General features: G+C 67.1%; 229 protein-coding genes, 3 tRNA genes and 2 pseudogenes (2 of these 234 cut by a window edge). 138 read left to right on the top strand and 96 right to left on the bottom strand.

The features are described from left to right. Positions 1–1,046: the end of a transglycosylase SLT domain-containing protein gene (locus tag AC1PZ7_RS14085; RefSeq protein WP_482355839.1), read on the top strand. Its footprint begins 1,129 nt before the window's first position; 1,046 of the gene's 2,175 nt are visible here — the last part of the coding sequence; its start codon lies off the left edge, out of view; its stop codon occupies positions 1,044–1,046. Between the two features lie 143 nt (positions 1,047–1,189). Here the strand turns inward: AC1PZ7_RS14085 and AC1PZ7_RS14090 are convergent, their stop codons facing one another. The 7 genes from AC1PZ7_RS14090 to AC1PZ7_RS14120 all read right to left on the bottom strand — a co-directional run bounded on the left by AC1PZ7_RS14090 (position 1,190) and on the right by AC1PZ7_RS14120 (position 8,357). Beyond that, entirely contained in the window at positions 1,190–1,327 is a 138-nt protein-coding gene (locus AC1PZ7_RS14090) for a hypothetical protein (RefSeq protein ID WP_482355840.1), read from the bottom strand. Positions 1,328–1,331: 4 nt separating this feature from the next. Continuing rightward, complete coding sequence (locus AC1PZ7_RS14095; RefSeq protein ID WP_482355841.1) at positions 1,332–3,434, bottom strand: OmpA family protein; 2,103 nt, start codon at positions 3,432–3,434, stop codon at positions 1,332–1,334. A 106-nt stretch (positions 3,435–3,540) separates the two neighbouring features. After that, positions 3,541–4,800, bottom strand: coding sequence for an aminopeptidase (locus AC1PZ7_RS14100; RefSeq protein ID WP_482355842.1), 1,260 nt, complete (start codon positions 4,798–4,800; stop codon positions 3,541–3,543). 143 nt (positions 4,801–4,943) lie between these two features. After that, positions 4,944–5,231: a hypothetical protein gene (locus AC1PZ7_RS14105; RefSeq protein WP_482355843.1), complete on the bottom strand. Its 288-nt coding sequence runs from the start codon at positions 5,229–5,231 to the stop codon at positions 4,944–4,946. A gap of 153 nt (positions 5,232–5,384) precedes the next feature. After that, complete coding sequence (locus AC1PZ7_RS14110) at positions 5,385–5,969, bottom strand: nucleoside 2-deoxyribosyltransferase (RefSeq protein WP_482355844.1); 585 nt, start codon at positions 5,967–5,969, stop codon at positions 5,385–5,387. 66 nt (positions 5,970–6,035) lie between these two features. After that, a complete protein-coding gene (locus AC1PZ7_RS14115) occupies positions 6,036–7,529 on the bottom strand; it encodes an acetyl-CoA hydrolase/transferase family protein (protein WP_482355845.1) in 1,494 nt (497 codons plus the stop codon). A 138-nt stretch (positions 7,530–7,667) separates the two neighbouring features. Further along, positions 7,668–8,357 (bottom strand): hypothetical protein, encoded by a 690-nt coding sequence (locus tag AC1PZ7_RS14120; RefSeq protein WP_482355846.1) that lies wholly within the window; start codon positions 8,355–8,357, stop codon positions 7,668–7,670. A gap of 732 nt (positions 8,358–9,089) precedes the next feature. Between AC1PZ7_RS14120 and AC1PZ7_RS14125 the strand changes: the two genes are divergently transcribed. Then, positions 9,090–10,019, top strand: a complete 930-nt coding sequence (locus AC1PZ7_RS14125; RefSeq protein ID WP_482355847.1) for an AlbA family DNA-binding domain-containing protein — start codon at positions 9,090–9,092, stop codon at positions 10,017–10,019. Here the strand turns inward: AC1PZ7_RS14125 and AC1PZ7_RS14130 are convergent. The 5 genes from AC1PZ7_RS14130 to AC1PZ7_RS14150 all read right to left on the bottom strand — a co-directional run bounded on the left by AC1PZ7_RS14130 (position 9,964) and on the right by AC1PZ7_RS14150 (position 14,368). Next, positions 9,964–11,327 (bottom strand): IS3 family transposase gene (locus tag AC1PZ7_RS14130; RefSeq protein ID WP_482359592.1). Its coding sequence is split into 2 segments (ribosomal slippage): positions 9,964–10,977 and positions 10,980–11,327, totalling 1,362 coding nucleotides; the frame shifts between segments, so codons are not numbered across the junction. The two genes, AC1PZ7_RS14125 and AC1PZ7_RS14130, sit on opposite strands and share 56 nt — an antisense overlap. 52 nt (positions 11,328–11,379) lie before the next feature. After that, positions 11,380–12,441, bottom strand: a complete 1,062-nt coding sequence (gene dnaN, locus AC1PZ7_RS14135; RefSeq protein WP_482355848.1) for a DNA polymerase III subunit beta — start codon at positions 12,439–12,441, stop codon at positions 11,380–11,382. Positions 12,442–12,663: 222 nt separating this feature from the next. Continuing rightward, positions 12,664–13,317, bottom strand: coding sequence for a hypothetical protein (locus AC1PZ7_RS14140; protein WP_482355849.1), 654 nt, complete (start codon positions 13,315–13,317; stop codon positions 12,664–12,666). Beyond that, positions 13,314–13,460 carry a hypothetical protein gene (locus tag AC1PZ7_RS14145; RefSeq protein ID WP_482355850.1) on the bottom strand — a complete coding sequence of 49 codons (147 nt, stop codon included), beginning with the start codon at positions 13,458–13,460 and terminating at the stop codon, positions 13,314–13,316. Before AC1PZ7_RS14145 ends, AC1PZ7_RS14140 begins: the two co-directional genes overlap by 4 nt. A 386-nt stretch (positions 13,461–13,846) precedes the next feature. Then, positions 13,847–14,368: a hypothetical protein gene (locus AC1PZ7_RS14150; RefSeq protein WP_482355851.1), complete on the bottom strand. Its 522-nt coding sequence runs from the start codon at positions 14,366–14,368 to the stop codon at positions 13,847–13,849. 140 nt (positions 14,369–14,508) lie between these two features. Between AC1PZ7_RS14150 and AC1PZ7_RS14155 the strand changes: the two genes are divergently transcribed. After that, positions 14,509–15,417 carry a WYL domain-containing protein gene (locus AC1PZ7_RS14155; protein ID WP_482355852.1) on the top strand — a complete coding sequence of 303 codons (909 nt, stop codon included), beginning with the start codon at positions 14,509–14,511 and terminating at the stop codon, positions 15,415–15,417. On the opposite strand, the gene AC1PZ7_RS14160 is transcribed toward AC1PZ7_RS14155, so the two are convergent. Beyond that, a complete protein-coding gene (locus tag AC1PZ7_RS14160) occupies positions 15,414–16,301 on the bottom strand; it encodes a S24 family peptidase (RefSeq protein ID WP_482355853.1) in 888 nt (295 codons plus the stop codon). The genes AC1PZ7_RS14155 and AC1PZ7_RS14160 overlap by 4 nt on opposite strands. A gap of 165 nt (positions 16,302–16,466) precedes the next feature. After that, positions 16,467–16,685: a hypothetical protein gene (locus tag AC1PZ7_RS14165; RefSeq protein WP_482355854.1), complete on the bottom strand. Its 219-nt coding sequence runs from the start codon at positions 16,683–16,685 to the stop codon at positions 16,467–16,469. Between the two features lie 83 nt (positions 16,686–16,768). On the opposite strand from AC1PZ7_RS14165, the gene AC1PZ7_RS14170 reads away from it, so the two are divergent. The 9 genes from AC1PZ7_RS14170 to AC1PZ7_RS14210 all read left to right on the top strand — a co-directional run bounded on the left by AC1PZ7_RS14170 (position 16,769) and on the right by AC1PZ7_RS14210 (position 25,040). After that, positions 16,769–17,275 carry a phage regulatory CII family protein gene (locus AC1PZ7_RS14170; RefSeq protein ID WP_482355855.1) on the top strand — a complete coding sequence of 169 codons (507 nt, stop codon included), beginning with the start codon at positions 16,769–16,771 and terminating at the stop codon, positions 17,273–17,275. Positions 17,276–17,277: 2 nt separating this feature from the next. Beyond that, positions 17,278–17,922 (top strand): GcrA family cell cycle regulator, encoded by a 645-nt coding sequence (locus tag AC1PZ7_RS14175; protein ID WP_482355856.1) that lies wholly within the window; start codon positions 17,278–17,280, stop codon positions 17,920–17,922. 68 nt (positions 17,923–17,990) lie between these two features. Next, complete coding sequence (locus AC1PZ7_RS14180) at positions 17,991–18,365, top strand: hypothetical protein (protein ID WP_482355857.1); 375 nt, start codon at positions 17,991–17,993, stop codon at positions 18,363–18,365. 4 nt (positions 18,366–18,369) lie between these two features. After that, the gene (locus AC1PZ7_RS14185; RefSeq protein WP_482355858.1) at positions 18,370–18,840 is read left to right on the top strand and encodes a hypothetical protein; all 471 of its coding nucleotides are present in this window, start codon (positions 18,370–18,372) and stop codon (positions 18,838–18,840) included. A 3-nt stretch (positions 18,841–18,843) separates the two neighbouring features. Next, the gene (locus AC1PZ7_RS14190; RefSeq protein WP_482355859.1) at positions 18,844–19,077 is read left to right on the top strand and encodes a hypothetical protein; all 234 of its coding nucleotides are present in this window, start codon (positions 18,844–18,846) and stop codon (positions 19,075–19,077) included. Then, positions 19,074–19,847, top strand: coding sequence for a hypothetical protein (locus tag AC1PZ7_RS14195; RefSeq protein ID WP_482355860.1), 774 nt, complete (start codon positions 19,074–19,076; stop codon positions 19,845–19,847). Before AC1PZ7_RS14190 ends, AC1PZ7_RS14195 begins: the two co-directional genes overlap by 4 nt. Further along, a complete protein-coding gene (locus AC1PZ7_RS14200; RefSeq protein WP_482355861.1) occupies positions 19,844–22,480 on the top strand; it encodes a DNA methyltransferase in 2,637 nt (878 codons plus the stop codon). The genes AC1PZ7_RS14195 and AC1PZ7_RS14200 overlap by 4 nt, the downstream gene beginning before the upstream one ends. Then, positions 22,480–23,070, top strand: a complete 591-nt coding sequence (locus AC1PZ7_RS14205; RefSeq protein ID WP_482355862.1) for a hypothetical protein — start codon at positions 22,480–22,482, stop codon at positions 23,068–23,070. Before AC1PZ7_RS14200 ends, AC1PZ7_RS14205 begins: the two co-directional genes overlap by 1 nt. Then, on the top strand, positions 23,067–25,040 hold the full coding sequence (locus tag AC1PZ7_RS14210) for a DNA cytosine methyltransferase (RefSeq protein ID WP_482355863.1): 1,974 nt from the start codon (positions 23,067–23,069) through the stop codon (positions 25,038–25,040). The genes AC1PZ7_RS14205 and AC1PZ7_RS14210 overlap by 4 nt, the downstream gene beginning before the upstream one ends. A gap of 5 nt (positions 25,041–25,045) precedes the next feature. Here AC1PZ7_RS14210 and AC1PZ7_RS14215 read toward each other — a convergent pair whose 3' ends face one another. Both AC1PZ7_RS14215 and AC1PZ7_RS14220 read right to left on the bottom strand, forming a co-directional pair. Then, the gene (locus AC1PZ7_RS14215; RefSeq protein ID WP_482355864.1) at positions 25,046–25,438 is read right to left on the bottom strand and encodes a type II toxin-antitoxin system HicB family antitoxin; all 393 of its coding nucleotides are present in this window, start codon (positions 25,436–25,438) and stop codon (positions 25,046–25,048) included. Between the two features lie 42 nt (positions 25,439–25,480). Beyond that, on the bottom strand, positions 25,481–25,789 hold the full coding sequence (locus AC1PZ7_RS14220) for a type II toxin-antitoxin system HicA family toxin (protein WP_482355865.1): 309 nt from the start codon (positions 25,787–25,789) through the stop codon (positions 25,481–25,483). Between the two features lie 107 nt (positions 25,790–25,896). Between AC1PZ7_RS14220 and AC1PZ7_RS14225 the strand changes: the two genes are divergently transcribed. The 18 genes from AC1PZ7_RS14225 (at position 25,897) to AC1PZ7_RS14310 (ending at position 41,828) form a co-directional block, all read left to right on the top strand. After that, positions 25,897–27,087 (top strand): DUF7146 domain-containing protein, encoded by a 1,191-nt coding sequence (locus AC1PZ7_RS14225; protein WP_482355866.1) that lies wholly within the window; start codon positions 25,897–25,899, stop codon positions 27,085–27,087. Next, entirely contained in the window at positions 27,087–29,018 is a 1,932-nt protein-coding gene (locus AC1PZ7_RS14230; RefSeq protein WP_482355867.1) for a DNA primase family protein, read from the top strand. The genes AC1PZ7_RS14225 and AC1PZ7_RS14230 overlap by 1 nt, the downstream gene beginning before the upstream one ends. A 377-nt stretch (positions 29,019–29,395) precedes the next feature. Further along, positions 29,396–30,124, top strand: coding sequence for a hypothetical protein (locus tag AC1PZ7_RS14235; protein ID WP_482355868.1), 729 nt, complete (start codon positions 29,396–29,398; stop codon positions 30,122–30,124). A 96-nt stretch (positions 30,125–30,220) separates the two neighbouring features. After that, entirely contained in the window at positions 30,221–30,760 is a 540-nt protein-coding gene (locus tag AC1PZ7_RS14240) for a hypothetical protein (protein ID WP_482355869.1), read from the top strand. Positions 30,761–30,918: 158 nt separating this feature from the next. After that, positions 30,919–31,521: a hypothetical protein gene (locus AC1PZ7_RS14245; RefSeq protein ID WP_482355870.1), complete on the top strand. Its 603-nt coding sequence runs from the start codon at positions 30,919–30,921 to the stop codon at positions 31,519–31,521. Then, positions 31,518–33,527, top strand: a complete 2,010-nt coding sequence (locus AC1PZ7_RS14250; protein WP_482355871.1) for a terminase gpA endonuclease subunit — start codon at positions 31,518–31,520, stop codon at positions 33,525–33,527. Before AC1PZ7_RS14245 ends, AC1PZ7_RS14250 begins: the two co-directional genes overlap by 4 nt. 9 nt (positions 33,528–33,536) lie before the next feature. Further along, the gene (locus AC1PZ7_RS14255) at positions 33,537–35,240 is read left to right on the top strand and encodes a phage portal protein (RefSeq protein WP_482355872.1); all 1,704 of its coding nucleotides are present in this window, start codon (positions 33,537–33,539) and stop codon (positions 35,238–35,240) included. Between the two features lie 2 nt (positions 35,241–35,242). Next, positions 35,243–35,509 (top strand): hypothetical protein, encoded by a 267-nt coding sequence (locus tag AC1PZ7_RS14260; protein ID WP_482355873.1) that lies wholly within the window; start codon positions 35,243–35,245, stop codon positions 35,507–35,509. Positions 35,510–35,518: 9 nt separating this feature from the next. Next, positions 35,519–36,565, top strand: coding sequence for a head maturation protease, ClpP-related (locus AC1PZ7_RS14265; protein WP_482355874.1), 1,047 nt, complete (start codon positions 35,519–35,521; stop codon positions 36,563–36,565). An 11-nt stretch (positions 36,566–36,576) separates the two neighbouring features. Then, complete coding sequence (locus tag AC1PZ7_RS14270; RefSeq protein WP_482355875.1) at positions 36,577–36,951, top strand: head decoration protein; 375 nt, start codon at positions 36,577–36,579, stop codon at positions 36,949–36,951. Positions 36,952–36,962: 11 nt separating this feature from the next. Further along, positions 36,963–37,991: a major capsid protein gene (locus AC1PZ7_RS14275; protein ID WP_482355876.1), complete on the top strand. Its 1,029-nt coding sequence runs from the start codon at positions 36,963–36,965 to the stop codon at positions 37,989–37,991. 7 nt (positions 37,992–37,998) lie between these two features. Beyond that, complete coding sequence (locus AC1PZ7_RS14280; protein ID WP_482355877.1) at positions 37,999–38,223, top strand: hypothetical protein; 225 nt, start codon at positions 37,999–38,001, stop codon at positions 38,221–38,223. 3 nt (positions 38,224–38,226) lie between these two features. Then, on the top strand, positions 38,227–38,622 hold the full coding sequence (locus AC1PZ7_RS14285) for a hypothetical protein (protein WP_482355878.1): 396 nt from the start codon (positions 38,227–38,229) through the stop codon (positions 38,620–38,622). 4 nt (positions 38,623–38,626) lie between these two features. Continuing rightward, on the top strand, positions 38,627–39,373 hold the full coding sequence (locus AC1PZ7_RS14290; protein WP_482355879.1) for a hypothetical protein: 747 nt from the start codon (positions 38,627–38,629) through the stop codon (positions 39,371–39,373). Between the two features lie 15 nt (positions 39,374–39,388). Next, complete coding sequence (locus AC1PZ7_RS14295; RefSeq protein ID WP_482355880.1) at positions 39,389–39,586, top strand: hypothetical protein; 198 nt, start codon at positions 39,389–39,391, stop codon at positions 39,584–39,586. After that, positions 39,586–41,097 (top strand): hypothetical protein, encoded by a 1,512-nt coding sequence (locus tag AC1PZ7_RS14300; protein WP_482355881.1) that lies wholly within the window; start codon positions 39,586–39,588, stop codon positions 41,095–41,097. Before AC1PZ7_RS14295 ends, AC1PZ7_RS14300 begins: the two co-directional genes overlap by 1 nt. Before the next feature lie 15 nt (positions 41,098–41,112). Then, entirely contained in the window at positions 41,113–41,484 is a 372-nt protein-coding gene (locus AC1PZ7_RS14305) for a hypothetical protein (protein WP_482355882.1), read from the top strand. Between the two features lie 5 nt (positions 41,485–41,489). Next, a complete protein-coding gene (locus AC1PZ7_RS14310; RefSeq protein WP_482355883.1) occupies positions 41,490–41,828 on the top strand; it encodes a phage tail assembly protein in 339 nt (112 codons plus the stop codon). 96 nt (positions 41,829–41,924) lie between these two features. Here the strand turns inward: AC1PZ7_RS14310 and AC1PZ7_RS14315 are convergent, their stop codons facing one another. Then, positions 41,925–42,158, bottom strand: coding sequence for a hypothetical protein (locus AC1PZ7_RS14315; protein ID WP_482355884.1), 234 nt, complete (start codon positions 42,156–42,158; stop codon positions 41,925–41,927). 61 nt (positions 42,159–42,219) lie between these two features. Here AC1PZ7_RS14315 and AC1PZ7_RS14320 point away from each other — a divergent pair, with 61 nt between their 5' ends. The 19 genes from AC1PZ7_RS14320 to AC1PZ7_RS14410 all read left to right on the top strand — a co-directional run bounded on the left by AC1PZ7_RS14320 (position 42,220) and on the right by AC1PZ7_RS14410 (position 55,917). After that, complete coding sequence (locus AC1PZ7_RS14320) at positions 42,220–44,454, top strand: phage tail tape measure protein (protein ID WP_482355885.1); 2,235 nt, start codon at positions 42,220–42,222, stop codon at positions 44,452–44,454. A 3-nt stretch (positions 44,455–44,457) separates the two neighbouring features. Next, on the top strand, positions 44,458–44,919 hold the full coding sequence (locus tag AC1PZ7_RS14325; RefSeq protein WP_482355886.1) for a DNA circularization N-terminal domain-containing protein: 462 nt from the start codon (positions 44,458–44,460) through the stop codon (positions 44,917–44,919). A gap of 9 nt (positions 44,920–44,928) precedes the next feature. After that, positions 44,929–45,510, top strand: a complete 582-nt coding sequence (locus tag AC1PZ7_RS14330; RefSeq protein ID WP_482355887.1) for a hypothetical protein — start codon at positions 44,929–44,931, stop codon at positions 45,508–45,510. Between the two features lie 47 nt (positions 45,511–45,557). Continuing rightward, positions 45,558–46,562, top strand: a complete 1,005-nt coding sequence (locus AC1PZ7_RS14335; RefSeq protein WP_482355888.1) for a phage baseplate assembly protein — start codon at positions 45,558–45,560, stop codon at positions 46,560–46,562. 42 nt (positions 46,563–46,604) lie between these two features. Beyond that, the gene (locus tag AC1PZ7_RS14340; RefSeq protein WP_482355889.1) at positions 46,605–47,087 is read left to right on the top strand and encodes a phage baseplate assembly protein domain-containing protein; all 483 of its coding nucleotides are present in this window, start codon (positions 46,605–46,607) and stop codon (positions 47,085–47,087) included. Next, positions 47,075–47,593 carry a phage GP46 family protein gene (locus AC1PZ7_RS14345; RefSeq protein ID WP_482355890.1) on the top strand — a complete coding sequence of 173 codons (519 nt, stop codon included), beginning with the start codon at positions 47,075–47,077 and terminating at the stop codon, positions 47,591–47,593. Before AC1PZ7_RS14340 ends, AC1PZ7_RS14345 begins: the two co-directional genes overlap by 13 nt. Beyond that, a complete protein-coding gene (locus AC1PZ7_RS14350; RefSeq protein WP_482355891.1) occupies positions 47,583–48,662 on the top strand; it encodes a baseplate J/gp47 family protein in 1,080 nt (359 codons plus the stop codon). Before AC1PZ7_RS14345 ends, AC1PZ7_RS14350 begins: the two co-directional genes overlap by 11 nt. Next, positions 48,655–49,440 carry a hypothetical protein gene (locus AC1PZ7_RS14355; RefSeq protein WP_482355892.1) on the top strand — a complete coding sequence of 262 codons (786 nt, stop codon included), beginning with the start codon at positions 48,655–48,657 and terminating at the stop codon, positions 49,438–49,440. Before AC1PZ7_RS14350 ends, AC1PZ7_RS14355 begins: the two co-directional genes overlap by 8 nt. Positions 49,441–49,512: 72 nt before the next feature. Continuing rightward, the gene (locus AC1PZ7_RS14360; protein ID WP_482355893.1) at positions 49,513–50,760 is read left to right on the top strand and encodes a hypothetical protein; all 1,248 of its coding nucleotides are present in this window, start codon (positions 49,513–49,515) and stop codon (positions 50,758–50,760) included. After that, positions 50,753–51,346, top strand: a complete 594-nt coding sequence (locus tag AC1PZ7_RS14365) for a hypothetical protein (RefSeq protein ID WP_482355894.1) — start codon at positions 50,753–50,755, stop codon at positions 51,344–51,346. The genes AC1PZ7_RS14360 and AC1PZ7_RS14365 overlap by 8 nt, the downstream gene beginning before the upstream one ends. A 1-nt stretch (position 51,347) precedes the next feature. Further along, positions 51,348–51,734 (top strand): hypothetical protein, encoded by a 387-nt coding sequence (locus AC1PZ7_RS14370; protein WP_482355895.1) that lies wholly within the window; start codon positions 51,348–51,350, stop codon positions 51,732–51,734. Continuing rightward, a complete protein-coding gene (locus AC1PZ7_RS14375; protein WP_482355896.1) occupies positions 51,731–53,092 on the top strand; it encodes a hypothetical protein in 1,362 nt (453 codons plus the stop codon). The genes AC1PZ7_RS14370 and AC1PZ7_RS14375 overlap by 4 nt, the downstream gene beginning before the upstream one ends. Further along, the gene (locus AC1PZ7_RS14380; RefSeq protein ID WP_482355897.1) at positions 53,089–53,493 is read left to right on the top strand and encodes a hypothetical protein; all 405 of its coding nucleotides are present in this window, start codon (positions 53,089–53,091) and stop codon (positions 53,491–53,493) included. The genes AC1PZ7_RS14375 and AC1PZ7_RS14380 overlap by 4 nt, the downstream gene beginning before the upstream one ends. A gap of 64 nt (positions 53,494–53,557) precedes the next feature. Then, on the top strand, positions 53,558–54,358 hold the full coding sequence (locus tag AC1PZ7_RS14385) for a M15 family metallopeptidase (protein WP_482355898.1): 801 nt from the start codon (positions 53,558–53,560) through the stop codon (positions 54,356–54,358). Continuing rightward, positions 54,358–54,657 carry a hypothetical protein gene (locus AC1PZ7_RS14390; protein ID WP_482355899.1) on the top strand — a complete coding sequence of 100 codons (300 nt, stop codon included), beginning with the start codon at positions 54,358–54,360 and terminating at the stop codon, positions 54,655–54,657. The genes AC1PZ7_RS14385 and AC1PZ7_RS14390 overlap by 1 nt, the downstream gene beginning before the upstream one ends. Before the next feature lie 52 nt (positions 54,658–54,709). Then, positions 54,710–55,072 carry a hypothetical protein gene (locus AC1PZ7_RS14395; protein WP_482355900.1) on the top strand — a complete coding sequence of 121 codons (363 nt, stop codon included), beginning with the start codon at positions 54,710–54,712 and terminating at the stop codon, positions 55,070–55,072. Between the two features lie 7 nt (positions 55,073–55,079). Then, positions 55,080–55,307, top strand: coding sequence for a hypothetical protein (locus tag AC1PZ7_RS14400; RefSeq protein WP_482355901.1), 228 nt, complete (start codon positions 55,080–55,082; stop codon positions 55,305–55,307). Further along, positions 55,307–55,699, top strand: a complete 393-nt coding sequence (locus AC1PZ7_RS14405) for a hypothetical protein (protein ID WP_482355902.1) — start codon at positions 55,307–55,309, stop codon at positions 55,697–55,699. The genes AC1PZ7_RS14400 and AC1PZ7_RS14405 overlap by 1 nt, the downstream gene beginning before the upstream one ends. 2 nt (positions 55,700–55,701) lie before the next feature. Further along, entirely contained in the window at positions 55,702–55,917 is a 216-nt protein-coding gene (locus tag AC1PZ7_RS14410; RefSeq protein ID WP_482355903.1) for a hypothetical protein, read from the top strand. A 187-nt stretch (positions 55,918–56,104) separates the two neighbouring features. Here AC1PZ7_RS14410 and AC1PZ7_RS14415 read toward each other — a convergent pair whose 3' ends face one another. From AC1PZ7_RS14415 to AC1PZ7_RS14470, 12 genes are all read right to left on the bottom strand, one after another. After that, on the bottom strand, positions 56,105–56,455 hold the full coding sequence (locus tag AC1PZ7_RS14415) for a hypothetical protein (RefSeq protein ID WP_482355904.1): 351 nt from the start codon (positions 56,453–56,455) through the stop codon (positions 56,105–56,107). A gap of 87 nt (positions 56,456–56,542) precedes the next feature. After that, entirely contained in the window at positions 56,543–56,857 is a 315-nt protein-coding gene (locus AC1PZ7_RS14420; protein WP_482355905.1) for a hypothetical protein, read from the bottom strand. A gap of 423 nt (positions 56,858–57,280) precedes the next feature. Then, on the bottom strand, positions 57,281–57,805 hold the full coding sequence (locus AC1PZ7_RS14425) for a Spy/CpxP family protein refolding chaperone (RefSeq protein WP_482355906.1): 525 nt from the start codon (positions 57,803–57,805) through the stop codon (positions 57,281–57,283). A 211-nt stretch (positions 57,806–58,016) separates the two neighbouring features. Next, positions 58,017–58,436, bottom strand: a complete 420-nt coding sequence (locus AC1PZ7_RS14430) for a hypothetical protein (protein ID WP_482355907.1) — start codon at positions 58,434–58,436, stop codon at positions 58,017–58,019. 523 nt (positions 58,437–58,959) lie between these two features. After that, complete coding sequence (locus AC1PZ7_RS14435; protein WP_482355908.1) at positions 58,960–59,226, bottom strand: hypothetical protein; 267 nt, start codon at positions 59,224–59,226, stop codon at positions 58,960–58,962. Between the two features lie 43 nt (positions 59,227–59,269). Continuing rightward, positions 59,270–59,923 (bottom strand): SOS response-associated peptidase, encoded by a 654-nt coding sequence (locus AC1PZ7_RS14440; protein WP_482355909.1) that lies wholly within the window; start codon positions 59,921–59,923, stop codon positions 59,270–59,272. Positions 59,924–60,059: 136 nt separating this feature from the next. Further along, positions 60,060–60,136 (bottom strand) — tRNA-Arg (locus tag AC1PZ7_RS14445). A gap of 28 nt (positions 60,137–60,164) precedes the next feature. Further along, the gene (locus AC1PZ7_RS14450; RefSeq protein ID WP_482355910.1) at positions 60,165–60,470 is read right to left on the bottom strand and encodes an ETC complex I subunit; all 306 of its coding nucleotides are present in this window, start codon (positions 60,468–60,470) and stop codon (positions 60,165–60,167) included. Between the two features lie 46 nt (positions 60,471–60,516). Further along, positions 60,517–60,593: transfer RNA gene (locus AC1PZ7_RS14455), tRNA-Pro, on the bottom strand. Between the two features lie 81 nt (positions 60,594–60,674). Further along, positions 60,675–61,097 (bottom strand): DUF192 domain-containing protein, encoded by a 423-nt coding sequence (locus AC1PZ7_RS14460; RefSeq protein WP_482355911.1) that lies wholly within the window; start codon positions 61,095–61,097, stop codon positions 60,675–60,677. 96 nt (positions 61,098–61,193) lie between these two features. Next, positions 61,194–61,796, bottom strand: a complete 603-nt coding sequence (locus AC1PZ7_RS14465; RefSeq protein WP_482355912.1) for a cold-shock protein — start codon at positions 61,794–61,796, stop codon at positions 61,194–61,196. A gap of 131 nt (positions 61,797–61,927) precedes the next feature. Continuing rightward, the gene (locus tag AC1PZ7_RS14470; RefSeq protein ID WP_482355913.1) at positions 61,928–62,695 is read right to left on the bottom strand and encodes an SIR2 family NAD-dependent protein deacylase; all 768 of its coding nucleotides are present in this window, start codon (positions 62,693–62,695) and stop codon (positions 61,928–61,930) included. 58 nt (positions 62,696–62,753) lie between these two features. Here AC1PZ7_RS14470 and AC1PZ7_RS14475 point away from each other — a divergent pair, with 58 nt between their 5' ends. From AC1PZ7_RS14475 to AC1PZ7_RS14485, 3 genes are all read left to right on the top strand, one after another. After that, positions 62,754–63,176: a VOC family protein gene (locus tag AC1PZ7_RS14475; RefSeq protein WP_482355914.1), complete on the top strand. Its 423-nt coding sequence runs from the start codon at positions 62,754–62,756 to the stop codon at positions 63,174–63,176. A gap of 272 nt (positions 63,177–63,448) precedes the next feature. After that, positions 63,449–63,523, top strand: a tRNA-Glu gene (locus AC1PZ7_RS14480). Between the two features lie 261 nt (positions 63,524–63,784). Then, positions 63,785–63,985: a hypothetical protein gene (locus tag AC1PZ7_RS14485; RefSeq protein ID WP_482355915.1), complete on the top strand. Its 201-nt coding sequence runs from the start codon at positions 63,785–63,787 to the stop codon at positions 63,983–63,985. Between the two features lie 48 nt (positions 63,986–64,033). Here the strand turns inward: AC1PZ7_RS14485 and AC1PZ7_RS14490 are convergent. Continuing rightward, positions 64,034–65,131 (bottom strand): annotated as a pseudogene (locus AC1PZ7_RS14490) (recombinase family protein); the annotation flags it as partial. 643 nt (positions 65,132–65,774) lie between these two features. On the opposite strand from AC1PZ7_RS14490, the gene AC1PZ7_RS14495 reads away from it, so the two are divergent. From AC1PZ7_RS14495 to AC1PZ7_RS14515, 5 genes are all read left to right on the top strand, one after another. Further along, a complete protein-coding gene (locus AC1PZ7_RS14495) occupies positions 65,775–66,773 on the top strand; it encodes a hypothetical protein (RefSeq protein WP_482355916.1) in 999 nt (332 codons plus the stop codon). Next, on the top strand, positions 66,770–67,891 hold the full coding sequence (locus AC1PZ7_RS14500; protein WP_482355917.1) for a hypothetical protein: 1,122 nt from the start codon (positions 66,770–66,772) through the stop codon (positions 67,889–67,891). The genes AC1PZ7_RS14495 and AC1PZ7_RS14500 overlap by 4 nt, the downstream gene beginning before the upstream one ends. After that, positions 67,888–68,622: a hypothetical protein gene (locus AC1PZ7_RS14505; protein ID WP_482355918.1), complete on the top strand. Its 735-nt coding sequence runs from the start codon at positions 67,888–67,890 to the stop codon at positions 68,620–68,622. The genes AC1PZ7_RS14500 and AC1PZ7_RS14505 overlap by 4 nt, the downstream gene beginning before the upstream one ends. A 1-nt stretch (position 68,623) precedes the next feature. Beyond that, positions 68,624–69,508 carry a ComEC/Rec2 family competence protein gene (locus AC1PZ7_RS14510; protein ID WP_482355919.1) on the top strand — a complete coding sequence of 295 codons (885 nt, stop codon included), beginning with the start codon at positions 68,624–68,626 and terminating at the stop codon, positions 69,506–69,508. A 210-nt stretch (positions 69,509–69,718) separates the two neighbouring features. Then, positions 69,719–69,964: a hypothetical protein gene (locus tag AC1PZ7_RS14515; protein ID WP_482355920.1), complete on the top strand. Its 246-nt coding sequence runs from the start codon at positions 69,719–69,721 to the stop codon at positions 69,962–69,964. Here the strand turns inward: AC1PZ7_RS14515 and AC1PZ7_RS14520 are convergent. Continuing rightward, entirely contained in the window at positions 69,961–72,084 is a 2,124-nt protein-coding gene (locus AC1PZ7_RS14520) for a DUF3363 domain-containing protein (protein WP_482355921.1), read from the bottom strand. The genes AC1PZ7_RS14515 and AC1PZ7_RS14520 overlap by 4 nt on opposite strands. Before the next feature lie 596 nt (positions 72,085–72,680). Beyond that, positions 72,681–72,974, bottom strand: a complete 294-nt coding sequence (locus AC1PZ7_RS14525; protein ID WP_482355922.1) for a helix-turn-helix domain-containing protein — start codon at positions 72,972–72,974, stop codon at positions 72,681–72,683. A gap of 96 nt (positions 72,975–73,070) precedes the next feature. Between AC1PZ7_RS14525 and AC1PZ7_RS14530 the strand changes: the two genes are divergently transcribed. Beyond that, entirely contained in the window at positions 73,071–73,736 is a 666-nt protein-coding gene (locus tag AC1PZ7_RS14530; RefSeq protein WP_482355923.1) for a hypothetical protein, read from the top strand. A gap of 275 nt (positions 73,737–74,011) precedes the next feature. Further along, positions 74,012–74,557, top strand: a complete 546-nt coding sequence (locus AC1PZ7_RS14535; protein WP_482355924.1) for a hypothetical protein — start codon at positions 74,012–74,014, stop codon at positions 74,555–74,557. On the opposite strand, the gene AC1PZ7_RS14540 is transcribed toward AC1PZ7_RS14535, so the two are convergent. Then, complete coding sequence (locus tag AC1PZ7_RS14540) at positions 74,506–75,534, bottom strand: transposase (RefSeq protein WP_482355925.1); 1,029 nt, start codon at positions 75,532–75,534, stop codon at positions 74,506–74,508. The genes AC1PZ7_RS14535 and AC1PZ7_RS14540 overlap by 52 nt on opposite strands. 133 nt (positions 75,535–75,667) lie before the next feature. On the opposite strand from AC1PZ7_RS14540, the gene AC1PZ7_RS14545 reads away from it, so the two are divergent. Beyond that, positions 75,668–78,916: an autotransporter domain-containing protein gene (locus tag AC1PZ7_RS14545; RefSeq protein ID WP_482355926.1), complete on the top strand. Its 3,249-nt coding sequence runs from the start codon at positions 75,668–75,670 to the stop codon at positions 78,914–78,916. 16 nt (positions 78,917–78,932) lie between these two features. Here the strand turns inward: AC1PZ7_RS14545 and AC1PZ7_RS14550 are convergent, their stop codons facing one another. Further along, positions 78,933–79,391 (bottom strand): GlcG/HbpS family heme-binding protein, encoded by a 459-nt coding sequence (locus tag AC1PZ7_RS14550; RefSeq protein ID WP_482355927.1) that lies wholly within the window; start codon positions 79,389–79,391, stop codon positions 78,933–78,935. On the opposite strand from AC1PZ7_RS14550, the gene AC1PZ7_RS14555 reads away from it, so the two are divergent. Continuing rightward, the gene (locus AC1PZ7_RS14555; RefSeq protein WP_482355928.1) at positions 79,359–80,120 is read left to right on the top strand and encodes a transposase; all 762 of its coding nucleotides are present in this window, start codon (positions 79,359–79,361) and stop codon (positions 80,118–80,120) included. The genes AC1PZ7_RS14550 and AC1PZ7_RS14555 overlap by 33 nt on opposite strands. After that, positions 80,042–80,215, top strand: a complete 174-nt coding sequence (locus tag AC1PZ7_RS14560) for a hypothetical protein (RefSeq protein ID WP_482355929.1) — start codon at positions 80,042–80,044, stop codon at positions 80,213–80,215. The genes AC1PZ7_RS14555 and AC1PZ7_RS14560 overlap by 79 nt, the downstream gene beginning before the upstream one ends. 575 nt (positions 80,216–80,790) lie before the next feature. On the opposite strand, the gene AC1PZ7_RS14565 is transcribed toward AC1PZ7_RS14560, so the two are convergent. From AC1PZ7_RS14565 to AC1PZ7_RS14605, 9 genes are all read right to left on the bottom strand, one after another. After that, positions 80,791–81,678: an EamA family transporter gene (locus tag AC1PZ7_RS14565; protein ID WP_482355930.1), complete on the bottom strand. Its 888-nt coding sequence runs from the start codon at positions 81,676–81,678 to the stop codon at positions 80,791–80,793. Between the two features lie 103 nt (positions 81,679–81,781). After that, positions 81,782–82,135 carry a RidA family protein gene (locus AC1PZ7_RS14570; protein ID WP_482355931.1) on the bottom strand — a complete coding sequence of 118 codons (354 nt, stop codon included), beginning with the start codon at positions 82,133–82,135 and terminating at the stop codon, positions 81,782–81,784. Positions 82,136–82,171: 36 nt separating this feature from the next. Then, complete coding sequence (locus tag AC1PZ7_RS14575) at positions 82,172–82,978, bottom strand: maleate cis-trans isomerase family protein (RefSeq protein ID WP_482355932.1); 807 nt, start codon at positions 82,976–82,978, stop codon at positions 82,172–82,174. Positions 82,979–83,025: 47 nt separating this feature from the next. Next, the gene (locus AC1PZ7_RS14580) at positions 83,026–84,267 is read right to left on the bottom strand and encodes a D-amino acid dehydrogenase (RefSeq protein ID WP_482355933.1); all 1,242 of its coding nucleotides are present in this window, start codon (positions 84,265–84,267) and stop codon (positions 83,026–83,028) included. A gap of 22 nt (positions 84,268–84,289) precedes the next feature. After that, positions 84,290–85,054, bottom strand: a complete 765-nt coding sequence (locus tag AC1PZ7_RS14585) for an ABC transporter ATP-binding protein (protein WP_482355934.1) — start codon at positions 85,052–85,054, stop codon at positions 84,290–84,292. Then, positions 85,051–85,818 carry an ABC transporter ATP-binding protein gene (locus AC1PZ7_RS14590; RefSeq protein WP_482355935.1) on the bottom strand — a complete coding sequence of 256 codons (768 nt, stop codon included), beginning with the start codon at positions 85,816–85,818 and terminating at the stop codon, positions 85,051–85,053. Before AC1PZ7_RS14590 ends, AC1PZ7_RS14585 begins: the two co-directional genes overlap by 4 nt. Continuing rightward, positions 85,811–86,701, bottom strand: coding sequence for a branched-chain amino acid ABC transporter permease (locus AC1PZ7_RS14595; protein WP_482355936.1), 891 nt, complete (start codon positions 86,699–86,701; stop codon positions 85,811–85,813). The genes AC1PZ7_RS14590 and AC1PZ7_RS14595 overlap by 8 nt, the downstream gene beginning before the upstream one ends. Beyond that, positions 86,694–87,590: a branched-chain amino acid ABC transporter permease gene (locus AC1PZ7_RS14600; protein ID WP_482355937.1), complete on the bottom strand. Its 897-nt coding sequence runs from the start codon at positions 87,588–87,590 to the stop codon at positions 86,694–86,696. Before AC1PZ7_RS14600 ends, AC1PZ7_RS14595 begins: the two co-directional genes overlap by 8 nt. A gap of 85 nt (positions 87,591–87,675) precedes the next feature. Further along, a complete protein-coding gene (locus AC1PZ7_RS14605; protein ID WP_482355938.1) occupies positions 87,676–88,770 on the bottom strand; it encodes an ABC transporter substrate-binding protein in 1,095 nt (364 codons plus the stop codon). A gap of 217 nt (positions 88,771–88,987) precedes the next feature. Between AC1PZ7_RS14605 and AC1PZ7_RS14610 the strand changes: the two genes are divergently transcribed. Beyond that, positions 88,988–89,728, top strand: a complete 741-nt coding sequence (locus tag AC1PZ7_RS14610) for a GntR family transcriptional regulator (protein ID WP_482355939.1) — start codon at positions 88,988–88,990, stop codon at positions 89,726–89,728. A 300-nt stretch (positions 89,729–90,028) separates the two neighbouring features. Here AC1PZ7_RS14610 and AC1PZ7_RS14615 read toward each other — a convergent pair whose 3' ends face one another. Genes AC1PZ7_RS14615 through AC1PZ7_RS14645 form a run of 7 tightly spaced genes read right to left on the bottom strand, consistent with a single transcriptional unit; the run spans position 90,029 to position 96,819 of the window. Continuing rightward, positions 90,029–90,958, bottom strand: a complete 930-nt coding sequence (locus AC1PZ7_RS14615; RefSeq protein ID WP_482355940.1) for a dihydrodipicolinate synthase family protein — start codon at positions 90,956–90,958, stop codon at positions 90,029–90,031. 59 nt (positions 90,959–91,017) lie between these two features. Beyond that, a complete protein-coding gene (locus AC1PZ7_RS14620; protein ID WP_482355941.1) occupies positions 91,018–92,193 on the bottom strand; it encodes a M24 family metallopeptidase in 1,176 nt (391 codons plus the stop codon). Position 92,194: 1 nt separating this feature from the next. Further along, positions 92,195–93,292 carry a mandelate racemase/muconate lactonizing enzyme family protein gene (locus tag AC1PZ7_RS14625; RefSeq protein ID WP_482355942.1) on the bottom strand — a complete coding sequence of 366 codons (1,098 nt, stop codon included), beginning with the start codon at positions 93,290–93,292 and terminating at the stop codon, positions 92,195–92,197. 3 nt (positions 93,293–93,295) lie between these two features. Then, on the bottom strand, positions 93,296–94,459 hold the full coding sequence (locus tag AC1PZ7_RS14630; RefSeq protein ID WP_482355943.1) for a M20 family metallopeptidase: 1,164 nt from the start codon (positions 94,457–94,459) through the stop codon (positions 93,296–93,298). A gap of 12 nt (positions 94,460–94,471) precedes the next feature. Next, positions 94,472–95,233, bottom strand: a complete 762-nt coding sequence (locus tag AC1PZ7_RS14635) for an amino acid ABC transporter ATP-binding protein (protein WP_482355944.1) — start codon at positions 95,231–95,233, stop codon at positions 94,472–94,474. Then, positions 95,223–95,951, bottom strand: a complete 729-nt coding sequence (locus tag AC1PZ7_RS14640; RefSeq protein ID WP_482355945.1) for an amino acid ABC transporter permease — start codon at positions 95,949–95,951, stop codon at positions 95,223–95,225. Before AC1PZ7_RS14640 ends, AC1PZ7_RS14635 begins: the two co-directional genes overlap by 11 nt. A 58-nt stretch (positions 95,952–96,009) precedes the next feature. Beyond that, positions 96,010–96,819, bottom strand: coding sequence for an ABC transporter substrate-binding protein (locus AC1PZ7_RS14645; RefSeq protein WP_482355946.1), 810 nt, complete (start codon positions 96,817–96,819; stop codon positions 96,010–96,012). 334 nt (positions 96,820–97,153) lie between these two features. Here AC1PZ7_RS14645 and AC1PZ7_RS14650 point away from each other — a divergent pair, with 334 nt between their 5' ends. From AC1PZ7_RS14650 to AC1PZ7_RS14660, 3 genes are read left to right on the top strand one after another with little or no spacing between them, the layout of a single operon-like run. Further along, entirely contained in the window at positions 97,154–98,026 is an 873-nt protein-coding gene (locus tag AC1PZ7_RS14650; protein WP_482355947.1) for a GntR family transcriptional regulator, read from the top strand. Positions 98,027–98,030: 4 nt separating this feature from the next. Beyond that, entirely contained in the window at positions 98,031–99,230 is a 1,200-nt protein-coding gene (locus tag AC1PZ7_RS14655; protein ID WP_482355948.1) for a glutamine amidotransferase-related protein, read from the top strand. Positions 99,231–99,258: 28 nt separating this feature from the next. Continuing rightward, positions 99,259–100,047 carry an SDR family oxidoreductase gene (locus tag AC1PZ7_RS14660; RefSeq protein ID WP_482355949.1) on the top strand — a complete coding sequence of 263 codons (789 nt, stop codon included), beginning with the start codon at positions 99,259–99,261 and terminating at the stop codon, positions 100,045–100,047. Positions 100,048–100,308: 261 nt separating this feature from the next. Here the strand turns inward: AC1PZ7_RS14660 and AC1PZ7_RS14665 are convergent, their stop codons facing one another. From AC1PZ7_RS14665 to AC1PZ7_RS14685, 5 genes are all read right to left on the bottom strand, one after another. Beyond that, positions 100,309–100,512, bottom strand: a complete 204-nt coding sequence (locus AC1PZ7_RS14665; RefSeq protein WP_482355950.1) for a hypothetical protein — start codon at positions 100,510–100,512, stop codon at positions 100,309–100,311. Between the two features lie 83 nt (positions 100,513–100,595). Further along, entirely contained in the window at positions 100,596–101,588 is a 993-nt protein-coding gene (locus AC1PZ7_RS14670) for a 5-oxoprolinase subunit C family protein (protein WP_482355951.1), read from the bottom strand. After that, complete coding sequence (locus AC1PZ7_RS14675; protein WP_482355952.1) at positions 101,581–102,450, bottom strand: 5-oxoprolinase subunit B family protein; 870 nt, start codon at positions 102,448–102,450, stop codon at positions 101,581–101,583. The genes AC1PZ7_RS14670 and AC1PZ7_RS14675 overlap by 8 nt, the downstream gene beginning before the upstream one ends. A 13-nt stretch (positions 102,451–102,463) precedes the next feature. Beyond that, positions 102,464–103,855 carry an acetyl-CoA carboxylase biotin carboxylase subunit gene (locus tag AC1PZ7_RS14680; RefSeq protein ID WP_482355953.1) on the bottom strand — a complete coding sequence of 464 codons (1,392 nt, stop codon included), beginning with the start codon at positions 103,853–103,855 and terminating at the stop codon, positions 102,464–102,466. Between the two features lie 2 nt (positions 103,856–103,857). Continuing rightward, positions 103,858–104,097 (bottom strand): acetyl-CoA carboxylase, encoded by a 240-nt coding sequence (locus tag AC1PZ7_RS14685; RefSeq protein WP_482355954.1) that lies wholly within the window; start codon positions 104,095–104,097, stop codon positions 103,858–103,860. 150 nt (positions 104,098–104,247) lie between these two features. Between AC1PZ7_RS14685 and AC1PZ7_RS14690 the strand changes: the two genes are divergently transcribed. The 13 genes from AC1PZ7_RS14690 (at position 104,248) to AC1PZ7_RS14750 (ending at position 121,660) form a co-directional block, all read left to right on the top strand. Further along, on the top strand, positions 104,248–105,210 hold the full coding sequence (locus AC1PZ7_RS14690; RefSeq protein WP_482355955.1) for a LysR family transcriptional regulator: 963 nt from the start codon (positions 104,248–104,250) through the stop codon (positions 105,208–105,210). 88 nt (positions 105,211–105,298) lie between these two features. Beyond that, the gene (gene pxpA, locus AC1PZ7_RS14695; RefSeq protein WP_482355956.1) at positions 105,299–106,024 is read left to right on the top strand and encodes a 5-oxoprolinase subunit PxpA; all 726 of its coding nucleotides are present in this window, start codon (positions 105,299–105,301) and stop codon (positions 106,022–106,024) included. 177 nt (positions 106,025–106,201) lie between these two features. Further along, complete coding sequence (locus AC1PZ7_RS14700; protein ID WP_482355957.1) at positions 106,202–107,161, top strand: AraC-like ligand-binding domain-containing protein; 960 nt, start codon at positions 106,202–106,204, stop codon at positions 107,159–107,161. 37 nt (positions 107,162–107,198) lie between these two features. Continuing rightward, entirely contained in the window at positions 107,199–108,578 is a 1,380-nt protein-coding gene (locus tag AC1PZ7_RS14705; RefSeq protein ID WP_482355958.1) for an aspartate aminotransferase family protein, read from the top strand. 390 nt (positions 108,579–108,968) lie between these two features. Beyond that, entirely contained in the window at positions 108,969–110,993 is a 2,025-nt protein-coding gene (locus AC1PZ7_RS14710; RefSeq protein WP_482355959.1) for a hydantoinase/oxoprolinase family protein, read from the top strand. A 4-nt stretch (positions 110,994–110,997) separates the two neighbouring features. After that, positions 110,998–112,947, top strand: a complete 1,950-nt coding sequence (locus AC1PZ7_RS14715) for a hydantoinase B/oxoprolinase family protein (RefSeq protein WP_482355960.1) — start codon at positions 110,998–111,000, stop codon at positions 112,945–112,947. A gap of 97 nt (positions 112,948–113,044) precedes the next feature. Then, positions 113,045–114,145 carry a TMAO reductase system periplasmic protein TorT gene (gene torT / locus AC1PZ7_RS14720; RefSeq protein WP_482355961.1) on the top strand — a complete coding sequence of 367 codons (1,101 nt, stop codon included), beginning with the start codon at positions 113,045–113,047 and terminating at the stop codon, positions 114,143–114,145. Positions 114,146–114,256: 111 nt separating this feature from the next. Further along, a complete protein-coding gene (locus AC1PZ7_RS14725) occupies positions 114,257–115,822 on the top strand; it encodes a sugar ABC transporter ATP-binding protein (protein ID WP_482355962.1) in 1,566 nt (521 codons plus the stop codon). Then, positions 115,819–116,859, top strand: coding sequence for an ABC transporter permease (locus AC1PZ7_RS14730; protein ID WP_482355963.1), 1,041 nt, complete (start codon positions 115,819–115,821; stop codon positions 116,857–116,859). Before AC1PZ7_RS14725 ends, AC1PZ7_RS14730 begins: the two co-directional genes overlap by 4 nt. Next, positions 116,852–117,868: an ABC transporter permease gene (locus AC1PZ7_RS14735; protein ID WP_482355964.1), complete on the top strand. Its 1,017-nt coding sequence runs from the start codon at positions 116,852–116,854 to the stop codon at positions 117,866–117,868. Before AC1PZ7_RS14730 ends, AC1PZ7_RS14735 begins: the two co-directional genes overlap by 8 nt. Positions 117,869–117,962: 94 nt before the next feature. Further along, positions 117,963–118,814, top strand: coding sequence for an FAD binding domain-containing protein (locus AC1PZ7_RS14740; RefSeq protein WP_482355965.1), 852 nt, complete (start codon positions 117,963–117,965; stop codon positions 118,812–118,814). A gap of 18 nt (positions 118,815–118,832) precedes the next feature. Next, the gene (locus tag AC1PZ7_RS14745; protein ID WP_482355966.1) at positions 118,833–119,306 is read left to right on the top strand and encodes a (2Fe-2S)-binding protein; all 474 of its coding nucleotides are present in this window, start codon (positions 118,833–118,835) and stop codon (positions 119,304–119,306) included. Then, on the top strand, positions 119,303–121,660 hold the full coding sequence (locus AC1PZ7_RS14750; RefSeq protein WP_482355967.1) for a xanthine dehydrogenase family protein molybdopterin-binding subunit: 2,358 nt from the start codon (positions 119,303–119,305) through the stop codon (positions 121,658–121,660). Before AC1PZ7_RS14745 ends, AC1PZ7_RS14750 begins: the two co-directional genes overlap by 4 nt. Positions 121,661–121,734: 74 nt before the next feature. On the opposite strand, the pseudogene AC1PZ7_RS14755 reads toward AC1PZ7_RS14750, so the two are convergent. Continuing rightward, positions 121,735–122,433, bottom strand: a pseudogene (locus AC1PZ7_RS14755) (IS3 family transposase); the annotation flags it as partial. A 164-nt stretch (positions 122,434–122,597) separates the two neighbouring features. On the opposite strand from AC1PZ7_RS14755, the gene pstS reads away from it, so the two are divergent. The 5 genes from pstS (at position 122,598) to AC1PZ7_RS14780 (ending at position 127,629) form a co-directional block, all read left to right on the top strand. Beyond that, complete coding sequence (gene pstS, locus AC1PZ7_RS14760) at positions 122,598–123,617, top strand: phosphate ABC transporter substrate-binding protein PstS (RefSeq protein ID WP_482355968.1); 1,020 nt, start codon at positions 122,598–122,600, stop codon at positions 123,615–123,617. A 22-nt stretch (positions 123,618–123,639) separates the two neighbouring features. After that, positions 123,640–124,527, top strand: a complete 888-nt coding sequence (locus AC1PZ7_RS14765; RefSeq protein WP_482355969.1) for a metalloregulator ArsR/SmtB family transcription factor — start codon at positions 123,640–123,642, stop codon at positions 124,525–124,527. A gap of 161 nt (positions 124,528–124,688) precedes the next feature. Then, complete coding sequence (locus tag AC1PZ7_RS14770) at positions 124,689–125,006, top strand: ArsR/SmtB family transcription factor (protein ID WP_482355970.1); 318 nt, start codon at positions 124,689–124,691, stop codon at positions 125,004–125,006. Between the two features lie 41 nt (positions 125,007–125,047). Beyond that, positions 125,048–126,388, top strand: coding sequence for an NAD(P)-binding protein (locus tag AC1PZ7_RS14775; protein ID WP_482355971.1), 1,341 nt, complete (start codon positions 125,048–125,050; stop codon positions 126,386–126,388). After that, a complete protein-coding gene (locus AC1PZ7_RS14780; RefSeq protein ID WP_482355972.1) occupies positions 126,385–127,629 on the top strand; it encodes an MFS transporter in 1,245 nt (414 codons plus the stop codon). Before AC1PZ7_RS14775 ends, AC1PZ7_RS14780 begins: the two co-directional genes overlap by 4 nt. Position 127,630: 1 nt before the next feature. On the opposite strand, the gene moaA is transcribed toward AC1PZ7_RS14780, so the two are convergent. The 6 genes from moaA to AC1PZ7_RS14810 all read right to left on the bottom strand — a co-directional run bounded on the left by moaA (position 127,631) and on the right by AC1PZ7_RS14810 (position 135,595). Further along, on the bottom strand, positions 127,631–128,677 hold the full coding sequence (gene moaA / locus AC1PZ7_RS14785) for a GTP 3',8-cyclase MoaA (protein ID WP_482355973.1): 1,047 nt from the start codon (positions 128,675–128,677) through the stop codon (positions 127,631–127,633). A 77-nt stretch (positions 128,678–128,754) separates the two neighbouring features. Beyond that, complete coding sequence (locus tag AC1PZ7_RS14790; protein WP_482355974.1) at positions 128,755–131,217, bottom strand: arsenate reductase (azurin) large subunit; 2,463 nt, start codon at positions 131,215–131,217, stop codon at positions 128,755–128,757. 11 nt (positions 131,218–131,228) lie between these two features. Then, entirely contained in the window at positions 131,229–131,753 is a 525-nt protein-coding gene (locus tag AC1PZ7_RS14795; protein WP_482355975.1) for an arsenate reductase (azurin) small subunit, read from the bottom strand. Between the two features lie 190 nt (positions 131,754–131,943). Beyond that, complete coding sequence (locus tag AC1PZ7_RS14800) at positions 131,944–133,266, bottom strand: sigma-54-dependent transcriptional regulator (protein WP_482355976.1); 1,323 nt, start codon at positions 133,264–133,266, stop codon at positions 131,944–131,946. Next, positions 133,256–134,707 carry a sensor histidine kinase gene (locus tag AC1PZ7_RS14805; RefSeq protein ID WP_482355977.1) on the bottom strand — a complete coding sequence of 484 codons (1,452 nt, stop codon included), beginning with the start codon at positions 134,705–134,707 and terminating at the stop codon, positions 133,256–133,258. Before AC1PZ7_RS14805 ends, AC1PZ7_RS14800 begins: the two co-directional genes overlap by 11 nt. A gap of 3 nt (positions 134,708–134,710) precedes the next feature. Continuing rightward, positions 134,711–135,595: a substrate-binding domain-containing protein gene (locus AC1PZ7_RS14810; RefSeq protein ID WP_482355978.1), complete on the bottom strand. Its 885-nt coding sequence runs from the start codon at positions 135,593–135,595 to the stop codon at positions 134,711–134,713. Positions 135,596–135,812: 217 nt separating this feature from the next. Here AC1PZ7_RS14810 and AC1PZ7_RS14815 point away from each other — a divergent pair, with 217 nt between their 5' ends. Both AC1PZ7_RS14815 and arsJ read left to right on the top strand, forming a co-directional pair. Beyond that, positions 135,813–136,856, top strand: coding sequence for an ArsJ-associated glyceraldehyde-3-phosphate dehydrogenase (locus tag AC1PZ7_RS14815; protein ID WP_482355979.1), 1,044 nt, complete (start codon positions 135,813–135,815; stop codon positions 136,854–136,856). Positions 136,857–136,858: 2 nt separating this feature from the next. Continuing rightward, on the top strand, positions 136,859–138,109 hold the full coding sequence (arsJ, locus tag AC1PZ7_RS14820) for an organoarsenical effux MFS transporter ArsJ (RefSeq protein ID WP_482355980.1): 1,251 nt from the start codon (positions 136,859–136,861) through the stop codon (positions 138,107–138,109). 18 nt (positions 138,110–138,127) lie between these two features. Here arsJ and AC1PZ7_RS14825 read toward each other — a convergent pair whose 3' ends face one another. The 9 genes from AC1PZ7_RS14825 to AC1PZ7_RS14865 form a co-directional block, all read right to left on the bottom strand. Beyond that, a complete protein-coding gene (locus tag AC1PZ7_RS14825; protein WP_482355981.1) occupies positions 138,128–139,459 on the bottom strand; it encodes an amidase family protein in 1,332 nt (443 codons plus the stop codon). Between the two features lie 72 nt (positions 139,460–139,531). Beyond that, a complete protein-coding gene (locus tag AC1PZ7_RS14830; RefSeq protein ID WP_482355982.1) occupies positions 139,532–140,233 on the bottom strand; it encodes an RraA family protein in 702 nt (233 codons plus the stop codon). A gap of 18 nt (positions 140,234–140,251) precedes the next feature. Further along, the gene (locus AC1PZ7_RS14835) at positions 140,252–141,037 is read right to left on the bottom strand and encodes an SDR family oxidoreductase (protein ID WP_482355983.1); all 786 of its coding nucleotides are present in this window, start codon (positions 141,035–141,037) and stop codon (positions 140,252–140,254) included. A gap of 12 nt (positions 141,038–141,049) precedes the next feature. Next, a complete protein-coding gene (locus AC1PZ7_RS14840) occupies positions 141,050–141,910 on the bottom strand; it encodes an aspartate dehydrogenase (RefSeq protein WP_482355984.1) in 861 nt (286 codons plus the stop codon). After that, positions 141,907–142,815 carry a polysaccharide deacetylase family protein gene (locus AC1PZ7_RS14845; RefSeq protein WP_482355985.1) on the bottom strand — a complete coding sequence of 303 codons (909 nt, stop codon included), beginning with the start codon at positions 142,813–142,815 and terminating at the stop codon, positions 141,907–141,909. The genes AC1PZ7_RS14840 and AC1PZ7_RS14845 overlap by 4 nt, the downstream gene beginning before the upstream one ends. A gap of 17 nt (positions 142,816–142,832) precedes the next feature. Next, on the bottom strand, positions 142,833–143,786 hold the full coding sequence (locus AC1PZ7_RS14850; RefSeq protein WP_482355986.1) for a substrate-binding domain-containing protein: 954 nt from the start codon (positions 143,784–143,786) through the stop codon (positions 142,833–142,835). Beyond that, a complete protein-coding gene (locus tag AC1PZ7_RS14855) occupies positions 143,783–144,760 on the bottom strand; it encodes an ABC transporter permease (RefSeq protein WP_482355987.1) in 978 nt (325 codons plus the stop codon). Before AC1PZ7_RS14855 ends, AC1PZ7_RS14850 begins: the two co-directional genes overlap by 4 nt. Beyond that, positions 144,757–145,740: an ABC transporter permease gene (locus AC1PZ7_RS14860; protein ID WP_482355988.1), complete on the bottom strand. Its 984-nt coding sequence runs from the start codon at positions 145,738–145,740 to the stop codon at positions 144,757–144,759. The genes AC1PZ7_RS14855 and AC1PZ7_RS14860 overlap by 4 nt, the downstream gene beginning before the upstream one ends. Continuing rightward, entirely contained in the window at positions 145,737–147,242 is a 1,506-nt protein-coding gene (locus AC1PZ7_RS14865) for a sugar ABC transporter ATP-binding protein (RefSeq protein ID WP_482355989.1), read from the bottom strand. The genes AC1PZ7_RS14860 and AC1PZ7_RS14865 overlap by 4 nt, the downstream gene beginning before the upstream one ends. A gap of 159 nt (positions 147,243–147,401) precedes the next feature. On the opposite strand from AC1PZ7_RS14865, the gene AC1PZ7_RS14870 reads away from it, so the two are divergent. After that, a complete protein-coding gene (locus tag AC1PZ7_RS14870; RefSeq protein ID WP_482355990.1) occupies positions 147,402–148,376 on the top strand; it encodes a LysR substrate-binding domain-containing protein in 975 nt (324 codons plus the stop codon). A 91-nt stretch (positions 148,377–148,467) separates the two neighbouring features. Here the strand turns inward: AC1PZ7_RS14870 and AC1PZ7_RS14875 are convergent, their stop codons facing one another. Continuing rightward, positions 148,468–149,109 carry a TetR/AcrR family transcriptional regulator gene (locus AC1PZ7_RS14875; protein WP_482355991.1) on the bottom strand — a complete coding sequence of 214 codons (642 nt, stop codon included), beginning with the start codon at positions 149,107–149,109 and terminating at the stop codon, positions 148,468–148,470. Positions 149,110–149,222: 113 nt separating this feature from the next. Between AC1PZ7_RS14875 and AC1PZ7_RS14880 the strand changes: the two genes are divergently transcribed. From AC1PZ7_RS14880 to AC1PZ7_RS14895, 4 genes are read left to right on the top strand one after another with little or no spacing between them, the layout of a single operon-like run. Beyond that, a complete protein-coding gene (locus AC1PZ7_RS14880) occupies positions 149,223–150,287 on the top strand; it encodes an efflux RND transporter periplasmic adaptor subunit (protein ID WP_482355992.1) in 1,065 nt (354 codons plus the stop codon). A gap of 1 nt (position 150,288) precedes the next feature. After that, positions 150,289–151,386, top strand: coding sequence for an efflux RND transporter periplasmic adaptor subunit (locus AC1PZ7_RS14885; protein WP_482355993.1), 1,098 nt, complete (start codon positions 150,289–150,291; stop codon positions 151,384–151,386). Beyond that, positions 151,383–154,433: an efflux RND transporter permease subunit gene (locus AC1PZ7_RS14890; RefSeq protein WP_482355994.1), complete on the top strand. Its 3,051-nt coding sequence runs from the start codon at positions 151,383–151,385 to the stop codon at positions 154,431–154,433. Before AC1PZ7_RS14885 ends, AC1PZ7_RS14890 begins: the two co-directional genes overlap by 4 nt. Positions 154,434–154,480: 47 nt before the next feature. Further along, positions 154,481–154,885: a hypothetical protein gene (locus AC1PZ7_RS14895; RefSeq protein WP_482355995.1), complete on the top strand. Its 405-nt coding sequence runs from the start codon at positions 154,481–154,483 to the stop codon at positions 154,883–154,885. Here AC1PZ7_RS14895 and AC1PZ7_RS14900 read toward each other — a convergent pair. Genes AC1PZ7_RS14900 through AC1PZ7_RS14920 form a run of 5 tightly spaced genes read right to left on the bottom strand, consistent with a single transcriptional unit; the run spans position 154,810 to position 159,276 of the window. Then, on the bottom strand, positions 154,810–156,117 hold the full coding sequence (locus AC1PZ7_RS14900; protein ID WP_482355996.1) for an NAD(P)/FAD-dependent oxidoreductase: 1,308 nt from the start codon (positions 156,115–156,117) through the stop codon (positions 154,810–154,812). The genes AC1PZ7_RS14895 and AC1PZ7_RS14900 overlap by 76 nt on opposite strands. Before the next feature lie 35 nt (positions 156,118–156,152). Next, positions 156,153–156,899 (bottom strand): amino acid ABC transporter ATP-binding protein, encoded by a 747-nt coding sequence (locus AC1PZ7_RS14905; protein ID WP_482355997.1) that lies wholly within the window; start codon positions 156,897–156,899, stop codon positions 156,153–156,155. Beyond that, a complete protein-coding gene (locus tag AC1PZ7_RS14910; RefSeq protein WP_482355998.1) occupies positions 156,896–157,708 on the bottom strand; it encodes an amino acid ABC transporter permease in 813 nt (270 codons plus the stop codon). Before AC1PZ7_RS14910 ends, AC1PZ7_RS14905 begins: the two co-directional genes overlap by 4 nt. 1 nt (position 157,709) lies before the next feature. Continuing rightward, complete coding sequence (locus AC1PZ7_RS14915) at positions 157,710–158,426, bottom strand: amino acid ABC transporter permease (RefSeq protein WP_482355999.1); 717 nt, start codon at positions 158,424–158,426, stop codon at positions 157,710–157,712. A gap of 25 nt (positions 158,427–158,451) precedes the next feature. Further along, entirely contained in the window at positions 158,452–159,276 is an 825-nt protein-coding gene (locus AC1PZ7_RS14920; RefSeq protein ID WP_482356000.1) for a transporter substrate-binding domain-containing protein, read from the bottom strand. A 198-nt stretch (positions 159,277–159,474) separates the two neighbouring features. Between AC1PZ7_RS14920 and AC1PZ7_RS14925 the strand changes: the two genes are divergently transcribed. Continuing rightward, positions 159,475–160,239 (top strand): IclR family transcriptional regulator, encoded by a 765-nt coding sequence (locus AC1PZ7_RS14925; RefSeq protein ID WP_482356001.1) that lies wholly within the window; start codon positions 159,475–159,477, stop codon positions 160,237–160,239. A gap of 9 nt (positions 160,240–160,248) precedes the next feature. On the opposite strand, the gene AC1PZ7_RS14930 is transcribed toward AC1PZ7_RS14925, so the two are convergent. Beyond that, positions 160,249–160,950 (bottom strand): SDR family NAD(P)-dependent oxidoreductase, encoded by a 702-nt coding sequence (locus AC1PZ7_RS14930; protein ID WP_482356002.1) that lies wholly within the window; start codon positions 160,948–160,950, stop codon positions 160,249–160,251. A gap of 10 nt (positions 160,951–160,960) precedes the next feature. Then, entirely contained in the window at positions 160,961–162,283 is a 1,323-nt protein-coding gene (locus AC1PZ7_RS14935) for an NAD(P)/FAD-dependent oxidoreductase (protein WP_482356003.1), read from the bottom strand. Positions 162,284–162,639: 356 nt separating this feature from the next. Here AC1PZ7_RS14935 and AC1PZ7_RS14940 point away from each other — a divergent pair, with 356 nt between their 5' ends. The 3 genes from AC1PZ7_RS14940 to AC1PZ7_RS14950 all read left to right on the top strand — a co-directional run bounded on the left by AC1PZ7_RS14940 (position 162,640) and on the right by AC1PZ7_RS14950 (position 164,487). Then, on the top strand, positions 162,640–162,912 hold the full coding sequence (locus tag AC1PZ7_RS14940) for a hypothetical protein (RefSeq protein WP_482356004.1): 273 nt from the start codon (positions 162,640–162,642) through the stop codon (positions 162,910–162,912). A 74-nt stretch (positions 162,913–162,986) separates the two neighbouring features. Beyond that, positions 162,987–163,424 (top strand): universal stress protein, encoded by a 438-nt coding sequence (locus AC1PZ7_RS14945; RefSeq protein WP_482356005.1) that lies wholly within the window; start codon positions 162,987–162,989, stop codon positions 163,422–163,424. Between the two features lie 34 nt (positions 163,425–163,458). Then, positions 163,459–164,487 (top strand): ribose-phosphate diphosphokinase, encoded by a 1,029-nt coding sequence (locus AC1PZ7_RS14950; RefSeq protein ID WP_482356006.1) that lies wholly within the window; start codon positions 163,459–163,461, stop codon positions 164,485–164,487. Here the strand turns inward: AC1PZ7_RS14950 and AC1PZ7_RS14955 are convergent. After that, entirely contained in the window at positions 164,465–165,541 is a 1,077-nt protein-coding gene (locus AC1PZ7_RS14955) for a hypothetical protein (protein WP_482356007.1), read from the bottom strand. The two genes, AC1PZ7_RS14950 and AC1PZ7_RS14955, sit on opposite strands and share 23 nt — an antisense overlap. 161 nt (positions 165,542–165,702) lie before the next feature. Between AC1PZ7_RS14955 and AC1PZ7_RS14960 the strand changes: the two genes are divergently transcribed. Continuing rightward, positions 165,703–166,365, top strand: coding sequence for a phosphoribosyltransferase (locus AC1PZ7_RS14960; RefSeq protein ID WP_482356008.1), 663 nt, complete (start codon positions 165,703–165,705; stop codon positions 166,363–166,365). A 21-nt stretch (positions 166,366–166,386) separates the two neighbouring features. On the opposite strand, the gene AC1PZ7_RS14965 is transcribed toward AC1PZ7_RS14960, so the two are convergent. After that, entirely contained in the window at positions 166,387–167,280 is an 894-nt protein-coding gene (locus tag AC1PZ7_RS14965) for a LysR family transcriptional regulator (protein WP_482356009.1), read from the bottom strand. Between the two features lie 105 nt (positions 167,281–167,385). Between AC1PZ7_RS14965 and cuyA the strand changes: the two genes are divergently transcribed. From cuyA to hisD, 7 genes are all read left to right on the top strand, one after another. Then, a complete protein-coding gene (gene cuyA / locus AC1PZ7_RS14970; protein WP_482356010.1) occupies positions 167,386–168,408 on the top strand; it encodes a D-cysteate sulfo-lyase in 1,023 nt (340 codons plus the stop codon). Between the two features lie 3 nt (positions 168,409–168,411). Further along, the gene (locus AC1PZ7_RS14975; RefSeq protein ID WP_482356011.1) at positions 168,412–169,635 is read left to right on the top strand and encodes a DegT/DnrJ/EryC1/StrS family aminotransferase; all 1,224 of its coding nucleotides are present in this window, start codon (positions 168,412–168,414) and stop codon (positions 169,633–169,635) included. Continuing rightward, positions 169,632–170,333, top strand: a complete 702-nt coding sequence (cuyB, locus tag AC1PZ7_RS14980; protein WP_482356012.1) for a cysteate racemase — start codon at positions 169,632–169,634, stop codon at positions 170,331–170,333. The genes AC1PZ7_RS14975 and cuyB overlap by 4 nt, the downstream gene beginning before the upstream one ends. A 63-nt stretch (positions 170,334–170,396) precedes the next feature. Continuing rightward, complete coding sequence (gene tauA / locus AC1PZ7_RS14985) at positions 170,397–171,389, top strand: taurine ABC transporter substrate-binding protein (RefSeq protein WP_482356013.1); 993 nt, start codon at positions 170,397–170,399, stop codon at positions 171,387–171,389. 67 nt (positions 171,390–171,456) lie between these two features. Continuing rightward, positions 171,457–172,245 carry a taurine ABC transporter ATP-binding protein gene (locus AC1PZ7_RS14990; RefSeq protein ID WP_482356014.1) on the top strand — a complete coding sequence of 263 codons (789 nt, stop codon included), beginning with the start codon at positions 171,457–171,459 and terminating at the stop codon, positions 172,243–172,245. Beyond that, complete coding sequence (locus tag AC1PZ7_RS14995) at positions 172,242–173,114, top strand: ABC transporter permease subunit (RefSeq protein ID WP_482356015.1); 873 nt, start codon at positions 172,242–172,244, stop codon at positions 173,112–173,114. Before AC1PZ7_RS14990 ends, AC1PZ7_RS14995 begins: the two co-directional genes overlap by 4 nt. An 8-nt stretch (positions 173,115–173,122) precedes the next feature. Further along, complete coding sequence (gene hisD, locus AC1PZ7_RS15000) at positions 173,123–174,433, top strand: histidinol dehydrogenase (RefSeq protein ID WP_482356016.1); 1,311 nt, start codon at positions 173,123–173,125, stop codon at positions 174,431–174,433. A gap of 12 nt (positions 174,434–174,445) precedes the next feature. Here hisD and AC1PZ7_RS15005 read toward each other — a convergent pair whose 3' ends face one another. Continuing rightward, complete coding sequence (locus tag AC1PZ7_RS15005) at positions 174,446–175,411, bottom strand: SLAC1 family transporter (RefSeq protein WP_482356017.1); 966 nt, start codon at positions 175,409–175,411, stop codon at positions 174,446–174,448. Between the two features lie 190 nt (positions 175,412–175,601). On the opposite strand from AC1PZ7_RS15005, the gene AC1PZ7_RS15010 reads away from it, so the two are divergent. After that, the gene (locus AC1PZ7_RS15010; protein ID WP_482356018.1) at positions 175,602–176,018 is read left to right on the top strand and encodes a hypothetical protein; all 417 of its coding nucleotides are present in this window, start codon (positions 175,602–175,604) and stop codon (positions 176,016–176,018) included. A gap of 194 nt (positions 176,019–176,212) precedes the next feature. On the opposite strand, the gene AC1PZ7_RS15015 is transcribed toward AC1PZ7_RS15010, so the two are convergent. After that, positions 176,213–176,908: a response regulator transcription factor gene (locus tag AC1PZ7_RS15015; protein ID WP_482356019.1), complete on the bottom strand. Its 696-nt coding sequence runs from the start codon at positions 176,906–176,908 to the stop codon at positions 176,213–176,215. Next, positions 176,901–178,040 (bottom strand): sensor histidine kinase, encoded by a 1,140-nt coding sequence (locus AC1PZ7_RS15020; RefSeq protein WP_482359652.1) that lies wholly within the window; start codon positions 178,038–178,040, stop codon positions 176,901–176,903. The genes AC1PZ7_RS15015 and AC1PZ7_RS15020 overlap by 8 nt, the downstream gene beginning before the upstream one ends. Positions 178,041–178,647: 607 nt before the next feature. Here AC1PZ7_RS15020 and gvpA point away from each other — a divergent pair. The 21 genes from gvpA to AC1PZ7_RS15125 all read left to right on the top strand — a co-directional run bounded on the left by gvpA (position 178,648) and on the right by AC1PZ7_RS15125 (position 193,693). After that, positions 178,648–178,860 carry a gas vesicle structural protein GvpA gene (gvpA, locus tag AC1PZ7_RS15025; protein WP_213372596.1) on the top strand — a complete coding sequence of 71 codons (213 nt, stop codon included), beginning with the start codon at positions 178,648–178,650 and terminating at the stop codon, positions 178,858–178,860. A 247-nt stretch (positions 178,861–179,107) separates the two neighbouring features. Continuing rightward, positions 179,108–179,941 (top strand): hypothetical protein, encoded by an 834-nt coding sequence (locus AC1PZ7_RS15030; protein WP_482356020.1) that lies wholly within the window; start codon positions 179,108–179,110, stop codon positions 179,939–179,941. Between the two features lie 106 nt (positions 179,942–180,047). Further along, complete coding sequence (gene gvpN / locus AC1PZ7_RS15035) at positions 180,048–181,121, top strand: gas vesicle protein GvpN (protein ID WP_482356021.1); 1,074 nt, start codon at positions 180,048–180,050, stop codon at positions 181,119–181,121. Then, entirely contained in the window at positions 181,118–181,474 is a 357-nt protein-coding gene (locus AC1PZ7_RS15040) for a hypothetical protein (protein ID WP_482356022.1), read from the top strand. The genes gvpN and AC1PZ7_RS15040 overlap by 4 nt, the downstream gene beginning before the upstream one ends. 31 nt (positions 181,475–181,505) lie before the next feature. After that, on the top strand, positions 181,506–182,069 hold the full coding sequence (locus AC1PZ7_RS15045) for an Hsp20/alpha crystallin family protein (RefSeq protein ID WP_482356023.1): 564 nt from the start codon (positions 181,506–181,508) through the stop codon (positions 182,067–182,069). 4 nt (positions 182,070–182,073) lie between these two features. Beyond that, positions 182,074–183,087, top strand: a complete 1,014-nt coding sequence (locus AC1PZ7_RS15050; RefSeq protein ID WP_482356024.1) for a hypothetical protein — start codon at positions 182,074–182,076, stop codon at positions 183,085–183,087. Continuing rightward, positions 183,084–183,893, top strand: coding sequence for a GvpL/GvpF family gas vesicle protein (locus AC1PZ7_RS15055; protein ID WP_482356025.1), 810 nt, complete (start codon positions 183,084–183,086; stop codon positions 183,891–183,893). The genes AC1PZ7_RS15050 and AC1PZ7_RS15055 overlap by 4 nt, the downstream gene beginning before the upstream one ends. 8 nt (positions 183,894–183,901) lie before the next feature. Then, the gene (locus AC1PZ7_RS15060) at positions 183,902–184,153 is read left to right on the top strand and encodes a gas vesicle protein GvpG (RefSeq protein WP_482356026.1); all 252 of its coding nucleotides are present in this window, start codon (positions 183,902–183,904) and stop codon (positions 184,151–184,153) included. A 108-nt stretch (positions 184,154–184,261) separates the two neighbouring features. Continuing rightward, a complete protein-coding gene (locus AC1PZ7_RS15065) occupies positions 184,262–184,525 on the top strand; it encodes a gas vesicle protein GvpO (RefSeq protein ID WP_482356027.1) in 264 nt (87 codons plus the stop codon). Next, complete coding sequence (locus AC1PZ7_RS15070) at positions 184,522–184,800, top strand: hypothetical protein (RefSeq protein WP_482356028.1); 279 nt, start codon at positions 184,522–184,524, stop codon at positions 184,798–184,800. Before AC1PZ7_RS15065 ends, AC1PZ7_RS15070 begins: the two co-directional genes overlap by 4 nt. Before the next feature lie 46 nt (positions 184,801–184,846). Beyond that, positions 184,847–185,224 carry a gas vesicle protein gene (locus AC1PZ7_RS15075; RefSeq protein ID WP_482356029.1) on the top strand — a complete coding sequence of 126 codons (378 nt, stop codon included), beginning with the start codon at positions 184,847–184,849 and terminating at the stop codon, positions 185,222–185,224. Beyond that, positions 185,214–187,337 carry a CDC48 family AAA ATPase gene (locus AC1PZ7_RS15080; RefSeq protein WP_482356030.1) on the top strand — a complete coding sequence of 708 codons (2,124 nt, stop codon included), beginning with the start codon at positions 185,214–185,216 and terminating at the stop codon, positions 187,335–187,337. Before AC1PZ7_RS15075 ends, AC1PZ7_RS15080 begins: the two co-directional genes overlap by 11 nt. Next, positions 187,334–188,344 (top strand): GvpL/GvpF family gas vesicle protein, encoded by a 1,011-nt coding sequence (locus AC1PZ7_RS15085; RefSeq protein ID WP_482356031.1) that lies wholly within the window; start codon positions 187,334–187,336, stop codon positions 188,342–188,344. Before AC1PZ7_RS15080 ends, AC1PZ7_RS15085 begins: the two co-directional genes overlap by 4 nt. Before the next feature lie 145 nt (positions 188,345–188,489). Further along, a complete protein-coding gene (locus AC1PZ7_RS15090) occupies positions 188,490–189,260 on the top strand; it encodes a GvpL/GvpF family gas vesicle protein (RefSeq protein WP_482356032.1) in 771 nt (256 codons plus the stop codon). Next, positions 189,253–189,489: a gas vesicle protein gene (locus AC1PZ7_RS15095; RefSeq protein ID WP_482356033.1), complete on the top strand. Its 237-nt coding sequence runs from the start codon at positions 189,253–189,255 to the stop codon at positions 189,487–189,489. The genes AC1PZ7_RS15090 and AC1PZ7_RS15095 overlap by 8 nt, the downstream gene beginning before the upstream one ends. A gap of 9 nt (positions 189,490–189,498) precedes the next feature. After that, entirely contained in the window at positions 189,499–190,194 is a 696-nt protein-coding gene (locus tag AC1PZ7_RS15100; protein ID WP_482356034.1) for a GvpL/GvpF family gas vesicle protein, read from the top strand. Further along, positions 190,191–190,496 carry a gas vesicle protein K gene (locus AC1PZ7_RS15105; RefSeq protein WP_482356035.1) on the top strand — a complete coding sequence of 102 codons (306 nt, stop codon included), beginning with the start codon at positions 190,191–190,193 and terminating at the stop codon, positions 190,494–190,496. The genes AC1PZ7_RS15100 and AC1PZ7_RS15105 overlap by 4 nt, the downstream gene beginning before the upstream one ends. Before the next feature lie 161 nt (positions 190,497–190,657). Further along, entirely contained in the window at positions 190,658–190,933 is a 276-nt protein-coding gene (locus tag AC1PZ7_RS15110) for a metal/formaldehyde-sensitive transcriptional repressor (RefSeq protein WP_482356036.1), read from the top strand. Positions 190,934–190,942: 9 nt separating this feature from the next. Further along, positions 190,943–191,890, top strand: coding sequence for a CDF family Co(II)/Ni(II) efflux transporter DmeF (gene dmeF / locus AC1PZ7_RS15115; protein ID WP_482356037.1), 948 nt, complete (start codon positions 190,943–190,945; stop codon positions 191,888–191,890). 298 nt (positions 191,891–192,188) lie between these two features. Then, positions 192,189–193,208, top strand: coding sequence for a L,D-transpeptidase family protein (locus AC1PZ7_RS15120; protein WP_482356038.1), 1,020 nt, complete (start codon positions 192,189–192,191; stop codon positions 193,206–193,208). 125 nt (positions 193,209–193,333) lie between these two features. Next, on the top strand, positions 193,334–193,693 hold the full coding sequence (locus tag AC1PZ7_RS15125) for a hypothetical protein (protein ID WP_482356039.1): 360 nt from the start codon (positions 193,334–193,336) through the stop codon (positions 193,691–193,693). Between the two features lie 30 nt (positions 193,694–193,723). Here the strand turns inward: AC1PZ7_RS15125 and AC1PZ7_RS15130 are convergent, their stop codons facing one another. Then, the gene (locus AC1PZ7_RS15130; protein ID WP_482356040.1) at positions 193,724–194,041 is read right to left on the bottom strand and encodes a DMT family transporter; all 318 of its coding nucleotides are present in this window, start codon (positions 194,039–194,041) and stop codon (positions 193,724–193,726) included. A gap of 158 nt (positions 194,042–194,199) precedes the next feature. Here AC1PZ7_RS15130 and AC1PZ7_RS15135 point away from each other — a divergent pair, with 158 nt between their 5' ends. Both AC1PZ7_RS15135 and AC1PZ7_RS15140 read left to right on the top strand, forming a co-directional pair. Next, on the top strand, positions 194,200–195,093 hold the full coding sequence (locus AC1PZ7_RS15135; RefSeq protein ID WP_482356041.1) for a LysR substrate-binding domain-containing protein: 894 nt from the start codon (positions 194,200–194,202) through the stop codon (positions 195,091–195,093). Positions 195,094–195,210: 117 nt separating this feature from the next. Further along, complete coding sequence (locus AC1PZ7_RS15140) at positions 195,211–195,363, top strand: hypothetical protein (RefSeq protein WP_482356042.1); 153 nt, start codon at positions 195,211–195,213, stop codon at positions 195,361–195,363. Here the strand turns inward: AC1PZ7_RS15140 and eutC are convergent. Together eutC and AC1PZ7_RS15150 are read right to left on the bottom strand one after the other, a co-directional pair. Continuing rightward, entirely contained in the window at positions 195,329–196,186 is an 858-nt protein-coding gene (eutC, locus tag AC1PZ7_RS15145; RefSeq protein WP_482356043.1) for an ethanolamine ammonia-lyase subunit EutC, read from the bottom strand. The genes AC1PZ7_RS15140 and eutC overlap by 35 nt on opposite strands. Continuing rightward, positions 196,183–197,571 (bottom strand): ethanolamine ammonia-lyase subunit EutB, encoded by a 1,389-nt coding sequence (locus AC1PZ7_RS15150; RefSeq protein ID WP_482356044.1) that lies wholly within the window; start codon positions 197,569–197,571, stop codon positions 196,183–196,185. Before AC1PZ7_RS15150 ends, eutC begins: the two co-directional genes overlap by 4 nt. A gap of 188 nt (positions 197,572–197,759) precedes the next feature. On the opposite strand from AC1PZ7_RS15150, the gene AC1PZ7_RS15155 reads away from it, so the two are divergent. From AC1PZ7_RS15155 to AC1PZ7_RS15165, 3 genes are all read left to right on the top strand, one after another. Beyond that, complete coding sequence (locus AC1PZ7_RS15155) at positions 197,760–198,506, top strand: alpha/beta fold hydrolase (protein ID WP_482356045.1); 747 nt, start codon at positions 197,760–197,762, stop codon at positions 198,504–198,506. Positions 198,507–198,627: 121 nt separating this feature from the next. Then, complete coding sequence (gene speB / locus AC1PZ7_RS15160) at positions 198,628–199,683, top strand: agmatinase (RefSeq protein WP_482356046.1); 1,056 nt, start codon at positions 198,628–198,630, stop codon at positions 199,681–199,683. Further along, positions 199,683–200,483, top strand: coding sequence for a carbon-nitrogen hydrolase family protein (locus AC1PZ7_RS15165; protein WP_482356047.1), 801 nt, complete (start codon positions 199,683–199,685; stop codon positions 200,481–200,483). The genes speB and AC1PZ7_RS15165 overlap by 1 nt, the downstream gene beginning before the upstream one ends. 124 nt (positions 200,484–200,607) lie before the next feature. Here AC1PZ7_RS15165 and oxlT read toward each other — a convergent pair whose 3' ends face one another. Next, positions 200,608–201,915 carry an oxalate/formate MFS antiporter gene (gene oxlT, locus AC1PZ7_RS15170; RefSeq protein WP_482356048.1) on the bottom strand — a complete coding sequence of 436 codons (1,308 nt, stop codon included), beginning with the start codon at positions 201,913–201,915 and terminating at the stop codon, positions 200,608–200,610. 655 nt (positions 201,916–202,570) lie between these two features. Between oxlT and AC1PZ7_RS15175 the strand changes: the two genes are divergently transcribed. Both AC1PZ7_RS15175 and AC1PZ7_RS15180 read left to right on the top strand, forming a co-directional pair. After that, positions 202,571–202,714 carry a hypothetical protein gene (locus tag AC1PZ7_RS15175; protein WP_482356049.1) on the top strand — a complete coding sequence of 48 codons (144 nt, stop codon included), beginning with the start codon at positions 202,571–202,573 and terminating at the stop codon, positions 202,712–202,714. A gap of 150 nt (positions 202,715–202,864) precedes the next feature. Beyond that, on the top strand, positions 202,865–204,214 hold the full coding sequence (locus AC1PZ7_RS15180) for an MFS transporter (RefSeq protein ID WP_482356050.1): 1,350 nt from the start codon (positions 202,865–202,867) through the stop codon (positions 204,212–204,214). Positions 204,215–204,232: 18 nt separating this feature from the next. On the opposite strand, the gene AC1PZ7_RS15185 is transcribed toward AC1PZ7_RS15180, so the two are convergent. The 8 genes from AC1PZ7_RS15185 to AC1PZ7_RS15220 are packed head-to-tail and all read right to left on the bottom strand — an operon-like array spanning position 204,233 to position 213,263. After that, on the bottom strand, positions 204,233–204,916 hold the full coding sequence (locus AC1PZ7_RS15185; RefSeq protein ID WP_482356051.1) for a response regulator: 684 nt from the start codon (positions 204,914–204,916) through the stop codon (positions 204,233–204,235). Continuing rightward, positions 204,913–207,612: a DUF4118 domain-containing protein gene (locus AC1PZ7_RS15190; RefSeq protein ID WP_482356052.1), complete on the bottom strand. Its 2,700-nt coding sequence runs from the start codon at positions 207,610–207,612 to the stop codon at positions 204,913–204,915. Before AC1PZ7_RS15190 ends, AC1PZ7_RS15185 begins: the two co-directional genes overlap by 4 nt. Before the next feature lie 12 nt (positions 207,613–207,624). Then, positions 207,625–208,215: a potassium-transporting ATPase subunit KdpC gene (gene kdpC, locus AC1PZ7_RS15195; RefSeq protein WP_482356053.1), complete on the bottom strand. Its 591-nt coding sequence runs from the start codon at positions 208,213–208,215 to the stop codon at positions 207,625–207,627. A gap of 23 nt (positions 208,216–208,238) precedes the next feature. Then, positions 208,239–210,305, bottom strand: a complete 2,067-nt coding sequence (gene kdpB / locus AC1PZ7_RS15200; RefSeq protein ID WP_482356054.1) for a potassium-transporting ATPase subunit KdpB — start codon at positions 210,303–210,305, stop codon at positions 208,239–208,241. 21 nt (positions 210,306–210,326) lie between these two features. Continuing rightward, positions 210,327–212,036 (bottom strand): potassium-transporting ATPase subunit KdpA, encoded by a 1,710-nt coding sequence (kdpA, locus tag AC1PZ7_RS15205; protein WP_482356055.1) that lies wholly within the window; start codon positions 212,034–212,036, stop codon positions 210,327–210,329. Between the two features lie 37 nt (positions 212,037–212,073). Beyond that, on the bottom strand, positions 212,074–212,190 hold the full coding sequence (gene kdpF / locus AC1PZ7_RS15210) for a K(+)-transporting ATPase subunit F (protein ID WP_482356056.1): 117 nt from the start codon (positions 212,188–212,190) through the stop codon (positions 212,074–212,076). After that, positions 212,165–212,329: a hypothetical protein gene (locus AC1PZ7_RS15215; RefSeq protein ID WP_482356057.1), complete on the bottom strand. Its 165-nt coding sequence runs from the start codon at positions 212,327–212,329 to the stop codon at positions 212,165–212,167. The genes kdpF and AC1PZ7_RS15215 overlap by 26 nt, the downstream gene beginning before the upstream one ends. Positions 212,330–212,375: 46 nt before the next feature. Further along, entirely contained in the window at positions 212,376–213,263 is an 888-nt protein-coding gene (locus tag AC1PZ7_RS15220) for a helix-turn-helix domain-containing protein (RefSeq protein WP_482356058.1), read from the bottom strand. Positions 213,264–213,529: 266 nt separating this feature from the next. On the opposite strand from AC1PZ7_RS15220, the gene AC1PZ7_RS15225 reads away from it, so the two are divergent. The 6 genes in view from AC1PZ7_RS15225 to AC1PZ7_RS15250 are tightly spaced (at most 41 nt apart) and all read left to right on the top strand, a layout consistent with a single transcriptional unit that may run on beyond the window. Further along, positions 213,530–215,785 (top strand): TonB-dependent siderophore receptor, encoded by a 2,256-nt coding sequence (locus AC1PZ7_RS15225; RefSeq protein ID WP_482356059.1) that lies wholly within the window; start codon positions 213,530–213,532, stop codon positions 215,783–215,785. A gap of 13 nt (positions 215,786–215,798) precedes the next feature. Next, on the top strand, positions 215,799–216,593 hold the full coding sequence (locus AC1PZ7_RS15230; protein ID WP_482356060.1) for an ABC transporter ATP-binding protein: 795 nt from the start codon (positions 215,799–215,801) through the stop codon (positions 216,591–216,593). Continuing rightward, positions 216,590–217,477, top strand: coding sequence for an ABC transporter substrate-binding protein (locus AC1PZ7_RS15235; protein ID WP_482356061.1), 888 nt, complete (start codon positions 216,590–216,592; stop codon positions 217,475–217,477). Before AC1PZ7_RS15230 ends, AC1PZ7_RS15235 begins: the two co-directional genes overlap by 4 nt. Further along, complete coding sequence (gene fhuB, locus AC1PZ7_RS15240) at positions 217,470–219,419, top strand: Fe(3+)-hydroxamate ABC transporter permease FhuB (protein WP_482356062.1); 1,950 nt, start codon at positions 217,470–217,472, stop codon at positions 219,417–219,419. The genes AC1PZ7_RS15235 and fhuB overlap by 8 nt, the downstream gene beginning before the upstream one ends. Further along, a complete protein-coding gene (locus AC1PZ7_RS15245) occupies positions 219,412–220,539 on the top strand; it encodes a DUF2218 domain-containing protein (protein ID WP_482356063.1) in 1,128 nt (375 codons plus the stop codon). Before fhuB ends, AC1PZ7_RS15245 begins: the two co-directional genes overlap by 8 nt. Positions 220,540–220,580: 41 nt before the next feature. Continuing rightward, on the top strand, positions 220,581–220,865 hold the start of the coding sequence (locus AC1PZ7_RS15250; RefSeq protein ID WP_482356064.1) for an ABC transporter ATP-binding protein. Its footprint extends 1,449 nt past the window's final position; the window shows 285 of its 1,734 coding nt (coding positions 1–285); the start codon lies at positions 220,581–220,583; its stop codon lies off the right edge, out of view.

The raw sequence follows: 220,865 nt of genomic DNA on the forward strand, positions 1-220,865 counted from the left end.
ATATGCGCGCCGAACACCAGTTCACCGCCGGCTGGATCGCGCTGCGCTTCCTCAACGATCCCAAGACCGCGCTACAGCATTTCAGCAAGGTGCCGGAGAATCAGACCCACCCGGCCACCGTCTCGCGCGGCCATTACTGGCAGGGGCGGGCCTGGGAGGCGCTGGGCTCGACCGCCAATGCGCGCGCGCAGTACGAGGCCGCCGCCGATTACGGCAGCGCCTATTACGGACAGCTCGCCAATGCCCGGCTGGGCGTTTCCCGTGTCAAGATCAAGGCCGCTCCGGCCGCCAATGCCGCTCAGCGCGCCGCCTTCGCGCGCGACGAGGGCGTGATGATCTTCAGGCTGCTGGAACGGCTCGACAAGTCGAACCTGTCGCTGGCGCTGGCCTATGACCTCGCCGAGCGCCTGCCCGATGCCGCCCAGCTCGGCCTGCTGGCCGAACTCGCCAAACAGCAGGGCGACGCCCGCACCATGACGACGATCGGCAAGGTCGCGCTCAATCGCGGCATTCCGCTGGAGGCCGAGGCCTATCCCACGATCGGCATTCCGAACTACCGGCCGATCGCCGAGGACGTCGACCGCTCGCTGGTCTTCGCCATCGCCCGCCAGGAGAGCATGTTCAACCCCTCCGCCCTGTCGCGGGCCGGCGCCACGGGCCTCATGCAGGTGATGCCGGCGACCGGCCGCACCATCGCCAGGCGCACGGGTGCGTCGCTCAATCCGGCGCAGCTCAGTAATCCGACGGTCAATGTCCAGTTCGGCTCGGCCGAGCTGCGCAGCCTGCTCGACAACTACCAGAACAACTATGTGCTGACCTTCGCCGGCTACAACGCCGGTCGCGGCAATGTCGCGAAGTGGATCGCCCAGTATGGCGATCCGCGCGATCCGTCCGTCGATCCCATCGACTGGGTCGAGCGCATTCCGTTCTCGGAGACGCGCAACTATGTGCAGCGCGTGATGGAGAATGCGCAGGTCTACAAGTCGCGCTTCGGCTCGCGCGACACGCTGCAGATCGAGGCGGACCTGCGCGGCTCGCGGCTATGACGCCCGCCGCCGCGCGATAAAACGTCCCGGACGGGCTCAGCCCGCCCGGCGATCGCCGAAGATGCGCCTGAGCCAGCAGCCACCGACGCAGCCCGCCACATAGGCCGCAACGAGCAGAAGCGTGACGTCGGCCGCGAATGGGGTCACGGCGTCACCTCCTCGGTTTCCGCCACGCGGGCGGCCGGCCGCGGGCGAGAGCCGCCGCTCAGCCAGCCGGTCGCCAGGCCGATCGCGAGCGCGCCGAGCAGATAGGGCCACAATTCGAGCGCCAGGAACCACATCGCCTCACCTCACGATCAGCTGAATGTCACCGGACCCGACCGTCCTGCCGGGGGCCTGAACGGCGAGCGCGGGATGCTCGCCGGTCACCAGCCGGTCCGGCGCGATGCCGGCGGCGGCGAGATACTGCGTCAGCGCCTGCGCCCGCGCGGTGACGAGGGCGGCGCGTGCGTCCGGCTGTAGCATGGTGATCTCGATCAGCGCATCCGGGCAGTTGGCGGCCGCGGCGGCGATATGATCGAGCAGGCCGAAACTGGCCGGCTCGATCCGCGCCCCGTCGGTCTCGAAGGTGATCGCCCCCTTGTCGAGCAGATCGGTGATCGTCTTCCTGCACGCCGCCTGGTCGACCAGCGCGCGTGGCGGCGCGATGTCGAGCGTGACGTCGGCCGTGAGCCCCGCCGGCAGCGCCGCCGCGAGGCTTGCCCGGATGGATGTCACCGCGGCGGGATAGAACGCCGTTCCCGTCACCTTCAACTTTCCGTCGTCGAAGCGGGCCTCCCCCGCTTGAAGGCGGGAGAGCTGGCGCATCGCCGCCATGGCGGCGGCGGTGAAGCCCTGCGGCGCCCCCTGCGCGACCGCCGACACGTCGTTCACCGGCGCCCCAAGGAACTGCACCTTCGCGGCGGCGATGAGCCGTTCATGCTCGGTGGGCGACGGGAAGAAGCCGGAAACGGTGAGGCCGTCCCCATCCTTGCGCAGGCTGAAGACATAGGGCGACACCACCGGCGGACGTACATCCGTGCGCCAGGTGAAGCCGCGCGGCGACGATTGCGCCAGTGTCGCCTGCACCGTGTTGAACGCCGCCGAATCCTGCGCCTCGCCGGAGAGCGACAGGATCGTGCCATTGCCGCGCACGGCGCCGAGCCGCAGCTTGGAGAGCTGGTCGACGCCGAAGGTCGTGGCGGTGACCCAGGCTTCCGCCGACGGACCGCCGGAGGCGATGCGCATCTCGTCGCTTACCGGCACGCCGGGAAAATCGCCGCGCACCGCATCGAGGATCAGGCGCTTGGCGTCTTCGGAAGGGGCGTAGCCGGTCAGGCGCAGCCCGTTTGCCGTGCGCTGCACCCCCCACACGAAGGGACTGGCGGTCGGCGGCTCGACGGCAAAACGCGTCAGCGTGTAGCCTTCCGGCACGCTGCGACGTCCCCCGGCCAACGCGTCATAGGCGGCGAAGTCCGGCGCCGAGCCCTCGATGGCGATGGTCGTGCCGGAGAGCGAGACCTTGCCATTGGGCAGCCGGCCAAGCTGGCTGAGCGCGAAGGACACGGCCTTCAGCCAGCCCTCGGTCGGCGGCGCGCCGTCGGCGAGCCGCAGGCGGTCGGAGATCGCCGCGCCCGGCACTGCCGCCCGCACCATGTCGAGCAGCGCGCGGCGTGCGTCGCCGAGCGGGATGTAGCCCGACAGCGTCACGCCGTCCGGCTCGCGCGTCGCCGACCAGACGAAGGGCGACACCGCCGGCGGCAGCACGGCGAAGCGAGCCAGCTTGAAATCGCCGGGAAGCTCGCTGCGTACCGTCACTTCCAGCGCATCATAGGTGGCGAAGTCGGGTGCCCGCCCCTCGATCGAGAACGAATCGTCGGAGATGGTGATGCGCCCCGCCGGCATCTTGGCGAGCTGCTCGATGCCGAAGGTGACGACGCCGATGAAATCGCCGGCCGGCACGCCGCGCGCGCGCACCAGTTCCTTCTCGCCCGTCACCGCCACCCCCGCCGCCATGGCGTTCGCGGCCTCGGCTATGCGTCGTCGCGCATAGGCGGAGGGTACATAGCCTTCCAGATGCAGCTTGGTGCCGTCGCGAATGGCGGCGAAGGTGAAGGGGCGGCGCTCGGGAAGCAGCGTCGTGCGGTCCTCGACCACACGCACGCCGGACAGGCGCGTCAGCTCGCTGCGGACCTTGATCCGCGCATCCTCCGACAGCGCCTCGCCTTCCAGCAAGGCGTTGCGGCCCTCAAAGCGCGCCCGCGCCCAGGATTCGCCGATGTCGGACAGCAGCACCTCGGCACGGGACGCCAGATCCTGCTCGACCGGCGCCCGACCATAGGTGATGGCGACAGCGGCCAGCACGGCAAGAACCGGCAACCCCTTCCACCAGGCACGCCAACGACACATCCATCTTGTCTCCCGTCTGGAGACCGGATTCGACCGGTCTCGAGGCGGCGCGACTTCACCATAGTTCGACGGCATCAGGAAGCCGTCCTATCCCCAGGCAGGGCCATCAGGCCCATTCGCCCTTGCGCATCACCGGCTCGGCCTCGCCTGCGGCCGTGATGCCGTCGACGTCCACCTCGCCGGAGCCGATCATCCAGTCGATGTGGATGAGGCTTGAATTCGCGCCGCGCGCGGCAAGTTCCTCGGGCGTCAGCGACGCGCCGTTGATGAAACACTTGCTGTAGGACTGGCCGAGCGCGATGTGGCTCGCGGCGTTCTCGTCGAAGAGGGTGTTGTAGAACAGAAGCCCGCTCTTCGAGATCGGCGAGGAATGCGGCACCAGCGCCACCTCGCCGAGCCGGCGCGCGCCCTCGTCGGTATCGAGCACCTTGTTCAGCACGTCGGCGCCGGTCCGCGCGTTCGCCTCGACGATGCGGCCGTTCTCGAACCGTACCGCGATGTCCTGGATCAGCGTGCCCTGATAGGAAAGCGGCTTGGTGCTGGCCACGTAGCCGTCCACCCGCCCCTTGTGAGGCGTGGTGAACACCTCCTCGGTGGGGATGTTGGCGTTGCAGACGATGCCGTTCTTGGCGGTGGAAGCGCCGCCGGCCCATTCATGCTCGTCGGCAAGGCCGACCGTGAGATCCGTGCCCGGTCCGCGGAAGCGCAGGGCGGAATAGCGCTTGGCATTGAGCCGCGCCGTGCGCGCGTTCAGTTCCGCGTTGTGCGCCGCCCAGGCCGCGACCGGGTCGGGCGTGTCGACGCGCGAGGCGGCGAAGATGGCATGCCAGAGCTTGGCGACCGCGATGTCCTCCGGATCCTCCGGAAACATCGCCTTGGCCCAGGCCGGCGAGGCGCAGGACACGATGGTCCAGTTGATGTCGAAGCCGGCAATGTGCGTGAGCGCCGGCATATAGGCCTTCGAACGCGCCCGGTTGGCGCGGGAGACCTTGTCCGGGTCCTCATGGGCGAGCAGCGAGGGGTTCTCGCCGGAGATGGCCAGCCGCGCCGCACCCGACTTGAAGGCGTTTGCCATGCCGTCATAGAGCCACGCGCTGGCCGTGTCGAAGCTGGCGTCGGGGGCGTGGTGGAAGCGCATGAGCGTCGCCTCCTCGTCGCTGAACAGCGTGGTGACGAGGCTCGCGCCGGCCTTGTAGGCATGTTCGGTGATTCGGCGCACCAGCGGCAGCGCCTCGATCGAGGCGGTCATCACCAGTTCCTGCCCCGGGCGCAGGCCGAGGCCGACATGCACGGCCACCTGACCAAGCCTGTCCAGCCTTTCCTCGTGCGAGAGCAACTCGGGGGGTACGCTGGCGTGCTTGGTCATGTCGGTCTCCGAACAGATGGCGACGCGCGTCGCCTTGCGACCATTCAAGAGAGGCCGAGGGCCGCACGTCAAGCCGACGACCTATACAATGAAACGGACGGGCCAATGGCCCGTCCGTCGGTGTCCGGATCACAGTCGCGGGATCAGCGGCTGCTGCGCGCGTTGGCGCGCTCCTGATTGATGATCGCCTGATCGCCGGGCATGTACCACGGGTCGGCATAGGTCGGCTCGTAGCCATAGGCCGGGCCGAGCGGCACCGTGCGGTAGACGCGGCGACCATAGACCGGGGCTCCGTAATAGGTCTCGCCCATATAGACGTTCCGGCCTTCATAGACCGGGCCGCGATAGGGCGGCGGGTCGGCAAACGCCGCGCCGATGCCACCGGCGGTGAGAATGCCCAGAGTAGCGGATGCAAGTACCAGCTTACGCATGATGTCGTCTCCGTCTTCTGCAAGCTTTTCGCTTTTCGCCCGGTCGTTTTCACCGGGTCCTTCGAACAGATAACGGCAGGGTGCGAGAGTTTGTTCCGTTCACGTCTTCGCGCGCGGCTTTCCCGTCGCTCGAAGACGTCGCGAAACGGCCGGCTACCAGCCGACGAGCCAGTCCGCCAGCGTGCCCGCCAGGGCGGCCGAGGCCAGGCTGATGATCACCGCGGCGATCACCGCGCGCCGCGTCCGCCGCTGCAGGTCGCGGTTCTTCACGGTGAAGCCCAGCGCGGCGACGGCGTCGGCCACGGCTTCCTGCGGCGTCGCCCAGACCTGGCGGCCGTCCGGCACGATCATCAGATTCTCGGGCTTGCCCCAGTCCTCGACCAGGTGCCCCTCGCCGTCGCGCCCCGGCGTCGCCTCCGGCACGCGTTCGGTCAGCATCCGCAGCTCGTTCGACCACAGAAAAACCGGCTTGCCGCGCGCCTCGGCATAGCCGATCTCGAAGGCGGTGCCGGGGTCCATGTGGACACCGCGAAACGGCGAGATATTGGCGATCAGCGCATCGGCCGCGTCGATCATGTCGATGCAGGCGCGGCGTATGTCCACGCCCTCGGCGTGGAGCGGAAACAGCCCCTCGGCGCCGGCCTGCGCGCACAGCGCCTGCAGCCGCGCGCCTTCGGCGGCGGCATCGGGCCGAAACACTTCCGGTCCGGCGAGGTAGAGGCGAAGCAGCGGCGGCATGGGGCGACTCGCGCGGGCACTGTCCCCGGCAGGCTTAGCCGCCCCGCCCCGCCGGGCGCAACCGGGTCAGTCCGGCAGCATGGTTCCGCGCTGGCGCAGCGCCGCATGCCAGCCGAGCGCCTCCTCGATGATGTGCGGCGTATGCCCGCCGCGCGCGACGGCACGGGCGTAATAGTCCGACAGCGCGTCGCGATAGCTCGGATGGACGCATTTCGCGATGATCAGCGGCGCCCGCTCGCGCGGGGCGAGGCCGCGCAGGTCGGCGAGCCCCTGCTCCGTCACCACGATGTCGACGTCGTGCTCGGTATGGTCGACATGGCTGACCATCGGCACGACGCTGGAAATGGCGCCGTTCTTCGCCGTCGACTTGGTGACGAAGATCGAGAGATAGGCGTTGCGGGCGAAATCGCCCGAGCCGCCGATGCCGTTCATCATGTGGGTGCCGCCCACATGGGTGGAGTTGATGTTGCCGTAGATGTCGAACTCCAGCGCCGTGTTGACGGCGATGACGCCGAGCCGGCGGATCACTTCCGGATGGTTGCTGATCTCCTGCGGGCGCAGCACCAGCCGCGGCTTGTAGCGGGCGAGGTCGGGCAGCACGGCCTGGTACTTCGCCTGCGAGAGCGTGATCGACGAGCCCGAGGCGAAATCAAGCTTTCCGGCATCGAACAGATCGAACGTCGAATCCTGCAGCACCTCGGAATACATGGTGAGGTTGTGGAAGGGGCTGTCGATGAGCCCGTGCATCACCGCATTGGCGATGGTGCCGATGCCGGCCTGCAGCGGCTGCAGCGTGTTGGTCAGGCGGCCGACCGCCACCTCGTGCTTGAGCAGTTCCGTCAGGTGCTCGGCGATCGCCCGCGTCTCGGCGTCCGGCGGCAGCACGGTGGAGGACGAATCCAGCTTCGAGGTGACGACGATGGCGGCGATCTTCGCCGGGTCGACCGGAATGAAGGGCAGGCCGACGCGGTTTTCCGGCGCGACGATCGGGATCGGATGGCGCACCGGGCGACGTGTCGGGATGTAGATGTCGTGCAGCCCTTCGAGCAGGTCCGGCTGCGACAGGTTGATCTCGACGATGACCTTCTCGGCCAGAATGGCGAAGCTCGCCGAATTGCCGACCGAGGTGGTGGGGATGATGCCGCCCTGCTCGGTGATCGCGACCGCCTCGATCACCGCCACGTCGATGGGGCCGAGCTGGTGCGTGCGCAGCAGTTCGACCGTCTCCGACAGATGCTGGTCGACGAACATCACCTCGCCGGCATTGATCGCCCGGCGCAGCGCCGGATCGGACTGGAAGGGGATGCGGCGGGACAGCACATGGGCTTCGGCCAGCTGCTTGTCGAGGTCGTTGCCGAGCGAGGCACCGGTGATGAGGGTGATCTTAAGCGGCTCGGTCTTCGCGCGCTGCGCCAGCGCCATCGGCACCGCCTTGGCCTCGCCGGCGCGGGTGAAGCCGCTCATGCCGACGGTCATGCCGTCGCGTATATGAGACGCCGCCTCCTCCGCACTGACGATCTTGGAGAGGAGCGACGGCTGGCGGATACGCTCGCGATGCATGGCAGGACCTGACGTTTGGTGACAGTGAGGCTCCGATAGCGCGCGGCTACCGGTATCGCGATTCGACTTTGGTGCCGTCCGGGCGACGCTATGCGCACAGTGCAGGGCTCCACTCGCGACGCGAGAGCCGCGCGCGCTCTACCAGCGCAGGCGCCCCTCGGCGTCCAGGCGATCGCCGAGCGCGGCCCGGATACGCTTCACCGTGTCGATGGGAAGACGCTCGGCCGCGCCGCGCGAGACCAGCGAAGAGACATGCCGACGATGATAGAAGGTCGCCTTGTCGTACTGGCTGAAGCCGATGTCGACGATGTCGCCGCCGGCTTTCTCGAGCCGATCCACCATCGCCTTCACGGCCGCCTTCGAATGGCGGCGCGCGATCCGGAAAACCTCGAACGGAGAAGCCGAGGGGGCAAGGTGGCGAGCGATGCGCCATGCCGCGGTCCGATGCCGCCGGTCGATGACATCGTAATCGACAACGAGCGAATTCGCACGGATCCGGTCGAACATGCGCAGCCACGCCTTCATCTCGCCGATCGAGTCGGCGAGATCGAATCCGAAGACCTCCATCCATGAGGCGATGGCGTCCTCCGGCTTGCGAATGGTGCAGACCGATGTGACGGCGCCGAGTTCGACGAGGCGTACCGAGGCGTTGCTCAGCCTGTGGGACTTCAGCAGGACATTCTCCGCGCCGCCGCTTGCATCCACCGCTTCGAGAATGTCGTTCCCGGTTTCCTGATGCAGCGTCCCCCGCCGCGCCAGCACTTCGCGGGCAACGTTGAAGCTGAAGGTCGACCCACTGCGTTGCATGCCGCCGATGATGACGATCACAAGCGTTTCCCGTTCATGGCCGGCGGCTCATTTGAAACCGGAAGCTCACCGTCCGGCCCGCCTTCCGATGCGGCCCCGCGCTAGGGAAAGCCGAAACAGCTCGGAACGTCAATGAAATGGCTGGCGACCGCGGCTGGGCTCGAACCAGCGACCTGCCGCTTAGAAGGCTATAGGACGGATTAGATAATCGCCTGTCGCCATAGTAACTTACCATCTTCCCTCCGGCACAACTCGGGAAAAACTCGGCCTTCGCGGTGAGCTTTACGTTACACGCTCGATGTCAGTCGCTCTCGTAGAGACCGTCGAACACTGTGTGACAGAGCCTATCCTAGACACCGGCCCTACTCCAGCGGACGGAGCGGCGGGAGTGGCCGGTCGGCAGGTGACCCGAAGCAGCCATCTCGGCACGCCCGTGCGAACGGCATCTTTGCGCCACAACCTATCATGGGGCGATTGCGCAGAAACGGACATGCCTCTTTGGGGCTCGTTCCGAGACCAAAAGCCCAAGTTGTACCGTGGCCGCAACTCATCCGCCGGCGATCAAGGCTAAATCTCGAAGGTGTCCATCCGCCCTAGGATATTTTCCAGTGGGACCCCTGCTTCCAGCCATCAGGTCCAACAGAGATCTTCCACATGCATTGGATCAGCAGGACGCGCTTCGCGTCCAACCGCACTTGCTGCTCTGACAAGCAGGGTGCTCACTATTACCAGCATGAGTCGGCGGGGGAACGCATGGACGACTACATTAATGTGACGCGCCAAGATGCGATCGCCGTAGCCGGCCGCGTCGAAGGCGATTTCTTCGACCGCAAGGCCGCGAAAATCGACGGGCGAGGCGTACAGAAGATCGCCGTCGCTTTCGCCAACGCGGACGGCGGCGAAATTGTCATCGGCATTGCGGACGACAAGGACGAATCGGACGTCACGAAACGTTGGCAGGGCCTGCCAAATCCGGAGGACTTCAACGGTCACATCCAGGCGCTCTTCAACCTCAGCCCGGCGATCGACTTCCGCCACGAGTTCCTGAAGGCAGAATCCTACCCGAACGTCGTCCTGCGCGTGTTCGTTGCCAAAAGCGTGAATGTATCTACCACCGCCGACGGCAAGGTCTATCAGCGCAGAGGCGCACAATCCCTCCCCGTAACCGATCCGGCAAAGGTGACGGCGCTCGCCTTCGCCAAGGGCGCGGCAAGCTACGAGGATACCCTGCTTCCCAATCTGATCGCGGAGGACATCGTCGACTCCAAAGTCCTCGCCGAGTTCTGCGCGGAGATCACCCCTCCGCAGGAACCTCTGGCGTTTTGCGTAAACGAGGGTCTCATCGATCGGAAGAATTACGTGCCCAACTCCGCGGGCGTCCTTCTCTTCAACGAAAATCCGCAAGCCGTCTTCCCCCGTCGGTGCGGGATCAAGATCGTGTTCTATGACACCCGTCAGATCGTCCCCGAGCGCGAGCATCTCAAGAAGAACATCACGATCTCCGGACCTCTCTATGACCTGATCCACGACGCCGTTGCCGAGATCCAGTCGATTGTCCGTCGTCAGAACATTTGGCGCAACTCGCGGGGTAAATTAGCGGAGTGCGGGCCTCGTCTGGGGGTTGATGTTAGGCGGCGAGCTTGCGGTGCTGCAAGCGCCGATGTTCGATGGTCTGTCGCTTGATCCTTTCACGCTGTTGGATGACCGCCGGAGCCCTTCCGAAGTAGGTGTCGGCGGGCGTCACATTGTTCAGGCTCTCGTGGTAACGCTGGTGATTGTAGTGTTCGACGAAGGCCTCGATCTGGGCCTCGAGATCGCCGGGCAGGAAGTAGTTTTCCAATAGGATGCGGTTCTTCAGGGTCTGATGCCAGCGTTCGATCTTGCCCTGGGTCTGGGGATGCATCGGGGCGCCGCGCACATGGCTCATTTTCCGGGCCTCAATGTATTCCGCAAGTTCGCCGGCGATGTAGCTGGGACCATTATCGCTGAGCAGCCTGGGCTTGTGCAGCACCGTGGCGCTGTCGCAGCCGGAAGCCGCCAGAGCCAGGTCCAGCGTGTCGGTCACGTCCTCGGCCCGCATGTTGGTGCACAGCTTCCAGGCGATGATGTAGCGCGAGAAGTCATCGAGGACGGTCGACAGGTACATCCAGCCCCACCCAATGATCTTGAAGTAGGTAAAATCAGTCTGCCACATCTCGTTCGGCCGGGTGGTCTTGGTGTGGAACTGATCGGCGGCCTTGATCACGACATAGGCCGGGCTGGTGATCAGATCCTGGGCCTTCAACAGGCGGTAAACCGCGGATTCTGACACGAAGTAGCGTTTCTCGTCGGTGAAGCGCACCGCCAGTTCGCGGGGGCTGAGGTCGGTCGCCTCCAGCGCCATCTCCACGATCTGATCCTGGATGTCGCGGCCGATCCGGTTCCACACCCGGCTCGGCGCCGATGGCCGATCCTCCAGCGCCTCCGGCCCGCCCTCAAGATAACGGTCATACCAGCGGTAGAACGTCCGACGGGCGACGCCCAACTGGTCGAGCGTGCGTTTGGCGGGCAGGTGCGACTGTTCCACGATCCGGATGATCTCGAGCTTTTCGGATGCGGGATACCTCATTCGTCGTCGCCCCCATCCGCAATCATGCTTTTTTTGAGCAACCGGTTTTCCAGCGTCAGGTCCGCCACGCATTCCTTCAAAGCACGGGTTTCGCGGCGCAGATCCTGGACCTCACCGGTGGTCGCCGCGCGGGCAGTATCGCCGGCCAGGCGGCGCTTCCCCGCTTCCATGAACTCCTTCGACCAAGTGTAGTACAGGCTCTGGGCGATGCCTTCCTTGCGGCACAGCTCCGCAATGCTGTCCTCGCCGCGCAGCCCATCGAGCACGATGCGGATTTTGTCCTCGGCCGAGAAATGGCGACGCGTCTGCCGCCGAATATCCTTCACAACACGCTCAGCAGGGGCCTTTGTCGGCGATTTTTTCAAGGAGGGTTGGGCCTTCATCTTCGTTCCTTCGTCACTACGACGAAGCCCCAACCCTCCTTAAATCACAACCTCAAATCTGTGCCATTGGTGCTGACGGCGGACAAATGGGGCCGGTCTTCGCCGTGGCGTTCAGCACATCGGCGACGTAACGGCCGTTGAAGCCGATCTGCAGTTCCTCGGCGGCATAGGCACACTCGACCTCCTCATAGGCCGAGCCGGCATCCGGATTGGTCACCTCCAGCACCAGGCCGGCGCGGGAGAAGCCGCACTTGACCGCACGGCCGCGCTCGCTCGCCACCGTGCCGACGCGCTCGACGGCGGCGAGCAGCTCTTCCGCCTGCAGGGTGGCGACATGAGGATTGCCCGCGGGGATGACGCGGCCATAATCCGGGAAAGTGCCGTCGATCAGCTTGGTGGTGAAGCGGGCAGAGCCGAGCGCGGCGGCCAGCTTGACCGGCGACAGCTCGATGGCGAGGGCGGCCTTGTCCGCCGCCTCGGCCATGCGCCTGAGTTCGCTCACCGCCTTGCGCGGCACGATGACGCCCGGGAATTCCGGTAGGTCGTCGACGGCGAGCGAGGCCAGCGACAGGCGGTGACCGTCCGTCGCCACCAGGCGCAACTTGCCGGAGCCGCCGGGGTCGCGGTGCAGATAGATGCCGTTGAGGTAATACCGCGTCTCCTCGGTGGAGATGGCGAACTCAACCCGGGCGATGGCGTCGGCGAGCCAGTGGCCGGGCAGCGCGAAGGCGGCGGCGCTCTCGACGGCGGCGAGATCGGGAAACTCGCTGCTGGGCAGCGTCTGCAACGAGAAGCGCGAGCGGCCGGCGCGCAGGATCGCGGTGCCCGCGTCCCCCACGAGCTCGATCTGCACCTGCGCGCCCTCCGGCAGCTTGCGGACGATCTCAAGCAGGGTCTGCGCCGGCAGGGTGGTGCCCTCGCCCTCGTGCGCGCCTTCCGCCTTGATGGTCTCGCGCACCTCGATGTCGAGATCGGTGGCGATGAGGGTGAGCCCGCCATCGGTGGGGCGCAGCAGGATGTTCGACAGGATCGGGATGGTGTTGCGGCGCTCGACGGCGCGGTGCGCGCGCTGGAGCGCGGCGAGGAAGGGCGCGCGTTCGAGGGTGAGTTTCATGGTGGGATCCTGTCGGGTGGCCATGCCAGGGGCGGAGAAGGCGCCGGGCGGCGGCTTTTTCTTCCGCCACCTCGCCACGCAGCAGGCGCAGCGTCAGCTTCTTGAGCCGGCTTGCGACATCGGCGCGGGGCGCGTGCTTGCGCCGTGCCTTGGCGTATTCCTCCGCCAGCTGGCGGCGGCGCAGGCGATCATAGGCGAGGCTCATGCGGACCTCCGTGCGGCTCAGCGTGCCGTGCCGTCGCGCAGCGCGGGCAGCAGGTTGCGGAAGGCGCGGGAAAGCTGTGCCGCCACCTCGGCCGGCGGCATCCATGGTTCCCGGCGGTGCAGCGGCGGGAACGCCTTCGCGTCGACCGTCCATTGCCGTTCGCAGGGGGCGAGGAAATCGCGGCGCTCAGTGTTGAGCGCCACGAGATCGCATTCGGTGATGATGGCGCGCTGTTCGGCCGTCGGCATGGGCAGGCCGGCGGCGGCATGGATGGCGCGGTCGTGGCGGTGCTTGAGCTCCTCGAGCGCGCCGGCGTGGATATGGCGCGCCGTCGGGCCGTACACCTCCTCGGCGACGGCGCCGATGGCCTGCGAGGCCGGCGTGGTCCAGTCGCCGAGCACCCATTCGTGCCCGTCATGCAGCAGCGCCATCGCCTGCAGGGTCGAGCTCGCCCGGCGCTGGCGCGCGGCCTTCAGCACGATCAGGCTGTGATGGCCGATCGACACCGTCTGGACCGAATTACCGGCATAGCGAACGGCTTGCGCCAGCACGTCGGCCATCTCGCGGAAGTCGATCTGGTCGGGGCGCGGGTGCAGAAGGTCGATCGCGTTGCCGCGCAGCGATTGCGCCCAGGGCTGCCGGCAGGAAATGGATGCGGGGGCGCCGTTCATGAGGCCACCCACGCGCCGATGACGAAGCCCAGCCGGACGATGCCGATGCCGAGCGCCGCGGCGAGCAGTGGGATGGCGACGCCGATGAGCGCGGCCTCGCCCAGGGTGCGGGCCATGCTGCGGCGGGAGGCGAGACGGGTCATGTCACACGCCTCCGGTCAGGATGCCGGCCCACACGCCGATGGCGGCGACGAACAGGCCGATGGCGGCGAGCGAGGCCGTCTCGTGAAGCAGGGTGCGGATCAAAGCCCCCTCCCCGTGTCGAAGGAGCGGCCGGCGATGCGAAACGCCCGCTGCAGCTTGCGGATGGAGGAAGAGCGGCCCGGCGCCAGATCCTTTTGCGCGAAGTATCGCGCGGCCTCGGATATGCCGGCCCCGCGCGGCCACACCGCCCGCGAGCGCGGCAGGGCCCCCGCCGGAGCCGGCGCAGCAGCGTGCGAAGCGCGGCCGGGCGTCTTGGCCCCGAGAAAAAGAGACGGGACGGAGCCGAGCAGCATGCCGGCGAGACGTGCGAGGGGGCGATGGAACATCACGCCGCTTCCCCCGTGAGCAGCGGCTGCGCCGCCTTGGTGCGCGCCGCGTCCCAGGCGCCGAGCGCGGCCTTGATCGCCTCGGCCAGCGCGGCGGCCTCGCCGCCATTTTCAACGATGAGGTGCGGCGGCACACCCTCGCGGGCGAGCGCATGGGCATCGACCGTGATGCCGGCACCGGCCAGACGGCGCATCAGGAAGGCCATGCGGTCCACGCCGGCGCCATTGTGGTCGGCGCGCCCAGCCATCACGTCCTCGATGGCACGGGCGACAAGGCCGGCGACGCCGAGGCCATAATTCCATTCGGCCTCGGCGAAGCGCGCGGCGCCGATCTCCATCGAGCGATCGGTGTGCAGGCGCGAGGCATAATCGGCGGCGATCAGCTGGCCGGCCAGGTGCAGCACGAGGCCGTGGCGGGCCAGAGCCGGCAGGCCGGCGCCGAAGGTGGTCTCGGGAGGCAAAGCGAGTTCGTGGCGGCGGAAGAAGGCCTTCAACGCCGTTTCATGGCCGGAGGAATGCATGGGGTCGCTCCCAATCGCGTCGGATTGGGAGGAACGCTATAGCGGGTTTTTACCCGCGTCAACAGTGTGAGCGGGTTTTTTCCCGCCTTCACCCGAGCAGCACGCCCGGGTGATCCTTCGCTCTCACGGGAGGGAAAGGCATGTGGGTAGGTCTTATCCTTTTGGTGGCGGCCGCGTTTGGCCTCTTCCTGCTGCTACGCTCCCGCCAATCCGCCCGCCGCTCGGCGTGGCCTGCTCCTCGCGAGGTTCGCAGCGAGGCTGCTTCTTGGGAAAGTCAGGACCGGGACACACTTCTGCGGCAGGCGCGCCAGCAGAAATTCGGGGGCAGCACTGTTTTCGATAGTCTCCAGCCGTCCACGGGCGAGGGGCTGGACTCTCCATACGCGCGTCATCGGGTCCTTTGGAGTGCCAGCCGGTCGCCGGAGATGTTTCGGCTCGAATATGTCGACTCCGACGGCGTTGTTACCGACCGGACGATCGTGCTCGAAGTGATCGAGGAGTACGGGGGGCGCCCATATCTGAATGGTCATTGCCTGCTGCGAGACGAGCGCCGCAGTTTTCGGGTCGACCGCATCTCGCGGGCGTGGCACGCCGACACCGATGAGCGCATCGGCGATGCGCCCGCGTATTTTACTCACGATCTGCCGGAAGCAAAGCGGACGAACCCGGCGCACGATTCCGTAATGGCGAGAGTGCGCTCAAGCCTTGGCGTTCTGGTCTGGATAGCTATGGCGGACAGGGATCTGACCGAGGCGGAAAACGAGGTTCTCCTGGCCTTCATCGGTGCCCGCAGTGATATCGGCGGCAAGAAACTCGCCGGACAGTCATGGAGTGCGAAGCGGGCCGCGTTCGAGATCTCACGCATGCGCGTGCGGCTCGCGGACGCGACCGCCGCGACTGCACGAATGGCGCCTCGCGGGCGTGAAGCCGCTCTGGTGAGAGAGTACGCCGCGCGGCTTGTCGTTCTCGGCGGCGAAGGGGCGCAGCGGCGCGCCGAAAAGGCGTTGTCGCCCCTCGGTTTCTCGCCTGCCGGCACATCACCGGGCTAGACGCCGAATAGATCGTTCATCGACATGACCCGATGCATCTGGAGAATGAACCTCTCCGGTATTTCGATCATTGCCTCGGGGTTCAGCTGCTTGAGGACAACAGCGCCGCGCACACGCCGCGAAAGGATCTTGATATAGGCTTGGCCGGGATCGTCGTCATGCGTGCGGGTGACGACGATGACGCTGTCGCCAATCTGGGGCCTGGTGCGGGGGTCGACAAAGCGCAGGTCGCCGTGCGTGTGCATCGGCTCCATCGAAAGTCCGCTGATGTAGAGGGCGTAAACGTCCGGGCGGTTGGCAAGGGCTGGCGGGCGGCGGACATAATCGACGATTTCCCGCTCCAAGGCGAACCCCTCCACCCGCCGGATGATCGAGCCGGCCGCCGTGCCCATCACCGGCACGTCGCGGGGAAAGGAGCGCAGCAGCGGGACGCCGACGTCCGCCGGCTCCACGGTACTCGCTTCACCCGGCCGGAACTCGACGTTCGGAACGGGTGCGGGCTCGCTGTCGGGATCGACGAGCGGCGTCTCCCGCGCGATCCCGGTATCCTCCACCCCCTCCCCCGTGAGCAGCCACTCAGGCGTGGTGTGCAGCACCGGGGCAAGCCGATTGAGGGTGCGCGACGATACCCCGATCTGGGTACCTTTGGCCAGACCGGTGCGGACGGAGCGCACGAGGTCGGTGCCGACCGCCTGCTTGATGGCGTATTCGGAGAGACCGAGCTTCTGCATTCGGCCTTGAATACGCTTGTAGATTTCCTCGCCCTGGATCATGTCGCGGGACAATACCCGCGCTTCGGTTTCGGCCATAGCGTCCAAAAACCCGCTTTTGGCGGTTGACGTAGCGGGTTTTTCCCCGCACATTCCCGACGTCATGTCATTCATCTCGCAACTCGTCATGGTCGCCGATGCCTTCTGCGCAGCCTGCAAGCTGTCGCGGGCCCGTGTGTCGACGCTGATCTTCAACGATGGCAAGGCACTGGCGCGTGTCGCCGGTGGCGGCGATCTCTACACGGCCAATTTCGAGCGGGCGATGAGGTGGTTTTCCGATCATTGGCCGGACGGTGCTTCCTGGCCGGCGGACGTGCCGCGCCCCGCCCCTTCGCCACCCGCCGCGTCCGGGGAGGCGGCCTGACCATGCGCGCCCCTCGCCTTCTCCATCCGCAGCATCCGCTCCAGCGCACGGCGCAGCGTCTCGCGGCGATCGGCCAGCAGGCTGGGCGAGCCGGCATCGTCACCCTGTTTTTCGAGGTCCTTTTCACACTGCATGCCCGCCCTCCGCCGTGAGCCCGGTCCCGTGATCTGACGGGTTTGACCGTCGCACCGAGACGCCGTTTTCCCAACGAAAAAGCATGAGGGCTTTTTTCGTGACCGATACCGCTTTGCCCGATGGGCTGATCCCCCTGATCAAGAACACCACCCGCGTCGCCGTCGTGGCCTGCGCGGTGTCCGGCTCCACGGGCCCGCAGCGCGTCGAGCAGCTGACGGGCTTTTCCGCCGGCGCCATCAGCCGCTGGCAGGGCGACGCGCACAAGGACCTGATGCCGATCGAGGTCGCCTTCCTCGTCGAGTTCCTGACGCAGAAGCCGGTGTTCGCCCGCGCCTTCGCCGCGCTGACCGGGCACCGGCTGGTGCCGATCGCCGATGACGACCCGCGCGAGGATCTCGACATGGGCGACCTGATCGAGGTGACGGCTTCGTCCGCGCGCTTCCAGGCGCGGCTTGCCGAAGCCCTGCAGGACGGCCGGGTGACGCCCGCCGAGCGTCGCGACCTGTTTCGCGAGAAGGCCGCGCATCTCGACGTGATGGCCGGCATCGCCCGCAAGCTGGCCGACCTCCCCGATGACGGGGGCAAATAGACATGGCGGGTCCGTGGACGACGACAGAAGACGAGAGGCCACGCGCGCTGCACGGGCACGGCCTCTCCTTGGCGCAGATCGCGCTGAAGCTGGCCGAGGAAGGCTTCGCCGCGCGCTCGCGCAATGCCGTGGCGGGGCGCGCGCACCGGCTCGGCCTTCAGCACGGCGCGACCGTCGTCGCCACGCCGGCCGTCCGGCCAGCCGAGGCGCGCCCGAAGCCGGCGCCGGCCGAGACCGCGCGGCCCGCTGCGCCCGCCCCGGCGGCGCCCGTGCTCCGCGCTTCCCCGGCGCCGAGAAACCGCACGTCTGCCTTTGCGGCGGCGACCGCCGGCCCGGACACGGGCCGCGTTGCCTTCCTCATGGCGAAGGAAACGCAGTGCCGCTTCCCCCTGTGGCCCGACAATGCACGGCCGAAGGCGGGCGCGGCGTTCGTGTGCGGCGCTCCCGTCCAGCCGGGCCAGAGCTATTGCCCGCATCATTACCGTCACACCCGCGTGCCCGCCGTCGGGCGGCCGCTCGCCCGCTACGCCGGCAGCTTCGCCCGACATGACGGGGTGAGCCGGCCGGGCCCGAAGCCGGACAGCGAGCGCGAGGGGCGCGCCGGGAACGAGCCGGACCTGTGCGAACTGCTGGCAGGTGGGGCATGAGCACAAAATCCCCGCGCCGGGGGCCCGGCCCGCATCGAAAGGCCGCGTCCCGGGGGTGGACCCCGGAAATGGACGCCTGTCTGCGACGGCTGCACGCCGCCGGGCTCGGCTATGCCCGCATCGCCGGGATCATGGAGGCCGAAGGGTTCGGCCGGCGCTCGCCCGACGCCGTGAAGCAGCGCGCCTTTCTCATCGGCCTTGGCGCGCCCTCCTCCGACGAGGAAGGGCCGCTGGACTGCCGCGTGAAGGGCGGGACCGACCCGCTGATCGCCGCGCTGACGGCCGTGCATTCCGTGGCGGGGAAACCTGCGCCGCCGGCCGATCTCGTACCCGGCCCCTGTGACAGCCGGCGGCTCAACTGGCACCGCCTCGCCCCCGCCGCCGGCGCTGCCGGCTCCCCCGCCGCGATGTGCGCCGATCTCGGCGCCCGAACCAAGTGGTGACGTGATGGCCGCGATTGCCGACGAAGGAAGCTGGCTCGACCTCGAGCCGGAGGTGAAGGCGGCCCCGACAAAGGAGCCGGTGCGCTTCGGCCTGATGAAGGTGCGCGGCAGCCGGGCGCGCGGCGTGGTGCTGCTGCGCAAGGATGTGGTGGAGCTCCTGCGGATGGAGACGCACCGCGTCGACATCCGTCTCGGACAGGGGGCGAACACCCACCAGCTTGCCATCGTGCCGAACCCGGGCGGGCGCTTCGAACTGCTGGAAGTGGTGACGGCCAAGGGCCGGGGCACCTGGCGCGTGCGGCTGCCGCATGTCGAGCGCTGGCCAGACATCACCTACGCCAATATCGGCGTGAAATACGAGATCCGCGAGCTGGGCCGGAAGGCGACGCTCGTCCTCAGCCTGCCACCGGTGTTCTGGGATAGCGGCTCGCGGGCGGCCTTCCTGAAGCGCGCGGCTTCTGCGGCGAAGGGCTGATGCATGCTCGCGCGCACGCCCTGCCCCGCCTGCATCTTCAGCCATCGCCGCCGCTGGCAGCGGGTGGTGCCAGTTGTCCGGCACCTCAACGCGCTCGGCCGGCCGCACTGGGACATCGCCGCGCGCCTGCGCATCAGCCGGGCCTATGTGGCCCGCGCACTGAAGGACGGCGCCGGCATCTGGTCACCGGAGGAATGGGCGCGGATGACCCGCGCGGCACGGGAGGCGGGACGGTGACACCTTTCGCGCGCGAGATCGCCGGCGATCTGTTGAAGCCGGTCGCCAATAGGAACGCGGCGGATCAACTGGCGCTGTGTAAGCTGTTGCCAGGGGCGCAGTTCTTCGACGTCGTTGCCGCTCAAGATCTGATCGCCGTTTTGGCCGGACGCATCGAGGGCGACAATGAGACTGTCGGAATGCTGGGTTTTCTCCCGGCATCAAAGACGTGGATCGAATTCGAACACCATCGGGGAGAGCGGTGCGGGTTCCTGCTCATTCAGGGCGATGATGGGACATATGCCCGCGTCATTGCCGCTTCCCACACGTCGAAGAAGAGGTGGGCTACCTGCGAACTTGAGCGGCTTACTCTTGCAACATCTAGAGGCGCCGTTCCGAAGGGCAGCCATAGGCAGGGCGGCGACCTTGCGGACATCTTGTGCCGTGCCTTCATTTACGCAGCCCTTGCGATCATCAATTCGCCAAAGGTTGTCAATCGCCGGCAGCATCAGCCTGATCGTAGCTTCGAGCGGGCGCTGAATGCCCGCCGTGGGCTGACGGGCTCGTTTCCCCTCCATGCGTGGACGGAGATTCTGCTCTCCGTGAACACGCATGATGCGGCGGGCAGTGCTCCTGCATCGGCACACCTCACGGGCGCGCGGGCGCTGCACTTCTGCCGTTCCTTCGTTCGCGTTCGGCTCGGTCAGATTGAGATTGTCCGCTCGCATTGGCGGGGCGACGCCTCTATCGGCATCAAGCGCTCGCGCTACATCGTGGGGGCGCGGCCGTGAACGCTCCCCTCGCCTATCGCGACTTCCTTGAGGCGAAGCGCCCGGTAGCGGAGGTGTCCGGGGTGGATGTGCCCCTGGACGCCATCAATCCGGCGCTCAAGCCTCACACCCGGGCCATCGTGCAATGGGCCGCAATGGGCGGGCGGCGGGCGGTATTCGCCAGCTTCGGCTTGCACAAGACATCGACGCAGATCGAGCTCTGCCGCGTGCTGAAGGCCCGGATCGGCGGCGAGGCGCTGATCGTGCTGCCGCTCGGCGTGCGGCAGGAGTTCTTCCGCGACGCGCGCGAGCGCTTCCACGGTGATTTCGCGGTCTCACTCAAGTTCATCCGCAGCGCGGCCGAGATCGGTGGTGGCGACCACATCTACGTCACCAATTACGAGACGGTGCGGGACGGGAAGCTCGACCCGAACCTGTTCACCATCGCCAGCCTCGACGAGGCGAGCTGCCTTCGCGGATTCGGCGGCAGCAAGACCTTCCGCGAGTTCATGCGGCTGTTCGACAAGGTGCCCTACCGCTTCGTGGCGACCGCCACACCCTCGCCGAACGAGTTCATCGAGCTGCTGGCCTATGCCGCCTTCCTCGGCGTGATGGATGTCGGACAGGCCAAGACGCGGTTTTTCAAGCGCAACTCGGAGAAGGCCGACGAGCTGACCCTTCACCCGCACAAGGAGCGGGAGTTCTGGCTGTGGGTCGCCTCCTGGGCGCTGTTCGTCTCCAAACCCTCCGATCTCGGTTTCTCGGATGAGGGCTACGACCTGCCGCCGCTCGACGTGCGCTGGCACGAGATCGTCTCCGACCACGCCGCGGCCGGGACCGAGAATGACGGCCAGACGAAGATGTTCCGCGACGTCGCCATAGGGGTCGTCGGCGCAGCGCGGGAGAAGCGCGACAGCCTGCCGGCCCGTGTGGCGAAGCTGATGGAGATCCGCGAAGAGGAGCCGGCGGCGCATCGCCTGCTCTGGCACGATCTCGAGGCGGAGCGCCGGGCGATCGAGGCGGCTATCCCGTCCGCCCGCGCAGTCTACGGCACGCAGGATCTCGATGTGCGCGAGGGGCTCATCCTGAGCTTCTCGGATGGCGAGTTCGCCGAGCTCGCCGCCAAGCCCGTCATCGCCGGCTCGGGCTGCAATTTCCAGCGGCATTGCTGCTGGGCGGTCTTCCTCGGCATCGGCTTCAAATTCAACGATTTCATCCAGGCGATTCATCGCATCCAGCGCTTCGGCCAGAGGCGCACCGTCCGCATCGACCTCATCTACACCGAGGCCGAGCGGGCGGTGCGTGAGGAGCTGGAGGCGAAGTGGCGCCGGCACGAGGAGCAGGTCGCCATCATGACCGCCATCATCCGTGAATACGGCCTGTCGCGGGCCGCCATGGCCGAAGAGATGACGCGCGCCATGGGTGTGGAGCGCGTCGAGGCGCGCGGCGAGGGCTACACAATCGTCAACAATGACTGCGTCGAGGAAATGCGCCGGCTGCCCGCCGACAGCGTCGACCTGATCGTCACCTCGATCCCGTTCTCGACGCAGTACGAGTATTCGCCGAACTACGCCGACTTCGGCCACACAGACGACAATGCACATTTCTGGCGGCAGATGGACTTCCTGACGCCAGAGCTGCTGCGCGTGCTGAAACCCGGCCGCAATGCCTGCCTGCATGTGAAGGACCGGATCATTCCCGGTGGCATGACCGGGCTCGGCTTCCAGACGGTCTACCCCTTCTCCGACGCCACGGTGGCGCATCTGGTGCGGCACGGCTTCGCCTTCATCGGGCGGAAGACGCTCGTCACCGACGTGGTGCGGGAGAATGCACAGACCTATCGGCTCGGCTGGTCGGAACAGTGCAAGGACGGCACCCGCATGGGCTGCGGCATGCCGGAATACATGCTGTACTTTCGCAAGCCTCCGACCGACCGCAGCGACGGCTATGCCGACGAGAAGGTGCGGAAGGACAAGAAGGAGGCCGTCGGCCGCGCGGTCAGCGATGTCGTCGACGGCGGCATCGAGATCCGGCAGGGGCCGGGTTCCGGTTGGAAGAACGCCGGCGGCTACAGCCGCGCCCGCTGGCAGCTCGATGCCGCGCCGTTCACGCGCTCGTCCGGCGACCGCACGCTGATGCCGCACGAGCTGGTCGGGCTGAAGGCCGATGTAGCCTATCGGCTGTGGAAGGATTTCAACCTCGCCAGCGTCTACGACTTCGAGCACCACGTCGCCATCGCCGAGGCGCGCGAGCTTGTCGGCCAGCTGCCGCCGGACTTCGCGCTGCTGCCGGTGCACTCCTGGCACGGCGAGGTGGTGACAGGCGGGGCGCAGATGCTCTCGCTGAACACGATGCAGGCGCAGAAGGGAGCGGAAAAGCACCTCTGCCCGCTGCCCTTCGACATCGTCGACCGCGAGATCGTGCAGCGCTCCCAGCCGGGCGAATTGGTGCTCGACCCGTTCGGCGGGCTGATGACGGTGCCCTATCGCGCCCTGCTGAAGGGGCGGCGCGGCTACGGTGTCGAGCTCTCGCCGACCTATTTCCGCGACGGCATGAAGTACTGCGAGGCGGCGGCGCAGAAAGCCGCGATGCCGAGCCTGTTCGACCTGCTGACCGTGGAAGCTGACGAAGGTCAGCGGGAGGCAGCGGAGTGATGGTGCGCACGGCTCGCGGCCGTAAGGGAGACACCATCTGCGAGATCGACGGCATCCTTTGCCTGTTCCCGCGCAAGATGGCCCAGCCGGAACCCGGCATCGATCTCGCGGCGATGATCACCCATCATCCGAGCCCCATCTGGCCTGACCTGCCATGGGACGCGCCGGAGGAAGTGAGGCGTGCCAACCCGCCGACGATCGGCTTTCTGTTCGTTGCGCCGGTCACCGACGATCATGTGCTCGTCTCGCACAAGGGCTTCGAATGTTCGGGCTCCATGTGCTGCACCACGGCAAGGGTGGATGTTGTTGGTGACGCTGCCGTCGAGGCGCGCTCCGGCCGGACGGTGGGATGGCTGACACCCGGTCGCTCACCCGTGGTCGAGGTCGACAACGTCAATGTCGGCTGGCGCTACACCGATCCGAAGACGGGTGAGTTGCGGCGTCAGGAGCATCGCGAGCCTATCGCCGGTCTCGCCTATGTGAGCCTTGCCGATCTGCGCGAGGGCAAGAACCGCGTATGTGGCCTGCCGGATCTTTCGCAGGTCGATCCTCGCATCCTGGCGATGCTGAAGCGGCGGAGCGCGGCATGACCGACATCGAAATCCGCCACTTCCACATCTGCTGCGGCCTCGGCGGGGGCGCTAAGGGCTTCAACAAGGGCCAGGCGCGCGTCGGCTCGATGCGGGCGAAGTTCCGCTGCATCGGCGGCATCGACAGCGACGCGGCGGCGATCCGGGATTTCACCCGCGCCGCCGGCGTCGCCGGCACCGTGATCGACCTCTTCGACCGCGGGCAGTATGTCGCCTACCACGGCAAGGAGCCGCCGGCGGACTGGCGCGAGGCCACCACGGCCGACTATCACCGCGCGGCAGGTGGCGAGCGCCCACACATCGTCTTCGCTTCTTTCCCGTGCAAGGGCTTCTCCGGCCTGCTGTCGGAGACCAAGAGCCTGACCACGAAGTACACGGCGCTCAACAGCCTCAGCTTCCGGGGCCTGTGGCTGGCGCTGGAAGCATGGAAAGACGATCCACCGGAGTTCTTCATCTTCGAGAACGTGCCGCGCATCGCCACTCGCGGCCGTCACTTCGTCGACCAGCTCGTCGCGCTGCTGCGCAGCTATGGCTATATCGTTGCCGAGACGACGCACGACTGCGGCGTCATCGGCGGGTTGGGCCAGAGCCGCAAGCGCTTCCTGATGGTGGCGCGCCACGCCAAGAAGGTGCCGCCGTTCCTGTACGAGCCGCCCAAGCGCCGGCTGCGCGGTGTTGGCGAGATCCTCGACAAGCTCCCGCTCCCGGGCGACGAGGGGCGCGGCGGCCCGATGCACCGCGTTCCCTCGCTGCAGTGGAAGACGTGGGTCCGACTTGCCTTCGTCGAGGCCGGCTCGGACTGGCGCTCGCTGAACCGGCTGAATGTCGCCGACGGGATGCTCACGGATTTTGCCATCGCGCCCGAGGGTGACCGGCACCGTGGAATGCTGGGCGTGAACCGATGGTCGGACACCGGTTCCACGGTGACCAGTCGCGGCCTCCCGACGAACGGCACCTTCGCAGTGGCGGACCCGCGCGCTCCCAACGGCGCGCTGCAGTACGGCAACTTCGGCGTCCGCGATTGGAGCGATACCACCGGCGCCGTGATCAACGTGAAGTCGCCCGGCCAAGGCGGGTTCGCGGTGTCGGATCCTCGTATGGAGGGCCCCCCGCGGTTCAACAACGTGTTCCGCATCGTGCCATGGAACGGGACGTCGCCAGCCATCGCCGGCCCGGGCGGACCGGCCGGGGGCCTTGCTGTCGCCGACCCGCGTCCCGCCGAGCGCGACGACTACAAGCAGACGAAGTACCGGGTCACCCGCATGGACGAGGCGTCAGGCGTCGTCATCAGCGCGTCGACCACCGGCAACGGCGCGTTCGCCGTCGCGGATCCTCGGACCGGATACCCCGATGGCACGCACCAGAACAAAATGGCCGTGCAGGATTGGGAAAATCCGTCCAAGGCCGTCATAGGCTCGGATCGGGTGGGCTCCGGTGCGCTCTGCGTCGCGGATCCTCGGCCGGCGGCGCTGAGCCGAGACGACCGGAAGGACTATCTCACCGGTGGCCATTACGGCGTCACGGGCTGGGAAGAGAGCAGCGGTGCGGTCCCGGCCTTCGCGAAGAACAACAACGGTCATTGGTCGGTTGCCGATCCGCGCACGCCCGAGGCGGTCGTCGCCGAGATCGCGACGCTGCCCGAGGCGGCAACGAACCTCGTTGCGGTCATCCGTGCGCTCGACGGCACCTGGCACCGGCCTTTCACGACGCTCGAACTCGCCGCTCTGCAGAGCCTGATCGATCCGGAAGCGCTTTTCACGCTTGAAGGCCGCTCCGATTCCGCGTGGCGCGAGCGCATCGGCAACGCCGTTCCGCCAGATGCCGCCGCCGCGATCGCCTCCGTCATGGGGCGCACCCTGCTGCTCGCCTGGGCAGGCGAGAGCTTCATGCTCTCGGCCGATCCGATCTGGGTGCAGCCGCTGACCGTGGCGCTGTCGGTCGACTTTCCCGAATGGGTGGGAGCGGAATGATGAGCCTACCGTCCCATGCGTTCCTTCGCGGCTGCGGCGAGATAGGCAGAGCGGCTCTCGCCGGCGGCTTTTGCCGCTGCGTCGATGCGCGAGAGCAGGTACTCGTCCAGCGTGATATTCACGCGCACCGAGCGTGCAGGAATCTGCGCCGGCACCAGCACTGCCACGCCGCCGACAAGCGCCTGAGGGTCGGTGTCAAACAGATCGGCGTAGCCTCGGAGGCGGGGGAATTCCACGCCGTCCTCTTCCATACCCTCGATGTGCAGGGCGAGCGCCTGCTCGCCCTTGCGCACGGCCTCGTCCTGCGTGGTGCCGGTGGAGATGACGCCCGGAAAATCGGGGAAGGAGATGCCGAACGCGCCGTCTTCCTCGTGGATGATGCCGATTGCGTAGTCCATGTGACCCTCCATGGTCGTTTGGCCGTCAGCGAGGCCGGGAGTTCACCACTCCCAGCCCGCCTGCGTGTAGATGGATTTCAGCGTGCCCGTCGGGATGTCGCTGGGGCCGGTGTCGACCGTGACGCGGCCGGGCTTGGTGGGGTGCTTGTACTGCACATGATCGCCCGGCCCGGTGCGAACGATCTGCCAACCCTCGGCGCGGAGCCTCTTTTCGACTTCGCGGCGCTTGTTGGTGTGCTGACTGCGGCCCATCTGCCCTCTCCGTTGATGTGTGTATTGATACACACGCGCTTCGCTATTGTCAATCAAGAATGTGTATCGATACACACGCTTGTCCTTTTCGTTCTTCATTTGGATTGCCTCGCTTCTGGAATGCGCGGGTCAATCCCCGTCGTTTCATTCCATAAACGGAGGTTCGTGCCCTTCGATCTGCACCCGGCAATCGAGGTGCGCGGATCATGATCTCGCTATCCGCACTCGCAGATCTGCGCGCCCGCAACCCGGTGACCACGATCGCCGGCAAATGGGTGGCGCTGCGGCGTGCAGCCTCAAAGAAATGGCAGATGGTTGGCCCCTGCCCGATCCACTCCAAGGACCGGATGGCGAAGGATTCGACCTCGTTCGAATGCAACGCCGAGCGCTGGATTTGCGCCGCCTGCGGCAAGAGCGGCGACGTGATCAAGCTGGTGATGGAGGCCGAGCACAAGGATTTCCTCGCCGCCGTGGAATGGCTCGGCGGTACGCAGCAGGTCGACCCCGCCGAGGAGGCCCGCCGCGCCCGCGAAGCCGCCGAGAAGCTGCGGCAGCAGGAGGCCGCGAGCGCGGCCTTTCGCGAGCGGGAGCGCGAGCGGCTGTTCCGCTGGTGGCGCGGCGCCGGCACCATCACCGGCACGCCTGTCGAGGCCTATCTCGCTCTGCGCGCCGTGGTGGCGCCGCCGACGGCGCGGCTGCGCTACATGCCCAACATGTCCTACCTCATCCCCGACGGGCAGGACGCGCGCGGGCGCAACAACTGGCGTGAGATCCATCGGGGCCCCGCCATGCTGGCCGCCATCACCGCGCCGGACGGGCATTTCACCGGCCTGCACATTACCTGGATCGACCTGACCCAGCCGAAGGGCAAGGCGCTGATCGTCCACCCCGAAACCGGCGAGGTGCTGAAGGCGAAGAAGATGCGCGGCACCAAGCAGGGCGGGCAGATCGAGCTGCTGCGCTGCGCCTCGCCCTGGTGCCTGGTCATCGGCGAGGGGATCGAGACCGTGCTCACGATCTATGCCGCCATGCGTCGGCTGGGCCGATCGCTGGACGGCATCGCCTTCTGGTCCGCAGGCGACCTCGGCAATCTCGCCGGCGCGCCCCTGGCCGGCTGCACCGAGCGCCACCCCACCCTGAAGGACGCCGCCGGCCGGACGCGTCGCGTGCCCGGCGCCGTGCCGAACCTCGACAGCAAGGCGGTGACCATTCCCGACAGCGTGACGGACCTTCGCTTGCTGGCCGACGGCGACAGCGACCCGTTCTCGACCCGCCTCGCCATGCAGCGCGCCGAGGCGCGTCACGCCCGCGCAGGCCGGCACATCACGACCGCCTGGCCGGAGCCGGACCACGACTTCAACGACATGCGCATGCCGCTCGCCGAGCAGGTGGACTGATGGACGATCACCCGAAAATCGACCCGGACACCGCCATCGTCGCCGCCGTGTTCCCGGAGGAGGCGGACACGCCCCCGGCTACCCCCGGCACGCCCGATCCGCGGCTGGGGAGCGAAGCGGGCGAGGCCGACGGTGCCTGGGACGAACAGCCCGAGCGGCTCCCCGCCGACGACAGCCCTTATGACGATGGCGGCGCGGGTGATGGCGGCGAGCCGCCCTTCGACGGCGATGAAGGTCCGCCGCCCGGCTTCGCGCCGGATGACCCGACACTGATTTCCTGTGCCGGCGAGCCACAGAACGACATCGGCAACGGGCGGCGCCTGCGGCATCGCCACGGGGCGGACCTCGCCTATGTGCCGAATCTCGGCTGGCATCGTTGGGACGCTCGGCGCTGGTTTCGCGCCGAGGATGACGAGGACGATGTGCGAGCGCTCGCGCACAAGACATCCGAGGCCATCATGCTCGAGGCCTTCGTGATGGCGCCGACCCCGCGCGAGGCGGAAGCCATGGCGCTCGCAGCCGAGGCGGCGCTGCGCCTCCACGAGATTCCGCATGAGGTGAACGAGCTCGACGACCTCGACATCTCGAAGAAGGAAAAGGCCAAGCGCAAATTCGCGCTGAGGCGCGAGGCGGATGCGGCGAAGGTGATCGTCGCGCGCGGCGGGGTGGCGGAGAAGGCGTGGACCAGCCGCAAGGCGCAGCGTCGCCGCTTCGCCACGGCTTCCGGAAATGCCGGAAAGCTCGACGGCATGCTCGGCGAGGCGCGGCCCTATCTGGTGCGCGGCCTGCAGGATCTCGATGCCGACCCGCTGGCGCTCAACGTGCTCAATGGCACGATCCTGTTCCGCCAGATCGAGGAGGCGGACCCGGAATGCCCCGACCCCGACGCGGTGCGCACCCGCAAGGTATGGCGCTTCTCCATCCTGCCGCATGAGCGCCAGCGGCTCATCACCAAGCTCGCCCCGGTTTTCCATTGCCCGGAGGCCTCGGCGCCGGTCTTCCATGCCATGCTGGAGCGTATCCTGCCGGATGGCGAGGTGCGGGCCTATATCCAGCGCTTCTTCGGCTATTGCCTGACCGCGCTCACCACCGAGCAGATGTTCTGCATCTTCTTCGGCGAGGGCTCGAACGGCAAATCCACCCTGGTCGACATCGTCGCTCACCTCATGGGCGATTACGCCACCAGCGTGCCGGTGATGAGCCTGGTGAATGAGAACAACCGCAAGGGATCGGAGGCGACACCGGACCTCATCCGCCTGCCGGCGGCGCGCTTCGTGCGCTCGGCCGAGCCGAAGGAGGGGCTACCGCTCGACGAGAGCCTGATCAAGGACCTGACGGGCGGCGAGCCGATCAATGTGCGGCGGCTGAACCACGAATTCATCGAGGTCTATCCGCGCTTCAAGCTGGCCATTTCCTGCAACCGCAAGCCGGTGATCCGGGGGGATGATGACGGCATCTGGCGCCGCGTCTCGCTGGTGCCGTTCGAGGTGCAGATTCCGAAGGAGGAGCGCGACAAGCGCCTGCCGGACAAGCTGAAACGCGAACTGCCCGGCATCCTCAACTGGATGATCGAGGGCGCGCTCGACTATCTCAACTGCGGCGGGCTGGAGCCACCCGAGGCCGTGATGGCGGCGACGAAGGAATATCGCGAGGAGAGTGACCCGCTCGGCGCCTTCGTGCGATCGGCCGTCGACATCACGCGGCAGCCGCACGATGTGGTCGAGCAGGGCACGCTCTACGAGGCCTTCGGCATCTGGTGCAAGAAGGAGGGCAAGACGCCGCTGGCGGCTACCACCTTCGCCCGGCGCATGCCGAAGACCGCGCACGATTTCGGCTTCGAGAAGGGCAAGAGCTCGCTCTCGATCTATGTCGGCATCCGCCTCCGCCCCGATTACGAACCGCGCGACCCCTCTCGCACCCCTTACGGCTAGCCGCGCGTGGGGAGGATGGCGGTTGCCTGCCGGTATGTCGGGAGGCTGGGGAGGCAAGGGAGGGTAGCGGTTCACAGGGCGCCGCTGCACTCGGGGTAGCAGGGGCAACGGTTTGCGGCGCGTCTTGGGAGACTGGGGAGCCTAGGGAGGGTATGGCGCGGGTACGCGTGAGAGAGAAGAGAGCGCGAGAGGTGTCCTCTTGCGCTTCAGAAAACACTCTCATGTAGCGGGCGTTTTTTCCTCCCTATCCTCCCTACACTCCCATTGTTTCCGAATAGTTGAGTGAAGTCATACAGTTAAGAGCGGCCGAGACTTGGGTGTTATGGGAAACTCTATCCTCCCTACGCTCCCTAGGCTCCCTAATGAGGAAGAAGCGGGTGAAACAGGCAATCGACATCGAAGACCTGCTGGGCTGGACCTATCGCGACATGGAGGCCGACAGGGTCGCCGCTGCCAGGGCGGATGATCGGCCGGTGCTCGGCACGAGCTGGGCCGCCGTCGATCGGGTCGGCGTGCTCGGCGCCGTGGTACGCACCTCGCATGTCGAGCTGCTGCCGGGCGATTGCGATGATGCGGCTCTGGTCCACGCGGCGGTGCTGGCCCTCGACGATGCCTATTACGCACCGTCCGCCGAGGGGAGCGAGGTTTCGGTGCTCGACCGTGCCTTGATCGCCGCACAGGGCGGCGAGCTGGAGAAGGTGGCCGGCGATCGCGCCGTGCTCACCCTGCCGGACGGATCGCGGGTCGACATGCGCACCATCACCGTCTCGGTCTATCTCGTGCTGCACGCGCGGGGCGGCACCCGGCCGGACTGCTATGCCGACATTGCCCGGCGTCGCGGCCGGCCGCGTGCCGATGGCGAGATCGCGCCGGGGATCAGCTTCGAGGAGGTGATGTATGGCCGGGCGGTCTATGCCGTCTGGCACGCCGCGCTCGGCATTCTGGCGGCAGAGCTCTCGGATCGGCTGGCGCGCTGGCGGGTGACGGGGCCGAAAGCGGACGATGCACCCTGGCTGAAACGAAGCGGCCGCCTTCTGGAGGCCATTCCGCGCGAATATTCGATGCCGGATAAGTCATTGAAACGGAAGAAGAAAACACCGAATTGACGACGCACGCCTCTTGACGGATATTGGGTGTGTCGGAAATGCGCCCGGTTGGACACCCCAGCCGGGCGCTTTCTTTTTGGCGATTGGGGCGGCGATGTGAGCACGCAACTCGTCTTCGACGCGACCGACTTTCTTCGTGTCGCCCGCCTGTTCGACCGTCTCCCCGCCGATATCCAGCGCGTCGCCTTTCGGCGCGCGGCCGCGCGGACCCGGTCGGTGGTGGAGCGCAACTATGCGCGCTTCGCCGCCAGCCACATCAAGGTTCAGCAGAAGCTGATCACGGCGCGGATGCGCTCCGCGTTCGAGGATGGCGGCGTCACCCTGACGGTGCGGTCCCGGAACATCCCGCTCAATGAGATCGGCGCGTCGCAGCGTGCCTACGGTGTGCATGTGCGCGGCCGTGGTCGATATGAGGGCGCGTTCATACCGCGGGGCACCGCCGCGCGGGCCGCCGGCCTCGTGCTCAAGCGGACCGGGGCCGCGCGCCTGCCGACCGAGATGCTGTTCGGCCCGAACCCAGCGAACGCAGTAGGACGGACGCCGCAGGTCTACGAGGCTCTCCTCGCCGAGATCGCCCGTGGCGAATTCACCACGGTCATCCTCCGGCAGATCACCTTCCTCCTCTCGCGGGGCTGATCGGCGTGGCCCCGGCGCAGCAGTCGTTGCGGCGGGGCAACGCCCCCTCCCCCCCCGGTTTAGGGACCGTACCCCCTTTCCGACGCCCCACGGTCCCGGCGGAGCGCGGGATTTCGCCAGTGAGACAGGCAGTTAGCTTGAGTTGACAGGGTTGACAGATGGCGCAGCCGGTTGACAGCGGCGGGCCGCGCGTCATGTGGGCGATCTCCCAGATCGCCGAGCGCGACGGGATCTCGAAACAGGCGGTGTCCAAGGTCGTGCAGTCGCTGATCGCCGGCCATGGCATCCCGGTGGAGCGGGACAGCCGCGGGCGGGTCGCCAAGGTCTCGCTCGCTCATTACGACCATCACCGGGGACAGTTCACGAACCCGGCCAAAGTGCCGGCGCCGCGCCTGGCACCCCCCTCGCCCGGGCTCGATGCTCGTGGAGACTCGTTCGACGAGGCGCGGCGGCAGAATGAGTGGCTGAAGGTTGAGCGCGAGAAGCTGGCGCAAGCGCAGGAACGCAAGCAGCTGGTGCGTGCCGACCTCCTGACCATGGCGCTCGACATCGCCGGCCGCGAAATCCAGAGCATCGTCGCGCGGCTGCCGAATAAGGCCGACGATCTTGCCCTGGCCGGAGCCAAGGAAGGCGTGCATGGCGTGCGCATCGGCCTGCGCGACGCCGCCTTCGACATCAACAAGAGCATCGCGGACGCGCTGGCGAAGATTGCCGAGACCGCCGCGGTAGCCGACCCCGCTCCAGCGGAGGAGCCGACATGACGATCCATGCCGGCGCGCTGCATCTGGTGGCGAGCCGGCTGGCGGCGTCGATCCGTCCGCAACCGCCGGTGCCTTTCGCCCTGTGGCTGCCTCGGAACATTATCCTTGTGGACGGGCAGAAGAAGGGCGAGTTCTGGGCGGCGGCTGATGCCCCCTATCTGGTCGAGCCGGCGCAGTGTCTGTCGATCGAGCACCCGTGCAACCTGGTGACGATCCGCAAGGGCCAACAGACCGGCGCCTCCATTCTCGCGCTGGCGTGGTGCCTCTATCTCGCGGATGTGGCTCCGGACAACATCATCTACGGCGTGCCCGGGATCGACGCGCTGCAGGACATCAACGGCCAGAAGCTGCAGCCGTTGATCGACGCGTGGCAGAAGGAGACGGGAAAGCGGATCATCTTCCCCGCGGTCGCGCGCTCGGGAGCCGGATCGACGGTCTACGAGAAGCGGTTCGCCGGCGGCTATATCAGCCTCGCAAATGCGAATGTTGCGATGGCGCTGTCCATGCGGACGTGCCGCTACGGGGTAAAGGACGAGCTTTCGAAGTGGAGCGAGACGGCGAACGGCGACGACCCGGAAAGCCTGTTCTTCGGCCGCTTCACGGCCTTCCGCCGGCAGAAATCCTACAAGATCCTCGAAATATCCACGCCGGAAATCGACAGCGGCGACGATCTCGGCGAAGCGCCCGGCCATTGCCGGATCGACCGTTCGTTCCGCCGCTCCGACCAGCGGTATTGGAACATCCGGTGTCCCGAGTGCCCGCCGGAAGATAACTTCGAGTTCGCGCAGCATGACGGCGGCTTCCACGTCGACCGGAAGCATCCGCACAAAAGCTATTATGTCTGCCCGAACTGCGGACACACAATCAGCGAGATGGAGCGCGTCGCCGCGGTGCGTGCCGGACGCTACATCGCCACGCGGGAAGGGCCGGACCTGCATCCGGGCTTCCACATCGACGCCTTCATCTCGTTGATGATGAGCTATGAGGCGATCGCGAACGACAGACTGGAGGCCGAGAAGAAGGGCGAGCCGGGCATAAAGGGTTACACCAACCTGACCCTCGCCCTGCCCTTTGCGATGCGCGGCAACGCGCCGGACCATCAGCGGCTGATGGAGCGGCGCGAGGCTTATCCGCGCGGCGTCATCCCGGCCGAGGGGCTGATCTTCGTGGCCGGTGTCGACGTGCAGGGCGACGGCCTATGGCACGATGTCGTCGCCTTCGCCGAAGACCGACAAAGCTGGACGGTGGAAGCCGGGTTTCTGGCGGGGTCGACCGACGATCCGAATGACGGCGCCTGGCTGCTGCTCGAGGAGTTGCATCAGCGTCTGTGGAAGGACGCGCATGGCAATGATCGCCGGATCGAGGCGATGGCGGTCGACGCCGGCGACGGTAACCGGACGACGCAGGTGATCGAGTGGTGCCGGCGGCACGCGAACTGCCATGCGATCAAGGGGCAACCGGGTCGGGGCGTGCCGGCGATCGGTCAGCCTTCCAACAAATCCGTCAAAAAGGACGGCAAATTGAGGAAGTTCCGCGGCGGCAAGGTCTGGCCCGTCGGCACCTGGGCTCTGAAGGGCGAGTTCTACGGCAATCTGCACCGCGTGGGACTGGCCGCCGGCGCCGAGGCGGACCCGCCGGGCTACTGCCATTTCCACGCCGATCTGGGCGAGGAGTATTTCAAGCAGATCACGGCGGAGTATTTCGAGCAGAAGATGGTCAATGGCCGCTTCCACGAAGAATGGAAGAAGCTGCGCAAGGACAACCATCTGCTCGATGCCCGCATCTACGCCATGGCGATGGCCGAGCTTCTCGGCCTGTCGCGCCTGACGCGGGATCAATGGGCGGCCCTGCGCTCGCGTTACGTCATTTCAGCGCCCTCCGACCTGTTTTCCGGCGAGGCAGCCAAGGTCGCCGCCGAGCCTGCCCAGGCGCCAGAGGCATTGCCCGCTGCAGTGCCGGCGCCGAGCCCGCCACGCCGTCGCGGGAGGTGGGGCGCTTACTCCTAGGATGCTGCCATGGTCGAGACGAAACCGCGGGTTCGCGTTGCGGCGCTGACGCGGGAGGTGCAGCCTCCCGGGTCAGCCGTGACGGCGCCAGCGATCCGGCCACAGGCGCGTTATCTGCGCGACAGCAGCACCGGCATCCTGTCGATGCGGCGGGCGGTGACGCGCGACGGCGCTGTCGACGTGCGGCAGGCGGCCGAGCGCGCCTCTGCGCTCGCGCTCGACTTCATGCACAACAGCGGGTGGATCGCCGGCGCCGCCGACCAGGTGATCGTCGACACGATCGGCACCGAGCTCAAGCTCAACCTGCGGCCGGACCTTTCGAAGCTTGGCTATAGCGAGAAGGAGCGGTCCGACTGGTGCCGCCTCGTCGAGGCGGAATGGCGCCGCTGGGCATGGACGCCGGCGGAGTGCGACCTCGCAGGCAAGGCCACGATTGCCGAGATGCTCGACGGCGTGATGCGCTACTACCTCGCCTATGGCGAGGCCTTCGCCGTGATGTCGTTCCTGCCGCAGGCCGATCGCCAGCGGTATGGAATCTCCTCCGGCACCAAGGCGTCTCTGATCGCTCCGCACCGCCTGCCGCACCGGACCAGCGAGATGGAGGGGCTGCAGGGCGGCATTTTCCACGACGCCAACGGCCGGCCAACGCATTACAGGTTCCGGCGCCGCGAGGACGGGATCGAGCGCGACGTCGACATCGCCGCTCGCGACGGCGTGGGGCTGGCGCAGGTGGTCCACGTCATGGATCGCGGCGAGAACCCGGACAGCCCGCGCGGCATCTCGCCGATGGCGCCGATCTTCAAGGTGATCGCGCAGTACGACCAATTGGCTGATGCGACCATCGCGACGGCGCTGCTGCAGACGGTCTTCGCGGCGACCATCAAAAGTCCCGAGCCGACCGAACAGGCCATGCAGGCGATCCAGACGCTGTCCGATACCGAAATGCCCGCGGGATGGGGCGGCACCGCGGCTGAGTGGACCAGCCATGTCGGGGCGATCCAGGCAGATCTGATCGACGTGTGGGGGCAGCGGATCGACGCGCTTAAGAAGGGTGGCATAAACCTCTCGGAATCTGCACGCATCGGCCATCTCGGTCCGGGCGAGGAATTGGAATTCCATAGTTCGGAGACGCCGGGCCGCGAGTATCTGCCGTTTGCACGCAGCCTGCAGCACGAGGCGGCGCGACGTATCGGGGTGACGGCGACCAGCGTGACGATGGATTTCAGCCAGGCGACCTATTCGTCGGTGCGGATGGAGACGGCGACCGTCTGGCCGCTGGCCATGCGACGTCGCGAACGCCTCCCCGCTCCAGTCGCCCAAGGGATTTTCGAGCCGTGGCTCGACGAGGGCATCGCCTCGGGCCGGATCCCATTCAAGGGCGGCTATCGCGCCTTCCACGCCAACCGGGACAAGGTGTTCGGGGCGGAGTGGCAGGGCCCGGCAGCACCGACGGCCGACGACTACAAGGCGGCGCTGGCGGCCGGCGAGCGGCTGGAGAAGGGTCTTTCCTCCCTTTCCGACGAGTGCGCCCTCTACGGCCGCGACTGGGAGGAGACGGCCCGGCAGCGTGCACGCGAGCGGGCCGTCATCGTGGACGAGCTCGGCTTGCCCGACCCATTCGCGCCGATGACCGGCGGTGCCGGGCCACTCGGAGCGGCGACAGAAGGCAGGCGCGAGACCCGCGCGCAAACGGTGCGGGAGATGGCGAAGTGAGTATGGTCACCATTGGCGGCGTGAGCGTCGACACGGACGACCCGTGCGCGCTGTGGCAGGCGCTCTATGCCTACAAGCTGAAAGTTCTCGCCGGCGAGCAGGTCGAGGAATTCGAGATCCGCTCCCCGGTGACGAACCGGCGCACGCGCTACACGCCGGCCAGCCTTGCGGCGCTCGACGATGAACTGTCCCGCCTGCAGCGGGCCTGCGACGCGAAGAACGGCAAGCGCACACGCTTTGCCACCAGCGGCGGATATCGCCCTTACTGAGGTTCACCCATGGCTGCGATTGTCGATGGCGGGAAGCTGCGGCTTTCCGGCTATGTGGGCGACTATTACTTCGAGGACGGCTTCACCTCGGCCGACGTGGTGCTGGCGCTCGCCGAATTCGATCCGGACGAGGTGCTGGACGTGCACCTCAACTCGGCCGGCGGTGTCGCCACGGAGGGGGCGGCGATCCACGCCCTGCTGGCCGCGCGGCCCGGCACCACGAACATCATCGTGGAGGGCATCGCGGCCTCTGCGGCGTCGCTGATCGCGATGGCGGGCGAGACTGTCTCCATGTCCGCCGGCTCGATCATGATGATCCACGACCCCAGCGGCATGACGTGGGGCACCTCGGCGGAACACCAGAAGACGGTCGAGCAGCTGGAAGCGCTCGCGAACGCCTATGCCCGGGTCTACGCCGACAAGTCCGGCAAGACCGAGGCCGAGTGCCGCGAGGTGATGAAGCGCGAAACCTGGCTGACGCCCGACCAGGCGGTGAGCGAGGGCTTCGCCGACGCGACCACGGCCCAGTCCGCGGCGCCAGTCGCGGCCTTCGATTACCGGACTTTCACGCACGCCCCGGCGCGCTTGGTCGCGCTGGCGAAGCGGAAGAACTGGGCCTTCGAGGCCCGTGACAAGGCGGCGCCGCCCGCCCCTCCCCGTCAGACACAGGAGACTACCATGACGGCACCGAACGGCGGCGACGATGCCGCCGAACTCAAGCGTCTGCGCGAGGAAAACGCGCAGATGAAGACGGAGAAGACCGATCGCGATCGGCGCGACGCCATCATGGCGCTGCCGGAGGCCAAGGACCGCGAGGCGCAGGCCCGCGAGCTCTGCGAGGCCGGCGTGACGGCCGAGGCCGCCAAGAAGATCCTTGCCGCCGGGCCGACGGTGCCGGCCGCCGAGGAGGTCGACGAGGACGACCTGCCGGATCCGAGGGCCTATGAGCGCAGTCGGGCCACGGCTGCGGGGCTGACCGGCGGCAAGCCGCCGAAGGGCAAGGGTGATCGCAGCGTGCTCGCTGCCGCCGTCACCAACTTCAACAAGCGCCGCTGACGGAGGGTCTGATGGCTGTTCTTACCGAAGATCTGGCCCGCCCGGGCCATTACATCGTCTCCGAAGCGAGCGGCCATCGTTCGCGGGACGAGGCCACCGTCGCCAGCGGCGCCGGGGTGCTGAAGGCGGGCCGCGTGCTCGGCAAGGTCACCGACAGCAGCAAGTATGTGGACTACACGCCGGGCGCGAGCGACGGCAGCCAGAACGCGGCGGCTATCCTCTACGAGGGTTGCGATGCCACGTCCGCCGACGTTCGCCGGACGATCACCGCGCGCGACAGCGAGGTGCACGCCGCCGTCCTCAACTGGGGCCCGGCCGTCACCACCGACACCCACAAGAACACCGCCCTGGCCGCCCTCGCGGCGTTCGGCATCATCAGCCGCTGAGGAGCGCGACCATGGCCCTTGTCGTTGACGTCTTCAACCAGAACGCCTTCGGCGCGATCGAATTCCAGGAAGAGATCGTCGAGAAGATCGAGTACAAGCCGCAGCTTCTCGGCTCGCTCAACCTGTTCGAGCCGATCTATTCCCGCTCGCGGACCATCGCCATCGCGGCCAAGGATCGGACGCTGACGCTGATCCCGACCTCCGCCGACGGCTCGGCGCCGGAAGAACTGATCCCGAAGGGGGCCAATGTTCGCCCCTTCAACACCGTGCGCCTCGCCAAGGGCTCGACGATCTTCGCCTCTGAGCTGGCGGGCGTGCTCGCCCTGCCCTTCGACCAGCAGACGAAGGAGGTCACGGAGGAGGTGACCGACCGCACCGGCCAGATCCTCGACGATCTCGACCTCACCTGGGAGCACATGCGCCTCGGCGCCGTGCAGGGCAAGGTGATGGATGCCGATGGCACCACGGTGCTGATCAACTGGTTCACCGAGTGGGGTGAAGCCGAGCCCGCCGAGATCGACTTCGAGCTCGACGATCCTGCGACCGACGTGCGGAAGAAGTGCCGCGACGTGAAGCGCACCATGATGGTGGCGGCGAAGGGCGTCTGGACGCCCTCGACCAGCGTCGTCGCGCTCTGCGGCGACAGCTTCTTCGACAAGCTGGTGAACCATCCGCAGATCAAGGAAACCAAGCTCGGCACCGAGCGCGCGGCGGCGCTGGAGAATATCGAAGGGTATTCCTCGATCGAGATCGAGGGCATCACCTTCATCAACTATCGCGGCACCGACGATGGCTCGAAGCTGGCCATCGGCACGGACAAGGCCCGCTTCTTCCCGCGCAATGCCCGGGGCGCCTTCAAGGTGGGTTATGGTCCGGCGAACGAGTTCAAGCCGTATCTCAACCGCCGCGGCCAGCCCTATTACGGGCTGATCCTCGCCGACACCTCCGGCCGCGAGGCGTGGGACCGGGTGGAGATGTACAGCTACCCGATCTTCATTTGCACGCGGCCGCTGATGCTGCTGCGGGCCAAGATGCAGTGAGGCCGGCATGGCGATCATCACCACGTCCGGGTTTTATGGCGGCCGTTATGTTCGCGCGGGTGCCGAGGTAGCCGACGATCTGATCGCGGCCGCCACGCCGCCGACCGCCACGCCGGATGCTGTCCTCGCCGACATGACCAAGGCCGAGCTGCTGGCCGAGGCGGAACGCCGTGATGTCACTGTGAGGGAAAGCGACACCAAGGCCGAGATCATCGCGGCGCTCGGGGGGTGACCCATGACCTGGGATGACGCGCTGGCGCGCACGGACGAAGCCTGTGCGCGCCATTTCGACACCGTCGCCTGCTCCACCATTGCCATGTGCAAGCCTGCGCGCGCGGTGAATGCGACTGACGGGCCGGACCCGACGCGGCCCGGCTTCGGTTTTTCGGGCTCGCTGGACTTCGCGCCGGAGCTCAACCCGATGTCGGGAACGCGATCGGCCGGCGCGGCGGAGCGCAACATCCGGCAGATCACGCGCGTCTGCCTGACCGCCCTCACGACCGGCTGGCCCTGGATGCTGCGCCAGGGCGATCGGGTGCAGACCGCCGACGCGCTCTACCAGGTCGCGGCCAATCCCGACCAGGACGGCACGGCTCGCGTCGCTCTCTGGCTCAATCGCATTTCGGGGTGATCCCATGCTGGCGGCAACCGCCCTGCGCCTCGCCGTAATCGAAGCCCTGTGCCCGACCGCTGCCGTGCAGTCGGGCACGGGGTTTGCGACCCTAGCGCGGCATCGCGTCTTCGACAGCCGGCAGATCCTCGTCGACGAACTGGATACCGACCAGCCCTACACGCCCTCAGTGGCGGTCTATACCGAGGATGTGCGGGCGGTGCGCCGGGGCGACATCGCCACGTCGGCGCGCGGCAATGCAAGCGCCGACCTGATGATCGTGGTCGAGCTTTCGGAGATGGCGCGCGATCCCGACGGCAAGCCGATCCGGATCGACGGGTCGACGGTCACCGACGCGACAATCGAGGGCGACGCGCGCGCCCAGATCATTCTCGATGCGCTGGCCGCGCAGGTGCGCATGGTGCTGCTGCGATCCCCCTCCGGATATGGCGTGCGGCGAGTGCTGAAGGCCGTGCCGTCCATCACGATCAGCCCGTTCGCATTGCCGGAGCACAGCCTGCGCTGGATGCGTCGGCTCGTGTCGGTATCGTGCGAGATCGCCGACGACACCTTCAGCGACACCGGCGGACTGCCAGAGCCGCTGGCGAGGGTCATGGCGGATCTACCTGACGGCTCCTACGCCAAGGCGAAGCTCGCCGAACTCGCCGCCGCCTTTCTTGCGACGGATCGCGATCCGATCGCCGGCTTCAATATTCACCCGACCGCGGGTGACGGGCTCCCTGCCATCACCCCACCCTCCACCTCACCCTGACAATCGAGGCTGTCCATGTCGCGCTACCGCGCCAAGCCGGGGCTGCGCATCCCCATGCCCGGATGCCCGGGCCAGTTCGTTCCGGAAGCCGGCGACGGCATCCGGATCGACGAGCAGAGCTCGTATTTCGTCCGTCTCATCGCCGATGGCGACGTGGTGGCGGTGACCGAGGAACCGCCGGCCAAGCCCGGCAAGGCTGAAGGAAAGAACTGATGGCCATCGGGTTCAACTCCATTCCCGGCAACATCCGCGCGCCGATCATCACCTTCGAGATCAATTCCGGCGGACAGTTCGAGAACGTCTCGCGGCTGCTGCTGATCGGCCACAAGAACACCGGCGCGTCGGTGGCCGATGGCATCCCGATCCGCTGTAACTCCCCCACGGAAGCGATCGCGCTCTGCGGCAAGGGCTCCATGTTGGCGGAGATGGTGATTGCGGCCCGCCGCAACGCCCTCGCCCAGGACATATGGATCCTGCCGGTCCCCGCCACCGGCACCGCCGAAGTACGTACGCTCACCGTCGGCGTCGTACCGGCCGCCGGCGGATATGGCGCCATCGAGATCGCCGGGCAGCGCATCGCCCTGACCATCGGCGCCGGCGACACCGCCGCGGCGGTCGCGACGGCGCTGACGGCCGCGATCAACGGCTTCCAGGACGCGCTCACCAAGTCGGCGCTGCCCTTCACCGCGGCCGCGGCGACGAATGTGGTGACGCTCACGGCGCGGCATCCGGGCGATATCTTCAACACCGCCGACATCTACGTGCCGTTGATCGCCTCCGGGAATGTGTTCGGAACCCTGCTGACGCTGGCAACGGCGACCGCCGGCAGCGGATCGCCGACCCTCGCGACGGGCCTTTCCGCGCTGGCGGACGATCCTTTCGACTGGATCGTGTCCCCCTTCGCCGATTCGGCCAGCATGGATCGCTACCAGACGCTGCTGTCCGACACGTCGGGCCGGTGGGCGTGGAGCCGCCAGAGCTACGGGCATGTGTTCGTGCCGAAGACGGACACCACGGCCAATCTCACCACCTTCGGCCTTAGCTATGACACGCGTCACATCACCACCCTGCCGCGCCTGTCCAGCGGTGGAGACGCCACGCCGCCGTGGGTGTGGGTGGCTGCGATGGTAGCGAGGATCGTGCCGTGGCTTTCCGACGGCGTGACCGGAAACGTCTCGCGCAACCAGACCGGACTTGTGGTCGAGGGCGTCGCCGCGCCCCGTGACCGCACGCGGTGGATGAACGACTACGCGACGCGCGACGCTTTCCTCGGGTCGGGCCTGTCGACCTTCGGCGTGCGTACCGACGGCGCCGTCACCATCGACAAGATCGTGACGATGCAGCGCACCGATGGCGCCGGCAATGTCGACACGACCTTCCGGGACATCCAGAAGATCGGCCAGTTGGTCTACGCGCTGCGCCGGTTCCGCGCGCGCCTGCAGGCCGAGCATGGCCAGAAGGCGATCGCGGACGACAACCCGGCCAATCTCTCGGCACTCACCACGCCGCAGGACATCCGGGCCACGATGGCCGCGGTTTATCGCGAGATGCCCGGGGTGCTGGAGAATGCCGAGACCTTCTCGGCCAATCTCGACGTGCAGCGCAATGTCGACAACCCCAACCGCGTCGACGTCTACGCGCCGCTCGACATGGTCAACCCGCTCGACGTCCTCGCGTCGAATGCGCGGATCTACAGCCAGTATCCCGCCTCGATGGCGGCCTAACCGGGAGGACTTGACATGGCCGACCACGATTTCGGCGGGCATATGCGCATGCGCCTCGCCGACGGCACCAATCTGACCATGCGCGGTACCTTCAACGTCGGCACCTCGCGTTACGCCATCGAGGCGGGAGCAAATGACGATGGATCGATCTTCCGGCAGGCCACCCCGCGCCCGCGCACGGCGGAGGTGACGCTCGAGGATACCGGGGTCGACCCGGATCAGCTGCTCCGTGCTCCCCGGCAGGACATCTACATCACTGAGGAGTTCACCGGGGTAAGCCACGTCTATGTCGCGGCGTTCTTCTCGGGTGAGCCCTCGGTCGACCGCAAGACCGGCGAGCTGACGGGCATGACCATCAACGGCAGTAACTACCAGCGGCTGGGCTGAGGGCGATGAAGGATCTGCCTCTCTCGAAAATGTACACGGCGGGGAGCGAGACTTTCGCCGCCATCACGTTCCGCGATCCGCTCTACCTGGACTATCGCCAGATCGGGCCGGTCTACGATGTGCAGCGCGGCATCGTGCTGCGCGACCGCGATGCTCTCTTCGCCTATGTCGATCGGCTCGTCACCAGCCCGTCGGTCGGTGCGCTGGCGACCCTCGACCTGGCCGACTCCATGGCGCTGGAGGACCATGTGCTGCATTTTTTTATCGCGGCGCGGAAATCGCTCGCCTCGTCGACGAATTCGTCTTCCGGCTCCGGTGGGACCCCGCCTATCTCGACCGGCTAACCTTCGACGAGATCCGCGACTGGTTCGCCCGCGCCGTCGATTGGCACGGGGCCGAGGGCCGCCGGCGCGCAAGCTGTCGTCCGCCTACATGAGCGATCAGGGTGCCGTAGCGGGGCGATGATCTTCGGCTGGGCGCATGGCGTTCGCTTTTTTCAGCTCGGCCTTGATGCCGGCAAGGTGCCAGATCGCGACACCCAGCCCGTAGAGCAGCAAGCCGACACTTATGACGGCCGCGCCAACGGCCATTCCGATGGGGGATTTCTCCCCGGTCAGAATGACGATGCCGAGTATCACCTGCAGCAATCCGACAAGCCCGACCGCAATACTCATGACACCCCCCACCGTTCCGAAACGGTAGCAGGTCGGGTTTCCGCCGCCAATTGGTAGAGCCATGTCCACCGAAATCGAAGCCAAGCTCAAGATATCGGCACAGGACCGGACCGCCAAAGCCTTCGCGACGATAGAGGGCCGGCTGAAGAAAGCCGAGCGAATGACGGCGCTGGAAAGCCGCCAGCAAAGGCAGATGGCGGCGTTCGAGCGGTCTGCCGCTCGCGTCGATCGTACATTGTGGATGGGCGGCGCGGCGATCGCCGGCGGGCTTGCGGCAGCTGGCGGCATTCGCGGTGGGCTGACGACTCTTGTCTCCTACGAGGACGCTCTCATCGAGATCGCCAAGAAGGGAGGTCTTACCGCCGAGCAGATGAGAGAGATCGGCCGCGAGGCGAAGCAGTTGGCGACCAGCGGAGAACTGGCCGTGCCGCTCGACGAGATATTGTCGTCGTATGAGCGGGCGGCCGCCGCTGGTCTGCCAATCGAGGAGTGGCGCCAGTTCGCCGCGCTTTCCGCGAAAGCCGCCGATGCGTTCGGCATGACCGCCGAGGAGGTCGGCAATGCCGCGGCCGGCTTCAAGGTCGGCCTTGGCATCCCCATGACGGAGATGGAGCGCTATTTCGACCTGATCAATTCGCTGGCGGACAGCGGCATCAGCGACGAAAGCGATATCATCAAGTTCCTCGACAATGCCGGCGCCGGGCTCAAGAATTTCGGCCTCAGCGCAAGGGAGGCGGCAGCCTATGGCGCCGCGCTGCTGAATCTCAAGCTCAATCCCGAGACCGGGGCGCGCATGATGAATGCGCTGACCTCGAAGCTGATCGCCCCGGAGAATCTCGGGAAGAAGGGGTATTCGGCCCTCGGCGAAGTGGTCGGCGACGTGAAGGCCTTCAAGGAGGAGCTGGGCAAGGATCCTCAAAGCGCGCTGCGCAAGTTCCTCGGCCAGCTCGGCAAGCTCGACAAGTTCAAGCGCGCGCGGCTCACCGGCGCCATCTTCGGCATGGAGTGGTCGGATGAGATCATGCGCCTGGTGGACGGGCTGCAGGAGGTGGACCGCAATATCGAGATGGCGAGCGGCAAGGACTGGTTCGGCTCCCTGAGTAAGTCCTACCAGATGAAGCTCGACGCGCTTTCGTCGCGCTGGCAGCTCTTCAAGAACCAGGTCAGCGAGGTCACGATTGACCTTGGCGAGTTGAGCATGCCGGCGCTGGAGGCTGGGCTGGAGCGTGCCCGCGCGCTCCTGCGTGAGATCAGCGACGAGTTGGGGACGTTTGACGACAAGCTCGACGCGCAGGCGCTCAGCGAGGCGCAGCGGGCATTGTCGGAGCTGGGAGAGGCTCTTTCGACGCTGGTCGGCATCGATCCCAGCACGTCCATGGTTGCCGATTTCTTCCGTGATCTGGCGATGGCGGTAAACGAGATCTCCGCGGGCATCGGCCATGTGCGGGACTTCTTCGAGTGGATGGGCTCGCCGGGTGATCGTGTCGAGACGTTGCCCCCCGAAGAAGTCGCGCGCCGCAAGGCCGAGTACGACGCCAAGGTGCGGGACGAGGGAGAGTCCTGGTACGAGAAGGCGCGGCGTTGGACCGGAGCCTCCTGGCTTGGCAGCGCGCCCTGGGACCCAGGTTCGCCGGTGCCGCCTTCGCCTGCTGCTCCCCAAGAACCGCCCCCCGCTCCTGCTCCTGCTCCTGCCCCTGTGCCTGGGCAATTGTGGGACGCGGCGACCGAGATCCATGACTGGATGAACTGGTGGCATGCCGAGTTGCGGGCGGCGGCGGAAGGGGCTGCTCCGCCGGCCATTCCGGGATCCACGGACCAACCTTCCGGCACACCGTCGTCCTTTCCACCGGATGATCCTCAAGGACAGGACGAGATATCCCTCGATCCGCCGCGGCCACCCGGTCCGCCGGCCACATTGCCACCTCCGGACGAGGCGGCCCGGCCGGACGACAGGTGGATTCCGGCTCCGCCGCAGTCCCTGCCGTCGGCGTCCGACCTGCCGCCGCTGACGCTGCAGATTGACGGCGCGAACGAGACGGCGGACGTCCTGCGGCAGGCGATGGAACAGGGCGGCGGTGACATGCGCCTTGCCGGGTCGGAATCGGCGGCGGCAATCCGGGAGGCGGCGCGCGAGCTGCTCTCGGCCGCGGAGAGCATCGGGGAGAACGGCCGGCAGGCCGCCGCGGCGATTTCCTCGGCGCGCATCACCGTCCCGCCGATCCCCGGTCCACGGGCGGCGCCGAACGCCAATCTCGGGCAATCCATGCCGAATGCCGGCCTGCCCGGCGGAGGGTGACACATGCGGAACTGGCGCCTTGCCTTCCGCCGCGCCTCCTTCCGGGGAGCACGGTTCTGGGTTGAGGAGGACGGGCCCGAGGTGGGCCGGCGCGTCGCCGTGCACAACATCTCCGGGGGAGAGGCCCCGCTCACCGAGGACCTTGGCCGCCGCGCGACCGAGTTCCAGGTGCAGGCCTATGTCGCCAGCGATCTGGCCGATGTCGAAGGCTGGGCGCTGGAGGCGGCGTGCGCGGCGCCCGGCCTGGGCCGGCTGACCCTGCCCCTTGATCCGTCCCAGTCGGCACATTGCCTGGGGTGTCGGCGCAACCGGCGGCGCGACCAGGCCGGCTACATTGCCTACGACCTCGTCTTCGTCGAGGCATCGTCCGGCTTCGGCGGGGGCGTCACCGGACTGTCGGCCCTGCGGACCAGCTTCAGCAGCGGTCTCGCGGCCGCCGCCATGGACCTTTCCACCGGAATGTGAGCGCTCGCCATGGACTGGCTGACGGACCTTTTCGACAGGTTCCTGCCTGATGTCGACGACCGCGCGCGGGCCACGCGGCTGGCCGGCACGATCGCTCTTGGCGGCGACGTCGGCGCGACCGCCTATCTCGAGGCGTGCCGGCTTCTGGGCGAGGCCTCCGAGGACGGCGCAGGCCTGATCGGCGCGCTGGACGAGATCGTCGATCCGGCGACGCTCGACCATGTGGGGTTCCTCGTGATCGCCTGCTTCGTGACGGTGCGGGCGGAGTATCCCGCGCGTCCCGATGCCCAGCGGGCGCGTGCGGCTCTCGCGGCTCGCGCCGACCCGGTCGTTGAGGCCGCCGGCGCGGCCTTCGGCCATGTGCTGCACGGATGGCTTCTCGGCCTTGTCGGCGAAGCCCTCCGGCAGGTGTCGCAGATCGCGGCGAACCGCGCGCCGCTGGTGCGGGTCGAAACAGGCGTCTCGCTCCCATCGACGCTGCTGGCCTGGGATCTCTATGGGGACCCCGCGCGGGATGCCGAACTGGTCGAACGCAACCAGATCGGTACGGCGATGGTGATGCCTGTCATTCTCGAAGCCGTGGCGCCGTGAGATGCTGGAAACGATCGTGCTGACCGTCGCCGGACGGCCGCTCGCCCATGTCAGTTGCACGCTTGCAGGCGAGCGCGGAGAAGGCCGTTCGCACGGGGTCCTTCGACGTCGCCTGGAACCTGCCCGGCCTGCCGTGCGACGAGGACGAGGAGTGCACGGTGACGATCGGCGGCGAGCTCTGGCTGACGGGCTATGTGCGCGACGTGAACTGGTCACATGACGATGGATCGCGCATCAACACGGTCTCGGTGGTGTCGCGCACCGTCGACGCCACCGAATGCTCGATCGACCACCCCACCGGCTACATCGAGAACTGCACCCTCAGGGATGTCGCCGGCGCCTTCGACACGGCCGGAATCGGCGTGGAAGTGGACGTCGAGACCGAGAAGAAGGCGCTGCATCAGATCGTGCCCGGCGAACCGCTGTTCGACACGCTCGAGCGCGACGCGCGCGCCATTGGTGCGCTGATCTACGACACGCCGAAGGGAAAACTGAAGATCACGTCGGGTCCGGAGGGCCGGCATTCCGGGGGTCTCGTCCTCGGCGAGAACATCAAGCGGGCGAGCGGCACCCTTTCGGGCCGGTTCAACTATTCCGAGGTCCGGGTCCGTGGCCAGTCGTCCTTCGGCGTCACCGGCGCCGCGCTGCGGCCGGAAGCCGAGGCGCGCGGCACGGCCGAGCGCAAGCGACCGCTCATCATCTATCACGAGGGGGAGATGACCTCGGAGCGCGCGAAGAAGCGCGCCGGCTGGGAGGCGCGCCGCTCGGCCGGCCGGGCGAAGGCTGCGTCGATCACGGTCCCCGGGTTGCGCGACGCGGGCGGAATGCTGTGGTCGCCCAACTTCCTCGTCCCGGTCGACGACAATTGGGGCGGGTTGAAACAGGACATGGTCATCGCCTCGGCGACCTTCGCGCAGGAAAGCGAAGGCAGCGGGACGGAGGCCACCCTGACCCTCAAGGATCCTCGCGCCCTCGGCGGTGACAACCCGCGTGGGGAAAGCGCCAAGGGCTGGGGGGCGCCGGCGGGCGAGCCGACGTTCCGCCAGGATTGAGATGCCGGCAAGACTGACAGGCACAGATGGCAGCGAGGAAGCATGAGCTGGGACGTCAATGTCACGCGGATGCACCTCGATGGGGGTGTCGAGCACCGTTCGGGCCAGCAATTCCTGTCCGGCCGCGGCTATGCCGGCGAGGGCTTTCCCCGCGCACACCGTGTCGAGCCGCATGGCTTCACCTCCCATCCCGTCAAGGGCGGCATCGCCACCGTTGTCGGCAGCCGGGGCAGCCGCGATAGCCTGTACGCCCTCGGCGGGGCGAACCCAGAGCTGGTCCCGCAGCTGCCGGCCGGTGGGATGGCGATCTACGATCACCTCGGCAATATCGTCTCGATCGTCGAGGCCAATCTGCGGATCGTCCATGCCGGCACGATCCACCTCATCGCCCCGACCATCATCCTCGAGGGCGATGTGAAGCTCGGCGGGCCAGACGCGAGCCGGCCAGCATCGGCCGAGGGTACCGTGGACAGCGGCGGCGACGTCGAGATGTCCAACCTCGCGAGCAAGGTGTGGGTGAAGTGATGCGGGTCGTCCCTCTTCCCGCAGCGGCCGAGCCCCTGCTTTTCCCGGATCTTGTCTGGGATGTGGCGCGGCAGATCGGCGACCTGGCGATCGACGTGGCCATGGCGGACCTGCGCTCGGGCGCGGCGATCGAGACGGCGGTGCTGATCTGCCTCCAGACCGACCGGAGGGTCGAGCCTCACGAGTTGCCGGAGGGCGAGAGCAATCGCGGCTGGCCCGGGGACGGCTTCGACCTGCAGCCGGGCGACGCACCGCTCGGCTCGCGGTTCTGGCTGCTGCGGCGGCGCGCGCTCACGGAAGACATCGACCTCGAGGCGGAGGACCATGCCCGCGAGGCATTGCAGACGCTGATCACGCAAGGCGTGGCGGTGCGGGCCGATGTGGCTGCCCTGCGCTCGCCCGAGCGCAACCGGCTCGACCTTGATGTCAGCCTCTTCGGCCGCGATGGCGCGAAGATATTCCAGAAACGCTTCGCCGTGCTTTGGGACCAGATCGATGGCGCTTGACCTTCACACGCTCGACGAGCTCGGCGCACGCGCGCGGGGTTTCTTCCGGCAGTATCTGCCGGGCACCGACGCCTGGATCCAGCAGAACTTCGTCGCTGTCACCGCCAAGGTCGTGGCCCTGTTCGCGCGCAATTACGAGCTGCGCGAGCAATGGATCTTCAAACAGCTGTTCGTGCGGACCTGCACCTATCTTCCCATCCTGCGCCTGCATGGCGCGGATGTGAGGATCTACCTGAAGGGTGCCTCCGCCGCCTCCGGCGAGGTTGCCGGCGCAGGCCAGCCGGGCCTGACCTACCCCGCCGGCGTGCGCTGGCTCTCGGCCGGGCAAAGCTACGTGTCGACGCAGCCGTTCACGGCGCTCGGCGACGGCACCTTCGCCGCGAGCGTGCGCGCGGAAGCGACCGGCGCGGCGACCAATCGCGACGGCGGCGCCACGCTGACGCTCGCCGACCCCTCGCTCTACCCGACGCTGTCGGACGCGGCAGAAGTGGGGGCGGCGGGACTCGGCGGCGGCGCCGACATCGAGGGCATCGAGGCGTATCGCGGGCGCATCCTGGAGCGGAAGGGAAAGCCGCCTCAGGGGGGCGCCCTGCCCGATTATGAGCGCTTCGCCGGCGAGATTCCGGGGGTGGTGAAGGCCTGGGCCTTTTCCTTCACCAACGGGGTCGGCTCGATTGTCGTTTTCTTCCTCTTCGCCGGCCGCCCCAATCTCATCCCGACCGCGGGGGATGCCGCCGTCGTGCAGGCGCATATCGACGCCAAGCGGCTGATCCGCGTGGATGACACCGTCGCCGCCGTGCCGACGGTGGCTCCGGTCGACGTCACGATTGCCGACCTCGCCGTCGACACGCCGGAGGTGCGTGCGGCGATCGAGACGAACCTCGCGGCGACCTTCCTCGCCCGCTGCCGCCCCGGCGTGGCCGCCGACCCGTTCACGCTGTCGCGCTCGTGGATCGCCGAGGCTGTCTCCGCCGCGGCGGGCGAAGACAGCCATGTGCTGGTCGCGCCTGCCGGCGACCTGACCTTTGCCGCCGCCTATCCGGTGCTGGGGACCGTGAGCTATGCGTGATCCCGGCGCGAACAGCTGGACCTATTACGAACCGGAGACACCGGGCGGGGATATTCCGCCGCCCATGCCGGGCGATGCGCTTTCCGACCCCAGTGTCGAGGATCTCCTGCCCTCCGGATTGGCCTGCTGGCCGCGCGGCGCGGCCTGGGGCACGCCCGACGGCATCGCTGCGTCAACCGACAGCGTGCTCGCCAATTTCACGCGCGTGCTGCTCGGCCTGTTCGCGGAGGGATACCGGCGGCTCTGGCGGTTGGTGCTGGAAAGCTCCGCCACCACCATGTCGGACAGCCTCCCCGAGTGGGAGGCGGATTTCGGCCTGCCGGACGCCTGCACCGCGAACGACCAGACGACGGCGGGGCGCAAGCAGGCGGTGCTCGCGCGGGTGCGCGGCAACGCGATGATCCATCCGCTGGATTTCGTCCGGCTCGCCTACGACCGCGGCTTCCGGATCGCGATCGAGGAGTCTGCCGTCTTCGAGTGTGGTTTTTCCGAATGCGGCGGCGGCCACACGGTCGGCGACAGGCTGCAGGAAGTCTACTGGGTCGTGCACATCTTCAATCTCGCCGTCGACTATTTTATCTGCGGCGAAAGCGAATGCGGCCATGACCCTCTGTTCCGCATCGCGGAAATCGAGCGGCTGCAGTGCCTCTTCCGCAACCTTTATCCTGGCTGGACGCAGCCGGTCTACGTCGTCCACGACGACGTAGAAATCTGGTGGGGCGACCGCCCGGTCTGGCTCGATACCTCCAGATATCTCGCGTTGTCGCCGGGCTCCTGACCGCCCGCCGCCCCGTTCGTTGCCAGCCCTTGGCAACGCCTCTCCCCACACATCGCTTGCCCTGAGGCTGCCATGAAGTACCAGCCCCCGTACGGGTCGTCCGACCCGGACGCCCCCTATGTCGACCGTAACACGCCCGGTGTCGTCACCGGATCGAGGGTCCCCGCGCGGGCCATCGAGCACGTCCAGCGCGAACTCGATGCCTTCATCGGCAAGAATGGTCTCGTGCCGGATGTGGCTGATCTGCTCCAGGTGGTGAAGGCGGCGCGGCAGCAGAGCTTGAACTACGTCGTCGCAGGCGGCACCGCGAATGCCCTGACCGTCGCGCTCGACCCCATGCTGACCGCTCACGTCGCTGGCATGCCGCTGAGGGTCAAGGTCGCGGCCACGAACACCGGAGCCGCAACGCTGGATGCCGGGCCCGGCGCACTGCCGATCCGGACGATGCGGGGCGCGGACCTGGCCCGTGGTGATCTGCCCATCGACGCCGTCGTCACCGTGATCTGCACGGGCACAGCTTGGGCGCTGGCCGGGCTGGCCTATTCCGAGTCGCTGATCCCGGAAGTGTCTCCGGTGCTGTATGTGCGGACGGACGGCGACGACGCCAACGACGGTCAGGCGAACACCAGCGCGCGAGCCCTCGCGACCATTGCCGAAGCGATCACACGCCTGCGGCGGTATATGCTCTTCAACGTTCCGGGGCAGATCGTCCTCGGGATCGCCGGCACCTACGCCGCCCCTGATGTCGTCGCGGTCAATGGCAATGTCGAGATTATAGGCAATATAGCCAACCAAGACGCCTACATCATCGCGTGCCAATCCGGTCAATCGAGTGTCTTTACGGTCAATGGCGGGACCGTCACCACATTCGGGTGTTTTCTACAATCCCCGATAGCCGGAACATCTATCGCATCCGCGACGGATGGAGCTCGGCTTAAGCTGAACAATACATCGCTCAAGTTCACAACTGGGTCCGGGGCGTATTTGGTGTCGACTGCTTACTCCGGCCTGATCCAGGTCGGCGCGGGCTGCCAATTGCGCGGGTCCGCCCAAAGCGCTCTGCGAGCCGGAACCGGGTCTCAAATCCAGATCGCGGGCGCGATCGCCTACACGGATTCTGCGGCGTTTTCTGTCGCCAACGCCTACGCGTCGACGGGTTCGGTTATCTCGCTGGGCAGTGGGGGCTCTATTTCCGGCAGCGCAACGGGCGCGCGTTACAACGCCGTGACGAACGGGGTGATTTCAACCTCTGGCGGTGGCGCGAATTTCTTCCCTGGCTCGATCGCCGGCAGCACCGCGACAGGAGGCCAATATGTATGATCCCCGCAATTGGTACTGGTGCGCGGATGATGGCTCCCGCATCTATTCCTCGGCCGCCGGCGCGCTGATCGAGGATACCGATCCTGCCTATCTCGCATGGCAGGCGGGCGGACATGCCGCCACGCGGTGGCCTCGTGATGATGCCGGCGAGCAGACGGACGCCGCTCTGCAGGCCGTTCTTGCGCCCTACCGGATCGGCGTCTCGCTCGCCACGCGCAAGGCGCTGCTGATGGCCGATGTGGATGCCGCCGCCGAGGTCGAGCGGGCACGCCACATCACGCCCGGCGCCGGGCAGGCGATGACCTATCAGGCCAAGGCCGAGGAGGCGCGCCGCTATGCGGCCGAGAGTGATCCCGATCCGGTCGACTACCCGCTGCTGTCGGCCGAGGTCGGCATCACCGCGCCGACGCTGGCGGAGGTGGCTGGCGTCGTGAGCGCCGCTCACCAGCACTGGCAGCTGATCGGCGCGGCGATCGAGGCCGCCCGGCTCGGCGCGAAGAAGGCCATTGCGGCGGCGGAAACGGCCGCGGCGTCCGAGGCGGCGGCCGCCGTCGCGTGGCCGTCGGGTGAGATCGAGGAGGCGTGAGATGGCTGATCCGATCTATCTGGTCGAGGATGTCGATCCAGCCCTCGCCGCCGCCCTGCAGCGGTATCTCGGCCCGCTGCGCATCATCGATGTCACCGGGCCGCTGGCCTATGATCCGGCGCTGCATCTGTGCAGCCTGTTCCGGCTGGCCGACAGTCTCGGCGAGGTGGCGATCACCGTGCCCGAGACGGCGCCGGCCGGGCACAGCTTCGCGATCTCGTCGCCGGCCGGGTCCTGGCCTCATATTGTCATCGCCGGCGGCGGCGCGCCCGAGCACCCCTTCGACCACACGAGGGGGCTGCCGAAAGGCGTCGTGTCGCTGTTCGTCACCGGCAATCCGGGCGGCGCGGCCGCTGCTGTCCAGCTTTTGGGAGCGACACAGCCGTGAGTTTTGCCAGTGTCGCCCTATCGCCCGCCATTTCCCCCCTTGCCGGCGCGACCGTGCATCCGCTGGAGGCGGCACTGGTCGACACGCTGCGCGGGCATGACGGCGTCGTGCTGGACTTTGCGCGCGGCCACGCCTTGCGGCGTCTGCCCGCCGGCGCGTTTTTCCGGCCGATCGGCGACGTGACCAGCTTCGCCCGCGCGTCCGCCGCCGGGCGCTGGCCGGCCGCCGGGCCCTACGAGATGGTCGGCAGCGGCGTGCTCCGCCACGACCACGACCCGGTCACCCGGACGCCGCTGGGCGCACGGATCGAGAGTTCTCTTTCATCGATTACCACGAGCACCGTGGCGTTCACGCTGGGTGACACAGACTGGGTAAGTGGTTTCTTCGCAGAAAACGTCGTGCCTGTTACAAGCGCCTTCACAGGCGGCGCAGCGAAGCACATTTGCCACGTCGGGGGCTCTCAGGCTCGATATCAGACCGTGACCATGACCGCCGGGCAAAGCTATCGCTTGGATGTCATCTTGGAGAGGCTGCCCGACCAGGCCCCGTATTCTACGTTTGGCTTGCTGGCCGGATCGTGGCTGGGGCTGCTCTTCTATAACTGGTCAACCGGGGCGGTGACCGTCCCTCAGGGCGCCGCTACCGACATCGTTGTCGAGCATCTTGGCTCCGGCCCCAACGGCGGCCAGATGGTCCGGCTATCTGCTGTGATCAACGCGGGCGCGAACGCTTCTGCGCTCGTCTACGTGTATCCCAACGGGTCGTCGGGCGCTGTCACTGGTCAGGAGTGCATCCTTCACTACGCCTGTGCCTCTACCGGCACGTTGTACAGCTCGCCGCTTGTCGTACCGGTAGGCAGCCTGCAAGCGCGTGCGTCCGACAATTTGAGCATGGTCTCCCCGGTCGCCCTCGCGGACGGTTTCACTTTCGCCGTCGCCGCTCGCAGGCCGGTCTTTCAGAATGTGGGCGACGAAAACGCTCTGATCAATTGGACGCCACCAAGCGGCTTCGCGGATCGTTTCACACTCGGGCGGTCGAGCAATCAACTCACTGTCTACAATTACGTTTCGAACGCGTATCGCGGTAGCCTCTCGCTCAGCGGGGCCTCAGCACTGGTAGCCGACCAGCCATTTTGGCTTGCCGTATCGTGGTCGGAGGCACAGGGCCTGCGCGGGACCCTACTCGGCGGGGCGGTCGGCCACGCTACGCTCGCATCTCCTCCGGCGGCCACGCTCACGCGGCTCGGGATCGGCAGTCGTCAGGGTGCTGCGGCTTGGAACAGCACCGTCGAGCGACTGGCTGTGTGGCCGCACGACAATTTCACCGACGACCAGCTACGGGAACTGATGGCGACATGATCGACCACCTCTTGCGCTATGCGGACCAGGCGTCCGCCATGGACGCGCTGCCGGCCTATGCCATCGAGGGCATCGAGCCGGGCGAACGGCATTGGGATGCGTCCTGCGTCATCTCTGCGGTCGGCGTCTATCGTGTGACCGGTACCGAGACCGTCGATGTGCCCGACGTCGGTCCCATCGCGCAGGAGATCCGCGCCTACCTGCCCGGCTGGTTCACCATCATCGCCCGGCCGGCGCGCGACCCGGCGCTCGAGGGCGAAGCCTGCGTGCTGATCGCCGACCGCGAGACTGGCCAAATCCTGCACACGATCACGACCGAGGAAGATCTAGCCACCCTGCGCGTGGAGCCCACGTTCGCCGGCAGTTCCTACCCGTTCGGGGCGCCCGTGCTCGCCGGCTGATAGCCGTGCCCTAGTCCATATAGCAGGCCGCCTCCGGGCGGCCTTTTCATTTTCGGAGCCACCCATGGAACTGCGTGACCTGCAGTCCGCGCTCAACGCGCGCGGCTGGACGCCCCCGCTTGCCGTAGACGGCGACTGGGGCACCAAGACCGAGACGGCGATCAATGCCCTCCTGACCGAGGTCGGCGCCAAGGCGTTCTCCGCCTGGCCGCCGGCGCGCAAGGCGCTGGCAGCCGCGCAGGCGATGATGACGCTGCAGGGCATCCAGGCCGGCAAGATCGACGGCCTGGAGGGGCCGCAGACGCGCTATGCCCTCGACGTCTGGGAGGCGCGGCGCCGCGGTGACGCCAACGTCGAGACGTGGCGCGATTCCGAGCCGATCGCTCTGAGCGCGCCGGGCGGCGTGTGGCCTCGTCAGTCCGGCGTGCCGTCCTTCTATGGCGCGGTCGGCACGCACCAGGTCACGATCCCGCTGCCCTATCCGATGGTCCTCGCATGGGACAAGTCGCAGACGATAACCCGAATTTCGCTGCACCAGAAGGTGGCGCCAAGCGCTGCGCGGGCGCTCGACCGGGTGTTGGCGCATTACGGCATCGCGAAGATCCACGACCTCGGTCTCGACCTCTTCGGCGGCAGCCTGAACGTCCGCAAGATGCGCGGCGGCTCCGGCTATTCCATGCACGCCTGGGGCATCGCGATCGACTTCGATCCGGAGCGCAACCAGCTCAAATGGGGCCGGGATCGCGCGCGCCTCGCGCGGCCCGACGCCGAGGAGTTCTGGAGAATCTGGGAAGCGGAGGGCTGGGTCTCGCTCGGTCGCGCCAAAAACTACGACTGGATGCATGTGCAGGCGGCGAGGCTGTGATGGAAAAGCAGTGGTCCGCACCATGGGGCGTCCGCCGCCGGCTGGTCATCGCGATCCTCGTCTTCTGTGCGGCCGAAGTCGTCTACCTCACCGTCTGGGGTCGGGACACGGAACTGCATCGCGTCATCGCCACCAGCCTGATCCTGTTGGCAGGCTCCACCATCGGCACCTATGTCTTTGGCGCGACGTGGGACAACAAGAACGAACGCGACGCCGAAGTGCGGTCCCGCGACGGGCTGCACTTCCCGCCCCGCCGCCCGTCGCCGGTCGACGAGCCGCCGGAGGGCTTCGGGCAATGAGCCTGATCTCTCGCAAGCTCCGCTCCGTCGATCTGTCGGATTGGGAGGATAGATGATGCTCGGCTTCCTCGACGCCTTGAAGATGGGCGCCGGCGCGGCGGCCGGGGCGTTCCTCACCTGGTCGACGATGATGGCCTACGACAACCTCATCGACGACCCAGCCATCGCGAAGGCCGCGCGCGAGGGCTACGTCCAGCTCGCGGAGCGAACCGCCCTCCAAGCGCAAGTCAACGAGCTACTTCGCCAGCGCGCCGCCTCTGACGACGCGCTGCGCGCCGCTCTCGATCGTGCCGAACTCGCCAAACAGGAGGCCGCCCGTGCTCAGGCTGAATACGAACGACTGGTCGCGGAAGACAGCGGTGTCGATGGCGCTCGTGTCGATGGCTCTGATCTTCGCTGGCTGCACGACCACTGAGAAGCGGTTGACCTCAGCCGCCGCGGCGACGGGCACGGTGGCGGCGGGCGTCGATCTTCCCGACCTGCCGGCGGAGTGCCGCGAGAAGATGCCGCGTGTCGTCCCGAAGGAGGGCGAGAAGTGGCGGTGGGTCCAGAAGCGATGGGAAATCGTCGCTGATGGTGAGGACGACCGAGTGGCGCGCTGCGCTGCTTTCTACGACCAGGTGGGCGCCGGCTTCGGAGGCGGGAACTGATGTCCGAGCCGATCCTGCACGAGATCATGGAGAAGCTCGGCGAGCTTCGGGCCGACGTTCGAAACTTGAAGGATGACCAAGAGCTGGAACGTCAGACCGGCGCCGACTTCCGGCGGGAGGTCCGCGCCGAGATCGCGACGGTGAAGGATGGCGTGACCGATGTCAGGCACGCGATCGGACCGGTGGTCGACGCGGTCGATCAGCACAAGGCGATGCTGAAGGACCATGCCGAAGAGCTGGAGACGAACAAGCTATTCAGAGACCGGATCGGCGCCGTCGTCGCGGTCGGCGCCACGGGCGTCTCCACCGTCTTCGGCGGGGTCTCCTATCTCGTGTGGACCTATTCCGCCGAGATCTGGGACTTCATCCGCCGGCTCTTCACCCGGTCCTGAGCATGGGGTCCCGACCAGAGGTCGCCCCCCAGGAGCGCATCGTCTTCGACCGACATCTCGGCATCCTGTTCGTGCGGCACAGGCACAGCTCGGTACACGGCACGCCCGAGCAGATCGAGGCTCTGGCGGCTGTGCTGATCCGCGCCGCCTATGAGGCGCGCAAGGGGATGCACGAGGCTCCGCCGCTGCCGGTGTCGACGTGGCGGTCGGAGGCATGAGCGGCTCGTCGCGCCCCCGGGAGGCGCGAAGGCTATCCCCAAATCCGCCGGCCGCGTGCCGGAGGTGACGTGCCGTGCCTAGCCCTTCTTGAGCGTTTACTCCCAAACCTCGCCCCGCTCTCCCCAGGGAGGGCGGGGCTTTTTGTCGTTTGAGGCCAGAAGCGCGCGGGGCGGCTGTGCTGGCGGACTAGCGGCGCTGTTGAAGGCCACCACGGATTGCCGCTGCGCAAACCGCCATGACCGCTCGTGGAAAATCCCGTCCATCTTCTGTGGTGTCGGGAAGGGAATCTGCACCCTGCTGGCTCGCAAGATAGGCCAGCACCTCGGCCGCGCCGGCGGCGGTGTGCGGGCGCTTCTCTGTCAGGAGCTTCAGCGCTTCCTGTTGGAGCTCCTCAGAGGCCTCATCCAGGGCGTCCATGGCCGCTGCTATCTCTGCAGGTACGCGGGCCTGTTCGGCAGCGCTCGCGCGCCTCACCGCCGCCAGATGACGGCTGGAGGCTCGCCGCACCTTCTCGATCTGCTCGATTGCCGGATCCATCGCTTCACCCTGCATCTAGGGAGCCCGATGCAGTTTCGGATAGGGCGGCGCCGATCGGCAAGTTACATTCTGGAATGTATTCGGTGGTTATTTTTTGAGCTCTTTCAGCAGCTTCACGAGGTCGCTGTAGCCTGCGTGCACCCATCCGCCGCCTTCTGCTGGTAGCACTTCGGCCGAGAAGCTGATGCGCACGGCGGCGACGTGCTTTCGGAGTTCGGCCGGGTCGCCGGGAACGAAGGCGCACCGACCGGTCCATATGCGCGTGTCGGCGGGCCGATCATCCGGCGCGATGATCCATTCATCGCCGGCCTTGGTGAGCTTCTTCAGGACGATCTTGTAGGGTTCCATGCTGGCGGCTTGTGCGCGATTCTGGCGCTCGGTGTCCAGCTGGCTTGTTCTCATTTCGTTCTCGTGGAATCCATAGGCCAGCCTATAGAGAGAACGGTGCCTGATATCCCGACATGCTTGGCACACTACCCCTATGTGGTGGTGCGGTTTGCGTGCTGGTCATGCACGCGGCGCGGTCAAGCCCGCCTAGCCACGCTCGCGGAGAAACATGGCGCACGCTGTGGTCTTGAGGAACTGCTCGATCGCATCGCCTTCACCTGCCCGTATCCGCGGCAGCCGTCACCTGGCAGGGGCAAGTTCCGGAAGTACCAGCCGCATTGCGGCATCTATCTTCCTGACATCGCGACAACGCCCCAGCCTCCGCCGGACATACCGCCTGCCGGGCTGCGGCTGGTGAAAACCGACGCAGCAGAATAAGAGGCTCAGAGCAGCAGAGGCTCCGGCGGAGGGTCTTCCTTGCCCCGCGAGCTCAGACCGTCAGAAGCCGCCACAGTCTCCGCCGATCAGTTGGTCGGCGAGGCCCTTCTGTTCGTCGGTCAGCACTGCATAGAGCCCTTCGGTTGCCGGCCGCATCGCCTTCAGGGACTCCAGCATGGCTTCCATGCCCGAAATCCGCGCATCCATGCGTTCGATCGCGGTACCCTTCCGCATCGTTTCGGCCATGCCCTCGCGCATTCCCTGCATGAGTTTGATCCGGCCGGAAACAGCAGACGCGTATGCGTCCCATGCCGGCATCTGCGCGGCGGTGATGTTCAGCTCGCCCTTCAGATAGGCCAGACGACCCTCGGCCATGGCGCCCATCTTCGGTTGGCGGCCCATCATGCCGCCAAACCAGCCACCCGAGCCGCCCTGGCCCATGCGACCGTGCCCCATCATGCCGAAGGTCGGACACCCGCCGCCCATCATTCCCATCATCCCTTGCTGGGGTTGGGCAAGGGATGGTGAAATGAATGCTGCTCCAAGCGCAATCACGGCGGCGGTATAAATCGAGAGCTTTGACATGTGACATCCTCTCACGCCTCACTCGCAGGTGCTCCAAGCACGCAGGAGTTCGAAGCTAGATTGAGCGCTTTGCAGAGTCAGGTCGCTGATCTGCGTCAAGGGTCGGAAGCGCCGCGGCTCCCGGTTAGTCGGAGCTTCCGGCCGCCGTCAGGCCTCACGTTTCATATGACGTCGGCGCGCCCCGCTCTCCTCCGGGGGGAAGGGGGATAGCTTAGCCCCCGAGGCGTTCAGCGTCGTCGAGGGCCCGTCGGCATGCGGTTGCATCACCGGCCATGTCGGCCTTTTTGGCACGAGCCAGGGCGTCGCTGATTTGTTGCGTCGACGACGAGCCACCCTGTGCGGCTGTGGGCTGACCCGAGGTTTGCGCTCGGACGTCTCCGGGTGACGTAGCCCGGTCGCCGACGGCGGCGTTCATGCCGGCGGTTCCGCCGGTGCCCGGCGCTTCCCCGGCTTTGGGGGCGCCTGCATCGGAATGGGACATGGCTGCCGGAGCTTCTCCGGTCGGACCCGATCCGGCGTCCGTGATGGCGAGTTTCTTATCGAGTTCCGCAATGCGGTCCGAGCACGGTCCTGCATGGGCAATGCCGCTTGCGAGGGAAAGGACAGCGCAAAGTGCGATGGTGGTCTTCATGGTGTTCCTCCTGGCCAAGTGACTTGGCAAAGAGAGAACGGTTGCGCATCGTCGACGTTCCCTAAGGGCACTCATTACCTAAAAACCCGGCCGCGCCGCGCTGCCCGCCGCTCCGTCGTCCTGAGAAGCCGCCGGCCGCGTGCCGGAGGTGACGTGCCGTGCCTAGCCCTTCTTGGGCGTTTCCTCCCAAACCTCGCCCCGCTCTCCTCCGGGAGGGCGGGGCCTTTTCTGCGTTCCGGGCTATGCTCTCGCTATGGCTTCCGTGAACAGCACCCTCGGCGAATGCATCGCGAATCGGTACGGCATCCGGGCGACCTGTACCGAATGCTGGCATACCCGTGTGCTCGATCTGGAGGCACTCGCTTCCACGCTGGGACACGATCACGGCGCGCTGCATGCGGACCTGGCGCCGAAACTGCGGTGCATCGAGTGTGGGGGCAGGAGCATCACGCTCACGGTGCTGCCACCCGGGGGGCCTACAATCGAACGGCGGTGAGGATCAAACGAGACCACCCCGCCCAAACTAGCGGGTCTCTCGCAACGCCCTGACGATCTTCTCGAGATCGCTGTATCCCGCGCAAACCCACGTGCCGCCCTCGGCCGGCATGACATCGGCATCGAAAGATATCCGGACCGCCTCGACTTGCTTCTTCACGCTGGCGGGGTCGCGGGGGATGAGCGCCACGAAGCCGGTCCATGTGCGCATATCCGCCGGCCGATCCGCTGGCGCCGGCCGCAGGCCGTCCGGGGTTTTGATGAGCTTGCGATGGACGATCTCGAAGGGCTGCATTGCGTTCCTTCGCCGATTCCCGCCACCATCGTCCAGCACCTCGCTAGAGGGCTGGCCCATCCTGTTTCGGACCGCGCGCGACGATGGTCAGCGCACCGTCCGGAAGCGGCCGCTGCAGCGCCTTTGCCTCTTCCCACGGCGCGCGCATCCACACCTCGCGCTCCTCGGCCGAGGTCAGGATCACCGGCATTGCCTTCGGATGGATAGGCCTCACATCCGCATTCGACTCGGTGGTGAGGAAGCCGGAGATGTCGGCCGTCACCTCGCCCTCCTTCACCTTCCGGACGCTGGTCCAATTCGTCCACAGGCCGGCGAAGAAGGCGAGCGGGCGGCCTTCATCGAGGGCGAACCATGTCACCTCGTGGGTGACGGGGGCATTCTCGGAAAAGCTGGTGAAGGGCACGAGGCAGCGGTGCGCTGGGCCCAGCCATCGACGCCAGTGCGGCGACGCGACGTTGCGGATGTTGGTGACGCCCGGATCCCGATTCTTGCCCTTCAGCACGAAGACCGGGGACGGCATTCCCCAGCGCGCCATGGCCAGCTCGCGCTCACCGTCTTCGGCCGTGCGCACGATCGGCGCGGAATAGTCGGGGAAAATTCCCGGCTGCGGCGCCATGTTGCCGGCGCTGTTGCGCAGCGTCCCCACCAGGTCGGTGATCGCCCGGACGTTCGAGTGATGGCTGTAGAGGTTGCACATGGTGCCCCATCCCGCTCGGGAATATCTCGGGACTATGTGTCACGAGCGGCAGAAAATTGGAACCAATGTGCCTATTTCGTTCTGTCGGCCGGCACCTCGTGCCCCGCCAAAACGACCGTTTTATCAACAAGATAGTTGGCGACCGCGGCTGGGCTCGAACCAGCGACCTGCCGCTTAGAAGGCGGCTGCTCTATCCAGCTGAGCTACGCGGCCACGCACGCCGCCGGCGCGGCAGGCGCGGTCAGTGGGTCCACTGGCCGATGCGGCGGAAACTGAAATTGTCGGCATAGGCGATACGGCGCCGGGTGGGCTCCTGCGGCTCCTGCACCTGATAGGCGATGCCGTGCCGCTCGCAATAGGCGATCGCCTCTTCCTTGCTGTCGAAGCGCAGGCGGAGCTGGCTCTTCATGTCGGCGGAGCTGGTGTAGCCCATCAGCGGCTCGACCTGGCGCGGCTGCTCGGGCTCGTAGTCGAGCACCCAGAGCTTGGTCTTGGCCGTGCCGGACTGCATGGCGTTCCGCGTCGGCTTGTAGATACGTGCCACCATTTCCTTAGCTCCCCTCGCTCGCACCGCTCAGCTTCGCACGTCCGATTGGTCGGGGCAGCAGGATTCGAACCTGCGACCTGAAGTACCCAAAACTTCCGCGCTACCGGGCTGCGCTATGCCCCGACGATCGATGGTGCGGCCGAGCCTGCTCGGCGAGCCGGCATCGCATGCCCCTGCGCGTCGCGTCAAGCACGACACGTTCATCTAGCCGCCGGCGAACAGCCGGTGCTCGATGCGGTCGCCGACCGTGATCCCGAGCGTCCGCGCGGTCCCGCCCGGTAATTCGAGCACCGCCTTGACCGGCACGCCGGAGGAAATCGTCGCCGTGGACAGCGGGACGGTCTCCGTCGCGATGCTCGCCACGCGCCCGTCCGAGCGGATGAACAACATGTCGAGCGGGATGTAGGTGTTCTTCATCCACATATAGACCGGCTGCTCGGCGCCGAAGTCGAACAGCATGCCGGCGTTCGGGGCCAGCTCGGTGCGGTACATCAGCCCCTTGGAACGTTCCGTCGGGGTGATGGCGAGTTCGATGTGGAAGTCGACCGGACCGGCCCTGGTGACGACCGTCAGCTTCTCGAAATTGGCCGCCTGCACCGCCATGCCGGCATAGAGAAGCGCCAGCATGGCGAGCGCCAGTACGAACCAATGATGCGCGCGCAGACGCGACGACGCTGGGGAACAGGCGAAATTCATACTCAAACGGCGCTACCGGCGCCTTCCCTAGTGAGACGATGGGGTAGCCGCACCATCGGGCCGCACTTCGGCGGCCATAAGGCCTTTCGGGCCGGGCCCGAACCGCACCAGCACGATCTGCCCCGGACGCAGTTCGCTCAGGCCGTGGCGGCGGAGCGTCTCCATATGGACGAAGATGTCCTCGGTGCCCTCGCCGCGCGACAGGAAGCCGAAGCCGCGCAGGCGGTTGAACCACTTCACCCAGGCCCGCTCGAAGCCACCGACCGGCTGCACCGTCACATGGGTGCGCGCCTGCGGCAGCTGCGAATGGTGGAGCGCCGTCGATTCGTCCATGGAGATGACGCGCAGCGCCTGGAAACCGCGTTCGCGCGCGACGACCTCGCACACGACCCGGGCGCCTTCCTGCGCCGTGGTGAATCCGCCGCGCCGCAGACAGGTGACATGCAGCAGCACATCGCCGCCGCCGCTGTCGGGCACCACGAAGCCGTAGCCCTTGGAGACGTCGAACCATTTGATGGTTCCGGCGATCTGGACGAGAGCCCCGTCCGCGCGCTCGGCCGCATCGGTGTCCTGGTCCAGCCCGTCATTCAAGACCAACCCCGGCCGTGGCAGAGAACCGTCCGATACCATCGGCTGCCTACCTCCAGGAACGCTGTTCCGCCCGGATCGGCGGAGATCCATGATTCTGATTTCGAAGCATATCACCCGATGCCGCCACGAAAACACCCAAATTGATTCGTGTGTGCGATTGACCGCATCCGTCACGCGGCCGCGACGGCATCGAACACGTCGCCGATGTCAGCATGGATGACGAGATCGGCGAGTTGATCGAGCTCCGTCGGTTCGCGGTTGATGATGACGAGCCGGGCCCCTTCGCGCTTGGCCTGCACGGGAAATCCGGCCGCCGGCCGCACCACCAGCGATGAGCCGATGGCGAGGAAGACGTCACACCCGGCGGTCAGTGCCGCGGCCCGCGCCATCGCCTCGGTCGGCATGGGCTGGCCGAAGGAGATGGTGGCGGTCTTGACCGGCCCGCCGCAATCGAGGCAGTCCGGCGCCGCCTCCCGCGCCGCCTCGAACCGCGCCCGCACCCAGTCGAGTTCGTAGCGCGTGCCGCAGTCGAGGCAGGTGGCGTAGGTGCTGTTGCCGTGCAGTTCGACAAGCCGTTCCGCCGGCACGCCGGAGGCCTGGTGCAGCCCGTCGATGTTCTGCGTCACGATGGCGCCCAGCCGCCCATCCTCCAGAAGGCGGGCGAGTGCGCGGTGGCCGCGGCCGGGCCGCGCACCGGCGAAGGTCGCCTCCATCGCGAAGCGCCGCCGCCACGCCTCGCTGCGCATCGCCCGGCTGGACAGGAACGTCTCGAAGTCGATCGGCCGGTTCTGCGTCCACAGGCCGCCCGGCGAGCGAAAATCGGGAATGCCGCATTCGGTAGAGAGGCCGGCGCCGGTGAAGGCGACGCCCCGGCGCATCCGCTTCAGGAGTTCCGCGAGATCGGCGCAGGCCGCCTTGATGTCATCGTCCACGATCATATGTTGCGCTCATTCGAACCGCCGGCCGGACGGCCGGCGAAGCCCGCGAGAGGATTCCATGAAGTACCTTCACACCATGGTGCGCGTCACCGACATCGAGGCCTCGCTCGACTTCTACTGCAACAAGCTGGGCCTGGTGGAAGTTCGCCGCAAGGAGGTGCCGCAGGGGCGCTTCACGCTGATCTTTCTCGCCGCTCCGGGCCAGGAAGGCGTCGCCGAAATCGAGCTGACGCACAATTGGGACCCCGAAACCTATGGCGAAGGGCGCAATTTCGGCCATCTCGCCTTCGAGGTCGACGACATCTACGCCGCCTGCCGGAAACTGCAGGACGGCGGCGTGACCATCAACCGCCCGCCGCGCGACGGCCGCATGGCCTTCGTCCGCTCGCCCGACGACATCTCGATCGAGCTGCTCCAGAACGGCGCCGCGCTGGCGCCGCAGGAGCCGTGGCTGTCGATGCCGAACACCGGCAAGTGGTGAGCATGGCGGCGATGCGGGCCGGCGCCGCGAGATAGCACGGCGGTGCACCGGCGTGCCGCCCGTCGTGAGGCCCCGTCGTGACGCTCCGCCCGAGGTGGCGGCTCGGCCGCGGGGCCGGACGGGCGGATGCCCCGCGCCCGCCGCAGCACGCCCTGCGGCCGCCCCTCGCCGCTTTCCGCCGCCGCCTCGCCCGGCCCCCGCGAGGCTGTGGATGGCGTGCAAGAGGACGTCTTGTGCGCCGACGCGCGCGCCCCTATAAGGGCCCCGCCTGCGCGCCCTTCGTCTATCGGTTAGGACGCCACCCTTTCACGGTGGAGAGAGGGGTTCGACTCCCCTAGGGCGCGCCACTTCCGTACAAAACCGCGAACACCCGGCTGGGTGGCGCGGTCGGCAAACACGGCTCTTTCAAGCACCGTCCTTGATCCGTGGATCCGCACGACGTGCTGGTCGACCTCGACAGCGTCGATCAGCGAGCGAAGATAGGCTTTGCGGAACGGCACCTCGCCTTCGGTGATGTTTGAGCGCATGAACTGCCCGAAGCGGGCAAGCTTGTCCGGATCAAGCCGGCTTGCGGCGGCACCCTGATTCTCGATCCGCTCCAGCGCTGAATGCGCCCGATCCCGATCTGCCTTGAGCTTGGCAATCTGCTCCTTGAGCATCTCGTCGGGCTCAGTGATGCCGTCAGCGACAAGCTGGTAGAGCCGCCGCAGCTTGTCTTCCGCCGTCGTTCTTTCGCGAGAGAGTTCATCGATCCGCGCCTGGACCTCAGCATCAGCTTTCACCCGCCGGTCCACAACGGACTGCAGTAGCGCCTCCAGTCGCTCCGGCATCAGGACGCGCTCGGTCACATGGCGTGTGACCAGATGGTCGAGCTTCTCCATCGGCACCGTTCGCCCCTTGCAGGCCGACTTGCCGACCCGGCCGGAGGTCGAGCAGCTGTAATAGCGATAGACCCTGCCGCTCTTCGATGTACCGGTGCGCAGCGTCATGGCGCTGCCGCAACAGGCGCAATAGGCAAGCCCCGTCAGCAGGATCGGACCTGAGATGACCCGTGGCGGGCTGTTGTGCGGGCTCTTCGCCCTGAGCGCCTTCTGCACCTTGTCGAAAGTGCGGCGCTCGAGGATGGCCGGCACCGAGATCGGGATGACCTCGTGCTGAGGCTTCACTTGGCCGGTCTTGGAGCTGCGCTTGTTGAAGCTCCATTCCCCGACATAGACGGGATTGGTCAGGATGCCGTGGATGGTGCCGACGCCGTAGCGTGCTCCGAGGCGGGTGCGGTAGCCCTTGGCGTTGAGGTGCTTGGTGATCTCCTTGATGCCCATGGGACCCGATGTGCCGTCTCCCTGCAGGTAGAGATCGAACATCAGCCGCACCAGCTCGGCCTCCACGGGGTCGACGACGATCCGCTTTTTGATGCGATGGCCGCGCTTCTCGACCTCTTCGAGGGTGAACCCGAGCGGCAGGCGAGCGCCGTTATAGAAACCCTGCCGGGCATTCTCCTTCATGGCCCGCAGCACGTGCTTGGCGTTCTCGCGGGACTGGTATTCGTCAAACAGGGCGATGACCTGCCGCATCATGACCTGTGCCGGATCATCTCCGAGCTCCTGGGTGATGGAGACGAGCCGCACGCCGTGCTTCGCGAGACGGCGGATGTACATCTCCAGCCCGAAGGCATCGCGGAAGAACCGGCTGAAGCTATGGACGACGATGACATCGAATGGGCGATCGTCATCGGATGCCCGTTCAATCATCCGCTGGAACTCGTGCCGGCTGTCGTCCATCGCCGACGCACCCGGCTCCACATACTCTGCCACAACGGACCAGCCCTGCCGCTCGCAATAGGCGGCGGTCTGGAGGCGCTGATCTGGGATGGACAGGTCAACGTCGGCCTGCCGCGTGGTGGAAACGCGGAGATAGAGGGCGGCCCGGCTGGTGATCGGCAAGGCTACGTTCATGGCCCAATCGCCTCCCTCAGGTCCCTTCGGCAGCACCGTCACCTCAGGAGCGCGTCGATCTCCCGCTTGAAGAAGGCCTCGATCAAATCGACTTCTTCAGGTGTGATAGGAACGCTCGACGGCCAGTCGTCGGTGACATGCACGACCTTGGAATCATGCTCGACAGAGTCAGCGGACGCAAGGTTTTGCTCAGCATCTCGAATGACGCGCGCATCACGGTGCGGGATCTTTGAGAGTGGTGCGCCAGACGAGCTCGCAGCTGGCGATGGAGCATCACTGCCCACACTGTGTATTCTCTTCGGACGAAACGGACGCGAGTGACGCATGCGCGGAGGATCAAGGGCATCCCCCCACTGGCCAACATGCCAATTCTACGCCGCAGAACAACCGCGTGCAGCAGCGCAAAAATACTTGTCAGATGCGGCGCGGGAGTCTTTCCCGGGATACGCTTGGTGGAGCGCTATGGCGGCAATGAACCATAATTGGCGTTCGACTGTCCTTGCAGCGACGTCTACTTTGCGCCCGCGAAGCGGACTTTAAGGAGCGTCTGAGAAGATCTCGCGGCGCACATACATCTGTAGTGCGTGACAAACTAGTAAATCGCGCACAGAATGATGTGCGTATCTATTGGGGGATATGCGCAATGCCGGTTGCGGACGCCGATTCGGACAAGCAACAGCTAAAGGATGCTGTTCGCTCAATCATTCTTGTGCAAGGTAATGAATTTATCAAAGAGCTGTTGCGTAAGCACAAGTTAGAGATCGGCACGAACAAGTCCGACTTCTTCAAGAATATCCTCGCGGCCATCGACGCTGGTACATTGACGAGGCAGATGATCGAGGACTGGCTCTCCGAGGTGGAGGGTTGGGGCAACCAACACATCTATCTGTTCAAGCCACCTTCGGTGTCGAAGGCGGAAATACGGGGCAAGATCGAGAGCTCTGCTTTCGCCAAGCTGATCGATACGGCCATCAGCTATGAGTTCCCAGAGGACTTCGAGCTCAGCGCGGTCTCGCTAACAGCCGACCACCTTTTCATTTCTTGGCACAAGGGTGCGGGCGGGTGGGAACGAACGCCGTCGAAGGACTTCGAACGGATTGAGGATGAGGAGCGCTACAAGTACCAAGCCTATCGAGAGCGGTTCGACCGTTCCGTGGTTCGCTTCGCCTGGCGCTTCACGGACCCGTTCTGCGCGGTGATGATCCAGCTGGCCGTCGAGGGTGACGCCCATACACCCATACATCTACACGTACGAGACGACCTCAAGCACATCGGGCTCTTCGATACGTACCCGGAGCGCATCCCGCTGAGTCAAGCCTTCAAGAACATGACCCTACAAAACGATACGCGCGTCCAATCAACCCGAATGATGACGGACGGCGGCCACGTCGACGTCGTTTCCACATTGAGCGAGGGTGGTATCGGCGATGTGGAAGCACTCCTTGAGGCCCGGCGAGGCGTCAACGATAACAGCTTCGCGGGCGCCGACGGGCAGTTCCATTTCCTCCAGACCAAGCACGCCAAGCTCAGCCGCAACGTAAAGGTACAGGGTTACGGGGTTGAGAGCCGCGTGCGGGTTTGGGTTCAGTGCAAGCGGGAGGACGTCTACACCGTTCTCGGTGTGATCTGGGCTCACCAATGAGCGAGTCAGACCTACGGAGACAGTTCGGCAACCAGGCCGTGGATGCCCTACTGGCGCGGATATCGAGCGGATCGTCGCCGGAGATTGACCCGAAGCTGTCGGCTCAGCACTTCGGTCTTCAACCAGAAGCAGCGGTGGAGTTCCTGGATGCCGCGTCGATGGCCGGCTTGGTCGAGCGCCGCGAGGGGCAAGCCTGTCCGGCTTGCAAAGAAGACCTAGGTGCGCTGGATCCGGACGCGGTGCTATGCCCGCTTTGTCAGGAGGCTTTCTCGGACCACGGGGGTATCGCAACGAAGGTTACTTACCGGGTGGGCGGACATCCTCCTCGCGCAATTCCGTGGGTGATCGTGATTCATGGATTCAATACACATGGCGAGTGGCAGCAGGAACTCAGTTGGCGCCTAGGGAACAAGCTCAAGTACAGCGCTCCTGTTCTAATCTACAAGTACGGCCTCATTCGCTTCAGCGTCCTCGTGCGCTGGCGTCATCGCCAACTGGCAAGGCAGCTAGGGGAAGCCATCCGCGCTGCAGTTGCCCACGCGAAGGCCAATCGAATACCCGAACCACCGGACGTAATTCTCCACAGTTTCGGAAGCCAGTTGTTTGTCCAGCTGCTCGCAATGCCGGAGTTCGACGACCTATCGTTTGGACGCGTAATAGCGGCCGGAACTGTGATCCAGCCCAACTACAATTGGTCGGAGCGAATCTCTCAAGGTCGGCTCGAGGGAGTGCTCTGTCACTGCGGCGGCAAGGACTGGGCAGTTCCGTTCGCACAATACTTCATACCAGGAGCTGGGCCGGGTGCACGCTGGGGGTTCAGTAACGTCGCTGCAATCAATGTGATGGATCCCGGCTACGAACATGGCGGTTGCTTTGAACTCACAGAGCTGGACGCCAACCTTGGGCCCGGAGGTTTGTGGGATCGTTTCCTGCGGCGTCACTCCCGTGCACTAGCCGGCGATCCCAAACTATTCCAACCGAAAGTGTGGCGTCCCATGTGGGCGCCCGTTCGGGGCCTTGTCCGCGTGACCAGCGTGCTCTTGATGGCCGGACTCGCGGCGATAGCATTGACGTTGGCTTCCTGGGCGTGGCTCGCCGTTGTCGAGAGGTTCGTATGATTTCGATGCGCTACCGCTGTCTTTCATGGCCTTGGAGATTTCACGAGTACGTCGCCGAGCATTTTGGCGGGAGCGAGTACTACGTGTTTGTGGAGGAGGTTGGACCGGCAAATCCGGAAGGTATGATGGGCCCCGACGAAAAGCCGCTCGATAAGAATATCATGGCCGAAGAACTCAGCGATCGGTCTTGGCGCATTCGCGCAAGCGGCATCGACGCAGCCCAATTCCGTAAGAGCGCGGACACGTTCGAAGAGCTGGACCACGATAACGTCACAGACGGTGAGCGCAGTCGAAGAAAAGATCAGCTGAACGAGGTATTCGGTGAGCAACCGCTCCCCATTTTCGACCTCTATTTGGGGCCGAATGATGCGGACTATCAATATGTCAGAGATATCCTCGTCCCGGGAGCGTGGTATTGGATGGTGGTGAGGAAGCGGTCTCCTGGGGAGGATGCGCTGCCCATCTTTGTTGGCGCTCCAGAGCTGCCGGGCGGCCCGTATATGCCGGGCGCCCTCGAATACGTGGATGCCGTGCCGCTCCCGATCGAATACCAGCTTAGGGACATATTCTCCCTGGTTCATATCTCTGACGCCGAGTTTGGAGAAGAGACTGGCGGCGAAGGGGAGCCGCTCCCCCCTGAACCCGATGTTGGGCCCGAACTAGGCCGTTGGGAGCAGCCCGGTCGGCGGCTCTACCTGCCTCCGCAAGCACTCAAGAGTGCAGGAAACTGAAATGGCTGTCCGCACCAGAAAAGCGATTGCTAGTCCGGACCTGACCAGTGTTTCGGGAATTACGCCATTGTCGGCTGCATCGGGGATCCTCGGTGTCCGCGTTTTCGATGTCGGACAAGGAGACGCGATAGCTATCCTGGCGAAGGTTGGCGACACCGAGCAGGTGGCGCTTCAACTTGACTATGGTGGTCGTGAGCGCAACCCGTTCACAACCAATGCAGACGTTGATACCCGCATGCCGGTGTCACAGAACAGGCTGCTGATGCTGACGCACTGGGATGAGGATCACTGGTCGTCGGCGCCGAAAGGAAGCCAGGCAAAGGCCGCGAGATGGGTGGTCCCGCGCCAAGTGACCTCGCCGCGGGCGGTGCGGTTCTCCGCGTCACTCAATGACATCCATTGCATCCCCGAAAAGCATGTCGGTCAAACAATCCGGTTCACCGCCGGAAACGGCGACTACATCCTTGCGGAGAAGATTGGTTCGTTCCCCGGAGCATTTGCTAAGAATGAGGATTGCAATAAGAGCGGCGTCGCGCTCGCCATCGTTCACTGTACGAGCAATGGCGACGAAGCCATCCTACTTCCTGGTGACGCTCCCTTCGACAAGGTCGCTCCCTTTGTCAGCTTGGAAAAGCAAGGCGTAAAGCTCAGGGCCATTATTGCCTTTCATCATGGCGCTGGCACGCACTGGACCGCGTCTACCGACAAACTGCTGCAGAGCTGGTCCAGGGCGCCGATCTTGGACGTGCTCTTCTCCTGCTCGCGGCCCAATAGCTACAGCCATCCCGACGATGGCCGATACAAAGCCCTCTTGCCCGGAGCAAACTTCCACATGACTGCCGATCTGCGGACAAACGCGGCGGTGTTCAAGGACATCCTGTTCTGATGCGCAGGCAACACTCGTGCGACCCTGGAGGCTCAACTCCCCTCTATCATCGAGGAACTCGAAGGCTGGATCGGCTACCGGCGCGATGAACGCCTCAAAGGCGAGCGCAACGCACGCCTCCGTCGCCGCGCGGAAGAGAACCGGCAGCGGACCGAGGCGCGCACCAAGCGTGAGGAGGAACGCGACGAACTGCTCGACGAGATCGTCAAGATGGGCCGCAAGGTCGAACAACTGCGCTCTTGGATCGACTGGGCGGAAGGTATCGAGGACAACGAAACGCAGCGCATGCGGGATTGGCCGCGTCATCGCCTTAGTGAACTGGAGCGTGCGCTCGATCCCGCCTCGTTTGGCGATTGGCTGCCCGAGCGCACGCTGTTTCCGGAGATCGATCCCTTGGCGCCACTGCCGGCCGATCCCGATCTGGAGACGCCGCCACTGCCGGACAGCTCGACCTAAAGCCCCAGCCCCCGGCTTCGGCCGAGGCTCCACTCGACGCCGCCATCGCGAGATACACCGGAGATGTGCCGGCCGATCTGCTTTGCCAGCACGGGTTGCCATGGCACGAGCTGGAAGCCGAGACCATCGTCGATCATGGCAAAGCGTCCGCTGACGAGATTGACCGAGCCGGCGAGCCGGCCGGACACATACTCGCCCGGTTGGCTCGGGGTGTAGGCAAGGCCGCGCTCTGCCGCCAGGACACGGCCGACGCGATCCACCTCGACCGCTTCGAGTCGGGCGAGGATGTCGCGCGGCGCCCGGACATTGCCGTTCTCCAATCGAACAGCATGGCCCTGGTCGACGAGGCTCTGGCGGCGGCGCTCCAGGGCGTCGTTCACCTCGCGGCCGAAGCCCGAGTCGGAAAGCTCGGTGCGTTGGCGGGAGGCCAGTTCCCGGTCGAGCCACGTTGCGCCATCGCTAGCCACCTGCTGGTCGAGATCGACGGCAGAGAGCGTGCGGACCGCGAAGTCCTTCCTCGCGGTGTGTGCGTCATGGGCGATGCCGCGCTCGGATAGATCGTCCGGGATCTTCCAATGGTCGGCGTCGATGCGCTCGACATGGCCGGCACGACGCAGCGCTTCAAGCCGGCGCACATGGGCGCGGATGAAGGCATCCGGATCGCCGCGCTGCTGCTCGATCGTCGGGCGCGCCGCTTCTAGGTGCTCGCTGGGCCGGTAGATGCCGCCGTTCGCCTCGGCCATGGTCGCGATGTTGAGGTCCGCCGGACGTGGGTCGGACCGTGTCGGCAGCGGGTCGAGCGCGACGATGTGGCCGCGCTTGATGTCGTCTAACCGGGAGGCGTCGCTGGTCTCGACATGGTGGGTGCGTCCGTCCACCCCATCGATGACGAGATAGAACCGCTCGCCCATCTCATCCCCGGCCAGTCCTTTGTCGAGCACGCGACCGACAAGGGCGTGGGAGATGCGGTTGCCATGGGTGACGTACTGCGCGGCGCCGCGTTCGTCAGCGAGTCCGTGATCGGCCAGCGCGCTGTGCATGGTGCGCAGGATGTCCTCGCGCTCGCCCATCGCCCGGAGGGTGCTCTCGGCTCGTTCGGCGAGGCTCCAGCGTCCGGGCTCGATCTCCTCGGCGATGCCGAAGTTTTCCAGCCGCTTCACCCGGTCGATTAGAACATGCCGGTTGGTCCGCACGAGGTAGCTCTCGCCAGCGTCCGGCCGCAGATCGAGGATGCCGTGCTCACGCTGCTCGGCGATCATCATCCGGTCGAGCCGAGTGAGGCGATCGCCGTCCACCTCATGGCGCAGCTTGTTCTGCAACTCGACCTCGGTCTGCGGGCCAAGTTCCAGCGTCATCAGCTCACTCGCCCGACGGCGGATGCCATGGGCGATGTAATCACCGGCGATGTTGAGGATACGGCCATCATCCAGCACGCCTCGAACGAGGATATGGCTGTGCGGGTGCCCGGTGTTGTGATGATCGACGGCGATCCAGTCGAGCCTGGTGCCGAGGTCACTCTCCATCTGCCGCATCAGGTCACGGGTGAATCGCTTCAGGTCGCCGAGCTCAGTGGCATCCTCCGGCGCGACGATGAAGCGGAACTGATGGCGATCCTCGCCACTCCGCTCGACGAAGGCCTTGGCGTCGACTTCATCGCCAAGAGCAGAATAGGCACGCCCTTTCTCGCCGTCGCGAGTGACCCCGTCACGTTCGAGGTAACGCAGATGCGCCCCGACGGCTCCGACGGACACCACGCCGCGCATCTTCGGGCCGCGTTCGCCCTTCCCCTTCCCGGCAAGCTTCACCACCCGCGCCTTCACCACGACGCGCCGAGAGCGGAACCGGCCTGAGGATCCCGACTGCCAGCCGCCACTGTCTCGCGGCAGCGACGCCATTACCTTGGCGCCACGACCGCGCGCATTGAACCGGCCGCTGCTGCCTTCTCGGGCAGCCCAACCACCCGGCCGCGCGCCGCCACCAGCATCACGCGCGGCGATCAGAGCCTGCCGGACGAAGGGCAGCTCGTGTGTCTTGAGCCGCGTCCGCCGGCTTCGCGGCCGGCCCGGTTTGATGCGGAAATCATCTTCATTGCGGCGTGTCATAACCGCAGATTTGGCCACGCAATTGCCTCCCGCAAGTCGAAATTCAATCGATCAAAGTATAGCGTGGAAACGTCGTGTCTGGCGCAGGCCTGGCGGAGCGCACATTGCGCGTGCGCACGAAAGCTATAAGCCTATCAATCGCTTGAATGGTCACCGCGAAAAACCGCACCTTCCAAAACGCCACCTAGACCCGTTTTCCGGAACGGAAAGCAACGTGCAGACAACATCTTAAGGGCAACGCCCGCGCGGATTTAAAATCCGCTTTATCTTGCCATCAAGCTGTCCTGCTTCGTCGGGTCCGAACGAGATCACGTCACATCGCTGCGATACTATGACGGAGCTGCAGAAAACGCTCCATAGGCGCCTAGAGCTGCCGACTTTACCTCAAGCTCTCCGAAGATACGACGCCTGACTGTTGCATAGGCCGCCGCGTGGGCAGCGACGTTGCCATTCATCGCCATGCCTCGCGCGAAGCGGTTGTCGGTGACGCGCAGCCAAACCGCTTAAGATCGTCGGTCGCGGTGCACTGAAGCTGCAAAGGAACTGCGGCCGAACCGCAGTCGGGCTGCGCAGAGGTCGCTGTTTCTTGCGCACCTGCCGCGGCGGATGTGGGACTATCCGGACGTCAATGGCTTCCGAAGACGCACACCAGCACCGCCACCGTTCTCGGGGGTAAACTCTATGCCGGCTTGCTCAAGCGCTGCGACGATTGAAGCCAGATTACCCGCGTGCGGAACGCGAACGCCACGCTCAAAGTCGACAATGGTCGGACGAGACACCTGTGCCGCTTCCGCAAGCTCAGCCTGACTCCAACCGAGCATCCCTCGCGCTCCACGGCATTGGGCGGGCGAAATTTCCGTCACGTTCAAGGTACCGTCAAAGTTTGACTTTTTGAAAAACAACTGCATTCTGAGATAGCCGCCAACGGCGGCTAAGCGGTCGGAAAAGGTGTTTGCACCACCTCTCCCGACCTGACCACAATCAAGCTGCTTGGAGCTCGGATCATGGCTGATTCTGAGATTAGCACGAGTCTGTCCCGGCCATCCCGGAGGGACGCTCTCTCCGCCGCCCTGATGATGATCGGCGGCACTTCCTTCAACAGTTCGGCTGCGGCCGAACCGCAGGAACATGGCGCAACGGACGCGGCTGTCCTTGCATGGAAAGCGTGGCGCGCTGCGCATCGGCGCACACTCGCCCTTTGCCGGAAGCAGCAGCGTCTTGAGTCGGAGCTGGCGCGGACGATCGGCTTTCCGCAGGCGGTCCTTGCAGCAGACGAATTGCCGTCTCCGGTCAGCATAGGTTCTCTGCGACAGTTCGATGGTCTTGCGGCCGATCTGCCGTCGCTTTGCACGCGGCGTGCCGAAGTCGTTGCCGCGTTGCGCGCACATCAGCAGCGCTGGGACGACGCGGATAGCGCCATCGGCTATTCTGTCACTCGGCAGGAAGAGGCGGCGGCTTCTGCCGAAGAAGAGCGCCTGATTGTGCGGCTCTTTGCAGTGGACGCCACGTCTCTGCCCGGTCTCTCCGCGAAGCTCGACGTGCTGATCGCTCTCGGCGCTGATGGCGCCGAGGGGCGTCACTTTCCTTGGCCGGAACTGCGGCGCATCCGCAAAGATGTTGCGCGCATGATTCAGCTGCAGCGTCACGATGCAGTCGGCTTCACTGCTTGAAGCAATGCTCGCGATGCCGACGCAGGAAGTGGGGATGCGGACGCTCCTTGCGGCGCAATGGCGCGTCCGCTCCGGTTGATGAAGGCACGAAACGGCATTATCGCCCGGCCCGACACCATCCTCGCTATCCACGGTAGAATACAGTCCATCTTTTGGGCAGGATACGCTATATATTGTATCTTGACGATTGACTCATACGGGATGTGCGGCCAAATGATTCGAATGTTTCGATTTTACAATGAATCTAGCGTCGCGTTCGCCGTGCATGTCCCGATTTGTCTCACAAGGATGAACGATGGCCCGCCCCGGCAAAGACTGCATCTAAAGAACCAGCAGAACCTCCGCCGCACCGCATCTTTAAGCAGGAGCCGCTTGCCAGTTACAATGAAGGTTTCCTCGCTCACGTAAAGGAATGCGGGCAGCCCGAGACTTACCCCGGCCTTTACCACGGCAAGATTTCCCGCGACGAGGAGTTCAAGCGGCTCAAGCCGTTCACAATCAACCGCTTCAAGCGGCCAGAGGCAGATCAGGCGCCATGCCCGCGCTGCGGCCAGAAAGACAAGTATTTATCCGGTGACCTCGATATCCACGTCAAGAAGCCCAAGGGCAAGCCGATGCCCGACCGCACCGCCCGCGCCAATGCCCGTAAATCCGCCATCCGCGCCAAGGTCGAGCATCCGTTTGCCATGCTGAAGGGACCGATGCGGCTCTTCATCCGCACCATCGGCATCAAACGCGCCGAGGCGGCGATCACGCTGGCCGCCATGGCCTACGATATGAAGCGATGGGTCTGGCTCAATGGGAGAACCGAGCCCGCATGACGCCAAATACGCCCGAAAGGGCGGCTTTGGCAGGCCGCAACACGCCGAAAAGCCGCTGTGGCGCTTCCTTGCAGCCCAAATTCCGCGCCGGTAACGGCATCACGCAGGGTTCCCGGAGGTGTCCATATGGCTGACCTTGCCGGCCTCGCGCAGGGAACGCCTCGTTGGCTTGCGAGCGATAGGTCGTGTCGGCCCACACAACCCGACGCCGTATTGTCCGGATCGATCAATCCCTCGCGCAGGCGCGCCCCATCATGGGCGGCGGCATCGCTGACCAGCCGGCGCCTTATCACCCCATGCCGCCGGTCGATGGCGATATGCGCCTTGTAGCTGAAGATCGGGATGGCGATGTCGGGCGGCTGTGGCACTCCCTCGGCCGCCGGCTTGGCCTTGGTGAATTTCACCGTCCAGCGCGCATCCACATCCTTCTGCGCCGCCTTGGCCGGCTGGTCGGGCCAGATCTCATTGGCTGACTTGCCCTGCTTGATCGCCGCCTTCTCCGCCTCCTTGTTGCGCTGGCGCGGGGCCGCCACCAGGGTGGCATCCACGATCTGGCCCGACATCGGCAGGTAACCCGCAGCAATGATCGCCTGGTCCAGCCGCGTGAACAGCGCGTCCAGCGCCCGGGCGGCAATCAATACCTCGCGGAAATCCCACAGCGTGTTCGCATCCGGCGCGCCGTCCCCCGGACCCAGCCCGCAGAACCGCATCCAGCTCAGCCGGTCGCGCACCAGATACGAGGTCTGTTGCAGCGACAGACCGTGCAGCGCCTGCAACACCAGCATCTTGAATTTCAGGACCGCGTCGAACGGCGGACGGCCACCCTTGCGCGGGTCGCCGCGCCGCAGCGCCTTGGCCAGAACCGGCCGGAACTGCTCAAAATCAACCGTCGCCGACAGCCGCTCCAGCGGATCACCTTCCGCCGATAGCTCACGTAGACGATCCTCAAAATCCCGGAAACCACCCTGTCCCACCATGACCCAACCCCACTACAGGCTGTATGCCATATCATAGCAGAAATTGGCGGTTTCCGGAGGCGTCCACATTGTCTTGAAGCGTTGAGAAGCGTCTCCTAACGTGGCTCGCGGAATGAGTTGGGAAGGGGGAAGCATGCAGCAGAAGGCGCACTTGATCGGCCGTTCGCGGTCGGCACTGCCGGAATGGACCCTGCCGGCACTTGTGCTGACATCCTTCCTTGCTGTCTCTCCTGCGCCTGCACAGACCCATGGCTGCGGCAGCGTTAGTGACTGCAACGAGGACCTGCTCGGTAATTTTGCGACGCTCTCGGCAACGTCGGCAGGTCAGGCCTTGCTGGAGGCGAACGAAGCCACCGAAATCAGCATCTATTCGTCATCCACCGGCGCGCGAAAACAGGTTGCCGCGATCGACAGCCAGCTTCAGGGCTGGTCGATCTATTACAATATCTGGAACCATGCCGTTCCGGAGCTGAGCCATCTCTTCAATGCAGGGTCGCTGCTCAATCCCGGCAACAATGCGCCGAGCGGAGCCTATCTCCTCAACACGGCCCCCATGCTCGATGCGCTCGGGGAAGTGGCCGGAGATATGAAGGATTACTTCTCCAGCCTCGCCTCGCCAACCTACAATGCCGCTTATACGGTTCTGCCTCAGTACGCCGCGCAGGATCCGCTTGATCCGCGCCCCTTCGTGGTTTTCGAGGCGATCAACAGCAATCCTTGGACGACCGAGCAGACATCGCAGCTTGCGGTATCGATCCAGCAATCTTCCAACGTGCCGAGCGGCTATCAGGTGCAGGACTGGGGGAGCTACATCACCAGTCCCGGCTTTCCCAGCGGGCATTCCACCGCGGGCAACACGCTCGCCATCCTCACCGGCATCATGGCGCCGGAGTACTACAAGGACTTCCTGATGGCGGGCATCGAGTTCGCCCTCAGCCGGAACGTCTTCGGCGTCCATCACCCGATCGATACGATCGGCGGACGGCTCATCGCCACCTACAACATCGCCGAATGGCTGAACGGCCGTCATTATGAGGGCGTTGAGGCCGCCGATATCGCCACCGCCAGCGCCGAACTCCAGGCTCTGATCGGCTCCGGCGGCGGCTCGCCCTATGCGGATGCCTGCGCGGGCAATGTGGTCGCCTGCATCCGTGCCGGCGCCATCCCCACAGCGGCGGAATTCGCCGCTCCGCGCGACTATTACACCTATTATCTCACCTATGGGCTGCCCAATGTCGGCACCACCGGGCTTGCGCCGGTCGTGCCCGATGGCGCCGAAGTGCTCATCGCCTCGCGCTTCCCCTATCTGTCGGCCGACCAACGGCGCGAGGTGCTGGCGACCACGGAAATCGATTCCGGCAGCCTGTTCGACAACGGCTCGGGTTGGGCGCGGCTGAACCTGTACGCCGCCGCGGACGGCTTCGGCGCGCTCAATTGTGGCGGTGAAGGCGCGACGGGCTGCATTCAGACCGTGACCATGAGCAGCGCCGCCGGCGGCTACAATGCGTTCGATGTCTGGGCCAACGACATCAGCGGGGATGGCGGCCTTGAACTCGCCGGCGATGGCACGCTCGTGCTGGTCGGCAACGCGACCTATACCGGTGGCACGACCGTGAGCGGTGGCATGCTTGCGCTCACCGGTTCGCTCGTGGGCTCCCTCGACATCGCCTCTGGCGCCAGCTTCTTCAATGCCGGATCGGTGACCGCGCTGGGCGGCAGCGTTATCGTCAATGACGGCACGCTGCTCAATGACGGCACGCTGGCGAGCAGCGTCGTCTCGACCGGCAGCTTCGGCAATAATGGACAGGTGGCGGGTTCGGTGGCGAGTTCCGGCCTGCTGTTCGGCACCGGCACGATCAATGGCGATCTGGATGTACGCGCAGGTACCATCGCCCCCGGCAATTCCATCGGTACCGTCACCGTCGGCGGCAATCTCGTGCTGGCATCCGGCACCGTCTATGAGGCGGAGATCGGCTCAAACGGCACGAGCGACCTGATCACGGCGGCCGGCACAGCGACGATAACGGGGGCCATTCTTGACGTGGTCGTGCAGCCCGGCGCCGTGGTCGGCCTGTCGAGCTTCGAGATATTGACCGCCGCCAGCGGCATCAATGGCACCTTCGCCTCGGTCAACGACCCGCTCGGCGCCGCCTATCCCTTTCTCGACACGGCACTGTCCTACAGCGGCGGCAGCGTGACGCTCGAAACGGTACGCAGCGACGTGCCGTTGGCGGCCGCCGCGCGCACGCGCAACCAGATCGCCATCGCCAACGCGCTCGAAACCATTCCCAGCGATACCACGCTTGCGGACGCGGTTTTCTCGCTGAATTTCGACAGCGCACCGGCTGCCCTGGCCGCCTTTGCCGGCGAGGTCGGCGCGTCTGCCGCGAGCGTGATGATCACCGACAGCCGGGTCCTGCGCGACGTGACGGATGCACGCCTGCGCGCCGCCGCAGGAGCCGGCGCGCCATCCGGCATGGCAACGGCGCCTTTGTTCTATGCGCCGCCACCGGCCTCTCCCGCCGCTTTCCCGATGAAAGCGCAGACCATGCTGCAGCCGGCCAGCACAGCCTGGGCACAGGGCTTTGGCAGTTGGTCCAGCTTCGAGAGCGACGGGAATGCCGCCGGGCTGTCCAGCAATACGGGCGGCCTTCTGATGGGCGCGGATGCCCTGCTGGCCGACTGGCGCCTTGGCCTGTTCGGCGGCTACAGCGCCTCAAGCATCAATCTCGACGGAGGGGCTTCGTCGGCCGATACGGACAATTGGCATATCGGCCTTTATGCCGGCCGCGAGTGGGATGCGCTGGCCGTGCGCCTCGGCCTTGCCAATAGCTGGAGCGAGATCGAGAGTACGCGCGCCGTAGCGTTCAACGGCTTTGGCGAGTCGCTCGCCGGCGATTATGATGCCACCACGTTTCAAATGTTTGGCGAATTGGGCTACCAGCTGGAACTGGCCACGCTGCGGGCCGAACCCTTCGCCAATGTGGCTTATGTCCGGTACGCAGCTGACAGCTACAGCGAAACCGGCGGCGAGGCGGCGCTCGCGGTCGACGATTCCACCACCTCCACCACCTTTTCCACCCTCGGCCTGCGCCTGGCCCAGCCGCTGGCGCTCGGCTCGGCAACCGGCACGCTGTCCGGCATGATCGGCTGGCAGCATGCCTTCGGCGACACGCTGCCAACCCAGACCCAGTCCTTCGCGATCGGCGGATCGCCGTTCACGGTGAGCGGTGTGCCGATCGCGCAGGACGCGGCCCTGGTCGAGGCCGGCATCGCCGTCGCGGTCGGCTTGTCCGGCCAGCTCTCCCTGGCCTATGGTGGCCAGTTCGGCGACGGCACGACGCAGAACAGCGTCAACGCGGCGCTGCGGATCCGCTTCTAGGAGCGGACGGGCCCGCTCAATCCGCGCCGGGATCGCCGGCAAGTCCGGCTGCCGCGATGCCGGCCAGCGCCGCCGTTTCGTCATTCTCGGAGGTGTCGCCGGAAATGCCGACGGCGCCGACCAGCGCCCCCTGCGCATCGCGGATCAGCACGCCACCGGGCACCGGCACCAGCGCGCCGCCGACGACATGGCTGACCGCGCCGACAAAGAAAGCCTGCTCTTTGGCGCGCTTGAAGATCGAGCGCGAGCCCATGCCGAGCGAGAGCGCGCCATAGGCCTTGCCATGGGCGATCTCGAAACGCTTGAGGCTCGTGCCATCCTCGGAAGCGGCGGCCTTCACCGCGCCGCGCGCGTCGAGCACGACCACGGCCATCGGCTTGAAATTGCCGACGCGGCACTGGTCCAGCGCCGTGGACAGGATGGTCTGGGCGGCGGCGCGCTGGTGTTGCAGGCGCTGCACGGTCTGTCGCTGCAACAGACCTCGTATCTGGTGCGCGACCGGCTGAGCTGGATGCGGTTCTGCGGGCTGGGTCCGGGGGACGGCGCGCCGGATGCGAACACGCTGTGGGATTTCCGCGAGGTATTGATTGCCGCCCGGGCGCTGGACGCGCTGTTCACGCGGCTGGACCAGGCGATCATTGCTGCGGGTTACCTGCCGATGTCGGGCCAGATCGTGGATGCCACCCTGGTGGCGGCCCCGCGCCAGCGCAACAAGGAGGCGGAGAAGGCGGCGATCAAGCAGGGCAAGTCAGCCAATGAGATCTGGCCCGACCAGCCGGCCAAGGCGGCGCAGAAGGATGTGGATGCGCGCTGGACGGTGAAATTCACCAAGGCCAAGCCGGCGGCCGAGGGAGTGCCACAGCCGCCCGACATCGCCATCCCGATCTTCAGCTACAAGGTGCATATCGCCATCGACCGGCGGCATGGGGTGATAAGGCGCCGGCTGGTCAGCGATGCCGCCGCCCATGATGGGGCGCGCCTGCGCGAGGGATTGATCGATCCGGACAATACGGCGTCGGGTTGTGTGGGCCGACACGACCTATCGCTCGCAAGCCAACGAGGCGTTCCCTGCGCGAGGCCGGCAAGGTCAGCCATATCCACGTCAAGAAGCCCAAGGGCAAGCCGATGCCCGACCGCACCGCCCGCGCCAATGCCCGTAAATCCGCCATCCGCGTCAAGGTCGAGCATCCGTTTGCCATGCTGAAGGGACCGATGCGGCTCTTCATCCGCACCATCGGCATCAAACGCGCCGAGGCGGCGATCACGCTGGCCGCCATGGCCTACAATATGAAGCGATAGGTCTGGCTCAATGGGAGAACCGAGCCCGCATGACGCCAAATACGCCCGAAAGGGCGGCTTTGGCAGGCCGCAACACGCCGAAAAGCCGCTGTGGCGCTTCCTTGCAGCCCAAATTCCGCGCCGGTAACGGCATCACGCAGGGTTCCCGGAGGTGTCCACTTTCTAAATCAACGCAATATCAATGACATAGGTGTTCGTAGTTTCACCCTGGTCGGCGCGCCAAATACGCCGATTGCCCTCCGCAGTACCCGATAACCGCCGAACGTAAGCCTGTGCGCCGCATAAGGACAGGCTGTACATGAAAGAGAGTAGCAACGACGGCATTCGGCGGTGAAAAAGTTCGAATCGTTAACGGGTGATGTCTCGATTTTCCTGCGTTGAAGTCGAGAGTGGCCTTTGAACGGGCGACTATCCGCGTCAAGTGCTGCTCGGGCATCGCAAGCTCGACACCACGGCGGTCTACACCCGCGTCGCCCTGAAGACCCTGCGCGAGGTGGAGAGCCGCTCTCCTTGCTGACACCGCCGCCTCTGTAGGCCGTGCCGGTCCATGGCGCGGCCGGTATGTGCGCGGAAATTCAGCGCCTTACCAAGAGAACGATGCTGACAAGCACCGTGGCGAGCCCGAGCAGGGAGACCGGCGCTAGCTCCTCACCGAGGACTATCCGACCCAGAAGCACGCCGATGACCGGATTCACGTAGGCGAAGGTCGAGGCGACGACTGGGCTGAAAGCGTGAAGGACATGGATATAGGAAGTCAGCCCGATCACCGAGGCGAATACGATCAGGAACCCGAAGGCGAGCGCCTGCTGCGTGTCCGGCACGCCCGGCAGTGGCGCGGCCTCGTCCACCGCCAATATGGTGAGCACCAGCGCGGCGGCCAGCATCTGCAGGCTGGCCGCCCATTCCGGCGGCAGGCGCCGCATCAATGGGCGCTGCACGATGGTGCCGAGTGACCAGCTCACGCCCGCGCTGATCAGCACGACCGAGGTGAGCCCGGCATAGCCCGGCTCGATGATCGCGGACGGAGCGCCGAATAATGTCGGCGCAACGACGAGGAAGAGACCGAACAGGCCGAGCACCAGGCCGAACATCACTCCCCGCGACGGCACGCTTCGGGTGATGGCGAGGTCGAGCAGGCAACTCCACAACGGGATGGCGCCGAGCGCCATGACGATGAAGCTCGACGTGGCGTGACGCGAGGCGAAAGTCGCCAGCCCGTTGCCGGCGACCCACATCAGCAGGCCGCTCAGCGCGCAAGTGCCGAGATCGCGCGCCGACGGGCGTGGAATCCGGCCGGTCCGCACCAGGGCCACCGAGCCCAGCAGCAGCGCGGCACACCACATCCGGACCGACTGCAACTGCAGAACGGTGATGGCGGCGGACCCGGAAATACAGATCTTTACCGCGAGATAGGCCGCGCCCCAAACGAGATAGATCGTGAGGAGATGGCCATAGGCGGACAAAGGAGGCTTGCGAGCTGGGGAGCGGCCGACCGCGGTAGAACTCATAACGACGGGGCGCTTTCGATGCTGGAGAGTCCCATCTGCAGCCGGATGTGGCAAACGATCAGATCGCCGCCACCACGGCGATCTCGACGGTGAATTGCGGCGCGGCGAGCTTCGATTCCACCGTAGCACGAGCCGGCGCGGCGCCGGGGGCGACCCAGGCATCCCATACCGCGTTCATCTCGGCGAAACCCGAGATGTCGGCGAGCCAGATCGAGGCGGTGAGCAGCTTCTCCTTGCTGGTGCCGGCGGCCGCCAGCAGCGCGTCGATGCGCGCGAGGATGGCCTGCGTCTGCTCGGTCACGCTGGCGCCGGGCGCATCGAGCGCGACCTGGCCGGCGAGATAGGCGAGGCCGCCATGAACGACCGCCTGGCTCATGCGTGAACCCGGCTCGATACGGACGATATCGGTCATCTTCTTCTCCTGGGGATATGAAAAGGCGGGGCCCGCTCAGGCGATGCCACGCGAGAACAGCCGGCCGGCGGCCGGCTGGACGTCGTCGATGCCGGCGAGGCGAAGCGCGTGCCAGGCCATGGCATGGTTGGACGAGGTGACCGGCAGGCCGGTGGAGGCCTCGATGCGCGTGACGGCTTCCGCCACCCGCAGGCTGGTGCAAGAGACGAAGATCGCCTCGATGCCGGGCACCTGCTCGGCGAGCCGCTCGGCACCGGCCACGATGGACTCGACCGAGATGCATGCCGCCTCGCGGTCGTCGCGGCGGTCGAAAGTGGCGTAGGCGTCCACACCGACCCCGCACGAGAGGAAATACTGCGCCATCCCCGCGGTGATCTCCGGCGAATAGGGGGTCAGCATGCCGATCCGGTCGGCATCGAGCGCTTCCAGCGCCGCCCGGACGGCAGTGACCGGCGTGGTGCAGGCGACGTCCGGGCGCGCCTTGCGGATTTCGCCGAACACATAGTCCTCGCCGAGCAGCATGGTCGCCGAGGTGCAGCCGAAGGCCACCACGTCGAGCGACAGGCCGGGGAGGATGAGGTCGGTGGAAGGGGCGATGCGCGGGCCGATGGCGCGCAAAGTCTCGGGGGTGATGTCGAAATCGCTGTGCAGCCGCGTTTCGTAGAGCGCGACGCCGGGCGGGGTGAGCAGGTTGCGGAACTCGTACTCGATGGTCTGGTCGGTGCCGAGCACGACCAGTCCGATATTGGCCCTCTCGCCGATGCGTGGGGCGATGTCCGAGGGCAGGACACCGAGGTCGGCCGGCACGGCCGCAGCCGTCGGCAGGGTCGATGGAAGCGTCATGGTTCTCACCTTGGGTTTCGCCACGCCGGCAGCGCCGGCCCGGCCTGTCAGGCTACGAGGCCGTCCATGGGAATGGCCGGTTTGCGGCCGGCGATCAGATCGGCCGTGATGCGCGCCGAACCGTGCGACATGGTCCAGCCGATGTGACCATGGCCGGTGTTGAGATAGAGGTTGCCGAGATGCCGGCGCCCGAAGAACGGCAGGTTGGTCGGCGTCATCGGGCGCAGGCCCGCCCACATCTCGGCGCGCGCGTAGTCCGCGCCCTCGGGGTAGAGTTCCTGCGTCACCTTCTTCATGAAGGCGAAGTCAGAAGGCTTGTGGCTTTTGTCATAGCCGGCGAACTCGGCCGTGGCCGTGACGCGGATGCGGTCCCCGAACCGGGAGATGGCGACGAGGTTGTGCTCGTCCACGCTGCCGAGGGTCGGTGGGCTGGGCTGGCTGCCGATCGGAATGGTGAGCGAATAGCCCTTGATGGGATAGATCGGCAGCCCGATGCCCACCTTGCGCGCGAGGCCCGCACTCGCCGTGCCCATGGCGAGCACATAGGCGTCGCCTTTCACCATCCCGGCGGTGGTGGTCACCCCCGTCACCGTTCCGCCGGAGGTCTCCAGCCCGGTTATGGCCGTGCCGGTGCGGATCTCGCCGCCGCGCCGGGCGACGATGGCGGCCAGGGCGCGGGTGAACTTGGCGGGATCGCCGGTCTCGTCGGTGGGGCACCAGATGGCGCCGGCGATCTTGTCGCGCGCATGGCCGAGCGCGGGTTCGAGCGCGACCACCTCGTCGCGGCCGAGCACCTTGATGACCTGCCCGTCGGATTCCAGCAGCCTCATATTGGCAATGCCGATATCGAGCGCCTGCTGGCTGCGGTGGAAATAGAGCGCCCCGCGGTCGTTGCGGTCGTAGGCGATATCCTCCGCGCCGATCACCTCGTGCAGCACGGCCTGCGAATACGCGGCGAGGCGGTGCTTCAGCAGCGTGTTTCGCTTCGCCTTGTCCGCCGTGCATTCCATCAGGAACCGCCACGACCACGCATAAAGCCGCGGGTCGGCGGAGAGCCGGAAGCGCAGCGCCTGATCCCTGAGGAACAGCGACTTCAGCAGGATCATCGGCGCCTTGGGCGAGGACCAGACGAAGGAATGGCCCGGCGCGATCATGCCGGCATTGCCCCAGCTCGTCTCCTCGGCAACCTGCGGGTGCTTTTCCAGCAGGACCACCTCGTGGCCGTCCTTCTGGAGCTGATAGGCGGTGGTGACGCCGACGCCGCCGCCGCCGAGCACAATGATCCTCATGTCGTCCTCGATCTGCCCTTGCTCAATGCGCGCCGAGATACAGCCCGGCGAGTTCGGGATTGTTCAGCAGTTCCGACGCCCGCTGCTCGATGGCGACCCGGCCGAGGGCCAGCACATAGGCGCGGTCGGAGACGGCGAGCGCCTGCACGGCATTCTGCTCGACCATCAGTATGGTCATGCCGGTGCGGTCGCGGATGCCCACAATCTCGTCGAACACCTCGTCCATCATCAGCGGCGACAGGCCGGCGGAGGGCTCGTCCAGCAGCAGCACTGCGGGATCGGCGATCAGCGCGCGGGCGATGGACAGCAATTGCCGCTCGCCGCCGGACAGCGCGGAGGCGCGCCGGTCCTTCTTCGCCGCGAGAGAGGGATAATTCTCCATGATCTGCGCGAAGCGCTCGCGGCGTTGGCTCGCCACCAGAAAGCGGGTGCCGAGCAGGATGTTCTCGGCGACGCTCAGCGTGGCGAACACATTGTCGGTCTGCGGCACGAAGCCGACATGATGCTCGCGCACGCGCTGATGGGCGGGCACGGCGGTGGCATCGCGCGCGTCGATCAGCACCCGGCCCGCGCGCGGGCGCACGAAGCCGCCGATGGTCTTGAGCAACGTCGACTTCCCGCAGCCGTTCGGGCCGAGGATGGTGACGATCTCGCTCGAGGCCACCGCGAGGTCGATGCCGTGCAGGATGTCCGGCCCGTCGCCATAGCCGGCGCGCAGGCCCTCCGTGACGATCATGCCTTCCAGCGGACGCGGCGCCGGGTCGGCCAGGGCGAGCGGCGCGTTCATGCCGGCACCTCGGCCACGGGTCGGGCCGCCTTGCGGCCGAGATAGGCTTCGACCACGCGCGGGTGGCCGGCCAGCTCGCGCGGCGCGCAGTCGGCGATCAGCTTGCCGCGGTCGAGCACGATGCAGCGCGGGCAGAGGCTGCGCACGAAGCCCATGTCGTGCTCGACGACGACCAGCGTCACGCCTTCGCGGTTGGCGTCCTTCAGCATGGCGACGATGTGCTCGCGCAGGCTGGGATGCACGCCCGCGGTGGGCTCGTCGAGGCACAGCACCGCCGGTCGGCCGGCCAGCGCGGCGGCGATGGAGAGCAGCTTCTTCTGTCCGCCGGAAATCGCGCTCGCCGGCTGGTCGGCGACATGGTCGAGCCTCAGCTCCTGCAGCAACTCGTCGGTGCGGGCCGCGCCGGCACGCCGGCCGACGAGCGCGTCGAACAGGCCGGAGCGCGAGCGATCCGCCGAGAGCAGCACCTCGCGCACGCTCATCCGGCTCGGCATGCGCGGCAACTGGAAGGTCCGCGCCAGCCCCAGGCGCGCGATGGACGAGGGAGCCAGCGCGCCGATCGGCCGCCCGCGAAACGTGACCTGCCCGCCATCGGCGGCGAGGAAGCCGGTGAGCACGTTGAGCAGCGTGCTCTTGCCGGAGCCGTTCGGCCCCAGCAGGCCGACGACGCTGCCGGCCTCGACGGCAAGGTCGATATCGTCCAGCACCGTGTGAGCGCCGAAGGATTTGCGCAAGGAGCGCGCGTCGAGGACGATTTCAGCCACGCACGCCTCCGATCCTTTCCGCGATCAGCCCCTGCGGACGCAGCAGCAAAAAGGCGATCAGACCGCCGCCGGTCAGCGCCAGGCGCGTCGCGGCGACGAATTCGGAGGGAAGGCCGAAGGCGTCCTTGGCGAACGGCACCAGCGCGAACAGGCACTGGACGACGACCGCGCCGACCACGGCGCCGCTGTGGCTGCCAAGGCCGCCGACCACGATCATGGTCCAGATGACGAAGCTCTCGCTGGCATGGAGCTGGTCCGGGCCGACGAAGGTCAGGTAGTGGGCGAAGAGGAAGCCGGAGAGCGCCGCCGGGACCGCCGCGGCGATCATGATGCGACGGCGCAGGCCGTCGAGATCGTAGCCGAAGGCCGCGGCGAGCTGCGGTTCCTCGCGCAGCAGTCGCAGCGCCAGGCCGAACTTGCTCTGGGTGAGGCGGCGGAAGACGATCCACGTCGCCGCCAGCGCGCCGAGCACCACGGCGAACAGGACGAGGCGGCCGGAAAGCCGCGAGCCCGCATCGAACAACGGCGGAATGCCGCCGATGCCCTGGGCGCCGCCGGTGAGTGCGATCTCGTTGGTGGCGATGGTACGCAGGATCTCGCCGATCGACAGCGTGGCGATGCCCCAGTAGTCGGTGCCGAGATCACGGCCGAGACGGGCGAAGAACAGCGCCACCCCGGCCACCAGCACGAAGCCGAGCAGCAGGCCGGCGGCGGGGCCGAGCGCGTGGGAGAAGGCGAGCGCCGCGCCATAGGTGCCGCAGCCGAACAGGGCGATCTGGCCGAAATTGACCAGCCCGGCAAAGCCGGCCTGAAGGTTCAGGCTGAGCGCCAGCATCGCATAGAGCGCGGCGATGGTGGCGACATGGAGAGCGAACTCAGACACGCTTCACCTCGTTCACGAACAGGCCATGGGGGCGGAACAGCAAAGCGAGCACGAGGATCAGGAAGGAGGCGGCGGTGATGTAGTTCGTCGGAATGAAGAGGAAGGCCTGGCCCAGCAGCGGTCCGAAGTTGAGCGAGGCGGCGAGGGTTTCCGCCGTCGCGATCAGCAGGGCGCCGAAGATGGCGCCCATCGGGTTGCCGAGGCCGCCGAGAATGGCGGCGGCGAACACCGGCAGCAGCAGGTCCTGCCCGAGCAGGATGTTCAGCTCGCCCTTGACGGCGATTCCGATGCCTCCCAGCGCGGCGAGGATGCCCGAGAGGAAGATGATGAAGCGGACGACGAGGCGCGCGTCGATGCCGGTGGCCCGCGCCAGATCCGGATTGGCGGCCGTGGCGCGCATGCAGCGGCCGATATCGGTGAGGAACAGCAGCGCCGCCAGCAGGAGGAAGGCGACCAGCGAGATGAGGACGGCGACGATCTGCGTCGGCGTCACCGGGCTGCCGAATATGTCGAGCGGCGCCAGCACTGGAAAGTCGAAATGGCGCGAATCCGGCCCCGTCGTCACCAGCAGCCCGGCATTGAACAGCATGCCGACCGCAAGCGAGCCGATCATGGCGATGGCCGAGCCTGATTTCAGCAGGCGGTCGAACACCGCGATGTTGAGCAGCACGGCGACGACGCCGACCAGCAGGCAGGCCGCCAGGACGGCGGCGGCGAGGGGCGCGCCCCAGGCGGCGAAGAGATAGGCCAGGAACGGCCCGACCGTCGCGTACTGGACCAGCGCGATGTTGGGGAACTTCACCAGCGAGTAGCCGGCGCTCAGCGCGACCGCGACCAAAGCGATGTCGCCGGTGCGCAGCACGATGTCGATGAGGAGCTGGACGAGCATGGGGTTTCTTGCGATCCGGCCGGCGGGGGCGCCCCGCGACGCCGGAGCCGCGCGGGGCGATGCGAAAGACGGAAGTGCGGTCAGGTCAGCGCACTTCCATGCCGGCTTCGGTCTTCTTCAGCCGCAGATAGGGCTGCTCGGCACGCTGGCGCTCGGCATCGAAGGTGATGGTGCCGGTGGCGCCGGGATAGTCCTTGCCGATCTCGATCAGCGCCGCCTTCACCGCCTCCGGCTCGGCGCTGCCCGCCTTGTTGGCGGCGGCGGCGAAGACCTTCACCGCGTCATAACCATAGCCCGAGAACGAGGTCCTGAAGTCCATGCCGTACTTCTTCCGGTAGGCGTCCTCGTAGGACTTGCCGTCCGGGCCGATGAAGTTCAGGTCCATGCCGTACTGGCCGACCACATATTCGGGCTTGCTGTCGCCGGTGCACATGGAGAAGTAGATCGCGTACCAGGGGGTCTTTCTGACGCCCAGCTCGAAGGCTTCCCGGTTGATGAGCGCGGCGTCCTTGCCATAGGCCGAGTAGATGAAGGCGTCCGGCTTGTACTGGGCCGCCTGCTGCAGCTCCCGGCGATAGCTGGTCTGGCCCTCGGTATAGAGCAGCGTCGAGACGACCTTGCCGCCGAGCTTCTCGAACTCCTCCTTGAAGCCCTCGGCCATGCCGTGGCCATAGGCATTGTTGGGGCCGACGATGACCACGTTCTTCCAGCCCTGGGCGGCGGCGTCCTCGGCGGAGAATTTGGACGAGACGGATTCGAGGCCGATCACGCTGAACGAGGTCGGCCCGATCAGGCGGATCTTGTTGCTGGAGCTGCCGATGTTGAAATGCAGCTTGCCTTCCTGCACCAGATACTGGCCGACCGGCAGGGTGTTGCCGGAGGAGTACTCGCCGAGCACCACCGGCACCTTGTCCACGGCGACCAGCTTCTTGGCGGCGTCGAGCGCGGAAGGCGGCCGTCCGCCGGAATCCTCCACGATCACCTTGAGCGGCTGGCCAAGCACGCCGCCGGCGGCGTTGACTTCCTCCACCGCCAGCTCGATGCCGCGGCGCTGGTCCTCGCCCTGCGTCGCGCTGGCGCCGGAGAGCGGTACCACCGCGCCGATCGTGACATCCGCTTGCGCCGGAGAGGCGATCGCGGCGGCCACCATACCCACTTTCAACAAGGCTGAAATACGCATGATCGTTGGCTCCCCTGGCTCCGTCTCTGCAGAATTCAAAAGTGAGTACACATTATAATTCAGATGTGGATGCACAATCTCAAATTTTGGGCATACTGCGCCCATTCGATGGGCACCGGGGCCGCGCAAGGCAGCGGAAGAGGCGGGATGCGGGCCGTGCGGCCTGTTTCCGATCCCGACCGGAGCCCCTATAAGCGGGAGAGGAGGCGCGACTCGGATGGCACGCAGGAAATCGGATCGCGAGACGAACGAAACCACCGAACCGGACGCGGGCGAGCGCCGTGGCCGCGCGGCTGACAGCGTCGAGCGCGTCTATGCGATCATCAAGGAACTGGCGATCGAGTATCAGTTCCGCCCCGGCCAGAAGATCAACGAAGCCGAGCTCGCCGCCCAGCTCGCCGTCAGCCGCACCCCCGTACGCGCGGCGCTGAACCGGCTGGAGCGCGACGGTTTCGTGGTGACGGTGCCCAACAAGGGTTTCTACGCCCGCGACATCAACCCGGATTCGGTGCGCGAGCTCTACGAACTGCGGGCGGCCGTGGAGCGCGCGGCTTTCGTGCTGGCCTGCCAGCGTGCCTCGGACGACGATCTGGAGGCCACCATCGCCGCCTGGGAGCGGCACAATGACCTCGACGAAGAGGGCTCATGGGCCAAGATCGCTCTGGCCGACGAGGCGTTCCATATGGCGCTGACGTGGTTGTCCAAGAACACCCAGATGACGCTGGCGCTCGAATCCATCTCCTCGCGCATCCGGTTCTTCCGCCGCATCGCTCTCGAGACCCTGCCGCAGCGCTCGAAGAGTTACCAGGAACATGCCGGCATCATCGAGGCGCTGCGCCGGCGCGACGCCGAGGGTGGCGCCAGGCTCATCGAGCAGCATATCACCTTGAGTTCCGCGCATGCCGTGGAGGTGGCCACACGCGGCCTCGCACGCATCTTTTTCGGCAATGCAGCGTAATAGAATATAGGAACTGGGCGGACAAGCACGCCTTCGTGCATAGGTTTTGTGCGCTTCAGGTCGCCCAGCTCGACGGCATCCTCGGGCGCCACGATGAAGCGGAACTGTGGCGATCCGGCTCATACCATCAAGAAACGTGGGCATTATCCGAGCATAGCGAGCAGCGGCCTACGGCCGCTGCTCCAGTGTGGGGCTTGGCGTGGGGCAAGAAAACTTCATGGTGAGTCATCTCTCTAGGTTGGCCCCGCTATCACCTCAAGCGGTCAATCTCCTGTCTCTGCAGCGAACGGGGTCATGCGGTCAGGCTTCCGTCATGATCTTGATCTTGGTGCGCGGATCTCTAGCCAGCTCACTCATCATCGCGGCGACCTCGTCGAGCGCCGCGCCCTGCAGATCGCGTAGCGGCGCGCGAACCCTGCCGCCGTCGAAGCCGCGCAGGTTCATTGCCGCCTTCACCATCTGCGGCTGGCCGTGCTTGCGGGCGAGCGCGCGGAACGGGTACCAGAGCCGGTGCAACTCGCGGGCGGTCCTCGCGTCGCCCGCCTCCAGCGCCCGGTAAGTGGCGAGGATCAGTTCCGGCAGCGCGCAGGAATTGGTCGAGGAGATGCCGTCGAAGCCGGCCATCATTGGGCCGAGGAAGGCGAGGTCCGAGGCGCAGAAGAGCTTGATCCGCCCGCCCAGCCGATTGGCGATCCTGTCGATCGGCGCCACCGACAGGTCGCCCTGCTTGATGCCTACCACGCCCGCGATATCGGCGAGCTGCTCGATCACGTCCGGCTGCAGCGTGATGCCGATGCCGGGCGCGTTGTAGACGAGGATGCCGGTCTTCGACAGCGGCGTCATGTCCTTGAAGAAGGCCACGATCTGGCCGTCGGTGACTTCCGAGACATAGGGCGGCGTGACCATCGGCAGGCCGCCGAGGTCGCCGGCGAGCCGGGTGAGCTCGCGCACGGTGCGCGCATCCGAGCCGGCCGAGCACAGCATCACCGGCACGCGATCGCCGACCACGTCCATCACCGTGCGGAACAGCCCGGCGCGCTCCTCAGTGGTCATGACGGGGAACTCGCCATAGGTGCCGCCGATGAGGATGCCGTCATAGCCGAGCCCGATCACCCGCTCCATGGAGCGGGCGAGGCCGGCGGTGTCGATGGAGCCGTCCGCCGCGAAGGGCGTGACGGTGATGTTGAAGATGCCGGCGAGACGCGCGCGGCTCTCAGTGATGTCTTTCATGGAAAAGCCTTTCAGGCATGCGGCGGCAAGCTGCGCCGACAGAGCTTCGGCGTCGGCGCTCAGGCCGCGACCAGGAGAAGCGCGCGGTCGACCGAGCCGAGCACACGGCAGCCGGTCTCCGTCACGACGATGGTTTCGCTGACGCCCACGGTGAAGCGGCCATAGATGCGCAGCGCCGGCGGCAGGTGGAACGCCATGCCGGGCACGAGTTCGGTCTTCACCCCGGCATTGAGGCTGAGAATGCCGCCCTCGCCCCAGTCCGGGGCGAAGGAGATGCCGACGCTGTAGCCCAGCCGCTTGCGGAAGGCGTCGGTGTAGCCGGCGGCGTCGATCACCTTCTGGCAGGCGATATGCGGCACCTCGCAGGCCTCGCCCGGCTTCACCGCGTCGAGCGCCACAGTCAGCGCTTCCTGGCAGACGTTCATCATCTCCACCGCCTCGGCCGGCGGGGTGCCGATCCAGGCCGAGCGCATCAGCGCGGCGTGGTAGCGGTCGTGGCAGCCCGCCATCTCCAGAAAGGCCGGATCGCCGGCCTGCATCACCCGGCGCTTCCAGGTGCCGTGCGGCACGCCCGAGCGCGGGCCGGAGGAGACCAGCGGCTCCATGCCCATATATTCCGAGCCGGCGGCGATCGCCGCGCCCATCATGGCGGCGACGAGGTCGTTCTCGGTGTTGCCGGGCTTTACAGCGGCAAGGCCGGCCTTCATTCCCGCATCGACATAGGTCGCGGCGCGGGCGAGCTTGTCCACCTCCAGCGGCGACTTCACCATGCGCAGCTTCTCCACCACGCCGACGGCGTCGTGCATCGTGCCGAGGGCGGCGGCGAGCGCCTCATAGGTGGCGATGGGCAGGAACCAGCCGCGCTTGTCGATGCCGACGCGCTTGCCCTTCAGCCCCATCGCCTCGATGAGAGCGACGAGGAAGCGCACCGGCTTGTCGGTGTCCTGATAGATCGCCGCATCGGCGATGAAGGTGTTGGCGATGAAGTTGAAGTATTCGAGCTGGCGGATGACGAAGACCGGATCGCCCTCCACCGGCAGCACCAGCGCCTGGAAGGTGTAGTAGCCGGGCGTCTGCTGGCCGGTGAGATAGAAGATGTTCTCCGGCCCGGTGACGACCATGGCGTCGAGGCCGGCGGCGACGAGCCCCTGCCGCGCGCGGGCGACACGGGCGTCATATTCGGCCTTGGGGAAGGCGGATTCCTGTCCCTGAACCACACTGGCAGTGGCGGTCATGTCACGAGAACTCCTTGATGAGATGCGTGGCGTTCGCATCGAAATTCAGGCCGAGGCCGGGTGCGTCCGGGGCGGCGACGCGGCCATTGGCATAGGAAAGGCCGGGGGCCGGATCGTTGGTAAGGCCGTCGGCGCCATAGAGCTCGGCGAAGCGCGGCCCGGTCGCCAGCGCCACATGCAGCGCGGCGGCGGTGGCGAGGCCGCCCTCGTTCATCTGGCCGATCATGAACCGCACGCCGGCGGCGGCGAGGCGGCGCGCCGCCTCCATCGCCGGGGCGATGCCGCCGAACTTGACCAGCTTGAGATGCGCCATCAGCCCGTTGCCAGCCTCGGCGATGCGGGCGACGTCGTCGAGACCCTTCACGCTCTCATCGAGCATCAGCGCAATGGGACTCACCCGCGCGAGGCGGTCGAGCGCGGCCCAGTCGCCGGGGGGAACCGGCTGCTCGACATAGGCAAGGCCATAGGGCGCGAGCGCATCGAGGCTGGCGCGCGCCGCCTCCTCGCTCCAGGCGCCATTGGCATCGGCGGCGATCTTCACCGCCGCGCCGAAGCGTTCGCGCAGCAGCGCCACGCGCCCCAAATCCTCGGCGATGTCACCGGCACCGATGCGCACCTTGAGATCGCGGAAACCGCGCGCCACATAAGCCTCGGCCTGGGCGAGGAACACCTTGTCGGTGGAGACGAACAGCGTCTGGTTGGTGGCATGGGCGAGACCGGCCGCCGCCGGCGCGCCAAGATAACTGGCCAGCGGCAGGCCCACCCGCTTGGCCGCGCGATCGTGCAGGGCGCCGTCGATCAGCATGCGCACCGGCGCGGAGGCGGCGCGGAACGCCGCCGGCGGCTCGGCGAGGAACGCGGCGGCATCCGCGCTGAAATCCAGCACCCCGACCAGCGCCGCCGCCTCGGCCAGAACCTCGTCGGCGGCGAGGCCGTTGAGATAGGCGATGTTGAGGCGCACCTCGCCCACCGCGATCGTCTCGCCGTCGTCGAGGCGCAGATAGAGCGTGTCGAGCCCGGCGACACGGCCCGACGCGGCGGTGTGGAGCACCAGCCCCCCGCCATAGGCCAGCAGCGCGCGATGGAGCGAGATCCGCATGGCTCAGGCGCTCAGCATGGCTTTGGCGACATCGCGATAGATCAGCGCCGACAGCTCGAACTCGTCCACCGGCACGAACTCGTCCGCCTTGTGGGCGACGGAAAGCGAACCGGGGCCGATCACCACGCCTTCCGCCCCGGTGGAGCGGAAATGCACGAGATCGCACGCGCCCTGGAAACCGAAGGGACCGGCATCCGTGATGCCATGGGCACGGCAGGCGGCAAGGCTCGCCTGCACGATCGGCCGGTCGGGCGCGGTCTCGGTGGCGCCACCGGTGGTCGGCTTCCAGTCGAGTATCTCGGCGCGCAGGCCGAAGCGCTCATGGGCGCGGGCGAGCAGAGCGGCGATATCCGCCTTCACCGCCGCCTCGTCCTCGCCGGGCACCAGCCGGCGGTCGAGCAGCAGGTCACAGGCGCCGGGTAGCACATTGTCGGCATGGCCGCCCTGGATGCGCGTCACCGTGAGGCTCGCCCCGCCGACCAGCGGATGGGTGCGGTGGCGCACATCGGTCTCATGCGTCTCGGCGACCAGCGCCAGCAGTTCGCCGGCGCGATAGACCGCGTTCTCGCCCAGATGCGGCGAGCCGGAATGCGCCGGCACGCCATGTACCCGCACCAGCGGCCGCAGGCTGCCCTTATGGGCGGAATAGACCGTGTTGGAGGTTGGCTCGCCGACGACGGCGAAATCGATCTTCGGCTTGCGCGAGGCGTAGAGCCTGGCGCCCTCGCTGGCTATCTCCTCATCCGCGACGAAGACGGCGAGCAGCATGCCGGACCAACTGGCGCGGTCCGCCGCCAGAAGGCGCACCGCCTCCAGCATGGCGGCGAGCGGACCCTTGCAGTCGCAGGCGCCGCGGCCGAACAGCCGGCCATCGGCCTCGCGCAGCACGAAGGGATCGGAGGTCCACCCCTCCCCCGCCGGCACCACATCCATATGGGTGTTGAAGGCGAATACCGGGCCGGGGCCGTTGGCCAGCTTGGCCTCCACATTCACCCGGCCGGGCTTGTACTCGTCGAGCGCGATCTCGAAGCCGAGCGGGGCAAGGCACGCGCGGATGTACTGCGCGACCTCGATCTCGCGGCCCGGCGGGTTCTCGCTGCGGATGGCGACGAGATCGGCGAGTTCGCGCCTCATGCGGGCGGCGTCGGGGGCAACGGCAAGGGACATGCTGGGCACTCGTCAATGGAGTATCTGATCGAGGAAGTGGCGCGCGCGCTCATTGACCGCGCCGCCGAAGAACGCCTCGCTCGACGCGGTCTCGACGACCTGTCCGTTCTCCATGAACACGATCTTGTCGGCGGCCCGGCGGGCGAAACCCATCTCATGGGTCACCACCAGGCTGGTCATGCCCTCTGCCGACAAATCGGCCATGACGTCCAGCACTTCGCGGATCATCTCCGGGTCGAGCGCCGAGGTCGGCTCGTCATAGAGCATCAGCTTCGGCTTCATCGCGAGGGCGCGGGCGATGGCGACGCGCTGCTGCTGACCACCGGACAGCTCGTCGGGGAAGGCGTCGGCCTTGTCGGGGATGCGAACCTTGCCGAGCAGCTCGAGCGCGAGGTCGTGCGCGTCCGCGCGGGACAGGCCGCGCACCTTCATCGGCGCGAGCATGATGTTCTCGGCGGCGGAGAGGTGCTGGAACAGCTCGAAATTCTGGAACACCATGCCGATGTCGCGGCGGATGCGGGCGGCGCTCTTCAGGTCGCGGGAGATGTTCGCGCCCTCGAAGAAGATGTCGCCGCCATCGGCCGGTTCCAGCAGGTTCACGCAGCGCAGCAGCGTCGACTTGCCCGAGCCGGAGGGGCCGATCAGCACCACCGTCTCGCCGCGGGCGACGTCCAGCGAGCAGCCTTTCAGCGCATGGAAGCTGCCGAAATATTTGTCGACGCCGATGATCTCGAGCAGCGGCGGGGTACGTGGCAAGGGGGCCTCAGCGGACATCGGCGCTCTCCGTGGCCAGCAGCAGACGGTCGACCAGCGGGCGCTTCTCGCGGCGACGGTGCTTCTTAGGGTCGAGGCTGCGCTCCATCATCGCCTGCAGCACCATGAAGATCGTCGTGAGCGCGAGGTAATAGATGCCCGCCGCCGTCAGCGCCTCGAGATAGCGGAAGGAGGCGCTGGCGGTCTGGTTGGCGACGAGCAGCAGTTCCTCCACCGCGATCACCGAGACCAACGCGCTGGTCTTCAGCATGCCGATCATCTGGTTTCCCATCGGTGGGAGCACGATGCGCGCGGCCTGCGGCACCACGATCCAGCGCATCACCTGGCCGGTGGTCAGGCCGAGCGCGAGGCCGGCCGTGCGCTGGCCCTTCTTCACCGCATCGAGGCCCGAACGCAGGATCTCCGCCATATAGGCGCCCTCGTTCAGCGCCAGCGCGATCACCGCGCTGAGGAAGGCCGAGAGACGGATGCCGAAGGTCGGCAGCACGTTGTAGATGAAGATGATCTGGAACAGCACCGGCGTGCCGCGGAACAGCCAGACGTAGATCAGCGTGAAGATCTGCAGGGGGCGCATCCGCGTCTCCTGCAGCAGGGCGATGACAAGGCCGGCGAGGACGCCGAAGAACAGCGCGGTGACGGTGATGATCAGCGTCAGTACCGCGCCGTTGAAGAAGGCGGGCGAAAAGATGTAGTCGAGGACGATATCGAACGACATCATGCGCGTCTTCTCCTAGTTCCAGCGTTTCGGTTAGCGCTCCCGGCGGCGGGCACGAGGATTAGTTGAAGATCGACACCGAAGCCGGCAGGCTCCACTTTTTGATCAGCGCGGCATAGGTGCCATCCGCGACGATCTCCTTCAGCGCCGCCTTCAGGGCCTCCTGCATGGCGGTGTCGCCCTTGCGGGTCGCCATGCCGATCGAGGTGTTGGACTCGAACTCGACGCCGGCCGTCTCAAAGGCTCCCGGCAGCTTCTGCAGGATTTCGGCCGCGCCGGGGGTGGAGGTGTAGTAGGCGTCGGCGCGGGCCTGGCCGAGAGCCAGCGCGGAATCCTGGCCGGTCGGGAACGTGAGCACCTTCACCGCCGCCAGACCCTTGTCCGCGCAGTTCTTGGCATCGGCGCGGGCCTGGACCTCCTCGATGGCACCGAGGGTGACGGCGATGCTCTTGCCGCACAGGCTGTCATCGCGGCCGGTGATCTTGGCGGGATTGCCCGCCTGTACCATCACCATGTTGCCGATCTTGAGGTAGGGCACGAAGTCGACCTGCTCGGCACGGGCCGGGTTCATGTACATCGCCGAGTTGATGATATCGATCCGGGTGCCCAGCAGCGCCGGGATCAAGCCGTTAAATTCCATGTTCATCGGCTTGGGGGTGGCACCCAGCTTCTTGGCGAGCGCGTCGATCATGTCGATGTCGAAGCCGGTGAGCTTGCCGTCCTTCTGGAACTCGAACGGCGCGAAGGTCGCGGCGACGCCATAGGTAAGCGCGCCGGCCTCGACGAGGCCGGTCTTGGGCAGCTCGGCGGCCGAGGCGGCGTGCATCAGGCCGAGCGGGATGACGAGGGCGGCAATCACTTTGCGGAACATGCGGATCCCCTGTGTGTGATCTGGAAGAGTTTGGTTTTGGTTGGCACTGGATTGCACAATATGATGCGATTTATACAAAAATGAAGAGCCAACTCTGTCAAGCGTTGGGCATGATTCAGTCTGCACAAAATATGAGCTTTTCTGCCTAAAATACATATTTCACTAGGTTTCGCGGTTCGCCGCTATGCGTGGGCGCGGCCAATTTTATGGAAATGTACCGTCCTCACTCTCACGCCCGGCCTTGTCGAAACGTCCAATCATATTGTATGAGACGATGTACTTCATACAAATGCGGTGCTCGATGGCGCGCAGTTCAAGTCCGAACCGGGTTCGCTTGGCGAACCAGATTCTCGAAACCATCCGGGACGGTCGTTTCGAGACCGGCCACCATCTGCGCGAACAGCAGCTCGGCGACCTGCTGCAGGTCTCGCGCACGCCGGTGCGTGCCGCGCTGGCACTGCTCGCCGAGCATGGTGTCGTGGAAGCGCGCAGCAACAAGGGCTTCTTCCTGAAGGCAACGCCGGAGGAGTTGCACCGCTTTAGCCTTGAGGTGCCCTCGACGGCCGATCAGGACCTCTACACCGACATCGTCAATGACCGCCTCGCCGACCGGCTGCCGGCATCCTTCACCCAGGCCGAGATCGCCCGGCGCTACGATGTCGACCGCATCCTGCTCCAGCGCACCCTCTCGCGCCTCGTCGATGACGGGCTGCTGGAGCGCAATGCCGGGCGGGGCTGGACCTTCCTGCCCACGCTCGACACCGGCCTCGCCCTGCAGAACAGCTATGATTTCCGCCGCATACTGGAGCCGCAAGGCCTGCTGCTGCCCACCTTCCGGCCTGACCCAACCGCGGTGGAGCGCCTGCGCATCCAGCACCATTATCTGGAATCGCATCCCCGCATCGCCTCGGTGGATGCGAGTCTGCTGTTCGACACCGACGCGTATTTTCATGAAACCGTCGCCGGCTTCAGCGGCAACGTCTTCCTGCTCCAGGCGATCCAGCAGCAGAACCGGCTGCGGCGCCTGCTGGAATTCGGCGGCTATGTGAACCGTCGCCGCGTGCGCGACTGGTGCCGCGAGCATTGCGCCATCCTCGATGCTATCGCCGCCGGCGACGCCGCCACTGCGGCTGAGGCGATGCGCACCCATCTCGGCAACGCCTTCCAGGCGGTGCCCTCTTTTGCCGGCAAGGCCGCGCGAGACTGAGCCGATGACCCTGATACTCATTGTACATGCGACCCCGCTGCCGGCGCTCGACGGACTCATCGCCGGCGTTTACGCCGCCGCGCGCGGCGCGGAGCTGGTGACGCTGACAACCGGCGGCGCCGGTCATGGCCGCTTTGATTGCGTGCTGCATGTGCTCGCCCATGGCGAGTTGGCGCCGAACGGCCTCCTCTGGGCCGAACGCGCCGCCGACCACCCCTTATCCGCCCCGGTTGACCGCGGCGCGGTGGTGCGGTTGCCCGGCACCGTCGTGGTGCCGATCAACCCGATGCTGCCCGCCCAGCAGGAGGCCCACGCGCGTCTCCTCGTCACCGCCGAGCGCGCCGGCCGGCCGGTCGAGATTTTCGAGGTTGCGGAGGACGGCGACGAACTCGTGCTGCGCCCGGCGCAGGGCGGCGAACCCGTCGGGCGCTGGCGTCGCGACGCCTATGGCCGGCCACAGCCGGCGCAGGCGCCCGCCGCCCCCACGCTAGAGCTCACGCTGCGCGTCCTATTGGTGGGCAGCGAGGCGGACCAGCGCGAGGTCTATCCCGCGACGATCGCCGCCCTTGGTGATGCCGCCGAGGCGCTGGGCGTCGGGCTCGCGCTATCCTTCGCCGATCCGCGCGAGGAACAGACCTGGGAGCGCCGGCTCGACGAGGTCGACGGGCTGGTGCTGCCCGGCGGCTCCGACATGGAGCAGGTGCGCGGCCAGATCGACGCCGCGCGCGTCGCCATCCGCCGCGATGTGCCCACCGTCGGCCTGTGCCTCGGTCTTCAGACTATGGCGACGGCGGTGGCGCAGGAAATCTGCGGGCTGAACGACATCAACCTTGCCGAGGCCGACCCGGACGCGCAGACCAAGTCCTTCGTGCGCCTGCACGACGCCCATGGCCGCCCCATGCACCGGCTCGGCGTGCTGCCCTGCCGCCTGCTGCCGGGTAGCCGCCTCGCCGTGCTGGCGGGAGCGGAGTGCATCGATGTGCCCTACAACCACCGTTTCGTGCTCGATCCCGCGCTGGAACCGCGCCTTGCGGAGGCCGGCCTCGTCGTCTCCGGGCGGCAGGCGGAGAACGAGCATGCCGACGCCATCGAGATGCCGGCGCTGCGCTTCTTCCTCGCCATGCAGGGCCACCCGGAGCTTGCGAGCCGGCCCGGCCAGCCGCCCCCCCTGCTCGCCGGCTTCCTTAAAGCCCTGGCGCGATGACACTCACGACGCAAAGGATAAGCTGACGATGGATCTCGGATTGAACGGCCGCACGGCACTGGTGCTTGGCTCCAGCCGGGGGCTTGGCGAGGCCATCGCCCGCACACTGGCGGCGGAGGGTGCGCGGGTCATCATCAGCGGCCGTGACGCGGCACGGGTGGACAGCGTGGCGGAGGCGGTCCGCGATGCCGGCGGGCAAGCCGAAACGCTGACCATCGACCTCGCCGATCGGGCCAGCGTCGAGGCCGCGCTGGGCCAACTCACCGCACCGGACGCCTGGCCGATCGACGTGCTCGTCAACAATTCCGGCGGCCCGCCGCCCGGTCCGGTGGCGCAAGCCAATGCCGCGCAGTGGAGCAGCAGCTTCGAGGCCATGGCGGGAGCGCTTTTCACCCTTACTGCCGCGCTGCTGCCGGGCATGCGAGCGCGGGGCTTCGGGCGGGTGATCAACCTCGTCTCCTCCGGCGTTGTGCAGCCCATTCCGAATCTCGGCCTGTCGAATGCGCTGCGCGCGGCCGTCGTCGGCTGGGCGAAGACCATCGCCGGCGAGGTCGCCAAGGATGGAGTGACGGTCAACTGCGTGCTCCCGGGCCGCATCCACACCTCGCGGGTGGACGAACTCGACGCCACCGCCGCCAAGCGCTCGGGGTCAACGCCTGAAGAGGTAGCTCACGCTTCGCGGGCAACCATCCCGATGGGCCGCTATGGCGACCCGCAGGAATTCGCCGACGTGGTGGCGTTCCTGGCCAGTGTCCGCGCCAGCTATGTCACCGGCGCGCAAATCCGCGTCGATGGTGGCTTCATCCGCAGTGTTTGAACGGGCCGCCGTTATCCCGTGAGGCGATGACGCGGGACGTGCGGTGATTTGGTGCTTACCGACAGGGGGGACAAAGTACCGGCCCCTCGACGAGGCGTTCCTTGGTCATTCGCTTCTGGTTCCTCACGACAGGATCACGAATGCGGGCGATATCGTAACGGTCGTGGCAATCAGATTCTCTGACGTCCAAGGTGTCTCGCCGACCAGCGCTCAACTCTGCGCAGTGAGGCCCCGGGATTTGAGACCGCTTTCCAACGCCACCTAAACGGCAGCGATTTCAATGATATACGTGTTCGCAGTTTCACCTTGATCGGCGCGCCAGGCTTTTATCGTATTCATATGTAATTGATTTTGTTCAACAATCATTGACACGAAAATGAACTTGTATCTCAGCCGAACCCCATCGATGCGCCCACAAGTGTCATGTGAGTCTGCGGCAGAGCGACTCATCAGGCGCAAGCTCATGAACGGCTCTCCGACATCCCCGCCGGCGTGAGCCCTAACTCCGGAATTTTCCAGCCCCCGCTGGACCAGATTCGGAGAGCATCTCAGGAAGAGTGCAGCGACGGTTCCAGCTTTTCGATCCGCGCTCTCTCCACCGCCCGTGCCTTGAGCGCCTCCTCCAGTGTTACCGCTGAGAAGCGTACGGCTTGGTGCGGCTGCAATTGCCCGATCAGATCCATGTCGGCCGAGATCACCGTGCCGATCATGAAATAACCACCGCCCGACACCGCGTCGCGGTGGAGCACGATCGGCTCGGTACCGCCGGGAACCTGGATCGAGCCATAGGGATAGCAGCTGTCGACAATGTTGGAGGGGTCGGACCCGGCGCCGAAGGGCTGTTCGCGCGGTACGAAGTCCAGCTTTTTGCCGCAGCGGAAGCGATAGCCGATGCGGTCCGCTTCCGGTGCCACCTTCCAGGTGTCCTCGAAGAAACCGGCCTGTGCATCTTCGGCTATGCGATGCCAATAGAGGCCCGGCACCACCCGGATCTCCATCCCGCCTACCTGAACCGGCCGGCGTGAGGAGGCCGGAAACGTTGCGCCCTCGCGCCCGCGCCCGGCCGGCATGCCGAGTGGCACCACGTCGCCAGCCTTCAAAGCCCGGCCCTCGAAGCCGCCCAACGCCCCCAGCGCATAGGTCGAGCGCGAGCCGAGGACCTCAGGCACGTCAATGCCGCCATTGATGGCGATATAGGCCCGCGCGCCGGCCCTCAGAAAGGCGAAGGACAACACCTGCCCGGCCTTCACGGCGAAAGCGCTCCACAGCGGCTGCTCGATGCCGTCAAGCCTGGGCGGCAATTCGGCACCGGTCACCGCGATGAGTGCGTCGGCGTTGAAGCGCAGCTCAGGTCCAAGGAATACCGCTTCCAGTCCGGCCGCGCCGTCGGGATTGCCGACGAGCCGGTTGGCGGCGATCAGCGCGAAGCGGTCCATGGCGCCGGAGAGCGGTAGGCCGAGATGATAATAGCCCGGCCGCCCGAGGTCCTGCACGGTGGTGGCGAGGCCGGGCTTGACGACCTCGAAGGAGCGCTCAGCCATTGAGGGCCTCCAGCAGCTTGGCGTTGGTGCCGTCGGGATCGGCGGTGAAGGCGTCCAGCGAGAAGGTCACCGGCGCGATCTTCGGCTCGAAGGTTCCCGCGTCGATCGCCGCGACGGTGGCGTCATATTCAGCGCGGTCGATGGCGCGGAATTTGATGATGTCGCCGGGACGGAAGATCATCAGTTCCTGGAGATAGCTGATCTGTCCGCTGGGATCGTAGATCGGCATCGGCGTGACGCCGAACATCTGGTAGCCGCCGGCGCCGCGCACCGAATAGATGCAGCCGAAGCAGCCGCCATGGCCGATGGTGAGGCGCGGCGTGTCGGTGCGCGGGCGCAGATATTTCGGCACCTCGATCTGTCGGGCCCGCTCCACCAACTGGTAGGTGAAGGGCAGGCCGGCGACGAAGCCGACCATGGAGACGAACCAGGGCGCCGCGGCATGGGCTTCGATGAAGCTCGCGACGTCGGCATAGTTGTTCACCCGCGCCGCATATTGCAGGTCGGTCGAATCCGGATCCTGATGGCGTTCGCGGAAACGCATCAGCGTCTCGTTGGTCCACGGATCGTCATAGAGCACCGGGATCTCGATGATGCGCGTCTCGATGGTCTTCTCGGCGCTCTCGGCCGCCGCCTCGAAGCTTTTCAGCGCGGCCATGAGGTCCTGCGGGGCGATGATATCCGGGTCGAACTTGATCTGAAACGAGGCGTTGGCCGGACAGATCTCGGTGACGCCGGCGATGCGGCTCTCGCGCACCGCATTGGTCATGGAAAGGCTTTTGAAGAAGGCCTCGAGCGACATCTCCTCGTCGACCTCGACGAAGATGTGCTCGTCGCCACCGAATGAATAGCGCATCTGCATCCCGGTCGGTCCCTCAGGCTGGCGTGGCAATGATGGGTGAGGCCGGCACGGCCAATGGCGCATCGGCGAGCCATTCCTCCAGCCAACGCGTGTGAAACATGCCGGTCCGCACCGCCGGATCGGCAGCGAGGGCGCGGTGCAGCGGCGCGGTGGTCGGCAGCCCCTCGATCGTCAACTCACTGAGCGCCCGGTCGAGCCGGCCGATCGCCGCCATACGGCTCTCGTCATGGGCGATGAGCTTGCCGAGCAGTGAATCGTAGAAGGGCGGCACGGTATAGCCGGCATAGAGCAGCGTATCGAAGCGCACACCGAAGCCGCCCGGCACGGCAAGCGCTCCCACCGTTCCGGGAGAGGGGCGGAAATCCGCGACCGGATCCTCGGCGCAGATTCGCGCCTCGACCGCGTGGCCCTTCAGCGTGATGTCCTCCTGACGGTACATCAGCTTCTCGCCCATCGCGATCCGGATCATCGCCCGCACAAGGTCGATGCCCGTCACCATTTCGGTGACCGGATGCTCCACCTGGATGCGGGTGTTCATCTCGATGAAGAAGAACTCGCCGGTGGCGTCGTCGAACAGATATTCGAGCGTGCCAGCGCCCCGATAGCCGACGCGCGCGGCCAGCCGCACCGCCGAGGCGCACAGTGCGGCGCGCTGCTCGGGGCTCAGGCAGGCGGCGGGTGCCTCCTCCCACACCTTCTGGCGGCGGCGCTGCAGCGAGCATTCGCGCTCGAACAGGTGGACGGCGTTCTCGCCGTCGCCCAGCACCTGCACCTCGATGTGCCGGGCGCGGCCGATGAAGCGCTCGAGATAGAGCCCACCATCGCCGAAGGCGGCTCGTGCCTCGCCGCTCGCCTGCGGGAACAGCGTGATCAACTCCGCCTCGTCGCAGGCGACGCGGATACCGCGCCCGCCACCGCCGGCCGCAGCCTTGATCATGACGGGATAGCCAATGCGCACAGCCGCCGATTTCGCCGTGTCGAGATCGGCGACCACACCTTCAGTGCCCGGCACGGTCGGTACGCCGGCCGCCTGCGCCTCCTGCCGGGCGCGCGCCTTGTCGCCCATCTGGCGGATGGTGTCGGGCCGTGGGCCGATGAAAACGAGACCGGCCTCCTCCACCTGCTGGGCGAAATCGGCGTTCTCGGAGAGAAAGCCATAGCCCGGATGCACCGCATCGCAGCCGCTCTCCAGCGCCGCGTGCACCACCGCTTCCTTGTTGAGATAGGATTTGCTGGCGTGGGCGGGGCCGACCGGCGCAACGGCATCGGCGAGCCTGGCGGCCAGCATGTCGCCGTCGGCGGCGCTCACCGCCTGCACCGTACGCAGCCCCAGTTCGCGGGCCGCGCGGATGATGCGCACCGCGATCTCGCCGCGGTTGGCGATGAAGATCGTCGAGACGCCCATGGTCAGGCGTCGAGATCGTAGAGGGGCTGGCCGGCCATCACCGCGTCCTCGTTTTCCACATGGAACGCGGTCAGCCTGCCCGCCTCCTCGGCGACGACCGGCGTGAAGGACTTCATCACCTCGATCAAACCGATCGTATCGCCCACCGCAACCGCATCGCCTTCCAACTTGAAAGGCGGCTCACCGGGCGAGGCAGCCCGGTAGAAGGTTCCGGGAAGCGGTGCCTGTATCGTCTTCGCCATCGCGTTACGTCCATCGAAGCTGCGGTTCATCGCTGCGGGAAGAGTTGCAAAAGACGCTACGATCGAGAAATAGCATTAAGGAATTTGGGACATCGGAAAATCAGATAGCATAGTCGAGCTTGGCTCTGCAGGCCGGCGCTGAGGGCACCGATGTCGATTTCGCTGAAGCAGATCCGCTACTTCGTCGCCGCCGCCGAGACCGGGCGGATCAGCCAGGCCGCCGTCGAACTCAATGTCTCGCAGTCGGCAGTCACCGCCGCCATCCAGCAGTTGGAGGCGATGCTCGGCGCACGGCTGCTCGACCGCACCCCCACCGGCGTGAGCGTGACGCTGGAGGGCAGCCGCTTCCTCTCCCAGGGACGGCAGATCCTGACCGCGGTGGCCGAGGCGGTGCGCGACGCCCGCCATTCGACCGACCCGATCTCCGGCACGGTACGTGTCGGTGTCACCTATACCGTTTCCGGCTATTTCCTGCCGCGCCACCAGATGCGCTTCCAGTCAAGCTTTCCCGGCATCACCATCGAATTGTTCGAGGCGCCGCGCTCGGTGGTGGAGCAGGCTCTGGTCGACGGCGCTCTGGATGTAGCGGTACTGCTCGTTTCCAACCTGAAAAACTGCGAAAATCTCGCCAGTCAGCTGCTGCTGCGCTCGGCGCGCCGGCTGTGGCTGGCGCCATCGCACCCGCTAACCCGGCCGGAGCGGGTGAGCCTCGCCGATGTGGCGCGCTACCCCTATGTCATGCTCACCGTCGACGAGGCCAAGCACACCGCCCTGCGCTACTGGAGCGCGCAGGGGCTGGAACCCAGCACCATCTTCCGCACATCCTCGGTGGAAGCCGTGCGCTCCATGGTCGGCGGGGGTATGGGCATCACCATACTGTCCGACCTCATCTACCGACCGTGGTCGCTGGAAGGTCAGCGCATCGAACTGCGCGATCTGTCCGACGAGGTGCCGAGCATGGATGTGGGCCTCGCCTGGCGGCGCGACGGCAGCTTCACCCCGGCGACCCGGGCGTTCTGCAATTTCCTGCGCTTCGCCGTGGCCGGCGACAGTGCCGGCCGCGCGGCGCCGTCGGAGGAACTGCGCAGCCGGATGAAGGACATCGAAAATTAAGATATCGACTTCCGCTTAATACGATTTGACGCTTGCCGCCTCGCTTCGTCACGCTTCGCACCGTCATCAGGCAAGTGGAGAGCGGGGCATGGGTGTCGTCATCAATTGCGACATGGGCGAAGGGTTCGGCCTGTATCGTTGCGGCGACGACGCCGGCATCATGCCGCATATCGATATCGGCAACGTCGCCTGCGGCTTCCATGCCGCCGACCCGATGGTGATGCGTGAGACGGTGCGCCTCGCCGTCGAACACGGCGTGGCGGTGGGGGCTCACCCCTCCTTTCCGGACCTGCAGGGCTTCGGTCGTCGTGACATGGCCATGACGCGCACGGAACTCGCCGCCTGCATCCTCTACCAGATCGGTGCGCTGAAGGCATTTCTCGACGACGCCGGCCTGAAGCTCAACCATGTGAAGCCGCATGGCGCTCTCTACGGTGCCGCCATGCGCCGGGAGGATGTGGCCCACGCCGTGGCCGACGCCGCCTTGGTCTATGGCGTACCGGTGATCGGCATGGCCGGCACCCTGCACGAAGAGATCTACCTTAGCCGAGGTCTCACCCTCATCTCGGAATACTACGCCGATCTCGACTACGATCACGCGGGCGCGCTGGTGATCACTCGCGAGCATCCGGCACGCGATCCCATGGAGGCGGCGCGCCGGGCGGTGCGGATGCTTGCCGAAGGCAAGGCGACAACCATCGACGGTCGGGACTTCGACATGAAGGCCGACACGATTTGCATCCACTCCGATACGCCGAACGCGGTAGAATTGGCGCGCATCCTGAAGGAGGCGGTGCAGCCTTGGCTTGCCTGATCGCGGGCCGTCGGCGCTAAAGCCTGGCAGACCGACCGGTTCCTGTGGGCGTGCCGCGAGGGAGCGTCGGCCTCAAACGTGCCTTTTGAACCCGCGCCGGCGCATTGTGGAAATGCGACGGTGGTGGCCCCCGGGGTGTCGCGAGGACGTCCCGCATTTGGATCGGAGGAGCGTGACATGCGTGCCAGCTACTCGACAGATCAGGCGGCGCCGATGCAGAGGCGCCAGTTCTGGAAGGACGCCGTCTCCAGCACCTATTTCCCCCTCGACCTGCGCTTCGGCTCCGGCGACAGCTTTTCCGGCAACCTCGGCGCCTGGTCGCTGGGGCCGGTCTCGGTCTCGCGCAATGTCTCGGATGGCCTGCTCTACCGTCGCCACGAGCGCCATTTGGTCGCCGAGCGCGAGGAGAGCTATCTCATCACCATCCCCGAGCTGGCCGAGATCCGCTTCGAGCAGGATGGACGGCAGGTGCAGTGCCGCCCGGGCGCGTTCCTGATCGAGCGCAGCCACCTGCCCTACGAGTTCAGTCATCGCGATCCGGCGGCGTTGTGGGTGTTGAAGGTGCCGAGCGCCGTGCTGCGCGCCCGCATCGCCCGCCCGGAACGGCTTGCAACGCTGCAGTTCGACGCAACCCGTGCGGTCGGCGCCATGTTCGTCGACATGCTGCGCCTGACCGGAGCCCGCATCGACGAGATGGACGAGCCGGCCCGCGCGCTGCTCGGCAAGCAGCTCACCGATCTGCTCGCCATGGCGATCGAGGCGGACGAGCGGGTGCTCACTGGAAATTCGTCCACGGTGCGTAACGCGCATCTGCACCGCTGCGAGCATTTCGTCCGCGCCCGGCTCGGCGACATGCGCCTTTCGCCGCAGATGGTGGCCGAAGGCTGCGGCATCTCGGTGCGCTACCTGCACCAGATCTTCGAGGCCGAGGGCATCACCGTCGGCGCCTATATCCGCAACCAGCGCCTGCTCGCCAGCGAGGCGATGCTGCGCGACCCGCACTGCCGCAAGTCGATCTCCGAAATCGCCTATGAATGGGGCTTCGGCGACCAGGCTCAGTTCAGTCGCAATTATCGCGCCCGCTTCGGTTGCACGCCAAGCGAGACGCGTGCCGCTTCCCGTACCTCCGCGAACTGATCGCGAGGGCTTTCCACCCCGCCCCAAGGTTCCGAGCATGCTCACAAATTCGCTGCACAGTCTGGACATCGCCCACCACATCCATCCCGTCACCAATCTGCGCCGGCATGAGCGGCAGGGGCCCATCGTCATCGACCGCGGCGCGGGCATCTATGTCTATGACGACGAAGGGCGGGAATATATCGAGGCGATGGCGGGGCTGTGGAGCGTCGGCGTCGGCTTCGGTGAGCCGCGCCTTGTGGCGGCGGCAACGAAGCAGCTGGAAAAGCTGCCCTATTACCATGTGTTCTCGCAGAAGGCGCACGCCCCCTCGGCGCTGCTCGCCACCAAGCTGGCCGAACTCGCGCCCGCCGGCCTGAGCCGCGTCTTCTTCACCAATTCGGGCGGTGAGGCCAATGACACCGTCATCAAGTTCGTCTGGTACTACAACAACGCCCTCGGCCGGCCGGAGAAGAAGAAGTTCATCTCTCGCGAGGGTGCCTATCACGGCATCACCATTGCCGCCGCCAGCCTTACGGGCCTGGCCGGCAACCAGAAGGGCTTCGATCTGCCGCTGCCTTTCGCCCGGCACGTCTCGCGCCCGCACTATTACCGCAACGCCCTGCCGGGCGAGAGCGAGCAAGCCTTCGTGGAGCGGCTCGGACAGGAACTCGAGGACATGATCCTCGCCGAGGGACCGGAGACGGTCGCCGCCTTCATCGGCGAGCCGCTGATGGGCGCGGGCGGCGTCATCGTGCCGCCCGAGGGCTACTGGCAGAAGGTGCAGGAGATCTGCCGAAAATACGACGTTCTCATCGTCGCCGACGAGGTGATCAACGGCTTCGGCCGGCTCGGCACCATGTTCGGCAGCGAGGCGCTCGGCATCGCGCCGGACATTCTCGTCTGCTCCAAGCAGATCACCTCCTCCTATCAGCCGCTTGCGGCCATCCTGATGAAGGATTCCATCTACCAGCCGATCGCCGCCTACTCCGAGGAACTCGGCGTGTTCGGCCATGGCTACACCACGGGCGCCCACCCGGTGGCGACCGCCGTGGCGCTGGAGAACCTCGCCATAATCGAGGAGCGCGGCCTCGTCGCCCGCGCCGCCGCGATGGGTGAATACATGCGCGCCGGCCTCGCCCGCTTCGCCGACCATCCGCTGGTGGGCGAGGTGCGCGGCATGGGCCTCATCGCCGCGGTCGAGCTGGTGGCGGACAAGGCGACCAAGGCGCGCTTCGATCCGGTCGGCAAGGTCGGGCTCCGGCTGTTCGACCGCGCGCACGACCACGGCCTGATCATCCGCGCCATCGGCGACTCGATCGCCTTTTGTCCGCCGATGATCATCACCGAGGCTGAAATCGACGAGATGCTGCGCCGGTTCAAGCTCACGCTCGATGATGTCACCGCCTGGGTCGAGGCGGGCATGCCGGACGCCTGACCCCTCACGGGATTTGCCTGCCCGGAACCGTCCGACAGCGTCCGCTGCAGACGCCCTCGCCTGCCGCCCATCCGGGCGGCGGGGCCTTGCGTTCGCCCCCCTTTCACTTGCCGCCGGCATGTCGACATGCGCCCTGCTCCGCACAACAGTGCCCAATCGCGAGGCAAATCCGGCCATCGCCTGGAAAATGGCCTGCATTCGCTCTCTGGCGCAAATCTTTCTGCGCTCAGCGCCAAGAGTGGTCGGCGCAAAGGACGTTTAATTCCTTCGATCGCTCTGACATTCCGCCGCCGACCGACTGGGGACGAGGGCCTGGATCACCGATCCGGCCGGCCGTTCGCCGGGGCATTGCGCGCGGAATGGGGAGCCCGTGCGAAAGGAAGCGCTGCCGTGCAGAATCTCCGCGTGGCCGTCGATGTGGGCGGCACCTTCACTGACATCTGCATCATGGACGAGGCGACTGGCCTCATCCGCATCGAGAAGACCTCGTCCACCAGCGATCCCATCGACGGGATCATGAGCGGGGTCGAGAAGGCCGGCATCGACCTCTCGCAAGTGGCGCTGTTCTCGCACGGCACCACGGTGGCGACCAATGCGTTGATCACCCGCCGCCTGCCGCGCGCCGCCGTCGTCTCGACCAAGGGTTTTCGCGACGTCATCGAGATCCGCCGCGCCAACAAGGAAGACCTCTGGGACGTCTATAAGGACGTGGTGCCGCCGTATGTGCCGCGCCGTGATCGGCTCACCGTGCCCGAGCGCATCGACGCAGCCGGCCGGATCGTCGAGGCACTCGACGAGGATGCCGCGCGCGAGGTCGCCCGCATCCTCAAGCGGCGCGGCGTCGCCACCATCGCGGTGTGCTTCATGAACGCCTATCTCAACGGCGCCAATGAGCAGCGCATGCGCGAGATCCTCAAGGAGGCGATGCCGGATATCCCGATCTCCATTTCCTCGCAGGTGTTGCCGGAGATCTTCGAGCATGAGCGCTTCTCCACCACGGTGGCCAATGCCGTGGTGAGCCCCGTCGTGGTCGACTACACCACGCGGCTCGGCGAGAGGCTCGCCGACGGCGGCTACACCCGCGATCTCCTGCTCCTGCACACGGGCGGTGGCGTGATGACGCCGGCCAGCGTGAAGGACTTCGCCGCCCGCCTCGCCGGATCGGGCATCGCGGCGGGCGCCATCGCCAGCCGCACCATCGCCTCGCTGTGCGGCTTTCCCAATTCCATCGGCCTCGACATGGGCGGCACCTCGACCGACGTGTCCCTCGCCTATGACGGCCAGTCGCGCGTCACCAAGGATTGGTACATCGAATTCGGCTACCCGATCCGCTTTGCCTCCATCGAGGTGATGACCATCGGTGCCGGCGGTGGCTCCCTCGCCTGGACAGATCCGGCCGGCGGACTGCGCAACGGCCCGCAATCGGCAGGCGCCTATCCCGGCCCGGCCTGCTACGGCAACGGCAACGCGCAGCCCACCAATACCGACGCCAACGTCACCCTCGGTCGCCTCGGCACCTCGCTGGCCGGTGGCAAGGTACAGCTCGACCCGGAGCTCGCCCGCTGCGCGGTGGAAGAAGGTGTCGCCAAGCCCTTCGGCCTCGGCCTGCACGAGGCGGCGGATGCCATCGTCAAGGTGGCCAATGCCAACATGTCGGATGCGGTGCGGCTCATCTCCATCTCGCGCGGCTATGACCCACGCGACTTCGCTCTGGTCGCCTTCGGCGGCGCTGGGGCGCTGCACGGGGTGGACGTCGCCCGCGAGCTGGCGATTCCCGTGGTGATCGTGCCGCCCAATCCGGGCGTCACTTCGGCGCTGGGATGCCTGCTCGTCGACATGCAGCACGACTTCTCGCAGAGCTGCATGGTCGCTGCCGACGAGGCCGACCCGATCGCCATCGAGGCGCAATTCGCCGAGTTGGAGAGGGAGGCAATGGCGCGACTGACGCATGAGGGCGTCGCCGAGACCGACATCGTGCTGCAGCGTTCCATCGACATGATGTACCGCGGCCAGTGGCGTTCGCTGGCGGTCAACGCGCCGCGCCCGATCGGCGCGATCGCCGACCTGGTGGCGAGCTTCCATGCCGAGCACCAGCGCGAATACAATTTCCGCCGCGACGACGCACCGGTGAGCTTCTTCCGCCTCAACCTCAAGGCGATCGGCGTGGTGCCGAAGGCCGAGCTCGCCGTGCATGCCCCCACCGGTGCCACGCCCGCACCGGTCTCGCACCGCCGCGTCTGGTTCGACGGAGAAGGGCTCGACACCCCCATCTACAACCGTGACGACCTGCCATGCGGCTTCGTTTTCACGGGGCCAGCCATCGTCGAGCAGCTCGATTCCACCACCGTCGTTCCGCCCGGCGCCCGCGCCGAGGTCGACAAGTTCCTCAACATCATCATCCGCGTGAAGGGCTGAGACGATGGCCGAGCTCGACCCCGTGACCTTCGAGGTCCTCAAGAACTCCTTCATCACCAGCGTCGACCAGATGGGCGAGCAGATCCTGCGGACCTGCTACTCCTTCGTGATCTACAATCATGACTTCTCCAGCGCCCTGCACGACGCGAACGGCGAGTGCGCCGCCCAGGGCAATGCCGATATCGCGGTGCATGTCGGCACGCTCCACTTCACCTGCAAGGAAGTGATGCGCCACTTCGACGGCGACATGCACGAGGGCGACGTCTACGCCATCAACGACCCCTATGCCGGCGGCACGCATTTCTCCGACGTGCGCCTCATCCGGCCGATCTTCGCCGACGGAAAGATCATCGCCTTCTCGCAGTCCAACGGCCACTGGTCCGATGTCGGCGGCTCGGTGCCGGGCTCCTTCGACGTCTCCGCCAAAGAGATGTTCAAGGAGGGCCTGCGCATCACCCCGGTGCGGCTGTTCGACAAGGGCCGCTTCGTGAAGGACGTCGCCCACCTCATCGCCTCCAACACGCGCGACCCGGCCTCGATCATCGGCGACATCCAAGCGCAGGCACAGGCGACCGCCGTCTGCGAGCGCGAGATGCTGCGGCTCGTCGGCAAATATGGCCGCGACACGGTCGAGACCGGCCTCGCCGCCGTGCAGGACTATGTCGAACGCTCGGCCCGCGCGCGCATCGCGGCGCTTCCGGACGGCGAATGGGAAACGGTCGACTTCATCGACCGCGATCCGGCCGGCGGGGAAGGCATGATCCCGATCCGCATCAAGCTCACCATCAAGGGTGACAAGGCGATCTACGACTTCACCGGCAGCCATCCGGTGATCGGCTCGATCTACAATTCCGCCTTCGGCACCACCTTCTCGGCGGTGGCCGCCGGGATGAAGACCTTCTTCCCAGATCTGCCACTCAATTCCGGCTTCTACCGCTGTTTCGAGATCATCGTTCCCGAAGGCTCGATCGTCGATGCGCAGTGGCCGGTCGCGGTGACGGGCTTCCTGATGCCATTCGAGAAGATCATGAACTCGATCTACGAGATGTGGTCGAAGCTGATGCCCGAGCGGGCGCTCGCCTGCGCGTTCAACCTCGAATACCTGCTCACCGGCGGACGCGACGCGCGCACGCCCGACAAGCCGATCTTCATGTTCTACGACTGGCTGCCCGGCGGCTGGGGCGGCCGCAACGGCAAGGACGGCGCCAATGTCACCACGGCCTGCTTCGGCACGGGCATGATGGCCCAGCCGGTGGAGGGCCAGGAACGCGCCAACCCGATCCTGACCACCGAATGCGAGATCCTGACGGACTCGCCCGGCCCCGGCAAATGGCGCGGCGGCGCCGGCGTGGTGAAGACCTCATTGATGCTGGCGGCGGAGAAGACCGTCATTTCCTACATCTGCGACCGCGAGCGCGCGGTGGTCTGGGGCATCGAGGGCGGCTTGCCCTCCATGCCGCACGGGCTCACGCTGAAGCGCGCGGGAGCGGACAAGGAGGAGCGGCTCGGCTCGATCTTCTCCGACGTACCGATCGGAGAGGGCGACGTGTTCTCCCGACCCACGGCGGGCGGCGGCGGCTTCGGCGATCCGCTCGACCGCGACCCGGCACTGGTGCTCGAGGATGTGAAGGACGACTACGTCTCGGTCGATCGGGCCGCGAAGGATTATGGCGTTGTCATCCGCACCATCGACGCCGAGCTCTGCGACCATGAGGTGGATACGCCGGCGACCAAAACGCTGCGCGCCGCGCTGCGCGGCGGGCGGGTCGACGAGGCCCGCCTCGATCCGGAAGTGGTGGCCGCGCGCTACCGGGCCGGGGAGATCGACGCATTTGACGCCATTCGCCACCATGCCGTGATCCTCGACTGGGGCACCGGCGCGTTGCTGCCCGAGTCCACCCGCCAGTTCCGCGAGGTCTTCGAGCGCCGTTCCCTCGCCAACTGGAGAAGCTGATCCTCAACGCCGCCCCGCGCGGCGGACCGTGCTTTCGGAAGGGGCGCGCAGGTTCGTTCGTCCCCTTCTGCCAAAACCAACCAGAGGAAAAAGAACCATGTCCACCATCGCCACCCGCAGTCCGGCCGTTTCCCGCCTGAGGCACCGCGCTCTAGCCGGCGCCGCCCTCCTCGCTTTCGCCGCCGCCGTCTCCCCTGCAGCGGCGGAGACGAAGTGGTTCCCGATGAAGATCTACGATGCCTCCTCGGGCACGCCTGTGGCGGCGGAATACACGCCGCTCGCCAAGGCCGAGAAGCCCTACAACATCTGCGTCCTGTTCCCGCACATGAAGGACAGCTTCTGGGTGGCGGTCGCCTACGGCATCGTCACGCAGGCCGAAGCCTCGAACGTGAACATGAATCTCTACGAGGCCGGCGGCTACGAGAACCTGCCCAAGCAGCTCTCGCAGTTCGACGACTGCATGGCCGCGAAGGCCGACGCCATCATCGTCGGCGCCATCTCCGGCGCCGGTCTGATGAAGAAGTTCGAGGAGGCCAAGGCCAAGGGCATTCCGGTGGTCGGCGTCACCAACCCGCTGCCGCCCAATGCGCTGCCGGCCGCCAACTATGTCGACTTCGTCGCCATGGGCGAGGTCACCGGTGAAGGCCTGCTCGCCCAGGCCAAGCCCGACGAGGAACTGAACATCGTCACCTTCCCCGGCCCGGCCGGGTCGGGCTGGGCGGAATCGTTCAACGAGGGCTTCAAAAAGGCAGTGGCCAAGAACCCCAAGGCCAAGATCCTCGGCGAGAAATTCGGCGATTCCGGTGTGGCCGTGCAGCTTCAGTTGATCCAGGACGCGCTTCAGGCCTATCCGAGCATGAACGTGATCTGGGGTACCGCCCCGACCGCCGAAGCCGCCATCGGCGCCGTCGCCGAGGCTGGCCGCACCGACATCAAGATCGTTTCTTCCTATGAGAACCAGGCGATGCTCGACGCGCTGAACCGCGGCGACATCCTCGCCTTCGCCACCCAGTACCCGGTCGGCGAAGGCGCCATCGCCATCGACCAGGCGGTGCGGTTGATCGAGAAAAAGCCGGTGATGTCGCTGGTGCAGCCGGTCGCGGCCGTGATCGACAAGACGACAGTGCCGAACGTGCAGATGGATCTCGTGCTCGCACCGGCGAGTTGGAGCCCGGTCTACTCCGTGAAGGCGAAGTAGCCTCCGGCAGGCATCAGCGCCGCGTCGAGGAGCTGTGCGCGCCCCCGCGCACAGCTCCTCGTGGCCCCGGAACTGCATCGGTCTCGCCATATCGGGACCGCGGGAGAGCACATGGACATCAGCGCAGACGCCGTGAGCGCAGAGCGCTCGTCGGCAGCACCCGCCGGCGCGCCCCTGTTGGAGCTGAAGGGCATCTCGAAACGCTTCACCGGCGTGCGGGCGCTCGACCGGGTCGACCTCGACGTGCGGGCGGGTGAACTGCACGTGCTGTTCGGCGAGAACGGCGCCGGCAAGTCAACACTGATCAACGTCATCGCGGGCACATTCCCACCGGACGAGGGCAGCTTCCACTTCGACGGCGCGGAGATCCGCCACCTCACGCCGCAGCGGGCGCGCGCCATCGGCATCAGCCCGGTGTTCCAGGAGTTCTCGCTGGTGCCGAGCCTCACCGTCGAGGAAAATCTGTTCCTCGGCCGCGAGGCCTCGACCGGCGGCATCCTGCGTGCCGGCGCGATGCGCAGGAAGGCCCGCGCGCTGATCGAGGAGCTCGGCTTCGACCTCGATCCGGGCCGGCGGGTGGATGACCTGTCCCGTGCGCACCAGCAGATGGCGGAAATCGCCAAGGCGCTGCTTGGCAAGGTCCGCGTGCTCATCCTTGACGAGCCGACCGCCTCGCTCACCGACCGTGAGACCGGCCGTCTGTTCGAACTGATCGCCCGGCTGAAGGCCCAAGGTGTCGGCCTCATCTATGTCTCGCACCGCATGCGCGAGATAAGGACGCTGGCCGACCGGGTGACGGTGCTGCGCGATGGGCGGCACATACGCACCCTCGATGCGGCCCGCGTGACCGATGGCGAACTCGTCGAGCTGATGACCGGCCGACGGATCGACGTGCTGTTCCCCGCCATCCCGCATGCCCCGGCGGAGGTGAAGGTGGATGTCGAGGAACTGACCCTCGCCGACGGTTCGGTACAGGAGGTGAATTTCTACGCCCGCGCCGGTGAGATCACCGGAATTGCCGGTCTTGTCGGCTGTGGCAAGTCCGAGCTGGTGCGGGCGATCTACGGCCTGGAGCCGCTCGTCGCCGGCATCGTGCGCATCGACGGCACGCCCTACGACGCCCCCACGCCGCGCGAGAGTCTCCGGCGCGGCGTCGCCTATTTCCCGGCCAACCGGGTGGCCGAGGGTCTCGCGCTGTCCCGACCCATCCGGGAAAACACTTCGATGACGGCGCTCGACCTCCCCCGGCTTGCCCGGTTCGGCATTCTGCGCAGGGACGCCGAACGCGGCCTCGTGGCGGCTGCCATGGAGCGGCTGAAGCTGCGCCCGCCCAACATCGAACGACCGGCGGGCGCGCTCTCCGGCGGCAATCGCCAGAAGGTCATGCTGGGGCGTGCGCTGACCCGCGACCTGTCGGTCTTCCTGTTCGACGAACCGAGCGTCGGCATCGATGTCGGCGCCAAGCTCGAGGTTTATGAATTCATGAAGCAACTGGTGGAGGCGGGAGCGGCCGTCATCGTGGTGTCATCGGAACTGCCGGAGGTGCTGGCGCTGTCCAACCGCCTTTATGTCATGCATCACGGCCGTATCGCCGCCGAACTGACGGGCATGGAGAAGACCGAACAGAACGTGCTGGCCTCCTTCTTCAGGGAACATCTGTCGACGGAGGCGGCATGAGCGTGCAAGCCACCTCCTCCCACGCCTCCAGCCTCGTCGCCCGGCCCGGCGTCGCCCTCCCCTATGGCCGCAGCCTGCTCGGCCGCATCGGCTTCCTGCCGGCCCTGCTCGTGCTGGTGGTGGCCGGCATGTCGGTGGTCGACGCCCAGTTTTACGGGCCGATCAACATCCTCAACATCCTGCGCAATGCCGCCTTCCTCACCATACTGGCGTGCGGGCAGGCCATGGTGATCATCGCCGGCGGCTTCGACCTGTCGGTCGGCGCGGTGGTGGCGCTGGCGAGCGTCGTTACCGCCAAGGCGATGGCGCTTGCCGCCGTCGCCTTCCCCGGCAATGAAGCACTGATCATCGCCTGCGGCGTCGTCGCCGGTCTCGGAAGCGGAGCGATCGTCGGGCTGATCAACGGCCTGTGCGTCGCCCGGCTGAAGGTGTCCGGCTTCGTGGTCACGCTCGGCACCATGTCGGCCACGGCCGGCGTCGCGCTGATGATCACCTCTGGCATCCCGGTTTACGGTATGCCGCAGAGCTTCGTGAAGGAGTTCGGCCGCGCCCAGTTCTTCGGTCTGCCGACGGCGATCTATCTCGCGCTGGCCGTGCTGCTGCTCATGGTGTTCGTGCAGCGCCGCACGCTGTTCGGCCGCTATGTCTATGCCATCGGCGGCAATGCCGATGCGGCGGTGGTGTCGGGCGTCGGCATCAAGCGGCACCTCGTCGGCGCCTATGTGCTGTCGGGCGTGCTGGCGGCGCTGACCGGCCTCCTGCTCACCGCGCAGGTCGGCTCCGGCCAGGCGAGCTTCGGCGGCGATCGCATGATGCTGCAATCCATCGCCGCCGCCGTCATCGGCGGCGTCAGCCTGCGCGGGGGGATCGGCCGGGTGGAGATCGTCGCGGTCAGTGCGCTGTTCCTCACCATCCTCGGCAATGCCCTCAACCTGCTCCACATCGACTCCCGGCTGCAGCCGGTGTTCCTCGGCGTCATCATGGTCGCGGCAGTGGCGCTGGACGAGCTCGGCCGGCGGAGGAAAGCTCGTGTCTGATCTCGATCTCTCGACGTCGCCTACCGCCATGCCCGCCGGCGCGCGACGCCTCGCACTGCAAGCCCTGTTGTGGCAGGCGGCGCTGCCCATCGCCCTCATAGTGCTGCTGCTCGGTTTCGCGGCGGTCGATTCCGCGGTTCTGACCCCGGGCAATCTGCTGAATATCGTGCAACAGGCGAGCTATCTCGCCTTGTTCGCCATGGCGCAGACGGTGGTGATCCTCACCCGCGGCTTCGACCTCGCGCTCGGACCTACCGTCTCGATGGTCAGCGTCGGCGCCGCGCTTGCGATGGCTGGTGCCGTGTCCGGCGGCTACGACCCCTTGGCGGTGCTGCTAATCGGGCTGGCTGCCGGCTTCGCGCTGGGCGCCGCTTGCGGCCTCTTCAACGGCCTCGTCATCGCTTATCTCAGGGTCAGCCCCTTCGTGGCGACGCTGGGCAGCTACAACATCGCCATCGGCATCGCCACCACGCTCTCAGCCGGCCGGCCAGTGCAGGGCGTGCCGGACCTGTTCTCGCATCTACTCTATGGCGGCAGCTTGTTCGGTGTACCGGCGGCCGTTCTCATCACGACGCTGATTGGCATCGTCCTTCACCTCATGCTGACCCGCACCGTCTATGGCCGCGAGATCTACATCGTCGGCACCAATCCGCGCGCAGCAACGGTGGCCGGCCTGCCGGTGAAGCGCCTGCTGGTGGCCACCTATGTGCTGTGCTCGACCCTGGCGGCACTGGGCGCGCTGATGATGACGGCGCGCACCGGATCGGGTGAACCCAATCTCGGCGGCTCCCTGTCGCTACAGGCCATCGCCGCGGCGGTGGTTGGCGGCACCAGCCTCGCCGGCGGGCGCGGCGGCGTCGGTACGGCCGTGGTCGGCGCGCTGTTCATCACCATCCTGTCGAACGGCATGAACCTGACCCGGATCGACGGCTATGTGCAGATGGTGGTGCTGGGCGCCATCATCATCGCGGGCGTCGTTCTCGACCGGCTGCGACGGGAGCGGGGCTGATGAGGAAAAGCAGCCGAAACGAGCAAAGCCTCGAAGCCGTACAGTCCGCCAGTCCGGCCGCTCCCGCCCCGCAACCGACCGCAGAGATGTCCTGATGGCGTCGTCGGCCCATCCCTCGCTCTATGTCGCTCCATCTCTGGAGGCTGCTCTCGCCGCCCTCGCCGAGAGGCGCGAGGATGGGGCGCCCTTCGCCGGCGGCACCTGGATCATGCGTGCGCCGATGCGCCACGAGCGACCGACGCCTGCCTATGTCGGCCTCGGTCGCATCGCGGAGTTGGGCCGCATCGAGATGCGGGACGATCATGTCGTCCTCGGTGCCGGCGTCACCCATGCCCGCCTCGCTGAGGCCCTGGGCGACCTGCCTGATCTGCGGGCGCTCGCAGAGGCTGCCGGCCGCTCGGCGAACCCTGCCGTGCGCCGGGCGGCCACGCTGGGCGGCAATCTGTGCACCGCCGATTTTGCGGCGGCCGATCTCGTTCCGGCACTGCTCTGCCTTGAGGCGGAAGTCGACATTGCCGGCCTTGAAGGCACAGAGCGCCTGACGCTGGAGAGGTTTCTCGCTCTTCGCACATCGCTCGGACAGGGCCGCCTGCTGACGCAGGTTCGGGTGCCGCGCCGGCTGGCCCGCAGCGCGCATGTCCGTCTCCCACTGCGCAAGGCGGGAGACTATCCAACAGCCATTGTCAGCATGTCGGTGACGCGTGACGGGGACGGGCGTGTCGTGCAGGCGCGCGTCGCGGTCGGCTCGGTTGAGCCGTTCGCCCGCCGCTGGCCACGCTTCGAAGCCGCGCTCGTCGGCGCCCGGCTCGATGCCGCCTCAGCCTACCACGCAGCGACGGAACTCGCCGGAGAGTTCGACGGGCGCGAGGGCATCGATGCGCCGGGCTGGTACCGCGTCAGCGTGCTGCCGACGCTGGTCCGGCGCGCCGTGGCGGCGCTTCACTGATCACGACTGGAGGCCTTGATGCCGATCGACATGACGGTGAACGGCGAGGCAAGACATTCCGCCTGCGACCCGCTGACTCCGCTCATCGACGTGCTGCGGGACGAGTTCCACCTCACCGGCGCCAAGCCGGTGTGTCGCGAGGGGTTCTGCGGCGCCTGCCTCGTGCTGGTGGATGGCGCGCCGCGGGCATCCTGCCTGATACCCGTCGCGCTGGCGGGGGGGGGCGATATCGTCACCATCGAGGGTGTCTCCGCCGTCGACCACCTCAATGGCGTCCAGTCACGGCTCGATCAGCATGATGCCGTCCAGTGCGGCATGTGCTTCCCCGGCATGGTGCTGACGCTGACCCATTTCCTCGCGCACACGCCGCAGCCGAGCCGGGAGGATGTCCGGATGGCGCTCATCGGCAATATCTGCCGCTGCACCGGCTATGAGCGCATCGTCGAGGCGACGCTGGCCGTCGCCGTCGCCCGCGCGGAGGTCCGTCCATGACTGTCGATTCTGTGATGGAGTTTCGCCGCCGCGATGCCCGCGACAAGCTGACGGGCCGCACCCGCTACACCATCGACCGCGCCGGCCCCGGGATGCTCCACGCCGCCGTGCTGCGCGCGCCGTTGGCGTCGGGGCGCCTCGTCGCGCTCGATACGTCGAAGGCAGCCGCTCTGCCGGGCGTGCGCGCCATAGCCACGGCCGCCGATGCGCCGGGCCGGATCGGTATCGGCGTCGCCGATCACGCGCTCTTCGCCGAGGACCTCGTGCGTTACGTCGGCGAACCGCTAGCCGCCGTTGCTGCCGACACAATGGAGCAGGCGCAGGCGGCGCTGGCGGCAATCGAGGTCGAGATCGAGCCGTTGCCGAGCGTCGTCTCCATGGAAGAAGCTCTGGCGCCCGGCGCGCCGCTCGTACACCCGATGTGGCAGGAGTACGAGGTGCTGCTGGAAGGCGGTGCCCGTGCCGGCAATGTCGCCTGGGAGGCGACTGTCGTGCGCGGCGATGTCGACGCCGCCTTTGCCCGGCCGGACGTGACTGTCGTCGAGAGTTCCTTCCGCGTCGGACGGCAGAACCACATGGCGTTCGAGCCGCGGGCGGCGGTGGCGCGCTATGAGGAAGGCCGCTTCCACATCGAGACCTCCACGCAGGTGCCCTGGACGGTGCGCAACGCCACGGCCCGCTTCCTCGGCGTGCCCGCCTCGCAGGTGCGGGTGACGGTGCCGCCGGTGGGCGGGGCGTTCGGCCTCAAGTTCGACATCGCCATCGAGCCCTTTGCCGCCCTGCTGGCGAAGAAAAGCGGCCGGCCGGTGCGGCTGGTCAACTCGCGCGAGGAGGAGATGCTCACCTGCCTGTTCCGCGAGAATGCCGAGATCCGTATCCGCTCGGCGGTGACCCCGGAGGGCGAGATTGCCGGGCGCGAGGCGGTTGTGCTGATGGATTGCGGCGCCCATGGCGGCGAGCAGATATTCCTCACCACCATGACCGCCCACACGCTGGGCGGCAACTACCGGCACGGCGCGACGCGTCTGGTATCGCGCGCCATCTACACCAACACCCCGCCCAACGGCGCCTTCCGGGCCTGCAACGGCGTCTACAACACCTTCGCGCTGGAGCGACACACCGACGAGATCGCCGCTGCCGTTGCGATGGACCCGCTCGACTTCCGCCGTCGCAATGTGCTCGGCGACGGCGACCTCGGCGCCACCGGCCAGGTATTCGAAGGAGAGGTGCTGCGCCCGATGCTGGCGCGCATGGAGGCGTTGCGCACCAACGCGACGCCGCGCACGACCGATGACGGGCGCCTCCATGGCCGCGCGACGACGGTCGGCACCTGGTTCGTCTTTACCGGCCCCTCGGCGGCGACGGTGAACATGAATACCGACGGCAGCGCCACCCTCGTCACCTCCGGCGTCGAGATCGGCTCGGGCTCGATGATGCAGAGCCTGCCGCAGATCGTCGCCGGAGCGCTCGGTATCCGCCCCGAGGACGTGATGGTGCGACAGGCCGACACTGATGCCGCGGGCTACGATGTCGGCGTCGGCGGCGGGCGACAGACTGTCTCGCTCGGTGCCGCCAGCCTCGCGGCGGCGCGGGAAGTGCGCGGCAAGCTCCTGGCGGTCGCTGCGCAGATGCTTGAGGCCACACCCGACGACTTGGTGATGCAGAATGGGCGGATCGAGATCACCGGGCCCAACGGCGCCGGCTTCAGCATTGCCGAGGTGACGGCGCGGGCCCAGGCCCTCTTGGGACCGGTCGGCGGCACCGGCGCCTCGACCCGCAAGGGCGTCCCCGCCATGCCGGGCTGCGTTGCCGGTCACTTCATCGACGCTCTCGATATTCCGGTCTTCGCCGTCCATGACTGTGAAGTCACGGTCGATCGCGACACCGGCCATGTCGAGGTACTGAGCTATCGCGTCGTGCAGGATGTCGGGCGGGCGCTCAACCGCAGCGCCATTGGCGGCCAGATCCAGGGTGGCGTCGTGCAGGGCCTTGGCTATGCGCTGCACGAAGAGGTGTCGATCGACGCTCAGGGTCGCATCCGCCAGAATGGCTTCGAGACCTACCGCGTGCCACTCGCCGGCGATGTGGTGCCGGTCGAGATCGATCTGTTCGAGGGCGCGCCCTCGCTCGGACCGCTCGGCGTCAAGGGCGCGGGCGAGGTACCGATCCTCAATGTCGGGGCGACGGTGGCCTGTGCGGTCGCAAATGCCACCGGTCGGCGCGTGCAGGAGCTACCGCTGACCCCGCCTCACGTCCTCGCCCTGCTGCTCGGCCGCAAGCAGGAACTCGCCTTCCCTCATATCCTGCCGGCATGGGACGACAATATGGTGTGTCCGCACGGTGCGGGGACATGATCTCCGGGTGCTCCAGGATGGCGTTGCCATCTGCGCGGTGCGATCGCAACCATTCCTCCCTGACCCCGGACGCACATCGCCCCGCCGACGACGCGTCGTGAGAACAGGTCGACCACGGCAGCAACGTAGAGCCAGCCCTCCGCGGTCCAGATGTAGGTGAAGTCCGCCACCCATGTCTGGTTTGGGGCCGAGGCCTCGAAGGCGCGGTCGAGCAGATTGTCCGACGCGGCGGCCCGCAGGCCGACATCCTTCGGCAGCCCACGACGGCGTGGCCGGGCTCGCAACCCATGCTCCCGCATGATCCGTTCGACCCGATGCAGCCCGCAGGAGAGCCCTTCCGCCAGCACATCGTGCCAGACGCGTCGTGCGCCATAGGTCCGATCGCTGCTCTCAAGGCTCCGGTCGATCGCCGTCGCGAGCACGTCATCGCGCCGGGCATGGGCACTGGGGCTGCGGCTGAGCCAGGCATGAAAGCCCAACCGGGAGACGTCCAGAGCGTCGCATAGCCATGCCCGATCCTTGCACAAGACTCCGCCAGATGTTCCGGTGCTGCGCGATGAAGGCGAACCTCATGTCGCTTCCCTCGCGAAGAAGGCTGCGGCCCTTCTTAGTATGTCGCGCTCCGCCTTCAGCTTGGTCACTTCCCCGCGCAGCCGGTCAATCTCGAGCTGCTCGGGCCTCAACTGCCCATGGCCGGGAAACGCATGCTGCGCATCCGCCTTCGCCTCGCGCACCCATTTGCGCAGCACGTTCTCGTGGACATCCGTCACGCGAAATTCTGCTCCGCCGAGAGAGGGCGCAATCAGCGCAACAGCCGCGCGTTAGGCGTGGGAGAGTTCGACAACAATGACGCATGGCAACGTCACAGAAACGTCGCAGTGGGACCTTAGATATCTGTCGATCCGTCCCGACGGATTGATTTTGTGAGGGTGACCCGATGCGCCGTCCTTTGTTTGCCCTGATTGCTGCTGCTCTGCTGGTCCTGACCGCGAGCGCGCGCGCCGACGAATTGAGCGGCGCGGGCTCCACCTTCGCCTACCCGATCATCTGGAAGTGGGCGGAGGCCTATCGTGAGGCCACCGGCACACTGGTGGGCTACCAGTCGGTCGGCTCCTCGGCCGGCGTGAACCGGATCCGCGACAAGGCTGTCGACTTCGGGGCTTCCGATAAGCCGCTGAAGCCCGATGAACTCGAGCGCCTGGGGCTCGGCCAGTTCCCCATCGTGTTCGGCGGCGTGGTGCCGGTGGTGAACATTGCCGGCGTCGCGCCCGGCACCATGCGGTTCACCGGCAGCGTGCTGGCGGACATCTATATGGGCAAGATCACCAAATGGTCGGATCCCGCGCTGAAGGCCCTCAACCCGGACCTCGCGTTGCCCAATAGCCTGATCGCCGTGATCCATCGCTCGGACGGCTCGGGAACGACCTTCAACTGGGTGTCGTATCTCGCCAAGACGAGCGCGGAATGGAAGCGGACATTGGGCGAGGGCAATGCCGTCGCCTGGCCGGTCGGCAGTGGCGCGCGCGGCAATGAAGGGGTCGCCCTCGCCGTGCAGCGGACCCCGAACGCGATCGGCTATGTCGAGTTCACCTATGTGACGCAGGCGAAGCTCACCTATGGCCTTGTGCAGAATCGCGCGGGCCGGTTCATTACGCCAAGCGCAGCGTCGTTCCAGGCGGCCGCGCTCGGTGTGGACTGGAGCCAGGCGCGCGATTTCTACGCCACCATCAATGATTCCACTGTTCCGGAAGCCTATCCGATCGCCGCCACCACCTTCGTCTTGATGTACAAGGCGCCGATGAATGCCGCGCGCAACCGGACGGCCCTCTCCTTCTTCGGCTATGCGCTTGGCGAGGGCAGCGAATATGCATCGCAGCTCGGCTATGTTCCGCTGCCTGAGCCGCTGGTGCAGCAGGTGAAGAACTACTGGGCGGCAACGTTCAAGAGCGGAAGCTGACGTGCGGGACAAGGACGGATAGATGCAAAGCCAGTCGAAGGATGTGAAGCGGCTCCTGTCGGATGATGCGGTCGAGATGTTCGACGCGCTGGCCCAGCCGACCCGCCTCGATGCTTTCCGCCTGCTGCTGCGCTATGCGCCCTTCGGGCAGAATGCCGGCGATGTGGCCCGCCTGCTGGCCGTGCCGCACAACACCATGTCGACGCATCTCGCCCAATTGGAGCGGGCGGGACTGGTTGCGTCGCGCCGCGAGGGGCGCTCGATCATCTACTCCGCACGGACCGGACGGGCGGCGTCGGTTCTCGAACTGCTGCTCGGTGAATTGCCGACCCAGGCCGATGCGGGCGCCGGGTTTCCGCGCCTGCGTCCGGGCGAGCCGGTAGAGCGCTGCTACAATGTGCTGCTCGTCTGCTCGCACAATTCGGCGCGCTCGATCATGGCGGAAGCGGTACTGAACCGCGAGGGGCGCGGGCGTTTCCGCGCCTTCTCCGCCGGCAGCGTCCCGCGCGGCACACCGCATCCCCTGGCGCTCGATCTGTTGCGTTCGCTCGGCTACACGACCGACGACCTGCGCTCCAAGAGCTGGGACGAGTTCGCCGGCCGGGCCGTCGAGCCGATGGATTTTGTGATCACCGTCTGCGACGCCGCTGCGGGCGAGAGCTGTCCGCATTTTCCCGGTCATCCCCTGACGGTGCATTGGGGTCTGCCCGACCCTGCCGCCGCCGGCGGAACGGAAGCGGAGCTTCGGGCGGCCTTCGTGCGCACCTACCGGCAGATCGCCGCGCGCATGTCCGCCTTCGTCAACCTGCCGCTCGAGACCCTCGACCTTGCCAGCCTGAAGGCGCGGCTCGGCGACATCGCTGTCATGGAAGGCGCGACCGAGATGACGCTTGCCGCGCGCGCGGCGTGATAACGGTCATCTATGTCCGCCGAGTCGTTTCACCGCTCGCGCCAGTTCCCCCCGCGATCCAGTGAGAAGACCGGCCGCTTCGATCTCTCGGGCGGCGACTTATTCGACGAGTATCGAAATAAGACTTGACCGCCCGCTGCGGCGGCTTCTAGATTATTTCCATGAATATCGAACAAGCGGCGCGCCAGCTCGAAGCGCTGGGCAACCCGACCCGTCTGCAGATCTATCGGACGCTGGTCCGTGCGGGCCATGCCGGCCTGGCGGTCGGTGGCCTGCAGGAGCGGATCGGCATTGCCGCCTCGACGCTCTCGCACCATCTGCGGCGCCTCATCGAGACCGGGCTGGTGACGCAGGAGCGGCAGGCGACGACGCTGATCTGCCGCGCGCATTATCCGAGCATGGATGCGCTGATCGGCTATCTCGCGGACGAATGCTGCGCCGATGCCGGATGTAGCGCTGTCGAGGCCGCTGCGAGCTGAATTTCTTGACCTCTATTTCCAAGATGCCGGAAGGATGGAAAATGGATCCCGCATCGAAGCCCGACCTCCCGATTGCCATCATCGGCGCCGGCCCCGTGGGACTGGCCGCCGCCGTCCATGCGGTGCGGCGTGGGCTGACGCCGCTGATCTTCGAGCGCGGCCCCACCATCGCCACCGCGCTACGCAGCTGGTCGCACGTCCATGTCTTCACGCCCTGGCAGTACAATGTGGACGGCGCCGCCCGCTCCCTGCTGCTCGAGCAGGGCTGGCGGGAGCCGGATGCCGACGCCTTGCCCACCGGTGGGGAGATCGTTCGCACCTATCTCGAACCGCTGGCGCGTCATCCCGCCCTCGCGCCGCATCTGCGCTACGATGCCGAAGTACGCGCGATTGCCCGCGCCGGCCTCGACAAGCTCACCACCGCCGGCCGGGCCAACGCACCGTTCCAGATCCTCTGGCGCGCTGCGGACGGCACCGAGCACCGCAGCGAAGCCCGCGCTGTGCTCGACGCCTCCGGGACCTGGGGCCAGCCGAACCCGCTGGGCGTGGATGGGCTCCCTGTTCCCGGAGAACACGAGGCACAGGACCGCATCGCCTATGGCATTCCCGACATTCTCGGGCTTGGTCGCCCGGACTATGCCGGCCGACGCGTGCTGGTCGCCGGCAGCGGGCATTCCGCGATCAATGCGGTGCTGGATCTGCTTCGCTTGCAGGAAGACGCGCCGGCGACGCGTGTTGTCTGGGCGTTGCGTCGCAACGGACTGGACAAGCTCCTCGGCGGCGGCCTCGACGACAAATTGGCGGAGCGCGGGGCGCTCGGGCTCGCGGCGCGGCGTGCGATAGATAGTGGCCGCCTTGAGGTGCTCGCCCCGTTCGCCACGGAGCGGCTGGAGCGGACGGGCGTGGCGCTCTCCCTCACGGCGCGCGTGGCGGGCAGCACGCAGACGCTCAATGTCGACCGGATCATCGTCGCAACAGGTTCCCGGCCCGACCTCTCGCTGTTGCGCGAAATGCGGGCCGCGCTCGATCCGGTCGTCGAGGCGCCGCTGGCGCTGGCGCCGCTGATCGATCCCAATCTGCATTCCTGCGGGACCGTGCCGCCACATGGGGCGGCCGAGCTGGCGCATCCGGAACCCGGCTTCTACATCGTCGGCTCGAAAGCCTACGGACGCGCGCCGACCTTCCTGATGATGACCGGCTATGAGCAGGTCCGCTCGGTCATCGCCGAGATCGCCGGCGATCATGAAGCGGCGCGCGACGTGCGATTGGTGCTCCCCGAGACAGGCGTGTGCAGCACCGCCCCGCGTGAAACCGGGACCGCCTGTTGCGCGCCTCCCACGCAGCCCGCCGCCTCCACGGCTTGCTGTGGAGCGCGTGCGTGAGCGAGAATGTTCTGGTCGCCGGCGCCGGGGAACATCGGCCGCCCGGCGCGCGGAGCCTCTTTGTAACCTGCCTCGGCATCGGGCAGGTCTGCTCCTGGGGCTCGCTCTATTACAGCTTCCCGCTGATCGCCGAGGCGATGGGCCATGAGCTCGGCTGGTCGAAGAGCGCGCTCTACGGCGCGGCGACGCTCGGCCTCGCCCTCGCCGGCCTCGCCGCCTATCCGATCGGCGCCGCCATCGACCGCGGCCATGGCCGCGCGATCATGACCGGCGGTTCGATCCTCGCCGGGCTGCTGCTGGTGCTGTGGTCGCAGATCGAGAGCCTGGCGCTGTTCTATGTCGCGGTGGCCGGAATCGGGGCGTTGCAGGCGGCGACGCTCTACGACCCCGCCTTCGCCGTCATCGCCCGACGCTCGGGTCCGTCGCATGCGCGGGCCGGCATCACGGCGCTGACCCTGTGGGGCGGCTTCGCCTCGACCGTGTTCATCCCGCTGGTGCAGTTCCTGCTCGATACGGTGGGCTGGCGCGACGCGCTGCTGGTGCTCGCCATCATCAACATCCTCGTCTGCGCCGGCTGCTACTGGTCGGTGATCGACCCTGACGCCGATGCGCCGCTGCACCGTGGATCGAGCGGCCTGCCACCGCTGAGCGGAAGGGCGGCGGTGGCCTGGGCGGCACGCCAGCCGGTATTCTGGGCGCTGGCGGTGGCCTTCACCGCCTATTCGGCGGCGTTCTCGGCCTTCACCTTCCACCTCTACCCCATGCTGGTGGAGAAGGGATTCGAGACCGCCTCGGTGGTTGCCGCCATGACGCTGGTCGGGCCGGCGCAGGTGGCGGGACGCATCGCAATCTGGGTGTTCGCGCCGCGCGCACCGGTGCGGGCGATCGGCTCGGTCACCGTCGCGGTTTTCCCGCTGGCTCTGGTCGCGCTCGATGTGCTGCCGCCGAGCTTCCTGCTCATCGCGCTCGTCGCGCTGCTTTATGGCGCGGCCAACGGCATCACCACCATCGTGCGCGGCCTGTCCGTGCCGGAAATGCTGACGCGCGAGGCCTATGGCGCGGTGAACGGGGCGATGTCGGCGCCGAGCACGGTGTCGCGCGCGCTGGCCCCGCTGGGCGCCGCGCTCATCTGGTCGATGTCGGGCACCTATGATGGCGTGCTCCTCGCCATCATAGGCTTGACGCTGCTGCTCGCCGCCGGCTTCTGGCTCGCCGCCTTCCTGTCGCGCCGGGCCGGCTGACTCAGCCTCCGGTGACGCTCATGTGGCGGCGCAGTGCCGGGGGCTGGCCGGGGCGGTCGATGACGAAGTCGTGGCCCTTGGGCTTGCGGAAGATGGCCTCATCCAGCGCGGCGTGCAGCCTGTCGTCGCTCTCGGAAGCGCGCAGCGGCGCGCGCAGGTCCGCCGCGTCCTCCTGGCCCAGGCACATATAGAGCGTGCCGGTGCAGGTGACGCGCACGCGGTTGCAGCCTTCGCAGAAATTATGCGTCAGCGGGGTGATGAAGCCGAGCTTGCCGCCGGTCTCGCGGATGCTGACATAGCGCGCCGGGCCACCGGTGCGGAATGGTATGTCCTCCAGCGTCCAGTGGCGGGCGAGGCGCGTGCGCACGGTGGAGAGCGGCAGGTACTGGTCGATGCGCTCCGCCCCGGTTTCGCCCAGCGGCATGACCTCGATCAGCGAGACGTCCATGCCGCGGCCATGCGCCCATTCGATCAGGCCGGGAATCTCGTGCTCGTTCTCGCCGGCGAGCGCCACTGCGTTGAGCTTCACATGGATGCCGGCGTCCTGCGCCGCGTCGATACCGGCGAGCACCTTGGCGAGGTCGCCCCAGCGGGTCAGCGCGCGAAAGCGCTGCGGATCGAGCGTGTCGAGCGAGACGTTGATGCGCCTGACGCCGCAATCGGCCAGCTCCCTGGCGAAGCGGGCGAGCTGCGAGCCGTTGGTGGTGAGCGTCAGCTCCTCCAGCGCGCCTGACTCCAGGTGGCGCGAGAGCGAGCGGAACAGGGTCATCACGTCGCGCCGCACCAGCGGCTCGCCGCCGGTGAGGCGCAGCTTCCTCACGCCGCGCGCCACGAAGGCGGAGCACAGGCGGTCGAGTTCCTCCAGCGTCAGCAATTCGGGCTTGGGCAGGAACGTCATGTGTTCCGCCATGCAGTACACGCAGCGGAAATCGCAGCGATCCGTCACCGAAACGCGCAGATAGGTCACCGCACGGCCGAAAGTGTCGACCAGCGGGGAGCGCGCGACAAGGCGCTCCGCGCCATCGGCGGGGAGAAGTCGGATATTCATCGGGTGCCTCCAGGAAAGCCGCAGCGGCACGAAGCCGGAAGAAGGGCCGCCGCCTGTGCGGCGACGGCCCATCGCCGTCAGGAGATGTATTCTTTCGACTTGAAGGTCAGGTGCTGGACCGATTTCGGCGCGTCGGCGATCTTGCGGATGCTGCCCCAGGTCTGCTTGTAGTTGGGAATGACGAACTCGTTCACGCCCGCCGACACGACGTTGCCCTGCACGCCGGTGGGATAGCCGAACAGCATGAAGGCCTGCTTCGGCTTGGCCGTCGGCGTCGGATAGGCCATGGCCTGGGTCGAGCCGTTGTCGTTATAGACTTCGACGAGGTCGCCGTTTTTGAGGCCGAGGTCGGCCATGTCCTTCGGGTTCATTTCGATGAACGGGTAGGGCCAGCGATCCATGACGAACTCGTTCTCGGTGTCGAGATAGGCGCTCTGCCACACCAGATTGGCCCGGCCATTGTTGATCAGGAACGGGAACTTGTCCTTCTCGGCCTGCTTGCCGGGCGCTTCCAGGCCCCGCCACTGCGTCGCGGCGAACACCGCCCTGCCGTCCGGCTTGTTGAACTTTCCGTCCGCGAACAGCCGCTTGGTGCCGACGATCCTGCCGTCCTCGATGCCGGTCGCCGGTTCCTGGAAGCCGTTGGTTCCCATGGTCCTGAGCAGGTCATAGGTGACGAACTTGCCGCCTTTCTCATGGCCGTGATAGCCGTCCATGAAGGCGTCTTCCTCGGTCTTCCAGTCGAAGCCGGAGAATTTCGCCGCCATGTCGGCCTTGCCCATCTCGCCGAGCACGCGCTGCATGTGGTTGGCGATACGGGCCGCGATCAGGCAATCCGGCATGGCGACGCCGGGCGGGTCCATGTAGCGCTCGGTGAGCCGCATCCGCCGTTCGCCGTTCATCGAGGTGAGGTTCATCTCGCCCGAGGTTGCCGCCGGCAGCATGACGTGCGCCGCTTCGCCGACCTTGGTCGGGACGATGTCCACGTCAACCGAGAACAACCCTCCCTTGCGGATCGCGTCCATGATCGCCGCGACCATGGCGGGCCGATCGCCATAGGGAACGGCGTTCATGGCATCCTTCACCATGTCGGTGCGCTTCTTGTAGACGCGCTTGAACTCCATGGCGTTCAGCGTCGTCTTGTAGTGGTCGCAGCCCCAGATGTGGTGGACGCCGCCCTTGCCCTCGATCAAGAGCTTGTCGACATAGGCGGCGGGACGTCCGACATGGGCGTCGGAGGGGCGGGAATAGCCTTCCTGATGACCGCCCATGCGCACGCAGCCGCCGCCGGGACGGCCGATATTGCCGGTCGCCAGCGCGAGGTTCACCAGCGACTGATTGGTGCGGTAATTGTCGTTGCCCCAGATGAGACCCTTCTCATAGGCGAACATGGTCCGGCGGCGCGCTCCGCCGGCCTTGGGCGCGGCGATCCAAGTGATCGCCTTGACGATGTCGGCCTCGGAAAGGCCGGTGATCGTCGCCGCCTCCGCGACCGACATCTTGTTCGCCGCGAGCGCCTTCTCGAACTCGTTTGTCGAGGCACCGATGAAGGCCTTGTCGATCCAGCCCTTTTCCGCCGCATAGGTGAACCACGCGTTGAACAGCGCGAGGTCGGTGCCGGAATTGAGCGCGAGATGAAGCACGTTGTCCCTGCCAGCCTCCACTTCGCAGGCATTGACCGTCACCGTGCGGCGCGGATCGACGATGACGACCCGGCCCCGGGCCACCGGCTCGCTGCCGAACTCGGCCTTCTTCTTGTCGAGCGATGTGCCGCGCAGGTTCGGCACCCAATGGTTCAGGAAGTAGTTGGTCTGGGTTTCCAGCGCGTTGGTGCCGACGGCCACGATGGTGTCGGCGAGCTGGGCGTCCTCGTAGCAATTGTTCAGTTCGCCGACGCCCATGTCGCGTGAGCCGTGGACCTCGGAATTGTAGGCCGGGCGGTTGTGGATGCGGATGTTCTTGACCTTCATCGCCCCGAAATAGAGCTTGCCGGTGCCCCAGGTGTTCTCATAGCCGCCGCCGGCGCCGCCATGGTCGAAGGCGGAGACGAACAGCCCCTCCTCGCCCTGTTCGGCGATGACGGCGGTTGTCACCCGGGCGACGAGGTCGAGCGCGTCCTCCCAGCTGGTCGGCTGCAGCTGGCCGTAGCGCCAGACCAGCGGATCGGTGAGGCGCTGGAGCTGGGTGTTGCGCTGGCGCGAATAGCTCATCTCGGCGATGCGGGCGCCGCGCACCGAGCCGAGCCCGGAGTTCACCGAGCATTCGCGGTCGGGCTTGATGACGATGTGCACGTCTTTGCCGTCCTGGCGGACGATGTTGTACATGGACGGGGCGTACCAGGCCGGGGTGTCCGCGCCCTGCTGCTGGGAGAGATCGACGCCGAACTTGTTGTCGGTCGGGGCCGTGCCGCCCTCATAGCGGGCGTCCCAGCTATAGGCCTTGTAGCCGCAGCCGACGATGCAGTAGTGACAGACGACGTTGTGGACCTTGGCGTTGGCCGGGACGATGGGCAGCCGGCCGATCTGGCGCTTGTAAGCCATTGTTTCCTCCCTCAGAGCACGTTCGACAGGCGGCCATACAGGAGCTCGTCCACGCCTTCGGCGTAGATGTCGCCCTTGTCGTCGATCCGCAGCGCGTATTGGGGGAGGTTCTGCGTCGCCTGACCCCAGACCTGCTGTCCGCCTTTCTCGCAGTCGAAACGCGAGTAATGGCCGGGGCAGTTCAGCGTCTTGTCACCGGCGGAATAGGCCAGCGGATATCCCTTGTGCGGGCATACGGTCGAGAACCCGACGATGTCGCCATCGGGACCGGCACCACCCGGCACCGGCGTGCCGAGTTTCAACAGGACGCCCGGCGCGTCCTCATCGGGATAGGCGACATGGATCGGCTCGTTCGCCTTGAGATCCTTCAGATTGGCAAGGCGGTTCACCGGGTATTTCACCAGCGCCGCCGTGGGTTCAGCGGCTCGGGCTTCTGCCGGCAGCACGGTGGCCGCAGCCGCCCCGGCTGTCATCACACCTGCGCCGGTCAGAAACTGGCGGCGTCCGGCATCTATGAGGCTGTTGCACCTCTTCATTTTAGCTCCCTCCCATCATGCAGTGTCCGCTCGCGGACAACATCGCTTTGCACGAGCCGAGCCAATTGAAGATCGATAATGATATCAGTCTCTTGGTATTATTCAGGCAGCGCATGTCCAGCCGCGATGTTCGACAATCCGAACATGCTGCGGCGCCGTTGGTTCGAACTTTCGAACATGGGCCCTTGCGCTAAAGCTCGGTGCCAAGACCAAGGCGGCGCATCTTCTCCCATAGGGTTGTGCGCCCGATGCCGAGCAGCCGCGCCGCCGCGCTTATCTCGCCCTGCGTACTGGCGAGCGCACGCAGGATGTGCCTCTTCTCCGCGTCGAGGCGTGCCTCCTCCAGCGAACCGAATTGACCGGAGCGCTCATGACGCTCCAGGGTCTCTTCGGGAAACAGGTCGCCCGGCATGATCCAGGGGCCCATGCCGAGAGCGATCGCCCGCTCCATGCGATTGCGCAGCTCGCGGACATTGCCCGGCCAGGAATGGGCGAGAGCGGCCTCTTCGGCGAGGGCGCTGATGCCGTTGGCCTGGGTCGCCAATCGGCCGGAGAGTTCGGCGAAGACACGCTCCATCAGCCAGGGAATGTCCTCGCGCCGCTCCCGCAGCGGCGGCATGCGTACCGTGACGACGTTGATCCGGTAGTACAGATCCTCGCGGAAACTGCCCGCCGCAACGCGGCGAGGAAGATCGGCATTGGTGGCGGTGACGAGCCGGCCATTGAATCTCAGCGGCCGCTCGCCACCGACGCGGGTGAAGCTCCGGTCTTCGATGAGACGCAGCAGCTTGACCTGCAGTTCGGGGCGCAGTTCGCCGATCTCGTCGAGAAACAGCACGCCGCCCCCGGCCCGCTCGGCATAGCCCAGATGACGCTGTGCGGCGCCGGTGAAGGCGCCCTTCTCATGACCGAAAAGCTCGCTCTCCAGCAGATCTGCGGGGATGGCTGCACAATTGACGGCCATGAAGGGCTCGGTGGCGGCCTCGGACATGGCATGGAGGAAATGAGCCGCAACCTCCTTGCCGGTCCCTGTCTCGCCCGTGATCAGGACGCTCGAATTGACCCGGGCAACACGCCGCAGCAGCCGCTCCGTTTCCCGAATGGCCGGCGAAATGCCCAGGGCGGCTTCGTCGCCCACTTCAGGCGGGCGCATCAGATCGCCCAGGCGCGCGAGAAAGTCGTTCATCTCGAACGGCTTGGTGACATAGTCGGCGGCACCGGCGCGCATGAGGCGGACGGCTTGGTCGATGTCGCCATGAGCCGTGATGAACAGGAAGGGGGGCGCGTTGGCGCCGCACGCGGCGGCCCGGAACACGGCCTCCCCCGCCACGTCGGGAAGCCGGATGTCGCAGATGATCGCCTCGAAGCGGCGCGCGGCGATCTCGCCCAGCGCGTCCTGCCCGGCCTGCCACCATTTGACCGTCATGCCTTCGAGGGTGAGCCGCTGGACAAGGCTTTCCCCCATGATCGGATCGTCCTCGACCAGGCCGATCAGAACCGGATCAGGCGACATTGGCCAACTCCTCGTCGCGGGCGAAGGGGACCGACACGCGCACGCAGGTGCCGGCATCCTCGGGGTAATCGACACAGATAGTGGCGCCGAGGTCGCCGAGCAGCCGGTGCGTCATCCACAGACCAAGGCCCGCTCCATCGCGCAGGGGGCGGGCGGTGGCGCCGCCGGTCAGCAGCGCCGCCGCCTCGCGCGGCAGGCCCGGACCGCAGTCCCGCACCTCCACCAGCAGTTGCTGACCAGTTGCCGCTGCCGAGAGGATGACAGTCGAGCCTTCGGGCGATGCCGCGACGGCATTGAGCAGCAGATTCAGCACGGCCTGCCGCATCGGCGTGCTGGGCAGGGCTATGCTGTTCTCCAGCGTGTTGAAGATGGTGACGCTGATCCCCCGTCGGCGGGCTTCGGGGGCGACGAGCAGGCCGAGATCGTCGATGTCCGCCGCCATCAGGTCGCGCCGGCTGCCGTCGGTCCGGTAGAGCGCGAGCGTCGTGCGCACCACGTCGCGTATGCCGACTAGGCCGCGTTCGAGCAGGCCCACCGATCCGACGCGGACGCCCTCGATGTGGCCGTGGCTCTTGACGGTCGCGAGCGCGTTGAACAGCCCGCCGAGCGGATTGTTGATCTCATGGGCCAGCGCCGACGCCAGTCGCCCGAGGCTGCCGAGACGTTCTTCCTCGGCGAGGCGCTTGGACAGCTCCTGCCGCTCCGCCGTCGAATGCACGAGCTCATTGTAAGCCTGAAAGAGACGGCCAAACTCGCCATGGCTGGCGGCAACGATGTCCGGCGCAATGGCCGCGACATGACTCTCGCGCGCACTGCCGAGATGGTCGGACAGAATGCGGATCGGCCGCATCATGCGTGCCACCAGCCACCAGCCGGCCGCCGCCAGCAGCAAGGTCAGAACTCCGTTGGTCAGCACCAGCGCCGTCAGCACATCCCGCCGCTCGATCGCCAGATGGCGGGTATCGAAGCTCGCATAGATCGTTCCCACCTTTCGCCCGGGATAGGCGAGCTCGCGCTGGGCATGGGCGCGATCCGCTCCGGAATCGAAGCGGAACGTCTCCCGGTCCGTGGCGGCGACGATCGAAGACGGCACGCTCGTGCCGACCGGATGGGCTCGCGGATCGGAGGCGGCGATCACATGATTGTCGGCACTGGCGACGATCGCCTCCACCGGGCGCAGGCTCTTGTTCAGTTGCTGCGCCCGCTCGATCGCGTCGAAGACTTCCCAGACATCGTCGCGCAGGATCGACGGCGCCACCGCCGAGGACAGCCCGTCGAGATAGCTCTGGGTGAGTTCGCGAAGATGGCGCCCTTGTGTGTCGTCGAGGCGTGACAGCACGCGTTCGGAGAGGACGACACCGACAAGAACCATGAGCGCGGCGACGGCCAGCGGCACCTTCAGGGCCACCGGCCAGCTACGGGGATCGAGAGACGGAGGCATCGGTTAGCCCTCGAGCGCGACGATGGCCGCCTTCGCGGCGATCGTGTCGAAGAGGTCGGCGTCCTCGCGCGCGAAGCCGTCGAGCCGCAGCATGGCGAGGATGGCGCGTCCATCCGTGTCCTCGGACATGTTCAGCAGCGCGGCGGACAGTCGCGCGAGGTGCTCCTTGTCCACGGCGATCCGTGGGGCGGCGATCGGCGGGAAGCCCAGCCATTCGGAACGCCGGAGGATACGGGTGCGAGCGGTAAGTTCCGGCTCCAGCTCGGCGACCACCTCATAGACATAGCCGTCCACCGATCCGGATGCCGCCAGCCCCGAGGCGACGGCACGAATGACGTTCCGATGGCCATAGGTGAAGAATGTCCGCTCGAAGAAGGTCTCGGGCCGGGCATGAGCCTCGGCCAGAGCCGCGCGCGTGACCAGGAAGCCGGAATTGGAATCGGGATCCGAGAAGGCGTGCACATCGCCCTTGAGGTCGGCGAGGCCTTCGGCCCGGCGATCGGCATCGACGATCAGATAGGACTGATAGAGCGGCCTGCCGCGCCATCGCGGCACGGCGACCAGCTGAAGCTCGGTCTCGTGCATGACATAGGGGTAGCCGCAGATCCATGCCGCGTCGATCTGTCTCGAAATAAGGAGAGCAACGATCTCCTGATAGGTGCGGCGGGTGACCAGATTGACCGGAACACCTGTCGTCCGCTCAAGGTATGCTTGGAGACGACCAAGCAATTCCAGATCGGACGTAAGAAAGACGGGCGTTAAACCGAAGCGTATTTCTGATGATTTCGCCTGAGGCAGGCGAGGAAATACCGCAAGAGAGGCGAAGAAAGACGCCAACCCCGTCAAGAATACGCGCCGATCCGATCCGAAGACGGATTTCCGAGACATGGCGTTTCCTGTTTGTAGTTCTTCTTGTTCCAGTCAGGCTACCTTGTTTTGGCGTCTGCGGAAATAGATGACGCGATCACAAGCGCCGACATGGGCCGACCCACGGCATATGGGTGTCACCGAACTGTCATTCCCGGCTGGTACGGCGCAGCGGGTCTGCGAAACGCACGCACTGATGTGAGCGCCGGACACGTCAATCATCCGAGGGGATCTGGGTATGAGGGTCGGCATCAACGGCATGGGGCGGATCGGGCGGCTGGCGCTGCGGGCGGCGATGGGGGCTGCCGAGCGGCAGACCAGCGATCCGCGCGCCGGCAACCGGCTTGATGTCGTTCATTTCAACGAGATCAAGGGCGGCGCCGCGGCGACCGCGCATCTCATCGAATTCGACAGCGTGCAGGGACGCTGGCGGACGCAGATCGAGACGCCCAGCGAGGAAGCCGTCACTATCGCCGGCAAGCGCATTTCCTTCTCCGCCCACGCCGCCCCAGCCGATATCCCGTGGGGCGACCTTGGCGTCGATGTCGTGCTGGAATGCACCGGCAGGTTCCTTACCCCGTCCGTCCTGCAGGGCCATCTTGAGCGCGGCGCCAAGCGGGTGATCGTCGCCGCGCCGGTGAAGGATCCCTCGGTGCTCAACGTCGTGGTCGGCGTCAACGAGCATCTCTACGATCCGGCCGCGCACCCCATCGTCACGGCGGCGTCCTGCACCACCAACTGCCTCGCCCCGGTGGTGAAGGTGGTGCATGAGGCTATCGGCATCCGGCACGGCCAGATCACCACCATCCACAACCCGACCAACACCAATGTCGTGGTCGATGCTCCGCATAAGGACTTGCGCCGCGCCCGTTCCGCCATGCTCTCGCTCCAGCCCACCACCACGGGCAGCGCCACCGCCATCGCGCTGATCTATCCCGAGCTGAAGGGCAAGCTGAACGGCCATGCGGTGCGCGCGCCGGTACTCAACGCCTCGCTCACCGATGCGGTGTTCGAGATGCAGCGCCCGACCAGCGTCGAGGAGGTGAACGAGCTGTTCCGCGCGGCTGCCGAAGGTCCGCTCGCCGGGATTCTCGGTTATGAGCCGCGCGCGCTGGTCTCGGCCGACTATGCCCGCGACACCCGTTCCTCCATCGTCGACGGCCTCTCCACCCTCGTCACCGACGAGACGCTGCTGAAGGTTTACGCCTGGTACGATAACGAGATGGGCTACGCCTGCCGCATGGTCGATCTCGCCTGCCACATGCACAAGGTCGGGATCTGAACATGACGGGAGCATCGGCGAGCGGGCTGCGCAACTACGCGATCGTGACGGCGGCCTATTGGGGCTTCACGCTCACCGACGGCGCCCTGCGCATGCTGGTGCTGTTCACCTTCTTCCAGCTCGGCTACTCGCCCTTCACGCTGGCCTTCCTGTTCCTGCTCTACGAGGCGGCGGGCATCGGCGCCAATTTCATCGGCGGGTGGCTGGCGGCGCGCTACGGCATCACGCGCATGCTAACCGTGGGGCTGGTCACGCAGATCGCGGGCTTCCTCCTGCTGTCCGCCGCCTCTCCCGAATGGGGCAGCACGCTGCTGGTCACCTGGGTGCTGCTCGCGCAGGGCGTGTGCGGCGTCGCCAAGGACCTGACCAAGACCGCGTCCAAATCGGCGATCAAGATCACGGAATCGCAGGCCGGCGGGGAGGCCGAGGGCCGGCTGTTCAAATGGGTCGCCTGGTTCACCGGCTCGAAGAACGCGATGAAGGGCGTCGGCTTCTTCCTCGGTGGTCTGCTGCTGCAGTTGGTCGGCTTCCGCTATGGGCTGTGGCTGATGGCGGGGGCGCTGTTCCTGGTCATGCTGGGCGTGGTGTTCTCGCTGCCCGCCATGATGGGCAAGGCCAAGGCCAGCGCCAGCGCCCGCGAACTGTTCGCCAAGTCGAAGGGCATCAATCTGCTGGCGGCGGCGCGCGTCGCCCTGTTCGGCGCGCGTGACGTGTGGTTCGTCGTCGGCGTGCCGGTGTTCCTCTATGCCAGCGGCTGGACCTTCACCATGGTCGGCGCCTTCCTGGCGCTGTGGACCATCGGCTACGGACTGGTGCAGGCGGCGGCGCCCTCGCTGGTGGCGCGCAGCCCAGATGGGCTGTCGCGCGAGGTGCCGGCGGCGCGCTGGTGGTCGCTGGCGCTGGCCATCGTGCCGGTGCTGATCGCCGGGGCTCTGGCGTTCACTCCGCCCGATCCGACACTCGTGCTTGTGGTGGGGCTCGCCGTGTTCGGCGTCGCCTTCGCGGTGAACTCCTCCGTGCATTCCTATCTGGTGCTCGCCTATGCCGGCTCGGAAAAGGCGGCGGAGGATGTCGGCTTCTACTATGCCGCCAACGCGGCGGGGCGCTTCATCGGCATTCTCGCTTCCGGCTTCCTCTACCAGTTCGGCGGCATCTACGCCTGCCTCCTCGGCTCCGCCGCGATGCTGTTCGTGTGCTGGGTCGTGACGCTGGCGCTGCCGACGCGCTCGGGATCCGCGGCGGCGGTCGCCTGACGGAGCGAATTCCGGCGTTCAGGCGCGAAGAATCTGCTCGGCCCAGACCACCTGCCTGAGCAGGTGATCGTCGGCTCCCGACACCGCGCAGAACTGGGTCGAGAGCGGCAGCCCCTCCGTCGTCCATCCGCTCGGCAGCGCTACGCTCGGCATATCCAGGAAGCTTGCGATCATCGTCAGCGCCAGGGTCGCGACATTGACCTCAGCGAAACGCGCGGGATCCGCTTCCAGCGGAGCCAGCAGCGGCGGGACATGCTTGACGGTCGGCAGGATCAGCGTTGCGCCATCGAGCTCCACGCGCAGGCGCTGCATCTCCCGCGCGCGGATCGACACGAGCTCGGCCGCCGCGTCGGTGGATATGCCGGCGGCACCGTCGAGCCGGCTCACCACGCGCGGATCGACGAGGACCCGTTTTGGCCCGGCCAGAGTGTCGAGATGAAGCGCCCTCGCCTCATAGGCGCCAAGCCAGCCCAGCGTCGCGATGGCCTCGCGTGCGCGGTGCCACGCCTCGACACGCTGGCGCCGGATCGTCGCGTGTCGCGAAAGTTGTGCCAAAACCTCGTCGAAGTGAGCCCGAACAGGCGCCGTGACCGTCGGATCGTCCAGTATGGCGTCGTCGACGATAAATTGCGCAGGAGTGGGCTGTAGCGGGCGCGGAACAAGGCCGCGCATCGCCGCGTCCATCGTGGCGCAGTCGGCGACGCAACCGGCGAGCGGGCCGAGGCTGTCGAGGCTCCGTGCGAGAGGAAACACGCCGGCCATGTCGTAGCGCGCCTGCGACGCCTTGTAGCCGACGCAGCCGGTGAAGGCGGCGGGCACCCGCACCGAGCCGGCGGTGTCGGTGCCGATCGCCGTCGGCACGATCCTGCGCTGGACGGCAACCGCCGAGCCGCAGGAGGAGCCACCAGGTACGCGCACCCCGATCCCCGGCAGGTCCGCGGTCGGCGTGCCGAAATGCGGGTTGGCACCAATGCCGGAGAATGCGAACTCGCTGAGATTGGTCTTGCCTATCGGAATGAAGCCGAGGCGCCGGGTCGCCGCGACCACCGGCGCATCCGCCCCTGCCCGCTCCGCCCCGTCGCGGGTCCGCGAGCCGGCGCTGGTCCGTGTGCCGGCAATGTCGAACAGGTCCTTCCACGCGATCGGAATGCCGTCATAGCGACTGAGCGGCCTCCCCTCCGTCCATCGCCGGCGGCTGGCGTGGGCTCCCGCAAGGGCCGATTCCGACATGAGGGTAATGAACACGGCATCGGACGCCAGCGCCCGTGCGAGCGCGCCCTCGACCAGACGGACCGGATCGGTTCGACCAGCGGCGAGGTCGGCGGCGAGATCGTCGAGGCTCTCGGACATGACCGGCTCCGGCGTGCTGGGAGGCTCTTGGCCGGCAAGCGGGCGCGCCGGCCAAGAACGCTCTCCTGTGTGTCAGACGTGACCGTACTTGGCCAGCGCGTCGGCGAGCGAGAGGCCGTTGGCCAGTTCGGCGCGGATGGCGACCTCGGTGCGGGTGAGGCGCTCGGCCTCGACGAGCACGGTCTCGACCACGCCGGCGGGGATGACGATCACCCCATCCTCGTCGCCGAGCAGGAAGTCGCCCGGCGAAACCTCTACGATGCGGCTGGTGGCGCCGCGCATGACCACCGGCACCTGCCAGGCATTGACCTTCCAGCGGCCGATCGACTGGGTCGGCGTGCGGTAGCGCGCGAAGACCGGAAAGCCGTGCTCGCCGATCCAGCGTATGTCGCGGATGCCGCCGTCGATCACCGCGCCGACGCAGCCGCGCTCCTTCATGCCCAGCGCGATCAGCTCGCCGAAATAGCACACGCCCTCGCCGTCACCGCTCCATACGGTGATCTCGTCCGGGCCGACGCCGTGACAGGCCTTCATCTTCTCGGCGTCGCCGCCGAGCGGATAGGGCGTCTTCTGGCCGCGGATCGTGTAGGCCCAGCCGGCGATGCGGTTGTTGTGCGCGGGATAGGGCGCGAAGTCGGCGGCGAGGCTCTGGTCCATGAAGCCGAGCGTGTCGAGCACGTCGGCGACGTTCGACGTGTCAACGGCGAGATAGCGCCGGCGTATGTCGGCCTTCTGCTCCGGGGAGAAGGCTGGCGCGCTGTCCGTGGTGTTCATCGGGGGTGTCTCCCTGGATCAGATGTTGGGCAGATAGCCGCCGTCCACGCGGATCACCGAGCCGGTGATGTAGGCGGCGCGGGCGCTGGCGAGAAAGGCGACGGTGTCGGCATATTCCTCAGGCGTGCCATAGCGTCCCATTGGGATGGAGCCCGTGCTTTCGGCGACGATGGCCTCGACGGCCCGCCCCTCGCGCTTCGCCTTCTGCTCGTCGAGGAAACGGATGCGAGCGGTGGCGATGCGTCCAGGCAGGATGATGTTGGCGGTGATGCCGTCCGCCGCCACTTCCCGCGCCAGCGTCTTCGACCAGCCGACAAGGGCGGAACGCAGCGCGTTCGAGACGCCGAGATTGGGGATCGGCGCCACCACGCCGGAGGAGGTGGAGGTGACGATGCGGCCCCATTTGCGCGCCCGCATGTTCGGCAGCACGCGATCGGTAAGGTGGATTACCGACAGCACCATGGCGCGGAACTGCGCTTCCCAGCTCGCCGGCGCCACGCCATGGGCGGGACTCGGCGGCGGTCCACCCGTGTTGTTGACGAGGATGTCGACCGGCCCCAGCGCCGCCTCGATCGCCGCGACATGGCCGTCGCAGGCGTCGATGTCGGCGAGGTTCCACGCGAGCGGCAGCGTTGCCGCTCCCAACGCCTCGAGTTCGGCTTGCGTGACCTTCAGCGCCTCGGCGTCGATGTCGGCGAGGGCGACCCTCGCCCCTTCCGCCGCCAGCGTCCGGGCGATGGCGCGACCGAGCCCACCTCCGGCGCCGAGCACCAGCGCCGTGCGTCCATTCAGTTCCAGATCCATGGGAGTGACTTTCTACGATCCGACCCGCAGCGGCGCGTTCAGCTTGCGCAGGTAGGAAATGACCGAGAGAGCGGTGATGCGTCCGGTCTTGGGGTTGTCGGTGGGAATGTTGGCGATCGACATGGTGAAGCTCGCCGAATCCGCGTCGACCTCGATGGTGTGGGTGTTGCGGGTGAGCGCGGGATCGGCCCAGATCTCCAGCCGGGTGCGATCCGGCCCGATGCCGGCCAGCGCCAGTGCCACCGCGACGTTCAGATTGGCGGGAAAGCCGATCGCCGCCTCGCGCGGGGTGCCGTCGAAGACGCGCAGCGGCTCGGTGATGTCGTCGATGGTGATGTCGTGCTCGACCAGATAGGGCGCCCCCGCAAGCCCCTTGACCGGCTTGCGGGTGATCATGCGCACCGAGCGGATGTCGCCCTCCGCGGCCGCCGTCACGGCATCGAGCCCCAGCAGAGCGCCTGTCGGCACCACGATCTGCCCGCCATGGGTGCGGGCGAGCTCAACGAGGTCCTGATGCGAGAGGATCGCTCCGGAGGAGAGGACGATTACGGTCTTGCCGGCCCGGAGGAAAGGTCCGGCGATGACGGGCAACAGCGCCGCGGGCGCGCATTCGACGACGATGTCGGCAAGGGCTTCCAACTCCTCGACCGTCACCACCGGCACCGGGCGCCGCAGATGCGCGAGCCGCTCGGCCGCGCGGACGCGGTCATTGGCGGAAACCGCGACGAGTTCGCAACCGGGCAGACCGTCGTCGAGGGCGCGCGCCACGCGCAGGCCGACGGCGCCGAGGCCGGCGATGGCGACGCGAAGCACGCCCCTGCTGTGATCGGGCGTGGCCGGCGCGGGTGCCGGCTCGGTGTAGGGAGAACTCATGACTGCGTGCCTTGCGTGGAAAGATCGTCCGGTGCGGGGAACAGCGAAGCGTAATGCTGCGCGCAGGCGCCCGCGGTGGTGAACCAGATGCGGTCGCGATGGCGGGCAAGCGCCTCCATCACCCGGCGGAACTGCCGGAGGCGGAAGGGCTGGCCGACGATGAAGGTGTGGATGGTGATGCCGAAGACGAGAGGCTGGCGCTCGGACTGCGCAAGCATTTCCTCGAGGTTGTCGATCGCCATGTCGGCGAAGGCGGTTGCGGTGCCGTCGTGCAGCACCACCATCGGCACGTCGTTGACCTCGTGCGGATAGGGCATCGCGAGCAGCGGGCCGCCCTTTGTCTTCATCCACACCGGCTGGTCGTCGATAGGCCAGTCCAGCGTGTAGCCGTAGCCAGCCTGCGCCAGCAGATCCTCGGTGCGCGCGCTTGGGTGCGCACCGGGGCTCATCCAGCCGGCAGGGGGCGTGCCCTCCTCCTTGCGGATGCGGGCCGTCACTTCGGCGATGAGCGCGCGCTCGGTCGCCTCGTCCATGCCGTTCGGGTGCTCGGAATTGGTGCGGCCATGGGCGACAATCTCGTCGCCGCGCCGGCGATGGGCGGTAACAAGTTCCGGGCAATGATCGTAGCAGGCGCTGTTGAGCAGCACGGTCAACGGCAGGCCGTACTCCTCGAACAGCTCGATCAGCCGCCACCCGCCGACCCGGTTGCCATACTCGCGCCAGCCCCAATTGTAGGAATTGGGGTGGCTGAGCCCCGGCGAATAGGCGAGCCCGAGCCCGGAGCCATAGGAGAAGTGCTCGACGCACAGCGCGACATAGACGGCGAGGCGCTTGCCTCCCGGCCAGGAGAAGTCCGGCCGGGCGGTGATGGGCGAGTAGGTGAAGCGGTCGTGGGACGGCAGCATGGAACGCTCCTCGGCGATCAGGGCCGATAGTCTACGGGGGCAACGACAAGGCTGAGGTCGACGCTGCCGACATTCTCCGGCGTAACGAGCACGGCAGGCGTCACCACCTTCGCTTCGACCTTGCCCTTGGTGGCGGCGGCCAGCGCCTGAACAAGCGCCGCCTTGCCCTGTGCGACGATCTGCTGGATCGAGGTACAGGCGAGGTCGCCATCGCTAAGCATCTGCTGGGCGGTGGGGGAGAGGTTGGAGGCCGACACCTTCACGGAACCCTTGCCGGCGCTCTTCAGCGCAGAGACCACGCCCGCCGCCATGTCGTCAGTGGCGCTGTAGACTCCGGAGAGGTCCGGGAAGCGCTGGATCCAGTCGTCGGCGGTGGTCAGCGCGGCGTTGCGGTTGTCGGCGAGGCGCGACTCCGCGACGATCTTCACGTCGGGGGCCACCTTGGCGAGCGTGTCCCTGAAGCCCTGCGCGCGCAGGTCCGACCATGCCTGGCCGCTCGGGCCGGCCATCATCGCCACCTCGCCTTTGCCGTTGATCGCCGCCGCCAAGCACTCGGCCTGCAGTTTGCCCATGTCGTAATGGTCGGCGCTGACCACGGCCGCGAGCTTCCCGGTGTTGGGCGGCGAGGAAATGCCGACCACCGGAATGCCGGCGGCCACCGCCCGCTCGACAATCGCCTTCACCGCGTCGCCATTAGTGGCGCCGACGATGATGGCGTCGACCTTACGCTGGATCAGGTCCTGGATCTGCGAGATCTGCTGGCTCGAATTCGCGTCGCCGCCAGCGCTGAGCGTGACAAGTTTCGCCTTGTCGGCCCTGGCGGCGGTGTCGACACCGTACAGCACGGAAATCCAGAAGGACGAACCGAGATTGGGGACGGAGACCCCGATCACCGGTTCAGCGGCCGCGGCCGGCGCGACGGCAGCGGACAGGAGGAGAGCAGCGAGGGAAGCGGCACGGAACAGGTTCATCGGAACGTCCCTTTCGGTTGGAAGGTCTTCGCAAGCCGGGAAAGAAGGAAACGCAGGCCCGTATCCATCAGCCCCGAGGTGATGATCACGGCGCCGACGGCGATCTGGGCGAAGAAGGGCGAGACGCCGGAAAGGTTGAGTCCCGTGAGGACCACCTGCACGAATGCCGCACCGGCGAGCACCGCCCACACATTGGCGCGCCCGCCCGCCAGCGCGGTACCGCCGATCACCGCCGCGGCGATCGACTGCAGCTCCATGCCGGCGCCCTCGGTCGGCAATCCGGCGCCGGCGCGGGCCGCCATCAGCGCGCCGGCAAGCCCGGCAAACGTGCCGCACATCTGGTATGCGCTCAGCTCGATACGCCACGGCGTCCCGCCGACCAGCGCCACCGCTTCCGGGTTCGAGCCGAGCATTAGGATGCGTCGGCCTATGACGAGATGGCGCAGAACGACATGGGCGAGGGCTATGCAGGCCAGTGCCGCCCAGCCGAGCGGTGGCAGGCCGAGAACCGCGTCGAAAGCGAGCCCGGCGGTGTCTCCCGTTTCCAGCGGCACCGCCTGGCCGTCGCCGGTGACCAGAAGCGCCAGACCTTTCACCGCCAACAGCGTGCCGAGCGTGGCGACGATCGGCTGGAAGCGGGCGTAGCCCACCAGCCAGCCATTCAATGTTCCGCAGGCGAGGCCGACCGGCACGGCGAGGAGCAGCGCCGGCAGGCCGAAGGCGTTCGCCGCCATTGCTCCCAGCGTGCCGGAAAACGCGGCGACCGCGCCGACCGAGATGTCGAAGCCGCGTACGGTGATGGCGAACATCTGCCCGACCGCCAGCAAGGCAAGGATCCAGATCTGGCTGGCGATGCTGAGCCCGTTGTCGAGCGTCAGGAAGCCGGGCGTAGCGAGGCCGAAAAGCGCCGTCGCGGCCAGGATCGAGACCGGCGCGACGAGAAAGCGGGCTCCGCTGTCGCTGAGGGGCCTCATCGAGCGCCCCTCCCGACGAGGCGCTTCAGCGCCGCCCAATCCTTCTGCAGGCCGACGGCGGCGAGCACCGCGAGGCCGAGCAGCACCAATTGCCAGGCCACCGGCAGGTTGATCAGCACCACCGCATTGTTGAGCATGGCGACGGTGAGCACGCCGAACACGACCTGCAGGACATGTCCCCGCCCTCCCGACAGCGGCAAGCCGCCAATCGCGCAGGCCGCGATGGTTTCGAAAGGCAGGTTTGGAGCGAGGGCCGGCTGGCCGGAAGCGACGCGGCTCGTCAGGATGACCGCCCCGACCGCACAGAAGGCGCCAGCCGCCGCATAACCAAGAAGGGTAATGCGGGCGACATCAAGACCCGCGAGCCGCGCGGCCAGCGGATTGGCGCCGACATGATACCAGAGCCGGCCTACCCGCCCATGCGCCAGCAGCACATGCAGCACGACGCAGGCGAGCATGGCGGCGAGGATCGGCACGGGAATGCCGAGGACGCGCCCGCGCGCCGGCCAGGAGAAGGCGGCGGAGGGCGGCGCATCGAGTGGCAGGCCTCCGACCAGCCAGGAGGCTGTGCCGGAGGCTATCATCAGCGTGCCGAGCGTCACGATGACCGGCGGCAGTCCCATGCGCCCGACCAGCCAGCCATTCGCCACCCCGATGGCGATGACGGTCGCGCCCCCCGCCGCGAGGCCGGCGATGGGCCCCGCTCCGGGCAGCACCATCACGGTCACGACGCTGGCCAGTGCCACGGAGGCACCGAACGAGAACTCGATGCCACCGAGAATGATGACGATCGCCTGTCCGCAGGCGACGACGCAGAGAATGGCGGCGACGCGCAGCACGTTCTCCAGATTGCCGAACGTAGCGAAGCGCGGCACGAACAGGCAGCACAGCAGAAACAGGCCGAGGCAGACCAGCGCCACCGCCGGCGGGCGGGGCAGCCTCTGATATGGGGGGTGGCCCGACAGACGTTTGCTCATCATGCCGCGATGCTCCCCGACAGCGCCGATAGCAGCGCCGCGCGTGCGGCGTCTCGCGGCAGCTCGGCGACGAGAGTGTTGTCGCGTAGGACGAGATAGCGGTGGGCGAGAGCCATGAGTTCGTCGAGATCGCTGGTGGCGACCAGAACCGCGACGCCCGACGCAGCGGCTTCGCGGATGGCATCATGAATAATGCCGCGGGCGGCGACATCGACGCCGCGTGTCGGCTCCAGAAGGACCATCGCCTTCAATCCCGGTAGGGCCAGGCATCGACCGATGAGCAGCTTCTGCTGGTTGCCACCGCTGAAGGTCGACGCTTCCGCTTCGGGGCGCGACGGATGCAGCTTCAGGCGGCGTAGCAGCGGATCGATCCGCTCCACCTCCTCGGACGCGCGCAGCCAGCCGAGACGCGTCAGCCTGCCAAGGGCCGCGACCGAGACGTTGCGCCGTGCCGCGAGCGGGGCGAACAGGCCCTCGACATGACGATCGGCCGGAACATAGGCGATGCCGAGTGCCGCCGCGCGCACGCGATCGCCGGGCGTGACGGCATGTCCCGCCACCGAAAGCTCTCCCGCGCCAGCCTGCGCGCCGGCCAGCCACGCGGCGAGGCCGAGCGCGCCGGAGCCGATGAGACCAGCCAGCCCGACGATCTCTCCGGCATGGATGGTGACGTTCGTGTCGCGGCGTGCGTCGCGGCGGACAGCGAAGCCGCGTCCGACCAGCACCGGCTCGGCCCGCGCGCACGGGTGCTCCGGGGCGACCTCGACACCCGCGCCGAGCATGGCATGAGTTAGCTCTTCGCGGCTGTGCCGGCCGATGGGTGCGGCGTCGATCACCGTGCGGCCGTCGCGCAGCACGGTGACATCGTCGGCGAGCGCCTCGATCTCGTCGAAGCGGTGGGAGATGAACAGGGCCGCCGTGCCCGTGGCGCAGAGCCGGCGGACCACCGCGAACAGACGGTCGGCCTCGCCGGTGTTGAGGGCCGCAGTCGGCTCGTCGAGCACCAGCACGCGGCAATCGAGACTGAGCGCGCGGGCCACTTCGACCAATTGGCGTTCGCCGAGCGACAGTGTCCCGAGCGACGCGGCGAGATCTACATCGAGCCCGACCTCGGCGAGCCATCCCCGCGCGCGCAAGGGATCGACGAGACGTCGCCCTGCCCACATTCCGACACCACCGGCAAGAGCGAAGGCCGACAGATTTTCGTGCACGCTCAATTCCGGAAACAGGCTGAGGTGCTGGTGGATCGGCACGATGCCGGAGCGGATGGCCTGCGCCACTGCACCGAAGGTGACGGGCACGCCACCCACCTCGACACGGCCGGCATCGGGCATGACCGCGCCGACGAGGATCTTCACCAGCGTCGACTTGCCCGCACCGTTCTCGCCGAGCAGCGCATGCACGCGCCCACGCCGCAGGGCCAACCTTGCATCGCGCAGCGCGCAGGTCGCGCCATAGGTCTTGGCGATGCCGGTGGCGAGGAGCGCTTCATCGGATGCGGGCATGGGATTCCTCGCCCGGACGCTGGCAGTCCGGGGTGAGCGGGGCGACGTGGTGAGCGGTGGAATTCGCGTGCAGCTACGATGCCGGGCGGGGAAGACTGTCACAAACGATTTGTTCGACGCTCATGCATGAGCTAGGTTCATGCATGACGGAGGTGGTGGATGAGAAAGAGGCGACTGCCACCTTTGAATGCGCTGAAGGGATTTGAGGCCGCGGCACGCCATCTCTCCTTCACCCGCGCAGCCGACGAGCTTCATCTCACTCAGGGAGCGGTCAGCCGGCAGGTGAAGGAACTCGAGGTCGAGCTGGGCCAGAACCTGTTCGTGCGCCACACGCGACGCATCGAGCTCACCGCGGAGGGCGAGCAGTTCTACCGCGTGGTCGAAGGGATCTTCGACGAACTGGAGCGCGCCGCATTGCGCCTGACGCGCCGGCGCAGCGATCCGGCCATCACCATCAGCGCGCTGCCGACCATCGCCACCGTCTGGCTGATGCCCCGGCTGCATCTTCTCGTCACCCGCCATCCGGAGATCGAGGCGCGTATCGTCTCCTCGATAGAGGCGGCGGACCTTCTCGCCCACGACGCCGACATCGCCATCCGGGTCGGCCGGTTGCCGGGCCGGCGCTACGAGCGCACCCAGCCGCGCATCGAACTGCCGATGGTCACCCGCTGGGAAGGCGTGCACGCCGATGAACTGTTCCCCGACCGGCTTGTTCCGGTCTGCACGCCCGCGCTGTTGAACGAGGACGTGCGCGAGGCGGCCGATCTTCTCGCCTATCCGCTGATCCACACCACGACGAGGCGTTATGCCTGGCCCGACTGGCTGCGGGCCAATGGCGTGCGATACGAGGCGGAGAGCGACCCGCACCTGCAGTTCGGGCATTTCTTCATGGCGCTCGACGCGGCGCGGCAGGGCCGTGGCATAGCGCTGGTGCCGGATATCCTGCTGGCGCAGGACGAGGGCGCACGGGGCCTCTGCATCCCCTATGCAAGCGAGATTGCGAGCGCGGGCGAATACTACCTTCTCATCCATGATTCCCGGATGGACGATCCGCGGGTTCAGGTATTCCGATCATGGCTTCTCGACGAGGCGGTAGCCCTCCGCACACGCAGCTTCATCCCGCCGACCGAATGAGGCCGTCGGCCATCTCGCTTTGGCCCGACGCCACCACGATACCGATCGGCCGGCTCGACCTCGACGAGGACAACCTGTCGAGCCTCCGCAGCTAGGCCCCGCAGGGCGCGCGCAGCAATCCCTTGAGCACCAGATCGAGATGCGCCTCGATAAAGGCCGCCTCGTCGAGCGGGCGACGCTCGGCGAACAGCAGGCGCCAGACACTCATGTGCATGAGCGAACTCACCACCACATCGGACATCCGCGTCACCGCGCTGTCGCGGAATTCGCCGGCTGCCACGCCCTCCACCACCACGCCGTGCACCGCATCGACGAGGGGGGCGATGAACTCGTCATGGTGCCGATCGACGATGTGGGGAAAGCGGGCGCCCTCGGCGAGCGACAGGCGCAGCAGCTCGCGCGCCCGGCGGTCCCCGGCGATCTTCTCGTAGCCCAGCCGCAACGTGCCGCGCAGCCGCTCGGTGTAGCTGCCCTCCAGCCGGTCGATGGCGATCTTGAGGTCGGCGAACAGGGAGGAGACATGGCGGACCACCTCCTCGAACAGCACCTCCTTGTTGGCGAAGTAGAGATAGATGGTGCCTTTCGTCACATCGAGGCGCGCGGCGACGTCCTCGATGCGCGTGGCCGTATAGCCCTTTTCGACGAACTCCTCGAACGCCGCGTCCAGGATTTCCAACGGCCGGCGCGCCTTCGTCTCGGCACGCGTCAACTTGCCCACTGCCTTGGTGCTCAACCCTGCCTCCTCTTCCTCGCGCCTCTTATACCAGTTTTGGCAATCATATAATTGACTGACTCGTTAGTCAGTGATATTCGGCATGTCATCGACGTCACGTCATGGCAGGCCGCATGCAGCCGTTCCCCTTTCTTGCCTTGTGCATCTCCTGCGCCGTCCTGGCGGGCTGCGGCGAGCCCGACGTCGCGCGGCAGGCCGAACTGCTGCGCGTGCGCACCGCTTACGCCAGAGCGCTCAATTATCAGCCCACCGTCGAGATCACCGGCGAGATCAAGGCGCGCGTGCAGTCGGAGCTGTCGTTCCGCACCGGCGGTCAGGTGACGGAACGCCGGGTGGATGTCGGCGCACAGGTGCACAAGGGCGATGTGCTCGCCCGCATCGAGGACACCGAGCAGCAGGCGGATGTCGAGATCGCTCGGGCCAAGCTCCAGTCCGCGAAGGCCACGCTCCTGCAGAAGAAACTTTCCTATGACCGCTACGCCGCCCTGCTGGAAACGCGAGCGATCGCGCAGGCCACCTTCGATCAGGCGAAGGAAGAACTCACCACCGCGCAGGGTTCCGTGGACACGGCACAGGCCAATCTCTCCACCGCGGAGGATGCACTGTCCTTCACCGAACTGAAGGCCGATGCCGACGGGCTGATCACCGCCCGCGACATCGAGGTCGGCCAGGTCATCTCCGCCGCCCAGGCGGCGTTCACCCTCGCCCATGACGGCCCGCGCGACGCCGCATTCGACGTGTTCGAGGCGTTCTTCCTCAAGGGCGCGCCCGCAGCCGACATGACGGTGGCTCAGATCGGCAGCCTTGAGACGGCCCGGGCCACCATCCGCGAGATTTCGCCGGTGATCGACACCAGCGCCGGCACCATCCGGGTCAAGGCGACGCTGCCGGAGAATGCCCAATGGTCGCTCGGAACAGCGGTGGTCGGGACATTCCGCGCGGCCCCGCAGCACGGCGTGGTGGTGCCGTGGAGCGCCATGGCCTCCCTGGACGGCACCCCCGCCGTCTGGGTGGTCGAGCCGCCCGGTAACACGGTTTCACTCCACAAAGTCACGGTGGAGACCTACCGGACCAATGATTTCCTCGTCGCATCCGGCCTGACCCCGCAGGACAGGATCGTCATCGAAGGCGGGCAATTTCTCGTCGAAGGCCGGGCCGTGGCGTGGGGAGAAGACTGATATGGCACATCCTCATCCCGCCCGCCCGCTCATCCTGATGGCGAGCCTGATCGTGCTCACCGGCTGCGACCAGAGTTCGCCCGCCGGCGCCACCCCGCCGCGGCCGGTGAAATCCGTCATCGCCCATCCGATCGCGACCGCCAACGCCACCTTCGCCGGCGTCGTGCAGCCGCGCATCGAGACGACGCTGGGCTTCCGCACGCTGGGCCGCATCATCGCACGCCGGGTGGAGGTGGGCGACGTGATCGGCAAGGGAACGCTGGTGGCCGAGATCGATCCGCTCGCCTTGCGTCTGGCAGTGACGGCGGCGGAGGCCGATCTGCGCAATGCCGAGGCACAGCTCGAGAATGCCAGCCTGACCGACAGGCGCAAGCGCAGTCTCGCCGCCACCAATGCCGGCAGCGTCGCCGATCTCGACGCCGCCGTGCAGGGGCTGAGGTCGGCGCAGGCCAATGTGGTGCAGGCGCAGGCGAGCCTCGCCAAGGCGCGCGAGCAGCTCAGCTACACCGAGTTGCGCGCCGAATTCGACGGCGTGGTGACCGCGACCTCGGCCGAGGTAGGCCAGGTGGTCGCCTCCGGACAGGGCGTGCTCACCATGGCCCGGCTGGAGGAGCGCGACGCCGTGGTCGACATTCCCGAGCCCCAGCTCGCCCCCCTCCGGCTCGGCGCGCCCTTCGACATCTCCCTGCAACTCGACGGCGACGTGACGACGACGGGCGTGCTGCGCGAGATCGGCCCGCAGGCCGACGGCGACACCCGGATGCGCCGGGTGAAGATCGCCCTGCAGCAGGCGCCGGAGGTCTTCCGGCTCGGCTCGGTGATCCATGCGCGGGCCCGGCGCGAGGGCGCCGACGCCCCGTTCATCCCGCTGCCGGCCTCGGCGATCCTGCACCGGGACGGAGCCGACTATGTGTGGACCGTGTCGCCCGCGGATCGAAAGCTCACCCTGCGACGGGTGGAGCTCGCCGCCGCGCCGGACGACGCGGCGCATGTCCGGGTAAGGGCTGGCCTCGAGGAAGGCGACGAGGTCGCCGTCGCCGGCGTGAAGGATCTGGCCGAAGGCCAGACGGTCGGGTTCAGCCAGGGAAGCAAGCCGTGAAGAAGTTCAACCTGTCGGACTGGGCGCTCGGCCACCGCGCGCTGGTCTGGTACTTCATGCTGGTTTTCTCGGTCGCGGGAATCTTCGCCTATCTGAGCCTCGGCCGCCAAGAAGACCCGGACTTCACCATCAAGACCATGGTCATCCAGGCTCAATGGCCCGGCGCGTCAGCGGAGGAAGTGGCGCAGCAGGTGACCGACCGGATCGAGAAGAAGCTCCAGGAGCTGGAATCGCTCGATCACACCCGCAGCCTCACCACCGCCGGCCAGACCATCGTCTTCGTCGACCTGAAGTCGACCACCAAGGCCAAGGACGTGCCGTCGATCTGGTTGCGCGTGCGCAACATGATCGCCGACATCGGCTCCACCTTTCCCTCGGGGGTGGTCGGGCCGTTCTTCAACGACCGCTTCGGCGACGTCTACGGCAACATCTACGCCTTTACCAGCGACGGCCTCACCCAGCGCGAGCTGCGCGATCTGGTCGAGAGCGCCCGCACCAAGATCCTCACCGTGCCCGATGTCGGCAAGGTCGACATCGTCGGCGCGCAGGACGAGGCCATCTATCTCGAATTCTCCACCCGCAAGATCGCGGCGCTCGGCATCGACGAATCCGCCATCCTCGCCACGCTGCAGCAGCAGAACGCCGTCACCCAGTCGGGCTTCGTCCAGGCGGGGCCGGAGCGCATCGCCCTGCGCGTCGGCGGGAGGTTCATTTCCGAAGACACGCTCCGCACCATCAATCTGCGGGTGAACGATCGCTTTTTCCCGCTGACCGACGTCGCCACCATCACCCGCGGCTATGTCGATCCGCCGACCTCGATGTTCCGCTTCAACGGGCAGCCGGCGATCGGCCTCGCCATCGGCATGAAGACCGGCGGCAACCTGCTCGATTTCGGCGCGGGGCTCGACACGATGATGAGCCGCATCGTCGCCGAGCTGCCGCTTGGCGTGACGGTGGAGCGCGTTTCCGACCAACCGGCCGTGGTGGAGGAAGCCGTATCCGGCTTCACCAGGGCGCTGTTCGAGGCCATCCTGATCGTGCTGGCCATCAGCTTCATCAGCCTCGGCATGCGGGCCGGGCTGGTGGTGGCGGTCTCCATTCCGCTCGTCCTCGCCATCACCTTCGTGGCGATGCAGTATGCCGGCATCTCGCTGCAGCGCATTTCGCTCGGCGCCCTGATCATCGCGCTCGGGCTGCTCGTCGATGACGCGATGATCGCGGTCGAGATGATGGTGGCGCGCCTGGAGGTTGGCGACAGCCTGCGCAAGGCGGCCACCCATGTCTACACCTCCACCGCCTTCCCCATGCTCACTGGCACGCTGGTGACGGTGGCGAGCTTCATTCCGGTGGGGCTCAACAACAGCAACGCCGGCGAATTCACCTACACGCTGTTCGTGGTGATCGCGGTCTCTCTCATCACCTCATGGGTGGTGGCGGTGCTGTTCACCCCGCTGCTCGGCGTGGCGATCCTGCCGGAGACGATGAAGAAACATGCCGCGCACAAGGGCTGGTTCGCGGCCGGCTTCTCGCGCCTGCTGCGCCTGTGCCTGCGCTGGCGCTGGCTGACCATCCTCGCCACCCTCGCCGCCTTCGTGCTCTCGCTGGGCGGCATGTCGCTGGTCCAGCAGCAGTTCTTCCCGAATTCCGACCGGACCGAGCTGATCATCGACTGGACGCTGCCGCAGAACGCGTCGATCACCGAGACCAGCCGGCAGATGGCGCAATTCGAGCAGGAAAAGCTGCAGGGCAATCCCGACATCGGCCACTGGTCGACCTATGTCGGGCGCGGGGCTCCGCGCTTCCTTCTCTCGTTCGACGTGCAGCCCGACGACATCACCTTCGGTCAGATGGTGATCGTCACCAAGGGTCTGGAGGAACGCGACCGGTTGCGCCCGCAGCTGCAGGACTATCTGCACCGTGCCTTCTCCGGCACCGACGCCTATGTGAAGCTGCTCGACATCGGCCCTCCGGTCGGCAAGCCGGTGCAGTACCGCGTAGCCGGGCCGGACATCCAGACCGTCCGCGCCCTGGCGGGCAAGGTGGCGACCATTGTCGGCACCCACCCCTCGCTGCAGAACGTCACGTTCGACTGGAACGAACCCATCCGCGTCGTGAAGGTGGACGTGCTGCAGGACAAGGCCCGTCAGCTCGGTGTCTCCTCGCAGGACATCGCCTCCGCACTGAACGGGGTGGTGGAAGGCGAGACATCGACGCAGGTGCGCGACGACATCTATCTCGTCGACGTCATCGGCCGTGCCCAGGCCAGCGAACGGGGGTCGATCGACACGCTGCTCAACCTGCAGCTGCCGGGCAGCAACGGACAGTCCGTCCCCCTCTCCTCGGTGGCGACCTTCCGCTATGAGATCGAGCAGCCGACCATCTGGCGCCGCGACCGCGCGCCCACCATCACCATCAAGGCGGCGGTGCGCGACTCCACCCAGCCCGCCACCATCGTGGAGGCGCTGTCGGGACCGATGGCGGCGTTCGAGAAGACCCTGCCGGCCGGCTATTCCGTGCAGGTCGGCGGCGCGGTGGAGGAGAGCGCGAAATCGCAAGGTCCCATCGTCGCGGTGGCGCCGCTGATGCTCTTCATCATGGCGACGCTGCTGATGATCCAGCTGCAGAACTTCCACAGGCTGTTCCTGGTCTTCTCGGTCGCGCCGCTCGCGATCATCGGCGTCGTCGTCGCCCTGCTGGCGAGCAACGCGCCGCTGGGCTTCGTCGCCATCCTCGGCGTGCTGGCGCTGATCGGCATCCTCATCCGCAACTCGGTGATCCTGGTGGTGCAGATCGAGGAGCTGCGCCAGACCGGCACCCCCGCCTGGCAGGCGGTGATCGAGGCCACCGAGCACAGGATGCGTCCGATCATGCTGACCGCGGCGGCGGCGACGCTGTCGCTCATCCCCATCTCGCGCGAGATCTTCTGGGGCCCGATGGCCTACGCGATGATGGGCGGAATCATCGTCGGCACCATCCTGACGCTGCTCTTCCTGCCGGCGCTCTATGTGGTCTGGTTCCGGATTGCCCGCGATGAACCGGCGCACTGACCGGGCGCCCCTCTCCGCAGGCCGAGCCGTGCGACCGCATCTCGCGGATGCACGCCGGCAAGGCGCTCGTCAGCGACTCGCCCGCCACCATTATCGCGAACAAGTCCGCCGCCACGCTGGAAGAGGCGTTCATCGCCTATCTCGAAGAGGCGATCGGCGGACAGAAGACGCCTGCACCTGCCCCGGTGCAGCGTGAGGTGACGGCGGATGGAGCCGCACCGCCCCCCGTGGCTCCATCCGTCCGTCGCTTTCTCCATCCGCGCCGCATGTTCGCCTACGCAGCGCGAGGCGCTGGAACCGCAACCGGCATTCCGCGCCCCGCTGCAGCGTCGAGAATCTCGCCGGCCGCGACAGGCGGGATCCTCGACCCGTCGTATCAGCGGCGCTCGTACCAGTCCTGCAGCCGGTACCAGGCGGCGACGATCGGCACGAACCAGGGATTGCCGGAATAGAGCGGCACGGCAGCGAAGCGCTCGCGGTCGAAGGCGGTCGGGCGGTTCTGACGACCGAGGATCTTCTGTGCCGTCTGGTAGCCGAGATAGGACATCAGCGCGACGCCGTTGCCGTTGCAACCGGCCGCGAACTCGGAATTGTCCCGGCGGCCCATGTGGGCGACCTTGTCGACCGTCATGGCGACGAAACCGCTCCATGCGTGAGTGATCTTGTAGGCTTTCAGCTCCGGCCAGATCTCCGTCATCCGCTCGTAGATCGCCGGCGCCGCGTCGCGGTCCTCGCGCTCGAAGAAACCCGGGCGCGAGCCGAAGAGAATGCGGCTGCCGTCCGGGGAAGGTCGCGAGTAGATCACGTCGCGCCGCGTGTCGGAGATCATGCGGCCGCCCGGAATCAGCGTTTCGATGAGCTCGCGCGGCAGCGGCTCGGTGGCAATCTGATAGCTCTTCACCGGCACGATGCGCCGCGCGAGGTCGGGATGGCCGTCCTTGCGCGTATAGCCGTTGGTGGCGCTGACTACGTGTTCGGCGATGATGTCGCCTCGCTCGGTCGGGACGAGCTTCCGGCCGCCACCGGTGTCGCGCACCGGGCCGGCCTTGGCATGGGAGCGCAGTTTCACGCCGGCCGCCCGGGCACGTCGGCGCAGCGCCTGATGGTATTTCCCAGGATGCAGTCCACCATATTCGTCGACCACCATGCCGCCGTAAAAATAGTCCGAGCCGATCACCTGCCGCTGGTTGCCGCGATCGTAGAGATGCACTGTCACGCCAGTCTTCTCGGCAAGGATGCGGCCGTTGCGGTGGGTCGGCTCGACCATGGACCGCGCATGGGCGCCGAAGAAACGGCCCGTAATCTCCAGATCGGCGTCCAGCCCTTCTCCATTGATGAGCGTCTGCAGATAGTCGAAGGAGGAGATGCTGTCGCCGATCATGCGACTGAACAGCTCCGGGTCGATGCCCTTGATGGCGCCGCCCACCACCAGTTTCTGGCCGCTCGACACCATGCCGCCCGAGCGGGTCGAGCCACCTTCGCCGATCCGCCCGCCATCGATGACCACGACATCGAGCCCGGCGCGGGCGAGTTCGGTGGCCGCGTTGAGTCCGGCATATCCCGAGCCGATGACCACGGCATCCGCGCGGGAGGGAAGTGGGTCGAGGTCGGTCTCCGGCGCGGCAGCCTCCCACCAATAGGGTTCGGCCTTGAAGCCTTCCGCGAAAATGTCTGCTGCCGACATGGCATTGCCTTTGCTGACTGGACGAGATCGGGCGCCTAGAGCACCTGCCCGAGGAATTCGCGCGTGCGCGGGTCCTGCGGCGCGTCGAAAATCTGTGCCGGGGAGCCGCTCTCGACGATGCGGCCGTGATCGGTGAAGCAGACCCGCTCGGCCACCTCGCGCGCGAACTTCATCTCGTGCGTGACCAGGATGCAGGTCAGCCCCTCGTCGACCAACTCCCGGATGGCGGCAAGGACTTCCTTCACCGTCTCGGGATCGAGCGCCGCCGTCACCTCGTCGAACAAAATGACCTGCGGCTCCATGGCGAGCGCACGGGCGATGGCGACGCGCTGCTGCTGGCCGCCGGAAAGCTGCCCGGGATAGGCATCCGCCTTGTTGGAAAGCCGCACCTTGGCGAGCAGCCGATGGGCGCGCTCTTCGACCTCTTTCCGGTCGTGGCCGAGCACCTGCACCGGCGCCATCATGATATTCTGCAGGGCCGTGCGGTGCGGGAAAAGGTTGTATTGCTGGAACACCATCGCCACGCGGTGGCGCAGCGGGCGCATCTCCTTCTCGCTTCGCATTTTATGGACGTCGAGCTCGCCGACGCGGATGCTGCCGCTGTCGATCGGGATCAGCCCGTTGATGCAGCGCAGGATGGTCGACTTGCCCGAGCCGGAGGGGCCGATGATGCACACCGCCTCGCCGTCCTTCACGGCGAGTGAGATCCCATTCAGCACTTGGAACGAGCCGAAGCTTTTCGTCACCGCGTCGAGTTCGATCAGCGCATTGGTGCGGTTCATAGGATTTCTCCCTTGACCGACTGCTCCATCCGCCGCGCAAACAGTGCGATCGGGTAGCAATAGGCAAAAAACAGGAACAAAGTGGTGATGTAAAAATAGACGATGACCCGCTCGTTCTCCATGGCGAGAAGCGTGTTTAGCGTCGTTATGACATCCTGAATACCTGTGACCGTCGCGAGAGAAGTGGCGATCATCAGCAGGGCGTAGAGATTCATCCAGCCGGGGATCATGCGACGCAGCGCCTGCGGCAGGATGATGCGTCCATAGATGGCCATTGGCCTGTAGCCGAGCGAGCGCGCCGCCTCCCACTGGCCGGAATGGATCGACTGCACCGCGCCGCGGATGATCTCGGCGAAGTTCGCCGCGGTCGGCAGGGCGAGGCCGATCACCGCCTTCGCGAAGGCGGGCACGGCGATGCTCACGCCGAACAGCCGCACGTTGAACGGGATGATGTAGAGCATCGCGAACAGCAGGACGAGCCAGGGCGAGTTGCGCAGGAAATTCATGACGAAGAAGCAGGGCAGACGGATGAGCCGGCTCTTCGCCATCATGCCGAAGGCCAGCAGCGTGCCCATCACCGCGGCCAGCGCCATGGAGCCGAGGCCGAGGAAGATGTTGAGCGCGAACCCGCCGGTGAGCGGCCAGCCGGAGCCGCTGCCGGTGAGCAGCAGCGGCAGGCGCAGCCACACACGCTGCCAGTTCGCCGCGCCGCCCGAGAGCGCATCGGCGGCAAGCCAGCCGATGAGCGCCAGCACGATGGCAAGCTGAACCGCACGCTTCTTCTCGTGATAGGTCAGAGGCCACTGCATCTCAGTGCCCCTTGCCGTAACCGGGAAAGGCGAGCGCGTGCTCGATGCGCGACATGCCCCAGGACAGGACGCTCACCAGCGACACGTAGATCAACAGCACCAGAAGCATCACCTCGGCGGTGCGGAACGTGTCGTTGTAGATCTGGCCCGCGTAATACATCAGTTCCGGCACGGTAATGACCGAGGCTTGCGACGTGGTCTTGAACAGGTTGGTGAGAATGTTGGTCAGCGCCGGGAGGCAGATGCGGCTGGCGATCGGCGCCTCGATGCGCCGGAAGCGGCCCCAGCGGCTGTAGCCGAGCGAGCGTGCCGCCTCGGTGACCGAGCGCGGCAGACTCTCAAGGCCCGAACGAAAGGCCTCGATGCACAGCGCGCCGCCGAAGAGGCTCAACGACACCAGCGCGCAGTCGAAGGCCGAGAGCAGCGGCACGCTCAATCCCGTGGCCGGATCGGTCACGCGCAGCCCGATGGTGCTGAGCGTGAAATAGAAGAACAGCATCTGCAACAGCGGCGGGGTGTTGCGGAACAGTTCGACGAACAGCTCGATCAGCGCATCGAGCCAGGCGATCCGCAGGCTGAGGGCCAGCGCCCCGAAGGCACCGATGAGGATGGCGAACGCCGAGGAGGCGAGCGCCAGTCCGATGGTGGTAAGCGTCCCGCGGAGCAGCCAGCCCTGGTAGACCGGGTCGCTCAGCCAGGAATAATCGAGACCAAACAAAGCGATGGCTCCGCGGAACCTGGGATCACGGCTTCTGTTTCGCGGCGGCCGCCTTGGCACGCTCGGCGATGTACTTCGAGTGCGGCATGGCGTAGGTGGTTTCCCACTCGATCAGCTTGCCCTCAGCCTCGGCCTTGGTGATCGCCTTGTTCACCGCATCGCGGAGCGCCTCGTCGTCCTTGCGGATGCCGGCGGCCTGCGGGATGTACTCGTAGGGGTCGACGGCGATCTTGTAGTCCGTCCATTCGGCATCTTCGGTCTTCTTGCGCAGCGTCATGTCGTCGAAGACGAAGCCGGCGCAACGGTTGTCCTTCAGCGCCCTGTAGGCTTCCGGCTGCGTCTTGAACGCGGTCAGCTGGATGCCGAGATCCTCGGTCAGGTGCTTGTTGTAGTAAGACCCCTGAATGCCGCACAGGGTGAGGCCCTTAAGGTCCTCCCACTTGGCGAAGGTCGCTGCCTTGGGGGCGATGACCGACGGGCCGGGGGCGGAGACGTAGTATTCGGAGAAGTCGATCACCTTACCGCGCTCGGCAGTGACGCCGAGGGTCGCCAGGATGATGTCGATCCGGCCGGAGTTCAGGAACTCGATGCGGTTGGCGGCGACCACGGGGACCAGCTCGACCTTGCCCTCGGGACCGAGCAGTTCCTTGGCGACATACTTGCCGAGGTCGACCTCGAAGCCGACGATCTCGCCCTTGTCGTTCAGGAAGCCGTAAGGCGGATAATCGTTCTTCACGCCGATGGTGAGCGTGCCCTTGGCCTTGACGTCGGCAAGGGTATCGGCGCCAGCCGCGGTGATTCCCAATGCCACGACGAGCGAGGTGGCGATGGTCAGGATGGAAGTTCTCACGTTACGTCCCTCTGGTTCTGGTTGAGCCTTACGTCGCGTGGTGCAGAGGATCGCAGCGGGCGGAGAGCCCGCCGCACCTGCTGGCCTGACTAAAAATCCGACCGAACCCTCGTCTGCTTGTTTTTTGAACATTGATTATCAGAACTTCTCACACTACAAGCTCCGTATTGAGTTTTTATCATTATATGGAATTACTGAATGGCGACTTCCACGGCAGGAGGGGCTCAGCTTCTGGACCGCGCGGCGCTTCTTCTCGAGCTGATCGCCGATGGCACCCCGGAAGGAGCCACTCTCAAGGAACTGGTGGAGCGCTCGGGTCTCAACACGGCGACTTGCCACCGCATCCTCAACACACTGGTCGGGCATCGGCTGCTGGCCCGCGACGACAAGCGCAAACGCTACCGGCTGGGGGCCAAGATGTTCATCTATGGCGCCCGCGCCGCGCGTGGACCCGGGCTCATCAGCCGCTGCGAGATGAGCCTGTCGCGGCTGCGCAAGAAGACCGGCGAGACCACCCATCTGATGGCGCGCCACAACCACGATTCCCTCTGCCTCGATCGCCGCGACGGGGAATGCGTAGTGCAGACGCTCACCGGCTCGATCGGCGGCTCGGTGCCGCTCGGTGCCGGACCGGGCGGCGTTGCCATGCTGGCCTTTCTCGACCGCGAGGAGCAGGAATTCATCCTGCGCGCCAACGAACCACGCTTCGCCGGCTTCCGCGATCTCACCACCGACAAGGTGTGGCGGCTGATCGAGGAGACGCGAGAGCGCGGTTACGCCGTCGACATCGGCGAGCTCATTCCCGGCATTGCCGGCGTCGCCATGGCGATCCTCGACGAGGCCGGCGTGCCCGTCGCCTCGCTCGGCTTCACCTTCCTGTGCGCCAAGATCGTGCCCGGCTTCGTGGAGACCTACGCAGCGCTGCTGCGCGCCGAGATCGACCTGATCGAGAACCGCAACTGAACGCCGGGATCAGAACGACTCCTCCAGCGTCCAGTTGACCGCGAATTCGGCGACGCTCGACGTGTTCGGCAGGTCGATCAGGAAGCGGATGGCGCGGCCGATGTCGGCCGGGTCGGTCAGCTCCTCGGGCGCGCGCGTGGTGAGTGGCAGCCCCATGTCGGTGGCGACGAAGCCGGGGCACACCGCCGTCGCGCGGATGCCGAGTTCGAAGCCGGTGTGGCGGATCGCATGGGCGAGGCCCGTGGCGGCGAATTTCGACACCGAGTAAAGGCTGGACACCGCCGATTTCACCCGCTTGCCGGAGAGCGAGGAGACGATGATCACCCGTCCGCGCCCGCTGGCCGCGAGGTCGTCCCAGGCCGCCTTGGCGAGCCGTCGTGGCGCGGCGACATGCACCTCCATCAGCCGGGCGAGTTCCTCGTCCTCGGCGGCGATCACGTCCTTGCGGATCATGATGCCGGCATTGGCCACCACCGCGTCGATGCGTCCGAAGCGCGCCCGGACCTCGTCTGTCCAACGTTCGGCCGCGGCGGGATCGGTCGCCTCATAGGCGCAGGCCTGCACCTGCCCGGGGCCCTCCGCCGCCCAGTCGGGCAGAGCGGGTGCACGCATGCCGAGCGAGACGTTCCATCCGGCCTGCATCATCACGCGACCGGTGGCCGCACCGATGCCGCGTCCGCCACCGGAAATGAGAACGGTACGTGTGGTCATGACGATCCTCTCAGGCGTGTGGCGGCAGTTCGGCGCCCTCGCGCCGCGCTGCGCGCGTGTCGGCATAGCGGAAATAGCGCAGCCGCAGCTTCGGCGCGTAGTTCATGTAGAAGGGGGCGGCCTTCAGCGGCTCGATACGCAGAGACAGGTCCTTCTCCGGCACACCCATCGCCCATTCGGACAGGATGCCGCCAAGCATGGAGCCGGTCGGCACGCCACGGCCGGACAGGCCGGTCAGTGCCACCACGCCCGGCGCGAGGCCGTAGAGGCGCGGCACGGTGCGCACCTGCATGTCGAGCTCGCCGTACCAGAAGTACTCCCAGCGGATCGGCTCCTTGATCTGCGGGTGCAGCCATTTCAACCGGTCGGCCATCACCTGGTGGGTGTAGGCCATGTCGGCGCCACGCGCGCCCATCGGGAACATGGAGGCGACGATGCGACCCTCGGCATTGTGCTTGTAGACATAGATGTCGCCGCGCCCGTCATGCATCGTCGTGTTCTGCGGCAGCACGCTCCTGCGCAGCTCTGGGTCGAGCGGCTGGGTGGCGCAGACGAAGACCTTAAGGATCTTGAAGCTGCGGTCGAGCTTGGGCCACGCCTTCACCGTATAGGCGCCGGTGGCGAAAACGACCTTGTCGGCGACCACTTCGCCGCGCGGCGTCTTCACCTTCCAGCGCAGACCCTCGGGCTCGACGTCCTCGGCCGGCGAACCGGTGTAGAGCGCGCCGCCCTCCTGCATGACCGCGCGGGCAAGGCCGCGTGCATAGCCGAGCGGATTCATGTGGCCGGCCTCCTCGTGAAGCCAGCCGCCATAGAAGCGCGGGCTGCCGGTGAGCGCCTCGACCTCGTCGCGGCCGAGCAGCCGGGTGCGGGCGCCGACGGCGTTGTACTGGTCGACCTTGCCTTTCAGCACCTCGACCGCGCCGGGGCGCAGGGCCCCCATGACATAGCCGTTCTGCTGCCATTCGCAGTCGATCCGGTAGTCGCGGATCATTGCCGCCACGCGGTCGTTCGCCCGCGTCTGGCGATGAATCAGCCGCTCGGCCCAGGGCTCGCCGAGGATCTTCCGCAGCGCCGGCAGGCTGTAATAGCTGAAGGTCGGCGTGCAATGGCCGGCATTGCGGCCGGAACCGCCAAAGCCGGCCTCCTCGGCCTCCAGCAGCACGACTTTCACCCCCTGCCGGGCGAGTTCGAGCGCCGTCGTCAGGCCACTGAACCCAGCCCCAACGACGCAGACATCGGCGCTGACGCGGCCCTCCAGAGGCAGCGTCCGAGGCGCTGGCGCGGCCGTGGCGTACCAGAGCGTGGTGGCGAAGGGGGAGAATTTGCTCATCGTCTTCCCTGCTGGGGCAGGCTCCGAAATCCGCGGGATAACGGCAGCCGACCACGCCGCCGGCAGAGACGTCAATATTCTTTCACAATGAGAATTCCATATACTGATATTCTCACATATTGATAATTTTTGAATTGGCGTGCTGTCCTGGAGCGCGGCGGAGAGAAGCCGACAGGAGCGCACCAGATCAGGCCGGCGATAGGCGCCACGCTCGCTCACGCCCACCGCGCGCTCAAACCGAAATGATCGGCCCGACCGTCAACTGGTGATATGGTAAGACCAATCCGGCTACTTAGCCGGGAACAGGTAAATGCCATGGCTGACACGCGACTGAGCTTGTCGGATTCATTGTCCGCTTGTCGGCGGAAGCCTTCGCGGCGTCGCGCCGGAGCGGCGCGTGTGTGGCCGCCCGTCGACCTGACATCGAGCGGCTGGCCCAAGCGGCAATCGGTGCGGCGCCTGGTTCCACCTCGGACAACCGCGCCAAGATCTTCGAGGTCAGGGTGAATGAAAGCCTGGTCATTCGCGGAGGACGAGCGAACACCTTCCGTAAACAGGAGTTCATCCGGCATGCGGCGATGACGACGGCCGTCGTTTCAGTGGTCGACGACCGGGTGCAGGCAATGTGAGACGCCACCTCATCATCCGTGCGGGGGCGAATTGACGGGGCAACCACCATGACCCCGTGTCAAGGGAGAGCGCTATGTACAGCCACATCCTCATTCCCACCGACGGTTCGGCGCTATCGACCGTCGCTCTGGACAAGAGCCTGGCCTTCGCCCGGGATGCCGGCGCCAAGGTGACGGTTCTGACCGTGGTGGAACCGTTTCACGTCTTCACCGCGTCGCCGGACCAGCTGGAGACCACGCGCGGCGACTATGAGCGCGAAGCACGGGAGCAGGCAGCGGGCTATCTCACCCACGCCGAACTCCAGGCCAAGACGTTTGGCGTGCCCTGCGACGTCATTCAGCTCGACAGCGACAATCCCTATCAGGCCATCATCGACACGGCCGCGCGGAAGGGATGCGATCTGATCGCCATGGCCTCGCATGGTCGGCGCGGCATCACCGCGCTCGTCCTGGGCAGCGAAACCGTCAAGGTGCTCACTCATTCGAGTTTACCGGTGCTGGTCTATAGATGATGAGATGCCAGCCTCGCCCGTTCCCGGGGGGCCGATGATCGTCCCTTCCGTCGGCGCACTGCCGCTCGTCCATCCGGCCAATGGCGGGCACGTGCGCCTGTTCGCCCTGGCTGGAACCGATGCGCTCGGCAGATCCATCGCCCAACGGCTCGCCATCCCGCTCAATGCCCATGAGGAGCGCGATTTCGAGGACGGTGAGCATAAGGCACGCCCGCTCGATCCGGTTGCTGGCGCGGACGTCTATGTCGTGCACAGCCTTCACGGAGGGCCGGACAAGAGTGCCAACGACAAATTATGCCGCCTCCTCTTCTTCATTGGTGCGCTGAAGGATGCCGGAGCGGCGCGCGTGACGGCGGTCGTGCCTTATCTGTGCTATGCGAGGAAGGACCGGCGAACCAAGCCGAACGATCCCGTCACGACGCGATACGTCGCGGCGCTGTTCGAAGCGATGGGCGCCGATGCGGTGGTCACCCTCGAGGTCCACAATGAGACCGCCTTCGAAAATGCGTTCCGCTGCCGGGCGGTCGCCCTGAGCGCGGCGCCAATGCTGATCGGACGGATCGTCGAGGTGGTCGCCGACGAGCCTCTCTGCGTCGTCTCGCCGGATCTCGGCGGCGGCAAGCGGGCGGAACTGCTGCGGGAAGCCCTCGAAGCAGCCATCGGGCGTCCCGTGGGCAAGGCGTTCGCCGAAAAGCACCGGAGCGCCGGGGTCGTCTCCGGGGACCTGTTCGTGGGAGACGTCGAGGGCGCCACCTGCCTCGTCGTCGACGACCTCATCAGCACCGGCGGAACATTGGTGCGGGCGGCCCGTGCCGCGCGCAAGGGTGGCGCCCGCCGGGTAATCGCCTGCGTCGCCCATGGCCTGTTCATGCCGGGCGCCGAGACGGCCCTCGCCGACCCGGTCATCGAGCGCATTCTCTGCACCGACACGGTGCCGCCGTTTCGCCTCCCCGAAGGACCGGTGCGCGACAAGCTCGACATCATTCCCGCTGCCCCACTTCTTGCCGAGGCGATCCGGCGCCTCCACGGCAACGAGCCGCTCACCGACCTCCTGGTTTATTGAGAATGCGCTCAAGCCGTTTGGCGTCGGTGGCGGCAAGGTGCAGATAGGCCCGCGCCTGGCGCGGCCACTTCTCCGGCGTTCGCGGCTTCGCGTCGAGCAGATGGGCGATGGACAGGCGCGCGCGCAGCATGGCGCGCTGGATGCGATAGAAGAGAAACAGGCCGCTCGCCCGCTCGTCGCCGAGCATCGCCGCGAGACGCCGCCTGATCCGTTCTCCCACCCATCCCGCTCCCAGGCGCTCGCATTCCAGATGCAGGAAGGCCACTTCGTCCAGTGCATCGAGCGTTCTCAGCTTCGGATCGAATTCGAGACAGTCGATGATGGTCACGCGATCGCCCAGCCAGACATGCTCCGGTCGAAGATCGCCGTGAGCGTCGAGGATGCGGTTCTCGCGCACACGCTTGAGAAGCAGTTCGGAGCGTTCGGCGAAAAATCTGCGTTGAACCGCCGCGATGCGCCCGATGCAGCCTTGCGCGAGCCCGAAGCGGGCGTTCGACAGCATGCGCCGATCGTACTCTACCGACCGGACCCAATCCGTCAGATGGCGCGCGGGCGGAACATGGATGCGGCGGGCGTGGCGGTAGAATGCCTTCAGCGTCGCGGCCAGCCTGTCGACCTGAACGGTGCTGAGCCGATGCGCGAGCAATGACGCCTCGAGATTGGCATCCGCGTCGAGCCTGCGCATGACCACCAGCCAGTCCACCACCGCGCCGTCGCCGCCGATGGCGAGACCGGACGGCGAACGGGTAAGGGGAGCGAGGCCGAGATACACGTCGGGAGCGAGCCGGCGGTTCAGCACATATTCCGCGCGGCACGCCGCCGCCCGGCGTTCCAACGTGGAGAAATCGAGATACGGAAAACGGACCGGCTTCTTGAGCTTGTAAACCCGGTCGTCGGTCATAAACACCCAGGACATATGGGTTTCCCGGGTCTCCACGGGCTGGACGACACAGGAATAGGCCGCAGGACTGCTGAGAAAACGGACTTTCTCCGCGAGGCCGATCGGATGTCGAGGAGCAAAGACCGTGTGGGCGACGTCCGTCTGCTTTGACATTCGCGCAGCCTATGCGGGCGAGGAGAATGACAATTGATGCCGGTCAACGAATTGGGGGTGAATTCGTCGAATATACCCTATCTCCAAGGGGCGGGAACAATACGTGGTGCGGCCGCTGGCCGGGCATTCCCGGCACCTCGGCCGTGAGAGGGAACAGCGCGATGGGCTTCTCGGACCGGACGGACGCTGGCCGCAGGCTCGCCGCGGCCCTGTCCGCTTACCAGGGACAGCATCTGGTGGTCCTCGCTCTGCCACGCGGCGGGGTCCCGGTCGGAGCAGAAGTCGCCCGGGCGCTGGATGGCACGCTCGACCTCGCCTTCGTCCGCAAGATCGGCGTGCCTGCGCAGCCCGAACTGGCCATGGGTGCGGTGGCCGAGGGCGACGAGCCGGTCGTCGTGCGCAATGAGAGCGTCATTCAACGCGCCGGCGTGACGGACGCCGCGTTCGAGGCGATCTGCGCCGGAGAACTTGCCGAAATCGACCGCCGACGGCAGCGCTATATGGGCGCGCGCACTCGCGCCGACATCGCCGGGAAAGTGGTCATCGTCGTCGATGACGGCATCGCCACCGGGGCCACCATGAAGGCCGCCCTGCGGGCGATACGCCGGCGCGGGCCGAAAGAACTTATACTCGCCGTCCCCGTCGCGCCGGCGGACGCGATCGACGAGCTGCGCGGAGAGGTCGACGCCCTGATATCCCTGGACTCGCCGGCCGTGCTCGATGCCATCGGCTGCTTCTATGATGATTTCCATCAGGTGAGCGATGAGGAGGTCGTCGCCATGCTCGCCCGTTTTCCGGCCGGATCGCGCAACCCGGCGGACTGATACGGCCGCCATCTGCGCCTCTCACATGGCGCGCATCTTCTCCCACACGGTCTTCTCGACATGGGAGGCTTGCCCGGCGAGCCGGACGGCCGTCACGTCGAGTTCGCAGCGCGGCAGGCTGCCCGACAGATCCACCAGATCGCCCGCCTCGATCCGCCCACGCGCCAGCGAGGTCGGCACCCACGCCACGCCGATGCCGCTGGCGGCCAGTTCGAGCGCCGCCAATGTCAGCGCGGTCTCCACCATGGGGATCATCCGCGCCGCACCGTGGATCTCCGGCATCACGATGCGATCGAGCACCTCGCCGAGGAAGACGTCCGGCGGGTAGGCGATGAAAGGCAGCTCGCCATGCGCGAAACGCTCGTTCAGCCGGCCGGCCTGCGAATGTGCGAAGACCGGGATGAGCTGGTCGCTGCCGATGCTGATCGTCTCGATATAGGTGGCGGCGATGGGGTGCTCCTCGCCGACGACCCGATACACCACCGCTATGTCCGCCTGCCGCGACAGCAGAAAAGCGAAGCACTCGTCGAGATTGGCCGATCTCAGCTTGAGAAAGATCTCCCTGTTCTCGGCCTGGATCACGTCGATGAAACGCGGCGCCCATGACGCCGTCAGCGCGTGCTGGCTGGCGAGCACCAGCCGGTTTCCCGCCGTCCGGTCGCCTCGGCGCAGATCGTCGGTGAGCTGGCGCAGCGTGCGGGCGAGGCGGGCGATCTGGTCGCGCTGCTCGGCCGTGGTCGGGCGCAGTTGGACCGGCTTGCGCGAGCGATCGAACAGCGCCACCCCGACATGGTCCTCGATGTGCTGCACGCGCCGCGAAAACGCCGATTGCGTGAGGCGCCGGCGCTCGGCCGCTTCGCTGAACGAGCCGGTCTCGGCTACCGCGAGAATATCCTCCAGCCACTCAAGCCTCATCGCCCTCTCCAATATGCAGAAATTGCATCTTAAGTGAATAATTTCGAATTTGAACTGGCATTCCCGATTTGCAAACATCGAAATACGCAAGTTGAGGATTGTCCCATGCATCTCGCCCGTTTCCCCCGCATCCGTCTCGCGCACCTCCCGACACCGCTGGAGCGGCTGGATCGGCTGAGCCAGGAACTCGGGGGACCGGAGATCTGGATCAAGCGCGACGACTGCACCGGGCTCTCGACCGGCGGCAACAAGACCCGCAAGCTGGAATTCCTGATGGCCGAGGCGCTCGCCCAGGGCGCCGACACGGTGATGACGCAGGGCGCCACCCAGTCGAACCACGCCCGCCAGACCGCCGCCTTCGCCGCCAAGCTCGGCCTCGCCTGCCACCTGCTGCTCGAGGACCGCACCGGCTCCAACGACCCCAACTACAAGACCAACGGCAATGTGCTGCTCGACCATCTGCATGGCGCCACCACCGAGACGCGCGCCGGCGGCCTCGACATGAATGCCGAGATGGAGAAGGTCGCCGAGCGGATGCGCGGAGAAGGCCGCACGGTCTATACGATCCCCGGCGGCGGCTCCAACCCGACCGGCGCGCTCGGCTACGCCAATTGCGCGCTGGAGTTGATCGGCCAGGCCAACGATATCGGCCTCGCCATCGACCACATCGTCACCGCCACCGGCAGCGCCGGCACGCAGGCGGGGCTCATCGTCGGCCTCAAGGCCATCAATGCCGGCGTGCCGCTGCTCGGCATCGGGGTGCGCGCGCCCAAGCAAAAGCAGGAGGAGAGCGTCTTCGCCCTCGCCGAGCGCACGGCGGAGAAGCTCGGCTGCCCCGGCGTCGTCCGGCGTGAAGACGTGGTGGCGGACAGCAGCTATGTCGGGCGCGGCTATGGCATTCCCGGACCCGACACGCTGGAGGCCATCCGCATGTTCGCCGAGCTGGAAGGCATCCTTCTCGACCCGGTCTATTCGGGCAAGGGTGCGGCCGGTCTCATCGACCATGTGCGCAAGGGCGTCTTCAAGCAGGGCGAGCGCATCGTCTTCATCCACACCGGCGGCTCGGCGGCGCTGTTCGGCTACGACGCCTATTTCGCCGAAGACCAATCCGCGCACGCGACGGCCTGAACCATGCGACCGCCTCGCTTCACCGGCAGTTTCACGCAGCAACCTCCCCTTCCGGAGGATGCCATCGCTGCCGCCCTGGCGGTGATGCGCTCCGGCCGGCTGCACCGCTACAACGTCGCCCCTGGCGAAGTGTCGGAAGCCGCCCGGTTGGAGGAGGAATTCGCCCGCTGGCAGGGCGCGCGCTATTGCCTCGCCCTCGCCTCCGGCGGGCAGGCGATGCAGATCGCCCTGCGCGCCGCGTGCGTGCAACCCGGCGAGCCGGTGCTCACCAATGCCTTCACGCTGGCGCCGGTGCCGGGGGCGATCGCCGCCATCGGAGCGACGCCGGTCCTTGTCGAGACCACGGACGACCTCGTGATCGACCTCGACGATCTCGCGGCCAAGGCGCGCCGCTCGGGCGCGCGCGTGCTTCTACTGTCGCACATGCGCGGGCATCTGTGCGACATGGATCGTCTTTCGGCGCTGGCGCGCGACATGGGCCTGCGCGTCATCGAGGACTGCGCCCACACCATGGGCGCGACATGGAACGGCCGAAAATCCGGTTCGCACGGCCTCGCCGCCTGCTTCAGCACCCAGACCTACAAGCACCTCAATTCCGGCGAGGGCGGGCTGCTGACCTCCGACGACGCCGAACTGATGGCCCGCGCCGTGCTGCTTTCCGGCTCCTACATGCTCTATGAGCGCCACGGCGCGGCGCCTTCTCCCGACATCTTCGCCCGGGTACGGCTCGCCGTCCCCAACATGTCGGCCCGCATGGACAATGCGCGCGCCGCCATGCTGCGGCCGCAGCTCGCCCGCCTCGACGCCAGTATCGAGGCATGGAACCAGCGCTACGACCGCATCGCCGCCGCGCTCGGCGCGCACCCGGCGATCCGTCTGCCGGCGCGGCCGCCGCAGGAAAGCTATGTCGGCTCCTCGATCCAGTTCCGGGTGCCGGAGCTTCGCGCCGGCGCCGCGGCGGATTTCCTGCACGCGACGATGGAGCGGGGCGTCGAGCTGAAATGGTTCGGCGCGGCCGAGCCCATCGGCTTCACCTCGGCGCACGCCTGCTGGCGCTACATCGCCGCGCAGGACCTGCCGCAGACCGACCAGGTGCTGGCCACGCTGTTCGACATGCGCATCCCGCTCACCTTCTCTCTCGACGATTGCGAGCTCATCGCCACGCATATTCTCGGCGCCCTGTCCGAGACCATGTCATGCGCGACCGCGACGGGGGCCAAACCATGATGCCGCGCCGGGTCGGAATACTGGGCGGCATGGGCCCTCAGGCGACGGTCCTGCTGATGAGCAAGGTCATCGCGGCGGTACCCGCGACCGATGACCGCGACCATGTCCCGCTGATCGTCGACCAGAACCCTCAGGTGCCCTCCCGCATCGCCCGGCTGATCGAGGGGATCGGGGAAGATCCCGCGCCAGTGCTGGTCGCGATGGCGCAGCGACTGGAGGCGGCGGGGGCGCAGGCGCTCGCCATGCCCTGCAACACCGCGCACCATTTCGCCGCGACCATCGCCGCCGCGGTGGACATTCCCTTCATCGACATGGTGGCGCTGTCGGTCGCCCGCGCCCGCCGGCTGGCCGGCGCCTCGGGTCGCATCGGCATTCTGGCCTCTCCGGCCATCCGCCGCATCGGCCTGTTCGACGCGCCCCTCGCGCAGGCGGGCCTGACTGCGGCCTATCCGGCCGACGCGGACGCACTGCTCGACGCCATTCGTCGCATCAAGGCGACGGGCGTCGACGCCCAGTCGCGCGAGGCCTTCCATCGCGCCTCGGCGGCGCTGCTGGCCGACGGCGCGACGGTCCAGATGATCGCCTGCACCGAGTTCTCGCTCGTCGCCGACAGCCACGCCGCCGGCGTCGAGGCTTTCGACACGCTCGACGTGCTGGTGGACGCCATCCTCGACTTCTCGCTCACGCGGGAACCTTGAGAAACCAGGGGCCCAAAGAAAGCCCGCCGACCAACAACAGACCTGACAGAGGAGTACCGTGACATGAACAGGACGATGCGAAGCCTCGTCGCCGGCGCCATGGCGCTCGCCCTCTCCGCCGGCGGCGCGCTGGCGGACAAGATCGTGATCGGCCATTTCGGCAATCCGACCCCGATGCAGGTGGCGCGGGCCGAGGGTCTGTTCGAGAAGGCGACCGGCTGGGAGATCGAATGGCGCAAATTCGCCTCCGGCGCCGAGATCATCGCCGCCATGGCCTCCGGCGACGTGAAGGTCTCCGAGCTCGGCTCGTCGCCGATGACGATCGCCATGAGCCACGGCGTGGACATCCAGATGTTCATGCTCGCCATCGTCATCGGCAAGGCCGAGAGCCTCATCGCCCGCGACGGCACCGGCATCGCCAGCGTTGCCGACCTGAGGGGCAAGCGCGTCGCCGTCCCGATCGGCTCGACCGCGCATTTCTCGCTGATGGGCGCGCTCCAGCATGAGAAGGTTCCGGTCGGCGAGGTGAAGATCATGGGCATGACGCCCGACCAGATCGCCGCCGCCTGGGAACAGGGCGCGATCGACGCGGCCTTCGTCTGGGAGCCGGCACAGAGCCGGATCATGAAGACCGGCAAGCGCGTTCTCGGCGCCGACACCACCGCCGAATGGGGTTTCCCGACCTTCGACGGCTGGGTCGTCGACAAGGAGTTCGCCGCCAAGAACGCCAAGGGCATGGCCGCCTTCGCCAAGGTCGCCGACGAGGCGAATGCCGCCTACCTCGCCAACCCCGCCGCATGGACGGCCGACAGCTCGCAGGTGCAGACCATCGCCAAGATGACCGGCGCCTCGGCTGCGGAAGTCCCCGAGACGATGAAGGGCTACACCTTCGTGCCGCTTGCCGAGCAGCTAAGCGACAAATGGCTGGGCAGCGCGCCGGCGACGCTAAAGGCGACCGCCGAGTTCCTCAAGGCGGCCGGCCGTATCGAAAAGGTCGCCGACAGCTATGCTCCCTTCGTGAACACCTCGATCGCCAAGGCCGCCACGGCCAAGTGAGGATCGGCGAGAACGTGGCGGGCGTGCCGGTCGGCGTCGCCCGCCCCTGCCGCGCGGGAGCATGACCATGGCGCTTATCATCGACGACGTGTCCGTCGTCTATCCGGCCGCGAACGGCCACCCGCCCGTAGAGGCTCTGCGCAGGATCGACCTGACGGTCGCGAACAACGACTTTGTCGTCGCGCTCGGCGCCTCGGGGTGCGGCAAGTCTACCCTGCTGAATCTGCTCGCCGGCTTTCTGTCGCCGAGCTCGGGCTCGATCCGCCTCGACGGGGCGGACGTCAACGGGCCGGGAGCCGACCGCTCGGTGGTGTTCCAGAAGCATGCGCTGATGCCCTGGCTCAACGTCCTCGACAATGTCGCCTTCGGGCTGCAGATGCAGGGCGTGCCCCGCGCGGAACGCTACGCCACGGCGGAGAAGTTCATCGCCCTGCTCGGGCTCGATGGTTTCCAGACATCGCCGGTCTACCAGCTCTCCGGCGGCATGCAGCAGCGCGTCGGCATCGCCCGCGCGCTGACCTGCGACCCGCGTGTGCTGCTGATGGACGAGCCGCTCGGCGCGCTCGATGCGCTGACCCGCGAGAAGGCGCAGGAACTGATCCTGCGGGTGTGGAGCAGCACCCACCAATCGGTGTTCTTCATCACCCACGACGTGGAGGAGGCCCTCTTCATGGGCACGCGTCTCATCGTGATGTCGCCACGCCCGGGCCGCATCGCCCATCGCTTCGATCTGCCGTTCTCGCGGCGCTTCCTCGACGGCGCAGCCGCACGCGAGGTCAAGGCCTCGCCCGATTTCATCGCGCTGCGCGAACAGGTGCTGCGCATCATCTTCGCCGACGAGGAAGCTGCGGCATGAGCACGTCCCCCGACACCAAGCGCCCCCCTCGCGCGGCCGGACGGTTCGCCGCGCTGCGCAGGGGCCGCTCCGCGAAGCCCGGCGAAGCCTATGGCGTGCCGGGACAGGGCGAGACGCTGTGGCTCTCGGCGCTTTCGATCGGACTTCTCATCTTCGTCTGGTGGCTTGTCACCGAGATGGGCTGGATCAAGCCGCTGTTCCTGCCCTCACCGGGCGCGGTGGTGCAGAAATTCCTCGACGTCGCGCGCGACGGCTTCACCAACACGCCGTTCTGGCAGCACATCGTGATTTCCGCCGGACGGGTCTTCGGCGCGTTCCTGCTTGCCTGCCTGGTCGGCATTCCGCTCGGGCTGGCCATGGGCATGAGCCCGGCGATCCGCGGCATTCTCGACCCGCCGATCGAGTTCTACCGGCCGATCCCGCCCCTCGCCTATCTGCCGCTGATGATCATCTGGTTCGGCATCGGCGAGCTGTCGAAGATCCTGCTGATCTTCCTCAGCGTCTTCGCGCCGGTGGCGCTCGGCGCGCGGGCGGGGGTGAAATCGGCGGCGATCGAGCAGATCCACGCCGCCTACTCGTTCGGCGCCTCGCGCTGGAAGGTGCTGCGCTATGTGATCCTGCCCGCCTCGCTGCCGGAAATCCTTACCGCCATGCGCATCGGCATCGGCTTCGGCTGGACCACGCTGGTCGCCGCCGAGATGATCGCCGCCACCGAGGGGCTCGGCTACATGGTGCTCTCCGCCAGCCAGTTCCTGCAGACCTCCACCGTCATCATGGGCATCGTGGTGATCGCCGCTATCGCCTACCTCTTCGACATGCTGATGCGCCTGATCGAGCGCAGGATTGTGCCCTGGAAGGGCAAGATGTGAGCATTGCCATGACCGTGACCTATATCAAGAAGGCCGTCCGTACCGCCCATTCCGACGAGGGCGACGTGCGGGATGCCGTCGCCGCCATGCTCGCCGCCATCGACGCCGAAGGCGAAGAGGCGGTACGCCGCTTCTCGCGCGAATTCGACAGATGGGAGGGCGAGATCGTCCTCTCGGACGATGCGCGGCAGGCGGCTATCGCGGCCGTGCCGGAAAAGACCAAGGACGACATCCGCTTCGCCCACGCCAATATCGCCCGCTTCGCGCAGGCGCAAAAGGCGACGGTGCTCGATTGCAGCGTCGAGGTGATTCCCGGCCTCATGGCCGGGCAGAAGCAGATCCCGGTCGAGGCCGCCGGCTGCTACGTGCCCGGCGGGCGCTACGCGCACATCGCCAGCGCCATCATGACCATCACCACGGCGCGCGTGGCGGGCGTCAGCCACGTCGTGGCCTGCTCGCCGCCCCGGCCGGGCCTCGGCATTCCCCCGGAGATCGTCTTCGCCATGGATCTGTGCGGCGCTGATGTGATCCTCAATCTCGGCGGCGTGCAGGGCGTCGCGGCGATGGCCAACGGCCTGTTCGGCCTGCCCAAGGCGGACGTGCTCGCCGGGCCCGGCAACCAGTACGTGGCGGAAGCCAAGCGCATCCTTTACGGCCGGGTCGGCATCGACATGTTCGCCGGACCGACCGACAGCATGATCCTCGCCGACGAAACGGGAGACGCTGAGTTCATCGCCAACGACCTGATCGGTCAGGCCGAGCACGGCTACAATTCGCCGGTGTGGCTGGTCACGACGTCGCGCGCTCTCGCCGACGAGGTGATGGCGCGCGTGCCGGCGCTGATCGGGGCGCTGCCGGAGCCGAACCGCTCCAGTGCCCATGCCGCCTGGGCCGACTATGCCGAAGTGATTTTGTGCGACAGCGCCGAGGAGATGGCGCAGGTGGCGGACAGCTACGCCCCCGAGCACCTGCACGTGCAGGCTGCCGATCTCGATTGGTGGCTCGGACGCCTGCGGGCCTATGGCTCGCTGTTCCTCGGCGAGGAGACGACGGTCGCCTTCGGCGACAAGACCTCCGGCCCGAACCACGTGCTGCCGACCTCCGGCGCGGCGCGCTACACCGGCGGGCTGTCGGTGCACAAATTCATGAAGACGGTGACGTGGCAGCGCGCAACCCGGGAGGCGGCGCGCGATCTCGCCCTTGTCACCGCCCGCATTTCACGCAGGGAGGGCATGGAAGGCCACGCGCGCACGGCCGATGTGCGCCTCGCCCGCTTCTTTCCCGGCGAAACGTTCGATCTTGTTCCGGCGAAGGAGTGACCCGCCCCCCGATCAGGAAGGGGCGGAACCGGCGCCGGCGGCCAGAAGCGCACGTGCCGTCTGGATCACGCTGCGCAGCGCGATCCAGCCGATGATCAGATTGCCGGCGATGAACAGCGGCACCGCGATCTGCTCGACCGGCTCTCCGGCACCCTGCTCGACGAGCTTGAGGGCGGCAAGCGGCAGGGCCGAGACGCCGAAGGTGTAGCCCCAGGCGCCCGGGCCGAAAGGCTGCTGCCGTAGCCACGGAACCAGCCGCAGCATGACCAGAGCCAGGAAGCAGCCATAGCCGAACAGGAGCAGCGCGAAGCGGTCCGCCGGCCCGGGGGACAGCGAGAGATAGGCGACGCAGGCCACGGCGGCCGGCGCGAGCTGCATCCCCAGCGTCGAGCGCTGCTCGGCCGGCAGGCGATGCTGGAACAGCCGCGTCAGGAACACCGATTCCATCGATATCCACGACAGCAGGCCCATGCCGAAGAACATCCAGCCAAGCGTCGGCTGGCCGAAGGTGGCGGAGGCGATGCCCGCGACCAGGCCGCCGCCCACCGTCGGCAGGTACAGCACCGGCGTCACGTTGAGCGGGTCGCGGCCGCCCTGCCACAGACCGCCGATGCTCCATGCGGCATAGGCGGCGACGCCTGCCGCCCCGGCGATGAACAGGCTCCATCCCAGAATCGGCACGTGCGGACCGATGGCGATGCTGGCGATCAGCGTCGCGACGGGAACCAGCGCGGCGACAAGGCCCTGCACCGGATGATCGAGTTCCTTGCGGGCCTCCTGCGGATGCAGCAGCCATTTGCCGGCATAGAGCGCGATCCACAGCAGCCAGAAGCCGAAGGCCGCCACGGCCAGCGTCTCGCCGATGAGTGCGGGAACGCCCCAGAGCCGGTTGACGGCGCGCCAGCCATTGGCGAGGCCGCCAAGGCCGAGGACGGTGCCGAAGAAGATCGGCCGCATGCGGAGGAAAAACGTCGTCACGGAGGCACCTGCTGCTGGAGAGCGGCGATAACTACCCCAAGCCGACGCGCGGATGAATGCCTCCTTCGGACCCATCCCCGGACGGCTGTCCACGAGGCACACCACGGCGGGAACCACAGATCCGGCTGGCCGGCGCGCGGCTTTCATGGGTAATTTGGTGGAGACCCCCATGGTCACCAGGGAGGGATCCATGCTCGCTCGTCTTCTCTTGACCGCCCTGTTGGCCCTCGGCGCGTCGCCGGCCTTTGCGCAGGCCGATGTCAGGCTGAAGCAGTCCTCGGAAACGCCCGAGCTGATGGAGGAGTACACCGCCTATATCGGTCGCGACGACCTCTACAACTCCTCCGGCGCCCGGCTCGGCAGTCCCTGGCAGGTGCTGCGGCAGGACCGGGCGAACTTTCACCAGTTCAAGATCCGCCAGCCCGGCGACCAGGGTGACGGGTTCTTCTCCAGCAAGGCCAACCGAGCCAGCTTCGAGCGCATGCTGCGGCAGGGAAAGATTTCTCCGGCTGCCGGCCGGATGATCATGAAGGGTGACGTGCTGGTCCACGTGCAGATCTGGGGCGAGGGCGACACCGGCACTTATGTCCAGGTCGAGGTGGAATAGGCGTCCTCCGACCACGACAGCCGCCGCGACGGCGAGGAGCGCGGCGCATCCGGCCGAATGCGCCGACCCAGCCCGTCGCCTGACATCCGCGACAGCCGAACGCGCCGCCCCGTCCTGGAAGGGGGCGGCGAACGGCATCGGCCGTCATGTCTGCGTTGCGTCCGGCGTGTCGTCCTCGTCCGCGTCTTCGCTGCTCATCGGGCCTTGCCGACCAGGAGGCAACCATGTTCGGACGCGCTGCGGCAGGCTACGTGTTCCCGCGAGCAGCGCAGGGGGTTATGGGTCGCCTTGGGGCAGCTTCCCACCATCCGCACCAGTTCGACGGGCGATTGCACCCCCATCTTGTGCAGAAGATTGACGCGATGCCCCTCCACCGCCTTGACGCTGAGGTTCAGGACATGCGCCGCGACCTTGTTGGGCTGGCCACGCAGCATGCATTGCAGCACGGACTGCTCGCGCTCCGTCAGGGTCGCCAGCTTGGTACGGATGTCGTCGCAGATCAGCTCGCAGGAATAGTCTTGCGAATCCCACCGGATCCAATGCTGAACGAGTTGCAGGAGGACGGTGTCGTTGACCGGCTTTTCAAGGAATTCGCGCGCGCCCGCATGAAGGGCCCGCACGGCCATCACCACATCCGCATGGCCGCTGATCATGACCACCGGCATGGTCCACCCGATCCGACCCACCTGCTCCAGAACCTCGATCCCGTTGATTCCCGGCAGGCGGACGTCGAGCAGCAGGCAGGACGGGCGGCTGATGTGGGTGAGTTCGAGAAAGGGCTGAGGATGCTGGAACATTTCGGTTTTCAGGCCAACCGAGCGGAACAGTGCCGCCAGAGATGCGTTAAGCCCGGGATCGTCATCGACGATATAGACGGCGGGCTCACGCATCCGCCGTCTCCTCTTCCCCGCGACAGGGAAGCCGAATGGTGAAACGGCTCCCCTCGCCCGGTTCCGCGGCCGCCTCGATGGTGCCCCCCAGCCGCTGGGCGAGCGTACGCGCGATGGACAGGCCCAGCCCGGAGCCGTTGGCCTTGGTGGTGATGAAGGGTTCGAAGATTCGCTCGCCGAGTTCCATGGGCAGGCCGATGCCGGTGTCGCGCACATCGACGCGCACCCTGGACGTGCCTTCGCGCGTGGTCTGGATGTCGAGATGGCGCTGGCCCGAGGGCTGCGGCCCCATGGCCTGGATCGCATTGGTGACGAGGTTGAGGATGATCTGTTGAAGGATGATCTGGTCGCCCTGCACCGCCGGCAATTCGGGAGCCAGTTGCAGCCTGAAATCGATCGACTGCTCCCGCATGGCGGGACCGGCAAAGCCGAGCACCACCTTCACCGCCGCGTTCACGCACGCATCCGCAGAGGATTGCGGCGAGCCCTTCAGGAACGATCTGAGGCTCTTGATCACATCGCCGGCCCGCGCCGCCTCGGCGCCGATATTGATGAGCACCTCCTCGAGTTCACCCACGCGAACGGCCCGTCCCATCAGGGACCTTCGGGCGGCGCCGGCGAAATTGACGATTGCCCCCAGGGGCTGGTTGATCTCATGGGCCAGCGCCATGGCCATCTCGCCGAGAGCCGCCTGCCGGTCGGCGCGAAGCAGCTCCTCCACCAGCACCTCAGTGGACCGCTGGGACGCCCGCCACGAGGTCTCGTCGACAAAAGCCAGGGCCTGCAGGGCGCCCGCCCCGGTCCCTTCGATGGGAAACCGCCGCGCCCGCAGATCCTGTGACGGCAAACCGACTGAGGTGCGGACCAGATCGATGTCCCCGCCCTGACCGGGCGGGGCGGAAAGCAAGGTGGCGATGTCGCCGGGAGTGAATGACAGACAGGTGAGAACGGTGAGCAGCGGCCGGCCGACCACTTGCGCGTGGGAGACACCAAAAAGCCGGGAGAAGGCGAGGTTCACCGACTGCACCGCTCCTCGCCGGAAGCTGATCACCCCTTCCGGGAAGTTTTCCAGAACAGCCCGGACATACTCACCCGATGATGCTCTTCTGGTCCGTGATACTGGAGAACGCATTGTCGACCCGGGCTTGACGCCGAAATTAATGGATGATTTCATTTCGAAATTCCCAATAAATTCTCGCCCCCGAGACAGTTTCTTGCTAACTACTCATATTGCTCTTACTCAGACCTTGCCGCTCCTACACAGCGGACAGCTGAATTGTCCAGATAATTATTTCAATCGGAAGACACGGCATCCACCCCGCGCCTTTTGCGCGACCTTGGGCGGCGTTGATAAGGCGACGTCGATCACGCATGTCGGGCGGTACTGCGGTCTCGTCGCCGGCCTCAGAATACGCGTAAAGGTTGAGAATACTACCGCAACCTTTCCCAGCCGGGATTATTTGTCGAAGTCGCGACAGGCGGGTCTTGAGCCGTCGGCCTGGCGGTCTTCCACCCCGGATCAGGGTTTCCCCCAGACCGATCAGGGCCCCCCCTCCCCGGTACCATGACCCCACCCGCGAAAGGCGGGTTTCCATCCCACGAGGGAGGAATCATGTGCCTTTCGCTCCGGGGCGCGTCCATCGCACAGTTGCGTCGCTCGAAGGCTCCGTCGGAGGCTCTGTCGGAGCTCGTTCGGTGACATTCGGGAATCATCCAGCTTTCATTCTGAGGAGGTTCAAATGGCCGTAGAGAAGATCAACGCCTCGAGCAGCCTCGCCGAAGTCGTGGATCGTATCCTCGACAAGGGCGTGGTGGTCGATGCCTGGGTTCGTGTTTCGCTCGTCGGTATCGAGCTGCTGGCCGTCGAGGCCCGCGTCGTCGTCGCCGGCGTCGACACCTACCTGAAGTATGCCGAAGCCGTCGGCCTCACGGCGAGTGCCCAGACCGCGTGACAGGAGCTCGATCGGATCTCCTGATCCGATCGGACGGGCCTATTCGGCTCGTGCTCTCTGGATCGGTTCTGCCGCAAGAACCGTGGTTCGTGCAGGCAGGGTTCGATGTCGGAGCCGATCAGCTTGCCCAGCAAGCTGATCGGTGACGTCGGCTATCGGATCGTCGGGCTAGATGGTCCGTGTGTCCTTCGAGCATCCAGCGATGAATGCAAGAACGAATTCAATCTTGGGCAAGGAGCACCGGAGCATGTCATTGGTCGGCCAGATTTCTCACACCGTCACGACACTCGCCTCCACGCGCCAGACGCGTCACGCGGAGCTTGGTCGCATCCGCAAGGATACCGCCCGTCATCTGGGCGATGCACATGCCGCCCGGCGCCGGATGGCCTCCGAGCAGCAGCACCGCCTCAGCGAGGCGCTGCGCACCATCAAGCTCGGCACCGCCATTCTCCTTGGCGAGGCGGATGAGCGGATCGATCGCTACCACAAGGCCCGCGTCAAGCAGGCCGCCCGCATCGATCGCGCTTTGGCCGAGGGGCTCAAATCGTTGCGCGGCAGCACGCGCAAATGGATCAGCACGCAGTCGGCGATGCGTCGCAAGGCAAGCGCGCAGGATCTTCGTCAGCGTCAGCAGGACCGAAAGGCCCTCGGCGCCGCCGTGCACGACCTGACGACCAGGAACCTTGCCTTTCTCGCCACACTGACGGCGGACCGACAGGAAGCGTCGAGCGTCTGGCGGGGGCGTGCCAAATCGGCCTCGGCGGCTGCGGCGGCCCGTCCCGGCGCCGCGCACGTCAAGACCGAGACGGCAAGCGTCGAGGCCATCAAGCCCGACGTCATCAAGACCGAGACGATGGACGTCCCGGTGAAGGCGGAACCGGTCGCCGCCGAAGCCGTCAAGGTCGAGCCCGCGAAGGCGGAGCCCGCAAAGGTCGAGCCTGCGAAGGTCGAGGCCGCCGCGTCGCCGATCGAGCCTGCCAAGGTTGCGGCCCCGGCCGCTTTGGACGGCAAGGCCGCCGCGGCCAGGGCGGCGGGCGAGAAGTCCGCGTCTGGAAAGTCGGCGTCTGGAAAGCTGGCGTGAACTCAAGCGGGCGCGCCCCAGAAGGCCTCGGGCGCCGGCGTTCGCAAGACGCCGGTGCCCAGAGGGCGGCCACCGTGAACTCGGCAACCCGACTAGGAGTCTCGGCATGACCATTGAGGCCGTATCCAAGGACCCGCATTTGACGCCGTCCCAGTTTGGCGCCGCGCCGCCGGCCCTCGCGCGGAATGAAGGCGTGCGTTCCGCGCCGACCGCGCTGACGCCCCGTCCTCGCACCGGATTCGTCGAAACCGAGCAGGTCCGCGACCTGACGCGGCGAGGGCTTGGCTTTCTCAAAGCCGGCTATCCGCTGCATTTCCGCGGCCCGGCGGGAACCGGGAAGACCACGCTCGCCCTGCACGTCGCGGCGCAGCTCGGAAGGCCGGTCATCATCATCACCGGCGACAACGAACTGGGCACGGCCGACCTCGTCGGCTCGCAGCGCGGCTACCACTACAGGAAGGTGGTGGACCAGTTCATCCACAACGTCACCAAGCTGGAAGAAACCGCCAACCAGCACTGGACCGACCATCGGCTGACCACCGCCTGTCGCGAGGGCTTCACCCTCGTCTATGACGAATTCACCCGCTCGCGGCCGGAAACGCACAACGTGCTGCTCGGCGTGTTCGAGGAGAGGATGCTGTTCCTGCCGGCGCAGGCGCGCGAGGAATGCTACATCAAGGTCCATCCGGAATTCCGGGCGATCTTCACCAGCAACCCGCAGGAATATGCCGGCGTCCATGCCAGCCAGGACGCCCTCGCCGATCGGCTCGCCACCATCGACGTCGACTATCCCGACCGGGCGATGGAACTGGCGGTGACGTCCGCCCGCACGGGCCTCGCCAGCACCAACGCCGCCCGGATCATCGACCTCGTGCGCGCCTTCCGCGCCTCCGGCGACTACCAGCAGACGCCGACCTTGCGCGCCAGCCTGATGATCGCCCGCGTGACGGTGCAAGAGGGGTTCGATGTCTCGATCGACGATCCCCGCTTCGTGCAGCTGTGCTCGGACGCGCTGGAATCGCGGATCTTTTCGGGGCAGCGCGCGGAGGAAGCCAACCGTGAGCAGCGGCGTGGTGCTCTCCTCGCCCTCATCGCGGAACACTGCCCCTCGACGATCACGCCGCGCATCCGGCGCGCGGGGGCCCGTTCGCGCGTCGTCGAGGAAGGCCATCAGCCATGAGCACCGACCATAAGGCGGCGCGGACGCGGGGGCTGCGGGACGTCTCCACGGTCCAGACCCGGCTCACCCGCTCCAAACCCTCCAATCGCACCCAGGCTGTGAGCCGTTTCGCGCGGCTGGAGAACGAGCGCAGCCGGATCCTGCGCGAGCTGGAAACCTGGAGCGCCCGCCATACCGAGGCGGAGCGGATGCTGGCCAAGGTCGACGAGGAACTCGCGGCGATGCGGATCCTCCTGCTCGACACACCACCCTCCCCGTCTCCGGCGCAATCCTCGCCGCGGCGCCGGCGAGGGCGCCAGGATGCGACGCCCGAGCCGGCGGCGGCACATTCACACGCACTCATCGAATACTAGGCATCTCAGGTCTGTGAAGGGGAGTGGCACCATGACCCGCAAGGACAAGAACAAGCACCAGGACGAGAGCCCGCGCAAGGAAGCAGGCGCCAGGCCGGATGCCGACCCCAAGGCCGAAGCTCTGGCCGATCTCGGGGCGGCGTTCCGTGGCCTCGGCGGCCTCGTGGAGATGCTGGGCTCGCTGGTGGAGAAAGCCGAGGACGTGCAGCGCGAGGGCGAGTTCAAGGTGAAGGGACTCGGCGATCAGGCCAGGGGCGTCTACGGCTTCAGCCTTCGCACCGGCATTGGCGGCGTTCCCCAGGTCCGGCGTTTCGGCAACCTCAACCCCACGGCCAAGGGCCCGACGGTGGAGGACGTGCGCGAGCCGCTGGTGGATGTGTTCGACGAGGCCGATGAGATCATCGTCACCGCCGAGATCCCCGGCGTGGCGGAGAACGAGATTTCGCTCGCGCTGGACGGCAACCGCCTCTCGCTCTCCACCACGGGACGCCACCTCTACGCCAAGACGATCACCCTGCCCGGCAAGGTCGACCCCGCTTCACTGGAGCGGAGCCACCGCAACGGCATCCTTCAGGCCAAGCTGCGAAAGGTCTGAAGCCATGACCGGGATGGCGGACGGGATCGGCGCATTCACCGTCGGCGCGGCCCGGGTCCGGGTCGTCACCGACTGCGCCGCCGACATCTCCGCCATCGTGCAGGCGGAAGAGCGCGTGGTGCGCCGGCTGGTGGACCTGGGACTATGGCGGCACGAGACGGTGACGCTGTTCGTGCTCGAGGATCTGGCACCACTGGTAGGCCAGCTCGCCCGGACCCACCGGCTGGTGGCCGACGATCTGGTGCGCCTGCCGCAGCGCCCCATGGTCAATCTCTACGACCCGCGCCACGCCGCCGAGTGCTTCGTCTTCGTCAACCGTCACATCATGACGGCGGAAGGCTATTGGGGCGACAGCCTCGCCGCCGAGGGCCTGCTCGCCCATGAGCACGCCCATCCCCTGTCCGAGGCACCCGCGACCGCCGCCGCCCGCGCCATGAACGTCGAGGCGGACGGGCCGGCGGCTCTTGCCCCGCTCGCCGCGCAACTGGGGCGGACACTGTCCACCGGCGCGGTGACCGAACTGCTCGCCAATGGCTTCTGCCTTGCCCATGGCTTTGCCGACGCGCTGAAGCATCTCGACCGCCTCACCCTGCACCGCGCGGTGAACAACCTGCCGCAGCGTGTCGAACTGGAGCGCCGGGCGAGCGCCGCGGTCGCCGCCGGCACGTTGCCGCCCGAGCAACTGCACCAGTTGCTGCGGCTCGCCGACGGCCAGATCAGCCTGCCCTTCGCCCTGGAACTGGTGCCCTTCGTCCAGTCCGGGCTCACCGCCGACGGCGCCGAGCTGGAGGCCCTGCTGATCGACGGCCTCATGTCCCGCATGGCCTCCGAAGTGGTGGGCCTCTACCGCGACCTGCGCGCGTGTTTTCTCCGCCTGCGGCCGGAATGGAGCGGCGAGGCGATCGCGACCTGGTGCGCGGACATCCTCATGCGCCTGTCCGCCTTTCTCTCCGCCGGCGGCGCGCCCCTCAATGTGCGCCTCGCCGCCGTGGCGCCCAACGCTGGAAGCCCGTCATGAGCGCCACATTGGCCGATCCCCTGAACCGAGCCGACGCCGCCACCGAGGCGTCGGAACTGGCCGACGGCAAATATCTCTACGGCATCATCGACGCCCCGGCGCCGGCGAGCTTCTCCGTGCCGGCCATCGGCGGGCGCGGCGACGAGGTGCACACAATCGCGCTGGGCCGCCTCGCGGCGGTGGTGAGCAATTCGCCGCGCATCGAGTACGACAACAGCCGCCGCAACATGCTTGCCCATACCCGCGTGCTCGAAGAGGTGATGGCCCAGCATACGCTGCTGCCGGTGTGCTTCGGCACGGTGGGGTCCGACGCCACGGTGATCGCCGACAAGATCCTGCGCGACCGTCGCGACGAACTCTCCGGGCTGCTGGAGCAGATGCGCGGACGGATGGAGCTCGGGCTGAAAGCGTCGTGGCGGGAAGAGGTGGTGTTCGAGGAGGTGCTGGCCGAGAATCCAGGCATCCGCAGGTTGCGCGATTCACTGGTCGGCCGCTCGCCGGACAAGAGCCATTACGAACGCATCCAGCTCGGCGAGCTGATCGGCCAGGCACTTGAACGCAAGCGCCGGGATGACGAGCAGCGCATCCTCGATCGGGTGCGGGCATTCGTGCACAAGACGCGGCTGAACAAGGTCATCGGCGACCGCATGGTGATGAACGGCGCTTTCCTGGTCGACGCGGCCCGTGAAGCCGAGCTCGACGCGAGCATCCGCGCCATGGATGAGGAATGGGGCTCGCGCCTCACCTTCAAATATGTCGGGCCGGTTCCGCCCTACAACTTCGTCACCATCACCATCCACTGGTAGGCGAGGCCATGGGCATTCTCACCGATGTGGTCTTCGCCCCGGCCGTCGGCCCGCTGAAAGGGCTGCTGTGGCTCGCCCGCATCATCGCCGAGCAGGCGGAACGCACCCTCTATGACGAGGACGTCATCCGCGCCGCCCTGCTCGACCTGGAGCAACAGCTCGAGGCCGGCGAGATCGGCGAGGACGAGTACGAAAAGCAGGAGGAGATCCTGCTCGAGCGCCTGAAGATCGCCCGCGAACGGATGCGCGGCGGCCCCTAGGCAAGGGAGACCGCCGAACGAAGCCTCGGCTTCCGCCCGTCCACACGAACGATCCCAGGCCAAAAGGCAAGGCCCGCGGCCAGCCCGCGCAGAGCCAGGAGGTTACGCATGGCGACGACACTGGAACTGATCCGCAAGGTGAAGACGCAGGTGCAGGAACTGACCAGTTTCTCCGCCGACAGCGTCTCGGACTTCACCCCCACCGAAACCGGCTGGGAGATGACGGTAAACGTGCTTGAGCTGAGTCGCATCCCGCCATCGACCGACCTGCTGGCCGCCTACCGCATCACCCTCGACACGGGCGGCAACGTCACCGGCTATCACCGTACCCGGCGCTATCTGCGCAGCCAGGCGATGGAAGAAGCCCCGTGACCAACAAAATGGGAGCGGCGCGCATCGTCTGCCCGGCAGGCATCTTCGCGGCGCAGGAGGACGAGATCCGCCACCTGACCGAGGAACTCAACCACGCGACGGCGCTGTCGGCACGGGTGGCGTTCGCGACCCGCCTGCAGGCGGCGGCCGAGAGCCTCCTCGTCTGCAAGCATCGACAGACGGACAACGTCAATTGCCGCCTGTGCGAGGACTTTTCGCGCCTGCGCGCCAACACCGCCGAACTGATCCTGCGGGCGGCGCGGCTGGCGTGCTGAAGAATGCCACGCGCCGCTCCGGCGCGCGGACACGGAGTGGACCGAGATGAGCGAACAGCGGATGGAGCATTCCCTTCAGGCAGCGGGGCTGGCGGACATCCTTGAGCGTGTGCTCGACAAGGGCATCGTGATCGCCGGCGACATCACCATTTCGCTGGTGGAGGTGGAACTTCTGAACATCCGCCTGCGGCTTGTGGTGGCGTCGGTCGACCGCGCCATGTCGATGGGCATCAACTGGTGGCAGAGCGACCCCAATCTCAATTCCCAGGCGAGGGAAATGATGGAGGAAAACCGCCTGCTGCGCGAGCGGCTGGACCGGCTGGAGGCCGCCGTCACCCCGGAGGCCCTCGCCGCGGCGGCCGTCATGGACACGGCCGTGGTCGACGCGCCCGGTGCGAACGCAGAGGTGCACCATGGACGATGAGACCGTCCCCTTCACCTTCCGGGTCTGCGAAGCCCCCACGAGGGACGTCGGCCGCGGCCTGATCCGCCTCGATCCGGAGGACATGGCGCGGCTCGGCGTCGAAGTGGGCGACGTGGTGTCGATCATCGGCCGCAGGGCCACGGTGGCACGGGTGATGCCGGCCCATGCCGGGATGCGCCGGCAGAGCCTGGTGCAGATGGACGGTCTTGCCCGCGTCAATGCCGGCGCCAGCCTCGACGAGCAGGTGACGCTGCGCCCGGCCGCAGTGGCGCGGGCGCGTGCCGTCACTCTGACCCAGGTGGGGGCGCGAGCCCGCGCACCTGAATCGCGTACCCTGGCGCGCCTGCTGGACGGCATACCCATGTTGGCCGGCGACCGGGTGCGCACCACGCTGATGGGTGCCCAGACCCGCGAATTCATGGTCGAGAGCTCAGATCCGCCGGGACCGGTGCTGATCGGCGCGGACACCCAGTTGCGCTGCCTCGACAACACGGTCGAGGGCAACGCGATCACCTATGAGGATGTGGGTGGTCTCGCCAACGAGGTGCGACGCATCCGCGAGATGATCGAGCTGCCGCTCAAGCACCCGGAGGTGTTCCAGCATCTGGGCATCGACTCGCCGAAGGGCGTCCTGCTGTGCGGCCCGCCGGGCACCGGCAAGACCCTGATCGCCCGCGCCGTGGCGCGCGAGGCCAATGTGCACTTCATCCACGTCAACGGCCCCGAGATCATCGACAAGATGTACGGGGCGAGCGAGGCGCAGCTGCGCCGCATGTTCGACGAGGCGGAAAAGAACGCGCCCTCCATCGTCTTCATCGACGAACTCGACGCCATCGCCCCCAAGCGCGAGGAGATGAGCGGCGACCGGCAGGTGGAACGCCGGGTGGTGGCGCAGCTGCTGGGGCTGATGGACGGGCTGCAGTCGCGCGGGCAGGTCATCGTCATCGCCGCCACCAACATCCCCAACGCCATCGACCCCGCCCTGCGGCGGCCGGGCCGGTTCGACCGCGAGATCCTGGTCGGCGTGCCGGATGAGAACGGGCGCCGGGAGATACTGGAGATCCACACCCGAGGCATGCCGCTCGCCGCCGACGTCGACCTCTCCCGTCTGGCCTTCCGTACACCCGGTTTCGTCGGCGCGGATCTTGCCGCCCTGTGCCGCGAGGCGGCGATGAGTGCCCTGCGGCGGCTGATCCCCGACATCAATTTCGAGGATGGCCGGGTCTCCGAGGAGAAGCTCGCGGCTCTCGTCGTCACCGCCGACGATTTCACCGCTGCCCAGGCCGGCACCCAGCCGAGCGCACTGCGCGAGATCGTCACTCAGGCCTCCCACAAGAGGTGGTCGGACGTCGGCGGGCTCGACGACATCAAGCAGCTGCTGGTGGAGACGGTCGAATGGCCCACCCGCTACGCCGCGCTCTACGCCGCCGCCGCGATCCAGCCCCCCAAGGGCATCCTGTTCTATGGCGCGCCGGGTACCGGCAAGACGCTGCTGGCCAAGGCTCTCGCCGGCGAAAGCGGAGCCAATTTCATCGCCGTCAAGGGGCCTCAGCTGCTGTCCATGTGGGCGGGCGAATCCGAGCGCGGCGTGCGCGAGGTGTTTCGCAAGGCCCGCCAGACCGCGCCCTGCATTGTCTTCTTCGACGAGGTCGACACCCTCACCCCCAATCGCGGCGGGACGGGCGGCGCCCTCACCGACCGGGTGGTGGCCCAGTTGCTGACCGAGATCGACGGCATCGAGGATCTGCGCGGCGTCACCGTGGTGGCCGCCACCAACCGGCTCGACCAGATCGACGCGGCCTTGCTCCGGCCCGGCCGCTTCGACTTCCTGGTCGAGTTCCACGCGCCGGATCTTCAGGGTCGGCTCGCCATCCTCACCGTTCATGCCGGCAGAATGCCGCTGGCCCCGGAGGTCGACCTCGCCGCCCTGGCCGAGGCCACCGACGGCATGGTCGGTGCCGACCTCGAGGCGCTGTGCCGGCACGCCGGCGTAGCCGCCATCCGCGACGTGGTGGAGAGCGGCGCCGACGCGGACGCCGGAGCCTCGCTCCGGGTGGTGCCGCGGCATTTCGAGGAGGCTCTGGTCGCCATGAAGAGGGAGCGTGCCGCATGACCGAATTACTCGTCTTCGCCGTGGTACCGGCCGACAGGTTCGATCCCGCCATCCTCGCCGAAGGCGAAGGTTTGCCTCCCGGCCTGCGCTCCATCTCCGCCGGCTCGCTTGCCGCGATCGTCGGCGCCGCGCCGGAAGGCGGCCTCAAGGGTCGGGAACGCGGCGCGTTGCTGCCCTGGCTCCTGGCGAGCCAGAGGGTGATGGAGCGGTTGCTCGCCTGCACTCCGGTCCTGCCGGTGGCGCTGGGCACCGTGGTGGAAGACGAAAGTCGCGTCCATCACCTGCTGGATGGCGGTGCCGGGGTGCTTCAAGACGCATTCGATTCCGTCGGGGACCGGGTCGAGATGAACCTGTCCGTTGATTGGCACCTTGACGGCGTGGTGGCGCGGCTGCTCGCCGACATCGCCGCGGAACTGCGCATGGCTGCCGCAGGCGGCGATGAGGCCGCGCGACAGGCCCTCGGCCTCCAGCTGGCCGGTTCCGTGGCGGCCGAACGCCGGAAGGTGCGGGGCCGGGTGGTCGAGCGCCTGCAGGCTGCCGCATGTGATTTCGTCATGACCGAACCGACCGAACCCGGTGGCGTCGTGAGCCTCGCCCTGCTGGTGGACCGGGGGGCGGACGAGGCCGTGCTCGAGGTGCTGGAATCGCTGGACATGGAGTTTGACGGTGCCCTGACCTTCCGGCTCGTGGGTCCCCTGCCCCCCTACAGCTTCGCGTCGGTGCAGGTTCATCTGGCCTCCTCGAAGGTGGTCCGCGATGCCCGCGCCGAGCTGGGGGTGGCGCAGGACGCCAGCCAGGAGGCGGTCAAGGCGGCCTATCGCCAGGCGGCACGACAGGTCCACCCCGACCTCGTGCATCCTGGCGCGATGGCCGAAACCGCCGAACCGGGTCGGAGCGCGACGAGCGAGGCGGTGCGCTTCCGGGCGCTTTCCGACGCCTATCGGGTGCTCGAAGGCGAGCATGCGCCGGTTTCTCTACGCCAGAAGGAAGCGACGCCGCAGGATTAGCCGTATGGCCGGCCCGCGCTCGGCAATGCGCACCGCCGTCGGTGTCGGCAGTTTCAGGAGAAGCCGCAGGAAGCGGCCCTGGCGGGCGGACGGGTGGAGCAGCCCGGGAACATGCCTTCGCCGCCGGCGGAGGCGGGAGGTGAGCATGCTGTATGTCTACGCCATCACGGCGGACCACGCCGCCGAAGGAGAGAACCTTCTGCCGGAGCAAGGCATCCTTCCCGATGTTCCGGTACGGCGCCTCTGCTGGGGGGCGCTCGCCGCTGTGGCGAGCCCGGTGCCAGAGGCCGTCTTCGGCGCCGAGGCGCTGCCCGCACGCCTGGAGGACCCTCAATGGACGCGCGCCTGCGTGCTGGCCCATCAGCGGATAGTGTCCGCCCTCCTGCCAGCCGCGACCGTATTGCCGTTGAAATTCTGCACCCTGTTCTCGGGAGAGGCGGCCCTGTCGGCGGCGATTGCCGACCATCGGGAGGTTCTGGAGCAGACTGTCGACCGCCTGCGCGGCGCGAGGGAATGGGGCGTCAAGCTGTTCTTCGAAGCACCGGCTCCCGCCGCTGTGCCGCTTTTCGAGACTGCCGGCGCAGGCGCGGGCGCCGCCTTCTTCCAGCGCAAGCGGGAGGAGCAGCGCGCCCGGGCCGCAGCCGACGCCGCACTCGACCGCTGTGTGGCTGCGAGCCATCATCACCTCGCCGCCCATTCGCGCGCGGCGGTCGCCAACCCTGTGCAATCACCGGAACTGCACGGACGAACGGGCGTGATGGCGCTCAACGGCGCTTATCTGGTCGCGACGGAAGACGAGCCTGCCTGGCGGGCGTGCCTGTCGGATCTGGAGCGGACCTACGCGGCCGAAGGGATGCGCTACGTGCTCACCGGCCCCTGGGGGGCGTACAACTTCGCAGGAGGCGGCCTTGTCTGAACTTCCCCCCATCCCATCGCGTACCTCCGGCGAGATCGCCGTGGCCGATCTCCTGGACCGCGCGCTCCACAAGGGGCTTGTCCTCTGGGGCGAGGCGACCATCTCGGTGGCCGGCGTCGATCTCGTCTATCTGGGCCTCAAGGTCCTTCTGACCTCCACGGATACCGTCAACCGGATGCGCGAGGCTGCTGCAGCCCCGCCGGACGGGCGGAACCTCCACGCCGGCTAGGTCGACGCCATGCTTTATCTCTATGCAATCCTGGAATCGCCGCCACCGACGAAGCCGCTCCCTCCCGGCATAGGGGGAGCGGCTACGCAGTTCGTGGAGTCGCGCGGCCTCGTCTGTGCAACCTGCGAGACGGCGGACGCGACCATTGCGCCCGAGCCGTCGCAGATCTGGCGCCATCAGGAGGTGGTGGCCGCCCTCATGGAGGCACGGCCCGTGCTTCCCCTGCGCTTTGGAACCCTGGTGGAGGACGCCGGCGCCTGCCTGCGCATGCTGACACGCCACCACGATATCCTATGCACCCAGCTCGATCGGGTACGCCATTGCGTGGAATTCGCCCTGCGGGTCGCGGGCCTGCCGGAGATTTCGGACCCGGCGCTCGATCCGGCTTCCGACCCAGCCGGGCTCGGGCCCGGCGCGGCGCATCTGCGGACCCTCGTTCGGCGGGAGCGGGGATGGCCGGCCTCCACCGCCGAGTTTCCCCATGAAGGCCTGACCGCGCACGCGGCGGATCGGCTCCTGTGGGCGAGGTCCCCCTCGCAGCCGGATCTGCGGGCCTCGTTCCTCGTCCAGCGGAACCGTGCGTCATCCTTCCTGGAGGATGTCTCTGTCCTTCAGCGCCTGCGGCCGGATCTCGGCATCACCGTGACCGGCCCATGGCCGCCCTATTCCTTCTCCGATCCCGACCTTTCTGGAGGCGGCGAATGACCACAGAGTGCACGCCCGAAACGCTCGAAGCGGCACTCCGGGGCCGCATCGACATTGACCCCGACCGGGTCGAGCAGGGCCTCGTCAAGCTGGTTCTGATGCTGGTGGAAACCGTGCGCCAGGTGGTGGAGCGCCAGGCCATCCGCCGGGTGGAGGGCGGCACGCTCAGCGACGAGGAGATCGAGCGCCTCGGCCTTGCCCTGCTGCGGCTCGAGCAGAAGATGGCCGAGCTGCGCCTGCATTTCGGCCTGGAAGAGACCGATCTCAATCTCAAGCTGAACATCCCGATCGAAGGGCTGTGACCGCTCCGGCCCCTTTGCCGAGCGCTCGTCAGAGCGATCCACGAAAGCAGAGGAACACCCCGCCGGACGGCCTGTGATCCTCCGCTCCCCGCTCGGCGGCGACGCAGCAGCACGCGAGGTGTCATTGCGGTGGCAACGAATATAGGGTACCCTCCTATCCTATGTCGCATCTCACGAAACCCAATCCTGCACTGCTCGCCCGTGTCCAGCGCATTGCCGGCCAAGTGGCGGCGATCGAGCGGGGGCTCGGCAGCGGTACGGATTGCACGACGCTGCTCCACCTCGTCGCCGCCACCAAGGGGGCCATCAGCGGCCTGATGGAGCAGATCGTCGAGGAGCACCTTCAGGCCCACGTCGCCCATCCCGACCTCTCCCATGACGAACGGGCCGAAGGCGCGCGCGAGCTCATGGACGCCATACGCCGCTACGCGAAATAGGTGCCGCTCATGTCAAAGCCGCCGGATATGCACGCCTTCACGCATCAGCACGTGTTTCTCAGCTCCGCGCATGACGAGAATTCCCGACGCACGCGCCTCGTCGTGGTCTTGACCGCCGTGATGATGGTGGCCGAGATCGCCGCCGGCTTCTACACCGGCTCCATGGCGCTTCTGGCCGACGGCTTCCACATGGCGTCCCATGCTGGCGCCCTCGGCATCGCTGCCCTCGCCTATGCCTATGCCAGGAAGCACGCGTTCGATACCCGGTTCAGCTTCGGAACCGGCAAGGTGGGCGACCTCGCCGGCTTCGCCTCCGCCGCGATCCTCGGCATCGTCGCCGTGGCGATGGCATTCGAGTCGGTCCTGCGCCTGCACGATCCCATCGACGTCGCCTTCGGGGAAGCGACGCTGATCGCGGTAATCGGCCTTCTGGTTAACCTCGTCAGCGCCCTCCTCCTCGGCGGCATGCCTCACGTCCACGGGCATTCACATGGGCATGAACCTCACGCGGATGACGGTCACGGCGCCGCCCACAGCCACGACAACAATCTGCGCGGCGCCTACCTCCACGTGCTGGCGGATGCGCTGACCTCCGTTCTCGCCATCGTGGCCCTGCTTGCGGGCGGCGCATTCGGCTGGGTGTGGCTCGATCCTGCCATGGGCCTCATAGGCGGCATCGTCATCGGGCGCTGGGCGTGGAGCCTGATGCGGGACACTTCATCCGTCCTGCTCGACCAGACCGACACGCACATCGCCGACGAAGTGGTGGACGTCGTGGAGCGCCCGGGCGACGTGAAGATCGCCGACCTCCACGTCTGGCGCGTGGGTCCCGACGCGCATGCCGCGATCGTCAGCGTCGTGGCGCCGCCGAGCCTGACCTCGGACATCATCCGGCAGCGGCTGGCGCCTGTGCACGAACTGAAGCACGTGACCGTCGAGTGCCGGCACGCACCGTAGGCTGCCGAGAACCCTTCCCGGTCAGGCGGAATCACCTGAGCGACAGGAAAGCGCTCTCGATTCAATAATTGGGAGCATCTTCCAGGCGCGAAGGCCGGCCAACTTTCGCGACAGATGTGCCAGGCGCTTCCGGCCCGGTAGTCGGCGAACCCATGAGCGGCGGCGCCGGGTCGCCGGAGCCGCCGCGCTAACGGTCTGGAAACCATGATGGCGCTAATCAGGGACATTGACGGCCCGACGTCGGACGTTGTCTCGGGCTGCCGTCGATCCGCCGTTTTGCGAGGCTAGGCGAGCCGACATGAACCTGTTGCGTACCGCCCTTCTGCTGGCTCTGGCCGCCTTCCTCGCCGGTTGCGCCGGCGGCGACTACGACGATCGCGGCTCGCTGCCGATCCCGCAGAAGCTGCTGCAGGAGATGGCGGCCAAGGGCATGAGCCCGGACGATCCGATCATGGTGCGGATCTACAAGCAGGAGAGCGAGCTGGAGGTGTGGAAGCGCACGACTTCCGGCCGTTATGCCCTGCTCAAGACCTACCCGCTGTGCCGCTGGTCCGGCAAGCTCGGCCCGAAGACCCGCGAGGGCGACCGGCAGGCACCGGAGGGCTACTACACCATCACGCGCGGCCAGCTCAATCCACGCTCGCAGTACTATCTCTCCTTCAATCTCGGTTATCCGAACCAACTCGAACGCGCCCTCGGCTACAGTGGAAGCGCGCTGATGGTGCATGGCGCCTGCACCTCCGCCGGCTGCTACGCCATGACCAATGACGGCGTCGGCGAAGTCTATGCGCTGGCGCGCGAGGCGCTGGCCGCCGGGCAGCCGGGCTTCCAGGTGCAATCCCTGCCCTTCCGCATGACGCCGGCCAATTTCGCCGAGCACCGTTACGATGCGAACATGCCCTATTGGCGCAACCTGAAGGAAGGCACCGACCTGTTCGCCGTCACGCGCGTGCCGCCCAACGTCTCGGCCTGCGGTGGCCGTTATCGCTTCACGCCCGGCACGCAGCCGCCGGTGTCGGCGAGCGACCCGCTCGCCCCCTGCCCGATCGCCGTCCCCGACCCGGCAATCGACGCCGTCGCCAGCAAGCAGGCGCATGACGAGCAGACCATCGCCCTGCTCTCTGCCTCGCGCCCGGCCGCGAACGCCTCCTATGTCGATGGCGGCATGCACCAGAGCTTCCGCGAAATCCTGCGGCGCTCCGGCCCGCAGAAGCTCGCCGCCATGGCCTCGGACCGCAAGATCCCGGTCAGCGAGCCGACCGCCGCGCTCGCCGACCCCTACAAGGGCGAGGAAGAGGGCGACAGCGACGCCGAATAGGATCGCGCCGCGGCCATCCGTCCGGTCGCCTGCCCAGGGGCTTCCCCCAGCGCTGCGTTTGCGGCAGATAGGCGGCTTCCCGGATCGCGCGAGGCACGATGGCTACAAGGATATCCCCGAGGGAGATGCTGGCGACCGCCCGCGATCTCAAGCGCCTGCCCTTCACCGAGGCCGACCTCGCCGTCATCCGGCAGGCGACGCCCGCGGTCGCGCCCAAGCTCTCCGCGAAATACGAACCGTCGGAGGGGCTGTACTACCTCGCCGCGCCCTCCCTCCACATGGAGTTTGTGGTGGTCAAGTCGGTGCGGTTGAACCTGCCCTTTGGCCTGACGCTGCCGCGCTACACCATCTTCATGGGCTTCGAGCACGGCGAGATCTGGGAGCGGGGACCGGTGGTGAATCGGCTTCGGGCCGTGGCCTTCATCTTCCAGCGCATGGCGCTCGCCGACAACTGGCTCGACGGCGAGTACGGGCGCAAGCACTAGGCAATTGCGCCAGACGACGGCGCCAGCCGCTCACGCCGCCTGCAGCTTCAGCCCGACAATGCCGACGAGGATCGCCAGGACCGAGGCGATCTTCGCCGCGTTGATCGGCTCGCCGAACAGCGCCGCGCCCAGCACAACGGTCCCGAGCGTGCCGAAGGCGCCCCAGGCCGGATAGGCGACGCTGACCGGCAGCGTCCGCATGGCGAAGGTGAGGAAGACGAGGCTGACCCCGCCGGCCGCGATGGCGAGGACGCTGGGACCGGGCCGGGTGAAGCCGTCGGCCGCCTTCAGCGCCACCGCGAAGGCCACCTCGAACAGCGAAGCAAGCGCGAGAAGGCCCCATGCCATGATCGTAATTCCTCCATTGGACGCCGACCCGCGCGATGAGAGCAACTCACTCTTTGCTGGCCTCGTGTCTGAGGAACGGCTTATAGGACCTTGGAATCATGTGTGACAAACGCGAACATCTCATCTTACGCGTGAGTTGAACTCATCTATGATGCCGCATGCGCACCCTTCCCCCGCTCGGTTCCCTGCGCGCCTTCGAGGCCGCCGCCCGGCTTGAGAGCTTCAAGCGCGCCGCCGCCGAACTCGCAGTGACGCCGACCGCGATCAGCCACCAGATCCGCCAGCTCGAAGCCGAACTCGGTTTCGCGCTGTTTCGCCGCGCGCCGCGCAAGGTGATGCTGACCGAGGAAGGTCGCGCCCTGTTCGCCCCGCTGCGCACCGCCTTCGACGGCATGGAGGAGGCGGTCGCCGCGCTGCGCCGGCGCCCCGCGCGGCAGGTGGCGACGCTGTCGGCCACGGCGGCCTTCACCGCCCGGCTGCTGGTGCCGCGCGTCGCCCGCTTTCGCGCGCGCTTTCCCGGCTGGGATCTGCGGCTTCTCGCGGCGGACGGCCCGGTGGACCTCGATGCCGGTGCCGCCGACGCCGCCATCCGCTATGGGGCCGGCCCCTATCCCGGCCTCGACACCGTGGACCTGATGCCGGAGTGCTTCGCCCCGGTCTGCGCGCCGCATCTGGGCATCGCCGGCCCGGCCGACCTCGCCGCGACGACGCTGATCCATGTCGAGAACCCGGTCTACACCGCCGTCGCCGCCATGCCGGGCTGGGCGGAGTTCGCGCGGGCGGCCGGGCTCCACGACCTCGACACGTCGCGCGGGGTCTCGCTGAACGACGAGGGCGGCGCCATCCAGGCCGCCATCGCCGGACAGGGCATCGCCCTGCTGAGCCTGCCGCTGCTGGCGGCGGAACTCGCCTCGGGCGTGCTGGTGCAGCCTTTCGGGCCGGTGCTGGAAGGCCAGCGCTACCGCTTCGTCGCCCCCGCGCGCCGCGCCGGCCACCCCGCCGTCGCCGTGCTGCGCGAATGGGTGACGGAGGAATTCGGCGCCGGACGGTAGAAGAAGCGGGCCGCTTTATGGCGGCTTTACGCCTCGCGGCACACTTCCCCATCGCGATCTTACGGCAAGCGAGTCACATCTCACGGCGAGGCCGGTGCTCCGGCCATGGAGGAGACAATGGTCCTGAACATGTTCCTGCGCGGCGTCCTCGCCGCGTTTCACCGCATCGACGATCAGCTGACCGAGGCGACCTACCGTCACGGCCGCTATTGCATCGCCGACGGCAAGCTGCGCGCTAGCCAATCCGGGCGGCCGGAGGCTGACCGTTGACGAGCAGCAGGTCGCTCTCATCCTTCAGCGCGACACCGGTCAGGCGCCGCGCCAGCGCTTCCTTCAGCAGCCAGGCGAGCTTGAATGCGGCGTGGGCATGCGACAGCCCTTCGCCGCGCACATTGGAGATGCAGTTGCGTTCCGCATCGGAGCGGCCGAGGCGCGGGGCGAAGGTGAGGTAGAGGCCGAGGCTGTCCGGCGAGGACAGGCCCGGCCGCTCGCCGATCAGCACGACGACGGCCTGCGCCTTCATCAGCTCGCCGACCTCGTCGCCGAGCGCCACACGCGCCTGGCTGGCGATGGCGACGGGCCCGACGCTCCATCCGCCCTCGGCGAGGCGGGCCTTGAACGCGGTGAGGAACGGCACGGCCTGCGCGTGGATGGCGGTGGAGGACAGCCCGTCGGCGACGACGATGGCCACATCCACCGGCGATTGCGTCCAAGCACCTAACATTGCACGGCTTTCTTCCGAAAGCCGGCGCCCGAGATCAGGCCGGCGCAGATAGGCGTCACGCGCCGGGGCGGCGGATTTCACTTCAACCGTCTCGAAACCAAGGGCGGCGATGGCCTCTGCCATATGGGCAGATTCGAAAGGGAGATGCACGGCATCACGCGCCTGCGCATGCGCCAGCGCAAACCTCAGCACCTCTTGTGTTGGCAGCCCGGTACCGGCGCGCCCGAGGGCGATGCGGGCGGGGGTGATTCCGGCGAGCCGGCGCCAGCTGTCCTGGATCACCGCCTCCTCGATCAACGCCTCCTCAATTACCGCGTTGTCGATCACAGTGTCGACCGGGAGGTCGCCGTCCGCCGCCGTTTCGCTCATGCCGCCAGCTCCGGCGCGGCGGCGAGGAGGGGATGAATCCCCTGCTGCTTCCTCAAGCTGCCGTTCGGCTCAGTGATGCCCATGCGCTGCAGCCACGCCTCGAACTCCGGCGCCCGCTGCAGGCCGAGCACCTGACGCAGGTAGAGCTGGTCATGGAACGAGGTCGACTGGTAGTTCAGCATCACGTCGTCGGAGCCGGGAATGCCCATGATGTAGGTGACGCCCGCCGCCCCGAGCAGGGTCATCAGCGTGTCCATGTCGTCCTGGTCGGCCTCGGCGTGGTTGGTGTAGCAGACGTCGCAGCCGAGCGGCACGCCCATCAGCTTGCCGCAGAAATGGTCCTCCAGGCCGGCGCGGATGATCTGCTTGCCGTCATAGAGATATTCCGGCCCGATGAAGCCGACCACGGTGTTCACCAGCAGCGGCTTGAACGGCCGGCACACCGCATAGGCGCGCGCTTCCAGCGTCTGCTGGTCGACGCCGTGATGGGCGCCCGCCGACAGTGCCGAGCCCTGCCCAGTCTCGAAATACATCACGTTGTCGCCGAGCGTGCCGCGGTTCAGCGACAGCGCCGCCTCGCGTCCCTCCTTCAGCGTGGCGAGGCTGATGCCGAAGGAAGCGTTGGCGCCCTGCGTGCCCGCCACCGACTGGAACACGAGGTCGACCGGCACGCCGCGATTGATCACCTCGGTCGAGGTGGTGACATGGGTGAGCACGCAGGCCTGCGTCGGGATGTCGAAGCGCTGGATGATGCCGTCGATCAGCTTCAGCAGCTCGCTGAGCACCGGCACGCTGTCGGAGGCCGGGTTGATGCCGATCACCGCGTCGCCGCAGCCATAGAGCAGACCGTCGAGGATGGAGGCGGTGACGCCCGCCGGGTCGTCGGTCGGGTGGTTCGGCTGCAGCCGCACCGCCATCGTGCCCGGCAGGCCGATGGTGTTGCGGAACTTCGTCACCACGCGGCACTTTCTGGCGACCGCGATCAGGTCCTGATTGCGCATCAGCTTCGACACCGCCGCCGCCATTTCCGGCGTCACGCCGGGCGCGATGGCGGCCAGCACCTCGCTGGTGGTGAGGCCAGACAGCAGGAAGTCACGGAAATCGCCGACCGTCATGTGCGAGATCGGGCGGAAGGCTGCCGTGTCGTGCGTGTCGATGATGAGGCGCGTGACCTCGTCCTCTTCATAGGGAACCAGCGCCTCGTTGAGGAAGGCGGCCAGCGGCACGTCGGCGAGGCACATGCGCGCCGCCACGTTCTCTTCCGCCGAGGCGGCGGCGATGCCGGCCAGCATGTCGCCGGAACGCAGCGGCGTCGCCTTCGCCATCAATTCCCTGAGGTCGGCGAACGCATAGGCATGCGGCCCGGCGACATAACGATACGGCATGGTTCCAGACCTCGCGGGACGCCGCCCTGCTCAATTCGACATCATGGGCAAAATGTATCCCGGCCCAGGGCGCCGGGGAAGCGCAACTTGTGTCGGCGCACCCGTCCGAGGCGGCGCCTGGCATGCCAGGCTGGACGCCGTGCGCGCCGCCCGCTACCACGCACGCCGGAACGAAGAGGAGACGCGCCATGGCAACCTTCATTCTCATTCACGGCTCCTGGCACTGGGGCGGCTGCTTCCAGAAGGTGGCGAATCTCCTCGGCGCCGCCGGCCACGCGGTGATCGCGCCCGATCTCGCCAGCCATGGCTTCGACCCAACCCCGACCGCCGCCGTGACCGACATCGCGATCTACGCCGCGCCGGTGCGCGCCGCGCTGGAGGACATCGAGGGCAAGGCGATCCTGGTCGGGCATTCGGTCGGCGGGGCGACCTGCACCTGGCTCGGCGAGGAGATGGCCGAGCGAATCGAGGCGCTGGTCTACCTCACCGGATTCATGGCGCCGAACGGCAAGACGGCACGCGATTTCGTCATGACGCCGACCTATCTCAAGGACCCCGCCATCGTCGAGACGCAGGGCATGCTGCGGCTCGGCAAGGAGGGGCTGGGCCTCGACCTCGCGCGGCGCGACCTCATCGCCGGCTCGCTCTATTCCGACTGCACCGAGCACGACATCGAGCGCGCGCTGGCCAACCTCGTGCGCGTCACCCCGCACGCCCCCTTCGCCGCCGTCTCGGCGATCACGCCGCATCGCTACGGCCGGCTGCGCCGGCATTACGTCGAGTGCCTGAAGGACCGCGGCCTGCCGCTCGGCGTGCAGCGCGAGATGCAGGCGGCGGTGCCGGGCGCGCAGGTGCACCAGCTCGACACCGGCCACTCTCCCTTCCTCAGCGCGCCGGAGGCGGTGGCGGCGATCCTTCTGGAGATCGCCGGCTGACAAGGGCTGCGCCCGTTCGGCCACACCTCGGCTTATCCGACGAAGGACGGTGCTCGCCCCCCTTCCCCGCCCTCGCCGCGTGCCGCTAGGCTGGCTGGAATTCCAGCGGCGTGAGGCAAAGATGTCGGACACTGAAAAGCTCGAGCGGCTCCGGGCGAAATATGGCTCCATCGCGGGCGGGGTGATCTTCGACCCCACCTTCAAGCGGGTCGCCGAGCTTCAGTTCAAGGGCGGCGACCGCCGCGTGTGGCCGTGGGCCAATGCGGCCACGCTGCTCGACGCGCCCTACCGCCCCGACGCGCCGGACCTCGACGATTTCGCCGGCCTCGACGTCGCGCTGATCGGCGTGCCGATGGACCTCGGCGTGACCAACCGCGCCGGCGCCCGCCTCGGCCCGCGCGCGGTGCGCGCCATCGAGCGGATCGGCCCCTACGAGCATGTGCTCGGCATGGTGCCGGCGGCGGACGCCAGGGTCGCCGATGTCGGCGACGTCACCTTCACCAGCCGCTTCAGCCTGGAGAGCTGCCACGCCGATATCGAGGCCTATTTCAAGAAGGTGGTGGCGGCGGGCGTGATTCCGCTCGCGGTCGGCGGCGATCATTCGATCACCGGCTCGATCCTCAAGGCGGTCGGCGAGACGCGTCCCGTCGGCATGCTGCACATCGACGCCCATTGCGACACCAGCGGCGTCTATGAGGGCTCGAAGTTCCACCATGGCGGGCCGTTCCGCAAAGCCGTGCTGGACGGCACGCTCGACCCCGGCCGCACCATCCAGATCGGCATTCGCGGCGGCGCGGAATTCCTGTGGGAGTTCTCCTACGACAGCGGCATGACGGTGATTCACGCCGAGGAGGTCACCGGCATGGGCGTGCCCGCCATCATCGAGAAGGCCAGGCAGGTGCTCGGCACCGGCCCGGTCTATGTCTCCTTCGACGTCGACAGCCTCGACCCCGCCTTCGCGCCCGGCACCGGCACACCGGAGATCGGCGGACTCACCTCGCGCGAGGTGCTGGAGATCCTGCGCGGGCTCAACGGGCTCGACGTGGTCGGCGGCGACGTGGTCGAAGTGGCGCCGCAATATGATTCGACGTCCAACACCGCCCATGCCGCGGCGCAGGTGCTGTTCGAGATCTTCTGCATGTCGGTGACGGCGCTCAAGGCGCGGAAGGGCTCCTGATGCGCCTCGCTTTGCTGCAGACCGCCGGCGACCCCGCCAACCAGCCCGCCGCGAATCTCGACCGGCTCGCCGCGGCGGCCGCCGCCGCGGCGGCGCGCGGCGCCGACCTGCTGCTGGCGCCGGAGATGTTCCTCACCGGCTACAATATCGGCCGCGAGGCGGCCCTCGCCATGGCCGAGCCGCAGGACGGGCCGAGCGCGCGCCGGGCCGGCGACATCGCCCGCGCCCACAATATCGGCCTGTGCTACGGCTATCCCGAGCGTGGCGAGGGCGGCGAGATCTACAATTCCTGCCTGCTGATCGGCCGGGATGGCGCGCCGCTGCTCAACTTCCGCAAGATGCACCTGTTCGGCGACCTCGACCGCGCCATGTTCGCGCCCGGCGAAGGCTCGGCCGAGCTCGCCTCCTTCGGGGGATACCGGCTCGGCATGCTGATCTGCTACGACGTCGAATTCCCCGAGGCGGTGCGCGCGCTGGCGCTGGCGGGCGCCGACCTCGTGCTGGTGCCGACGGCCAACATGAAGCCCTATGACGCGGTCTCGCATGTCGTGGTGCCCTCGCGCGCCTTCGAGAACGAGCTTTATGTCGCCTATGCCAACCGCTGCGGCGCCGAGGGCGAGCTCGACTATATGGGGCTGAGCTGCGTCGGCGACCCCAATGGCGGCAATCTCGTCATCGCCGGCGACGGCGAGGAACTGCTGGTCGCCGATCTCGACCCCGCGCGGCTCAAGGCAGCCCGCGCGATCAACACCCATGTCCCGGACCGGCGGCCGGAGATCTATGCGCGGCTGATCCCCTGATCCCACCGACAAGCGTCGTCCCGGCGAGGCGAAGCCGCCGCGCCGGGATCGCTCGCCGCCGAAAAGACCGGTCCCGGATCGGCCTGTCGACCGTCCGGGACCACGTTTGTTCCATGCACAGGCGTCAGTGGGCGTGCGACTGCCGGCCGACCGGCACCGAGGCGCTCTCCGCCTCCACCGCGCTGCGGGCGATGAAGCGGGCGCGCAGCGGCTTCAGCACCAGCAGGGCGAGGAGGGCCGCGGTGGCGTTGAGGCCCACCGCGATGGCGAACACCGCGTACCAGCCATAGACCGCCGCCACGACGCTGGCGAGCGGCACCAGCAGCGCCGCCGTGCCCTTGGCGGTGTAGAGCATGCCGGCATTGGTGGCGGCGAATTTTGAACCGAACGTGTCGCCGCAGGTCGCCGGGAACAGCGAGTAGATCTCGCCGAACACGCCGAAGAAACCGGCCGTGGCCAGCACGAACACCAGCGGGTTCGAGCCGTGGAAGACCATCACCAGCAGCATCACCGCCGCCGTGCCGAAGGCGATGAACATGGTGTTCTCGCGCCCGATCCGGTCCGAGACGTAGCCGAAGATCGGCCGGCCGAAACCGTCGAAGATGCGGTCGAGCGAGATGGCGAGCGTCAGTGCCGCGGCGGAGATGCCGAGGATGCTCACCGGCGTGTCGGCGACGCCGAGGTCGTGGGCGATCGGACCGATCTGTGCCGCCGCCATCAGGCCACCCGACGCCACCATGACGAACATCAGATAGAGCAGCCAGAACACCGGCTTGGTCAGCGTCTGCGAGGGCTGGTAATCGACCCGGCTCTGCGGAATGCTCAGCGCCTTCCTAGGCGCGGCGATCTTGAATGTCGGCGGGTAGAGGAACTGCGCGGCGAGCAGGACGACGAGACCCTGGCCGATGCCGAACCAGAAGAACGCCGTCTGGTAGCCATGCGCGGCGATGGTGTTGGCGATCGGCACCACGGTCAGCGCCGCGCCGGCGCCGAAGCCGGCGGCGGTGGCACCCGCCGCGAGGCCGCGACGATAGGGGAACCACTTCAGCGCGTTGCCGACGCAGGTGCCATAGACCGAACCGGCGCCGATACCGCCGAACACCGCGCCGGCATAGAGCATGGTGAGCGAGCCGGCATAGGAATTGATGACCCAGGACAGCGCGATCATCACCGCGCCGAAACTGAGAACCAGGCGCGGGCCATAGCGGTCGACGAACCACGCCTCGACCGGGACGAGCCAGGTCTCGGTCAGCACGAAGATGGTGAAGGCAGTCTGGATCGCCGCGCGGCCCCAGCCATGCGCCTGGTCGATCGGGTCGACGAACAGGGTCCAGCCATATTGAAGATTGGCGATCATCGCCATGCAGAGAATGCCGCAGCCGAGCTGGAACCAGGGCTCCCAGGCGCGCGCCGCCGTCTTGTTGGTGTCCATTGACGTATCCTCGACCTGATGAATCCCACGCAGCTCTTGCCGGCTGCTTCGAGCGTCGCAAACCGCGTCGTTGACGCGGCGGCCGTCACGCGATGACGCAAGCAACGACCGAACACGATTATGTTTTTCGGACCGCATACGCCTTACCAAACGTCACTATTTTACGCTTGGTAAGATCTGTACTTTTTGCGCCATGCCTATTTCGGCCTGTTTTTGATAAATATCAGCTAATGAAATGGATTCAACATGAAATATACCAAGGTATGCTGACGTAAAGCCAATGAACACTCGGTCGGAATAAAGTGAAATGCACGCAGACAACGTGTGGGACGCGGCTGTCTACGCGCTCGTATCTCGCGTCTCTTTCCGGGATGAACGTTCTCATCGGCGCGATCAGCGACGCGACATGCCGTAGCGGTCAGCCCTCGCCTGTTCTGCGCCGCCGAGCATGCAGGCAAGGGTCTGCTCGTTGCGGCGACCGGCGGAACACCGCCAGCGCTGCGGCATCCGCAACGGAATCCGCAGGGGAAGCCGGTGCCATGCCGGCCGCCGCGCCGTCTGAAAGGGAACCGATACCCCCTCTGCCGCGTTCTGTTACCGCTCCGCGCCGTCGTTAAGCGACGGGGTCGGATCGGAATGAACACGGGGAAGAACCATGAATCGAACCGTCCTGACCGTCGCCCTGGTGGTGCTGGTGGCCGTCATTGCCGTCTTCGCCTACCGCACCTATGAGCGCGACCAGAACTCGCTGCAGATCGAGGTCGGGCCGCAGGGCGTGAAGGTCGATCCGCCGGGCTGATCGCCCGCCTGACGGCGGCGGGGCGGCATCCGGCCAAAAGTATGAGGCCACCCCGCTGCATTTGCCGGCATCGTGTTCTAAAAGGGCTCCCGACATTTTGCCGGCTTGCGCCTCGCGCGCCCGGCCGGCCGCCGTGCCCGGAGCCCCCGAATGACTTTCCCGCTTGCCGCCACGCCCACCGGCGCCGTCGCCAATCCGCGCTCCCGCGTCATCCTCGCGAGCCTGATCGGCACGACCATCGAGTTCTACGACTTCTACGTCTACGCCACCGCCGCCGTGCTGGTGTTCCCGCATCTGTTCTTTCCGGCCGGCAACGACACGGCGGCGCTGCTCGCCTCCTTCGCCATCTTCGGCGCCGCCATGGTCGCGCGCCCGCTCGGGGCGATCTTCTTCGGCCATCTCGGCGACAAGCGCGGGCGCAAGGTGACGCTGGTCGGCGCCCTGCTCACCATGGGCGTCGCCACCTTCCTGATCGGCCTGCTGCCGACCTTCCACCAGGCCGGCTGGCTGGCGCCGTTCCTGCTGGTGGTCATGCGCCTCGCCCAGGGATTCGCGCTCGGCGGCGAATGGAGCGGCGCGGCGCTGGTGGCGACGGAGAACGCCCCGCCCGGCAAGCGGGCGGTGTTCGGCACCTTTCCGCAGCTCGGCGCGCCGCTCGGCTTCATCATCGCCAATGGCCTGTTCCTGATCATCGCCGCGACGATGCCCTCGGACGATCCCTCGCGCCCCTCCGACGCCTTCCTTGCCTGGGGCTGGCGCATCCCCTTCCTGTTCTCGATCGTGATGGTGGCCATCGGCCTGTGGGTGCGCCTCAACCTCGTCGAGAGCACAGCCTTCGCCAAGACCGTGGAGGCCGGCAAGGTGCACAGGCTGCCGCTCGCCGAGGTGTTCCGCACGCATGGCAAGGCGCTGGTCCTCGGCACCTTCTACATGCTGGCGACCTATGTGCTGTTCTACCTCATGACGACCTTCTCGCTGAGCTATGGCCGCGCCGGCACCGGCGCCGCGCTGCCGGGCCTCGGCTACGACTACACCACCTTCGTGCTGATGATGATCATCGGCGTGGTGTTCTTCGGCGTCTTCACCATGCTGTCCGGCCCGTGGGCCGACCGCTGGGGCCGCCGCTACACGCTGATCGGCGTCACGCTCGCCATCATGGCGTTCGGCCTCGTCTGGGTGCCGATGCTCGCCGCCGGTCCGGTCGGCGTCATGGCCTGGCTCATCCTCGGCTTCAGCCTGATGGGCATGACCTTCGGCCCGATGGGCGCGCTGCTGCCCGAGCTGTTCCCGGCCAATGTGCGCTACACCGGCTCGGGTATCGCCTACAACGTCTCGTCGATCCTCGGCGCCGCGGTGGCGCCGTTCATCGCGGTCGCGCTATGGGCCTGGGGCGGCGGCAGTCCGTTCTGGGTCGGCGTCTACCTGTCGTCCATGGCGCTGCTGACCCTGATCGCGCTGCTGCTGGGCGAGGAAACCCGCGACGTCGACATCGAGGCGTGACGGAGGGACCGGGCGCGGCTAGCCGCCGGCGCGGTAGCCGATGCCCGGCTCGGTCACGACCAGCACCGGATTGGCCGGGTCGGCCTCCAGCTTAGTGCGGAGCTGGCCGACATAGACGCGCAGATATTGCGTGTCGTGCTCATGCGCCGGGCCCCACACCTCGCGCAGGATCTGGCGGTGGGTCAGCACCTTGCCGGCATGGCGCGCCAGGAAGGCGACAAGCTCGAACTCCTTCGGCGTCAGCTTGATCTCCACGCCTTCGCGCATGACGCGGTGGCGGGGAATGTCGATCTCGATGCCGCCAAGGCGGAGCACCGGCGTCTCGCCCTTCTCCTGCATGCGATGGCGCAGCGCCGCCCGCAGCCGCGCCATCAGCTCGCCGACGCCGAACGGCTTGTTGACGAAATCATCCGCCCCGAGATCGAGTGCCTCGATCTTCTCGACCTCGCGGTCGCGGGCGGAGAGCACCACGATGGGAATGTCCGACCATTCGCGCAGGCGGCGGATCACCTCCTTGCCGTCCATGTCCGGCAGGCCGAGGTCGAGCACGATGACGTCCGGGCGCCGGTTCACCGCGAGGGCGAGCGCCTGCGCGCCCGTGTCGGCGCGCAGCGCCTCATAGCCATTGGCGGCGAGCGCGGGCGCCATGAAGCGGTGAATGGCCGGCTCGTCGTCGACGACGAGTACGGTGATCGCGCTCATGCCTCCTCCCCACGCGCCGGCGCCTCGACCGGCAGTGGCAGGCGCATGGCGACCCGCGTGCCGTGCCGCTGCCCCGGGGCCGGGCTGCGGGCGGAAACGCTGCCGCCATGGGCCTCGACGATGCCCTTCGTGATGGCGAGGCCGAGGCCCGAGCCATCGCCGCCGTCGCCGCTACCGCGCGTGGCGCGCACGAACTTCTCGAACACATGCGGCAGCGTCTCGGCCGGAATGCCCGGCCCGTCATCGGTGACCGCGATGACGAGCTGGCGGTCGATGACCGTCGCCGACAGACCGATGCGCGCATCGCGGCCGGCATAGCGCACGGCGTTCGCGACGACATTGCCGAGCGCCTGATCCATCAGGCTCTGGTCGGCCTGAACCAGCGGCAGATCGTGCGCGGCCGTCACCACGAAGCGCTGTGTCGCCCCGCGCCGGCGGACGGCGGCGACGGCGCGGTTCATCAGCTCGACGGCGTCGACCCAGTCCTTGTTGATCTCGAGCGCGCCGGCCTCCAGGCGGGTCATGGAGAGCAGGTTGCGCACCATCTGGTCAAGGTTCTCCGCCTCCTCGCGCATCTGCAGCAGCAGGTCGCGGCGGGTTTCCGCCGGAATGTCCGGCCCGTAGTCGATGAGGCTGGTCGCCGCGCCGAGAATGGAGGCGAGCGGGGTGCGGAAGTCATGGCTGATCGAGGCCAGCAGGATGTTGCGCACCCGCTCGGTTTCCGCCGCGGTGCGTGCGCGCGTCACCTCGGCCGACAGCATGGTGCGCACCAGCGCCGCCGCCGTCTGCTCGCACAGCGAGCCGAGGATGCGCTGGCTTTCCACGTCGAGCAACGGCATCTCGGGGTCGCGCTCGATACCGACGACGCCGATCCGCGCATCGCTCTCGCCACCACCGAGCGGCTGGAACAGCCAGGGAGCGCTCGGCAGCGTGCCGGTCCCCGCCCCCGCCGCCTCGCCATGCTCGAAGGCCCAGCCGGCGGCGGTCATCGAGCCGGTGTCGAGCCGGTCCTCCGGCGGCCAGGCGGCGGCGATGGCGAGTTCGCCCTTCTCCGACAGAAGAATGACGCTGGAGCGTCCGAGCACCGCGTGCAGCTCGACCGCGGCGGCCTCCGCGACCGAGGCGCGGTCGGGCAGCGCGGAGAGCTTGCGGGTGAACTCGTAGAGCCGGCGCGTCGCCCGCATGCGCTGCGCGGCGACACGCGTCTGCTCGCGCGCCCGGCCGGCGAGCGTCGAGATCAGCACCGCCACGATGAGGAACACCAGCAGCGCCAGCAATTCGTGAGGACGCGCGACGGTGAAGGTCTCGACCGGGTCGATGAAGAAGAAATTATAGGCGAGGAAGGAGAGGCCGGAGGCGGTGATCGCCGGCCAGACGCCGTAGAGCAACGCCGGCAGAAGCACGGCGAGCAGATACAGCATCGAGACGTTGGGCAGGGCGACGAAGCGGGACAGGAACAGGCCGATGCCGGTCGCCAGGGTGACGCCGAGCGAGGCGGCGAGGTATCCGACGACCGGGCCGACCGGCGGCAGGTTCGGCCGCCACGCCGCTTTGGCCTCTCCCGCCTCGGCGGTGACGACATGGATGGCGACGCCGTCGGCCTGCTTCACCAGCGCGTCGGCCAGCGTGCCGCGCAGCGGATTGGCCAGCCAGCGCCGGCGCGCCTTGCCGATGATGATCTGGGTGACATTCTCGAAACGGGCGAAGCGCAGCAGTTCCGCCGCGACATCGCCGGCGACCAGCGAGCGAGTCTCGGCGCCCAGCGACTCGGCGAGCCGCATGCCGGTCTCCAGCCGCCGCCGCGCGCCGCTCGCCATGACATGGCCGGGGCGCTCGACGGTCACGGCGAACCATTTGGCGCTCATCAGGTCGGCAAGGCGCTTGGCCTCCCGCACCACGCGCTCGGCGGCGATGTCCGGACCGACGCAGACCAGCAGCCTCTCGCCGGCCGCCCACGGCCCCTCGATCGCCGCCCCCTGCATGCGCTCGACGAGATCGCTGTCGACCCGCGCCGCCACGCGGCGCAGCGCCAGCTCGCGCAGCGCGGTGAGGTTGCTCGGCTTGAAGAAGCTCTGCACCGCCCGCGTCGCGGTGTCCTCGACATAGACCTTGCCGTCGGCCAGCCGCTTGATCAGCTCGTCGGACGGCAGATCGACGAGGATGATCTCGTCCGCCTTCTGCAGCGCGGTGTCGGGCACGGTCTCGCGCACCCGCACGCCGGTGATGCGCTGGACGACGTCGTTGAGGCTCTCGACATGCTGGATGTTGAGCGTCGTCCATACGTCGATGCCGGCGGCGAGCAGGTCGAGCACGTCCTGCCAGCGCTTGGGATGGCGGCTGCCGTCGACGTTGGAATGAGCGTATTCGTCGACCAGCAGCAGCCCGGGCCGACGCGCCAGCGCGGCCTCGAGGTCGAATTCCGGCACCAGCCGGCCGCGATAGGGCACGGCCTTGCGCGGCAGGAGCTCCAGCCCCTCGATGAGGGCCTCCGTCTCGGCCCGGCCATGCGTCTCGACGATGCCGATCACGACGTCGCCGCCCGCGGCCTTGGCGGCGCGGGCGGCGGAGAGCATCGTGTAGGTCTTGCCGACACCGGGCGCGGCGCCGAGATAGATGCGCAGCTTGCCGCGCGTCTCCCGCTCGGCGGCGGCGAGCAGGGCTTCCGGGTCGGCGCGCGGTGGATCGTGTGCGCTCATGAGGCGTTTCCGTCAGGAGCCCGGCGCCGCGCCCGCCGCCGGAGCGGCCGCGTCGAGAGCGAGATTGAGAGCGAGCACGTTCACGCGCGGATCGCCGAACACGCCGAGCCGCGGCTGCTCTATGTGCGCCGTGACGAGGTCGCGGACAAGGGCCTCGTCCACCGCCCGGGCGCGGGCGACGCGGGCAACCTGCGCCAGAGCGTTCGCCGGCGAAACATCGGGATCAAGGCCGCTGCCCGAGGTGGTGAGGGCGTCGACCGGGATCGGCCCGGCGAGGCCAGCGGCCCGCAGCGCCGCCGCGTCGGTCTTCAGGCGCTCGGCGAGCATGGCGCTCGTCGGCCCCAGATTGCTGCCCGACGAGGCGGCCGCGTCGTAGCCGCTGCCGGCCACCGACGGGCGCGGATGGAAATAGCGCTCGGCGGTGAAGTTCTGGCCGATCAGCCGCGAGCCGACGACGGTGCCGTCGCGCTCGACGAGCGAACCGCGCGCCTGGACCGGGAACAGGACCTGCGCCAGCTCGGTCATCGCCAGGGGATAGGCGATGCCGGTGAGGAGGGTGAAGGCGATGAGCAGCGTCACCGCCGGGCGAAGAAAGGTCATCATGGAAGTCTTCTCCGAGGCCGGCTTCAGGCAAGGCCCATCGCCGTGATGGCGATGTCGATGAGCTTGATGCCGACGAAGGGCAGGACGATGCCGCCGCCGCCATAGATCAGCAGGTTGCGGGCGAGCACCGAGCCGGCCTCGCCCGCCCGGTACTTCACCCCGCGCAGGGCGAGCGGGATCAGCGCGATGATGATCAGCGCGTTGAAGATCACCGCCGACAGGATGGCGCTCTGCGGCGTCGCCAGACCCATGACGTTCAGCAGACCGAGCTCGGGAATGGCGGCGATGAACAGCGCCGGGATGATGGCGAAGTACTTCGCCACGTCGTTGGCGATGGAGAAGGTGGTGAGCGCGCCACGCGTCATCAGCAGTTGCTTGCCGATGCCGACGATCTCGATGAGCTTGGTCGGGTCGCTGTCGAGGTCGACCATGTTGCCGGCCTCGCGCGCCGCCTGGGTGCCGGACTGCATGGCGACGCCGACGTCGGCCTGGGCGAGCGCGGGCGCGTCATTGGTGCCGTCGCCGCACATGGCGACCAGCCGACCGTGGCGCTGCTCGGTGCGGATATAGGCGAGCTTGTCCTGCGGCGTGGCCTCGGCGATGAAATCATCGACGCCAGCCTCGGAGGCGATGGCGGCGGCGGTGATGGGATTGTCGCCCGTCACCATGACGGTGCGGATGCCCATGCGGCGCAGCTCGGCGAAACGCTCCTTGATGTCCGGCTTCACCACGTCCTTGAGGTGGATGACGCCGAGCAGCCTTCCGTTCTCGGCGAGGCCGAGCGGCGTGCCGCCCGAGCGCGCGATGCGCTCCACCGCGGCGTCGAAGGCGGCGATGCCGGTCGTGGCGTGCGGGTCGACCGAGTGCACGAAGCGCTTGATCGCGTCCACCGCGCCCTTGCGGATGCGCCGGCCTTCCACGTCGACGCCCGACAGGCGGGTCGCGGCGGAGAAGGGCACGAAGCTGGCGTCCTCGAGCGCCGCGCGCTCGGCGGAAACGCCGAACTTTTCACGGGCGAGCGCAAGGATGGAACGGCCCTCGGCGGTCTCGTCGGCGAGGCTCGCCTGCACGGCGATGAGCGCCGCCTCATGCTCGGTGATGCCGGGCACCGGGATGATCTCGGCCGCCATGCGGTTGCCGAAGGTGATGGTGCCGGTCTTGTCGAGCAGAAGCGTGTCGACGTCGCCCGCCGCCTCCACCGCGCGGCCGGACATGGCGAGCACGTTGTGGCGGATCAGCCGGTCCATGCCGGCGATGCCGATGGCCGAGAGCAGGCCGCCGATGGTGGTCGGGATCAGCGTGACCAGCAGGGCGACGAGGATCGGCACCCGCACGTCGGCGGCGGAATAGCGGCCAAGGCCGGCGAGCGAGACCACCGCGATGAGGAAGATCAGCGTCATGCCGACCAGCAGCACCGAAAGCGCCATCTCGTTCGGCGTCTTCTGCCGCTCGGCGCCTTCCACCAGCGCGATCATGCGGTCGAGGAAGGAGGAGCCGGGGGCGGCGGTGATGCGCACCACCAGCCAGTCGGAGATGACGGTGGTGCCGCCGGTGACGGCCGAGCGGTCGCCGCCCGACTCGCGGATGACCGGCGCGGATTCGCCGGTGACGGCCGCCTCGTTGACCGAGGCGATGCCGAGGGTGATCTCACCGTCGCCGGGGATCAGGTCGCCCGCCTCGACCAGCACATGGTCGCCGACCTTGAGGTCGAGCGCCGAGACGCGGTCAAAGGCCGTACGTGCCGAAGGGTCGCGCAGGCGCTTGGCCACCGTGTCGGTGCGCGCCTTGCGCAAGGAATCCGCCTGCGCCCTGCCCCGCCCTTCGGCGATCGCCTCGGCGAAATTGGCGAACAGCACGGTAAACCACAGCCAGGCCATGATCTGGCCGCTGAAGGCCAGCGGATTGCCGACCAGGAAGTCACGGACGAACAGCACGGTGACGAGCGCCGCCACGACCTCGGTGACGAAGATCACCGGGTTGCGCATCAGCGCAACCGGGTTGAGCTTGAGGAAGGCGTCGCGCACCGCCCGGCCGAGAAGATCGGGCGAGGCGAAGGCGGAGCCGGATTTGGCGTGGGTCTGGGTGGACATCGAGTGTCTCCGAACGCGCGGTCAGAAGGTCTTGCCGGCCAGCATCTGCACCTGCTCGGCAATCGGGCCGAGGGCGAGCGCCGGGAAGAACTGCAGACCGCCGAGGATGAGGATGACGCCGACGAGCAGGCCGACGAACAGCAGGCCATGGGTCGGGAAGGTGCCGGACGAGGAGGTGAGCCGCGTCTTGGCGCTGAGCGAGCCGGCAATCGCCATCATCGGCACGATGTAGGCGAAGCGCCCGAGCAGCATGGCGAGGCCGAGCGTGGTGTTCCACCATGGGCTGTTCGCCGACAGGCCGGCAAAGGCCGAGCCGTTGTTGCCCGCCGCCGAGGAGTAGGCGTAGAGGATTTCCGACAGGCCATGCGGACCGGCATTGGCGAGGCCGGCCAGCCCCTGCGGCAGCACCGCCGACAGCGCCGAGAAGCCGAGAATCGCGGTCGGCAGGATCAGCACGGCGAGGATCGCCATCTTCACCTCCTGCGCCTCGATCTTCTTGCCGAGATATTCCGGCGTGCGCCCGACCATCAGGCCGGCGACGAAGACGGCGATGATCGCCATCACCAGCAGGCCATAGAGGCCCGAGCCGACGCCGCCCGGCAGGATCTCGCCGAGCTGGATGAGGAACATCGGCACCATACCGCCCAGCGGCGTGAAGGAATCGTGCATCGCGTTGACGCCGCCATCCGACAGGCCGGTGGTGACGGCGGCGAACAGTGAGGAGGCGGCGAGCCCGAAGCGGACCTCCTTGCCCTCCATGTTGCCGCCCGCCGGATCGATCCCGGCGGCGACCAGCGAGGGCGTGCCTGCCGATTCGGCCCAATAGGCGACCGCGATGCCGGCGACGAGGATGACGGCGATCGTCGCGATCAGCGCGCGCGCCTGCCGGCGATCGCCGATGAGGCGGCCGAAGGCGAAGACCAGGGCGGTGGAGATGACCAGCATCTGCCAGATCTCCAGCGCGTTGGAGAGCGCGGTGGGGTTCTCGAACGGGTGCGCGGCGTTGACGTTGAAGAAGCCGCCACCATTGGTGCCGAGCTGCTTGATCGCGATCTGCGAGGCCACCGGGCCCATGGCGAGGGTCTGCTGCGCGCCTTCCAGCGTGGTCGCCGCGGTGGTGGCGTCCATGGTCTGCGGCACGCCCATCCACACCTGCGCCAGCGCCGTCACGATGGCGAGCGGCAGCAGCACGTAGAGCACCGAGCGCGTCATATCGACAAAGAAATTGCCCACCGTCGACGCGTTGGAGCGGGCGAAGGCCCGCACCAGCGCCACCGCGAGTGCGAGGCCGGTGGCGGCGGACAGGAAGTTCTGCACGGCCAGCCCGGCCATCTGGCTGAACAGGCTCATGGTGGTCTCGCCACCATAGGACTGCCAGTTGGTGTTCGAGACGAAGCTCACCGCCGTGTTGAAGGCGAGGTCCGGGCTCACGCCGGCAAAGCCCAGCGGATTGAACGGCAGCAGGCCCTGCAGCCGCAGTATGGCGTAAAGCAGAGCGAAGCCGGCGGCGTTGAAGGCGAGCATGCCGAGCGTGTAGCCGAGCGCGCCCTGCTCGACCTTCGGGTCGACGCCGGCCAGGCGATAGAACGCGCGCTCGAGCGGGCCGAGCACGGACGAGAGCAGGGTGCGCTCGCCGGCATAGATGCGCGCCATGTAGCCGCCGAGCGGAACGGCCGCGGCGACGACGAGCGCGAGGATGATGGCTATCTGGAGCCAGCCGGAAGCGGTCATGGCGTTTGGCTTTCGAATGGGGGGTGAACGGCGCGCGTCAGAACTTCTCGGGCCGCAGCAACGCGGTCACGAGATAGACGGTGAGCGCCAGCGCGACGGCGCTGCCGAGAACGAGGTCGAACATCGCCTCACCCTTTCGACACGGCGCGCGCATAGGCGGCCATCAGCACGAAGAAGCCGATGGCGACGGCGAGATAGACGAAATCGAGCATGATCCAGCTCCTGTTGATGAGCTGGCGAGGATGTAGGCCGGTGCCGATAAGGGATCGATCCGGAATGCCGCACGCCGGCATAAAGACGGCATAAAGACGGCACACCCGCGCGGCGACGCTTGCGCCGTCAGCCCCGCCGGTCGCGGCGCCAGGCGGCCGGGGTGGCGCCGAGATGCTGGCGGAACATGCGCGTGAAGTGCGCCTGGTCGTAGAAGCCGGTCGCCGTGGCGACCGTGGTGAGCGACATGTCGGTGGTGAGCAGCAGATGCTGCGCCCGCTTGAGCCGCGCATCGGTCTGCCACTGGTGCGGCGGCACGCCGGTGGCGGCCTTGAAGGCGTGGCTGAAATAGCTCGGCGACAGGCCCACCAGCTCCGCCAGTTCCTCCAGCCGGATGGCGCCGAGGCAGTTGGCCTCGATGTAGTCGGTCACGCGGCGCAGCTGCCAGGAGGCGAGCGCGGTGCGCTTGCGCCCGGACCGATGGCCGGAGCGCAGGAAATCGATGAACAGCGCCGTGGTCAGGCTGTCGCCGTACAATTCGTGGAAGGCGAGCGGGTTCTGGCACTCGGCGGCGATCAGATCGGCGAAGGTCATGAGCCGCTCGTCGCTGAACATCAGCCGGGGCGTCTCGAAGGCGGTGCGATCGAAATCCTCGGCGAGGCGACGGTGCAGCGTCTCCATGTCGAAATGCAGGTCGAGATGGCGCACATAGGTGGTGCTGGAGACGCGCGACCAGAGCGGCACGCCGGCCGGGATGAAGCTGATCTGGCGCGGAACATGGCGCTTCGGCAATGCCCGCCGGTCGGGCGAGAGCAGCATCTCGAACTCGCCGCCGGCCTGATCCAGCAGGACGAACAGACGCGGGTGCTCGGAGACGTATTCGGCGCGGGCGCCGACGGTCCCCTCCGCCTCCCAAAGTTCCACCAGCACGCCGTCCCATGAACGGCGATGGCCCTTCCCCAGCACCGAAATGCCTTCGAGCTTCGCGGTCATCTTCGGGACGAAGGGCGGCGCCATGCCTCTTCCTCGCACGTCTCTCTTCTCCGTGACCCGGCACGTCTAGATGCGCCGGAGTTCGCGCTTAGGCAAATGAAGCGCCGGTGATCGCACGGCAGGAACCAATCGACCAAGAACGTACAAGATTTGACAAAAGCGAACAATCATCCAAAGGAGATGATTGATACCAGACGTTTCATGTCCGGCCTGGAGATAATCAGAATCTGCACTTTTGAATATTTCCGAATTGGATGCGCATGGGATTGAACGTTTCTGGAACGATTGCAATGTATGGAAAGACCTTCAAGCTCGCGCTTCTGAGCGGCGTCATGCTGGCGGCCCTGCCCCTGCCGAACCCCGCTCTCGCCCAGCAGGCTCAATCCTCCGAGGGCGAGACGGTGGAGCTCGACACGATTTCGGTCGACGGCGAGCGGCAGAACGGCACCGGGCCGGTCAACGGCTATGTCGCGACCCAGACGACCACCGGCATGAAGACGGATGTTCCCATCGTCCAGATTCCGCAGTCGGTCTCGGTGATCGGGCGCGACGAGATCGACGACCGCAAGGCGCTGAAGGTCGACGAGGCGCTGCGCTACACGGCGGGCGTGCACGCCTCGCCCTATGGCGGGCCGGACCCCGACACGGACTGGTTCTACATTCGCGGCTTCAACGCCACCCAGACCGGCATCTTCCTCGATAACCTGTCGCTCTACAGCTACGGCTTCGGCGGCTTCCAGATCGACCCGTTCACGCTCGAGCGCATCGAGGTGCTGAAGGGGCCGGCTTCGGTGCTCTATGGTGGGTCGAGCCCGGGCGGCCTGGTGAACCTCGTCAGCAAGCGGCCGCGCAATGAGCGATTCGGCTATGCCGAGGCCGGCATCAACAATTTCGGCAACGCGTATTTCGCCTTCGACATCAACGACGTCTTCGGCACTACCGACCCGCTGAACAAGGACGCCGGACCGACCAAGGCACCAGCCTCGGGCGACCCGATCTGGCTGTACCGGCTCACCGGCCGCATCGCCGGCGGCGACCAGCATACCGACTACAGCAACGACCTGCGCGGCGTGTTCATGCCGCAGCTCACCTACCGGCCCTCGCAGCAGACCGAGGTGACGGTCTACGCGCAGATCGCCGCGCTCGACCAGCTCAATGTCGGCGGCGGCTTCCTGCCCTATTACGGCACGGTGCAGAACGCGTCCTTCGGCAAGATCAGCCGCGACGCCTATTTTGGCGAGCCGGGGCTCGACAGCAGCCGCTACACGCAGTTCATGACCGGCTACGAGCTGAAGCACGAGTTCGAGAACGACTGGATCTTCCATTCCAGCGCCCGTTACGGCTACCTCAACAAGCGCGAGATCGGGCCGTATCCCTACGGTTACCTCGACCCCTCGACCGGCTGGGGCGGCAACCCGCTGCCGCTGACGCCGAGCAACCTGCTCTACCGGATCGGCTTCGAGGGCAATAGCGAGGTCAACAGCTTCGCCACCGACAACCATTTCCGCCGCGAATTCGTCACCGGCGGGATCGCGCACGACGTGCTGATCGGTATCGACTACACGCTGTACCGTCTGGACAACGTCCAGGCCTCGGGCGGGGCGACGCCGATCAGCGCCACCGACCCGATCTACGGCGTGCCGCAGGGGCCGACCTCGGTCTATATGGACCAGTTGCTCACCCAGCAGCAGCTCGGCGGCTATGTGCAAGACCAGATGAAGTTCGGCGACGGCTGGATCGCCACGCTGAACGGCCGCTACGACTATGTGAACACGGAGTCGGAAAGCCCCGCGACGCTGATGTTCTCGCCGAACTACAAGACGCATGATGGCGCCTTCACCGGCCGCGCCGGCCTCGCCTACGAGTTCGCCAACGGCGTCACGCCCTATGTGGCGGCCTCCAGCTTCTTCAATCCGGTGGTCGGCGTCGACGCCGACAATACCGGCTTCAAGCCGGAGGAAGGCTACCAGTACGAGGCCGGCATCAAGTACCAGCCGACCTTCATGGACGCGCTGATCACCGCCTCGGTGTTCCAGATCACCCGGCAGAACGTCACCGTGCCGGACGTCGACAACATCTTCTTCGACACCCAGCTCGGCGAGGTGCGCTCCACCGGCTTCGAGCTGGAGGCCAAGGCCAACGTCACCCGGAACTTCCGCCTCATCGGCACGCTGACGGTGATGGACATGGAGATCACCAACGACACCGACCCGCTGATCATCGGCAACGAGCCGATGCTGGTGCCGAACGTGATGGCCTCGGCCTGGGCCGACTACAAATTCGACAATGGCCCGCTGAAGGGCGTCAGCGTCGGCGGCGGCGTGCGCTATGTCGGCTCGTCCTGGATCGACGACCAGAACACGCTCAAGGTGCCGTCCTCCACCCTGTTCGACGCCGCCATACGCTACGACCAGGAGACGTGGGGCGTCGCGCTCAACGTCAACAACATCCTCGACGAGGTCTATGTGTCGGGCTGCCAGGGCATTTCCGGCTGCGGCTATGGCGACAGCCGCACCATCACCCTGTCGGCGCATTACAAATGGTGAGAGCGCCGTCCTGATGTCCGTCGCTGCCGCCTGCCCTGCCCTGTTCGAGATCGTCGACGCCCGCTTTGGCGTCGCCGGCCGGGTCCTTCTCGGCCCGGTGTCGCTGCGCCTCGAATCCGGGCGCATCTACGGTCTGGTGGGACCCAACGGCTCGGGCAAGAGCACGCTGATGCGGCTTCTCGCCCGCGACCTCGCCCCGACGGCGGGCGAGGTGCGGTTCGGCGGGCGGCCCGTGGCCGCGTGGTCCGACCGCGCCTTCGCGCGCAAGGTGGCCTTCATGCCGCAGTTCACCCCGCCGGCGGACGGGTTGAGCGTGCGCGAGCTGGTGGCGCTCGGCCGCTATCCCTGGCACGGCATGCTCGGGCGCTTCACCGCCGCCGACGCCGCCAAGGTGGAAGACGCGATCCGCCGCACCGAACTCGGCGACCTCGCCGCGCGCGCGGTCGACACGCTCTCCGGCGGCGAACGCCAGCGCGCCTGGCTCGCCCTGATGCTGGCGCAGGACCCGGCCTGCCTGCTGCTCGACGAGCCGACCTCCGCGCTCGACATCGCCCATCAGGAGGAGATGCTGCGCCTCGTGCGCGCGCTCAGCCGCGAGAGCGGGATGGCGGTGGTCGTGGTGCTGCACGACATCAATCTGGCCGCGCGCAGCTGCGACGAGATCGTCGCGCTCCGTGCCGGCCGCGTCCTCGCCCATGCGGACGCGGCGGACATCATGCGGCCGGAGCTGCTCTCAACCATTTACGGCCTGCCGATGAACGTCTTCGCCCATCCCGTCAACGGCATGCCGATCGGCTACGTCACGTGAGCCTCCCCCGCCCCATAAGCCGGCGGGCGTTGCTTGCCGCCCTCTCGCTCGCGGCCGCGCCCCCGCTGCGCGCCGCCGCTCCGCTGCGGGCGGCGACGCTGGACTGGGCGCTGCTGGAGACGCTGCTGGCGCTCGGCCACCCGCCCGTCGCCGCGACCGAGCTGGTGCAGTTCCGCGCGCTTGCCGTCGAGCCCCCGGTGCCGGAGAGCGTGGCCGATCTCGGCCTGCGCGGGCTGCCCAATCTGGAGACGCTGCTGCTCACGCGCCCGGACATCATCTTCAACTCCAACTTCTATGCCGCTATGGAGCCGCGCCTCGCACGCATCGCTCCGGTCGAGAGCTTCTCGCTCTACGTGCCGGGGCGCGCGCCCTATGCGCCGATGCTGGCCATGACCCGCACCGTCGCCGCCCGGCTCGCCATCACCGACGCGGGAGAGCGGCTGGTCGCCGACACCGACGCGGCCTTCGCCGCGCTGCGCGCCCGGCTCGGCCGGCAGGAGCGGCCGGTTCTGCCGATCAATCTCGGCGATGCCCGCCATTTCCGCACCTTCGGCTTCGACAGCATGATCGGCGAGGCGCTGCCCCGGCTCGGCCTCGCCAATGCCTGGAGCGCACCCACCAGCTATTCCGCCGCCGCGCCGGTCGGGATCGAGGTGCTGGCGCAGCATGACGAGGCGTGGATCGCGGTGATCGGCCCGGTGCCGCCGGACGCCGCCCCCGTGCTGGCACGCAGCGCCTTCTGGCAGGCGCTGCCGGCGGTGCGGGCCGGCCGTGTGCTGTGGCTCGCGCCGGTCGACCCGTTCGGGGCGCTGCCCTCGGCGCTGCGCTTCGCGCGGCTGCTGACCGAGGCGATCGCCGCTTCCGGAAGCGCCTCCCGTGGCTGAGGCGGCGATCCATCGTCTCTGGCCGGCCGCCGTGCTGCTGGCGGCCTGCGCCGCCAGCGCGGCCATCGCCACGCGGCCGCACCTGCCCGACCTCGACGGCGTGCTGTTCTGGCAGATCGAGCTTCCGCGTGCCGCCATCGCCCTGCTGGCGGGCGCCGCCCTCGGCCTGTCCGGCGCGCTGCTGCAGCGCGTGCTGCGCAACCCGATCGCCGATCCCTCCACGCTCGGCATCGCCTCCGGCGCCCAGCTCGCCCTCACCCTGGCGCTCGGCTTCGCGCCGGGGCTGGTCGAGGCGAGCCGCGAGGGCGTCGCGCTGGCCGGCGGGGTCGGCGCCGCGGCGCTGGTGATCGGCCTCGGCTGGCGCCGTGGGCTCGACCCGGTCACGCTGGTGATCTCCGGCATGATGATCGCGCTGGTGGCCGGCGCGCTGAGCGCCACGCTCATCCTCGCCAAAGGCGACTATGTGCTGTCGCTGTTCATCTGGGGCGCCGGGGCGCTGAACCAGCAGGGCTGGGACGGCACTCTCGCGGTCGGCTCGCGGCTGCTGCTCGGCCTTGCCGCGACGGCCCTGCTCGTCCGGCCGCTGGCGTTGCTGGGGCTGGATGATACCGGCGCCCGCTCGCTCGGGCTCCGGCTCGCCGGCGCCAAGCTGATGGCGTTGGCGGTCGCCGTCTGGCTCGCCGCCACGGTGACGGCGGAGGTCGGCATCATCGGCTTCGTCGGGCTGGCCGCGCCGGCCTTCGCGCGCCTCGCCGGCGCCCGCACCGCGCGCCAGACGATGCTCGCCGCGCCGCTCGCCGGAGCGCTGGTGCTGTCGCTCGCCGACAGCTTCGTGCAGCTCGCCGGCAGCGGGGGCCGCGACCTCGCCCCGACGGGGGCGGCCACGGCGCTGATCGGCGGCCCGCTGCTGCTGTATCTGCTGCCGAAGGTCCATGCGGCGGACCGTCTGCGCCATCTCGCCGCTGCGCATCCGGCACGCCGGCTGCGCCGCCCGGCCGGCGCGCTCGTCGCGATGGCGGCGCTGGTGCTGCTGCTTGCCGCCGCCGCGCTCGCCATCGGGCGTACGGCGGAGGGCTGGCACGTCGCGACCGGCGGACTGTTCCTGGAGCTTCTGCCGTTGCGCGGCCCGCGCCTGGCGGCGGCGGCCTGCGCCGGCATGATGCTGGCGGCCGCCGGGCTGGTGATGCAGCGCATGACCGGCAACCCCATGGCGAGCCCGGAGGTGCTGGGCGTCAGCGCCGGCGGCGGGGTGGGACTGGCGGTCGCGCTGCTGGCGGGAGGCATCGGCGGCGCGGTGCTGCTCGGCGCCATGGCGGCCGGCGCGCTGGCGGTACTGTCCGTGATGCTCGCCGTCGCCGCCCGGTCGGGCTTCGGGCCGGAGCGGCTGCTGCTGGCCGGGCTCGCCTGCGGCGCCCTGTGCATGGCGGTGATCTCCACCGTGCTCGCGAGCGGCGGCATGACGGCCTACACGCTGCTGGTCTGGATGTCGGGCTCCACCAACCGGGCCGGCCCGTTCGAGGCCTGGACGGCGTTCGGCGCCGCCCTCTTGCTCGTCACACCGCTGTTCGGGCTCACCCGCTGGATGAGCGTGCTGCCGCTCGGCGGAACGGCGAGCCGCGGCCTCGGCGTGCCGGTGAGCCGCGCGCGGCTGACGCTCGCGGTGCTGGCGGCGCTGCTGACCGCCGCGGCGTCCTTCGTGGTCGGCCCGCTGAGCCTGATCGGGCTGATGGCGCCGCATCTCGCCCGGCTCGCCGGCTTCGTCCGGCCCGCCGGGCAGCTCGCGGCGGCGCTCCTCATCGGCGCCGCGCTGCTGATCCTCGCCGACTGGCTGGCGCGCCTCGTGGTGTTCCCCTATCAGGTGCCGACCGGGCTGTTCGCCGCGCTGGTCGGCGCCCCCTATCTCATCTGGCTGCTTCACCGCGGAGGCCCGCAGCATGACTGACAAGCGGCTGCGCGCCGAGGCCCGCGTGCCCCTTGCCGACCCGCTCGGCATGGCCGAGACACTCTGCGCGCATTTCGTCGAACATGGCGCGATCACGCGCACCGCCACCGGCGGCACCATCGAGACCAGCTTCGGCCGGGCGGAACTGCGGGCGGAGGCCGGCCATCTGCATCTCACCGCATGGGGTGTCGATTCGACCGCGCTCTATGTCGTCAAGAACGCCCTCGCCGAGCATCTCGCCGACCTCGCCGGCGCGGCGGCGCCCGCCTTCGAGTGGTCGGGCGATGCCGCCGCGCCCCGCGTCATCCCCTTCTTCCACGAGATGCGCGTGCTGGCGGCCCGGCAGCTGACGCGGCGCATGCGCCGCGTCACGCTCGCCGGCGCGGATGTCGCGTCCTTCGAGGGCGGCGCCGGGCTGCATGTGCGCCTGCTCATCCCTCCGGCCGGGCGCGAACCGGTCTGGCCGAGGCCGGCGCCGGACGGGCGCACGCTCTGGCCGACGGGCGTGGACGCGCTGGTGCGCCGCGTCTACACCGTGCGGCGGGTGAACCGGCTCGCCGGAACCCTCGATATCGACATGGTGGTGCACGCGGACCACCATGCCCCCGGCTCGCACTGGGCACTGACGGCGCAGCTGGGCGACCGGGTCGGGCTGATGGGGCCGGGAGGCGGACCGCCACCCGATGCCGACTGGCTGGTGCTGGCCGGCGACGAGACGGCGCTGCCCGTCATCGCCCGTATCGCCGAGGGCCAGCCGGCCGGACGCCGGGTCGTGGCGCTGATCGAGGTCGCCGATGCGGCGGAGGAGCAGCCCATCGCCTCGGCGGCGGAGCTGCAACTGTCGTGGCTGCATCGCGACGGCGCGCCGGCGGGATCGGGCGACCGGCTGGAGCGCGCGATGCGCGCCCTCGACTGGAAGGGGGAAGGCTCGGGCCTTCCATGCGGCCAGCTGCGCGGGCAGGTGCTGGTCGGCTGCGAGCACCGCGCCGCGCAAACGATCCGCCGCTGGCTCCTCGACGCGAGCGGGCTGGCACGGAAGGATGTGAATGTTTCCGCCTATTGGCGGCGAGGAAGCGGCGCCGACAGCGCGGGGAACGAGACGGGAGACACAACGGCGTGACGGCTTTCACGACACGCGCGGGCACGCGCGGCGCAAAGGACATGCTCCAGGCCTTTTTCGCCTATTACCGCCCGCACCGCTTTCTGTTCCTGGTGGACTTCGGCTGCGCGGTGCTGTCCGGCCTGCTGGAGCTTGGCTTTCCCATGGCGATGAAGGCCTTCGTCGACCAGCTCCTGCCACAGGGCGACGTTCCGCTCATCGTGCTGGCCGCGCTCGGCCTGCTCGCCATCTATGCGCTCAACAGCGGACTGATGGCGGTCGTCACCTATTGGGGCCACGTTCTCGGCATCAACATCGAGACCGAGATGCGCGAGCGCGCCTTCTCG

The organism is Ancylobacter sp. TW_SC_1, assembly GCF_056836805.1.

Bases quoted from the DNA above. Each gene is read 5' to 3' on its own strand.
- AC1PZ7_RS14390 (WP_482355899.1), top strand. From the start codon at position 54,358: ATGGAAAAGCAGTGGTCCGCACCATGGGGCGTCCGCCGCCGGCTGGTC.
- AC1PZ7_RS14515 (WP_482355920.1), top strand. From the start codon at position 69,719: ATGGGCCGCAAGGTCGAACAACTGCGCTCTTGGATCGACTGGGCGGAA.
- AC1PZ7_RS14370 (WP_482355895.1), top strand. From the start codon at position 51,348: ATGGCTGATCCGATCTATCTGGTCGAGGATGTCGATCCAGCCCTCGCC.
- AC1PZ7_RS15155 (WP_482356045.1), top strand. From the start codon at position 197,760: ATGGCAACCTTCATTCTCATTCACGGCTCCTGGCACTGGGGCGGCTGC.
- AC1PZ7_RS14790 (WP_482355974.1), bottom strand. From the start codon at position 131,217: ATGGCTTACAAGCGCCAGATCGGCCGGCTGCCCATCGTCCCGGCCAAC.
- AC1PZ7_RS14860 (WP_482355988.1), bottom strand. From the start codon at position 145,740: ATGATGAGCAAACGTCTGTCGGGCCACCCCCCATATCAGAGGCTGCCC.
- AC1PZ7_RS14575 (WP_482355932.1), bottom strand. From the start codon at position 82,978: ATGACGCTTCCATCGACCCTGCCGACGGCTGCGGCCGTGCCGGCCGAC.
- AC1PZ7_RS14265 (WP_482355874.1), top strand. From the start codon at position 35,519: ATGGCTGCGATTGTCGATGGCGGGAAGCTGCGGCTTTCCGGCTATGTG.
- AC1PZ7_RS14365 (WP_482355894.1), top strand. From the start codon at position 50,753: ATGTATGATCCCCGCAATTGGTACTGGTGCGCGGATGATGGCTCCCGC.
- AC1PZ7_RS14340 (WP_482355889.1), top strand. From the start codon at position 46,605: ATGAGCTGGGACGTCAATGTCACGCGGATGCACCTCGATGGGGGTGTC.
- dnaN (WP_482355848.1), bottom strand. From the start codon at position 12,441: ATGAAACTCACCCTCGAACGCGCGCCCTTCCTCGCCGCGCTCCAGCGC.
- AC1PZ7_RS14110 (WP_482355844.1), bottom strand. From the start codon at position 5,969: ATGCCGCCGCTGCTTCGCCTCTACCTCGCCGGACCGGAAGTGTTTCGG.
- AC1PZ7_RS14770 (WP_482355970.1), top strand. From the start codon at position 124,689: ATGAATATCGAACAAGCGGCGCGCCAGCTCGAAGCGCTGGGCAACCCG.
- AC1PZ7_RS15100 (WP_482356034.1), top strand. From the start codon at position 189,499: ATGCTTTATCTCTATGCAATCCTGGAATCGCCGCCACCGACGAAGCCG.
- AC1PZ7_RS15040 (WP_482356022.1), top strand. From the start codon at position 181,118: ATGAGCACCGACCATAAGGCGGCGCGGACGCGGGGGCTGCGGGACGTC.
- AC1PZ7_RS15180 (WP_482356050.1), top strand. From the start codon at position 202,865: ATGACTTTCCCGCTTGCCGCCACGCCCACCGGCGCCGTCGCCAATCCG.
- AC1PZ7_RS14300 (WP_482355881.1), top strand. From the start codon at position 39,586: ATGGCCATCGGGTTCAACTCCATTCCCGGCAACATCCGCGCGCCGATC.
- AC1PZ7_RS14635 (WP_482355944.1), bottom strand. From the start codon at position 95,233: ATGTCCGCTGAGGCCCCCTTGCCACGTACCCCGCCGCTGCTCGAGATC.
- AC1PZ7_RS15175 (WP_482356049.1), top strand. From the start codon at position 202,571: ATGAATCGAACCGTCCTGACCGTCGCCCTGGTGGTGCTGGTGGCCGTC.
- gvpN (WP_482356021.1), top strand. From the start codon at position 180,048: ATGACCATTGAGGCCGTATCCAAGGACCCGCATTTGACGCCGTCCCAG.
- AC1PZ7_RS14360 (WP_482355893.1), top strand. From the start codon at position 49,513: ATGAAGTACCAGCCCCCGTACGGGTCGTCCGACCCGGACGCCCCCTAT.
- AC1PZ7_RS14685 (WP_482355954.1), bottom strand. From the start codon at position 104,097: ATGGCGAAGACGATACAGGCACCGCTTCCCGGAACCTTCTACCGGGCT.
- AC1PZ7_RS14580 (WP_482355933.1), bottom strand. From the start codon at position 84,267: ATGAGGATCATTGTGCTCGGCGGCGGCGGCGTCGGCGTCACCACCGCC.
- AC1PZ7_RS14270 (WP_482355875.1), top strand. From the start codon at position 36,577: ATGGCTGTTCTTACCGAAGATCTGGCCCGCCCGGGCCATTACATCGTC.
- AC1PZ7_RS14495 (WP_482355916.1), top strand. From the start codon at position 65,775: ATGCCGGTTGCGGACGCCGATTCGGACAAGCAACAGCTAAAGGATGCT.
- AC1PZ7_RS14995 (WP_482356015.1), top strand. From the start codon at position 172,242: ATGAGCACGTCCCCCGACACCAAGCGCCCCCCTCGCGCGGCCGGACGG.
- AC1PZ7_RS14500 (WP_482355917.1), top strand. From the start codon at position 66,770: ATGAGCGAGTCAGACCTACGGAGACAGTTCGGCAACCAGGCCGTGGAT.
- AC1PZ7_RS14425 (WP_482355906.1), bottom strand. From the start codon at position 57,805: ATGTCAAAGCTCTCGATTTATACCGCCGCCGTGATTGCGCTTGGAGCA.
- AC1PZ7_RS14470 (WP_482355913.1), bottom strand. From the start codon at position 62,695: ATGATCGTGGACGATGACATCAAGGCGGCCTGCGCCGATCTCGCGGAA.
- AC1PZ7_RS14935 (WP_482356003.1), bottom strand. From the start codon at position 162,283: ATGAGCAAATTCTCCCCCTTCGCCACCACGCTCTGGTACGCCACGGCC.
- AC1PZ7_RS14845 (WP_482355985.1), bottom strand. From the start codon at position 142,815: ATGCTGCCGTCCCACGACCGCTTCACCTACTCGCCCATCACCGCCCGG.
- AC1PZ7_RS15125 (WP_482356039.1), top strand. From the start codon at position 193,334: ATGCTGGCGACCGCCCGCGATCTCAAGCGCCTGCCCTTCACCGAGGCC.
- AC1PZ7_RS14615 (WP_482355940.1), bottom strand. From the start codon at position 90,958: ATGAAAGACATCACTGAGAGCCGCGCGCGTCTCGCCGGCATCTTCAAC.
- AC1PZ7_RS14850 (WP_482355986.1), bottom strand. From the start codon at position 143,786: ATGAACCTGTTCCGTGCCGCTTCCCTCGCTGCTCTCCTCCTGTCCGCT.
- AC1PZ7_RS14765 (WP_482355969.1), top strand. From the start codon at position 123,640: ATGCAAAGCCAGTCGAAGGATGTGAAGCGGCTCCTGTCGGATGATGCG.
- AC1PZ7_RS14960 (WP_482356008.1), top strand. From the start codon at position 165,703: ATGGGCTTCTCGGACCGGACGGACGCTGGCCGCAGGCTCGCCGCGGCC.
- AC1PZ7_RS14530 (WP_482355923.1), top strand. From the start codon at position 73,071: ATGGCTGATTCTGAGATTAGCACGAGTCTGTCCCGGCCATCCCGGAGG.
- AC1PZ7_RS15215 (WP_482356057.1), bottom strand. From the start codon at position 212,329: ATGCCGGCGTGCGGCATTCCGGATCGATCCCTTATCGGCACCGGCCTA.
- AC1PZ7_RS14545 (WP_482355926.1), top strand. From the start codon at position 75,668: ATGCAGCAGAAGGCGCACTTGATCGGCCGTTCGCGGTCGGCACTGCCG.
- AC1PZ7_RS14965 (WP_482356009.1), bottom strand. From the start codon at position 167,280: ATGAGGCTTGAGTGGCTGGAGGATATTCTCGCGGTAGCCGAGACCGGC.
- AC1PZ7_RS15075 (WP_482356029.1), top strand. From the start codon at position 184,847: ATGAGCGAACAGCGGATGGAGCATTCCCTTCAGGCAGCGGGGCTGGCG.
- AC1PZ7_RS15135 (WP_482356041.1), top strand. From the start codon at position 194,200: ATGCGCACCCTTCCCCCGCTCGGTTCCCTGCGCGCCTTCGAGGCCGCC.
- AC1PZ7_RS15245 (WP_482356063.1), top strand. From the start codon at position 219,412: ATGACTGACAAGCGGCTGCGCGCCGAGGCCCGCGTGCCCCTTGCCGAC.
- AC1PZ7_RS14925 (WP_482356001.1), top strand. From the start codon at position 159,475: ATGGCGACTTCCACGGCAGGAGGGGCTCAGCTTCTGGACCGCGCGGCG.
- AC1PZ7_RS14625 (WP_482355942.1), bottom strand. From the start codon at position 93,292: ATGCGGATCTCGCTCCATCGCGCGCTGCTGGCCTATGGCGGGGGGCTG.
- AC1PZ7_RS14140 (WP_482355849.1), bottom strand. From the start codon at position 13,317: ATGAACGGCGCCCCCGCATCCATTTCCTGCCGGCAGCCCTGGGCGCAA.
- AC1PZ7_RS14700 (WP_482355957.1), top strand. From the start codon at position 106,202: ATGCGTGCCAGCTACTCGACAGATCAGGCGGCGCCGATGCAGAGGCGC.
- AC1PZ7_RS14885 (WP_482355993.1), top strand. From the start codon at position 150,289: ATGGCACATCCTCATCCCGCCCGCCCGCTCATCCTGATGGCGAGCCTG.
- AC1PZ7_RS15105 (WP_482356035.1), top strand. From the start codon at position 190,191: ATGACCACAGAGTGCACGCCCGAAACGCTCGAAGCGGCACTCCGGGGC.
- AC1PZ7_RS14115 (WP_482355845.1), bottom strand. From the start codon at position 7,529: ATGCATCGCGAGCGTATCCGCCAGCCGTCGCTCCTCTCCAAGATCGTC.
- AC1PZ7_RS14725 (WP_482355962.1), top strand. From the start codon at position 114,257: ATGGACATCAGCGCAGACGCCGTGAGCGCAGAGCGCTCGTCGGCAGCA.
- AC1PZ7_RS14675 (WP_482355952.1), bottom strand. From the start codon at position 102,450: ATGCAGATGCGCTATTCATTCGGTGGCGACGAGCACATCTTCGTCGAG.
- AC1PZ7_RS14355 (WP_482355892.1), top strand. From the start codon at position 48,655: ATGCGTGATCCCGGCGCGAACAGCTGGACCTATTACGAACCGGAGACA.
- AC1PZ7_RS14405 (WP_482355902.1), top strand. From the start codon at position 55,307: ATGTCCGAGCCGATCCTGCACGAGATCATGGAGAAGCTCGGCGAGCTT.
- AC1PZ7_RS14665 (WP_482355950.1), bottom strand. From the start codon at position 100,512: ATGAGCTTGCGCCTGATGAGTCGCTCTGCCGCAGACTCACATGACACT.
- AC1PZ7_RS14485 (WP_482355915.1), top strand. From the start codon at position 63,785: ATGCGCCCGATCCCGATCTGCCTTGAGCTTGGCAATCTGCTCCTTGAG.
- speB (WP_482356046.1), top strand. From the start codon at position 198,628: ATGTCGGACACTGAAAAGCTCGAGCGGCTCCGGGCGAAATATGGCTCC.
- AC1PZ7_RS15165 (WP_482356047.1), top strand. From the start codon at position 199,683: ATGCGCCTCGCTTTGCTGCAGACCGCCGGCGACCCCGCCAACCAGCCC.
- AC1PZ7_RS14670 (WP_482355951.1), bottom strand. From the start codon at position 101,588: ATGGCTGAGCGCTCCTTCGAGGTCGTCAAGCCCGGCCTCGCCACCACC.
- AC1PZ7_RS14260 (WP_482355873.1), top strand. From the start codon at position 35,243: ATGGTCACCATTGGCGGCGTGAGCGTCGACACGGACGACCCGTGCGCG.
- AC1PZ7_RS14100 (WP_482355842.1), bottom strand. From the start codon at position 4,800: ATGACCAAGCACGCCAGCGTACCCCCCGAGTTGCTCTCGCACGAGGAA.
- AC1PZ7_RS15050 (WP_482356024.1), top strand. From the start codon at position 182,074: ATGACCGGGATGGCGGACGGGATCGGCGCATTCACCGTCGGCGCGGCC.
- AC1PZ7_RS14295 (WP_482355880.1), top strand. From the start codon at position 39,389: ATGTCGCGCTACCGCGCCAAGCCGGGGCTGCGCATCCCCATGCCCGGA.
- AC1PZ7_RS15220 (WP_482356058.1), bottom strand. From the start codon at position 213,263: ATGGCGCCGCCCTTCGTCCCGAAGATGACCGCGAAGCTCGAAGGCATT.
- AC1PZ7_RS14930 (WP_482356002.1), bottom strand. From the start codon at position 160,950: ATGACCACACGTACCGTTCTCATTTCCGGTGGCGGACGCGGCATCGGT.
- AC1PZ7_RS14825 (WP_482355981.1), bottom strand. From the start codon at position 139,459: ATGTCCGAGAGCCTCGACGATCTCGCCGCCGACCTCGCCGCTGGTCGA.
- AC1PZ7_RS14095 (WP_482355841.1), bottom strand. From the start codon at position 3,434: ATGTGTCGTTGGCGTGCCTGGTGGAAGGGGTTGCCGGTTCTTGCCGTG.
- AC1PZ7_RS14640 (WP_482355945.1), bottom strand. From the start codon at position 95,951: ATGATGTCGTTCGATATCGTCCTCGACTACATCTTTTCGCCCGCCTTC.
- AC1PZ7_RS14830 (WP_482355982.1), bottom strand. From the start codon at position 140,233: ATGAACACCACGGACAGCGCGCCAGCCTTCTCCCCGGAGCAGAAGGCC.
- AC1PZ7_RS14125 (WP_482355847.1), top strand. From the start codon at position 9,090: ATGGACGACTACATTAATGTGACGCGCCAAGATGCGATCGCCGTAGCC.
- hisD (WP_482356016.1), top strand. From the start codon at position 173,123: ATGACCGTGACCTATATCAAGAAGGCCGTCCGTACCGCCCATTCCGAC.
- AC1PZ7_RS14610 (WP_482355939.1), top strand. From the start codon at position 88,988: ATGGCACGCAGGAAATCGGATCGCGAGACGAACGAAACCACCGAACCG.
- AC1PZ7_RS14225 (WP_482355866.1), top strand. From the start codon at position 25,897: ATGATCTCGCTATCCGCACTCGCAGATCTGCGCGCCCGCAACCCGGTG.
- moaA (WP_482355973.1), bottom strand. From the start codon at position 128,677: ATGAATATCCGACTTCTCCCCGCCGATGGCGCGGAGCGCCTTGTCGCG.
- AC1PZ7_RS14105 (WP_482355843.1), bottom strand. From the start codon at position 5,231: ATGCGTAAGCTGGTACTTGCATCCGCTACTCTGGGCATTCTCACCGCC.
- cuyA (WP_482356010.1), top strand. From the start codon at position 167,386: ATGCATCTCGCCCGTTTCCCCCGCATCCGTCTCGCGCACCTCCCGACA.
- AC1PZ7_RS15015 (WP_482356019.1), bottom strand. From the start codon at position 176,908: ATGCGTGAGCCCGCCGTCTATATCGTCGATGACGATCCCGGGCTTAAC.
- AC1PZ7_RS14305 (WP_482355882.1), top strand. From the start codon at position 41,113: ATGGCCGACCACGATTTCGGCGGGCATATGCGCATGCGCCTCGCCGAC.
- AC1PZ7_RS15120 (WP_482356038.1), top strand. From the start codon at position 192,189: ATGAACCTGTTGCGTACCGCCCTTCTGCTGGCTCTGGCCGCCTTCCTC.
- AC1PZ7_RS15110 (WP_482356036.1), top strand. From the start codon at position 190,658: ATGTCGCATCTCACGAAACCCAATCCTGCACTGCTCGCCCGTGTCCAG.
- AC1PZ7_RS14505 (WP_482355918.1), top strand. From the start codon at position 67,888: ATGATTTCGATGCGCTACCGCTGTCTTTCATGGCCTTGGAGATTTCAC.
- kdpB (WP_482356054.1), bottom strand. From the start codon at position 210,305: ATGTCCACCCAGACCCACGCCAAATCCGGCTCCGCCTTCGCCTCGCCC.
- AC1PZ7_RS14680 (WP_482355953.1), bottom strand. From the start codon at position 103,855: ATGGGCGTCTCGACGATCTTCATCGCCAACCGCGGCGAGATCGCGGTG.
- AC1PZ7_RS14320 (WP_482355885.1), top strand. From the start codon at position 42,220: ATGTCCACCGAAATCGAAGCCAAGCTCAAGATATCGGCACAGGACCGG.
- AC1PZ7_RS14350 (WP_482355891.1), top strand. From the start codon at position 47,583: ATGGCGCTTGACCTTCACACGCTCGACGAGCTCGGCGCACGCGCGCGG.
- AC1PZ7_RS14185 (WP_482355858.1), top strand. From the start codon at position 18,370: ATGGCCGCGATTGCCGACGAAGGAAGCTGGCTCGACCTCGAGCCGGAG.
- arsJ (WP_482355980.1), top strand. From the start codon at position 136,859: ATGACGGGAGCATCGGCGAGCGGGCTGCGCAACTACGCGATCGTGACG.
- gvpA (WP_213372596.1), top strand. From the start codon at position 178,648: ATGGCCGTAGAGAAGATCAACGCCTCGAGCAGCCTCGCCGAAGTCGTG.
- AC1PZ7_RS14420 (WP_482355905.1), bottom strand. From the start codon at position 56,857: ATGAGAACAAGCCAGCTGGACACCGAGCGCCAGAATCGCGCACAAGCC.
- AC1PZ7_RS14190 (WP_482355859.1), top strand. From the start codon at position 18,844: ATGCTCGCGCGCACGCCCTGCCCCGCCTGCATCTTCAGCCATCGCCGC.
- AC1PZ7_RS14620 (WP_482355941.1), bottom strand. From the start codon at position 92,193: ATGACCGCCACTGCCAGTGTGGTTCAGGGACAGGAATCCGCCTTCCCC.
- AC1PZ7_RS14945 (WP_482356005.1), top strand. From the start codon at position 162,987: ATGTACAGCCACATCCTCATTCCCACCGACGGTTCGGCGCTATCGACC.
- AC1PZ7_RS14880 (WP_482355992.1), top strand. From the start codon at position 149,223: ATGCAGCCGTTCCCCTTTCTTGCCTTGTGCATCTCCTGCGCCGTCCTG.
- AC1PZ7_RS15190 (WP_482356052.1), bottom strand. From the start codon at position 207,612: ATGAGCGCACACGATCCACCGCGCGCCGACCCGGAAGCCCTGCTCGCC.
- AC1PZ7_RS14165 (WP_482355854.1), bottom strand. From the start codon at position 16,685: ATGCAGTGTGAAAAGGACCTCGAAAAACAGGGTGACGATGCCGGCTCG.
- AC1PZ7_RS14410 (WP_482355903.1), top strand. From the start codon at position 55,702: ATGGGGTCCCGACCAGAGGTCGCCCCCCAGGAGCGCATCGTCTTCGAC.
- AC1PZ7_RS15080 (WP_482356030.1), top strand. From the start codon at position 185,214: ATGGACGATGAGACCGTCCCCTTCACCTTCCGGGTCTGCGAAGCCCCC.
- AC1PZ7_RS14220 (WP_482355865.1), bottom strand. From the start codon at position 25,789: ATGAAGAACGAAAAGGACAAGCGTGTGTATCGATACACATTCTTGATT.
- AC1PZ7_RS14435 (WP_482355908.1), bottom strand. From the start codon at position 59,226: ATGCAGCCCTTCGAGATCGTCCATCGCAAGCTCATCAAAACCCCGGAC.
- AC1PZ7_RS14310 (WP_482355883.1), top strand. From the start codon at position 41,490: ATGAAGGATCTGCCTCTCTCGAAAATGTACACGGCGGGGAGCGAGACT.
- AC1PZ7_RS14895 (WP_482355995.1), top strand. From the start codon at position 154,481: ATGCACGCCGGCAAGGCGCTCGTCAGCGACTCGCCCGCCACCATTATC.
- AC1PZ7_RS15030 (WP_482356020.1), top strand. From the start codon at position 179,108: ATGTCATTGGTCGGCCAGATTTCTCACACCGTCACGACACTCGCCTCC.
- AC1PZ7_RS14450 (WP_482355910.1), bottom strand. From the start codon at position 60,470: ATGGTGGCACGTATCTACAAGCCGACGCGGAACGCCATGCAGTCCGGC.
- AC1PZ7_RS14230 (WP_482355867.1), top strand. From the start codon at position 27,087: ATGGACGATCACCCGAAAATCGACCCGGACACCGCCATCGTCGCCGCC.
- AC1PZ7_RS15090 (WP_482356032.1), top strand. From the start codon at position 188,490: ATGCTGTATGTCTACGCCATCACGGCGGACCACGCCGCCGAAGGAGAG.
- AC1PZ7_RS14690 (WP_482355955.1), top strand. From the start codon at position 104,248: ATGTCGATTTCGCTGAAGCAGATCCGCTACTTCGTCGCCGCCGCCGAG.
- AC1PZ7_RS14585 (WP_482355934.1), bottom strand. From the start codon at position 85,054: ATGAACGCGCCGCTCGCCCTGGCCGACCCGGCGCCGCGTCCGCTGGAA.
- cuyB (WP_482356012.1), top strand. From the start codon at position 169,632: ATGATGCCGCGCCGGGTCGGAATACTGGGCGGCATGGGCCCTCAGGCG.
- kdpC (WP_482356053.1), bottom strand. From the start codon at position 208,215: ATGATGACCTTTCTTCGCCCGGCGGTGACGCTGCTCATCGCCTTCACC.
- AC1PZ7_RS14250 (WP_482355871.1), top strand. From the start codon at position 31,518: ATGACGATCCATGCCGGCGCGCTGCATCTGGTGGCGAGCCGGCTGGCG.
- AC1PZ7_RS15150 (WP_482356044.1), bottom strand. From the start codon at position 197,571: ATGCCGTATCGTTATGTCGCCGGGCCGCATGCCTATGCGTTCGCCGAC.
- AC1PZ7_RS14385 (WP_482355898.1), top strand. From the start codon at position 53,558: ATGGAACTGCGTGACCTGCAGTCCGCGCTCAACGCGCGCGGCTGGACG.
- AC1PZ7_RS14170 (WP_482355855.1), top strand. From the start codon at position 16,769: ATGAGGGCTTTTTTCGTGACCGATACCGCTTTGCCCGATGGGCTGATC.
- AC1PZ7_RS14730 (WP_482355963.1), top strand. From the start codon at position 115,819: ATGAGCGTGCAAGCCACCTCCTCCCACGCCTCCAGCCTCGTCGCCCGG.
- AC1PZ7_RS14440 (WP_482355909.1), bottom strand. From the start codon at position 59,923: ATGTGCAACCTCTACAGCCATCACTCGAACGTCCGGGCGATCACCGAC.
- AC1PZ7_RS14815 (WP_482355979.1), top strand. From the start codon at position 135,813: ATGAGGGTCGGCATCAACGGCATGGGGCGGATCGGGCGGCTGGCGCTG.
- AC1PZ7_RS15020 (WP_482359652.1), bottom strand. From the start codon at position 178,040: ATGCGTTCTCCAGTATCACGGACCAGAAGAGCATCATCGGGTGAGTAT.
- AC1PZ7_RS15055 (WP_482356025.1), top strand. From the start codon at position 183,084: ATGAGCGCCACATTGGCCGATCCCCTGAACCGAGCCGACGCCGCCACC.
- AC1PZ7_RS14150 (WP_482355851.1), bottom strand. From the start codon at position 14,368: ATGCATTCCTCCGGCCATGAAACGGCGTTGAAGGCCTTCTTCCGCCGC.
- AC1PZ7_RS14795 (WP_482355975.1), bottom strand. From the start codon at position 131,753: ATGAAGAGGTGCAACAGCCTCATAGATGCCGGACGCCGCCAGTTTCTG.
- AC1PZ7_RS14740 (WP_482355965.1), top strand. From the start codon at position 117,963: ATGGCGTCGTCGGCCCATCCCTCGCTCTATGTCGCTCCATCTCTGGAG.
- pxpA (WP_482355956.1), top strand. From the start codon at position 105,299: ATGGGTGTCGTCATCAATTGCGACATGGGCGAAGGGTTCGGCCTGTAT.
- AC1PZ7_RS14910 (WP_482355998.1), bottom strand. From the start codon at position 157,708: ATGCAGTGGCCTCTGACCTATCACGAGAAGAAGCGTGCGGTTCAGCTT.
- oxlT (WP_482356048.1), bottom strand. From the start codon at position 201,915: ATGGACACCAACAAGACGGCGGCGCGCGCCTGGGAGCCCTGGTTCCAG.
- AC1PZ7_RS14145 (WP_482355850.1), bottom strand. From the start codon at position 13,460: ATGACCCGTCTCGCCTCCCGCCGCAGCATGGCCCGCACCCTGGGCGAG.
- kdpF (WP_482356056.1), bottom strand. From the start codon at position 212,190: ATGCGCGCGCCGTGTCGAAAGGGTGAGGCGATGTTCGACCTCGTTCTC.
- AC1PZ7_RS14255 (WP_482355872.1), top strand. From the start codon at position 33,537: ATGGTCGAGACGAAACCGCGGGTTCGCGTTGCGGCGCTGACGCGGGAG.
- AC1PZ7_RS14950 (WP_482356006.1), top strand. From the start codon at position 163,459: ATGATCGTCCCTTCCGTCGGCGCACTGCCGCTCGTCCATCCGGCCAAT.
- kdpA (WP_482356055.1), bottom strand. From the start codon at position 212,036: ATGACCGCTTCCGGCTGGCTCCAGATAGCCATCATCCTCGCGCTCGTC.
- AC1PZ7_RS14395 (WP_482355900.1), top strand. From the start codon at position 54,710: ATGATGCTCGGCTTCCTCGACGCCTTGAAGATGGGCGCCGGCGCGGCG.
- AC1PZ7_RS14280 (WP_482355877.1), top strand. From the start codon at position 37,999: ATGGCGATCATCACCACGTCCGGGTTTTATGGCGGCCGTTATGTTCGC.
- AC1PZ7_RS14570 (WP_482355931.1), bottom strand. From the start codon at position 82,135: ATGACCGATATCGTCCGTATCGAGCCGGGTTCACGCATGAGCCAGGCG.
- AC1PZ7_RS14660 (WP_482355949.1), top strand. From the start codon at position 99,259: ATGGATCTCGGATTGAACGGCCGCACGGCACTGGTGCTTGGCTCCAGC.
- AC1PZ7_RS14990 (WP_482356014.1), top strand. From the start codon at position 171,457: ATGGCGCTTATCATCGACGACGTGTCCGTCGTCTATCCGGCCGCGAAC.
- AC1PZ7_RS14870 (WP_482355990.1), top strand. From the start codon at position 147,402: ATGAGAAAGAGGCGACTGCCACCTTTGAATGCGCTGAAGGGATTTGAG.
- AC1PZ7_RS14805 (WP_482355977.1), bottom strand. From the start codon at position 134,707: ATGCCTCCGTCTCTCGATCCCCGTAGCTGGCCGGTGGCCCTGAAGGTG.
- AC1PZ7_RS14090 (WP_482355840.1), bottom strand. From the start codon at position 1,327: ATGTGGTTCCTGGCGCTCGAATTGTGGCCCTATCTGCTCGGCGCGCTC.
- AC1PZ7_RS14245 (WP_482355870.1), top strand. From the start codon at position 30,919: ATGGCGCAGCCGGTTGACAGCGGCGGGCCGCGCGTCATGTGGGCGATC.
- AC1PZ7_RS14465 (WP_482355912.1), bottom strand. From the start codon at position 61,796: ATGGTATCGGACGGTTCTCTGCCACGGCCGGGGTTGGTCTTGAATGAC.
- AC1PZ7_RS15065 (WP_482356027.1), top strand. From the start codon at position 184,262: ATGGCGACGACACTGGAACTGATCCGCAAGGTGAAGACGCAGGTGCAG.
- AC1PZ7_RS14285 (WP_482355878.1), top strand. From the start codon at position 38,227: ATGACCTGGGATGACGCGCTGGCGCGCACGGACGAAGCCTGTGCGCGC.
- AC1PZ7_RS14175 (WP_482355856.1), top strand. From the start codon at position 17,278: ATGGCGGGTCCGTGGACGACGACAGAAGACGAGAGGCCACGCGCGCTG.
- AC1PZ7_RS15230 (WP_482356060.1), top strand. From the start codon at position 215,799: ATGTCCGTCGCTGCCGCCTGCCCTGCCCTGTTCGAGATCGTCGACGCC.
- AC1PZ7_RS14380 (WP_482355897.1), top strand. From the start codon at position 53,089: ATGATCGACCACCTCTTGCGCTATGCGGACCAGGCGTCCGCCATGGAC.
- AC1PZ7_RS14655 (WP_482355948.1), top strand. From the start codon at position 98,031: ATGACCCTGATACTCATTGTACATGCGACCCCGCTGCCGGCGCTCGAC.
- AC1PZ7_RS14630 (WP_482355943.1), bottom strand. From the start codon at position 94,459: ATGTCCCTTGCCGTTGCCCCCGACGCCGCCCGCATGAGGCGCGAACTC.
- tauA (WP_482356013.1), top strand. From the start codon at position 170,397: ATGAACAGGACGATGCGAAGCCTCGTCGCCGGCGCCATGGCGCTCGCC.
- AC1PZ7_RS14975 (WP_482356011.1), top strand. From the start codon at position 168,412: ATGCGACCGCCTCGCTTCACCGGCAGTTTCACGCAGCAACCTCCCCTT.
- AC1PZ7_RS15060 (WP_482356026.1), top strand. From the start codon at position 183,902: ATGGGCATTCTCACCGATGTGGTCTTCGCCCCGGCCGTCGGCCCGCTG.
- AC1PZ7_RS14560 (WP_482355929.1), top strand. From the start codon at position 80,042: ATGCCCGACCGCACCGCCCGCGCCAATGCCCGTAAATCCGCCATCCGC.
- AC1PZ7_RS14600 (WP_482355937.1), bottom strand. From the start codon at position 87,590: ATGCTCGTCCAGCTCCTCATCGACATCGTGCTGCGCACCGGCGACATC.
- AC1PZ7_RS15225 (WP_482356059.1), top strand. From the start codon at position 213,530: ATGTATGGAAAGACCTTCAAGCTCGCGCTTCTGAGCGGCGTCATGCTG.
- AC1PZ7_RS15085 (WP_482356031.1), top strand. From the start codon at position 187,334: ATGACCGAATTACTCGTCTTCGCCGTGGTACCGGCCGACAGGTTCGAT.
- AC1PZ7_RS14840 (WP_482355984.1), bottom strand. From the start codon at position 141,910: ATGAGTTCTCCCTACACCGAGCCGGCACCCGCGCCGGCCACGCCCGAT.
- AC1PZ7_RS14160 (WP_482355853.1), bottom strand. From the start codon at position 16,301: ATGAATGACATGACGTCGGGAATGTGCGGGGAAAAACCCGCTACGTCA.
- AC1PZ7_RS14215 (WP_482355864.1), bottom strand. From the start codon at position 25,438: ATGGACTACGCAATCGGCATCATCCACGAGGAAGACGGCGCGTTCGGC.
- AC1PZ7_RS14800 (WP_482355976.1), bottom strand. From the start codon at position 133,266: ATGTCGCCTGATCCGGTTCTGATCGGCCTGGTCGAGGACGATCCGATC.
- AC1PZ7_RS14865 (WP_482355989.1), bottom strand. From the start codon at position 147,242: ATGCCCGCATCCGATGAAGCGCTCCTCGCCACCGGCATCGCCAAGACC.
- AC1PZ7_RS14775 (WP_482355971.1), top strand. From the start codon at position 125,048: ATGGATCCCGCATCGAAGCCCGACCTCCCGATTGCCATCATCGGCGCC.
- AC1PZ7_RS14715 (WP_482355960.1), top strand. From the start codon at position 110,998: ATGGCCGAGCTCGACCCCGTGACCTTCGAGGTCCTCAAGAACTCCTTC.
- pstS (WP_482355968.1), top strand. From the start codon at position 122,598: ATGCGCCGTCCTTTGTTTGCCCTGATTGCTGCTGCTCTGCTGGTCCTG.
- AC1PZ7_RS14430 (WP_482355907.1), bottom strand. From the start codon at position 58,436: ATGAAGACCACCATCGCACTTTGCGCTGTCCTTTCCCTCGCAAGCGGC.
- AC1PZ7_RS14900 (WP_482355996.1), bottom strand. From the start codon at position 156,117: ATGTCGGCAGCAGACATTTTCGCGGAAGGCTTCAAGGCCGAACCCTAT.
- eutC (WP_482356043.1), bottom strand. From the start codon at position 196,186: ATGAGCGAAACGGCGGCGGACGGCGACCTCCCGGTCGACACTGTGATC.
- AC1PZ7_RS14180 (WP_482355857.1), top strand. From the start codon at position 17,991: ATGGACGCCTGTCTGCGACGGCTGCACGCCGCCGGGCTCGGCTATGCC.
- AC1PZ7_RS14905 (WP_482355997.1), bottom strand. From the start codon at position 156,899: ATGAACCGCACCAATGCGCTGATCGAACTCGACGCGGTGACGAAAAGC.
- dmeF (WP_482356037.1), top strand. From the start codon at position 190,943: ATGTCAAAGCCGCCGGATATGCACGCCTTCACGCATCAGCACGTGTTT.
- AC1PZ7_RS15185 (WP_482356051.1), bottom strand. From the start codon at position 204,916: ATGAGCGCGATCACCGTACTCGTCGTCGACGACGAGCCGGCCATTCAC.
- AC1PZ7_RS14835 (WP_482355983.1), bottom strand. From the start codon at position 141,037: ATGGATCTGGAACTGAATGGACGCACGGCGCTGGTGCTCGGCGCCGGA.
- AC1PZ7_RS14645 (WP_482355946.1), bottom strand. From the start codon at position 96,819: ATGTTCCGCAAAGTGATTGCCGCCCTCGTCATCCCGCTCGGCCTGATG.
- AC1PZ7_RS14315 (WP_482355884.1), bottom strand. From the start codon at position 42,158: ATGAGTATTGCGGTCGGGCTTGTCGGATTGCTGCAGGTGATACTCGGC.
- AC1PZ7_RS15130 (WP_482356040.1), bottom strand. From the start codon at position 194,041: ATGGCATGGGGCCTTCTCGCGCTTGCTTCGCTGTTCGAGGTGGCCTTC.
- AC1PZ7_RS14510 (WP_482355919.1), top strand. From the start codon at position 68,624: ATGGCTGTCCGCACCAGAAAAGCGATTGCTAGTCCGGACCTGACCAGT.
- AC1PZ7_RS14325 (WP_482355886.1), top strand. From the start codon at position 44,458: ATGCGGAACTGGCGCCTTGCCTTCCGCCGCGCCTCCTTCCGGGGAGCA.
- AC1PZ7_RS14205 (WP_482355862.1), top strand. From the start codon at position 22,480: ATGGTGCGCACGGCTCGCGGCCGTAAGGGAGACACCATCTGCGAGATC.
- AC1PZ7_RS14155 (WP_482355852.1), top strand. From the start codon at position 14,509: ATGTGGGTAGGTCTTATCCTTTTGGTGGCGGCCGCGTTTGGCCTCTTC.
- AC1PZ7_RS15140 (WP_482356042.1), top strand. From the start codon at position 195,211: ATGGTCCTGAACATGTTCCTGCGCGGCGTCCTCGCCGCGTTTCACCGC.
- AC1PZ7_RS14275 (WP_482355876.1), top strand. From the start codon at position 36,963: ATGGCCCTTGTCGTTGACGTCTTCAACCAGAACGCCTTCGGCGCGATC.
- AC1PZ7_RS14855 (WP_482355987.1), bottom strand. From the start codon at position 144,760: ATGAGGCCCCTCAGCGACAGCGGAGCCCGCTTTCTCGTCGCGCCGGTC.
- AC1PZ7_RS14460 (WP_482355911.1), bottom strand. From the start codon at position 61,097: ATGCTGGCGCTTCTCTATGCCGGCATGGCGGTGCAGGCGGCCAATTTC.
- AC1PZ7_RS14525 (WP_482355922.1), bottom strand. From the start codon at position 72,974: ATGCAGTTGTTTTTCAAAAAGTCAAACTTTGACGGTACCTTGAACGTG.
- torT (WP_482355961.1), top strand. From the start codon at position 113,045: ATGTCCACCATCGCCACCCGCAGTCCGGCCGTTTCCCGCCTGAGGCAC.
- AC1PZ7_RS14750 (WP_482355967.1), top strand. From the start codon at position 119,303: ATGACTGTCGATTCTGTGATGGAGTTTCGCCGCCGCGATGCCCGCGAC.
- AC1PZ7_RS14540 (WP_482355925.1), bottom strand. From the start codon at position 75,534: ATGGTGGGACAGGGTGGTTTCCGGGATTTTGAGGATCGTCTACGTGAG.
- AC1PZ7_RS14705 (WP_482355958.1), top strand. From the start codon at position 107,199: ATGCTCACAAATTCGCTGCACAGTCTGGACATCGCCCACCACATCCAT.
- AC1PZ7_RS14475 (WP_482355914.1), top strand. From the start codon at position 62,754: ATGAAGTACCTTCACACCATGGTGCGCGTCACCGACATCGAGGCCTCG.
- AC1PZ7_RS14605 (WP_482355938.1), bottom strand. From the start codon at position 88,770: ATGCGTATTTCAGCCTTGTTGAAAGTGGGTATGGTGGCCGCCGCGATC.
- AC1PZ7_RS14745 (WP_482355966.1), top strand. From the start codon at position 118,833: ATGCCGATCGACATGACGGTGAACGGCGAGGCAAGACATTCCGCCTGC.
- AC1PZ7_RS15010 (WP_482356018.1), top strand. From the start codon at position 175,602: ATGCTCGCTCGTCTTCTCTTGACCGCCCTGTTGGCCCTCGGCGCGTCG.
- AC1PZ7_RS14955 (WP_482356007.1), bottom strand. From the start codon at position 165,541: ATGTCAAAGCAGACGGACGTCGCCCACACGGTCTTTGCTCCTCGACAT.
- AC1PZ7_RS14330 (WP_482355887.1), top strand. From the start codon at position 44,929: ATGGACTGGCTGACGGACCTTTTCGACAGGTTCCTGCCTGATGTCGAC.
- AC1PZ7_RS15045 (WP_482356023.1), top strand. From the start codon at position 181,506: ATGACCCGCAAGGACAAGAACAAGCACCAGGACGAGAGCCCGCGCAAG.
- AC1PZ7_RS14415 (WP_482355904.1), bottom strand. From the start codon at position 56,455: ATGGATCCGGCAATCGAGCAGATCGAGAAGGTGCGGCGAGCCTCCAGC.
- AC1PZ7_RS14810 (WP_482355978.1), bottom strand. From the start codon at position 135,595: ATGTCTCGGAAATCCGTCTTCGGATCGGATCGGCGCGTATTCTTGACG.
- AC1PZ7_RS14210 (WP_482355863.1), top strand. From the start codon at position 23,067: ATGACCGACATCGAAATCCGCCACTTCCACATCTGCTGCGGCCTCGGC.
- AC1PZ7_RS14290 (WP_482355879.1), top strand. From the start codon at position 38,627: ATGCTGGCGGCAACCGCCCTGCGCCTCGCCGTAATCGAAGCCCTGTGC.
- AC1PZ7_RS14335 (WP_482355888.1), top strand. From the start codon at position 45,558: ATGTCAGTTGCACGCTTGCAGGCGAGCGCGGAGAAGGCCGTTCGCACG.